The sequence below is a fragment of the Desulfovibrio mangrovi genome, assembly GCF_026230175.1.
Classification (GTDB): domain Bacteria; phylum Desulfobacterota; class Desulfovibrionia; order Desulfovibrionales; family Desulfovibrionaceae; genus Halodesulfovibrio; species Halodesulfovibrio mangrovi.
In genome coordinates, this window is the sequence record NZ_CP104208.1 from 3,276,339 (window position 1) to 3,507,024 (window position 230,686).

Annotated in this window: 193 protein-coding genes, 5 tRNA genes and 1 pseudogene (2 of these 199 only partly in view); 101 read left to right on the forward strand and 98 right to left on the reverse strand. The window is 57.7% G+C overall.

Features of this window, described 5'->3' with window-relative positions:
- Together N1030_RS14670 and N1030_RS14675 are read left to right on the forward strand one after the other, a co-directional pair.
- On the forward strand, positions 1-2,076 hold the 3' portion of the coding sequence (locus N1030_RS14670; RefSeq protein ID WP_265826245.1) for an EAL domain-containing protein. Its footprint begins 939 nt before the window's first position; 2,076 of the gene's 3,015 nt are visible here — the last part of the coding sequence; the start codon falls outside the window, past its left edge; the stop codon is at positions 2,074-2,076.
- A gap of 133 nt (positions 2,077-2,209) precedes the next feature.
- Complete coding sequence (locus N1030_RS14675; protein ID WP_265826247.1) at positions 2,210-2,866, forward strand: hypothetical protein; 657 nt, start codon at positions 2,210-2,212, stop codon at positions 2,864-2,866.
- A gap of 106 nt (positions 2,867-2,972) precedes the next feature.
- Here the strand turns inward: N1030_RS14675 and N1030_RS14680 are convergent, their stop codons facing one another.
- Positions 2,973-3,365 carry a Ros/MucR family transcriptional regulator gene (locus N1030_RS14680; protein ID WP_265826248.1) on the reverse strand — a complete coding sequence of 131 codons (393 nt, stop codon included), beginning with the start codon at positions 3,363-3,365 and terminating at the stop codon, positions 2,973-2,975.
- Between the two features lie 594 nt (positions 3,366-3,959).
- On the opposite strand from N1030_RS14680, the gene N1030_RS14685 reads away from it, so the two are divergent.
- The 7 genes from N1030_RS14685 to N1030_RS14715 all read left to right on the forward strand — a co-directional run bounded on the left by N1030_RS14685 (position 3,960) and on the right by N1030_RS14715 (position 10,421).
- The gene (locus N1030_RS14685) at positions 3,960-4,208 is read left to right on the forward strand and encodes a hypothetical protein (protein WP_265826249.1); all 249 of its coding nucleotides are present in this window, start codon (positions 3,960-3,962) and stop codon (positions 4,206-4,208) included.
- Positions 4,205-5,581, forward strand: a complete 1,377-nt coding sequence (locus N1030_RS14690) for a cobyrinic acid a,c-diamide synthase CobB (protein WP_265826250.1) — start codon at positions 4,205-4,207, stop codon at positions 5,579-5,581. Before N1030_RS14685 ends, N1030_RS14690 begins: the two co-directional genes overlap by 4 nt.
- Positions 5,582-5,593: 12 nt before the next feature.
- Positions 5,594-6,235 (forward strand): precorrin-8X methylmutase, encoded by a 642-nt coding sequence (locus N1030_RS14695; RefSeq protein ID WP_420842814.1) that lies wholly within the window; start codon positions 5,594-5,596, stop codon positions 6,233-6,235.
- A 746-nt stretch (positions 6,236-6,981) separates the two neighbouring features.
- Positions 6,982-7,590: a tRNA 5-(aminomethyl)-2-thiouridylate-methyltransferase MnmM gene (mnmM, locus tag N1030_RS14700; protein WP_265826251.1), complete on the forward strand. Its 609-nt coding sequence runs from the start codon at positions 6,982-6,984 to the stop codon at positions 7,588-7,590.
- Between the two features lie 96 nt (positions 7,591-7,686).
- A complete protein-coding gene (locus N1030_RS14705; RefSeq protein ID WP_265826252.1) occupies positions 7,687-7,956 on the forward strand; it encodes a hypothetical protein in 270 nt (89 codons plus the stop codon).
- 201 nt (positions 7,957-8,157) lie between these two features.
- Positions 8,158-9,069, forward strand: coding sequence for a radical SAM protein (locus tag N1030_RS14710; RefSeq protein ID WP_265826254.1), 912 nt, complete (start codon positions 8,158-8,160; stop codon positions 9,067-9,069).
- A gap of 257 nt (positions 9,070-9,326) precedes the next feature.
- A complete protein-coding gene (locus N1030_RS14715) occupies positions 9,327-10,421 on the forward strand; it encodes a putative NPN-dependent ornithine cyclodeaminase (RefSeq protein ID WP_265826255.1) in 1,095 nt (364 codons plus the stop codon).
- A 66-nt stretch (positions 10,422-10,487) separates the two neighbouring features.
- Here N1030_RS14715 and N1030_RS14720 read toward each other — a convergent pair whose 3' ends face one another.
- From N1030_RS14720 to fliR, 14 genes are all read right to left on the reverse strand, one after another.
- Positions 10,488-11,435, reverse strand: a complete 948-nt coding sequence (locus tag N1030_RS14720) for a chemotaxis protein (RefSeq protein ID WP_265826256.1) — start codon at positions 11,433-11,435, stop codon at positions 10,488-10,490.
- Between the two features lie 97 nt (positions 11,436-11,532).
- Complete coding sequence (gene ispH / locus N1030_RS14725) at positions 11,533-12,378, reverse strand: 4-hydroxy-3-methylbut-2-enyl diphosphate reductase (protein ID WP_265826257.1); 846 nt, start codon at positions 12,376-12,378, stop codon at positions 11,533-11,535.
- A 31-nt stretch (positions 12,379-12,409) separates the two neighbouring features.
- Positions 12,410-13,444 (reverse strand): tRNA dihydrouridine synthase, encoded by a 1,035-nt coding sequence (locus N1030_RS14730; protein ID WP_265826258.1) that lies wholly within the window; start codon positions 13,442-13,444, stop codon positions 12,410-12,412.
- 52 nt (positions 13,445-13,496) lie between these two features.
- Positions 13,497-14,441, reverse strand: a complete 945-nt coding sequence (locus N1030_RS14735; RefSeq protein WP_265826259.1) for a hypothetical protein — start codon at positions 14,439-14,441, stop codon at positions 13,497-13,499.
- A gap of 131 nt (positions 14,442-14,572) precedes the next feature.
- Positions 14,573-14,992 carry a hypothetical protein gene (locus tag N1030_RS14740; protein ID WP_265826260.1) on the reverse strand — a complete coding sequence of 140 codons (420 nt, stop codon included), beginning with the start codon at positions 14,990-14,992 and terminating at the stop codon, positions 14,573-14,575.
- A 96-nt stretch (positions 14,993-15,088) separates the two neighbouring features.
- Positions 15,089-15,424, reverse strand: coding sequence for a hypothetical protein (locus N1030_RS14745; protein WP_265826261.1), 336 nt, complete (start codon positions 15,422-15,424; stop codon positions 15,089-15,091).
- A 1-nt stretch (position 15,425) separates the two neighbouring features.
- Positions 15,426-16,151 (reverse strand): flagellar basal body-associated FliL family protein, encoded by a 726-nt coding sequence (locus tag N1030_RS14750; protein WP_265826262.1) that lies wholly within the window; start codon positions 16,149-16,151, stop codon positions 15,426-15,428.
- Between the two features lie 51 nt (positions 16,152-16,202).
- Positions 16,203-16,583 carry a chemotaxis response regulator CheY gene (locus N1030_RS14755; RefSeq protein WP_265826263.1) on the reverse strand — a complete coding sequence of 127 codons (381 nt, stop codon included), beginning with the start codon at positions 16,581-16,583 and terminating at the stop codon, positions 16,203-16,205.
- A gap of 20 nt (positions 16,584-16,603) precedes the next feature.
- Positions 16,604-17,419, reverse strand: coding sequence for a FliA/WhiG family RNA polymerase sigma factor (locus N1030_RS14760; protein ID WP_265829079.1), 816 nt, complete (start codon positions 17,417-17,419; stop codon positions 16,604-16,606).
- Positions 17,373-18,188, reverse strand: coding sequence for a MinD/ParA family protein (locus N1030_RS14765; RefSeq protein ID WP_265826264.1), 816 nt, complete (start codon positions 18,186-18,188; stop codon positions 17,373-17,375). Before N1030_RS14765 ends, N1030_RS14760 begins: the two co-directional genes overlap by 47 nt.
- A 20-nt stretch (positions 18,189-18,208) precedes the next feature.
- Positions 18,209-19,291, reverse strand: coding sequence for a flagellar biosynthesis protein FlhF (locus tag N1030_RS14770; protein WP_265826265.1), 1,083 nt, complete (start codon positions 19,289-19,291; stop codon positions 18,209-18,211).
- Complete coding sequence (gene flhA / locus N1030_RS14775; protein ID WP_265826266.1) at positions 19,291-21,405, reverse strand: flagellar biosynthesis protein FlhA; 2,115 nt, start codon at positions 21,403-21,405, stop codon at positions 19,291-19,293. The genes N1030_RS14770 and flhA overlap by 1 nt, the downstream gene beginning before the upstream one ends.
- Before the next feature lie 58 nt (positions 21,406-21,463).
- Positions 21,464-22,534 (reverse strand): flagellar biosynthesis protein FlhB, encoded by a 1,071-nt coding sequence (flhB, locus tag N1030_RS14780; RefSeq protein WP_265826267.1) that lies wholly within the window; start codon positions 22,532-22,534, stop codon positions 21,464-21,466.
- 14 nt (positions 22,535-22,548) lie between these two features.
- Entirely contained in the window at positions 22,549-23,340 is a 792-nt protein-coding gene (gene fliR / locus N1030_RS14785; protein ID WP_265826268.1) for a flagellar biosynthetic protein FliR, read from the reverse strand.
- Between the two features lie 288 nt (positions 23,341-23,628).
- Between fliR and N1030_RS14790 the strand changes: the two genes are divergently transcribed.
- The 6 genes from N1030_RS14790 (at position 23,629) to N1030_RS14815 (ending at position 29,462) form a co-directional block, all read left to right on the forward strand.
- On the forward strand, positions 23,629-24,228 hold the full coding sequence (locus tag N1030_RS14790) for an IMP cyclohydrolase (protein ID WP_265826269.1): 600 nt from the start codon (positions 23,629-23,631) through the stop codon (positions 24,226-24,228).
- Between the two features lie 148 nt (positions 24,229-24,376).
- A complete protein-coding gene (hflX, locus tag N1030_RS14795) occupies positions 24,377-26,197 on the forward strand; it encodes a GTPase HflX (protein ID WP_476728714.1) in 1,821 nt (606 codons plus the stop codon).
- A 256-nt stretch (positions 26,198-26,453) separates the two neighbouring features.
- Complete coding sequence (locus tag N1030_RS14800) at positions 26,454-27,287, forward strand: RHS repeat domain-containing protein (protein WP_265826270.1); 834 nt, start codon at positions 26,454-26,456, stop codon at positions 27,285-27,287.
- Positions 27,288-28,025 carry an RHS repeat-associated core domain-containing protein gene (locus tag N1030_RS14805; RefSeq protein WP_476728712.1) on the forward strand — a complete coding sequence of 246 codons (738 nt, stop codon included), beginning with the start codon at positions 27,288-27,290 and terminating at the stop codon, positions 28,023-28,025.
- 470 nt (positions 28,026-28,495) lie between these two features.
- Positions 28,496-28,921: a hypothetical protein gene (locus N1030_RS14810; RefSeq protein WP_265826272.1), complete on the forward strand. Its 426-nt coding sequence runs from the start codon at positions 28,496-28,498 to the stop codon at positions 28,919-28,921.
- Positions 28,922-28,976: 55 nt separating this feature from the next.
- Positions 28,977-29,462, forward strand: coding sequence for a VanZ family protein (locus N1030_RS14815; RefSeq protein WP_265826273.1), 486 nt, complete (start codon positions 28,977-28,979; stop codon positions 29,460-29,462).
- A 401-nt stretch (positions 29,463-29,863) separates the two neighbouring features.
- Here N1030_RS14815 and eno read toward each other — a convergent pair whose 3' ends face one another.
- The 3 genes from eno to N1030_RS14830 form a co-directional block, all read right to left on the reverse strand.
- The gene (gene eno / locus N1030_RS14820) at positions 29,864-31,162 is read right to left on the reverse strand and encodes a phosphopyruvate hydratase (protein ID WP_265826274.1); all 1,299 of its coding nucleotides are present in this window, start codon (positions 31,160-31,162) and stop codon (positions 29,864-29,866) included.
- A 72-nt stretch (positions 31,163-31,234) separates the two neighbouring features.
- A complete protein-coding gene (locus N1030_RS14825) occupies positions 31,235-32,026 on the reverse strand; it encodes a type III pantothenate kinase (RefSeq protein WP_265826276.1) in 792 nt (263 codons plus the stop codon).
- 100 nt (positions 32,027-32,126) lie between these two features.
- On the reverse strand, positions 32,127-32,579 hold the full coding sequence (locus N1030_RS14830) for an SRPBCC domain-containing protein (protein WP_265826277.1): 453 nt from the start codon (positions 32,577-32,579) through the stop codon (positions 32,127-32,129).
- Positions 32,580-32,866: 287 nt separating this feature from the next.
- On the opposite strand from N1030_RS14830, the gene N1030_RS14835 reads away from it, so the two are divergent.
- The 5 genes from N1030_RS14835 to N1030_RS14855 all read left to right on the forward strand — a co-directional run bounded on the left by N1030_RS14835 (position 32,867) and on the right by N1030_RS14855 (position 40,128).
- Positions 32,867-33,955 carry a hypothetical protein gene (locus N1030_RS14835; RefSeq protein ID WP_265826278.1) on the forward strand — a complete coding sequence of 363 codons (1,089 nt, stop codon included), beginning with the start codon at positions 32,867-32,869 and terminating at the stop codon, positions 33,953-33,955.
- Between the two features lie 2 nt (positions 33,956-33,957).
- A complete protein-coding gene (locus N1030_RS14840) occupies positions 33,958-36,609 on the forward strand; it encodes a cytochrome ubiquinol oxidase subunit I (protein ID WP_265826279.1) in 2,652 nt (883 codons plus the stop codon).
- A 408-nt stretch (positions 36,610-37,017) separates the two neighbouring features.
- Complete coding sequence (locus N1030_RS14845; RefSeq protein WP_265826280.1) at positions 37,018-38,007, forward strand: sulfite exporter TauE/SafE family protein; 990 nt, start codon at positions 37,018-37,020, stop codon at positions 38,005-38,007.
- Positions 38,008-38,019: 12 nt separating this feature from the next.
- Positions 38,020-38,454, forward strand: a complete 435-nt coding sequence (locus N1030_RS14850) for a DUF1634 domain-containing protein (protein ID WP_265826281.1) — start codon at positions 38,020-38,022, stop codon at positions 38,452-38,454.
- A 246-nt stretch (positions 38,455-38,700) separates the two neighbouring features.
- Positions 38,701-40,128 (forward strand): transferase, encoded by a 1,428-nt coding sequence (locus N1030_RS14855; RefSeq protein WP_265826282.1) that lies wholly within the window; start codon positions 38,701-38,703, stop codon positions 40,126-40,128.
- Positions 40,129-40,249: 121 nt separating this feature from the next.
- Here the strand turns inward: N1030_RS14855 and mutY are convergent, their stop codons facing one another.
- Positions 40,250-41,356, reverse strand: coding sequence for an A/G-specific adenine glycosylase (gene mutY / locus N1030_RS14860; RefSeq protein ID WP_265826283.1), 1,107 nt, complete (start codon positions 41,354-41,356; stop codon positions 40,250-40,252).
- Between the two features lie 138 nt (positions 41,357-41,494).
- Here mutY and N1030_RS14865 point away from each other — a divergent pair, with 138 nt between their 5' ends.
- A complete protein-coding gene (locus N1030_RS14865; protein WP_265826284.1) occupies positions 41,495-42,112 on the forward strand; it encodes a Lar family restriction alleviation protein in 618 nt (205 codons plus the stop codon).
- A 93-nt stretch (positions 42,113-42,205) separates the two neighbouring features.
- Here the strand turns inward: N1030_RS14865 and N1030_RS14870 are convergent.
- Positions 42,206-43,093 (reverse strand): annotated as a pseudogene (locus tag N1030_RS14870) (LysR family transcriptional regulator).
- A gap of 143 nt (positions 43,094-43,236) precedes the next feature.
- Here N1030_RS14870 and N1030_RS14875 point away from each other — a divergent pair.
- Positions 43,237-43,701, forward strand: a complete 465-nt coding sequence (locus tag N1030_RS14875; RefSeq protein ID WP_265826285.1) for a C-GCAxxG-C-C family protein — start codon at positions 43,237-43,239, stop codon at positions 43,699-43,701.
- Between the two features lie 103 nt (positions 43,702-43,804).
- Here the strand turns inward: N1030_RS14875 and N1030_RS14880 are convergent, their stop codons facing one another.
- A complete protein-coding gene (locus tag N1030_RS14880) occupies positions 43,805-45,115 on the reverse strand; it encodes a D-alanyl-D-alanine carboxypeptidase family protein (RefSeq protein WP_265826286.1) in 1,311 nt (436 codons plus the stop codon).
- Positions 45,116-45,273: 158 nt separating this feature from the next.
- Complete coding sequence (locus N1030_RS14885; RefSeq protein ID WP_265826288.1) at positions 45,274-45,894, reverse strand: histidine phosphatase family protein; 621 nt, start codon at positions 45,892-45,894, stop codon at positions 45,274-45,276.
- A gap of 797 nt (positions 45,895-46,691) precedes the next feature.
- Here N1030_RS14885 and gmd point away from each other — a divergent pair.
- The 17 genes from gmd (at position 46,692) to N1030_RS14970 (ending at position 68,991) form a co-directional block, all read left to right on the forward strand.
- Positions 46,692-47,783, forward strand: a complete 1,092-nt coding sequence (gmd, locus tag N1030_RS14890) for a GDP-mannose 4,6-dehydratase (RefSeq protein WP_265826289.1) — start codon at positions 46,692-46,694, stop codon at positions 47,781-47,783.
- Positions 47,784-47,859: 76 nt separating this feature from the next.
- A complete protein-coding gene (locus N1030_RS14895) occupies positions 47,860-48,720 on the forward strand; it encodes a sulfotransferase domain-containing protein (RefSeq protein WP_265826290.1) in 861 nt (286 codons plus the stop codon).
- 51 nt (positions 48,721-48,771) lie between these two features.
- Positions 48,772-49,470 carry an acylneuraminate cytidylyltransferase family protein gene (locus N1030_RS14900; RefSeq protein ID WP_265826291.1) on the forward strand — a complete coding sequence of 233 codons (699 nt, stop codon included), beginning with the start codon at positions 48,772-48,774 and terminating at the stop codon, positions 49,468-49,470.
- 16 nt (positions 49,471-49,486) lie between these two features.
- Entirely contained in the window at positions 49,487-50,521 is a 1,035-nt protein-coding gene (locus N1030_RS14905; RefSeq protein ID WP_276038044.1) for an N-acetylneuraminate synthase family protein, read from the forward strand.
- The gene (neuC, locus tag N1030_RS14910) at positions 50,514-51,683 is read left to right on the forward strand and encodes a UDP-N-acetylglucosamine 2-epimerase (protein ID WP_265826292.1); all 1,170 of its coding nucleotides are present in this window, start codon (positions 50,514-50,516) and stop codon (positions 51,681-51,683) included. Before N1030_RS14905 ends, neuC begins: the two co-directional genes overlap by 8 nt.
- Before the next feature lie 95 nt (positions 51,684-51,778).
- On the forward strand, positions 51,779-52,489 hold the full coding sequence (locus N1030_RS14915) for a class I SAM-dependent methyltransferase (RefSeq protein ID WP_265826293.1): 711 nt from the start codon (positions 51,779-51,781) through the stop codon (positions 52,487-52,489).
- Positions 52,490-52,503: 14 nt separating this feature from the next.
- A complete protein-coding gene (locus N1030_RS14920; RefSeq protein ID WP_265826294.1) occupies positions 52,504-53,997 on the forward strand; it encodes a hypothetical protein in 1,494 nt (497 codons plus the stop codon).
- Between the two features lie 47 nt (positions 53,998-54,044).
- On the forward strand, positions 54,045-54,986 hold the full coding sequence (locus tag N1030_RS14925; protein ID WP_265826295.1) for a radical SAM/SPASM domain-containing protein: 942 nt from the start codon (positions 54,045-54,047) through the stop codon (positions 54,984-54,986).
- The gene (locus N1030_RS14930; RefSeq protein ID WP_265826296.1) at positions 54,973-56,127 is read left to right on the forward strand and encodes a polysaccharide pyruvyl transferase family protein; all 1,155 of its coding nucleotides are present in this window, start codon (positions 54,973-54,975) and stop codon (positions 56,125-56,127) included. Before N1030_RS14925 ends, N1030_RS14930 begins: the two co-directional genes overlap by 14 nt.
- Positions 56,124-57,050: a polysaccharide deacetylase family protein gene (locus tag N1030_RS14935; protein ID WP_265826298.1), complete on the forward strand. Its 927-nt coding sequence runs from the start codon at positions 56,124-56,126 to the stop codon at positions 57,048-57,050. The genes N1030_RS14930 and N1030_RS14935 overlap by 4 nt, the downstream gene beginning before the upstream one ends.
- A 53-nt stretch (positions 57,051-57,103) precedes the next feature.
- Positions 57,104-57,766 (forward strand): acyltransferase, encoded by a 663-nt coding sequence (locus N1030_RS14940; protein ID WP_265826299.1) that lies wholly within the window; start codon positions 57,104-57,106, stop codon positions 57,764-57,766.
- A 188-nt stretch (positions 57,767-57,954) separates the two neighbouring features.
- On the forward strand, positions 57,955-59,001 hold the full coding sequence (locus N1030_RS14945; RefSeq protein ID WP_265826300.1) for a GDP-L-fucose synthase family protein: 1,047 nt from the start codon (positions 57,955-57,957) through the stop codon (positions 58,999-59,001).
- A gap of 95 nt (positions 59,002-59,096) precedes the next feature.
- Positions 59,097-60,038: an NAD-dependent epimerase/dehydratase family protein gene (locus N1030_RS14950; protein ID WP_265826301.1), complete on the forward strand. Its 942-nt coding sequence runs from the start codon at positions 59,097-59,099 to the stop codon at positions 60,036-60,038.
- Positions 60,039-60,077: 39 nt separating this feature from the next.
- Positions 60,078-62,000 carry a class I SAM-dependent methyltransferase gene (locus N1030_RS14955; RefSeq protein ID WP_265826302.1) on the forward strand — a complete coding sequence of 641 codons (1,923 nt, stop codon included), beginning with the start codon at positions 60,078-60,080 and terminating at the stop codon, positions 61,998-62,000.
- A gap of 28 nt (positions 62,001-62,028) precedes the next feature.
- Complete coding sequence (locus N1030_RS14960; RefSeq protein ID WP_265826303.1) at positions 62,029-64,314, forward strand: methyltransferase domain-containing protein; 2,286 nt, start codon at positions 62,029-62,031, stop codon at positions 64,312-64,314.
- Positions 64,311-66,215 (forward strand): glycosyltransferase family A protein, encoded by a 1,905-nt coding sequence (locus N1030_RS14965; RefSeq protein ID WP_265826304.1) that lies wholly within the window; start codon positions 64,311-64,313, stop codon positions 66,213-66,215. The genes N1030_RS14960 and N1030_RS14965 overlap by 4 nt, the downstream gene beginning before the upstream one ends.
- A 187-nt stretch (positions 66,216-66,402) precedes the next feature.
- The gene (locus tag N1030_RS14970; protein WP_265826305.1) at positions 66,403-68,991 is read left to right on the forward strand and encodes a glycosyltransferase; all 2,589 of its coding nucleotides are present in this window, start codon (positions 66,403-66,405) and stop codon (positions 68,989-68,991) included.
- Between the two features lie 153 nt (positions 68,992-69,144).
- Here the strand turns inward: N1030_RS14970 and N1030_RS14975 are convergent, their stop codons facing one another.
- Positions 69,145-69,825 carry a phosphocholine cytidylyltransferase family protein gene (locus N1030_RS14975; protein ID WP_265826307.1) on the reverse strand — a complete coding sequence of 227 codons (681 nt, stop codon included), beginning with the start codon at positions 69,823-69,825 and terminating at the stop codon, positions 69,145-69,147.
- Positions 69,826-69,840: 15 nt separating this feature from the next.
- A complete protein-coding gene (locus N1030_RS14980) occupies positions 69,841-71,016 on the reverse strand; it encodes a CDP-glycerol glycerophosphotransferase family protein (RefSeq protein ID WP_265826308.1) in 1,176 nt (391 codons plus the stop codon).
- Between the two features lie 704 nt (positions 71,017-71,720).
- Between N1030_RS14980 and N1030_RS14985 the strand changes: the two genes are divergently transcribed.
- A complete protein-coding gene (locus N1030_RS14985; RefSeq protein ID WP_265826309.1) occupies positions 71,721-72,578 on the forward strand; it encodes a class I SAM-dependent methyltransferase in 858 nt (285 codons plus the stop codon).
- Positions 72,579-72,737: 159 nt separating this feature from the next.
- Here N1030_RS14985 and N1030_RS14990 read toward each other — a convergent pair.
- Positions 72,738-72,814, reverse strand: a tRNA-Arg gene (locus tag N1030_RS14990).
- Between the two features lie 490 nt (positions 72,815-73,304).
- Here N1030_RS14990 and N1030_RS14995 point away from each other — a divergent pair.
- Genes N1030_RS14995 through N1030_RS15010 form a run of 4 tightly spaced genes read left to right on the forward strand, consistent with a single transcriptional unit; the run spans position 73,305 to position 76,582 of the window.
- A complete protein-coding gene (locus tag N1030_RS14995) occupies positions 73,305-73,871 on the forward strand; it encodes a UbiX family flavin prenyltransferase (RefSeq protein WP_265826310.1) in 567 nt (188 codons plus the stop codon).
- Between the two features lie 24 nt (positions 73,872-73,895).
- Positions 73,896-74,618 carry a metal-dependent hydrolase gene (locus N1030_RS15000; protein WP_265826311.1) on the forward strand — a complete coding sequence of 241 codons (723 nt, stop codon included), beginning with the start codon at positions 73,896-73,898 and terminating at the stop codon, positions 74,616-74,618.
- A 49-nt stretch (positions 74,619-74,667) separates the two neighbouring features.
- The gene (locus N1030_RS15005) at positions 74,668-74,973 is read left to right on the forward strand and encodes a GIY-YIG nuclease family protein (RefSeq protein ID WP_265826313.1); all 306 of its coding nucleotides are present in this window, start codon (positions 74,668-74,670) and stop codon (positions 74,971-74,973) included.
- 10 nt (positions 74,974-74,983) lie between these two features.
- A complete protein-coding gene (locus N1030_RS15010; RefSeq protein ID WP_265826314.1) occupies positions 74,984-76,582 on the forward strand; it encodes a DEAD/DEAH box helicase in 1,599 nt (532 codons plus the stop codon).
- A gap of 231 nt (positions 76,583-76,813) precedes the next feature.
- Here N1030_RS15010 and N1030_RS15015 read toward each other — a convergent pair whose 3' ends face one another.
- From N1030_RS15015 to N1030_RS15045, 7 genes are all read right to left on the reverse strand, one after another.
- A complete protein-coding gene (locus tag N1030_RS15015; protein WP_265826315.1) occupies positions 76,814-77,425 on the reverse strand; it encodes a hypothetical protein in 612 nt (203 codons plus the stop codon).
- A 197-nt stretch (positions 77,426-77,622) separates the two neighbouring features.
- Positions 77,623-79,326, reverse strand: a complete 1,704-nt coding sequence (gene ade / locus N1030_RS15020) for an adenine deaminase (RefSeq protein ID WP_265826316.1) — start codon at positions 79,324-79,326, stop codon at positions 77,623-77,625.
- Positions 79,327-79,328: 2 nt separating this feature from the next.
- Positions 79,329-80,258, reverse strand: coding sequence for an ABC transporter permease (locus tag N1030_RS15025; protein ID WP_265826317.1), 930 nt, complete (start codon positions 80,256-80,258; stop codon positions 79,329-79,331).
- Between the two features lie 106 nt (positions 80,259-80,364).
- A complete protein-coding gene (locus N1030_RS15030) occupies positions 80,365-81,432 on the reverse strand; it encodes an ABC transporter permease (RefSeq protein ID WP_265826318.1) in 1,068 nt (355 codons plus the stop codon).
- Between the two features lie 25 nt (positions 81,433-81,457).
- Entirely contained in the window at positions 81,458-83,017 is a 1,560-nt protein-coding gene (locus tag N1030_RS15035; protein WP_265826320.1) for an ABC transporter ATP-binding protein, read from the reverse strand.
- Position 83,018: 1 nt separating this feature from the next.
- Complete coding sequence (locus tag N1030_RS15040; RefSeq protein WP_265826321.1) at positions 83,019-83,666, reverse strand: phosphoribosyltransferase family protein; 648 nt, start codon at positions 83,664-83,666, stop codon at positions 83,019-83,021.
- Positions 83,667-83,935: 269 nt separating this feature from the next.
- Positions 83,936-85,033 carry a BMP family ABC transporter substrate-binding protein gene (locus N1030_RS15045; protein ID WP_265826322.1) on the reverse strand — a complete coding sequence of 366 codons (1,098 nt, stop codon included), beginning with the start codon at positions 85,031-85,033 and terminating at the stop codon, positions 83,936-83,938.
- Between the two features lie 320 nt (positions 85,034-85,353).
- On the opposite strand from N1030_RS15045, the gene N1030_RS15050 reads away from it, so the two are divergent.
- Complete coding sequence (locus N1030_RS15050) at positions 85,354-85,998, forward strand: hypothetical protein (protein ID WP_265826323.1); 645 nt, start codon at positions 85,354-85,356, stop codon at positions 85,996-85,998.
- 220 nt (positions 85,999-86,218) lie between these two features.
- Here N1030_RS15050 and N1030_RS15055 read toward each other — a convergent pair.
- The 8 genes from N1030_RS15055 to N1030_RS15090 form a co-directional block, all read right to left on the reverse strand.
- Positions 86,219-86,294: transfer RNA gene (locus N1030_RS15055), tRNA-Phe, on the reverse strand.
- A gap of 84 nt (positions 86,295-86,378) precedes the next feature.
- Positions 86,379-86,454: transfer RNA gene (locus tag N1030_RS15060), tRNA-Phe, on the reverse strand.
- A gap of 162 nt (positions 86,455-86,616) precedes the next feature.
- Entirely contained in the window at positions 86,617-87,111 is a 495-nt protein-coding gene (locus N1030_RS15065; protein ID WP_265826324.1) for a VOC family protein, read from the reverse strand.
- A 38-nt stretch (positions 87,112-87,149) separates the two neighbouring features.
- Complete coding sequence (locus tag N1030_RS15070) at positions 87,150-88,031, reverse strand: AraC family transcriptional regulator (protein ID WP_265826325.1); 882 nt, start codon at positions 88,029-88,031, stop codon at positions 87,150-87,152.
- Positions 88,032-88,197: 166 nt separating this feature from the next.
- Positions 88,198-90,261: an HD domain-containing phosphohydrolase gene (locus tag N1030_RS15075; protein WP_265826326.1), complete on the reverse strand. Its 2,064-nt coding sequence runs from the start codon at positions 90,259-90,261 to the stop codon at positions 88,198-88,200.
- 55 nt (positions 90,262-90,316) lie between these two features.
- On the reverse strand, positions 90,317-91,153 hold the full coding sequence (locus N1030_RS15080; RefSeq protein WP_265826327.1) for a transglutaminase-like cysteine peptidase: 837 nt from the start codon (positions 91,151-91,153) through the stop codon (positions 90,317-90,319).
- 1 nt (position 91,154) lies between these two features.
- Entirely contained in the window at positions 91,155-92,477 is a 1,323-nt protein-coding gene (locus N1030_RS15085) for an HlyD family type I secretion periplasmic adaptor subunit (protein ID WP_265826328.1), read from the reverse strand.
- A gap of 13 nt (positions 92,478-92,490) precedes the next feature.
- Entirely contained in the window at positions 92,491-94,899 is a 2,409-nt protein-coding gene (locus N1030_RS15090) for a type I secretion system permease/ATPase (RefSeq protein ID WP_265826329.1), read from the reverse strand.
- A 585-nt stretch (positions 94,900-95,484) separates the two neighbouring features.
- Between N1030_RS15090 and N1030_RS15095 the strand changes: the two genes are divergently transcribed.
- From N1030_RS15095 to N1030_RS15105, 3 genes are all read left to right on the forward strand, one after another.
- On the forward strand, positions 95,485-106,542 hold the full coding sequence (locus tag N1030_RS15095) for a cadherin domain-containing protein (RefSeq protein ID WP_265826331.1): 11,058 nt from the start codon (positions 95,485-95,487) through the stop codon (positions 106,540-106,542).
- 175 nt (positions 106,543-106,717) lie between these two features.
- On the forward strand, positions 106,718-108,019 hold the full coding sequence (locus tag N1030_RS15100) for a TolC family outer membrane protein (RefSeq protein ID WP_265826332.1): 1,302 nt from the start codon (positions 106,718-106,720) through the stop codon (positions 108,017-108,019).
- Between the two features lie 196 nt (positions 108,020-108,215).
- Positions 108,216-109,100, forward strand: a complete 885-nt coding sequence (locus tag N1030_RS15105) for an NAD(P)-dependent oxidoreductase (protein ID WP_265826334.1) — start codon at positions 108,216-108,218, stop codon at positions 109,098-109,100.
- A gap of 113 nt (positions 109,101-109,213) precedes the next feature.
- On the opposite strand, the gene N1030_RS15110 is transcribed toward N1030_RS15105, so the two are convergent.
- Positions 109,214-109,300, reverse strand: a tRNA-Leu gene (locus N1030_RS15110).
- Positions 109,301-109,598: 298 nt separating this feature from the next.
- On the opposite strand from N1030_RS15110, the gene N1030_RS15115 reads away from it, so the two are divergent.
- Together N1030_RS15115 and N1030_RS15120 are read left to right on the forward strand one after the other, a co-directional pair.
- Positions 109,599-110,543: a bifunctional riboflavin kinase/FAD synthetase gene (locus N1030_RS15115; protein WP_265826335.1), complete on the forward strand. Its 945-nt coding sequence runs from the start codon at positions 109,599-109,601 to the stop codon at positions 110,541-110,543.
- A 165-nt stretch (positions 110,544-110,708) separates the two neighbouring features.
- The gene (locus N1030_RS15120) at positions 110,709-112,520 is read left to right on the forward strand and encodes a chloride channel protein (protein ID WP_265826337.1); all 1,812 of its coding nucleotides are present in this window, start codon (positions 110,709-110,711) and stop codon (positions 112,518-112,520) included.
- Positions 112,521-112,581: 61 nt separating this feature from the next.
- Here the strand turns inward: N1030_RS15120 and N1030_RS15125 are convergent, their stop codons facing one another.
- The 8 genes from N1030_RS15125 to N1030_RS15160 all read right to left on the reverse strand — a co-directional run bounded on the left by N1030_RS15125 (position 112,582) and on the right by N1030_RS15160 (position 120,004).
- Complete coding sequence (locus N1030_RS15125) at positions 112,582-113,346, reverse strand: HD-GYP domain-containing protein (RefSeq protein ID WP_265826338.1); 765 nt, start codon at positions 113,344-113,346, stop codon at positions 112,582-112,584.
- Positions 113,347-113,447: 101 nt separating this feature from the next.
- Positions 113,448-114,176, reverse strand: coding sequence for an SOS response-associated peptidase (locus N1030_RS15130; RefSeq protein ID WP_265826341.1), 729 nt, complete (start codon positions 114,174-114,176; stop codon positions 113,448-113,450).
- Positions 114,177-114,331: 155 nt separating this feature from the next.
- Positions 114,332-114,865, reverse strand: a complete 534-nt coding sequence (gene pal / locus N1030_RS15135) for a peptidoglycan-associated lipoprotein Pal (RefSeq protein WP_265826342.1) — start codon at positions 114,863-114,865, stop codon at positions 114,332-114,334.
- Between the two features lie 253 nt (positions 114,866-115,118).
- On the reverse strand, positions 115,119-116,453 hold the full coding sequence (locus N1030_RS15140; protein ID WP_420842815.1) for a translocation protein TolB: 1,335 nt from the start codon (positions 116,451-116,453) through the stop codon (positions 115,119-115,121).
- A gap of 53 nt (positions 116,454-116,506) precedes the next feature.
- The gene (tolA, locus tag N1030_RS15145; protein WP_265826343.1) at positions 116,507-117,466 is read right to left on the reverse strand and encodes a cell envelope integrity protein TolA; all 960 of its coding nucleotides are present in this window, start codon (positions 117,464-117,466) and stop codon (positions 116,507-116,509) included.
- A 15-nt stretch (positions 117,467-117,481) separates the two neighbouring features.
- Positions 117,482-117,913 (reverse strand): protein TolR, encoded by a 432-nt coding sequence (gene tolR / locus N1030_RS15150; protein WP_265826344.1) that lies wholly within the window; start codon positions 117,911-117,913, stop codon positions 117,482-117,484.
- 9 nt (positions 117,914-117,922) lie between these two features.
- Positions 117,923-118,633 (reverse strand): protein TolQ, encoded by a 711-nt coding sequence (gene tolQ / locus N1030_RS15155; protein ID WP_265826345.1) that lies wholly within the window; start codon positions 118,631-118,633, stop codon positions 117,923-117,925.
- A gap of 303 nt (positions 118,634-118,936) precedes the next feature.
- Positions 118,937-120,004, reverse strand: coding sequence for an efflux RND transporter periplasmic adaptor subunit (locus N1030_RS15160; protein ID WP_265826347.1), 1,068 nt, complete (start codon positions 120,002-120,004; stop codon positions 118,937-118,939).
- Between the two features lie 358 nt (positions 120,005-120,362).
- On the opposite strand from N1030_RS15160, the gene N1030_RS15165 reads away from it, so the two are divergent.
- A complete protein-coding gene (locus tag N1030_RS15165; RefSeq protein ID WP_265826348.1) occupies positions 120,363-121,691 on the forward strand; it encodes a TolC family protein in 1,329 nt (442 codons plus the stop codon).
- An 88-nt stretch (positions 121,692-121,779) separates the two neighbouring features.
- On the opposite strand, the gene N1030_RS15170 is transcribed toward N1030_RS15165, so the two are convergent.
- Entirely contained in the window at positions 121,780-123,162 is a 1,383-nt protein-coding gene (locus N1030_RS15170) for a deoxyguanosinetriphosphate triphosphohydrolase (protein ID WP_265826349.1), read from the reverse strand.
- A 213-nt stretch (positions 123,163-123,375) separates the two neighbouring features.
- Here N1030_RS15170 and N1030_RS15175 point away from each other — a divergent pair, with 213 nt between their 5' ends.
- The 4 genes from N1030_RS15175 (at position 123,376) to N1030_RS15190 (ending at position 128,015) form a co-directional block, all read left to right on the forward strand.
- Entirely contained in the window at positions 123,376-125,094 is a 1,719-nt protein-coding gene (locus N1030_RS15175) for a glycosyltransferase family 2 protein (protein ID WP_265826350.1), read from the forward strand.
- A gap of 101 nt (positions 125,095-125,195) precedes the next feature.
- Positions 125,196-126,548, forward strand: coding sequence for a protoporphyrinogen/coproporphyrinogen oxidase (locus tag N1030_RS15180; protein WP_265826352.1), 1,353 nt, complete (start codon positions 125,196-125,198; stop codon positions 126,546-126,548).
- Positions 126,549-126,711: 163 nt separating this feature from the next.
- On the forward strand, positions 126,712-127,434 hold the full coding sequence (locus tag N1030_RS15185; protein ID WP_265826354.1) for a hypothetical protein: 723 nt from the start codon (positions 126,712-126,714) through the stop codon (positions 127,432-127,434).
- Positions 127,431-128,015, forward strand: coding sequence for a hypothetical protein (locus N1030_RS15190; RefSeq protein ID WP_265826355.1), 585 nt, complete (start codon positions 127,431-127,433; stop codon positions 128,013-128,015). The genes N1030_RS15185 and N1030_RS15190 overlap by 4 nt, the downstream gene beginning before the upstream one ends.
- 27 nt (positions 128,016-128,042) lie before the next feature.
- Here the strand turns inward: N1030_RS15190 and sfsA are convergent, their stop codons facing one another.
- Positions 128,043-128,774 (reverse strand): DNA/RNA nuclease SfsA, encoded by a 732-nt coding sequence (gene sfsA, locus N1030_RS15195; protein WP_265826356.1) that lies wholly within the window; start codon positions 128,772-128,774, stop codon positions 128,043-128,045.
- A gap of 148 nt (positions 128,775-128,922) precedes the next feature.
- On the opposite strand from sfsA, the gene N1030_RS15200 reads away from it, so the two are divergent.
- The 4 genes from N1030_RS15200 to N1030_RS15215 all read left to right on the forward strand — a co-directional run bounded on the left by N1030_RS15200 (position 128,923) and on the right by N1030_RS15215 (position 134,470).
- Complete coding sequence (locus N1030_RS15200) at positions 128,923-130,095, forward strand: pyridoxal phosphate-dependent aminotransferase (RefSeq protein WP_265826357.1); 1,173 nt, start codon at positions 128,923-128,925, stop codon at positions 130,093-130,095.
- A 114-nt stretch (positions 130,096-130,209) separates the two neighbouring features.
- Positions 130,210-131,562, forward strand: a complete 1,353-nt coding sequence (locus N1030_RS15205; protein WP_265826358.1) for a glucose-6-phosphate isomerase — start codon at positions 130,210-130,212, stop codon at positions 131,560-131,562.
- A gap of 1 nt (position 131,563) precedes the next feature.
- Complete coding sequence (locus N1030_RS15210) at positions 131,564-132,997, forward strand: sensor histidine kinase (RefSeq protein ID WP_265826359.1); 1,434 nt, start codon at positions 131,564-131,566, stop codon at positions 132,995-132,997.
- 93 nt (positions 132,998-133,090) lie between these two features.
- Positions 133,091-134,470, forward strand: coding sequence for a sigma-54-dependent transcriptional regulator (locus N1030_RS15215; protein ID WP_265826360.1), 1,380 nt, complete (start codon positions 133,091-133,093; stop codon positions 134,468-134,470).
- A gap of 200 nt (positions 134,471-134,670) precedes the next feature.
- On the opposite strand, the gene mdtI is transcribed toward N1030_RS15215, so the two are convergent.
- From mdtI to N1030_RS15250, 7 genes are all read right to left on the reverse strand, one after another.
- Positions 134,671-135,009 carry a multidrug/spermidine efflux SMR transporter subunit MdtI gene (gene mdtI / locus N1030_RS15220; protein WP_265826361.1) on the reverse strand — a complete coding sequence of 113 codons (339 nt, stop codon included), beginning with the start codon at positions 135,007-135,009 and terminating at the stop codon, positions 134,671-134,673.
- 1 nt (position 135,010) lies between these two features.
- Complete coding sequence (locus tag N1030_RS15225) at positions 135,011-135,424, reverse strand: SMR family transporter (protein ID WP_265826363.1); 414 nt, start codon at positions 135,422-135,424, stop codon at positions 135,011-135,013.
- Between the two features lie 268 nt (positions 135,425-135,692).
- Positions 135,693-136,853 (reverse strand): iron-containing alcohol dehydrogenase, encoded by a 1,161-nt coding sequence (locus tag N1030_RS15230; RefSeq protein ID WP_265826364.1) that lies wholly within the window; start codon positions 136,851-136,853, stop codon positions 135,693-135,695.
- A 265-nt stretch (positions 136,854-137,118) separates the two neighbouring features.
- Entirely contained in the window at positions 137,119-137,412 is a 294-nt protein-coding gene (locus tag N1030_RS15235) for a hypothetical protein (protein WP_265826365.1), read from the reverse strand.
- A 3-nt stretch (positions 137,413-137,415) separates the two neighbouring features.
- Entirely contained in the window at positions 137,416-138,252 is an 837-nt protein-coding gene (locus N1030_RS15240; protein ID WP_265826366.1) for a class I fructose-bisphosphate aldolase, read from the reverse strand.
- Positions 138,249-139,088, reverse strand: a complete 840-nt coding sequence (locus N1030_RS15245; RefSeq protein ID WP_265826368.1) for a tRNA1(Val) (adenine(37)-N6)-methyltransferase — start codon at positions 139,086-139,088, stop codon at positions 138,249-138,251. Before N1030_RS15245 ends, N1030_RS15240 begins: the two co-directional genes overlap by 4 nt.
- Before the next feature lie 9 nt (positions 139,089-139,097).
- Positions 139,098-139,781, reverse strand: coding sequence for a hypothetical protein (locus N1030_RS15250; protein WP_265826369.1), 684 nt, complete (start codon positions 139,779-139,781; stop codon positions 139,098-139,100).
- 253 nt (positions 139,782-140,034) lie between these two features.
- Between N1030_RS15250 and N1030_RS15255 the strand changes: the two genes are divergently transcribed.
- From N1030_RS15255 to N1030_RS15270, 4 genes are all read left to right on the forward strand, one after another.
- Positions 140,035-143,307 carry a UvrD-helicase domain-containing protein gene (locus N1030_RS15255; protein ID WP_265826370.1) on the forward strand — a complete coding sequence of 1,091 codons (3,273 nt, stop codon included), beginning with the start codon at positions 140,035-140,037 and terminating at the stop codon, positions 143,305-143,307.
- A gap of 358 nt (positions 143,308-143,665) precedes the next feature.
- Positions 143,666-144,463 (forward strand): cobamide remodeling phosphodiesterase CbiR, encoded by a 798-nt coding sequence (gene cbiR / locus N1030_RS15260; protein WP_265826371.1) that lies wholly within the window; start codon positions 143,666-143,668, stop codon positions 144,461-144,463.
- Complete coding sequence (locus N1030_RS15265; protein ID WP_265826372.1) at positions 144,460-144,999, forward strand: bifunctional adenosylcobinamide kinase/adenosylcobinamide-phosphate guanylyltransferase; 540 nt, start codon at positions 144,460-144,462, stop codon at positions 144,997-144,999. The genes cbiR and N1030_RS15265 overlap by 4 nt, the downstream gene beginning before the upstream one ends.
- 3 nt (positions 145,000-145,002) lie before the next feature.
- Complete coding sequence (locus N1030_RS15270; protein WP_265826373.1) at positions 145,003-146,124, forward strand: DHH family phosphoesterase; 1,122 nt, start codon at positions 145,003-145,005, stop codon at positions 146,122-146,124.
- A 456-nt stretch (positions 146,125-146,580) separates the two neighbouring features.
- On the opposite strand, the gene N1030_RS15275 is transcribed toward N1030_RS15270, so the two are convergent.
- From N1030_RS15275 to N1030_RS15285, 3 genes are all read right to left on the reverse strand, one after another.
- Entirely contained in the window at positions 146,581-147,846 is a 1,266-nt protein-coding gene (locus tag N1030_RS15275) for an EAL domain-containing protein (RefSeq protein ID WP_265826375.1), read from the reverse strand.
- A 204-nt stretch (positions 147,847-148,050) separates the two neighbouring features.
- Positions 148,051-148,377 carry a P-II family nitrogen regulator gene (locus N1030_RS15280; protein ID WP_265826376.1) on the reverse strand — a complete coding sequence of 109 codons (327 nt, stop codon included), beginning with the start codon at positions 148,375-148,377 and terminating at the stop codon, positions 148,051-148,053.
- Between the two features lie 18 nt (positions 148,378-148,395).
- Positions 148,396-149,769: an ammonium transporter gene (locus N1030_RS15285; protein ID WP_265826377.1), complete on the reverse strand. Its 1,374-nt coding sequence runs from the start codon at positions 149,767-149,769 to the stop codon at positions 148,396-148,398.
- 543 nt (positions 149,770-150,312) lie between these two features.
- Between N1030_RS15285 and N1030_RS15290 the strand changes: the two genes are divergently transcribed.
- The 15 genes from N1030_RS15290 (at position 150,313) to hypF (ending at position 167,155) form a co-directional block, all read left to right on the forward strand.
- On the forward strand, positions 150,313-151,113 hold the full coding sequence (locus tag N1030_RS15290; protein ID WP_265826378.1) for a 2-amino-3,7-dideoxy-D-threo-hept-6-ulosonate synthase: 801 nt from the start codon (positions 150,313-150,315) through the stop codon (positions 151,111-151,113).
- A gap of 38 nt (positions 151,114-151,151) precedes the next feature.
- Positions 151,152-151,952, forward strand: coding sequence for a 2-amino-3,7-dideoxy-D-threo-hept-6-ulosonate synthase (locus tag N1030_RS15295; protein ID WP_265826379.1), 801 nt, complete (start codon positions 151,152-151,154; stop codon positions 151,950-151,952).
- A 22-nt stretch (positions 151,953-151,974) separates the two neighbouring features.
- Positions 151,975-152,946 (forward strand): 3-dehydroquinate synthase II family protein, encoded by a 972-nt coding sequence (locus N1030_RS15300; RefSeq protein WP_265826380.1) that lies wholly within the window; start codon positions 151,975-151,977, stop codon positions 152,944-152,946.
- A 2-nt stretch (positions 152,947-152,948) separates the two neighbouring features.
- On the forward strand, positions 152,949-154,118 hold the full coding sequence (gene pheA / locus N1030_RS15305; RefSeq protein ID WP_265826381.1) for a prephenate dehydratase: 1,170 nt from the start codon (positions 152,949-152,951) through the stop codon (positions 154,116-154,118).
- 256 nt (positions 154,119-154,374) lie between these two features.
- Positions 154,375-155,700 carry a 3-phosphoshikimate 1-carboxyvinyltransferase gene (gene aroA / locus N1030_RS15310; RefSeq protein ID WP_265826382.1) on the forward strand — a complete coding sequence of 442 codons (1,326 nt, stop codon included), beginning with the start codon at positions 154,375-154,377 and terminating at the stop codon, positions 155,698-155,700.
- Complete coding sequence (locus N1030_RS15315; protein WP_265826383.1) at positions 155,697-156,500, forward strand: prephenate dehydrogenase/arogenate dehydrogenase family protein; 804 nt, start codon at positions 155,697-155,699, stop codon at positions 156,498-156,500. The genes aroA and N1030_RS15315 overlap by 4 nt, the downstream gene beginning before the upstream one ends.
- A 264-nt stretch (positions 156,501-156,764) precedes the next feature.
- Entirely contained in the window at positions 156,765-158,180 is a 1,416-nt protein-coding gene (locus N1030_RS15320; protein WP_265826384.1) for an anthranilate synthase component I family protein, read from the forward strand.
- On the forward strand, positions 158,161-158,745 hold the full coding sequence (locus tag N1030_RS15325; RefSeq protein WP_265826385.1) for an anthranilate synthase component II: 585 nt from the start codon (positions 158,161-158,163) through the stop codon (positions 158,743-158,745). Before N1030_RS15320 ends, N1030_RS15325 begins: the two co-directional genes overlap by 20 nt.
- A 10-nt stretch (positions 158,746-158,755) precedes the next feature.
- Positions 158,756-159,751 carry an anthranilate phosphoribosyltransferase gene (gene trpD, locus N1030_RS15330; RefSeq protein WP_265826387.1) on the forward strand — a complete coding sequence of 332 codons (996 nt, stop codon included), beginning with the start codon at positions 158,756-158,758 and terminating at the stop codon, positions 159,749-159,751.
- Positions 159,744-160,505: an indole-3-glycerol-phosphate synthase gene (locus N1030_RS15335; RefSeq protein ID WP_265826388.1), complete on the forward strand. Its 762-nt coding sequence runs from the start codon at positions 159,744-159,746 to the stop codon at positions 160,503-160,505. The genes trpD and N1030_RS15335 overlap by 8 nt, the downstream gene beginning before the upstream one ends.
- A gap of 36 nt (positions 160,506-160,541) precedes the next feature.
- Positions 160,542-161,180 (forward strand): phosphoribosylanthranilate isomerase, encoded by a 639-nt coding sequence (locus N1030_RS15340; RefSeq protein WP_265826389.1) that lies wholly within the window; start codon positions 160,542-160,544, stop codon positions 161,178-161,180.
- A 301-nt stretch (positions 161,181-161,481) separates the two neighbouring features.
- Positions 161,482-162,675 carry a tryptophan synthase subunit beta gene (gene trpB, locus N1030_RS15345; protein WP_265826390.1) on the forward strand — a complete coding sequence of 398 codons (1,194 nt, stop codon included), beginning with the start codon at positions 161,482-161,484 and terminating at the stop codon, positions 162,673-162,675.
- Between the two features lie 9 nt (positions 162,676-162,684).
- Positions 162,685-163,452, forward strand: a complete 768-nt coding sequence (gene trpA, locus N1030_RS15350) for a tryptophan synthase subunit alpha (RefSeq protein ID WP_265826391.1) — start codon at positions 162,685-162,687, stop codon at positions 163,450-163,452.
- A gap of 363 nt (positions 163,453-163,815) precedes the next feature.
- Positions 163,816-164,610 carry a substrate-binding periplasmic protein gene (locus N1030_RS15355; protein WP_265826392.1) on the forward strand — a complete coding sequence of 265 codons (795 nt, stop codon included), beginning with the start codon at positions 163,816-163,818 and terminating at the stop codon, positions 164,608-164,610.
- Positions 164,611-164,797: 187 nt separating this feature from the next.
- The gene (hypF, locus tag N1030_RS15360) at positions 164,798-167,155 is read left to right on the forward strand and encodes a carbamoyltransferase HypF (protein ID WP_265826393.1); all 2,358 of its coding nucleotides are present in this window, start codon (positions 164,798-164,800) and stop codon (positions 167,153-167,155) included.
- An 86-nt stretch (positions 167,156-167,241) separates the two neighbouring features.
- On the opposite strand, the gene mutM is transcribed toward hypF, so the two are convergent.
- The 12 genes from mutM to N1030_RS15420 form a co-directional block, all read right to left on the reverse strand.
- Positions 167,242-168,084: a bifunctional DNA-formamidopyrimidine glycosylase/DNA-(apurinic or apyrimidinic site) lyase gene (mutM, locus tag N1030_RS15365; RefSeq protein ID WP_265826394.1), complete on the reverse strand. Its 843-nt coding sequence runs from the start codon at positions 168,082-168,084 to the stop codon at positions 167,242-167,244.
- 23 nt (positions 168,085-168,107) lie between these two features.
- The gene (locus tag N1030_RS15370) at positions 168,108-169,505 is read right to left on the reverse strand and encodes a ChaN family lipoprotein (RefSeq protein WP_265826395.1); all 1,398 of its coding nucleotides are present in this window, start codon (positions 169,503-169,505) and stop codon (positions 168,108-168,110) included.
- Positions 169,496-170,761, reverse strand: coding sequence for a phenylacetate--CoA ligase family protein (locus N1030_RS15375; protein ID WP_265826396.1), 1,266 nt, complete (start codon positions 170,759-170,761; stop codon positions 169,496-169,498). Before N1030_RS15375 ends, N1030_RS15370 begins: the two co-directional genes overlap by 10 nt.
- A gap of 241 nt (positions 170,762-171,002) precedes the next feature.
- Positions 171,003-172,220: a [FeFe] hydrogenase H-cluster maturation GTPase HydF gene (gene hydF, locus N1030_RS15380; RefSeq protein ID WP_265826397.1), complete on the reverse strand. Its 1,218-nt coding sequence runs from the start codon at positions 172,218-172,220 to the stop codon at positions 171,003-171,005.
- Positions 172,221-172,230: 10 nt separating this feature from the next.
- Complete coding sequence (hydE, locus tag N1030_RS15385; RefSeq protein WP_265826398.1) at positions 172,231-173,241, reverse strand: [FeFe] hydrogenase H-cluster radical SAM maturase HydE; 1,011 nt, start codon at positions 173,239-173,241, stop codon at positions 172,231-172,233.
- A 2-nt stretch (positions 173,242-173,243) separates the two neighbouring features.
- Positions 173,244-173,894, reverse strand: coding sequence for a hypothetical protein (locus N1030_RS15390; RefSeq protein WP_265826399.1), 651 nt, complete (start codon positions 173,892-173,894; stop codon positions 173,244-173,246).
- Positions 173,891-175,339 (reverse strand): aspartate ammonia-lyase, encoded by a 1,449-nt coding sequence (locus N1030_RS15395; protein ID WP_265826400.1) that lies wholly within the window; start codon positions 175,337-175,339, stop codon positions 173,891-173,893. Before N1030_RS15395 ends, N1030_RS15390 begins: the two co-directional genes overlap by 4 nt.
- Before the next feature lie 125 nt (positions 175,340-175,464).
- Positions 175,465-176,874, reverse strand: a complete 1,410-nt coding sequence (gene hydG / locus N1030_RS15400) for a [FeFe] hydrogenase H-cluster radical SAM maturase HydG (protein ID WP_265826401.1) — start codon at positions 176,872-176,874, stop codon at positions 175,465-175,467.
- A gap of 14 nt (positions 176,875-176,888) precedes the next feature.
- Positions 176,889-177,131, reverse strand: coding sequence for a TM1266 family iron-only hydrogenase system putative regulator (locus N1030_RS15405; RefSeq protein ID WP_265826402.1), 243 nt, complete (start codon positions 177,129-177,131; stop codon positions 176,889-176,891).
- Positions 177,132-177,291: 160 nt separating this feature from the next.
- Complete coding sequence (locus tag N1030_RS15410; RefSeq protein ID WP_265826403.1) at positions 177,292-177,633, reverse strand: iron hydrogenase small subunit; 342 nt, start codon at positions 177,631-177,633, stop codon at positions 177,292-177,294.
- Between the two features lie 9 nt (positions 177,634-177,642).
- Positions 177,643-178,968, reverse strand: a complete 1,326-nt coding sequence (locus N1030_RS15415) for a [FeFe] hydrogenase, group A (RefSeq protein ID WP_265826404.1) — start codon at positions 178,966-178,968, stop codon at positions 177,643-177,645.
- 332 nt (positions 178,969-179,300) lie between these two features.
- The gene (locus N1030_RS15420) at positions 179,301-180,704 is read right to left on the reverse strand and encodes an aminotransferase-like domain-containing protein (RefSeq protein ID WP_265826405.1); all 1,404 of its coding nucleotides are present in this window, start codon (positions 180,702-180,704) and stop codon (positions 179,301-179,303) included.
- 127 nt (positions 180,705-180,831) lie between these two features.
- Here N1030_RS15420 and N1030_RS15425 point away from each other — a divergent pair, with 127 nt between their 5' ends.
- Positions 180,832-181,461 carry a LysE family translocator gene (locus N1030_RS15425; protein WP_265826406.1) on the forward strand — a complete coding sequence of 210 codons (630 nt, stop codon included), beginning with the start codon at positions 180,832-180,834 and terminating at the stop codon, positions 181,459-181,461.
- Positions 181,462-181,552: 91 nt separating this feature from the next.
- Here the strand turns inward: N1030_RS15425 and N1030_RS15430 are convergent, their stop codons facing one another.
- The 5 genes from N1030_RS15430 to N1030_RS15450 form a co-directional block, all read right to left on the reverse strand.
- The gene (locus tag N1030_RS15430) at positions 181,553-183,985 is read right to left on the reverse strand and encodes a mechanosensitive ion channel domain-containing protein (protein ID WP_265826407.1); all 2,433 of its coding nucleotides are present in this window, start codon (positions 183,983-183,985) and stop codon (positions 181,553-181,555) included.
- 161 nt (positions 183,986-184,146) lie between these two features.
- Positions 184,147-185,775 carry a sensor histidine kinase gene (locus tag N1030_RS15435; RefSeq protein ID WP_265826408.1) on the reverse strand — a complete coding sequence of 543 codons (1,629 nt, stop codon included), beginning with the start codon at positions 185,773-185,775 and terminating at the stop codon, positions 184,147-184,149.
- A 5-nt stretch (positions 185,776-185,780) separates the two neighbouring features.
- Positions 185,781-187,013, reverse strand: coding sequence for an HDOD domain-containing protein (locus N1030_RS15440; protein WP_265826409.1), 1,233 nt, complete (start codon positions 187,011-187,013; stop codon positions 185,781-185,783).
- A gap of 175 nt (positions 187,014-187,188) precedes the next feature.
- Complete coding sequence (locus N1030_RS15445; RefSeq protein WP_265826410.1) at positions 187,189-188,004, reverse strand: MlaA family lipoprotein; 816 nt, start codon at positions 188,002-188,004, stop codon at positions 187,189-187,191.
- Positions 188,005-188,013: 9 nt separating this feature from the next.
- Complete coding sequence (locus tag N1030_RS15450) at positions 188,014-189,327, reverse strand: alpha/beta fold hydrolase (RefSeq protein WP_265826411.1); 1,314 nt, start codon at positions 189,325-189,327, stop codon at positions 188,014-188,016.
- Between the two features lie 249 nt (positions 189,328-189,576).
- Between N1030_RS15450 and N1030_RS15455 the strand changes: the two genes are divergently transcribed.
- The 3 genes from N1030_RS15455 to N1030_RS15465 all read left to right on the forward strand — a co-directional run bounded on the left by N1030_RS15455 (position 189,577) and on the right by N1030_RS15465 (position 195,468).
- Entirely contained in the window at positions 189,577-191,607 is a 2,031-nt protein-coding gene (locus N1030_RS15455; RefSeq protein ID WP_265826412.1) for a methyl-accepting chemotaxis protein, read from the forward strand.
- Positions 191,608-192,471: 864 nt separating this feature from the next.
- On the forward strand, positions 192,472-193,491 hold the full coding sequence (locus tag N1030_RS15460; protein ID WP_265826413.1) for a glycosyltransferase: 1,020 nt from the start codon (positions 192,472-192,474) through the stop codon (positions 193,489-193,491).
- Between the two features lie 15 nt (positions 193,492-193,506).
- Positions 193,507-195,468 carry a hypothetical protein gene (locus N1030_RS15465; RefSeq protein WP_265826414.1) on the forward strand — a complete coding sequence of 654 codons (1,962 nt, stop codon included), beginning with the start codon at positions 193,507-193,509 and terminating at the stop codon, positions 195,466-195,468.
- Between the two features lie 165 nt (positions 195,469-195,633).
- Here N1030_RS15465 and N1030_RS15470 read toward each other — a convergent pair.
- From N1030_RS15470 to N1030_RS15485, 4 genes are all read right to left on the reverse strand, one after another.
- Positions 195,634-195,711 (reverse strand) — tRNA-Glu (locus N1030_RS15470).
- A gap of 97 nt (positions 195,712-195,808) precedes the next feature.
- On the reverse strand, positions 195,809-196,273 hold the full coding sequence (locus tag N1030_RS15475; protein ID WP_265826415.1) for a hypothetical protein: 465 nt from the start codon (positions 196,271-196,273) through the stop codon (positions 195,809-195,811).
- The gene (locus N1030_RS15480; RefSeq protein WP_265826416.1) at positions 196,270-196,755 is read right to left on the reverse strand and encodes a DciA family protein; all 486 of its coding nucleotides are present in this window, start codon (positions 196,753-196,755) and stop codon (positions 196,270-196,272) included. The genes N1030_RS15475 and N1030_RS15480 overlap by 4 nt, the downstream gene beginning before the upstream one ends.
- 186 nt (positions 196,756-196,941) lie before the next feature.
- On the reverse strand, positions 196,942-197,991 hold the full coding sequence (locus tag N1030_RS15485) for an FUSC family protein (protein WP_265826417.1): 1,050 nt from the start codon (positions 197,989-197,991) through the stop codon (positions 196,942-196,944).
- A gap of 255 nt (positions 197,992-198,246) precedes the next feature.
- Between N1030_RS15485 and N1030_RS15490 the strand changes: the two genes are divergently transcribed.
- The 6 genes from N1030_RS15490 to queF all read left to right on the forward strand — a co-directional run bounded on the left by N1030_RS15490 (position 198,247) and on the right by queF (position 203,516).
- The gene (locus tag N1030_RS15490) at positions 198,247-198,993 is read left to right on the forward strand and encodes an enoyl-CoA hydratase/isomerase family protein (protein WP_265826419.1); all 747 of its coding nucleotides are present in this window, start codon (positions 198,247-198,249) and stop codon (positions 198,991-198,993) included.
- Positions 198,994-199,414: 421 nt separating this feature from the next.
- A complete protein-coding gene (locus N1030_RS15495) occupies positions 199,415-200,575 on the forward strand; it encodes a hypothetical protein (protein WP_265826420.1) in 1,161 nt (386 codons plus the stop codon).
- A gap of 147 nt (positions 200,576-200,722) precedes the next feature.
- Positions 200,723-201,133 carry a 6-pyruvoyl trahydropterin synthase family protein gene (locus N1030_RS15500; protein ID WP_265826421.1) on the forward strand — a complete coding sequence of 137 codons (411 nt, stop codon included), beginning with the start codon at positions 200,723-200,725 and terminating at the stop codon, positions 201,131-201,133.
- The gene (locus N1030_RS15505; protein WP_265826422.1) at positions 201,120-202,001 is read left to right on the forward strand and encodes a 7-carboxy-7-deazaguanine synthase QueE; all 882 of its coding nucleotides are present in this window, start codon (positions 201,120-201,122) and stop codon (positions 201,999-202,001) included. The genes N1030_RS15500 and N1030_RS15505 overlap by 14 nt, the downstream gene beginning before the upstream one ends.
- Positions 202,002-202,661: a 7-cyano-7-deazaguanine synthase QueC gene (queC, locus tag N1030_RS15510; RefSeq protein ID WP_265826423.1), complete on the forward strand. Its 660-nt coding sequence runs from the start codon at positions 202,002-202,004 to the stop codon at positions 202,659-202,661.
- Between the two features lie 9 nt (positions 202,662-202,670).
- Positions 202,671-203,516: an NADPH-dependent 7-cyano-7-deazaguanine reductase QueF gene (queF, locus tag N1030_RS15515; protein WP_265826424.1), complete on the forward strand. Its 846-nt coding sequence runs from the start codon at positions 202,671-202,673 to the stop codon at positions 203,514-203,516.
- A gap of 31 nt (positions 203,517-203,547) precedes the next feature.
- Here the strand turns inward: queF and N1030_RS15520 are convergent, their stop codons facing one another.
- The gene (locus tag N1030_RS15520; protein WP_265826426.1) at positions 203,548-204,819 is read right to left on the reverse strand and encodes an EAL and HDOD domain-containing protein; all 1,272 of its coding nucleotides are present in this window, start codon (positions 204,817-204,819) and stop codon (positions 203,548-203,550) included.
- A 149-nt stretch (positions 204,820-204,968) separates the two neighbouring features.
- Here N1030_RS15520 and N1030_RS15525 point away from each other — a divergent pair, with 149 nt between their 5' ends.
- Positions 204,969-206,180: an HD-GYP domain-containing protein gene (locus N1030_RS15525; RefSeq protein WP_265826427.1), complete on the forward strand. Its 1,212-nt coding sequence runs from the start codon at positions 204,969-204,971 to the stop codon at positions 206,178-206,180.
- Between the two features lie 87 nt (positions 206,181-206,267).
- Here the strand turns inward: N1030_RS15525 and N1030_RS15530 are convergent, their stop codons facing one another.
- Positions 206,268-207,344 (reverse strand): flagellar assembly protein T N-terminal domain-containing protein, encoded by a 1,077-nt coding sequence (locus N1030_RS15530; protein ID WP_265826428.1) that lies wholly within the window; start codon positions 207,342-207,344, stop codon positions 206,268-206,270.
- 37 nt (positions 207,345-207,381) lie between these two features.
- On the reverse strand, positions 207,382-208,029 hold the full coding sequence (locus N1030_RS15535; protein ID WP_265826430.1) for an HAD family hydrolase: 648 nt from the start codon (positions 208,027-208,029) through the stop codon (positions 207,382-207,384).
- Positions 208,030-208,142: 113 nt separating this feature from the next.
- Between N1030_RS15535 and N1030_RS15540 the strand changes: the two genes are divergently transcribed.
- The 5 genes from N1030_RS15540 to N1030_RS15560 all read left to right on the forward strand — a co-directional run bounded on the left by N1030_RS15540 (position 208,143) and on the right by N1030_RS15560 (position 212,249).
- Positions 208,143-209,126, forward strand: a complete 984-nt coding sequence (locus N1030_RS15540) for a YbgA family protein (RefSeq protein ID WP_265826431.1) — start codon at positions 208,143-208,145, stop codon at positions 209,124-209,126.
- A 168-nt stretch (positions 209,127-209,294) separates the two neighbouring features.
- Positions 209,295-209,570 (forward strand): HU family DNA-binding protein, encoded by a 276-nt coding sequence (locus N1030_RS15545; RefSeq protein WP_265826432.1) that lies wholly within the window; start codon positions 209,295-209,297, stop codon positions 209,568-209,570.
- Positions 209,571-209,646: 76 nt separating this feature from the next.
- A complete protein-coding gene (locus N1030_RS15550; protein ID WP_265826433.1) occupies positions 209,647-210,270 on the forward strand; it encodes a chemotaxis protein CheD in 624 nt (207 codons plus the stop codon).
- A gap of 62 nt (positions 210,271-210,332) precedes the next feature.
- Positions 210,333-211,157, forward strand: coding sequence for a glycosyltransferase family 8 protein (locus N1030_RS15555; RefSeq protein WP_265826435.1), 825 nt, complete (start codon positions 210,333-210,335; stop codon positions 211,155-211,157).
- Positions 211,158-211,316: 159 nt separating this feature from the next.
- Positions 211,317-212,249, forward strand: a complete 933-nt coding sequence (locus N1030_RS15560) for a sensor domain-containing diguanylate cyclase (RefSeq protein ID WP_265826436.1) — start codon at positions 211,317-211,319, stop codon at positions 212,247-212,249.
- 165 nt (positions 212,250-212,414) lie between these two features.
- On the opposite strand, the gene N1030_RS15565 is transcribed toward N1030_RS15560, so the two are convergent.
- A complete protein-coding gene (locus N1030_RS15565) occupies positions 212,415-213,572 on the reverse strand; it encodes a GGDEF domain-containing protein (protein WP_265826437.1) in 1,158 nt (385 codons plus the stop codon).
- An 85-nt stretch (positions 213,573-213,657) separates the two neighbouring features.
- Positions 213,658-214,263 carry a Maf family nucleotide pyrophosphatase gene (locus N1030_RS15570; protein ID WP_265826438.1) on the reverse strand — a complete coding sequence of 202 codons (606 nt, stop codon included), beginning with the start codon at positions 214,261-214,263 and terminating at the stop codon, positions 213,658-213,660.
- A 335-nt stretch (positions 214,264-214,598) separates the two neighbouring features.
- Between N1030_RS15570 and N1030_RS15575 the strand changes: the two genes are divergently transcribed.
- Entirely contained in the window at positions 214,599-215,015 is a 417-nt protein-coding gene (locus N1030_RS15575) for a DVU0524 family FlgM-associated protein (protein WP_265826439.1), read from the forward strand.
- 27 nt (positions 215,016-215,042) lie between these two features.
- On the forward strand, positions 215,043-215,351 hold the full coding sequence (gene flgM, locus N1030_RS15580) for a flagellar biosynthesis anti-sigma factor FlgM (RefSeq protein ID WP_265826440.1): 309 nt from the start codon (positions 215,043-215,045) through the stop codon (positions 215,349-215,351).
- 186 nt (positions 215,352-215,537) lie between these two features.
- On the opposite strand, the gene fliW is transcribed toward flgM, so the two are convergent.
- The 11 genes from fliW to flgF all read right to left on the reverse strand — a co-directional run bounded on the left by fliW (position 215,538) and on the right by flgF (position 226,284).
- Positions 215,538-215,987 (reverse strand): flagellar assembly protein FliW, encoded by a 450-nt coding sequence (gene fliW / locus N1030_RS15585; RefSeq protein ID WP_265826442.1) that lies wholly within the window; start codon positions 215,985-215,987, stop codon positions 215,538-215,540.
- The gene (gene csrA / locus N1030_RS15590; RefSeq protein ID WP_265826443.1) at positions 215,963-216,202 is read right to left on the reverse strand and encodes a carbon storage regulator CsrA; all 240 of its coding nucleotides are present in this window, start codon (positions 216,200-216,202) and stop codon (positions 215,963-215,965) included. The genes fliW and csrA overlap by 25 nt, the downstream gene beginning before the upstream one ends.
- 5 nt (positions 216,203-216,207) lie before the next feature.
- Positions 216,208-217,761: a flagellar hook-associated protein FlgL gene (gene flgL, locus N1030_RS15595; protein ID WP_265826444.1), complete on the reverse strand. Its 1,554-nt coding sequence runs from the start codon at positions 217,759-217,761 to the stop codon at positions 216,208-216,210.
- Positions 217,762-217,785: 24 nt separating this feature from the next.
- The gene (gene flgK, locus N1030_RS15600) at positions 217,786-219,903 is read right to left on the reverse strand and encodes a flagellar hook-associated protein FlgK (protein ID WP_265826446.1); all 2,118 of its coding nucleotides are present in this window, start codon (positions 219,901-219,903) and stop codon (positions 217,786-217,788) included.
- A gap of 12 nt (positions 219,904-219,915) precedes the next feature.
- On the reverse strand, positions 219,916-220,380 hold the full coding sequence (locus N1030_RS15605) for a flagellar protein FlgN (protein ID WP_265826447.1): 465 nt from the start codon (positions 220,378-220,380) through the stop codon (positions 219,916-219,918).
- Positions 220,381-220,392: 12 nt separating this feature from the next.
- On the reverse strand, positions 220,393-221,649 hold the full coding sequence (locus N1030_RS15610) for a peptidoglycan DD-metalloendopeptidase family protein (protein WP_265826448.1): 1,257 nt from the start codon (positions 221,647-221,649) through the stop codon (positions 220,393-220,395).
- 1 nt (position 221,650) lies between these two features.
- Complete coding sequence (locus N1030_RS15615) at positions 221,651-222,739, reverse strand: flagellar basal body P-ring protein FlgI (protein WP_265829084.1); 1,089 nt, start codon at positions 222,737-222,739, stop codon at positions 221,651-221,653.
- A gap of 79 nt (positions 222,740-222,818) precedes the next feature.
- A complete protein-coding gene (locus N1030_RS15620; RefSeq protein ID WP_265826449.1) occupies positions 222,819-223,586 on the reverse strand; it encodes a flagellar basal body L-ring protein FlgH in 768 nt (255 codons plus the stop codon).
- A gap of 79 nt (positions 223,587-223,665) precedes the next feature.
- Positions 223,666-224,667 carry a flagellar basal body P-ring formation chaperone FlgA gene (gene flgA, locus N1030_RS15625; protein WP_265826450.1) on the reverse strand — a complete coding sequence of 334 codons (1,002 nt, stop codon included), beginning with the start codon at positions 224,665-224,667 and terminating at the stop codon, positions 223,666-223,668.
- A 27-nt stretch (positions 224,668-224,694) separates the two neighbouring features.
- The gene (gene flgG / locus N1030_RS15630; protein WP_265826451.1) at positions 224,695-225,480 is read right to left on the reverse strand and encodes a flagellar basal-body rod protein FlgG; all 786 of its coding nucleotides are present in this window, start codon (positions 225,478-225,480) and stop codon (positions 224,695-224,697) included.
- Between the two features lie 21 nt (positions 225,481-225,501).
- Positions 225,502-226,284 carry a flagellar basal-body rod protein FlgF gene (flgF, locus tag N1030_RS15635; RefSeq protein WP_265826452.1) on the reverse strand — a complete coding sequence of 261 codons (783 nt, stop codon included), beginning with the start codon at positions 226,282-226,284 and terminating at the stop codon, positions 225,502-225,504.
- Between the two features lie 170 nt (positions 226,285-226,454).
- Here flgF and N1030_RS15640 point away from each other — a divergent pair, with 170 nt between their 5' ends.
- The 5 genes from N1030_RS15640 to N1030_RS15660 all read left to right on the forward strand — a co-directional run.
- Positions 226,455-228,428: an ABC-F family ATP-binding cassette domain-containing protein gene (locus N1030_RS15640; protein ID WP_265826453.1), complete on the forward strand. Its 1,974-nt coding sequence runs from the start codon at positions 226,455-226,457 to the stop codon at positions 228,426-228,428.
- A 386-nt stretch (positions 228,429-228,814) separates the two neighbouring features.
- A complete protein-coding gene (locus N1030_RS15645; protein WP_265826454.1) occupies positions 228,815-229,240 on the forward strand; it encodes a (deoxy)nucleoside triphosphate pyrophosphohydrolase in 426 nt (141 codons plus the stop codon).
- Positions 229,240-229,686, forward strand: a complete 447-nt coding sequence (locus N1030_RS15650; protein WP_265826455.1) for a DMT family transporter — start codon at positions 229,240-229,242, stop codon at positions 229,684-229,686. Before N1030_RS15645 ends, N1030_RS15650 begins: the two co-directional genes overlap by 1 nt.
- A gap of 182 nt (positions 229,687-229,868) precedes the next feature.
- On the forward strand, positions 229,869-230,282 hold the full coding sequence (locus N1030_RS15655; protein ID WP_265826456.1) for a bacteriohemerythrin: 414 nt from the start codon (positions 229,869-229,871) through the stop codon (positions 230,280-230,282).
- Between the two features lie 184 nt (positions 230,283-230,466).
- Positions 230,467-230,686 carry the 5' end (the start) of an aspartate-semialdehyde dehydrogenase gene (locus N1030_RS15660; protein WP_265826457.1) on the forward strand. The gene runs 827 nt beyond the window's last position, so only the first 220 of its 1,047 coding nucleotides appear in the window; its start codon is at positions 230,467-230,469; its stop codon lies off the right edge, out of view.

The window sequence follows — 230,686 nt, forward strand, 5'->3', positions numbered from 1 at the left end:
TTGCGGCAGGAGGTCGTCGAGAGAAAGGCGACCGAAGAGGCGCTTAAAGATTCCCTGACCCGCTTCCAGACACTCTTCGAACTTGCACCGGATGCGGTCTACCTGCAGTCCGGCGAGGGGGTGATATTGGACTGCAACGTTGCCGCGGAGGCAGTGTTCGGTTTTGCCCGTGAAGAGATGGTGGGTATGCCCGCCAGGAACCTGTGGAACGTCGGGGATGATGAGGCACATGGCTGGCTGTGCGGCGGATGCGGTGTGCAGGGAGACGGCTGTGAAACTGATGCCGTCCGGAAAAACGGGGAGGTGTTTCCCGTTGAGGTGCAGTGCCGGGGCATTGCCATATCCGGCGCTGATGTTCTGATGGTTGTTGTACGGGACATTTCCGAGCGCAAGCAGGCCGAACAGCAACTCAAGCTGTTTCAGAGGGTGTTTGAAGGTGCCCTTGAAGGGATAACCATTACGGATGCATCAGGGTCCATTGTTGCCGTGAACGAGGCATTTACCCATATTACGGGCTATACTGCCGAGGAAGCGGTGGGACAGAATCCGCGCATCCTCAAGTCGGACAGGCATCCCGCCGCATTTTATGAGGATATGTGGCGGCAGTTGACCACATCGGGCACGTGGGAAGGCGAGATATGGAACCGCAGAAAGGGGGGCGAAGCATATCCGGAATGGCTCGCCATAAGTGCCATCCGCGACGGGCAAGGCAGCATTCGGCACTATGTTGCCGTGTTCCACGACATTTCGGAAATGAAGGAGAAGGAGCGGCAGATTCATTTTCAGGCGTATCATGACGCCCTCACCGGTCTTCCCAACCGTGCCCTGCTCAAGGACCGCATATCCATGTCCATCTCCCATGCGGACCGTTTTGGTTCCATGGTGGCCATTCTGTTCATTGATCTGGATAACTTCAAGAATATCAACGATTCTCTCGGGCACGCCGTGGGGGATGATTTTCTGAAGCTGGTGGGGAAGGAATTGCGCGGGCTGCTGCGGGCGCAGGATACCATATCGCGCCTTGGGGGCGATGAGTTCGTCATCATGCTGGAAGACGTGACGGACGAGGCCGCCGTGGTGCACCTTGCAGAACGGATTGCCAAGCATTTTGAGCAAAGTCTGACTGTTGCGGGCTACGACCTTTTCGTCACCATGTCCATCGGGGTTGCACTCTATCCCCATGACGGTTCTGATCCGGACGGGCTCATTCAGAGTGCCGACCTTGCCATGTATCAGGCCAAGGAGCAGGGCAAGAACAGAATTCGCCTCTATACGCCGTATTTGAACGAACGGGTGCAGCGGCGTCTGCAGTTGGAGTCCGACATTCGCAAGGGGCTTCAGGAAGGCGCATTCCTTGTGCATTATCAGCCCAAGGTGGACATCCGCAGCGGCAGCTATACGGGCATGGAAGCCCTGCTGCGCTGGGAACATCCCGAGGGCCTGCTGCTCTCGCCGGGTGACTTTCTCGGCGTGGCGGAAGAAACGGGCCTTGTCGTGCAGATGGGGGAACTGGTTATGGAGGAGGCCTGCAAAATGACCCAGCGGCTGGTCAAAGCTGGCATCGCTCCTTTGAGGTGTTCTGTGAACCTGTCGCCGCAACAGTTCCAGCAGCCGAACCTGCTGCGTCGCATAGACGAAATACTGCGGGATACGGGGCTTGATCCGAGGCTTCTTGAGCTGGAAATTACCGAGACAACACTTATTAAGGACATTCCGCAGACCTCCAACAAGCTCCGTCAGCTGGCGGAAAAGGGTATTTCCATTTCGGTTGACGATTTCGGTTCGGGGTACTCATCGCTCTATTATCTCAAGTACTTCCCGATCAATACGCTCAAGATAGACCGTTCGTTCATCACCGGTCTTCCCGATGAGTCCAACGATGCAGCCATTGTTGCGACCATTATTGCCATGGCGGAGCACATGAACCTGCGTGTCATAGCTGAAGGGGTGGAAAACGAGGCGCAATTGGCCTTTCTGCTGCTGCAGGGGTGTGACGAGATTCAAGGCTATTTGTTCGGCAAGCCCATGCCGGAAGACGAGTTCATCAAACACATTACCAAGCCGCCTCGCCTGTAAGTCTCGTGTCATGAACAAGCCCCCTGAAGACAATGCCAGCGGTGGGGCAGGTGTTGACTACTATCATGCTGATAATCCATACTATTATGATGGGGTACAGTGTTCGCCAACTTGCCGCTGAAAGGGGTACGGCATGATTGCAACTCGTCGTCATCATGGAGCATTATTCCATCTTCTTTCCCATCATTTGGGGGGAAGGGGGGCGACTGCTGTGCGCGGCATGTGGCGGGCAGTGCTCCTGTCCCTGGCTTTTCTGTTTGTGGGCAGCGCTGCCACCTTTGCTGGAGAGACTGGGGCTCCGGCTATTTTCGGCATCAGGTTGCACGACTCCGTCGGGCAGGTCGGGGCTGAGTTTCCCCATGTGCAGATCGGGCGTTATGCCACCCGCGCGGGGGAGGAGTTGGGTCGCAGGCTGTATACGCAGCAGGGTTACGCTGATGGCGGTTTTTTTCAGGTGCTGTTTGCGCCTGATGAGCTTGGCGGAGGGGTGTGGTCCGTTACGCAAAATACCCGGGCGCACGTGCCGGGGCAAAAGGCCGATGCGTTATTGGCAGATTACGTGGCAGAATACGGACCGTACGAGCTGTTGTGCAGCGAGCTATTTCCCGGGCACGCGGTGTACCATGTCTACTGGTTTGAAGCGCCGCCGGATTGCTCGGTTCCCGGAGTGCGGCCGAATAAGCCCTATCTGTATCTGAATCTGGTGACCGGGAAGTGGACGGAGGCGTTCCTTGTACTCGCAGACCCTGCCTTGGGGGAGGCGACACGAGCTTTCGCAATGAGAGAGTAGTACAGTTGCTGTACTGTTGTGGCGCTGTGAAATTATGTTGTGCGACTGCTGTAAAAAGAAAAAGGCATACATGATGCCTTTTCAGAAAAGTGATAGAGTCAGGAGGTTAGTCCTGATTGCGACGTTCCCATAATTTCATATCTTTCATCTTCTTGCGGCGTTCGCGCTGCAGAGACTTGCAAACCAGCGGGGTCCCCTTCTTGTAGCCGCACTTCTCTCGGTACTCTTCGACGGTGAGACCATGCGTGGCAAGGTGCTTTTTAGTCAGTATCTTGAAAGACTTGCCGCACTCAACGCAGGTGATGGTCTTTTCCTTGATGGCTTTTTTGGGATCCATTTCAACGGAGTCTGCATCATCGCCTATGGCACAGCCTTCGCTGATTGCCTTGATACCATCTGCCAGCTTCTTGACCATTGTGGTGATTTCTTCTTCCGTCATGGTCCGGACGCTGGCCTGCGCCTTCACGATTTCAAGGGCTTCCTTCAGGTAGTTTTCCATTATCCTACTCCTTCGGATCGGGCAGTCACATGAGTCCCGTATATGTGTAAGGGAGTGAAGCGACTCCGGCGTTTTATTTCAGAAAACATCGAAAAGCGCAATGAATTTTTGATAAGACTGTAACTGGTAATAGATTGAAAGAATTAATGTCTGTTAAATTGGAATAAAAGAATCTAATTGGGGATGAGATACGGTTATTGCCATTGAAATTTGTTTCCGTGAGTGAGAATACCGTTGCTGATTTGGGGGTATAACGATTTCATACATCGTTTAATGTGGATTGTTGTGCTGTGTTATGTGTTGGTATGCAGTATTTGTTGTGTGTTTTTGCGGATAATTGAAATCGGTAGCGTTGCAATGCGGTTCAGATGCGCCTCTTTGCATGTCTGAAGATGCGGAAGGGGCAATAGGTGTGCTGAGATTTTACTCTTATTTATCAGAGCATTGTGATGTTTTCTCGCTCTTTTGTCCTGTGCGCGTACCGGTCTCGGGAGCTGTTGGTCCCCGTCGGGCACAGGGGGGCAGATGGACCTTTGGCGGCAAAATGCGTACAAGGGGATTCTCCTGTTAAAGTCAGAATCGGAGCCGAGCTATATGAAGTACATCATGTTTGAGGATTTTTCAGGCCAGCCTGTTCCCTTCATTTTTCCCCAGCGGGTGGACCATGCTGATATGCGCGAGCAGATGCCCTATACCAAGGTGCTTTCTGCCGGGTATGTGATCATGGAGAAAGGGGAGTTTACCTGTTTCGGCAGCAGTTCGGAGCTGCAGGCTTCCGCCCAGCCCGAGGATGCTGAAATCATTGCCCGCAAGTTTTCCCGCAGAGGTGATATTCCCGCATGACCAGACTGCTTGTCGTTGGCGGCACGCACAGCGGATGCGGCAAGACCCTTGTCAGCCTTGCGCTTATGTCGGCCCTTGTGCGCCGTGGCCTGAGGGTGCAGTCCTTCAAGGTGGGGCCGGACTTTATCGACCCCGGGCATCATGAGCTGGTTACCGGACGTCCGGGGCACAATCTGGACGGCTGGATGACGGACTCCGCGACCGTTCAGGATATTTTCACCCGCCATACCATTCACGCGCCAGAGGTGCCTGATGTCGCCATCATCGAAGGTGTCATGGGGCTTCACGACGGCGCTTCGGGCAGCAGCGATGCCGGCTCCACGGCAGAGATCGCCAAATGGCTGAACGCTCCGGTACTGCTCGTTGCCGATGCGCGTTCCATGGCCCGCTCCGCAGCCGCCTTGGTGCAGGGATATGCAGCCTTTGATCCCGACCTTTCCTTTGCGGGGGTGGTGTTCAACAGGGTGGGCAGCGAAAACCATTCCTCATTGCTGGCCGAAGCCATGCAGATTTATTGTCCGGACATTCACCTTGCCGGATGCCTGCAGCGGGATGATGCACTGGCCGTGCCCTCGCGCCATCTCGGTCTGATCACGGCGCAGGAGCATCCCTTGTCGCCGGAACGGCGGGAGGCCATGGCCGACTGGATAGAGAGCGGTATGGATATTCCCGCCTTTTTGTCCCTGTTGCCGCAGTTGCATCCCGGATTGCCCCGCATTGCTCCCAAGGTGTCTGTTCGCGCCCGCATCGGCGTGGCCCGTGATGCCGCTTTCTGTTTCTATTACTCGGACAACCTACGCCTTTTGGAAGAGGCAGGGGCCGAGTTGTGTTATTTTTCGCCCCTGACGGATGAAGCGTTGCCCGAAGGCGTGAACGGCCTCTACTTCGGAGGAGGATACCCCGAAGTGCATGCGGAGGCGTTGGCAGACAACAACGCCATGCGGCAGGCCGTTCGTCGTTTTTCCGAGAGTGGCAGCCCCGTCTATGCGGAATGTGGCGGATTCATGTATCTGATGCAGGGACTGCGCACCGCTGCGGGGACGCTGCTGCCCATGTGCGGTTGTTTTGCCATGCAATGCCGCATGGATGTGCGCTTCCGTGCGCTCGGTTACCGCGAGATTACGACCATGGCTCCTTCCATTATGGGGGAACCGTGGACCGTGGCGCGGGGGCACGAATTCCATTACTCGCATATTATTGAAGAAGACCCCGAGGCTCTGGCCATCTATAAGCTGCGAGACCGGCGGGATTGGCGTGCCCAGTCTGAAGGATTTGTTCGCAAGAATACGCTGGGCTCGTATGTTCACCTCCACTTTGCCTCCAATCCGGGGCTGGCAACGGCATTTGTGAACGCCTGCGCCAACGCCGGATAAGGGATACCCTCTGTGACGACTCTGCAACCGTATTTTGCGCCGGACACCATCGAGGCGCGTTCGTTCGAGATCATCGATTCCGAAGTCCCCGAGCCCCGTCCCTTTACCGGGCACCTGTGGGAGATTGCCCGCAGGCTCATCCATACCTCGGCGGACTTTGACCTGCTGAACCATCTGACCATTCATCCTGCTGCGGTGGCCGCAGGGCTGGCAGCTCTTCGCAGTGGCTGCACTGTGTTCACGGATACGGAAATGGCCCGTTCCGGCATTCCGCTCCGTCGCATGGAACCTTTGGGGTGCAGAGTACAGTGCCTGTTGAACAGGCCGGATGTGGTGGCGGCTGCCAAGGCCAACGGCACCACCCGCGCTCATGCCGCCATGGACGCCGTACGCGCCGAGCTTGGCGGCAGCATCATGGCCATAGGTAACGCCCCCACGGCGCTTATCCGGCTCATGGAGCATCTGGATGCGGGTGGCGAGGCCCCCGCGCTTGTCATCGGCATGCCGGTCGGCTTTGTGAACGCAGCGGAATCCAAGGAGCTGTTGGTGGGCCAGAGTGTCGTGCCCTTCATTGCCATACGCGGACGCAAGGGCGGTTCGCCCCTTGCCGCGGCTACGGTCAACGCACTGGCGGAAATTGCGCTGCGAGGCTGAGCATGTGTCTGAACGCTGCCGACCATTGTGCAGCGAGAGTAACCAAAAAAACAGAACGGCCCTTACGGGCCGTTCGTTTTTTCCGGCGGGGGCACCGGAAGTTAGGGAGTTCCGGATTTGAGGAGATGAACTTTCGAAATTTCGGGGCTTCCACCCGCGGGGTGGGGGGCCGTGGCCCCGCCACCCGGACGCGTTGAGGAGATGGGGGTGTGTGGTTCAGGAGGTTCCAATGCGTATTACTGAGTATGTGTGGGGTGTTCAGCGTTCGGGGTGAGGTGGCGGCCGGTTTCAAGCCACCACCTCATGAGGAGTCGAACAGATTGCCGTTGGGTCTCGGGTGAGTTGGCAATGCGGTTCTGTATATAGTCAATCATGGCAGTCACTTCATGATTGGTGCAAGGGGATTGGGTATATGATGAATTGCGTTGCATATGTGCTCCGTTGTTGTGTGCTATAGAGCATGGACCGTGCCAAGTGCTGAAAGTGAATAAAAACAGCTGGTAATGTGTTTTGGCTGTTGTAGGGTTGTGCAATTGGTCGTGCAAAGAGTTGCGCATGTAGTGAAAATGCTTGCACCATTGCATTAACTACGGGCGGTTGCACAGGCCTGTTCCGGCCTGCTTCGACCTGCTTTGATCTGTTGCGACTCTTTACGATCGGTTGTGATCAGTCGTAGCCGGCTGCGACAGGTTGCCTCGCCGCGTGCCATGGCGTAGGAAGCCTGCATGTACAGTGAAGGAAAATGGATGAGACCGGCGATACTTGCTCCCATACTGGATTTGACCAAGCAATTCGTGCAGCAGGCCATGGCGCTAGAGGTTGACGGAGAGGCGGCTCAAGCTGCCGTCGCCGTGGACGGCACCGTGGGCAACGGTCACGATACCTTGTTTCTGGCGGAGCTGGCCGGACCGGAGGGGCATGTATACGGTTTTGACGTGCAGGCTTCCGCATTGTCCAATGCGCGTGAGCGCCTTGCCTCTGCAGGGGTTGAAGAGCGCGTCACGCTGTTTCACGCCGGACATGAAGAGGCCCGCCTGCTGATTCCGGCCCCCATGCACGGGCAGGTGCGCGTGGCCATGTTCAATCTTGGCTATCTGCCCGGAGGCGACAAGACCATCGTCACACAGCCGGAGGCGACAATTACCGCGCTGGAATCCGTGTTTGCCATGCTGCGTCCTCACGGCATCATCACCGTGCACGTTTATACCGGACATGCGGGCGGGGCGAATGAAGGGGAAATCGTGCTGCAATGGGCATCTTCACTGCCATGGAATAGCTGCCGCGTTGCACGTTATGATTTTTGTAACAAGGCTCGGAACGGCGAGGCGTTGCTCGTCATTGAACGCCTCACCTGATTGGCGGCGCGTGTTGACATACATGCCATAAAGCCGGCACATTTCCGGCTTTCACGGTATGCATTGCCGTTACCAGTTTCACGCAGGAGACAGCGGATGAGCTCTGAGAAGGTATGGCCCGATATCACTGACGACGATCTATGGCTTGCCGTGCAGGCCGACATTGAGGCCCAGTATCCGGGTCGGTTTACGATGGAGTATGTGCGCGACGCCTTTGAGCGCACCTGCGATAAGTATGATGACTACGTGCCTCTGGACCGGTTCATGAAAAAAGTGCGCATGGTCTGTCTGTGGGAGCGCCCGCTTGTTCCCCACAAGATTCTGTTTCCGGAGGATTTTCCGGATGATGAGCAGGAACAGTCCTAGGTTTCTTACCTTGTTCACATGACCGCCTTCGGGCGGTCTTTTTGTGTGCTGTTCCACGTATCAGCGGAATGAATGAATCCTGTCCGCATTCATAGAGAGGATAAATGCTCTGGATAATCGGCAGGCTCTCGGTATAGTGTGGGCGGCATGCCGGAGGCGCAACGCCTTGCCCCGGCAGGAAGATACAGGAACGGAGGCATAATGATTCAGGCCAGATCTCAGGCATGGCAGTGCACACCTGCGGGAGAGCCCCGCGGATTCATCGAACCGGAAACTTTGCGGGAATTGTGGTTTCATACCGGCACCAACTGCAACCTTTCGTGTTCCTTCTGTCTTGAAGGGGCAGGACCGGGCGTTGCGCGGCTGGATGAAATGACGTTGGAAGACGCTGCGCCGTATATGGAAACGGCCGTGCGACTGGGCGTGGGGCGTTTCTGCTTCACCGGCGGAGAACCCTTCATGGCTTCAGGCTTTCCGGCAATGCTGGAGTATGCGGCCAGCCTGCGCCCGTGTCTGGTGCTGACCAATGCCACCCGTCCCCTTTCCGGCGCTCTCGGTTCCATTGCCCACCTGGCCCATGGCCGCAATGCTGTGTCCTTCCGTGTCAGCCTTGATCATCCCGATCCGGAGCGTCATGATGCCGCGCGCGGCAAGGGCAGCTTCGACAGAGCCCTTCGCGGGCTTTCTGCCCTGTATACGCTGGGCTTTGGCGTTTCGGTTGCCCGTCATGCCGACAAGGAAGAAGACGCCGCGGCAGTATCCCGCCGGTATGCCGCGCTGTTCCGGAAGGCTGGTTTGCCTGAGAACCTGACCCTTGTGGCTTTCCCCGATCTGGGGCGTCCGGAAACGTCTCCCGAAGTTCCCCAGATCTCCGCCGACTGCATGACCCGCTACCACACGGCGGAAAGCCGTTCCCGCTTCATGTGCGCCTTCAGCAAGATGATGGTGAAGCGCAATGGCGAGATGCAGGTGCTGCCCTGCACGCTGGTGGACGATGACGCTGAGTATTATTTCGGAAACGACCTTGAGGCAGTCATGCGTGAGCCTGTGAGTCTGCGACATCACCGCTGCTTCAGTTGTTTTGCCTTTGGCGCATCCTGCAGCGAATCCTGATCCTGCCGCTCTGTCCTGCTCTGCACAGCATCTTCACGGCTTCCGGAGGGTACCCCCCTTCGGAAGCTTTTTTATGCAGCCTGTCAGGGGAGGGACGGATGTACCATTTGCGCAACGTCGTTCGTATGCTGCATCGATTTGCATGGGGGATGCGTGGTGCATTACCGGAGGGGTTCCTTTCACCTCTCGGGCATGATAGGAGTTAGGTAACCTGTGAATTCCTTTGCCCGGCTTTCCAATATGCCACGGAGGTGCTCATGTCCCGATTTGCCCTGCCCATGTACCGGCATCCTGACTTTTCTGTTCCCGAGCTGCGCGATGCGCCGGTCGCGCGTTTTGAACCGTGCCAGCGCGACGGCGTGGCTCCGGCCGACTATCACGCCACGGCCATCTATCCGGAGTATGTGCAGACCGCCAGAGGGAAGTGGATACTGCTCAGGCATTCCCGCATGGACTGCGTCATCCGCAAGGTGAACGATACGCTGGAGGTGGTGGAGTTCCGACGTCTCAAGGTGGGCGATCTTGTGGCTGTTGGGCGTCGGGAGAATGGGGAAGACGGCATCTACGTGCACACCACCGGTTTTGCCAGCGGTGGCGGGGAATCGTGCGAGACGTTCGCTTTTCGTACCTCCACGAGCAGGGAAACGTCTTTCTCCATAGATTATGATACGCTGTACGATATTCTGCGCCACGACAGGGAAAACGGATTCATTCTCTGGGTGGGCGGCCCTGCGGTGATTTTTGATTCCGACGCGCGCAAGGCTTTTGCCTCGCTTGTGGACAAGGGGTACGTGCACGGACTGTTGGCAGGCAATGCGCTGGCTACCCATGATCTTGAAGGTGCGCTGTATGAGACCGCGTTGGGGCAGGGCATCTATTCCAAGAAGCAGGCAAGCATGGGGCATTATCACCATCTGGATGCCATAAACGCCATCAAGGGCTACGGCTCCATAGAGCAGGCCGTGCATCAGGGCGGCGTGCGCGATGGCGTGATGCGCGCCGTGGTGGAGAACAAGGTGGATTACGTGCTTGCCGGGTCCATACGCGACGATGGCCCCCTTCCCGGCGTGGTGGGTGACGTGTACGCCGCGCAGGATTGCATGCGTGCGCTGGCCCGCAAGGCCACAACGGTCATTGCCATGGCCACGCAGCTGCACACCATTGCCACCGGCAACATGACGCCTTCCTATCAGGTGCTGGAAGACGGCAGCGTACGCCCCGTCTATTTCTTCATTGTGGACATGTCCGAATTTGCGGCGGGCAAGCTGGCGGATCGCGGTTCGCTGACCGCCCATGCCATTCTGACCAACGTGCAGGACTTCATCGTGAACCTGAACAGGGCGTTGGACTGAGAGCGCGGCGTTTTCGCATGACGCAAAAAAGGGCGGAGTCTTTCGACTCCGCCCTTATCTTTTCCGTTATTCCTGCTGGGCGGCCTGTATCAGTGCCAGTGCCCGCTGCGCAAGGTGCGTGACCTCGGGTTTGGAAACCTGATCATCTGCGCCCACGGCATCGCCCTTGTGGCGCAGCTTGTCGGTGATGAGCGATGAGAACAGGATGACCGGCAATTTTTTGAGATGCGGATCTTCCTTGATGCGTTTGCAGAGGTTGTGGCCGTCCATGCTGGGCATTTCGATGTCCGAAACCATGACCTGCACGAAGTCGGTAATGCTGCGGCCTTCTGCTTCCGCCTTGGCTTTGAGTTCGGAAATCCTGTCCCATGCCTCGCGGCCGTTGGTCATGGCTTCCACGTCAAAGTTGGCTTTTTCCATCAGGTCGCGCAGCATCTCGCGGATGAGGCCGGAGTCGTCCGCAATGATGGCGCGGTAGCGCGCATTGGCGGACCAGTCGATGGCTTCGTCAAGGCGCAGGCCGAGTGCGGGGTTCAAGTCAGCCACGATCTTTTCGAGGTCGAGCAGGAAGATGATGCGCTTGTCGATCTTCACCACGCCGGTGATGGAGTAGTTGCTGAGCGAGGCCACGTACTTGTTCGGGGGTTCCACTTCCTCCCAGCTGATGCGGTGGATGCGGTTGACGCCCGAAACAAGAAAGGCGGTGCAGACGTTGTTGAACTCCGTGACGATAACCTTGGGTGGTTCCACCTCGCCCCGGTTCTTGTTCAGCCATTTGGAAAGATCCACCAGCGGAATGATGTGGTTACGCAGGTTGAAGGCGCCAAGCACGCTTTTGTGCTGTCCTTCCGGCAGTTCGGTTACGGAGGGCATGCGGATGATTTCCAGTACCTTGGCCACGTTCACGCCGTAGTACCCGCGATAGGTTTCGTTGCCGACCTCAACCTCATCAAGGAAGAACTCGACTATTTCCAGTTCATTCGTGCCGGATTCCAGCAGAATGTTCGTCTGCATATTCCCTCCCGTACCCTGAGATCAATGTGTCAAAACGGTTGTTACGGATTGCTCCGGTTGTGTCATCGACGTCGGATGCTTGTACGCCGTACTGTAACTATAGTGCTTCCAGCTTTTTTTGCATAGCGTCAATTATGTGTTTTGGGGTGGAAGCTCCGGCCGTGAGGCCCACAACCTTGGCTCCCTTGAGCTGTTCGGGATCGAGTTCTTCCGGCGTTTCCACATGCACGGTCAGGCAGCCCTGTGCCCGGGCAACGTCTGCAAGACGGCGTGTGTTGCCGCTGTTGTAACCGCCCACGACGACCATGGCATCCACTTCACGGGCCAGCGCAATGGCTTCTTCCTGCCGTTCGCGGGTGGCGTCGCAGATGGTTTCCAGTACGGGCAGGTCCTCTCCCAGCTTCTTACGAAGCCAATCGACTATTTCCGTAAAAACTTTACGGTCTTGAGTCGTCTGGGCGGCGACGCAGTACCGCTTTCCCTCCTCGAAGGGGTAGGCCTTGAGTTCATCGAACTCACCGAAAACAAAGGCGTCTTCACCGGCGTAGCTCATGAGGCCGCGCACTTCCGGATGGTCCTTTTCGCCAAAGAGCAGCAGGGTGCACCCTTCGCGCAGCTTGCGGGCAATGCCAAGCTGGGCGCGCTTCACCTTGGGGCAGGTGGCGTCCACCACATCGCGTGCCGTGGACTGGAGAACGCCTTCCACCTTGTGCGGTATGCCGTGGGCGCGGATGATGACCCGCTCGTCCTTGCGGGCGTCTGCGGGGTCCTTGATGCAGCGCACGCCAAGCTTTTCATACTGCTCCAGCACCTGCGGGTTGTGGATGATGGGGCCGAGCGTGGCAATGGCGCCGTCTTCTCTGGCAACTTCCGTATCCAGCTTCTGCAGGGCAAGGGAAACGCCCATGCAGAATCCTGCGGTTTCAGCTCTGCGAACTTTCATGGCTATCCTTCCGTATGGGGCCAGCCCGTGGCTAGGGCATGGTTATGTGTTGGGGCTCGAAGTCCGCCCCCTCTTCGTTCCAGCGTGTGAAAAAGGTTTCCAGCAGCATGTCCAGTGTTTCCCAAGTGGTGCATTCCGTCAACTGGTTGCGCATGTGGCGGGCACCGGGGAAGAGTTTGATGTAGCGCGGTACCAGCGAGCGCATCTTGAAAAGTGCGGTCTTGTCGGGGCAATGCTCGCGGGCCAGCGCCACATGCCGACGCAGAATGTTCATGGTCTTCACGGGATCGGGCCGGACAAAACCCCCGCCCTGCATGAGGGTGGAGAACTCTTCGAAGATGGCGGGATTGTTCAGGGCGCCCCGGGCGAACATGACGGCAGTGACGCCGGTTTCCCGCACGCAACGTACACCGTCTTCCGCATGGAACAAGTCGCCGCTGGCGATGACGGGAATATCCACGGCCTCGACCAGTTCGCGTAACGCGCTCCAGCGCGCCTCGCCGGAAAAGCCCTGCTTCGCATAGCGGGGATGCAGGCTCACCCAGCCCGCCCCCACATCCTGCAGCCGCTTGGCAAGGTCGATGTACACTTCGCTTCCAGCTTCCCAGCCGAGGCGGAACTTGAACCCGACACGTCCTTCTCCGGCCATGCGGACCATGGTGCGGGCAACCTCCACGGCATTGGGCACATCGCAGAGCATGGCGGCACCGCAGCCGGTCTTCACCACCTTGCGGACGGAGCAGCCCATGTTCAGGTCGAACCACGTGTAGCCCGCAGCCATGAGCGGCTCCATGGCGCGTTCCATGATGTCCGTATCGTTGCCGAAGAGCTGCAGTACCATGGGAGCATCTTCAGGCGTGGTTTCCAGCAGCATTTCCGTGCCGGAACTCTTGTAGTAGAGCCCCTTGGCGCTGACCATTTCGGAACAGACCACCTTTGCGCCGAATTCACGGCTGAGCAGGCGGAATGCCAGATCGGAATACCCGGCGAGCGGAGCAAGCCATGAGTCTTGCGGGGCGATATTCAGGCCGCTCAGGTCGCGGCGGGGTGATGATTCAATAGTCATGATTGTGATGATTCCGGAAGGGCCGTGAGGCCGGGGGAAGTCGTGGCGCGCGTTATGCCCGCCGGTTCAGTGAGCCGGACGTGCTGCCGGAAAGTCCGGCCGGATGCAGTATGCTTGTGAGCACGTCATGGATACCTGCGGGGAGCGGGCCGCAGCCGAGGCAGCTGAGCTGTGTGGCGTGCTGCTGTCGTCTTGCATCCCGGACGCGGCAAACTGTTGCCGCGACCTTGGGAGCGGCGCGTTCCAGAAAGAGCCTGTAGGCCATCCTTTCGGTTCCTGCAAGACATTGTATGAGCACGTGGCCGCTGGCAGGGAAAACGGCTCCGAAAGTGATTTTGGTCGTACCCTCTGTCCGGGGGGGCAGCAGCATCTCCACCCCACGGGCCTCCGGCAGCAGCCACGGCAGGTGGCAGAGCACGCCCGAGCGGCTTGCGGCCAGCAGGGCATTTACCCGCAACAGGCTATGCTGAAGCGTGGTGAATAGCGCAAGGCCTTCTTCATGCTGGCTGATATGGGTGATGAAAGCGTTTCGCGCGGGTGATGCGGCGCCTCCCTGCGGAGCCATGCCGTCGGTGGACACTGTATTGTCTTCGTCGAGGCTCAGAGTGGGCCAGAGGTGTTTGTGCAGGTGGGCATCAAGGGCATCCCGAGCCGCCAGATAGTCGCGGATGATGTCGGCAGGGGAAAGCGTGTGGCCTGTCGCATGGGTGCTGTCCTCGTCCACCTCTTTCAGGATGATCTCCGGCACCAGCTGTACCACCAGAAAGCGCAGGGCCACGCCAGCCTCAGGCGTAGTGTGCAGCTGTGCCAGCAGCTCTTGTCCGCCCACGTGCACCCATGCCATGCCTCCGCGCACCCAGCGCAGAATCTTGCCGTGCAGAATCTGGCCCACATGGTGGGACCGCCGGAAGGCGGCCGCCCTGCTGGCGGTTTCCTGACCGGTTGTGGTGCCTTGGCCTTGCCAGTTGACTGGCGTTGTGCGGTTGAGGGGCTTCATGACATTTGGGAGGTGCTAGGCTGCCTGTACCGGCGTTTGGGGTGGAAAGCCGCAAGACGGCATCGGATTGAAGGGGTGTCCGGTATCATGCCCCGTCGTGCTGTCGTCGTTATGGGGCCGTAGTCCCGCAGCTATCTTCCCGCCTTCATGAGAATGAGTTCGACTTCGTCCACGGAAAGTCCTGTGGCGCGGGCGAGCTGCTGGGGTGAGTGCCCTTTGCGGTTGCCGTCCAGAATCATTTCCCGCAAAAACTGGGGGGAGCGGCTCATGCTCTCGGCCTGCCTGATGAGTTTTTCCAGTCCGGCGGCACGGGCCTCCAGCTGAATGTCCAGCTGCCTGAGCTGTTCCTGCCGTTCGCTGAAGGATTCCACCAGTTCCTGCTCCAACTGTGCGTTGAAGTGCATTCTGGCGAGCAAGGCTTCCTGCTTGGCCTGCATGTCGTTGAGCAGGGATTCCGAGCGCTTGAGGCGTATAAAGAAGACGAACAGGAGGATGAGCAGAAGCAGCTCGGTGAGGCTCAGGGCAAGAAGCATCCAGTGGGAGAATTGCATGGCGTCTCAGGCGTGTCCGTTAGTGACGGTAGAAGGTTGTGTGTTGCTGAGGCGGGACCGGGCAGCAAGGGGCACCCGTAACGGGCCGCATGCCTGTCAGACCTTGACGTTGAGAATATTTCCCTGCCATGGGCTGCGGGCTTCCTGCGTGGCCTGTTCGTCCTCTCCTCCGGTGTCAGGCTTGGGCTTGGCCTTGCGCTTGCGCGCATATCTGCGGCCGCCCGCCCCACGGCCATCCTGGTCCACAATAGCCTGAGAGTCCTTGGACTGCTGGGTTTTTTCCACAGCACTTTGCTCACGCTTCAGCGTCTCCGCGGCATTCTGCTTGGCGGCTGCTTGCTGCGCCTCTGGATGGACCGTTTCGTTGTGGGCTAATTTCTCCACATGACCCATCTGCGCGAGAAGAACAGGCAGGCTGGCGTCCAACGACATCTTACTTCACCAGATAGTTTTCTATGAGCAGATCCTCGAACTGGCCGTTGTTCATGTATTGGTTGATCACGGCCAGCAAGTCGGCCTTAAGCACATCCACATTAGTCTTATCGGACAGAAAGACCAGATTCTTGTTACGCAGATAATAGAAAATGGCATCGCGCAGAATGGTCTTCTTGCTCCCCGCTTCCCATGAAAGTTTTTCGTTGTTCGTGGGTGCTGCAAATTTGCATACGAGGAAGCGGGTGTGGCCTTCCTTATCCTTCATCTCCACCCAGAAAGGTTCCCATGACACCACAAAGGCATCCTGAGGTTCCGGCTCCGGTTCGGGGGCCTGGTCGGGCTGAATAGTCACGACCTCAGGCTCAGGCGGCAGCTCCGGACGGGGCGCGGGCTTGAGCACCAGCCATGCGAGAAGGACGAGCAACAGCACGCCCGCACCTGCAAGAGAGATAACTATCTTTTTGTTGCCGAGCAACGCCTTCAGGGCGTTGGGCTTTGCTTCCGTGGAGAGTTCAAGGCTGACCGGTTCCGAAGCGGTCGGCGGTGGGGGAGCCGCCTCTTCCTCTTCATCGTCATCGTCAAGGAAGGGGGCATCTTCAAGGTCCAGCTCGACCTTGTCTTCGCTAGGCGCGCTTCCGCCATTATCCGGCACGCTCAGCTCTTCGGTGTCGAGCTGCGCTTTCTCAGAAAAGAGGCCGTCTAATGAAAGATCTTCATCTGCCATGGGCGAATATGGTCACAGGGCAGCCCTCCGCCGGAGCGGAGGGCATTTGGCCTAGGGGAAAATCTTGTCGATTTTCTGCTTCATGGTTTCGGCGGTGAAAGGTTTGACGATGTAGTTCGAAACCTTTGCCTGCACCGCTTCAATGATGTTTTCCTGCTGGGCTTCCGCCGTGACCATGAGGAACGGCAGGTCGCCGAATTCTTCGCTGGCGCGGACCTTGCGAAGCAGTTCGATGCCGGTCATGTTCGGCATGTTCCAGTCGGAAATGATGAAGTCGATCTTATCCTTGTTGAGGGTCTCCCACGCGGTGGTGCCGTCGTCGGCCTCAACAATGTTGGTGAAGCCGAGCTGGCGCAGGATGTTCTTTACGATTCTGCGCATGGTGGAGAAGTCGTCAACGACAAGAACACGCATATTGGGATCGAAAGCCATGCGGAACTCCTTAAAAAACGTTAGATGCTCTCGGTGGTGCCATACGATGTATGGAATTCCCGGCGCAACCGCTGCAGGGCCTGAGTATGCAACTGCGATACACGACCTTCGGTTATGCCCATAACTTCGGCGGTTTCACGCATATTTAATTCGTCACTATAATAGAGTGACAATACCAGCTTTTCCCTAGGTGTCAATTGATCGATAAGTGATGCAACCCTTTCAATCAGTTCCTGTAGTGCAGTAGCCTGAAAAGGTTCTCCGTCAATGGAGTCGCGTCCTTCAGTGGAAAAGGTCTCCTGAATGGCGTCAAGGCTCAGGCAAAGCTGATTCTGTAGGGCCTCAAGCCCTATACGGACTTCTTTTTCATCAAGTCCGGTGGCCTGTTGCAGTTCCTCTTCCGTGGGAACGCGGCCCTTGTCGCTTTCTATTTTGTGTATGGCTTCTTCCAGTTGCCGCACTCTGTGGCGCAGGCTGCGGGGGAACCAGTCCAGCCTTCGCAATTCGTCAAGCATGGCGCCACGTATGCGGCTTTCCGCATAGGTGTCGAACTTGATGCCCATCTTGGGATCGAATTTGCCAAGCGATTCCATGAGGCCGAGCGTGCCTGCGCTGATGAGTTCGCCAAGCTCCACGTTCTTGGGTAGTTTGGCTTTCAGGCGCAGGGCAAGGAACTTGATCTTGGGCGCATAGTGCCGGACAACGGACTCCTGCTGGCGGGGAGACATGTCCGGCCAGGCAACGGCACCAGATTCAAGCAGTTCCCACGGCTCTTTGCCGCCTGCAGGACTATTGCCTGAAGAGGAGCTTTTTCCAGAAGAACTTGATATTTCCATCAAGGTTGGCCGATACTTCCCAGTTTTGAATTGTCTTCGCCACCTGCTGCACTGCGGTGCAGGCTGGGCCTCCGTTCGGGTTGGCGCAGAAGGGGCGCTGGTTCACCACTGCCTTGCGGACTTCCGGGTCACGGGGGATGAAGCCCAGCAGATCCAGCGAAACGCCGGAGAGGAAATGGTCGCAGGCTGCATAGAGCCGCGTGTACATTTCCTTGGCGGTCTTGGGATCGGGGGCCATGTTCACCAGCACCTTGAAGTGTTCCACGCCGTGGTTCAGCTTCATCACCTTGATGAGGGCGTAAGCATCCGTCAGCGAGGTGGGTTCCGGCGTGAGAACGACAATGCGTTCCTGCACTGCAAGGTTGAAATATAATACGTTGTCGTTGATGCCTGCGCCGGTGTCAACGATCAGGTAATCTACCTTGTCCTCCAGCGCGTCCATGGCTTCCAGCAGTTCCAGCTTCTGTCCGGTGCTGAGAGAAAGCATTTCGCTCATGCCGGAAGAAGCGGGCAGGATTTTGAAACCGTAGGGCGTGTCAAAGAGGATGTCGTCGAGTTTGGCACCTTCGTGGAACAGATGGAAGAGGTTCTTGCTCGGGGTCATGCCCAGAAGGACATCCACGTTGGCAAGGCCCAGGTCGGCATCAAGCAGCACCACGTTCTTTCCGGAACGGGCGAGGCTGCAGGCAAGGTTGACAGAAAGGTTTGTCTTGCCCACGCCTCCCTTGCCGGAGGTAATCGAAAAAACCAGAGGAAAGTCGCCCTTCATTGTGCGTGAACTCCGTAAGATTACAAGCCGTTGCGGGTGTCTGCGTCACAGGGGAGCTGATGCTTGAACAAAAGCCTCCAGAGCATGACGTCGCGTGCGGCAGTAAGCGTATTCTTCAAACCCGGCCCGAACGAGAGAGCGGAAACCGGCAATCCGGACGATGCTGCTAACGATACCAATGCACCAAAAGTACAGGCTTCGTCCAGTTTCGTCCAGATAATGCTTCCCGGACAGTCGGTTACATATTGACGTACAAAGGTTGAAAGCTGGGCGGGCGCATACGAGGGTGCCAGTACCAGATGCACGGCAAGGTCGCGTGCGGTGCGCAGTCCCAGTTTTTCTTCAAGCTTGGCAAAGGTGTCGTTTCTGCCCAGTCCGGGCAGGTCGATGAGTACCTTGTCGTATTCGCGGGTTTCCCGCAGTGCGTTGGCAAAGCTGACCGGGTCGCCCGCTTCCAGATAGGACATGTCGGAAAGCTCGGCGTAGTGCTTGAGCAGCAGACGGCCGTTGCCGCGTTCGCAGTCGGCGTTGATGATGCAGATGCGCATGTCGGGACGGCGGCTGCGCAGGCTGATGGCCATGCGGATGAGGGTGCTGGTCTTGCCTGCGCCGAACGGGCCGGACACGGCGTGGCATTGCCCGCGCCACTGCTCTTCACCCCACGGACGAACGGGGAGCATCTCGGAAAGCGGGACCAGTACGGAAAGATCGGGGTTCTTGTGCATGCGGCGGAACAGGGAGAGCAGAACGCTGTTGTCCACCCCTTCGCGCTCAAGGTACTCAAGGGCTACCCGCTGCCGCGGGGCCAGTTCATCCAGCTGGATGCCCGGCTTCATGAGGGCCAGAAGGTGCTCGCGGATTTCGCTCCACTCCCTGTGCCACTCGCCCCATCCGGCAGGGGCGCCATTGCCGTTGCCATTGCCGGAATCCATTTTTTTGACAGCCGATGCCGGACGTTCCAGACCGGCAGTCATTTCGCACCACGGGCCGCTTTCGTCGCATCCCTCATGCTTGGAGAGAATGACTGCCTCAAGCCCCATCTCCTGCTTGATGCGGGCAAGTACCGTCTTGGTGTCCGGGCCTGTGAATGTCTTGACCTGCATTACTTCAATCCTACGCTGCCCACGGAAGTGAGCCTGATGTCAGAGGGAATTTCCGCCTGCGAAATGACGGGTACCGTCGGCAGGAAGCGGATGAGCAGCTGCGCCAGATGCGGTCGGGCCACCGGAGAGGTCAGCAGTACGGGCTGGCCGTCCGTGCCCACGGCATTTTCCACGCTCTGGTTGACGGCCTGAATGAGGCGTTGTGCCGTTGCCGGATCAAGCGCCAGATACGAGCCGCCGTCGGAACGCCGGATGGCCTCTTGTACGGTCTTTTCCACCGAGGGGTCCAGCGTAATGATGGGCAGAACGCTGTTGCTGTCCATGTAGGGTTTGACGATGGTACGGGCGAGGCGTTCGCGCGTGTATTCCGTAAGCGTGTCGGGATCCTTTATGCCGGGGCCGTAGTCCGCCAGCGTTTCGACGATGGAGAGCAGGTCGCGGATGGACACGTTCTCGCGCACCAGATTCTGCAGCACCTTCTGCACCACGCCAAGGGAAAGGATGCCGGGAACCAGCTCTTCCACAGCCTTGGGGGCGTGCTTGGCAAGGTTGTCGAGCAGACTCTGCACTTCCTGTCTGCCGAGGAAGTCGGACAGGTGGCGCTTGAACACTTCCGTAAGGTGGGTGGCGATGACCGTTGAGGGGTCCACCACCGTATAGCCTGCGAGCATGGCCTCTTCCTTCTGGCTCTGCGGAATCCACAGGGCCGGCAGGTTGAAGGCGGGTTCGCGGGTTTCTATGCCCTTGATATGGTGCTTTGCATCGCCCGGGTCCATGGCGAGGTAGTGGTCGATGAGGATTTCCGCTCCGGCCACGACGTTGCCCTTCACCAGTACGGAATACTGGCCGGGTTTGAGTTGCAGGTTGTCGCGCAGGTGCAGGGAGGGAACCACCACGCCCACATCCAGGGCAAACTGCCTGCGGATGGAACGGATGCGGGAAAGCAGGTTGCCGTCCTGTTCTTCGTCCACCAGCGGGATGAGGCCGTAGCCCACTTCCAGCTCCAGAGCGTCCAGCGGCAGCAGGGCCTGCACTTCTTCAGGCGTGTCGAGGCTTGCGGAATCAGCCTTGGAGCCGCTCTTGCCGCCCTTCTTGGCACCGGTGCGTTCGGCGACGCCGTCGCTGGAGTCGCTGACCAGCTTGGAGATGAAGAAGAGACCGGCTGCGAACAGCATGAAGGGCAGGAAGGGCATGCCGGGAACCAGTGCGAAGACGATAAGCACAAATGCCACCAGCTTGAGTGCGCGGGAGTTGAAGGTCAACTGGCCGATGAATTCTTCACCCATCTTGGCTTCTGCGGCGGCGCGGGACACGATGATACCCGCCGAGGTGGAGATGATGAGCGAGGGGATGGTGGCTACAAGACCGTCGCCGATGGTGAGCAGGGTGTAGGTGGTGAGCGCGTCCTGCCACGGCATGTCCTTCTGCACGATGCCGATGAGGATGCCGCCGATGATGTTCACCAGCGTGATGAGCAGGCCTGCGGTCACGTCCCCTTGAACGAATTTGCCCGCACCGTCCATGGCGCCGTAGAAGTCGGCTTCGCGGCGGATGATGTCGCGTTTGTTGTTGGCGGTTTCTTCGTCGATGAGGCCGGCGTTCAGGTCGGCTTCAATGGCCATCTGTTTGCCGGGCATGGCGTCAAGGGTGAAGCGGGCTGCCACTTCCGCGATACGCGTGGTACCCGCCGTGATGACCATCTTGTTGAGAATGAAGAGAATCCAGAAAATTACCGCGCCGATGACGTAGTTGCCGCCCACCACGAACTCACCGAAGGATTGGATGACCGAACCGGCGGCGCTTGTGCCCTCATCACCGTGCAGCAGAATGAGTCTTGTGGAGGCCACGTTGAGCGCAAGGCGGAGCAGGGTGCTCACCAGGAGCAGGGAGGGGAAGATGGAAAATTCCAGCGGCGAGAGCATGAACATGGAGGTCACCAGAATGATGAGCGCCAGCGAAATGCTCAGGCTGAGCATGATGTCCAGAAAGAAGGTGGGCAGGGGCACGAGCATCACGAACAGAATGGTGACCACGCCACCTGCCAGCAGTATGTCGCCGTGCTTGGCAAACCGTTCGTAATTGATTTTCGGTGCTGTGATTTCTGCTTTAGCCATTTTTCCGACACCTTCCGTGGATAGCGAGTGTGTTCCGTGCAGGAGCAGTCATGCGCTCTTAACTGCTTCTTTTTCCTTTGAATTTGTGCAGGCTGGCGAGGATGGATGCCACGGCCTTGTACAGATCCTCGGGAATCATGTCCCCTACTTCCACCGACTTATACAAGGCACGTGCCAGCGGGACGTTTTCCCGGAGCGGAATGCCGTGTTCGCGAGCGATTTCCTTGATTTTCTCCGCGACGTGATCGGCACCCTTGGCCAGAACGCGGGGGGCAGGGGCTTCCAGAGCGTCGTATCGTATGGCTATGGCAATATGCGTGGGGTTGGTGATGACAACGTCGGCCTTGGGAACGTCCTGCATCATGCGGCGCATCATGACCTGCATCATCTTCTTGCGCTGTTCGGCCTTGATCTTGGGGTCGCCTTCCGCCTGCTTGCGTTCGTCCTTGACTTCATCCTTGGTCATCTTGAGGTTTTCTTCATAATCCCAGCGGCTATACCAGAGGTCGCCAAAGGCGATGAGGACCATGGGAACGAGGGCATACAGCACCATGCGGTGGCTGGTTTCCAGCATGTACACGCTGAGCCCCATGGCATCCTTGTAATAGAGCGGGAGAAAATTATGCATCTCCGCCTTGAGCACGAGATAGGGAGCAATGCCGATGGCGGCGGCCTGCAGTATGCTCTTTCCCAGCCTGATAAGCGTCTGGGGCGATGCGAACATACGCTTGAGGCCTTTTATGATGTTGAATTGCAGGCCCTTGAATTTGAATACTTCCGTGGTCCAGAGTTTGCCCACCTGCAGGCGCATGTTCAGGTAGGCCAGAAAGGCGATGAAGATGAGCAGCGGCAGCAGCATTTTGGCCAGTTCGATGGAAAGCCACTGCATGAGTCCGTAGATGCTTTCCGGCGTGACGTTGAAAGTTATGCTGTCCCGCATGAAGCGGACCATGATCTTGTGCATGCTGTCATAGATGACGCCCAGCCATGCATACAGTCCGTACATGCCCGCAACAACGGAGACCACCTTGCCCAATTCCTGTGATTTTGGAACATTGCCTTTGTTTCTGGCTTTCTTGCGACGTTTGTGTGTCGCTGTTTCTGTTCTGCTCGGGTCTTTTTGCGGCATGGTGCCCAGCCTCCCTATCTGGCGAGCGGTGACATGGCGTCAATGAGATGGCCGAACAGCGGGCCTATCTCAATGATGAAGTCGCCGATGCGTCGCGACATGATGGTGAAGAGAAGGCCCATGAAGAAGAAGCCCACGCCGATCTTCAGGGGAAAGCCGAGTTGCAGCAGGTTCATCTGGGGGGCAGCGCGCCCCATGAGGGCAAGGGCCAGTTCGACCAGGAAGAGCGCAGCCATGACCGGCGCGGCGATCTTGACCGCCAGCGAGAACATGATGCCGGAAAGGTCGAGGATCTGGTGCACGATGGCGGGACCGATGACAAGCTGTCCCGGGGGGATTGCCTCAAAGGTCTGGGCCAGCGCGCTCAGCATGTACAGGTGGCCGTTCAGGGTCATGAAGGTGAGCAGGGAAACGAGGTAGAGAAAATGCGAGGTGATGGAAACCGTGGTCCCTGTCAGCGGGTCGGCCACGTTGATCATGGTAAAGCCCATCTGGAAGCCGAGAATCTGCCCGCCGGTCTGGATGCCCGCAAAGATGAACTCCACCGCAAGGGCAAGCACCAGTCCGAGAACCGCCTCGGAAGCCATGATTCTGATGAGGTCGAAGGGGTGTTCGGGCATGGCCTGTCCCTTGACGGCAAGCGAAGGAAAGAGCGCCAGCGTCAGCACGATGCAGAGTGCCGCCTTGACTGTCTTGGGGGCGCTTTCTCCGCCGAAGACGGGGAGCATGAACACCACAAGGCTGAGGCGCATGAAGGTCAGCACGAAGCTGAAAAATTCTGTCGTATTGAAGTTGAACAGGTCCATGCCAGCCGGTTTGCAAAGCCCGAGCCAGAGATGATTTGCTGCTGTGCGCCAAGCAATTCCGGTGGGTTGATGTCTGTTGTGGTGGTTTGCCGCCGCAGGTGAGTCAGCCTTTTGGCGGTAGCCTGTCCGTGTGCTTTTGTCTCGTCACGGTGTGCCCGCTGTGGTACAGAAGAGGGGGAGGCTGGTTCGAACGCCGGTTTTCTCCCGGCGCAACGGGCGGGCTTGCCATCGGCCCTGTATTCTGGCAAGCCACGGATACCATTGAACTGTGCATATATGGAGGACGCAATGGACCTTTTGCCCATTAAACGAGCATTGCTCAGCGTTACCGACAAGTCCGGGCTGGTGGAGTTTGCCACCTTCCTGCACGAGAACGGCGTTGAGCTGGTATCCACCGGCGGCACGGCACGCATGCTTACCGAGGCGGGGCTGAAGGTCACGCCCGTGAGCAAGGTGACCGGTTTCCCGGAAATCCTTGGCGGACGCGTCAAGACGCTGCACCCGCACATTCATGCGGGTATCCTTGCCGACAAGGACAACCCCGAGCATCTTTCCACGCTGAAGGAACTTGGCATCGTCGCCTTTGATCTCATCGTGGTGAACCTCTACAACTTTGCCGAGGCTGCCCGTAAGGGGCTGGACCTCAAGGCTGCCATCGAGGAAATCGATATCGGCGGTCCCTGCATGCTCCGCGCTACGGCCAAGAACTTCCACAGCATGCTGGTGCTGCCCGATCCGGCAGACTATGCCGAGGTATCCGCCGAACTCAAGGCCAACGAAATGCGTGTGGGGCTGGAATTCCGCCGCCGCATGGCCGCCAAGACCTTTGAGCGCACCTCGACCTACGACCGCATGATCACCGACTACCTGTCTTCCAAGACGGCGTAGCGGCAATCCGGCCATGCCGGAATTGCAAAGGCATTGACGTAACCGTCTCCGCAGGCAGGGATATCCCCGCCTGCGGAGCGTTCGTGCATTTCAGGAGCAACGGACTCGTTTCTCCATTATCCGCAACACGTTCCAGAAGGAGCACGCCATAGCTTCCGTTCTCGGCAACACGCAAGGGCTCAAGCCCAGTCAGCTCAAGGCGCTGCAGCGTCTGTACACCCGTCGCTATCCGGCTCAGGGCGGCTACACACCCGAACAGGCACGCGAGCTTGCCGCGCTGTCCGCCAGCGTCGCCCGGCAGATAGGTCTGCTCATCGACCGCCAGGGCAGGCCGCAACTGGTCATCGTGGGTGATACCGGCGCCATCTATATTCCCGAGCTGCCGCGCGCCCGTCTGGGTACGGGGCGTCTGCGCGGCCTGCGCCTCATGCATACCCACCTGACGGACACTGCGCTTTCTCAGGAAGACCTGATGGATATGCTGTTCCTGCGTCTCGACTCCGTGGGCGTGCTCACGTTGGACGAATTCGGCTCGCCCGCGCACTTTCAGTATGCCCACCTTGTGCCCACCCGTTCGGAAGAAGGCGAGACTGCCGATGCCGAGGCGGATATGTCTTCCGTCAGCCGCCGCGCGCCGCGCAAGGGCGAGGTGCTTCCCGACGGGCCCAAGCCCTACACCGTGCACGATATGGTGGCGTGGGATCGCGTTGAGGTGGACTTCAACGCCCAGACCGAAGCGCTGGAAGATGAAATGGCCCGTGCCCTTACCGATGCCCGTGTGGCAGACGGGGATGGTGAACGTGCCGTGCTGGTGAGCGTGAGCACCCAGCCGCGCAACGTGCAGGAATCGTATCTGGACGAGTTGCGCGAACTGGCCCGCACCGCAGGCATTGCCGTGGTTGGGCAGATCATCCAGCGTGTGCCGCAGGTGAACCCAAAGTTCATCATGGGCAAGGGCAAGCTGGCAGAGCTTGAAGTGCTGTGCTTGCAGGGTAATGCGGGGCTTGTCGTGTTTGACGGAGAGCTTTCGCCCGCCCAGTTGCGCAACCTGACGGATGCCACAGAGCGCAAGGTGCTGGACCGCACCCAGCTCATTCTTGATATTTTCGCCCAGCACGCCACTTCGCGCGCGGGCAAGCTGCAGGTGGAAATGGCCCAGCTGCAGTACACCATGCCCCGTCTGGTGGGGAAAAACCGCGCCATGGACAGGCTTATGGGCGGCATCGGCGGACGCGGTCCCGGTGAAACCAAGCTGGAAACCGACCGCCGCAAGATTCGTGACCGAATCGCCCGTATCAAGGGTGAATTGAAGACGCTCAGCAAGCAGCGTTCCTACGCCCGCGACCGCCGCGCCAAGGCTCGCGTGCCCGTGGCCGCGCTGGTGGGCTACACCAACGCGGGCAAGTCCACCACCCTGAACACGCTGACCAACTCCGACGTGCTGGCGGAGAACAAGCTCTTCGCCACGCTGGACCCGACCACGCGCAGGCTCCGCTTTCCGCAGGAGCGCGAGCTTATCCTTACCGACACCGTGGGCTTCATCCGCAGCCTGCCTAAGGAACTCAAGGAAGCGTTCGAGGCGACCCTTGAGGAATTGGAAGCCGCAGACCTGCTGCTGCATGTGGCCGATGCCGGACATCCCGAAGTGGACAAGCAGATTGCCGCGGTGGAATCCATTCTGAACGAACTGGGCCTGCACGACATTCCCTCCATTCTCATCCTGAACAAGTGGGATACGCTGGATGAGGAGGCCCGTCAGGCCATGCGCTATTCCTATCCGCAGGCCATTCCCATCAGTGCCCGCAGCGGCGACGGGCTGGACGAGCTGTCCAAGGCCATCATCTCCCGCGTGGACTGGGAGCGCGGGCTTGTGCAGTATCAGGGCATCATGGCCGAAGAGGTTGTGGAAGACGCCCCCCGCGATGACTGGGACGCCTGGGACGGCGACGGCAAGGGGATTCTGCAGTAGCGGGCGATTGTATTTGCAATGTGAAAGGGCCGGAGCGGTTAACGCTCCGGCCTTCTTTTGTTTCTGTGCTTTTCCTTCCGGAACTACAGCGCCAGTTTAAGTATGGTGCGACAGTCTTAGGGGGTGAGGGTGATGGCTTTCTGTTTTGAAAGGGAATTGAGCTGTATTGTATTGAATGTGCTGTACGTGGTTGTGTATTGGTGCTTCGGGACGCTGCAAGGCGAACCGGTGAAACCATATGCAAGGGAAGCGAGATATGCACACGACACGACAGAATCAGGTACAGGCGTTCAGGGGCAACCCTGCCGTTCTCATGTCCGGAGGGCAGACCGGACAGCGGGGAGGGTGGCAGACGGCAGGCTGGGAGGTAGGGAATTGGGCGGATCAGCGACGGGCGTGCGCTACGCCTCCGCAATGCGGACCTTCCGTACGCCTGACCATGGGCGAAAACGGGAAGCTGCGGGAAAAGCTGGAAACAATGGGGGGCATGTCGTGCCATTACGCCTACGCCTATGATGCGGACGGCAGGCTGGTGAGCGTGCATCGCAACGGCAGGTTGACGGAGTCGTATCAGTACAACGGGGCGGGCCAGCGCGTACGCGACAGACTGGCATGGGGTGGGGGCGAACGCCGGTTCGTGTACGGTTCCGACGGCAGGCTGCTCTCAGCGGGCGATGTCCGTTTCTATTACGATGCCGCGGGGGCGTTGCGCTGTCGTCAGCGGGGCAGGAAGAACCTGTACTGCTTTTACGGCAACGACACCCGTCTGGATTCCGTCCGCCTGCCTGACGGTTCGCAGGTGGATTACCGTTACGGCACTGCGCTCGGCCCCGTGGCGAGTTTCCTCACCGGCGAGAGTTCCGAGAGCTTCGTCTGGCTCGATGCCATCCGGCTTGCGACATACCACGACCACATTCGCGGGCTTTCATACCACTTCCATTACGGAGCAGGGCGGCTCCCCGAGGCGGTAACGCTGGTGGACAGCCACGCCGGAACGGTCATGGGTAGAGGGACCAGCGAGGCGGCAACCTATCAGCTCGGCTACGATCAGGTGGGCTCCCTCAGGGCGGTTTGGTCGCAAAGCGGGTAATTGATAAAGGAAATCGTGTATGATAGCTTCGGCAACGTCTTAAGCGACTCCAACGAGTGGCTTTACATGCCCATCGGCTTCGCCGGAGGCCTGCCGGATCGCTACACCGGTTTTGTCCGTTTCGGCTACCGCGATTACGACCCCTTCGTGGGCCGTTTCACCGCCCGCGATCCGTTGGGCGACACGGGTGGCGATCATGACCTGTGGGACTACTGCGTTGATGATCCGGTGAATGCAAATGACCCGCTGGGGCTGTTCGTGTTTCTTCTCCCCTTTGTCGGCGGTATGGCGGGGGCGACCATGCTTGGCTACGGCGGCACAAAGGTGGCCGCCGCTGCTGCGGATGCGTTGAACAAGTCCGGCACTAAGGCGCAGGCTGCAGTGGATAAGCCGCTTGATACCGTGGCGAACATCAACAGCGCCATGGTTGAGATTGCCGCATTGCCGGAGGTTGGAGCCGCTGGGGTACAATACGCCCCTCAGGCCGCCAAGATGGCAACTCAGGCAGGGAAGGCGGCTGCTCAAGCCGTGCGTAACAAAGGTATTGATGTGGCAAACAAGGTCATGGGGAATCCGGCGGGGCTGGCTAGTGGCATTACTGCAGGTAGTGACTTTGTTAGCAGTTATCTTGTCGAGGGGCCATATGAGCCCAGTAAGGCCGGTGTGATTGGGGCTGGATTAAGTAAATTGCAAGAGTATACTCCTGAATTACGCGAAACGTTTTCAAGGAGGCAATAAATGAGGAGAGTTAAACTCTCTGAGTGGATTATATGCGGCATCCTGATTGTTTTGGGATTGATGGGGTCTTTAACAGGGCGCATGTACACCAGAACGGGTATTCCGATCCCATTGTGGGCAAGTCATATTTTCATTGCCGCAGGCGTTTGTTTGCTGGCGTACATCTGGCTGGCTAGAAGCAAGAAGTGAGTTCGGTTTTGTGAAAGCGCAGTTCGAATTGAGAGTTGTTGGGGTATTATTGGTTGTGGAGGGAGTGAGACAGAGCCTGGCCGAGCACCCTTATCATATAAACATGCCCTTAGAGCCTTGGGTTCCTTATGCATTTATAACAGTTGGGGTATTCCTGCTTGTTATGACGCTAGGCAGAAAGGGGAACAAGAAATAAAAATCATGAAAAGAGGCCTCTTCCCGTGGCCTCTTTTCATGATTTTACATCTCTGCACTGATGCGCTTTCACCGCCCGCGATCCGTTGGGCGACACGGGTGGCGATCATGATCTGTGGGACTACTGCGTTGATGATCCGGTGAATGCAAATGACCCGCTGGGGCTGTTCGTGTTTCTTCTCCCCTTTGCCGCCGCTGCGTATGGGTTGAACAAGTCCGGCACTAAGGCGCAGGCTGCAGTGGATAACCCGCTGGATACCGTGGCGAACATCAATAGCGCCATGGTTGAGATTGCCGCATTGCCGGAGGTTGGAGCCGCTGGGGTACAATACGCCCCTCAGGCCGCCAAGATGGCAAATCAGGCTGGGAAGGCGGCTAACCTTTACGCACACATAGACAAATATCTTTTGGTGAGCGAAGATGTAAACGGCAACACCCAGTTGAACATCTCCACTAACGGTAATTTAACTGCAAGCGGAGAGGGCGCCGCCGATCGTATGATAGCGCTCTAGTAGATCTCTCACTCACATGAGGCACAGATGCACCGAAACGGAAAGTTACTCGTCAATGGCTAGCCAGACTCCAAAAATCGCACCTCGCACGGGAGGCGCTTATCCTACTCCACATACCGACTCGAAGCCCTGGCCCCTACGCATCCCAAGGGCTGCAGTGACTTTGTTAGCAATCCTTTCACTAACAACACTCTGCTTTCTATATCTTAACCCAAGCACAACTCCCGGCTCGGAACTCAACCAAGACAAAGGCTACCACGCCATTGCGTTCGGATGGGTTACCTTTGTACTCAACGCAAGCGTAACCGGCCGAAACAGGAGACTCCTGATTCCGGTTGTCGTCATGATTCTCGGCCTTTGTCTTGAAGGGCTTCAGTCCATTATACCGGGGCGCCTTGCTTCATGGGCAGACGTTCTTGCCAATGTCATCGGCGTGATGCTGGGCCAGTATTTGTGGTCCCGTTTTTACTTGGTTATTGAGGCTAACGTGATTCCGGGAAAAAGCAGACAAAACGAGAGCGACAACAAGCGCAAACCCTAGGGACTGCAGTCGCGAGAAGGTCTGGTCTTGTTGTTATGCCATACTTCGTTCAGCATATCTGCCAGCGAGGTCTTCATGGCAATGCCAGCACGTAGGCTTGTAATGTTTCAGATGAAGTTTGGAAAAAACTTGAAACGTCTTTGCTTGGTGGGTGAGAAGTTGGGGCGGCATTACTTAGGGCAATCGTCTGTTTGTTAGGGGCTGAAGCCCAAAAACAGAATAGCCTTGCTTGCGCCGGGGGGCTTCCGTCGTTAGCCGAGTCCGGGGGGCTTACGGATGATGAGAGCGAAGCGGGGTAAACTCTCTGCCCGTCGGAGAGAAAAACTTAAAAAGCTTTGTCAGTAGCAAAGGCCGGAGCGTAACCGCTCCGGCCTTTTGTATTCTGTCGTATCCTGTCCGGCTTATTCGTCGTCGGAAAGGCCGAAGTGGGAGGCCATGAAGGGGCCGAAGTAGATGCCGTCGTCATCAAGGTCTTCCTCGATGCGGAGCAGCTGGTTGTACTTGGCAAGACGGTCGCTGCGGCACAGGGAACCGGTCTTGATCTGGCCGGCGTTCAGGCCCACGGCGAGATCGGCGATGAAGTGGTCTTCGGTTTCGCCGGAACGGTGGGAGATGATGGTGGAGTAAGCAGCCTGCTTGGCCATTTCGATGGTGTCGAGGGTTTCGGTCAGGGTGCCGATCTGGTTCAGCTTGATGAGAATGGAGTTGGCCACGCCTTCATCAATGCCCTTGGCAAGGATGTCGGGGTTGGTCACGAAGATATCGTCACCCACCAGCTGCACGGCATCGCCAACGGCGTCGGTCAGCAGCTTCCAGCCTTCCCAGTCGCCTTCGGCAAAACCGTCTTCGATGGAGATGAGGGGGTACTTCTGGGTGAATTCACCAAGGTAGTCCACCATGTCGGCGGAGGTGAGAATCTTGTTCTCGCCCTTCAGCACGTACTTGCCGTCCTTGTAGAACTCGGAGGCTGCGGCGTCGATGGCGAGCGCGATGTCCTGACCGGGAACGTAGCCTGCTTCTTCGATGGCGCGCATGATGTACTGGAAGGCCATGTCATGGTTGGCAAGGTTGGGGGCAAAGCCGCCCTCGTCGCCCACGGAGGTCACGTGGCCGTCCTTGGCAAGCAGCTTCTTCAGGGTGTGGAAGGTTTCCGCACCCATGCGCAGGGCTTCCGCAAAGGTGGGAGCGCCTACGGGCATGATCATGAATTCCTGAATGTCGAGGTTGTTGGGGGCATGCTCGCCGCCGTTGATGATGTTCATCAGCGGAACGGGCAGCACCTTGGCGTTTACGCCGCCGAGGTACTGGTACAGCGGCAGGCCGAGGAAGCTGGCAGCGGCGCGGGCGGTGGCAAGGGAAACGCCGAGAATGGCGTTTGCGCCGAGGCGGTCCTTGTTTTCGGTGCCGTCCACGTCCAGCAGGATGTTGTCGATGTTCACCTGACGGGTTGCATCAAGGCCGATCACGGCTTCAGCCAGTTCGCCCACAACGTTGGCAACGGCCTTTTCCACGCCCTTGCCCATGTAGCGGCTCTTGTCGCCGTCGCGCAGTTCCAGCGCTTCACGGGAGCCGGTGGAGGCCCCGGAGGGGACGGCGGCACGTCCGGAATGACCGGATTCCAGGGAAACCTCCACTTCAACGGTGGGGTTGCCACGGGAGTCCAAAATTTCTCTCGCCCAAACGGAAACGATGGTGCTCATGTTCACTCTCCTTGTCACGCGGTGGTTACCGCCCTTTCTGTCTCGTTCCGGCGGAAAGGTCGCCGTCTGAGGTTATTCCTTGATGCCGCTTTCCATGTATAAAAGGCGCAGGCCCTCCAGCAGAAGGTCGGGCCTGACATGGTCAAAACACGAGGCAACGCGTGCGATGGACTGGGCGAACCCGCCCGTGGCCACCACCTGCATGGGACCCTGCAGCACGTTGCCGAGCCGCTGACAGATTCCCTCCGTCATGGCGGCAAAGCCGAAGATGAAGCCGTGGTTCAGGCTGGTGGACGTATCTCTGCCCACCACGGGCATGTCGCCGGAAATTTCCAGACTGATGCGCGGCAGTTTTGCCGTGCGCGAGGCAAGAGCGCCTGCGGACGACTTGACGCCGGGGCAGATCAGGCCGCCGAGGTAGGCGTTGTCTTCCACGCAGTCGAAGGTGGTGGCGGTGCCGTAGTCCACGGAAACAAGCGAGCGGGGTTCGGGATAGAGTCTGCGCGCGGCAAATGCCGCCACAAGTCTGTCCGCTCCCACCTGCTCGGGATGAGTATACCTGTTTTCCAGCGGTACGGGAATATCTCCCGGTGCCAGAAGCAGTCTTTTGCCGAAATATCTTGCCAGCGCGTCGCGGATGATGGGGTCGAAGCTGGGGACGACGGAACTGCCTACGCAGGCTTCGATTTCGTCAGGCGCGAATCCCGCGTGGCGGACAATATCCATCAGGCGCAGGCCAATGGAATCAGGGGTTTGGTGCTGGTCTGTGGGCAAGACGTACGAGGTTGTCAGGCCGGTCTGGTCTGCCATACCTATTTTGACGTTGGTGTTGCCTATGTCGAACAGAAGCAGGGTTTTCTTCATTCGCGCAAAATCCTTGTGGGCGAATAGGGGCCATGAGGGGCCGTGTTCTGTGGCGCACACTGCCGTTCCGCCGGGGAAAGGGCAGGTGGCGGGGGGCCCGTTATCTGCGGGCTTCCGCTCGGGCTTTCAGGGTTGCCGTCATGCGGTCCAGATTGGGTTCCGCCACATTGCGCAGGGCTTTGGCATACAGTGGCGTGAGAATGCCGCTGACACGGATGCCGTGCGTCAAGCGTGAACCGTAACGGTCAACAGGCGCAATGATAAAGCAGTGCGTCATATCAAGAAAGCCGGGAAATGCGTAGCTTGCCGTCCACGCCAGTTCCTTGCTGTGTTCCACAACAGCTACGCGCAACGTTGTCCGCATGGGCTTGTCGCTGACAAGTCGCATGGAGGCCGTGATGTCTTCTCCGGTACGGACTGTGCCCGCGGCTTCCGGATACAGGGCGTTCCATGTGCCGTACTCGGAAAGGTCTGTAAGAACCTTCCAGAGCGTCCACGGAGTAGCTTCTACAAGGACCGTGCGTTCCATGATGTGGGAAAACAAGCCGGACATGCAGCGGCACCTACCCTGTTTACTGAAAAATAACAAGCTGCTGTGCTACTGTGGCAGCCGGAGGCGGGCACTGAGGCGGGTTGCGGTGCGGGCGGCGTTGCAGTCGGCAGGAACGTGGCGAGGCGGGCTCTGTAATGATGTTCACCAAAGCACAATTGAGTATGGGGAAATAGTGTACTCGAAGGGCATGTTCGGTTTATAGACGGCCAAGACGATACAACGCCATGAATCAGGCGGCTGCGCCGGTGCGGGCGAAGGCATGCCGGATGCAATGCAAGGAGAGTTTGATGGTTGCTGCAGATCTGATACCTGCTCCGGACGCAATTCCGGTTGCGTGGGGCTGGCTGGAGGTGCTTCTGATAGTCACCTTTGCCGCGCATATTTTATTGATGAATGCCGTCGTAGGCGGTGCCCTGCTGTGTCTTGTCCGGTCCGTATCCTTTCGCAGCGATGCTGCAGTGCGGACGCTTTCCCGTTCGCTTCCCACACTGTTCGCTCTGACAGTGAACTTCGGCGTTGCGCCGCTGTTGTTTGCGCAGATGCTCTACGGACAATTTTTCTATACCAGCTCCGTCCTCATGGGGAGCTACTGGCTCTCGGTGGTATTTCTCGCCATCATCGCCTATTCCGGGTTGTACACCTTCAGATATAAATATGAGGTGTGGCGGCACAGCAGGCTCGTTCTGGCCATGGTCTGCGCCGTGCTGCTGTTCATGGGGTTCCTCTTCGCCAACAACATGACCATGATGCTGCAGCCAGAAGCGTGGTTGGCGTATTTTGCGGACGCCGGCAACGGAGGCGGCAGCATGAAGGGGCTGCTGCTGAACACAGGCGATCCTTCGCTGTTGCCCCGGTACATGCATTTCATGCTGGCTGCGGCGGCCGTGGGCGGCCTGACGCTGGCCCTGCTGTTCGAGCATCGGCTCGCCAAGGGGACTGTGAGCGAATCCGAAGCTGCGTCGCATATCCGGTTCGGCATGATGTGGTTTTCGGTCTGCACCGGCATGCAGGTGCTGGTCGGCGGAGCCTTCCTCGGTTCTCAGCCCGCTGGTATCCGTGCGCTCTTTCTTGGCGGCTCTGACCTCTACACCGGCGCACTGGCGATAGCACTGGCCTGCGTGGCCGTGGTGCTGCATTACGCGGCGCGCTTCCGCGTGAAGGCCACGGCCGTGGCGCTGACGGCAACCGTGCTGGCCATGTCGCTTGTGCGGGCCCTGTTACGCTCGGCATACCTTGAGCCCTATTTCAGCGTACGCGACCTGCCCGTGCATGCTGATTACTCGCCGATGATTCTCTTTTTCGTGAGCCTGCTCGGCGGGCTCTGGTGCATCTTCTACATGGTCCGGCTGGCGTTCCGCCCGGGCAGGGAGGGCTAGTCATGGAATATCCGGTCTGGTGGATTCCCGAACTTTCCGGCGGCTTCATCATCGCCTGCATGGCGGTGTTTCACGTGTTCATTGCCCATTTTGCCGTGGGCGGGGGCCTGTTCCTTGTCCTGACCGAACGCAAGGCTGTGCGTGAGAACGACAACCGCATTCTCGAATATGTGCAGGCGCACACCAAATTCTTCCTGCTGTTGACCATGGTGGCCGGCGGTATGACCGGCGTGGGCATCTGGTTCACCATCGGCCTGCTTTCGCCTGCGGCCACATCCACGCTGGTGCACAGCTACGGCTTCGGCTGGGCCATCGAGTGGGTGGCCTTTCTGTGCGAAATAGTAGCCCTGCTGCTGTATCATTACCGCTTCAAGCAGATGTCGCGCCGTGACCACATGGTTCTCGGCTGGTTCTATTTCTTCTTCGCCTACATGTCCCTGTTCGTCATAAACGGTATCATCACCTCCATGCTGACGCCCGGTGACTGGCTGCAGACGCAGCGCTTCTGGGACGGCTTCTTCAACCCCACCTTCTGGCCCTCGCTGGCGCTGCGCACCTCCATCTGCTTCATGGCCGCGGGACTCTTTGCGCTGGTAACGGCCATACGCATCAAGGAAGAAGGCACCCGCGAGCGCATGGTGCGTTATGCCGTGCGCTGGGTGGGCATTCCGTTTCTGCTCATGCTGCCTGCGGGCCTCTGGTATCTGTTTTCGCTGCCCGAACCGCAGTTTTCCATGGTGCTGCAGAAGTCTGCCCAGACCCCGCAGCTGGTGCGCGTGTTCTATCCTCTGACGGTGGCCATCATTCTGGGCGGCCTGGCTGTGGCCCATATCCGCACCACGGCCTGCCGTGCCGCGCTGGTCGGCGTGCTCGTTCTGGCGGGGGTGGGACACATGGGCACCTTTGAATGGATACGCGAGGCAGGGCGTCGTCCCTACCTCATCCACGGGCATACATGGTCCAATTCCGTGAAGGTGTCCGAGACTGCGACTATCCGGCAGGAAGGAGCCTTGCAGCATGCAAAATGGGTGAAGCTGCGCGAGGTGACCCCGCAGAATTTGCTCGCAGCAGGTGAGGAACTCTATCGTCTGCAGTGTCTGGCCTGTCACAGTATAGGCGGGCCCATGCTTTCTGCCGAAACACGGACCGCCGCCCTGACCCGTACGGGCCTTGAGGCCCAGCTTTCCGGTCAGGGCAGACTGCGTAACTTCATGCCACCCTTCCTCGGTACCGAGGGGGAACGACTGGCCCTTGCCGCCTATATTGCCGACGTGATCCAGAAGCGTGAGCCGGACGCAGCCCCGGTTTCGCCGCAGGCGCTGGCGACCATCATTCCTGCGTTTAACAGGCATGAAGCGGAATATGTGCTGGTTGCGTGGGCGACCATGGGCATGACGACCATTTCAGACAATAATGACCGTTTCACCATGCAGCCCCCCGGGGTGACGGTTCGGGCCCAGTTGCTGCGGCGTGATGATACGCCGGAACTGCTGACCGAAGGCGTTTCCCTGAGCTATCGCATGGAGAAGGGATTTGAGACCCCCTCCAAACACGTGACCTTCTGGGACCATGCTGCAAGCCTGTTCGGCATTGATCTTCCCGAGAATGCGGGGATTGGTCCGGACGGCCTTGCCGGAGCCCCCATGGAGGGACAGTTCGCACCGGATGAGGATCACAGGGCCTTTGTGGTGCACGGGCTGGCGGCCATGCCCTACAACAATGACGGCTCGGTCAATCCGTATCCGCTGCTGACGGTGGAGGCGCGTGACGAATCCGGCGAGCTTCTGGCCGAAACGCAGGTGGCCGTGCCTGTTTCCACGGAGTGGGGCTGCCGGAACTGCCATGACGGCGGCTGGCGGGTGGCTGACAGGACCGGCATGTCGGATGAGACGGCCGGGAACATTCTGGCTGCTCATGACAAGATCAACAAAACGGATCTGGTGGAGCGTGCTGCCAAGGGCAATCCCGTTCTCTGTCAGAGTTGTCATGGCTCAGCCAAGCTGGGCACCGAAGGGCAGGAAGGGCTTATCGGCTTCTCTGCCGCTGTGCACGGCTGGCACGCCAACTATCTTGGCGAGAAGGACGATCGCAGTTGCAAGAGCTGTCATCCGGCCGCGCGGGCCAGTTTTACGCAGGGGTTGCGTGGCGTGCATGCCTCCAAGGGGCTTACCTGCATGAACTGTCACGGCACGTTGGAAGATCACGCCCTTGGCCTGCTCAAGAAGGAAAAGGAGCTTGGCAAGCGTGGTGTGGACAAGCTGATGACCTATCTCTCCCCCCGCGTGGCAGAGTCCTATGAGGATGTGCAGGCCCGCTCTCCCTGGGTGAGCGAACCGGATTGCACCGTCTGCCATGACTTCTTCTCCACGCCGCCTGCGGATGCCTCTGCCGCACACAAGTGGACATCGGGCGATCCCGCAGAGCTGTACAGTGAGAGGCAGGACGACATGGGGGCCATCATGTGTCAGGCCTGCCATGGTTCCACACACGCCCTGTATCCGGCGGAGAACGCCTACGGGCTGCTGCGGAATAACATTATCCCGATGCAATATCAGCAGCTTGCCGGGCCGTTGGGCCGCGGAAACAACTGCATATGCCACACCCGCGAACTGACTGTGTATGAATCGGCCCACCACCCCATCATCCCCAAATAGGGCGGCGGTGGTGAACTGCTGATGACTGACAAGGAAAAAGAGATTGTTCCAGTTTGGAACAATCTCTTTTTTTTCTTCAAACTGACGAAGGGTTTTCTTTCGAGCGCTGGGCCCCAATCTATTAAAGGGGGCGGGAAAGTTTTTTCCGTTGAGTGGTAGATAGAGCGTGTAAGTATGTGCTAACTCTCATTCAATGGTAAATGCAGGGGTTATGGTATTTGCATAAAATGCTGTTTTAGTTCTGTATTTCATAATGTGGCAACGTGGTGAAACATAGCTATAGATAATATCTATCGATGCTATTTGTTATGCCTGTTTCATATTGACATATTTTTCACATTCTACTAGGTCGGACAAACGTAGTAAGTGACTTGGGTTAGAGGTCAACTTAGTCATGTGAGGAAATCAATGCTGAAAACTGTTCTGAATCTCTTTACCAACCTGTGCCTCTGGGTGAGCGCGATTGTCTTCGCCTCTCCCGTGGCGGCTATGGCGTCCGCTGCCGCTGATGCGGGCGTTGTACCTGGTGCAGACGGCAAGCCGTGGTGGTTCTGGCCTGTCGTGCTGCTGTTCTTCTGTTTCGTCCTCGGCATCATTGCGGTGCTCGCGGGCGTGGGTGGCGGCGTGCTGTTCGTGCCGCTTGTCTCGGGCTTCTTCCCGTTCCACATCGACTTCGTGCGCGGTGCCGGCCTTATGGTTGCACTGGCGGGCGCTCTGGCTGCCGGTCCCGGTCTGCTCAAGCGTAACCTCGCCAGTTTGCGGCTAGCCTTGCCGGTGGCGCTTATCGCGTCTTCCTGTGCCATTGTCGGCGCCATGCTCGGTCTGTATCTGTCCGCGCTTGATCCGCGTTACATCCAGACCGCTCTGGGCGCCACCATCATGGGTATTGCAGTGCTGCTGCTTTGCTCCAAGAACTCCGAATACCCCGTCGTGACCAAGCAGGACGCCATCGGCCTCGCACTCGGCATCGAAGGCATCTACAAGGATCAGGGCACGGGCAAGGAATTCCACTGGAAGACCCATCGCACGCTTCCCGGTCTGCTGCTCTTCATCGTCATCGGTCTGATGGCCGGTATGTTCGGTCTGGGCGCCGGTTGGGCGAACATCCCCGTTCTGAACCTGCTCATGGGCGCTCCGCTGAAGGTGTCCGTGGCAACCTCCAAGTTCCTGCTGTCCATCACGGATACCTCCGCTGCATGGATTTACCTGAACCAGGGTTGCGTTATCCCGCTGATGGCCATTCCTTCCATCATCGGTCTGATGGGCGGTTCCTTCGTGGGTGTACGTCTGCTTGCCATCGCAAAGCCGACCTTCATCCGCTACATGGTTATCGGCGTTCTCTTCTTTGCCGGTTTCAAGGCTCTTGATAAGGGTCTTGGCCTCGGTATTCTGGGCTAACGGGAGGATATTATGAGCAAAGAACAAGCTTGCAACGTTTCCACCGAGGCCACTCCGGAGCAGTTGCTCTACGCCAGCATTCTTGAAAAGGGTGCTAATGCCGGCCTGTTGATGATGATCATCTCCTACCTTCTGTACGTGTTGGGTGTATTTGAGCCCCACGTGCCGATCGAGACCGTGGTTGCCAACTGGCACCTCGGCATCAACGACTACCTTGCCGCCACCAATTCGCCTCAGGGCTGGAACTGGGTGGCTCTGCTGGGCAAGGGCGACTTCATGAACTTCATCGGTCTCGCCCTGCTGGCACTGCTGACTATCGTCTGTTACGCAGTGCTCATTCCCGGCTACCTGCGCTGCAAGGACAAGGCGTACACCTTCTTCGTCATTGCTGAAATTCTTGTACTTTCCCTCGCTGCCTCCGGTCTGGTTGGCGGCGGCGGTCACTAGGTCATACGCTACTACTGTACAATTCGCCCCCGGAGCTTATTGCTCCGGGGGCTTTGTTTTTTATATGTCAGTAAATACTGTATGTCGCAGGAGTGTGATTTGCGTTTGGTTGACTGGGGCCGGAAACCCGCTATATTACCCAATTGACCGATGGCACTGGCTTTGCCCTGCATGGCTCTGTGCCTTATTCACAGCGTTTGCTCCCCCTCTGGCCGACGCAATGCCGAAAGGAGTTGTAAGCAACCCATGAAATTGTTCGCTTTATTACTCGACCGCATTATTGACCGGGTAAACGTGAACCTGCGCGGCCTCGGTTTTGACGTGCGCCCCTATGTGCGGGTTATGGCGGAATACCGTTACGGCGGTTGTTCTTTTGCCTGTTACGGTCTGAGCACCTATCACCCCATCCATCTGCAGTTCAATAACTCCAGCCTGTCGGGAAGTTACTTCCTCGGACGCTGCAAGGTGCGCCATTCGGTGCTCATGCGAAGCGACATCCGCGGGGATGAACTCAAGAAAAAGGGGCAGCTCTGGCAAAGCGGCGATGTGGCCATTCCGCTCTATCACGATGAGATCATCACCATCCGGAACAGCTTTCTGGATACCACGCTCGTGCACAGCAATTCCCATTCACCGGAATCGCCGGAAGAGTTCCATATCCGCAATACCGTTGCCATGCCCTATGCAAACATCCATGGTGCACCTACAGAAGGCAGTTTCATCGGCACCTTTGGTACTGTTGACCTGACCACGGTGCACAACTGCGTGATCGGGCATTTTGCCTATATTCAGGCCGGTGAGGTGCGGCATGAAAAGTTCGAGCCCGGCACCATCTTCCTGCGTTCACCCGGCAGTTGGGAGTTCCACTATCAGTATGATCTCAGTGTGTTGGATAAGTATATCCGCCATGAGGAAGGCGAAGCGCCGGAAGGCCTGTTCATCGATTTTGCGGAACCCTATGAAGATGCCTTTGCAGGCTTGTTCGGTTCCGCCAGAGGCGGCCTGTATCCTGCGGGTACCGGTTCCTTTGTCTCCCGTTATGCGGTGAAGCGCGGTGATACCGTCATCGGCGATAACGTGCTTGTGGCCCAGCGTTCCTATCTGGAGAACGCGACCATGAGCAGGGGCTCCAACGCACAGGAAAAATGTTATGTCATCGATTCCGTGCTCGGTCCCTGCTGCGTTGCTGCCCATGGTGCCAAGATCGTGGGGGCAAAGCTGGACGAAAAGGTTTTCATCGGCTTCAACAGTTTCCTGCGTGGTACGGAAGAAGCACCGCTCTCCATCGGCAAGGGCTGCATCATCATGCCGCATACCATTATCGACCTTGAAGAGGCCCTGCACATTCCGGCCAACAGGTTGATCTGGGGCCATATCCGCAGTGCGGCAGACCTTGAGACGCATACCGTGGATCTTGATGAATTTGCGTCCGGCAGCGGCGATGTGCATATGGGCCGCATGTGCTTCCGTGGCGACACGGGCGATTTTGTCAGGGGCTTCCGTGACCGCATCGAGCATATTCTGCTGGAAAACGGCGCATACTGGGACGGCCACGAAAAGGACAAGGGCCACGCCCAGAACATGAAGTACCTTACCTTCAACATCATTCAGCCCTATGCGGACGGTGAGGCCGAAGGGTTGTATCCCACCATCGACATCCGGCCCATCAGCTAGGGGGGATGGCGGTACCCTTCAAGGGCATCGCAGTTCTCACCCCTGCCTTGCAACGTATACGGGGCAGCGCGACCAAGATCGCGCTGCCCCGTTTTTGTGTAAGGCATGTTGCGGCTGCAGGCTATTCCTCCAGCAGTCCGGCAAGCCGCAGGTCGGTTGCCAGAAAGTCTGCCAGTTTGCGGTGGCCCGCGGGCAGGGTGTACCGGTCAAGCTCGTCGAAGCGTACCCAGCGATGGTCGGTTGCGGCGTGCAGTACGGGCGTGCCGTCGCCCGCCTTCAGCTTGAGGAAATAACAGTGCAGTGAGACGCGGTAGGTGGTGTAGCCGTGGTTGATGACGGTGATCTTGTCTACCGGAGTCACGGCGAATTCCATTTCTTCCATGTATTCGCGCACCACGGTTTCATGCGGCTGTTCGCCCTGTTCCACGCAGCCACCGGGAAATTCCCAGAATCCGGCCCACACGCCGTGTTCGGGGCGCTTCTGGATGAAGATGCGGCCATTGTGGATGAGCAGGCCCGTGCCCACGTCGAGGTGGGTGATGGGTTTTTTGGGCGTGGGGACAGGGCGTTCATGTACTATGCCCAGATGCAGGGCCTCGCACCACCGGCTCACAGGGCACACCCCGCAACGCGCCTTCTTGGAGCAGACCAGCGCCCCCAGCTCCATCATGGCCTGATTGAACTCGCGCGCCTGCCCCGAAGGCAGCAGGGAACGGGCCGTCTTTCGGACAAAGGCCATGTTCTCCTTCTGTTTCACGGGCGAGTCGATGTCGCAGACCCGGGCAATAACGCGTTCCACATTGGCGTCGATACAAACGGCATCCTGCCCGAAAGCGATGGAGGCTATGGCTCCGGCAGTGTAATCGCCGATGCCGGGCAGGGCGCGGATGCTGGCGATATCTTCGGGGAAGCAGCCGCTGTGGCGGTCCATGATGATGCGGGCGGCTTTGTGCAGGTTGCGTACGCGGGAGTAGTAGCCAAGACCCTCCCAGAGTTTGAGCACGGTGTCTTCGTCTGCGGCGGCCACGGAGGCGATGTCCGGCAGGTGCTCGATCCAGCGAAGAAAGTAGTCCACGCCCCGTTCCATCTGGGTCTGCTGGAGCATTATCTCCGATATCCAGACGTGATATGGCTGATAGTCCGTTCGCCACGGAAGCGGGCGTTTGTTCTGGTCGAACCAGTCGAGCAGGGCCGATGAGAAGGCGGAATGGTCTTGCGGGTGCAGCATGACCGCCTTGTAGCCATTCGCAAGGCAAAGTACAAGGCGTGCATTATTATAGTGGAAAGTACCTGAACTTATGCTTACTATGATAGCTTGATATCTGTTTGAAGCGAAATGGATCGTTTTTCCGGAGGGATGGAGCTTATGGAACTGCCAAAGCCGTGTACCGGATGCGGGGGCAGGGTTGTGCTGTTGCAACATGACGGTGTGTATCACTTCGTCTCCTGCGAGCAGTGCGAAAAGGTGGGGCCCCGAACCGATTCGCCCGAGGATGCCCTTGAGATGTGGAACCGGAGCAGCAGCACCATGTTTGTGTATGGTGAGGATTTGCGAAAAAGCCGTATAATCAAGCGCCTTGAGTGTCAGGACAGGCGCGATGACCGTTTTGTGGTGCAGATTCCCGTTGTGCTTGCCCTGGGAGGGGTTCGCGGGAAAAGGGTGACGGGATTCATGCGTAACGTCTCGCATTTCGGAGCTTTTCTGGAGTTGACGGGCGGCGATGTAAGTGCTGTGCCGGTCGGCATTGAGGAATTCCGGCACATGGACACCTTTTTGTTTTTCAAGTGTCCCAAGGAGATGAGCAAGTCTGACGGGGCATTCCCCGCCAGTGTTCAGGCTTTCCGTTTCAGTCCGCGTCATCTGCACCAGCGACGCGAGGTCGTTGGCATCGGAGGCTGCTTTGTCCAGCTGAAAGGGGAACAGACCGACCTGCTTGATGCGCTGGTCAGGTATTCGACAGATGTTCTTGCCGAGAACATGTAGCAACCGCCGATTATGACATTTATCAGGCCCCTTCTCTTCGGAGAGGGGGCCTGTTCAGTTGTATGGGATGTCTGTGTCCTGAACCCAGCCTGTTCAGCTTGCCAGAATATGATTTCGTGTCAGGGAAAGGAATTCGGACAGCAGTGGTGAGCACCATTTGTCCACGTGACGGATCATGAGCAGGGCAGTTTCATGTGGGGCGGGGGGCCAGTCCAGCGTAACCAGTGCGCCCCGTTGCAGGTCACCGGTAATGCTGGTGAGCGGACACAGCGCAATGCCTGTCCCGCGCAGCAGGCTCTTCCTGTGTCCGCGGCCGCTGGCGAATACCAGTGGATTGCGTTGGATGCCTTCTTCGTCGAGCGACCGCTCGAACGCTTTGCGGTAACTTCAGTCTACGCGCATGTGCAGAATGGTCTGGCTCTGCATGGCGTCCGTTGTGACCTGTTTCTTCTGTGCCAGCGGGTGGTGCGGTGCCGCAGCCAATGCCAGAGGTTCTGTCCTGAGCGCTTCCACGGTCACATTGGGTATGGAGATATCGTCCGTCAGCAGAAAGGCGAGGTCTATGCGGCCGGAATTCAGTTCTTCCCTGAGGCGGGCGTCGCCGCAGTTGATGAAGTTCAGAACGGCCTTGGGGTGGCGTTGGTGAAACTCTTCGATAATTGGGGGCATATACTCTGCGGCAACCGTTTCGGGAATGCGTATGGTCAGAGCGCCTGCCTTTTCACTGCCTGCGGCCATCTCATGGCGGATCTCTTCGGACATGGCCTCCATTCGCCGGGCGTAGTGCAGGAGTGTCTCCCCTGCATCAGTGAGCAGGATGCGGCGTCCGATGCGGTCGAACAGGGAGACACCCAGATCGTCTTCCAGTTGTCGAATCTGCGCTGAAACGGATGATTGTGCGAGGAAAAGATCTTCCGCTGCACGGGTGAAGTTGAGCCTCTCTGCCACGGCTCTGAATGTTCTGAGCAGTCGTAATTCCATGATGGCTCCTCTTTCAGCCTTGTATGCAAAGGGATAACGGCGTGATCGGAAATGGCGATTGCTGTCATCGGATTAAATCGTTGGATACGATTGTCGCGGTTCGATAATAGGCATGACAGATTGTTTATGACAAGGAGGCTGTCATGGAAAACAGGAATTCGGGGAGGCCGTCGACGGGCGACGTAGCCGCAGGATATTTTGCGGATCAGTTTCATTGTGCAGAGGCCGTGGCCAAGGCCGTGCTGAATGCCAAGGGTGAGTGCGCCAAAAGCGCTGTTGCGTGCGCAACGGCCTTTGGCGGCGGTTTTGGCAGATGTTTTGAGGAGGCATGTGGTGCCCTGAGCGGAGGGCTGGTTGCCATCGGTCAGTTGCATGGCAGGCGCGGCCCCGGTGAAAGCTGGGATTATCCCGCATCATTGGGCGCCATGTTGCGTGAAGCCTTTGTAGAGGAGTTTGGCACAACCCGTTGCGGGGAATTGCGTCAACGTTTCGGTGACGCGCAGGAGGTGGAGTGCCGTAAGCTTGTACGGTTTACGGCAGACACCCTCGCGGAAATGCTGGAGACTCCTGTATCATGTCAGGGCAAGGTTTCCTGCGGATGCCGGTAGCGCCTTTTTGCAAGGCGGACAGGAGTGGATTCGTAAAATAAGGGCCGGAGGAATACTCCGGCCCTTTGAATATCTTTGTTCATCAACCTTGATGAACGGTGCGCTATGGCTTTGCGGCGGGGGTGGATATGGACGCCACGGGCTTCCGGTTCTTTTTCTGTATTTCCACAAGCTTGAATCCGTAGTCCAGCAGCTTTGCTGTTTCAACCTGTCTTATTATGGGCGTCTGTGCTCCCAGAACGACAGCCAGCAGGCGGGTGCCGTCGCGTTTGGCGGTTGCGGAAATGTTGAATCCCGAGGCGCAGACAAAGCCGGTTTTCAGGCCATCCGCTCCTTCGTATTTACCCAGCAGGGAGTTGGCGTTTCTGTGGCTTCTCCCGTTGTAGCTGTAGTCCGTCATGGAGTGGATGCTCAGGGATTCGGGGAACGCCTTTAGGTAGCTTATCGAAAGCTTGGCGATATCTCGCGCCGTAGAATATTGCCCCTTTGCAGGCAGCCCGTTGGGATTCTTGAACACGCTTTTGGTCATGCCCATCTTGTGCGCTTTTGCGTTCATTTCCCGCACGAACCGGGAGGCGTCGCCTTTGCCCATATATTCGGCAACAGCTACGCAGGCATCGTTGGCGGAAACAACGCTGATGCCTTTAATGAGTTCATTCACGGCCACTTCCTGACCCTTTCTGAGCTTCATGCTCGAGCCGGAAGTCCTTGCGGCACGGGCGCTTACAGGAATGGGTTTCAGCGCAGAGAGCTTGCCCTTCTCCATGGCCTCACGAACAATATAGAGTGTAAGCAGCTTGGTGATTGAGGCAGGCGGAATGGGCTTGTCCGCGTTCTGCTCGTAATAGACCTGACCCGTGGTCATGTTGACGAGATAGGCGGCCTTTACGTTCAGGTGCGGGCGCTTGGGCTGCTTGAGGTCCCGTGCCAATTTTATCGGTTCCGGGGCTCGTTCGATGCTGGCAGTCTCTGCCGGAAGGGGCGATTGGTCTGCACCCTGTCTTGCCACTTGCTCTGCAAGGGCGTCGACGGCAGCGTGAGAATTGTCCTGAGGGAAAGGGGCCGGAGACGTTTGGGACTTCTGGATGATGCAGAAGCGGGGATCGCCTGGCTCGGCAACGGGAATGACGGCAGCGGCTGCCGCGGTCACGGCGGCTGCGGTCTTGACTGTGGCTGTGCTTTTCTTGTTCTTCCGGCTGCCTTTTTTCTTCTTCGTAGCCTTTTTGGCAGGCTTTTTCTTTGCAGGTTGGACCTGCTTGGCAGTAGTCGGATGGGTAGATGCGGTTCTGTCGCTTGTGGTGCTGGCGGCTTCAGCATGTCCGCTTTGCAGCAGGGGTGTGGCAAAGCCCCCCAGCCAGAGGGCCAGAGCCAGCACAACCGCAAGGACCTTGCCTGCGACAGTACGATGCGACATGTCTGCCATGGGCGATGGCTTACGAGGCAACCGGTCGCGCGTCAAGAGAATTTTCTCCCAAAAAGCAGTTACTTAGAGGTCGCTTGCAGATGCAGAAAACTGTTCTTCTGTCAACGCCAGAGATGTGTTGTTCCGGATCGCTCGCGTCCGGGATCTCGTCATAACGCTACATTGAGTTCAATGTCGGATAGCAGGCCCTTCTCGCAACGCAAGCGGTGCAGAATATACTTACCCGTAAGTTCAGGTTCCTTCACGGGCTGGGCGCATCCCGTGCGCAGTTCCGTGAAGTGGTCGGATATCGCCTTCAAACATCCCAGATGGGTGACAACAAGAATGCGTTCTCCGGGATGTCTTCCTGCACAGTCCCTGAGGGCGTCCATGGCCCTGTGCAGCAACGTCAGCCGGCTTTCTCCCCCTGCGGGGGTGAACTGCCAGCCGGCTGCCTCCTGTCTTTCCATCTCGCCTTGCTCTTCTGTGCGCAATTGCGTCAGGGTGCGACCTGCCCAGTTGCCCCAATCCTGTTCGCGGAGCCGGGAGTCCGTGCTCAAAGGCAGTGTGCCGAGTCGCTTGTTGATGATGGAGGCTGTCTGCATGGCGCGGTTCAGGTCGCTGCAGAGAACGCGGTCCCATTTATGATTAGCCAGCGAAACGCCCCAGCCTTCGGCCTGAGATATGCCGATGTCGGAAAGAGAGGTGTTCGTCTGGCCCTGAATGCGTTTTTCCACATTCCAGAAAGTCTGTCCGTGGCGAATGAGGCCGAATTCGGTTTCGTGTTTCATTGATGCTTTGCCCTGACGGTGGGCCGACTGATCATCCGGGAGTTGTGCTGCCTATGCGGGCGCTCCTGGTTTCGGGGCCGGCCCTCGTTGTTTTCGGCAATATATGCTTTCGGCAGTTCGTCTGTCCATATGCTCAGACGGGGGGGCTGGGGTATTCGTGAGCGTAGCGGAGGGGCAATGTTGTGGCGGGCCTTCGTAAAGCTGGTCTGGAGTCGGTAAGGCTATCTTGGTAAGTCCATGACGGTGTTGATATTATCTTTCCGATTTTTCTGCTCTTATTGGGGAAGCACCTGAAGGGGCTCTCTGTTGGCGTGAGGTGGCGCAAGAGGAGGTGTGGCGGTGAAACATTTTGCCCGGGGTGTTTGTCGAGACGAAGTTTTGACGGCATGGGGGGGGCCATTGTTCCAAGGAGACGCGGATTGGTCTTTATGCCGATATGTATATGTTGTTAAAAATCAATAATTATAGTTTGTTGTTCTGTCACTGCGGAGGAGGGGCTGTGGTGCTGGGAGCGAGTGAGTTGGGCTGGAAAGGAGGGCGGGTCCCGTTTGGGGCAAGAGGTGTCGTGGTTGGTTTCTGGAGATAACTCTCTTGATATTAAAAGAATAATCTTGTTGCAGAGCGGAGCCATTTTATACGTTTTTTCGTGGTATGTTTTTTGCTTTTGTCTGCTGCAGGTCATGACTGCCAGCCGCGAGGCAGGGGGGCATGCTGAGGTTGTTTGCTGTATCACCAAGAAGAGCGGGGCAGGCTGGTCCCGCCATAACGCTGCAGGGCAGCGCAATGCCGAGGTTGTAATGGCTAATAAAAAGGCACTGATAACGGGTATAACCGGTCAGGACGGATCATATCTTGCCCGGTTCCTGCTGGAAAAGGGGTATGAGGTTCATGGCGTCAAGCGTCGTGCTTCGTCGTTCAATACGCAGCGCATAGACGACCTGTATCAGGACCCGCATGAACGCGACCGCCATTTTTTCCTACACTACGGTGACCTTTCCGATTCCACCAATCTCATTCGCCTGATGCAGGAAGTCCAGCCAGACGAAGTGTACAACCTTGCCGCGCAAAGCCATGTGGCCGTGTCTTTCGAGAGTCCAGAGTATACTGCCAATGTTACGGGCTTGGGAACGCTACGCTTGCTTGAGGCCATCCGCATTCTGGGGCTTGAGAGTAAAACGCGTTTCTATCAAGCCTCTACATCGGAACTTTTTGGCTTGGTGCAGGAAATACCCCAGAAGGAAACCACGCCGTTCTATCCTCGCTCTCCCTATGCCGTGGCCAAGCTGTACGGCTACTGGATATGCGTCAATTATCGTGAAGCGTACAATATGTACGCCTGCAACGGCATTCTGTTCAACCATGAGTCGCCGGTCCGGGGGGAAACCTTTGTGACCAGAAAGATTACACGTGCGTTGGCCCGCATAAAGCTGGGAATGCAGGACTGTCTCTATCTCGGCAACATGGATGCCAAGCGCGACTGGGGACACGCCAAAGATTTCGTGCGGATGCAGTGGTTGATGCTGCAGCAGGATGCACCGAAGGATTACGTGATTGCAACAGGCGAGCAGTATTCCGTGAGAGATTTTGTCGAAGCGGCAGCCGAAGAGCTGGGCATGTCGATCGAGTGGAGAGGCTCCGGCGAAAACGAACAGGGCATAAACACCGCGAACGGAAAGTGCATAGTGGCGGTGGACCCCAGATACTATCGTCCTACCGAGGTCATGACGTTGCTGGGGGATCCCGGCAAGGCCAAAAAGGAGTTGGGCTGGGAGCCGGAAGTAACGTTCAGGGAGCTCGTTCGCGAAATGGTTCAGTCAGATCTGCTTGAGGCACGGCGGGAGGATTTGTGTCGCCGCCACGGATATGATGTTTTTCTGCCTCAGGAATAGTGAGTGCAGAGCACGGAGTCTTTTTGCGGCCCGGATTTGCTGTCAGACCATGGCTGTTTGAAGGAAGGTTTTTTATATGATTCAGGATTCGGCAATAGAACAATACGTTCAGCGTTCAAAACAGTTTGAAGATCAGACGATCATTCTTGATTCCATAAGGAAGTCGGGAACAAACTATCTCAGGATCATTGTCGCGAACTATTTGTCGCTGATTTATTCCAGTAATGAGGGAAGAGTGTCGTATTCAGAGCTGAAAGACATGTTTCCCAATCAGCGTGATTTTGTGATGTTTCCTGAAAAATATTCTGATTTCAAGGTGCATAGAGAGTATGTCCCTGCATGTAAAGATCATGTCATAAGACAGTCAGGATACAGCGATTTTATTTTTGGTCATGACGATTATGAATATCTTAAATATTCGTCTGCGAGCAAGATTGTTCATTTGTATAGAAATCCTCTCGATATGGCTGTGAGTTACTACTATTTTGCATTTAAGAACAGAATTGGGTCAGAGAATAAGAAAGAAAGCAAAATAGACTTGGCAGTTAATCATCTCATGAAGTTTTATATAGAGCACTATAGATTTGCCAGAGATTTTTCTAGAAAAAGCGATAAGGTTATACGAATTGCATATGAAAGTCTATTTACGAATCCATTTGATGTCGTTTTGATGCTGTTCCAATGGCTTAATTTTAAGATTGATACGAATAAGCTTCGCGTTGCAATAGAGAATTCTTCAATAAACAAAGCGCGGCAGGAAGAAAAAGATACGGGTCGGGCAGTGGTGATGCCTGAGAGCAGCACCTTTACAGGTAGTTTCGTCCGTAGCGGTGCAATTGGGCAGTGGAGGGAGCATTTCAATACAGTGGAAGCTCAAATGCTCATACGGCTGCTGGAAAAGCACGATATCTCTGTGGATGAGTTTGTCATGGGCTAAGCCCGTGTTTGCGATTGTCTAAATGTCCTTGGGGCAGAGCGAGGAGACATTGTGCGATTGTTAGGTCTGATAACAGCCCGGGGCGGCTCCAAACGAATTCCCGGCAAGAACCTGAAGAGCGTCGGGGGCAAGCCTCTTATTGCCTGGACTATCGAAGAAGCCTGCAAAAGCAGAATGCTGGATGAGGTGGTCATGTCCACCGATGATGAAGGAATAGCCGAAGTTGCCCGTAGCTATGGGGCTTCTGTTCCGTTCATGCGCCCCGCAGCCCTTGCCGGCGACAGTTCGCCGCATATCGACTGTGTCTTTCATGCCCTGGAGACTCTTGGAGAGCTTGGATTCGAACCTTTTGACGCGGTGGTTTTGCTGCAGCCCACATCGCCGCTGCGTCTGGCGGAAGATATTGACGGATTCGCCCGCGAGGCGATCGCGAGGCATGCCGAGGCAATGGTATCGGTGTGTGAATCTGTGGAGCATCCCTACTTTATCAGATGTTTTGATTCGCAAGGGTTGTTGCATCCTTTTGTCCCGCAGGATGTGGTTTATCCGAGGAAGCAGGATTTGCAGCAAACGTACTATATCAACGGCTCGCTATACTTCAACACGGTCAGCTCACTGTACCGGGATCGTTCCTTTTATCCCGACAGGCTGTATGGGTATGAAATACCCGTGGAACGGTCGTTGCAAGTAGATAATGAGTATGAACTCAACATTGCGGATCTGCTGTTGAAGCAGCGCGATGGCAATTGATGTCCTGGAGGTCGCTGTGTCTGAGATAATGATTGCTGGAAGAAGAATTGGTCCCGACCATGCTCCTTTTGTCATTGCGGAAATCGGAATCAACCATGAAGGCGATTTCGGGAAGGCCATACAAATGGTGGAGGCGGCGGCCAAGGCTGGGTGCGAGTGCGTCAAGATTCAGACTCACATCCTTGAAGATGAGATGGTTCCCAATGAGGTCGTGCCCGGAAATGCGAAGGAAGGCATATGGGATATTATTTCCCGTTGCGTGCTGACCGAGGATGAAGAACGGCGCATCAAGGCGCGGGTTGAAGAGTTGGGCATGATCTTTCTTTCCACTCCGTTTTCGAGGGCGGCAGCGAACCAGCTCGAATCCTTGGGTGTGTGCGCGTACAAGATTGGCTCTGGCGAGTGCAACAATTATCCGCTGATCCGTCACGTGGCATCGTTCGGCAAGCCCGTCATACTGAGCACCGGCATGAATGACATTGCTTCGATCGAACCTGCCGTGGCCATTCTGCGCGAGGCTGGAACGCCGCACGCGATACTGCACTGCACCTCCCTGTACCCCACTCCGTATGACAAGGTCAGGCTGGGAGCCCTGAAGGATCTGGCCGAGGCGTTTCCTGATGCAGTGCTGGGCCTTTCGGATCATTCGCTGGGCAACTATACATGCTACGGCGCGGTCACACTTGGGGCATCCATTCTGGAAAAGCATTTTACCTGCGACAAATCGTGGCCCGGTCCTGATGTACCTATTTCCATTGATCCCGAGGAGCTGCGTCAACTGATTGAAGGCTCACGCGCGCTACATCAGGCCATGGGCGGCAAAAAGGATATTCTGCCGGACGAGCAGCCCACAATCGATTTTGCATACGCCTGTGTGGTCGCCATTAAGAATATTCAGGCCGGAGACGTGCTCAGCAGGGAGAATCTCTGGGTCAAGCGTCCCGGCACCGGCGACATTCTGGCCAAGGATTTTGAAGGAATACTGGGACGGGTTGCGACTCGCCCCGTGAAGAAGAATGCCCAGTTGGCATGGGGAGATTTCGATGGCTAAAAAGAAATTGCTCTTCATTACCGGCACCCGGGCCGACTTTGGAAAGTTGTGCAGCCTCATCGACAAGGTGAGCGAGCATGATCAGTTCGAATACTGCATTTTCATCACCGGCATGCATACGCTCTCGCGCTATGGCTACACGGTGGATGAGGTGATGAAGAAGTATGATTCGTTCCGTCTGGAAGGTGGGTTCCGCAATGTGCACGTCTACATGAATCAGGTGCATGGGGAATCCATGGATATGGTGCTCGGCAATACCATTTTCGGGCTGTCCCGTTATGTAAGCCAGTATCAGCCGGATATGATCGTGGTGCACGGTGACCGGGTGGAGGCGCTGGCCGGCTCCATTGTAGGATCCCTGCGTAATATTCTTGTGGCCCATATCGAAGGCGGCGAGCTTTCCGGCACCATTGACGAGCTTATCCGTCATGCCGTCTCCAAGCTCGCCCATCTTCATTTCGTGGCAAACGGCGAATCCCGCAAGCGGCTGATGCAGATGGGGGAATCATCTGAGGCCATCTATTCCATCGGTTCTCCCGATGTGGACTTGATGCTTTCTGCCGATTTGCCCGCAAAGGAACAGGCGCTGGCGCACTACAACATTCCCTTTGAGGAGTATGCCATTACCCTGCTGCATCCCGTAACCACAGATGGGGATCAGACAAAGAGAATAGCAAGGCACGTTGTGGATGCGATGCTTCAGTCCAAGGACAACTATATCGTTATCTATCCAAACAACGATCATGGCAGCGACATCATTCTTGATGAATATGAACGCCTGAAGAACAACCCGAGAATCGTCATCTATCCCTCGTTGCGAATAGACTATTTCCTCGTGCTGCTGCGTGATGCGCAATATCTGCTTGGCAACTCCAGTGCCGGAATTCGTGAAACGCCGGTCTATGGTGTGCCTTCCGTCAACATCGGAAGCCGGCAGGACGGGCGCTTCAGCTGTTCTTCCATAGTCAATGTGGACGGTGATTCCGAAGCGATTCTGCAAGCGATCGGCAAGGCGCGGGACATGGTTCCCCATAAGCCCCGTTTTGATTTCGGAAAGGGGAACAGCGCGGAAAAATTTATCAATATTCTCATGGATGAAAATATCTGGCTCACAAAGCCGCAGAAGCAGTTTGTCGATCACCAGTTTAATCTTTGTCAGTAACATGAGGCGGTTCTCCGCCATTGGGGCTGGCCGGTGGCTGGCGTAAGCATGCCCGTGCAGGGCTGAACCGTTGTACCATTTGGGAGCAACATACCATGTCAAATCTGGATCGGGACCGGGACATCTACCTTCAGGAGAACCGTTACAAGGAGCCCAAGGAAATTTTCAAACACCTTGCGGCATTGCTGGAAGAACGGGTAGGCGTGCGTCCCGGGCTCAAGGTTTGTGACATTGGCTGTGCTGCAGGAGAGTTCCTGTATCACGTGCGGGACCGCTGGAGTCAGTTGGAGTTATGCGGATTCGATCCCTCGCGGGAGCTTGTTGAGAAAGCCCGGAGCGTGATGCCCGGAGAGACTTTTTTTGTGGGGTCGGTGATGGAGACGCAGACGCTTGCTCCGGCTTCGCAGGATGTGGTTTTCATGAGCGGGGTTCATTCCGGCATACGGGATATGAAACAATGCCTCGCAAATATCCTGTCCTGGCTGAAGCCGGGAGGAACTGCGTATCTGTTCGGCATCTTCAACCCCTACCCCATTGATGTACAGGCCTCGTATGTTATGTCCGGCGACGAGGGAGAGCCCACGTTGTTTTACGTCCATTCCTGCAAAAGCGTCTCCGGATATCTTGATGCGATTGATGGCGTTACGGCGTATTCCTTCACAAAGTTCCATCCCCCGGTTGATATCGCGTATCGGGAGAGCAACCCCTTCAGGGCATGGACGATCCGCGATGATCAGGGTGAAGGCATGCTCGTGAACGGCCTTTCCATGGTGGTACATTGTTTTGTCATGGAAATAGTAAAGTAGCCGGAGAAGATGCCATGACCATGCCCATCAGACAGTTACAGGAGTTCATCAAGGATGACATGCGATCCCCCGGACCACGTTCGCGCGGAGAAGAGATTGCCATCTACATCTCAACATGGTTGAGCACTCCTGTGCCATGGTACAGCATTGTTCTCGGGCTGTTGCTGTACAGGCGTGGTTATGCGGTCCACTTCGTGTGGGATGATCTTCCGGATCCGTTCCAGCCAGCCGAAGAGCGGCAGATGCATGAAATCGCCGAAGCACTTTTGTTGCTTTCCAAACGGGGGCTGCGATTTTACAGAATTTCCGAGATGCAGGGCGTGGCTCCTGACGGGGATTATCTTGAGGAGGCCTTGAGGCTTGCATCCCTGAATGCGGTTTGGTGGCATAAGACACCGGTGCCGGAACCGGGGCTCCATACCCGCCGGTACGATTGTCTGAAAACGTTGCTTGGCGGCCTGCCGCAGATATTGGGTTACTTCTCGTCCGCTTCTCCTCGCAGTTTTCTTTTGCCCGGAGGGATTGTCGCTAATTCCGGGCTGTTCCTGCATGCATGCAAGAGAAATGGCGTGCGGGTGACAACCTATGACAGCGGAGTTTCCTCAATTTCAACGGGGATAGATTCCGTGGCCGCCCATCTGGATGATATTCCTCACGTGATGTTCCAGCTGCTTGAAGACAGGGATGTCATTGCTTACGCCAAGAAGGTTGGCGAGGTTGAACTGCAGAAGCGATTTGACGGCGTGGACAAGTATCTATTTCAGCCTGTCAAACGAAGCTCGGATACCGGCAGGCAATATGATGTCCTGTTTCCCCTGAATATCGAGAACGACTCGTCCGCGCTGGGCAAGCATGTTCTTTTCGAGGATTCCCTCGCCTGGCTTGAGGAAACGCTGGACTACATCCTTGCGGAAACCCAGGCCAGCGTGGCTGTGCGCCAGCATCCGTATGAAAAGCGTATCCCGTGGAGAAACGACGCGTTGGTGCACAGGCTGGTGAAGCGTTACGCCGGTTCCGACCGTGTAACCATCTTCGATTGCAACGCCCCGGTAAATACGTACGATCTCATTACGTCGAGTAGGGTTGTTCTGCCTTTTGTTTCTTCCATCGCAGTGGAAGCCGCCATTATGGGCAAGACGGTAATTCCCGTGGCTCCTGCGTTTTATGCAGGCTTTTTCTTTGCGGAAATGCCGGTAAGCAAGAACGGATATTTTGAGGCGATACGGAACGCGCTGACGGATGATGTCGTGCCGAACCCAAGGGCCGTGGATGAAGCCTGGCTCTCGTATTACCTTTCGCAGATATGCGGACGGATTTGGACGGACTTCACGCCGCAGCCCAGCGACTATGCCCTGTGGGGAAAAAGGTCGCTGAAGGACTTGGAAGCGGATCCCGAAGTCGGAGCGGTGCTCAGGTGTCTGGGGGATGGTGATTACATTTCCATGGTCCAGCATGAGCGTATTCAACGTGAAGGTCTTGAACGTGTGTACCGGGGGGCCAAGGCTTAGCTTGAAGAAGCTTCGGAGCTGCCGGTGCACATCAACAGGAGGGCATTATGTCCATCACAAAGCGTATCAAGGAAAACGGAAAGAACATCTCCCTGAATCCTGTTCCGGGATTCCCTAAGGTCATGATGCTGGAGCCGAGCAATGCCTGCAATCATGCCTGCAAATTTTGCGGCAACCACAGCTTTGGCATCAGGAAGATGAACATGCCGCTCCCGTTTGCCAAGGACATTCTGGAGCAGGCTGCCGCACTGGGGGTTCAGGAGGTAGGGTTGTACCTTCGCGGAGAACCGTTTCTGCATCCTCAGCTTGTAGATATCGTCAGGCACGCCAAGGCAGTGGGCATAGGCTATATCTATCTTTCCTCGAACGGCGGCGTTGGCAAGACCGGTGACTACGAGGCCGTGTTGAATGCGGGGCTCGATTCCTTCAAGTTCTCCATCAATGCTGGCTGCAAGGCTGACTACAAAGCCATTCACGGCAAGGACGATTTCGAGAAGGTCGTGGAAAGGTTGCGCTGGCTTATCGATTATCGGAAGAAATCGCAGCTGAATTTCAAGATTTATGTTTCTTCCACATACGTTGCCGAGACTCGTGAAGCCATTTTTGCGATGCGTGACGAGTTCGCATCGCAAATCGACGAATATTATGTGCACGGGACGTGTCCTGTTCCCGGAGTGGAAAGCGCGGAACTGGACCACGGTTTCAGTCTGCCTTGTCCCATGGTGTTCAACCGGGTGCATGTGACGGCAGAGGGGTATATGAACGTCTGCTGTTTTGACTTCGAGAACGCGCTGGCAGTGGCAGACCTCACAAAGGTCTCGCTTGCTGAAGCCTGGGCAAGCCCCATGTTCGTGTCGGTGCGGGAACGCCATCTCGCGGGGAATGCAAAGGGCATCATGTGCGGCAATTGTGTTGCCGGCGGCGGGGTTGCCTATGAACCGGTTGACAAGGAGCTCATGCTCAGGAGCAAGCGTAATGCGAAAGATTAGTGTTCTGCATTTGGCCAGCTTTGATGGCAACATCGGCGACAATGCGAACCATAGCGGGGTGAGCTATCTCTGGAAGAAGTACCTGCCGGAGTATGAGTTCGATATTACCCCTCTGGAGATGCGGGAATATTTCTGGAAGTGGCGGCAGTTTGATGATGATTTCGCAGAACTGGTCAACAAATATGACCTGTTTGTGTGCGGTGGCGGCAACTATTTCGAGCTGTGGGTTGAAAGCTCCCCGACCGGAACCAGTGTGGCCATTCCGCCGGAAGTGCTCCGCAAGATCAATACCCCTTGTCTTTTCTATGCCTTGGGCTTGGACCCGTACATGGGAGCGCCGGATGTCTGTGTAGATCGTTTCAAGCAGTTTCTTGACTACACCCTTGCCTCTCCGCAGTTTTTGGTCTCCGTCAGAAATGATGGCTCTCCCGGTTCGGCCCGCAGGGTGCTTGGCGACGAATATGCGGACAGGATTCACCTGATGCCGGATGGTGGGCACTTTGTTCAGCCCGAGGATCATTTTCATCCGGAGCTGGCTCCCGGTTCCCGAACCATCGGGGTGAATCTCGCAGGGGATATGCTGGATTTTCGGTTTGCATCTTCAAACGGTGTTACACTGGAAGATTTCAAGCAGACGTTTGCGGACGTGCTTAGCAACGTCATGCGGCGTCTGCCCGATGTGAATCTGGTTTTCTATCCGCATATCCATAAGGATTTCGCCTTCATTTCAGACTTCATTCGTCAGTTCGAAGACCATTTCCTGCGCAGGCGTGTAACCGTGGCCCCCTACCTGCACGGACAGGGAGCGGAAAAGTACTTTTTCGACCTGTACAGAAAGTGCGCCCTGAACATTGGCACACGGCTGCACACGAATATTTGCAGTGTCGGGCTGAATGTTCCTTCCGTGGGGATTGTCACGCATCCCCAGATTCGCGAACTCTATTCGTATTTCGGAATGCCGGACCGGGCACTTGGTTTTGCGGAGGAGGCCTTTGCCGAACGGCTGGAGACGCTTGTCGTGGATTCGCTAGAAAAGGGTGAAGAAGTCTCCGCGCGGTATGCAAAGGTCATGGAAGGTGTTCGCAGTGATGCCGAAGCTTTTCTTGGAACGATGAAGGGCTGGTTGGATTCGGTGTTATGAAAATCATAATGTATCACTATGTCAGAAAGCCGGATGCGGCGTTTCCGTATCTGCGTTTTCTGCACATTGATGATTTTCGTCGCCAACTGGACTTCTTCCAGAGGGACGGGCGAATCCTGACGCGCATGGAACTGGACGCCGCCCTGCGCGACAAAAAACCGTTGGGTGAAAATGATTATCTGCTGACCTTTGATGACGGGCTGCGCGACCATTATGAATACGTTCTGCCCGAATTGCAGGAGCGGGGCGTTACCGGAGTGTTTCTGCATTGCACGGATGGCTCGGACAAGCCGGGGACGCTGGATGTCCATATGGTCCATGCCCTTCTTGGCGCGTACGGCGGTGCAACAATGTTGAAGCGCTGTCAGGAGCTGATCGAATCCGCCGGTATCGACCTGCAGGCCAACGGATTCTGTTCTCCGGTTTACACGCTTCAGCCGCAGAGCGAGGAAACGGAATTCAAGCGCATTATGAATTACTGCCTCGACAAACAGGCCAGGCGCCATGTGCTGGAACGGCTTCATGACCTGTATCTTCCTGAGTTCAACGCCGAGGGCGAATTCTATCTCGGAAGCGGGGAGCTGAGGCTGATGGATGAGGCGGGGATGGTCATTGGCGGCCATACGGTTTCTCATCCATTGCTTTCGAGCCTTGATGCGGAGGAGCAGCGTAAGGAAGTTGCATCCAACGTGGACGCATTGGCGCAGATTCTGGGGCATCCTGTTTCGTGGTTTTGTTTTCCGTACGGGGGAGATATCAGCTATAACGACGAAACGTTACGAATTCTCAGGGACCATGGCGTGCAGTATTGCCTTTCCGTTGAGTCACGTGATGTCTCGGCTGCTGACCTTGATGTGCCGCTGACGTTGCCCCGGTACGACTGCATGGAGTTCCCGTTCGGAAAAAGCTATGTTGCGGCGTAGCATGTGCTGTGTGTGGCAGCGTGCAATGAATCTTTTGCGTATTGGAGAAGTACGTGCATACCAAATTTGAGGATATGTATCCTGGCGTCAGTTTCGGTAATGATGTCCAGATAATTGGTATGGCGAATATTGATATCGGCCGCGGATCCTGTATCGGCGATAACTCCTGGCTCAATGTCTGCCACAGGGATCAGGGAAAGCGCATGAAGATAGGGTCGTGCGTTCTGATCGGGCGGGGATCGATGATATCCGCCGGTGGCTTTCTGGAGATAGGCGACTACTGCCTTTTTGCACCGCGCGTTTTTGTTGCCGATGCGGACCACGTGTATAGCAATATCATGCGCCCCTATATGGATCAGGGAGCCACGGCAGGAAAGGTGGTTGTGGAGGAGAACTGCTGGTTGGGCATCAATGCCGTTGTTTCGGGCAATGTGGTGGTCGGCAGGGGCAGTGTGGTCGGAGCCAACTCGGTTGTCACCAGAGATGTTCCTCCCTTTGCCGTGGTGGCAGGTTCGCCGGCGCGAATAATACGGTTGTTCGATTTCGGATCAGGAACCTGGGTCAAGGTGAGGGATGCCCAGCATCTTGAAGAGCTGCTTGCCGCACGGGAGGCGGTTCCGGTCCCCTCGCGTGAAATGTATGTCAGAATGCTGCACAAGAATGCCGTGACAAAAACCGTCAATCCCATTGTCGGCGGCGGGGGCGTTTCAATCTGACCCCGGTGTTGCCGCAGCCGGAATAGAATGAGTGGCGGCTGCCGCCAGATGGAAGGCGCCAACTGGAACAGCTTGTGCATTCATTTTTGAAAACCGTGCGGAACTGCTGCCGTTTGACGGGATTGCACGGTACTTATGCGCCTGTTTTTGTATGGGCATAACGCAACTGTTTTCGAACGGATGTATCCATGAAATTACCTCAGAGTTTCGATCCGGAGACTTCCATATACGTGGCCGGACACCGGGGGCTGGTGGGCGGAGCGATAGTACGCTGCCTTCAGGCCGGAGGCGCTCGTAACCTCCTGCTGAGAACCCATGCCGAGCTGGATCTGACCGACCAGCACGCTGTTGAGGCGTTTTTTGCAGAGTATACGCCGCAGGTGGTATTCCTTGCCGCTGCGAGGGTCGGCGGAATTTTGGCAAACAGCACCTATCCGGCAGATTTTATCTACAACAATCTGACTATTCAGAACAATGTTCTGCATCAGGCGTACAAGCACGGGGTCAGGCGGCTTCTGTTTCTCGGAAGTTCATGCATCTATCCTAAGATGGCTCCCCAGCCCATTCGCGAGGAGAGCCTTCTGACCGGGCCGCTGGAACCGACCAACTCAGCCTATGCCGTTGCCAAGATCGCCGGCATAGAGATGTGCCGAGCATACAACAGGCAGTACGGAACATCCTTCGTGCCCGTCATGCCCACCAACCTCTACGGGCCGGGAGACTCCTTCAGTCTGGAGACCTCGCACGTGTTGCCCGCGCTGCTCCGCAAGTGCCATCTGGCAAGGATGATTGCGCAAGGGGATATGGAGGCCGTAACGAGGGATGAGGCGGTTTTCGGCCCTGTTCCCGACGATGTCCGCAGGAGTTTGGGGCTGGAAGGTGCCGCAGGCAGGCCGGAAATTGTGGTCTGGGGCACGGGCACTGCGCGACGTGAATTTCTGCATGTGGATGATCTTGCCAAAGCCTGCGTCCACCTTGTGTTCAAGACGGACGAGACGGAGTTGCTGAATATCGGCACTGGTGAGGATATTACCATCAGGGAGCTTGCCCTACTGGTTCGCGACGTGGTGGGAGTGGATGTTCCGCTGGTGTTTGATACGGAAAAGCCGGACGGCACTCCCCGCAAGGTCTTGGATGTATCCCGTATCAAGGCGTTGGGCTGGGAGCCCAGCATCGGATTGCGGGAGGGCGTGGCTGCAGTGTACCGCTGGTATATGGAGCGGCTGAAGTCCTGACCCCGTTGAGGGGGCTGCGGCGTTGCGGCATCCGTGCAAGTCTGGACGGATACGTGCCGACGGCCAAGGAATAACGGGGGGTAAACGGAGAGCGAATGAAGAAGACTGTTCTGGTAACAGGAGTAAACGGTTTCATCGGCAGCAATGTCGCCCGGGTACTGGGCGCGGACTGCCGGGTTGTCGGCATCGGGCGTTCCGCCGGGAAGCCGGATGACTCCCTTGATGGTTATCGACAGATGGCGCTGCCGGACCCCGGGCTGGCCGATCTGCTTCGTGATCTGCGTCCTGACGCCGTCATCCACTGCGCCGGGCGCGGTTCCGTTCCATTTTCCATAAATAATCCCGCAGCGGATTTTGATGCCGGTCCCAGGCTTGTGACGCATGTTCTCGATGCAATGCGTCTGGCGGGGATACGCGCACGGTTCTTTTTTCCTTCCAGCGCGGCCGTATACGGCAACCCCAAGTCGCTTCCGGTTGCGGAGACAAGTCCTCTGCAGCCAATTTCACCGTACGGCTATCATAAGGTGCTCAGCGAAAGCATCATTCAGCAATACTGCCAACTTTATGGGCAGGAGTATGTCATCCTGCGTGTTTTTTCCTGCTATGGCGAAGGACTTGCCAAACAGCTGTTGTGGGATGCCGCAGTCAAAGCGACAGAGGGGACCCTGGAACTGTTCGGCACTGGTGAAGAGACGCGGGACTTCATCCATGTGCACGACTTGGCGCATGTCGTGTCATTGCTGATTGCACAGGAAACCGCCAATGCCGTGCTGAACGTGGCCGGAGGAAGGCAGGTTTCGGTGCGGGAGATTGTCGAACTCCTTGTGCGGAAACTTGAGCTTGATGTTCCCGTGCATTTCAACGGGCAGGTGCGAACCGGAGATCCTTTGCGCTGGCAGGCAGATATTTCACGCCTCAAGTCGCTGGGAGGTGGCACGAGTCTTTCCCTTGAAGAAGGGGTGCAGCGTTTTGCCGAGTGGTTTTGGGCTGTCAGAAATACGCAGGGCCAAGGCGGACTCCGCCTTGTAGGTCGGTAATATGCATTGTAACGGAAGCACAGGCAAAAGGAGAGGGCTGTGGCCAGTCTCGGATTAGTCATTCAGTGGGGAAGCGATGGTTGGCAGGGCGGGCCGAATTATCTGAAGAATCTGGCGCTGGCCGTTGCCTCTGTTCAAGAGGAACAGGGCCTTGGCATGGTATTCTTTGTCAGCCCTGATCAGGTGGATCATCTTGCCCAGTACAGGAATATTCTTCCGTTAGCCGATGACATCCGCGTGTTTGATCCGTCGGTAAAGATGGACGACATAGACGTCCTCTATCCGTTTCCCGGCAAAGGCAAGGCACCCGAAGGGATCGCCCGGGTTCATTGGATACCGGATTTTCAGCATTGCCACCTGCCGCACCTGTTCTCGAAAGAGGATCTTGATTGGCGCAATACGTTTTTTGCAAAGCTTGCGAAGGGCGACGAAATGGTCGTGCTCAGCAGTCAGGCTGCGTTGAACGACTTTCGACGATTCTTTGATGTCAAATGTCCGACGCATGTTCTGCGCTTCGCAACCTCGCCGGAGCCGGACTGGCTGCAGGGCGATGCCGCGGCAGTGAAAGCAACATACGGCATATCGGGCGACTACCTGATGTGTTGCAATCAGTTCTGGGTACACAAGGATCACAAGACGCTTTTCAACGCGCTTGCCTTGTTGCGCGACCGGGGAATTCGCCCGCAGCTTGTCTGTACCGGATCTGCCGAGGACGCCAGACATCCGGACTACTTTGATTCCCTTACTCGTTTTCTGGCAGAGCACGATCTTGCCGGACAGGTAACCATTCTCGGCCTGATTCCCCGCTCTGACCAGATTCAGTTGCTGCGCGGCGCATCAGGCGTAATACAGCCCTCACTATTTGAAGGGTGGAGCACTGTCATTGAAGACTGCCGCCTGCTTGGCAAAAGCGTGGTGTATTCTGATATTCCGGTTCATCTGGAACAGAATATTGCCGGTGGGGCACCGTTCGAGGCCGGCAATGCAGAGTCTCTGGCGAGGGTTCTTGCCGACAAGCTTCCGGCAATGCTGCCCACAGCGGATACTCCGGTAGAGGAACAGGCATTGCATGCCGCCTATCAGACCAGACGGCTCTTCGGTCTGGAAATCTCAAATATGGTCAGGCTCGCTATGGATACGAACAATCTCCGGAAACAATCCGCCACTCCCGCTGCTCCCGTCCGTGTGACAGACGGCAGCGTATCGGCAACCTCAGACCTGACTGGCAGAAACAGCTACAAGGTCAAAGGGGTGCAGTGGTATGCCCCCCCGTTGGCTGGCGCCTCCACCCTGTCAGCTCCGCTTTTTGAGACCGAAACCTATCAGAGTACGTTGGATATCCTAAAAAAGCTCAAGGATGACGATTATCTGCGCTATCTGCGCGGGTTCATGTCCAGCGGCATGCGTCGTTTCGGGCAGCGGTGGCGTTATGCGGATATCTGCACGGTGCTTTATACCTTGTCCGGTCTGCTCGGCGTCACCCGTTATCTTGAGATCGGGGTGCGCCAAGGACGCAGCATGGCAATGGTTGTTTCCCAGCAGCCGCAGGTTCATGTAACGGCCTTTGATATGTGGCTTGCCGATTACGCCGGAATGGAAAACCCCGGGCCGGATTTCGTGCGCGCACAAATGCAGGCGCTGGGGCATGCTGGTTCGCTCGAATTTGTGGACGGCAACTCGCACGAGACGCTGCCTGCCTACTTTGCGCAGAATCCTGCTGCAAGCTTTGATCTCATCACGGTGGACGGCGACCACAGTCCCGAAGGGGCCGTTCAGGATTTGGAAGATGTGTTGCCGCACCTGAGGATCGGCGGGGCAGTGGTCTTTGACGACATAGCACATCCTGCGCACCCGGAACTGGGGCAGGTCTGGCGCGATGTCGTCCTCTCCCGACCGGAAATGAGCGGGTTTGAATACACGGAGCTGGGGTACGGGGTAGCCTTTGCCGTGCGCATGCGCTAGCTGTCTCCAAACATAAAGCCGAGGAAATATGACAATTCTTTCTCCTGAGATATCTTCTGCGGATGCCCCTGTGTTTTCCTTGTTTCTTCCCACCAAGGACCGGCACGACATGCTCGTCAGAATGCTTGACTCAGTGGAAGCCGCCGCTGGCGGAATTCCATGGGAGGCGAGGGTGCTGTATGCTGATCCGGGTGACAAGGCGTCCGATTTGAAGCGGCGTTTTCCTCAGGTGGTTGTGTATGACCAGAGCGAACATTTTCCTCCCGGACGACCGACCTGGCCAGCCATGATGCGTTTTCTGTTGGGGCAGACTTCAGCCCCGTGGTTCATGTATGCATCGGACGATATCGTCTTTTATCCCGGCTCCATAGCTCTCGCGTTTCGTGCCTTGAAACAGCGGGCGGGGCTGGCTGGCGGTGTGGCCATGGCCTATCGCAATGTTCATGCCCACCAGCAGGAATGGGCTGACTTCGGTGTGGACCTGACGTTGGGAGATCAGGTGCTCATCAACTACGGCTTTCTCAATACCGCATTGGTCAGGCACGTGGGGGGCTTTTCCGACGAGTACAAATTCTATTGTGCTGACGGGGATGTCTGTTTGCGTATGCTCAAGGCGGGGTATCCAATCGTGCCGTGTACTGAAGCGCATGTTCTGCACGACAACGTCCATGACGAGCTCAAGAAGTCCAGCAACGATCTTGCCGAGACAGATATCGCCACATATCGTCGCATCTGGACTCCCACATATTACGACGTAACTCGGGTGAAGCGTCTTTCCGCCGGCAAGTTGGAGGCTGATCCCCTGCTGCCTCAGGGCAATATCGTCGCACTCAAGCGGTCTGCAAGCGGCGGCCCCGCAATCGGTGTCGGCGATGATGCTCTCTGGGCATTGAAGCAGGCGGGCCTGCATACCCCGGGTGAGCCGTTGCGGTTGCATCTCGGATGCGGGGAGAACCATCTGGGCGGGTATGTCAACATAGACTACCCCCCGGCACATCATGCGGTAATGCGCCCCAAGGCGGATATTTTTGCCGACATCAAGACGCTGCATTTCCCGGACAACAGTCTGGATGAAATCCGTCTTCATCATGTTTTCGAGCACTTCAATCGAGTGGAGGCGCTGGGGCTTCTGATACGTTGGCACCGCTGGCTCAAGGTCGGCGGCAGGCTGCATATCGAAACTCCCGACCTTGCCGGAAGCGCCCAGACGCTGCTGTCTGCCGTACCCTTCAAGGAAAAGACTGCTGCGGTACGTCATCTTGCCGGTGACCAGACGGAGACATGGGCCTATCACATCGATCACTGGTTCCCGGAAAGGTTCCGCGTCACCTATAGTCACATGGGCTTCGGCGATCCGGAAATACGCACCCAGACGTGGCAGAAACCGCCGCATCTGGCCAATGTCACTGCAGTTGGGACAAAGGTTGCCGATATCCCGACAGAGCAGTTGTTGCAGGCCGCGGAGGAACTGCTCTGGCTGAGCACCGTGGCTCCTTCCGAGATTCCCACATACGAAGTTTGGAAACGGCAGTTGCGCGTGTTTCTGGCATATCAGCCTGTACATCCTGCGACTGAGGCAGCGCCTCCTGCTGCCGAAGTGGCATTCCCGGTGCAGTCTGACCTGCCTCTGGAAGCCATTCACGACTTCAACCAGCGGGAACGTGATCACTGGATGGCCGCCAAGGCCTCCGCGATCCGTGCAGGCAGCAGGGTGCTGGATGTCGGTGCCGGAACCTGTCCGTATCGGCCGCTGTTCAACCATTGCGAATATGTTGCCCACGACTTCAAGGGCTATCACGGTGAAAAGCTCGGGGGCGGCACGTCATACGGCAACATTGATCTTGTGGGCGATATAACCCAGATCCCTGCGCCCGATGCCTCGTTTGATGTGGTGCTCTGCACGGAAGTGCTGGAACACGTGCCGGATCCGGTAGCCGCACTCAGGGAAATGGTTCGCCTGCTCAGGCCCGGCGGTAGGTTGTTGCTTACCGCACCTCTGGGTTCGGGGCTGCATCAGGAGCCTTTCCACTATTACGGCGGTTTTACGCGGCACTTTTATGAAAAGTTCCTGCCTTCGTTCGGGGTCCGCATTAACGAGCTCCGTTCCAACGGGGGCTTTTTCCGGCATCTGGCGCAGGAATGCGCGCGAGTTTCGTGGATATTCGATAAGAAACCGGAACTGCTTGATGGTGCCGGAGACGAGTTGAGGACCCTGTTCCGCGAAAAGCTGCCCCGATACCTCTACGCCATGGACGACCGATATATGCTGGAGGACTTCACGGTGGGCTACTTTGTTGAAGGGGTCAAATCGTGAGGACTCAGGCGATTATTTTCAGCAAGGACAGGGCGCTGCAGCTTCGGGCCACTCTGGACTCTCTGCTTATGCGCTGTGTCGAGCCGGATTCGTTGCTTATCCGGGTTTTGTACAAGGCATCGGATGCCCGTCATGAAAAGCAGTATGCTCTGCTGCGGAGGCTGTTCCCCCGTGTGGATTTTGTGGCGGAAGTCGATTTCCGTCTGCAGCTCCTGCGGTTGATTGCCGAGACGCCCTTCGTTCTCTTTCTGGTGGACGACAATATCTTCTATCGGGATTTTTCCCTGCAAGAGGTGTTGGGCTTTCTGGAAGCCCAGCCCGAGGCGCTAGGTTTTTCCCTTCGTCTTGGCCGGAATACCACGTACTGCCACACACAGGATGCTCCCCAGACAATGCCTCTTCATGAGGCATTGGACAAAAAGGTTCTGCGGTGCCGGTGGAAGGGGGCTGACTTTGATTTCGGCTACCCGCTGGAAGTTTCCAGTTCCGTATACCGGTCCGGGCACATCCTTGCGCTCCTTCACGATATGCCGTTCTCGAATCCCAACCTGCTGGAAGCTGGCCTTTCCAGGCGAACTAGCTTGGTGGAACAGTTCGGGTGGCTGCTGTTCTTCGAGCAGTCGGTCACTTTCTGCAATCCGCTCAACCGGGTGCAGAGCATTTACGAGAACAGGGTTGCGGCGGATTCCGTGGATGCGAATGCGCTGGCGGAGATGTTTGAACAGGGGCAGGTTGTTGATGTGGCCCTGTATGGGGACGCGCAACCCAATGCCGCACATTTCGAAATGCCGTTGCGCCTCCGGAAGGTGACACCGATTCAGGACGCGGGGGATGGATCGGCATTGCCGTTCATTTCTGTGATCATCCCCGTGTATAACGGCGCCACATTTCTTCCGGAAGCCGTGAAGAGCATCGCCGCGCAGCAGTATGAGCCGGTAGAAATCATCATCGTCAACGACGGCAGTCAGGACGATTCCTCTGCTGTGGGCAGGCAGCTTGCCGAACAGTATCCGGCCCTCCGCATTCAGGTGGTGGACAAGGAAAACGGCGGACTCGCCTCTGCCAGAAATGCCGGTATTCAGCGAGCCTCGGGACAGTGGATTCTGCCCCTGGATTGCGACGACTGTTTTGCGGAAGGGTTTCTTCACAGAGCCGTGCAGGCGATTACGACCCGTCCCGAGATCAATCTGGTCTTTGCGAACATGCAGGAGTTCGGTGTTCTTGACGGGCAGTGGATTCCCCGGGACTACTCGCTCTCCGAGCTGATGCAGCGCAATACGTTTCCCTATGCCTCATTGTACCGCCGCGAACTGTGGGAGCAGGCCGGAGGCTATGAACCGAGCATGCCATGGGGAGCGGAAGATTGGCTCTTCTGGCTTTCCTGCTCCGCATTCGGCATCAGGCCGTACAGAGTGGAGGAGCCCATGTTCCTGTATCGTACGCATCCGGAAGGCTCCATGTATACGAACATGATGAAGCGTTGGGATGTGGTGAAGGCCTGCCTCAGGACGTTGCAACCGGCCTTGTTTACAGTGCCCGTGCTGCTGGCGGATCATTCCGTGGTGGCGGGCATGGATAAGGAAACGAAGGAGCGCATTGCGGGCATTTACACAAAGTACCCGGAAGCGCCCATGCCCCACTTCTGGCAGGGGCTGGTGCACGAAGGAGCCGGTCGGCTGGCCGAGGCTGTGGGGGAATATTTACAGGCTGCGGCGCTTGCTCCGTATCCTCAATGGCAGCCTCATTTCCGTCTTTGCCTGCTCAACCTCAGGCTGGGCAGGAAGAGCGTGGCGCTTGCCAATGCCACGGAAGTTCTTGCCCGCAGGCCGGAACTGGCACAACTCCTGAGGGGCTTGCCCGATCTGGATCAGCGTCGGCTGGTTCCGCTCAACGTGCTGTAGACCGTAGCGGGGCTCTCCTGCGTTGAAGAGAGGAAGGACGGTAACCCGTTGGGACTGTTTTCCTCGTATTGCCATTTGCCTTGTGCATGCACGCGGGCTACAATTCTTTGCATTGTCAGTTGCGGCGCCCCCCTGTTTTCCACCACGGAAGTTACATAGTGCCTAATCTCGAATCATGGTGAGCGGAATGAGCGACATGGATGATATCAAGGCGGAGGCCATGGCCCGCGAGGCGGCCCGGCTGTTGGCGCAAAAAGATCTGCGCATGGCGGAGACTCTTGTCGCAAAGGCTCTTACCTTTGCTCCGCAGCACCCCGAAGCTCTGAAGATGCAGCAAGCGGTACTTTCGCTGCGTTCTCCGGGGTATTCCGTCATCATTCCCACCTGCAACAGGCTGGATATTCTCAAGCAGTGTCTGCGGTGCCTTGAAGAGCAGACCATGCCGCATGCGGACTTCGAAGTGGTGGTGGTGGATGATGCTTCCACCGACGGCACTGCAGAATTTCTGGCGGAATATCGTCCTCCCTTTGCCTTTCGTTCCATCATCCAGCCCCGACGAGGGGGGCCTGCGAAGGCGCGCAATGCCGGAATCCGGGTCGCCCGTGGTGAGTTTGTTCATTTTCTCAACGACGATGCCATGATCGAGCCTCATGTGCTGCAGCTGCACAGCATGTTGCACAGCGCTCTGCCGGACAAGTCTGTCTCTATTCTCGGTGGATTCAGCTTCGGCCCTCCCTTTACGGAAACGCTGTGGGGATACGCGCTGGAGCATGGCGATCTGCTGTTCCGGTATCCCACCTTTGCGCATAACGGGCTGCACGGGCACCGCTCGTATTATTCCTGCAACATCAGCACGCCCCGCCGTTCTCTCATTCAGGTAGGGTTGTTCGATGAAGAGATTGCCGGAAATCTGTGGGGAGCGGAGGACATGGAACTCGGCAAGCGTCTGGAAGCCTCGTCCGTTCCCGTGCTGTATCGTGAAGACAGCCGTTCCACGCATGTGCATGACGTGGGGGTTGAGGGGCTTGCCCGCACGGCCTATGTCCGTGGCGGCGGAGCGGTCTGGATGTTTGCAAAGCACGGTGAACGTCCGCACTATGCCCGGCTTGGGGCGCACGATATAGCCTTTTGGCGCAATTTGCCGCCGCGTCTGGTACGGCGTATGGGACAACTGCACGAGGTTCTGGCCAGAACGGAGCATGTTCGTCCGGTTCCGGATGATAATCCGGCACCCTATCTGCGGCGTGAGAATTATGCGGCCATGCTCGCGGTGTGCCGGTCTCTCTGGCACATGCGAACCCGGGAGTTGCTGCTGCTTATTGACGAGGTGGAGAAGCTGGCTCTGCAGGTTCTGGAGGATGTGGCTCAGGGCAAAAGCATGCAGTTTTGTGCTGCCCGGTTGTATCCGGCCATGCTGTTCATCCGTTTTTACCATGACACGATTGGCGTATGTGCCTCTGATGCCATTCGGCATTACTGTCCGGAAGCACCGCCGATCGAGGCGGAGAATGCGACTGCCGAGCCTGTTCCTTTCGAAGGCGAGTCAGGCGATGGCGCAACAGATGCGGGGGCTTTTGCCGGACAGAAGGTACTGCTGGCCTGCAATTTCTTCTGGCCTTCGGTGGGGGGCACTGAGCTTTTGATTGAAGAGCTCGGGCTGCAGTTGCAACAACTCGGCTACCATGTGGAAGTGGCGTGCAGATGGTTGGAAAACCGCAGTGCATCCACCCGGCTGGGCATGCCGATTCACTCCTTCCGGTGCCACGGAAAGTTTACCGATTCCCACATGGGGCCCGATACGGAAAAATATCGTACCTTGGTCTGCAAAGGGGGGTACGATGCCATTATCGTGCTAGCCCATCCGGACAACTGGACGTGCCATCTGCTCCGCGACCTGCCTTCTCCGCACCCGCGCATCATCATGATGCCGAGCATCAATTCCGACAATATCGAGCATTGGAAGGGCATGGGCGTGATGGATACCATTGCGGGGACGTTGCGAGCCGCTGGCATGTGCGTGGCTGTTTCGGAACAGGGATACGACAGGCGGCTGTTCGCAGAGCTGGGCGTGCCACATGTGTTCATTCCCCACGCCGTGAACCCCGATCCTGATACCCGGGATATGCGTACATTGCTGGAGGTGCCGTCCGGGTCGCCCCTGCTCGCGTGTGTGGGAAATTTCTGGCCGGTGAAGAATCAGCTGGAGTTGGTGAAGCGGTTTGCCGCAGAACCGCTGGATGTTGCCCGGAACTGGCGTCTGGTGTTGGCCGGGGCTGCGTTGCCCTGGGAGAGGGAATCGCGCTATTTTGAAGAATGCTGGGCAATAGCCGACAGTGATCCGCGTATTCGCATTCTTGGCCCCCTGCCGCCCCGGCAGGCCACGGCCCTTATCAGGGATGCCGACATGCTGCTGGTGCCCTCTCTGGGGGAAAGTGCAGGGCCGCTGGTTGTTCTGGAGGCCATGGCGTTGTCTGTGCCGTGGATAGCCACGCCGCAGTGCAATGCCGTGTACGATGAGGGCGGAGGCATCATAACCGAGCTGGATTCCTTCCCGCAGGCAGTGCAACGCCTGTTGGAGCAGCCCGATTTGGCACGGGAGCTGGGAAGGAACGGTAGGGAACACTGGGAGCGCTGTTTCCGGTGGGACTCCGTTGCGCCTGTTTTTGATGCATTGCTCAAGGGCGTTCCCGTTGCGGGAAGTGCAATGCCCGAAGTCTTGCGGGTGCAGCAGGCAGAGCTGGTGCGGCGGCTGCTGCCGGAGTCGGGGCGCGGCTAGCGGGAGACCGGCGAAGACCGGAGCAAGCCCTTGCCGCGGCCTGAATCGGCCTCCAACGGAACATGCCGTTCAGGGTTGCAAAAACGGCACAATCCGGCACCGCCTGCCAGACAGGCACATGCCGGAAAGACCGGAAGGGGGGGCTGCTCCTGATTACCCTGCAGTTCTGAAGCTGTTCTGGGCAGATACCCAATCTTCTTCAAAATCCACTTCAATGCATTTGTGCATCGAGATGTCGACGGGCCGGAACTTGATATTGTCGGCTATGATGATCTCCATGCCTTTTTCGAAATAATCGTTTTCTTCACACGTACGCAGGCCTTCCACAAAACGCGGCAGGTCATCTTTGCGAATGAAGTTGATGCCTACGGCTTCGCCTGCGGCATCCTCCACCTGTTTGGAGATGGCGGATATGAAGCCCTGATCGTTCAGGGTGTATTTCACCTCTTCCTCTCCGCACTTCTTGGTGTCCACGCAGATGAGGTTGTGTGCGGTGGCTCCAAGCACCTCTTTCAGGATGACCTTGTCGAAAACTACGTCTCCGTTCATCCAGAGAATGTCGTCATCCAGATTCTCAATGGCGCAGAGCAGGCTTTTGGACGTGTTGGTCAGGTAATAGTTGGGATTGTACTTGTAGTATACTTCGGGAAAGTGCTCCATGATCAACGTCATCTTGAAGCCTACAACGATAACTATCTCGTGTATTCCCAGTTCCTTGAGGATGCGTATCTGCCTGCCCAGAATGGTTTCCCCGTAAGGCAGTACAGAGAGTGATTTCGGAAAGGGCCTGCTGAGCCTGCTGCCAATTCCTGCTGCAAGAATGACTGCTTTCATGGTGCACATCCATTGTTAAAGGTATGTGGAAATGATGTGTTCCGCCAGCCTCTTTGCAGAATTTCCATCAATGTTGCTGAACGACAATTCTTTCAGCTTATTTCGGTCATTTGCAAAGGAATCGTTGTTGTTTACTACGATGTTTTCAATTGCGCTGTACAGTTCATCCTGGGTCGTTGCCTTGTGTCCAGGGGTCATTGTGTCAAAGTCGAACAGCAGCTCCCTGTTTACCGCCATGTACTTGGCAAGGTCATACGCATAGAAGATTATTGGCCTGTCAACATGCAGGAAGTCGAAGTAGATGGAAGAGTAGTCGGTGATCAAGGCGTCGCAGAGAGGGAGCAGGGGGTATGCGTCGCTTTGCGGTGAAACCATGATGACATTGGGTGGCAGCGTTCCGGTTTTGACGGGAATGTACGGGTGGAACTTGCACAGGAAGGCAACGTTGTGTTGCTGGCAGAAATGCGAAAGCCGCATGATGTCTATTGCGCCGTCCTCAAACGGACCGCCGCCATTGTCCCTGAATGTGGGCATGTAGAACACTGTCTTGCCGCCCTGTTTGCGGAAGCGGACCAGCTCACCGTACAGGTTGCTGTCGGTGTTGATCATATCAAGCTTGGAAGGGCGTCTGTGCAGCACATCATTGCGGGGGTAGCCGGATTCAACGAACGCATCGGCCTTGAATGCCCGTGCAAAGGCGTTTTCGGTAAAAAAGGGCGATGTGGAAACGACCGTATCGTATCCTGAATAGGAAAAGGTAAGGTGCGCTGCCTTGGCGGGATTCATGTTCACCGTGGATTCGATTTCCGGGAACCCGATGGCCTTCAGCGGTATGCCGTGCCACAGCTGAATGGATACGGCCTGCTCCGTGAGCGCCCAGAGAAATTCCTGATTCTTCCAACTGAAATCGTCACATATGACAAGGCCTGCTTTGGCCATGAGCGCGGGCGCTTCCGGTTCATTCACCCAAACGGCGGGCAACCCTTGCGCGTGTAGGGAGGCAGCTTCCTTTTTATCAAAGGAAATAAAGTAGCATTCCAACTGGGGCTGGTGCTGAACGCAGTGCAGGAAGAAGTATTTGACGTTGTCGATGAACGAGCCGCCAGCCCGGCCAAAGAAGATCGCAAGATTCTTCTGCTTGGGGATGGAAGCCACCACTTCCTTCAGTCTGGTAATTTCGTGTTGTTCCATTGCAGGCATTGTCCAGTCGTAAAATGAATGGGAACTGTTTTCTGACTTGTACTGGGGTATTCAAATTGGATGCCAACTGCAAGGCGTAAGGCATATGCAGTTTAAAAAGGAGAAAAAGGAAGAGGGGACGCATGGTTGCGCTAGTCCTTAGTGGGGCGTGCTTCTCTGTACTATGGCTGTGAGGGGATTTGCAGGGGCTCAGAAGTGGTGCGGTTCATTTTTTTGACGGCACGTTGGGGAGGCTGTTTTGACGGCAAGGCCTCCATTTATGCACCGAAAGCACTTGTTTTCAATTTGGTGATGTATTTTCGTCTTCCTTCAGCTCGGTTTTAACCAGGCACAATCTTTGCAAATGTTTTCGTCTGGAGGACGGAGAGCCAAAATAACGTATGCTCCCCGCAGCCTTGTATTTAGTAAAGTCTTGATGGTTTGTAATTGTACCGTCTTGTTTTTGGGGAAGATGCTATGGGTAGATCATGTATTCTCCCCCATATCTTCTGATGGTATTTGCAAAAATGCATTGTCTGTCCTTAATGCATTAAGAGCTAAGTTAGAAGGTGGGCGTATGACAGCGTGATGACGCAAACGTGATCGTTTGTGATGTTGATGGCAACATGGTGCTTGCGCGTTGGGAATTTTGCACCCAGTGTTGTCGCCCATGTCAGAGTACGCTGTAATGTTAATTTAACAGACCGGAGAAATGTATGAAGAGTGTCCCCATAGAGCGTATTGCGGCATTGCAGGAACGGGGCGCATTGCTTTTGGTTGATGATCCTTATCCCATCCGGCCAGCAGCTCGCTGGGGCCATGGCAAGCCCCCTCACCCGTTTCTCGATCAGCTATTTGCTACAAACCGCGATTCATACACCCCTTTCCTCAAGGATATTGTATCCATGAGGGACTGTTTTTCCGCTATACCTTTTGATGCGCCAGAAGATTCCCCCGAGCCTCGCTGGAATCAGCCTTGGCTGCCTATTTTGGATGGAATGAGCATATATACGGCACTAGCTGTGCATGCCCCCAAAAGGTTCATTGAAGTGGGGTCGGGAAATTCTACCAAGTTTGCGGCAAAGGCCATTTCTGACCACAAGCTCTCTACGCAGATATTTTCCATTGATCCACAGCCAAGAAGTGAGGTTGACGGCCTTTGTCACCGTGCGTTGCGTTTTTCGCTTGAAACGCTGGACCTCTCATTCTTCAATCAAGTTGGTGAAGGGGATGTCGTTTTTGTTGACTGTAGCCATCGGGCCTTACAGAATTCCGATGTTACGGTGTTCTTTCTGGAAGTGCTTCCTGCTCTTCCTGCAGGGTGCTATGTTGGTATCCACGATATATGTCTGCCCATGGACTACCCTCCCGGGTGGGAAAGCAGGTACTACAGTGAACAGTATCTTCTGGCGTGCTCTTTGCTTTTCGGATCAGGGGCGTTCGAGATTCTGTTGCCGTCATACTATGTTTCCACCACGCCTGATTTGAGTCAGGCTTTAAGCCCGCTGCAGGAGCTTCCTAATCTGAACGGACGGCCTCCCGTAGGGAGTATTTTTTGGATGCGGAAAAAGTAGCCGCAGTCTTCGGTTGTGGCAGAATGGGGCAGAAGATGGTGCTGCCCTTTGTTCTTCCAGAAGGGGATGGGGGGGCAGACCTGTAAGGGCGCGTGGGGGGATGCTTTGAAATGCGAAAAAAGGACTTATGCCTTTCGGGCATAAGTCCTTTGTTTTCCATGGCGGGCTATGCAGGAGTCGAACCTGCGGCCTTTGGCTCCGGAGGCCAACGCTCTATCCAACTGAGCTAATAGCCCATGGGGAAAGTTGTAGTAAGCGGCACGCCATGCGTTGTCAAGGCAAATCAATGCGCTGGGAATGGCGGGCATTGCGGCCGTCTGATCTGGTGGAGCGGGGGCCGGTTGCAGTGTTCCCTGTGCTGAATAATGACCAGCCGTCTTCCCCTCTCAGCGCCTTTCTCTGTATGTGGGCGTGCCTTCAATGAGACAACCTATCATGTTCTTCAGGGGGTTGTCAGTATATGTACTGAAATATGGAGACATGGCTGAATGATGTGTTTGCAGAATTGTTAAAATTGTAAAAAATTTTGTCTTCATGCATGGAGGTTCTGGCGCTTTGTAAACAATTCTGTTAAAAGCGCCGCATCGCACGGCACGGCAAAGGGGATACGCAGGCTGTTGAAACAGGGTCCTTGCGTGGCGTGTGGCATCTTTTTTCTATTTCCACGGGCAGTTGCGGTATGGGCACATGTTAGCCGCAGAAGCACTGTCCGGGAACCGGGGACGTATGAAACGCATAGTCGTGGGCGTAACGGGTGCCAGCGGAATGCCGCTGGCGGTGACGCTTCTCAAGGCCCTGTCGTGGGCGCAGGATGTGGAAACGCACATCATTGTTTCCGATGCCGCGCGTGAGGTGCTTCGGCTTGAATCCGGTATGGATGCAGCAACCCTCATTGGACTGGCTGATTATTCCTATGCGCCGCAGGAATTCGGTGCCGCTCCCGCAAGCGGTTCCTGGCAGCATGACGGCATGGTCATCTGTCCCTGTTCCATGGCGACGCTTGCCGCCGTGGCCAACGGCCTCGGGTCCAACCTCCTGCACCGTGCCGCGGACGTGACGCTCAAGGAACGCCGCCCCCTCATTCTTGTTCCCCGTGAAACGCCTTTGAGCCGTGTGCACCTGCGCAACATGCTCGCGGCGGACGAGGCTGGCGCGCTGATCATGCCGCCCATGCCCGGCTTCTATTCCAATCCGGCCACCATTCAGGATCTCCTCAATCATCTCGCCGGACGCATTCTCGACCATCTTGGCATTCCGCATTCCCTCGTCAAACGATGGGAAGGGCTTGAATAGCACGCAACGAGATCAGGAGGACGCATGCATACTCTGACTTGGCACGGACACTCAAATTTCCAGATCGCCACACCCAGCGCGAATATTGTCATCGATCCGTTCTTTACCGGCAATCCGAGCGCAGGCACCCCGTGGGACGGCATTGCCAATCCCGATGCCGTGTTCGTTACCCACGACCATGGTGACCATGTGGGGCAGGCTGTGGATATCTGCAAGGCCACAGGCGCCAGACTCGGCGCCATCGTTGGCACGGCGGGAAAACTCGTTGCAGCGGGACTTCCCCAATCGCAGGTGATCAACGGCATAGGTTACAACATCGGCGGAACCGTGACTGTGGGCAAGGTGGGCGTGACCATGACGCAGGCATACCATTCCTCCGATTCCGGCGCTCCCGTGGGCTATATTCTCACACTGGACGACGGTTTCACCATCTACCATGCCGGAGACACGGGCATCTTTTCGGGCATGGAACTGTGGGGCAGGCTGTATGAGATCGATCTGGCCCTGCTGCCCATAGGCGGCGTGTTCACCATGGACGCGCGGCAGGCTGCCCTTGCCTGCTCGCTGCTCAAGTGTCGCGGTGTTGTGCCTATGCACTGGGGCACCTTCCCCGTGCTGGAGCAGAAAACCAGCGCCTTCCGAGATGCCCTGAAGAATTTTGCGCCGGAGTGCAGACTGTTCGACATCACTCCCGGCGAAACGCTGTCGTTTTCAAAACTTGCCGAAGGCGACTGCGGCTGCGACTAAGGTCTGTGCGTGTCTGGCATCACGCGCAGTCGGAAATAACGGAACAAACATGGCGGATGAGAAAACTTGGGTTGTCTATCTGGTGCGTTGTGCCGACATGTCGCTCTATTGCGGCATAACCACCGATCTGGAACGACGCCTTGACGAGCACAATAGCGGCAAGGGAGCAAAATACACCCGCTCCCGTACGCCGGTAAAACTGGTCGCCAGCGCCTTGTTTCCGGACCGGAGCAGCGCCTCACGGATGGAGTATCGTGTAAAACAGCAGCCCTCCGGGCGAAAAATCGACTTTCTGGCACGGCATGCCGGAGCCGATTCGTCCTCAGCGCTGCCAATGACTGCCGAGATCGCATAAGGAAGACACAATGGAAGGCTTTTCGTTTGAAGGTGTGGAACTGTCGCAGGAAGTGCTCAAGTCCATCGAGGACATGGGGTTTGAAGAAGCATCTCCCATTCAGGCTCTGGCTATCCCGCCCATCCTGCAGGGCAAGGACATAATCGGACAGGCTCAGACCGGTACCGGCAAGACCGCCGCATTCGGTATTCCCATTCTTGAGCGCATCAATCCCCGTGATCGCGACGTGCAGGCTATTGTGCTGTGCCCCACCCGTGAGCTGGCCATTCAGGTATCCGAAGAAATTTCCAACCTTGCCAAGCGCATGCGCGGCGTGAGCGTGCTGCCCGTATACGGCGGCCAGCCCATCGACCGTCAGTTCAAGGCGCTCAAGCGTGGTGCGCAGGTTCTGGTGGGCACGCCCGGCCGTGTCATGGACCACATGGAACGCGGCACCATCGCGCTGGACAAGGTGCTCATGGCCGTGCTGGACGAGGCGGACGAAATGCTCGACATGGGCTTCCGCGACGACATCGAGTTCATCCTTGAAAAGGTGCCCTCAACCGTTCAGACCGTATTTTTCTCCGCCACCATGCCGCCGGAAATCCTGCAGCTGGCCAAGCGTTTCCTCAAGGAGCCCGAGTTCCTCAAGGTGACCCAGAAGGTGCTCACCGTTCCCAGCATTGAGCAGATTTACTACGAGGTGCGTCCCTTCCAGAAGATGGATGCCCTGTGCCGCGTGCTGGACGTGTACAACCCCAAGCTGACCGTGGTCTTCTGTTCCACCAAGCGCGGCGTTGACGAGCTGACCGCCAACCTGCAGGCCCGCGGCTATCAGGCCGACGGTCTGCACGGCAACCTGAACCAGACCCAGCGCGACCGCGTCATGAACCGCTTCCGCAAGGGCGGCATCGAAATTCTCGTGGCCACGGACGTGGCTGCACGCGGTATCGACGTGGAAAACGTGGAGGCCGTGGTCAACTTTGATATTCCCAACGACGTGGAATACTACGTGCACCGCATCGGCCGTACGGGCCGTGCTGGCCGCACCGGCCGCGCCTTCACTTTCGTTTCCCCCAAGGAATTCTGGAAGCTGCGCGACATCAAGCGCTACACCAAGGCGCGCATCGTCCAGCATCAGATTCCTTCCATCGAGGAAGTGGAAACCGCCAAGTCCGGCCAGCTGCTTGCCGAAATCCGTTCGCAGATCCAGACCGGCAACCTTGAGCGTTACATCTCCACCGTGGAGAACTTCATCGAGAGCGAATTCAACGGCGATCTCACCACCATGGAGATGGCTGCCGCCCTGCTGCGCATCATGATGAAGCGCGACCTCGGCGATGCCGTGCCGGACGAAACCGGTGGCTTCGGAGATACCGGTGCTCAGGTGGGGATGGTGCGCCTGTTCATGAACGTGGGCCGCAAGATGCGTATCGGCGCACGCGACATCGTGGGTGCCATTGCCGGCGAAACCGGCCTGCCCGGCAAGATGATCGGCAACATCGACATCTATGACCGCTTCACATTTGTGGAAGTGCCGCAGGATTACGCACAGGAAGTGCTCGGCGTCATGAACGGCAACCAGATTCGCGGCTACCGCCTCTTCGTGGAGCCCGCCAGCCGCAAGTAACGGCTGATTGCCATACGACAGCATATGAAAGGCCGCCCGAAGGGGCGGCCTTTATTGTTGTATAGCCTCCGGCGGGGAGGGCTCAACCCTCCACCAGGCAGCAAGCACTGCCTCATGCATTTGTGTCAGGCGGGAGACTTCTTGTTCCACTCACAATTAGCGGCTTCTCAGCGTTAAGCCCGCAGCCTCTCAATAGTTGGATTTCTCCATTACTACTGGTGAGGGGTAGCATTATTTCCGGATAATAATGAACTGTTCGTTGCCGCTGTCGTGCTTCTGGCCGAAAATCTTGATGTGATAGATGCGCAGTTCGTCATCGCCTTCAGGACGGATGACGATATTTCGCGCCATCTTGCCGATGAACGCCTCGTGCCACTGCTTGCGCTTTTTAATGTCCACACGCTCTGCGAACTGGTCATCGGCATAAAAGTGGACCACGGCGTCGTGCCTGTCGCCTATGTTGTCATCTGCCAGAAACAGGATGTAATCAACGCTGGCCAGCGCCTTCAGCGGCAGGATGATGCGGGTGTCCGATCCTCCGCAACGGCTGCCGCCGATGCAGATAGGCTTCTGCGGAATGATCTCCATGATCATGCCCGCAGCCAGATCCTTCTTGCGCTGCTCCTCACGCATGGTCGCTTCAGCCGCTGCAACGCGGGCGCGGCGCTCATCCTCCAGTCTTTGCTGTTCAAGGTCCAGCTTGGCCTGTTTTTCCCGTGCTTCCATCTGCTGCTGGGAAGACAGCCCCTGCCATTCCTCGTCTGTCATGCCGAGCGGGTTGCGGACGCAGGCGCACAGCAGGGCAGCCAAGGCTGCGAAAAGGATGAAACGGATAAATGGCATGACGGGCCTCCTGATTGTCAGGGTCTTCACGGCTTATAAGGGACAGATGCGCGGGGCGCAGCAGGCATAACAAAGAGACCCACTGTAAATACAATGGAAAACGTATAACGTGCAAGCGGCCGCCAACGGCGAGGTGTTCTCCGTTGGCGGCCGCGTTATGCCTTATTCATTCAGCGTCTGGTATCTGCAGCTGGCCGTTATTCCTGCACCCACAAATCCACGAGCTGGAATGTGGTCACGTCCACCAGTCCCTTATCGGTAAGTTTCAGGGCAGGAATGACAGGTAGGGCAAGGAAGGAGAGCGCGGCAAAGGGGCTGCCGAGCTTGTAGCCAAGGGTGCCGAGGGCGTCGTTGATGGCCTGCAGGCCGTCCAGAACGTCCTGCACGGGGGCGTCGCTCATGAGTCCTGCAATGGGCAGGGGCAGAGAGGCCAGCACCTTGCCATCGTGGGCCACCGCAAGGCCGCCGCCGATGCGTACGACTTCTCGCGTGGCAACGATCATGTCTGCATCGGACATGCCGCCCACGATGAGGTTGTGGGAGTCATGCGCCACGGAACCGGCAAGGGCACCGGCCTTGAGGCCGAGACCGGTCACGAAGCCGAGCCCCACGTTGCCGGTGGCGTTGTGGCGTTCGAACACGGCCAGCTTGGCCAGATCGCGGGTTGGGTCGGCAACTGCCTCGCCGTTGGCGATTCTTGGTTCCAGATGCTGGTCTTCCGTAATGATCTGGCCCGGAATGATGCCGATGGCGCGCAGCTTCCCCGTGTGTTCGGGAATGCGCAGGTCGTCCTCGGTCAGGCTCTTCACGTGCATGGTGTTGCCGGAGAAGGGCGCGGAGGCGGCAAAGCTGCTTTCCACCACGCGCTTGCCGTTCAGGTAGCAGTCCGCAATGGCAAAACTCTTCAGGTCGTCCAGCAGTACGAAGTCCGCGCGATAGCCGGGGGCCACTGCGCCGCGGCGGTACAGGCCGAAGTAGCGGGCGGTGTTTATGGTGGCCATCTGCACGGCGCGTACGGGGTGCAGACCTTCCGCCATGGCCTTGCGCAGAATGTCGTCCATGTGGCCGTTGGCCACAAGGTCGTTCACCAGCCTGTCGTCACAGACGAAGGAGGTGCGCTGGCTGTTGAAGTCGTTCAGCACGGCCATGAGCTCGTGCATGTTATGTTCCTGCGAGCCTTCGCGCACCATGAGGTGCATGCCCTTGCGCAGTTTCTCGCGGGCTTCCTCGATTGTGGAGGTTTCATGGTCGCTGGCGGGACCGCCGATGACGTAGGCATTCAGATCCTTGCCCTGCAGCAGCGGTGCGTGGCCGTCGATGACGCGGCCGCGGGCGGCTTCCAGCTTGGCGATTACGCCGGAGTCGCGGAACAGCACGCCGGGGTAGTTCATCATCTCCGCAAGGCCGAGAATGCGCTCGGGATAGCGGTCAAGAAAATCGCGTACATGCACGTCCGTCAGCACTGCGCCGGAGGTCTCCATGTGTGTCGCGGGCACGCACGAGGGCATCATCACGAAGACGGAAAGCGGCAGATTCTCGCTTGCCGCCAGCATGTATTCAATGCCTTCCGTGCCCATGACGTTGGCTATCTCGTGCGGGTCGCAGACGACGGCGGCGGTGCCGTGTGCTGCGGCGGCCTCGGCAAAACGGGGTGGCGAGAGCAGCGTGGATTCGATGTGGATATGGCCGTCGATGAGGCCGGGCACGCAGAAGCGTCCGCCAGCGTCCACAACGGTCTTGGCTTCGTATTCCTCAAAGCCGATGATCACGCCGTCGCGCACCGCGATATGGGCGGGGTGGATTTCGCCGGAAAGCACGTTCACCAGCTGGACGTTGCGTACCAGCAGGTCGGCTGGTTCTTCGCCGCGTGCGGCGGCAATGAGCGTATTGAGTTCAGTCATGATCAGCCCTCCCGGCTGAAGGGGATGCCGAGCGCAGCCGGAGCGGCCCCGCGTCCCTGTGTACGATCAAGGCGCATCACCACGATGAGCACCAGTATTGTTGCAAGATAGGGGAACATGCGCAGCACGTTCACGGGGATGAGTTCCACGCCCGTGGCCTGGAAGAAGAACTGCAGCGCGGTCAGGCCGCCGAAGAGCAGTGCGCCGAGAAAGGCGCGGAAGGGGTACCAAGTGGCGAAGATGACCATGGCGATGGCGATCCAGCCTTGGCCCATGGTCATGTTTTCCTTCCAGCCCGGGGTGTAGGCCAGCGAGAGATATGCGCCGCCAAGGCCCGCCATGCAGCCGCCGAAGACCGTGCAGCCGTAGCGGATGGCGGCCACGTTCACGCCCACGGCGTCGGCGGAGGCGGCATCTTCGCCCACGGCGCGGATCTTCAGACCCAGACGGGTACGGAAGAGCAGCCATGCGCCCAGCGGTACGAGGATGTAGGCAAGGTAGACCAGCGGCGTCTGCTTGAAGAATATGTTGCCGATGACCGGAATGTCGCTGAGATACGGTACCACGTAGACCTTCATGCGTAGCGCGGCCTTGCCGATGTATGCGCGGCCGAGAAAGCTGGAAAGCCCCGCGCCAAGAATGGTCAGCGCAAGGCCGGAAAGGGTCTGGTTCACGCGCAGGGTAATGGCGAAAAAGGCGTGCAGCAGGGCCAGCAGACCGCCCACGGCCATGCCGCCGAGCGTGGCCAGCACGGGGTTGCCGGTGGCGGAACCCGCAGCCACACCGGCCAGTGCGCCCATGAGCATCATGCCTTCCACGCCGAGGTTCAGCACGCCGCTGCGTTCAGCGTAGATTTCGCCCAAGGCGGCGAAGCAGACCGCCACGGAGGATTTCATGGCGATTTTGGCGATGAAGGTAATGTCGTCGAGCATCTAGGTGTCCTTATTGGGAGTGTGTAGTGAGTGGGGCTTGGTGGGGCCTTTCACCGACTACAATAAGTCGTATCCAGTTATTTCTTTTGCCGCTTCAATACGGTTCCTACGCCGTCTTCTTGCTGGCCCATTTGATATGGTAGCGGCAGATGGTTTCGCTGAGCAGGAAGCCGAACAGTAACGCGCCTTCGAGGATGCGACTGATGGACGAGGGCAGCTGCATGGCGGTGGCAAGCTGTTCGCCGCCCACGATGAAGATGCCGAGCAGCAGGGCGCAGAAGGGGACCAGGCGCGGTTGCAGCGCGGCGAGGCAGGCAACGATGATGCCGTCGTAGCCGTAGCCGGAGGCGAACCCTTCCTGCAGGCGGTAATGGATGGCGGCGGCTTCGCCCATGCCTGCGAGACCGGCGAGCGCGCCGCTCATGGCCATGACCAGCAGGGTCTGGCGGGAAACGTTCAGGCCTGCGTAGGCTGCGGCCTTGGGGCCGTTGCCGATGATGCGGACAGAGAAGCCCCATTTGGAACGGGCGAGCAGGTAGTGGAAGGCGACCACCAGCAGTAGCGCGATGATCAGGCCAAGATGGATGCGGGTATCACCGAAGCGCGGCAGCATGGCCGTCGGGGGAAAGAGCGGTGTTCCGGGGAATCCCATGCCGTCCGGGTCTCGCCACGGGCCGAAATACAGATGTTCCATCGCGATGATGGCCACGTAGTTGAGCAGCAGGGTGGTGAGTATTTCACTCACGTTGCCCCATACCCGCAGATAGGCGGGAATGAGTGCCCACAGCGCCCCGCACAGGGCACCGCACAGAATGACGGCAGGCAGGAGCAGCGGCTGTGGTAAAACGGGGCCGAGATACATGACCGCACCCGCAGCGCCTATGCCGCCCATGACGAACTGGCCTTCGCAGCCGATGTTCCACAGCAGCATGGTGGCGCACAGGGCCACGGCAAGGCCGGTGAGCATGAGGGGAATGGCCTTGACCACCACTTCGGCAAGCCCGAAGCCGGAACCGAGCGCCCCCTTGAACATGGCCGCGTAGGCCGCAAACGGGTTGGCACCGTAACCGGCCATGACGATGGCTCCCGCCGCAAGGGCGGTGCCGAGCGCAATGGCGGCGGTGATCAGGCCCTGGTGTTTCAGGCGAGTATGACGTTTTTCAAGCAGCAGCATGATGTTTGCCTATGGTCTGCGAAGGTTAGCCTTGCACCGTGCCCGCCATGAGCAGGCCGATGCGTTCCACGCGTTCTGCGTCGCGCGTATCGATGATTTCCAGCAGCCTGCCCCGGAACATGACGCCGATGCGGTCGGACAGGGACAGGGCCTCCTTCAGGTCGCCGGTAACGATGAGCACGCCGGAGTGCTCGCGTTGCGCCAGAATGGCGGCCCACACGTCTTCCGTGGCCTTGATGTCCAACCCCTGCGTGGGCTGTTCGGCAATGAACAGGCCGGGATTGCGGGCCATTTCTCGTGCCAGAAGCAGCTTTTGCAGGTTGCCGCCGGACAGGGAGCCCGCCAGCGTGGCGGTGTCGTGCGTGACGATATTGAAGCGGCTGATGGCTTCGAGGGTTTCGTTCTCCATGCGGTCCGCATCCAGCCATGCGCCGTCACCTGCGGCTTCGCGGCGGGTCAGGAAGAAATTTTCGCGCAGCCCCATGCCCGCTATGCTGCCCACGTGGTGCCTGTCTTCCGGTACATAGGCGATGCCTCCGGCATTCTGGCGATCGCGTGATGCGTGCCACTCCCGCGCGGAATATTCGTGCCCCATGAAGGAGACGAAACCGCCGGTGGCAGGTGCCGTACCCGCAAGGGCTTCGGCAAGGGCTTCCTGCCCGTTGCCCGCCACGCCGACAATGGAAAGCACCTCGCCCTTGCGCACGGCAAAGCAGATGTCTTCAAAGGCGGTGCCGCTCAGGCCCTTGGCCTCGAACACGGCTTCGCCGATCGGCATCTCGGGCTTGTCCACGCGCAGCACCAGTTCACGGCCGACCATGAGGCGGGCCAGCTCCAGTTTGTTGTTGATCTTGCAGGGCTCGGTCTGGGCCACGATGCGACCCCGCCGGAGAATGGCGATGCGGTCTGCCGCGGTCAGCACTTCCTCCAGCTTGTGGGTGATGAACAGAATGCCGCGTCCGTCCGCCTTGAGCTTGCGGAAGACCTCGAACAGGCCTTCCACTTCGGGCTGGGCAAGCACGGCCGTGGGTTCGTCAAAGATGAGAATGCGGGCGTCCTGCACCAGCAACTTGAGTATTTCCACGCGCTGCCGTTCGCCCATGGAAAGGTCGCGGATGCGGGCCTTGGGATCCACGTGCAGGCCGTAGCGTTCCGCCAGTTCGGAGATGCGTGTGGTGACCGAGGCGAGGGTGTGCCTTTTTTTGTCCTTGATGTGTGCCGCATCGGCTGCAAGCAGGATGTTTTCCGCCACGGTGAGCGGGCCGATGAGCATGAAGCGCTGATAGACCATGCCGATGCCGCGTTGCAGTGCCTGCGCGGGTGAGGTGAAGCGCACGGGCAGGCCGTCCATCCGCAGTTCGCCTTCGTCCGGCCGGTAGCGGCCCGCGATGACGGACATGAGCGTGGACTTGCCTGCGCCGTTTTCGCCGAGAACGGCCACCACTTGTCCCGCATGCACGGCCAGATCAACGCCACTGTTGGCGAGCACGGGGCCGAAGCGCTTGGCAATGCCCACGCATTCCAGCAGGGGCAGGGCACGTTCCGGCGTTTCTGTGCAGGGCGGCTTCACGTTCTCGGCGGTCATGCTATGCGGTCTCCAGAACAGGCTTGGGCAGCACGCCCACGGAGTATACGGGGGCGGGCAGCAGGGGGGACTGTTCGCCCTCGACGGCAGCGCAGAAGATGGCGCTGATGACGGGAGGGGGCAGTTCCTTCAGGCGCATGACCTCTTCCAGCAGGTCGGCGAGGCTGAAAATCGTTCCCCCGGTGGACACCACGTCATCCAGCAGGATGAAACGTTTGCCGCGGGCCAGCAGGTTCATGTCGCGCTCGTACAGCGCAAGGAACTTGCCGCCGCTGGTGATGGAGGAGGCACCGATCTGCAGCACGGGGCGGCGTTCCGCTTCCATGTGCGGCTTCACGCGGTTGTAGGCCACGGCCATGGCTTCCAGTCCGAGCTCTTCGGCTACCACCTGCGCAAGTTGCAGGCCCTTTTCCACCACGGTGAGCAGCACCACGTCGGAGAGGTCGCCCACCACGTCGCGCACCTTTTTGGCCAACAGTACGCCGAGGTCGCGGTTCAGGCGCACCTGACCCACAAGGTTCAGCGAGGTGATCTTCAGCGTCTTGCCGTCCGCAGGCAGGCGCACCAGCGGCAGTTCCACCGCGTAGGGCAGGCCGGGTACTTCCCAGCGGAATTTTTCACCGGAATCGAGTCCCTGTAATACGTCCATGTGTTGTCTCCGTGCTGTCTCCAGCGGGTTTGGCTTTGACCGGCCACCGGTGAGGAGGGCATGCCCCCTGCTTCCTGCTCGGGGGCGATATTGGATAAAAAAAACTGTTACGCCGTGCATGCTGGCGGCAACGGGGGTGCCTTGCCGCCAATTAGCCCTGTATCGACTCGTCGGGCAGGGGAATGCTCCCCTGTCGTTTCAAAAAAACAAAACCTCCGGGCCGCTCGCGCGACCCGGAGAGTATACACGATTACGCCGCGCGGTGAAACCTATTGGGGAATGCTGCCGCTGACGCCTTCGATGAGGTACATCATGCCGAGCAGGTCGCCGTCGTTGGCCTGTGCGCCCGCAGGAATGGTTACCTTGCCGGACTGGTCGGTGATGGGACCTGCGAAGATGTGGTCCTCGCCCTTCTGCAGCTTTTCCATTTCGGCCTTTACCTTGGCCTGCACGTCGGCGGGTACGGACTTGCCGAAGGGCGCAAGGCGGACGCCGTCCTTGTCAAAGCCACCCCAGTATGCCTGCGCCTTCCAGCTGCCGTCGATGACGGACTTGACGGTGGCTACGTAGTAGGGACCCCAGTTGACCATGGTGGAGGTCAGCACGCAGTCTGCACCGTAAGAGGCTGCATCGGTGCCGTAGCCCACGGCAGGCACGCCCTGTGCGCAGGCGGCGAGGGAGCTTTCGGGGGTGTCGGCCATCTGACGGATGAGGTCATGGCCGCGGCCGGTCAGGGTTTCGGCAAGGGTGGTTTCCTTGATGGGGTCTTCCCATGCCTTCATCCAGACAACGGTGTTCAGCTTCTTGGGGTCAAAGTCCACGCCAGCTTCGGTCAGGCCCTTCTTCAGGCCGATGGTGAAGGCGTTGATGCCGCGGATGGGTTCCGGAATGGGGTGGGTTGCCACGGTGCCCACGTTCTTGAAGCCCATGAGGCCGGCGGTGTAGCCTGCAAGGTATTCAGCCTGATACAGGCGCACGAAATAGTTGCTCATGTTGGCGGCCATCTTGTAGCCGGAGCAATGCTCGAACTTGATCTTGGGGAATTCGGCTGCCACGCGCTCCATGGCGTCCATGTGCGGGAAGGAGTTGCCGAAGATGACGTCGTAACCCTGCTGGGCGTAGTTACGGATAACGCGCTCTGCGTCCTGCGGGCCCACGTTCTCGGTGATGGACAGTTCGATCTGGTCGCCGAGCTGTTCCTTCAGCATGTCGATGCCCTTGCTGTGGGCAGTGTTCCAGCCGCGGTCGTCAACCGTGCCGAGCAGGGCAAAGGCAACCTTGACCTTGGCGGCCTGAGCTAGGGAGGGAAGGGCGGCGCATGCAAGCAGGGCCGCAGCCATCAGAACGGTGAAAATACGCTTGCTCATGGGTATGCTCCTCAAAATCTCTGTAAAAGAGTGGGTAGGACCGGCAGGTCGGACCAATTCGCCCTTCCGGCGGCAAGGTTCTTTTTTCATCGCGGAGGGCACTTGTCAAACATTCACTGCCCGGCACAGCATTCTTTCGCGCATCCGGCTGCGTACGGGAATTATTTATGGTGATGTCTTTACAGGTCAGGTATGCAGTCGTAGATGATAGTGACGACTTACGTGCATGATATCTGTTTGCTGAGAAACGCCGCCTGTGCAAGCCGGATATGAAGGCGTTTTTCACCTGTGTGTCCAGTATGCGTGCAAGGAGATGCATCATGAAAAAGACTTACGTTTCCGGCAGATTGGGCTTGCTGCTCGCCATGAGCCTGCTTGCCTTTGCCGTTTTGTTTGCGGGTTGTGTGGCCCGTACGGCGAGCTGGAATGACCAGACTCGTACCGTGAGATTGTTTACCCCTGTGGTGGTGGAGATTCCGGCCGGGTTTGAGTTTGCCGGTTCACTGCGTACCCGCGTGGTGGGCTGGGGCGACATCGTGACCAGGGTGCCTGTGGATACCATGGCGTCGGAAGTGTTTACCGCGCCGGCTAAGGTTATGCTGACGCAACGCCTTATCAAGACCGACCGGTTTTATCATTTCCGTTTTCTTGGCGGAGAGAAGGCCGATGCCTGGGGGTACACCTGGCGCACGGCAGACTATGTGCTGGATACCACTGCGCCAGACGCAGAGTTTGCCCAGTATATCGCCTTCCTGAACGCGGCTGGGGTGAAGCTGCCTGCCAAGGCGCGCGTGCACATGCTTGACCGCCTGTCGGGTGATTTTGTGTTGATGCGCGTTGTGACCATCTCCTACGGTGCTGCTGCGGGCGACATGACGGGCCTTGAGCCCCTGCCGCCTTTCAGCAAGCTGTATGATCAGGAAAAACATGCTGAGCCTTTGAACGAACCTCGGATCATTATCTGACCCCGTTCCGTGTTCTAAGCGATACTGGCCGGATGTATGGCGGATAGATACCGCCCTGCATCCGGTCTTTTTTATGGCGTTTTGCTGTGCCGGACTGGAGTCTGCCTGCTGTTGCGAATGTGCTGGAGATTAGGGGGACAGGGTTTGCAGGCGTTAAGGGCAGGCGAAGTCTGCTGAAACGAGAAAAGCCCTTGCGCGTTGCGCAAGGGCTTTGTTCTCATGGTGCCTCGACACAGAGTTGAACTGCGGACACGGGGATTTTCAGTCCCCTGCTCTACCTACTGAGCTATCGAGGCAAGAAGGAAGCTCTATGTACAGGAAGCTCTTCAGCTTGGCAAGGAGTTTTTCCTCGTTTTTGTGATGGCTTCCGGTTGTGCAAATGGTGCCTCGACACAGAGTTGAACTGCGGACACGGGGATTTTCAGTCCCCTGCTCTACCTACTGAGCTATCGAGGCACAACGAGAGAGACTGTTTAGAGAATGTCTGGCGGATTGGCAAGTCTTTTTTTCGCGATCCAGCCGAAATGTCGAAAAAACCCTGTTCTGGAGGCCTGTTCAAGGGCTGTGAGGGGGGGCAGACATATGCCTGAGCTGCACCCTTGGAGCACTCCCCGGGGATTACTCAGCGGAGTTAACGATGGATTCAATTATGCCAACGGGCAGCAGGGTGCGTTTGGAGGCTTCTTCCACAGTCATGCCTGCGTCAAGGAAGCGGCGCACTACCAGTGGCATGGGCTCGGCCAGTTCCACCACGTAGCCGTCGGGATCTTTCACGCGGAAACAGCGTTGGCCCCATGGTTGCTCGACCACGTCATGAACCAGAGGGACTTCGTTTTGACGGAATGTGGCCCATGTCTCGTCCAGATCAGGCGTTTCAAAGTAGAGCTCGAATTGCTCAAGCGATTCGGCAGGCTGATACGCCAGCCGTTTGCTCTGTCCATGGAACATGGCGGAGGCGCTGCTTTCCTGCCAGATGGAAAACTTGCTTGTGTAGCTGACAAAGGCCTCGGCTACGCTGAATTCCACGTTCTGGCGCATCAGGTTTTCATAGAATGCCCGCGAGGCCGGAATGCTGCGGACGACAATGGCCGGTCCTTCGAAAGAAATGTGCATGAAGGTCACTCCTTGTTTGGATGGTGTGGAGTGTCCTGTTATCGCAGGTCGGGCATGTCGTATTGAATAAATGCGACATCGTTGTGTTCATTCTGGAGTTCCGTGGGAGTGGCTCCGAACAGGGTGCGCATTTCGCGGATAAGATGGGCCTGATCGGCAAAGCCGGTCTCGGCGGCAAGGTGGCACCAACGGGGCGTATCCGGTGCGCTGCGCAGCATATGCAGGGCATGGTGCAGCCGCATGATGCGGCAGAATTGCTTGGGAGAAAGCCCCACGTGTCTGGCAAAGCAGCGTTCCAGATGGCGGGGGCTGACACCGAGCCGCATGGCTACGGACCCTACGCCGAGAGAGCCGTGTGACTGGGCAAAGGCGGCAACTGCCGCATGGGCCAGCGGCGGGGAGCTTTTCACGCCTGCAAGGCGGTGCAGCAGCGCCTGTTCCATGTGGCGGATAACTGCCTGCATACCGTGGGGGGCTGCAAGCAGGGTGTCCTCCAGTCTCGCGGAAAGATCGGGCATGACGTCGCAGATATTCAGTCTGAGGCCCGTTGTCTCCTGAACGTGGATGTCGAGAAAGGCTCCGGTACCCGCAGGGCGGAAGCGTATGCCGAACACCGCGCCGGGAGCGGCAAAGCCTATGACGGCGCTCCGCTGCATGATGCCCGTAAGAAACACGCCCGGGGCGGACGGCTGCATGCCGACGGGGGCGAGAATGCCGTGCGGATCGAACACCGCATCCAGACAGCCGTCCGGCACCACGCGGACGCGGGTGGCATCCCGACTGTCGGCATCGGCCCGCATGGACCAGTAGCAGAGCACATAGGGCGCAAGCTGCCGACAGGGCGCATACTGCCGGTAGCGCTGATCAGGGCCTGCGCGGAGGGCGCGGCTGGCTGGGGTGGGGTCGGGCAAGGCAGGCATGGACCTCTCGTTTTGAGCCGGAAGCCGGGGTGGCTTGTTGCGGCAGGAAGTTTCTGTTCAAGGCTGGCTCATATCAACGCAAGCAGCTGATTTCGGCAAGCAGAAAGGCCGCCCGAAGGCGGCCTTTGTGTATTCCGGAGTGGTCCGGCGCAGGGCCGGTGTGCGGCTATGCCGCGGAGATGCTGGCGATGATCTTTTCGCCTGCGGGGGAGTTGAGCACTTCCTTGAGTTTGGCAATGACCTGCGGTTCGTAATGGCTCTTCAGGCTATCCATGATCTTCAGGGCCTCGGGAACCGGCTTGGCAGGACGGTAGGAACGCGGGCGCACCAGCGCGCAGAAGGCGTTGGTCAGGCTCAGCACCTTGGCTGCCGCCATGATCTCGCCGTCCTTCAGGCCCTTAGGATAGCCGCTGCCGTCCAGACGTTCGTTCATCTGGTAAATGGCTTCCACCACGGGCAGGTCGAAGTCGATGTTCTTGAGTACGTCCCGTGCGTGCTCCACGTGGCGTTCCATCTGGGTCTTCTCTTCCTCGGTGAGCTGACCGGGCTTGTTCAGGATTTCCTGCGGCACGAACATTTTGCCCACCTGCGAGAGGTTGGCGGCGGCATCCACCGTGGCGAGTTCCTCTTCGCTCATGCCCAGTGCTTTGGCCACTTCCGCTGAAAGCGCGCAGAGCATGCGGGTGTGTCCGCCAAGGTAGGGGTCGGTGTGTTCAATGGTGCTAACCAGCGCTTCCACGGTCTGCTTGACCACACGCTTGTTCCGTTCCTGCGCTTCCACGGCTTCGGTCACATCGCGGAACACGGAAACAATGCCGTCGCACTTTTCCGCATCGCAGAACGGGGCCTTGGAAATCTGTACATGGTACTTGCGCGACTGCAGGAAGATGGTCTCGTTGATGGTGACTGACTGGCCTGAGAAGTGCACCAGTTCGTCGGATTTCTTCAGGCGGCGCGAGGTTTCAAAGCCGAAGATGGCGGCGTCGTCCAGTCCTACCATTTCATTGACGGGACGCCCCACGGCCTTTGCAAAGGCGGGGTTCACGTACAGATAGGTGCCGTCCGGCGACTTGAGTGCGATGAAGTCCGTTATGGTGTTGTTGACGGAGTCAAGCAGCAGACGCTGCTCGTTGATGGTATCCGCCAGCAGCTTGAACTTTTCCGCATCCTGCTTGTTTTCCACGCCGATGAGGAACCACCACAGGCTGCCGATGAGCAGGCCAAACGCCAGCGTGACCAGCACCGCAATAATGGTGATGGTCTGCGAATAGGTTGTCAGGGCTGCACGCGCCTGGGCGTAGTCGGCCTCCTGCACGATCCACCAGTCGATGGAGGGCAGCTTGTAGGCGCTGGAATAGGATTGTCCTTCGCCGTCAAGCGATGCGCGGGCCGCAAAGGGAATGTTCTTGGATTCGCCGAGATCCTGCGGCAGCAGGGAAAGCTTGCGCAGGCCTTCGGGCAGCCATGGGGCGACTTCCTCGAAGGTGTCGCCGGTACGCTGGATGAGGTGTGTGCGCAGGGCGTTGCCTCCCAGAGGCGACGTGGCGATGAATTCGCTTATCTTGCCGGAAACGATGCGGGAGAGCATGAGTACGGCAACGGGCGAGCCTTTACCCTCTTCGAACTGCGGAGGATAAATGGGCAGGAACATGTCCAGCAGCAGGCCGTTGCTCCCCATGCGGGCAGGGGCGAAGTGGGGGGCCTTGGCCGCCAGTGTGGCCTTTACGTAGTCTGCCTGCATCTGGGAGAGCGGCGTTGTAGCCGCATCCGTGGCAATGTAGGTCTGGCCGGATGTGTTGATGATGCGGCCGGATACGAATCCCGCGTAGCTGGCAAATTCCGAAAGCAGGCTGCGCATCATGGGCAGCTGCTGGGCCAGCAAGGCGCTGTCGTCGTCCTTGCCCGTGGGGGTGAGCATGGGGGCAAGGTCGCTGCCCAGTGCGTTCACCTCTGAGGCAAAAAGCCGGAACATGTCTGCATTGATGAGCCTGTCGCCCTGTTCCGCAAGGCTGGCAAGCCACGTTTCCACCACTTCGGAACGGCTGTGCGAAAGCAGTTCCTGCTGGCGTGCAAGGGTGGTGACCAGTTCCTTTTCCTTGCTGTTGATGCTGATCATTGAAAGCGTTACGGACGCCACAATGGTCATGGCGAGAAGACATGCGCCGAAGAGGATTATCTTTCCTCTCTTGGCGTTGCCGGTCGCGTGTGCTGGTGATTTGGATTCTGCCATAGTCAACTCCGGAATAGTGTTTTCACGGCTTGCGCCGTCTGGTTATATGCAGTGCTCATTTCACCGGGACATGTGCCCAGCGGTTGAATTCATTGACGGAATACTGGGGGAGATAGTGGCTGTATCTGTCATGGGAGAGGACAAGGTCTGTCTGGTTGTCCAGCACCCAGGCGGTGCCCTCTGCGTAGACCACGAGAACCGCATGCCCGATGCCTCTGATGCGGTCCTTCAGGGCGACGATTCTCAGGTCCTCCGCCGGAACGCCCAGCTCCCTGAGGGCGTAATACTTGGTGATGGAGTAATCCTCGCAGTCCCCGGATTTTAGCGCGAACTCGGCGGGTGTGGCCCAGTAGTCCGACTGTCCCCATACTTCCTGATCAAGCCGGTACGGGTATTTGTTGAAGTGGGCGTTGAGCTTCTTCAGCTTTTCCATCAACGGTTCGTCCTTGATGCTGTTGCGGAACGCTTCCCACGAAGCTTTTGCGTTGTTCTTGCCAGAGGCGGGCAGAACCGCGCTCAGCTTGTTTTTTCCCGCCTTCATGGCCTGAATGATTCTGTTCCACTGCTGGAGGGATTTAAGCGGTCCTTTGAACTCCATCGTGTTGAACAGGCGTACCTTCCCGTCTGGCGATGCAGGAGCAGGCTTGGCTGCCGGAGTCCCTGAAAGCATTTGCCGGAATGCGGAAGGCTTCTGCTGAGCCGGGGCAGCCTTGCTGCCAGCCAGCATTTTCGCCGCCATTGAGCTTCCTTCCTGAGCGTGGGCGTGCCAGAGCCTGCCTGTCGGTGCCAGAATAATGGCCGGAATAATGGCCACGGTCAGGCAGAGGCAGACAAGGCGCACAAGCGGCAGCAGGTGCGCAGAGGTCTGGCGTAGGCGCACGCGTTTGATCAAATCATCGTTCTCGCAGGGCGTTCTGTTTGGCCTTCAGAATGGGTTTGAGCATGTAATCCAGCACGGACTTCTTGCCGGTAAGAATATCCACGCTTGCCGTCATGCCGGGGATGATCGGGAGTTTGTCGCCCCGATAGACGATGGTATTCGTTTTGGTCCGCAGTTTGACAAGATAGAACGTCTCGCCCTTTCTGTCTTCAATTGTATCGGCACTGATCTGCTCCACGGTGGCTTCGAGTCCGCCGTAGATGGAGAAGTCGTAGGCCGTGATCTTGACCATGGCCCGCTGGCCGGGGTGCAGAAAGGCGATGTCCGCAGGGCGGATGCGCGCTTCAATGAGCAGTGTGTCGTCAAGCGGCACCAGCTCCAGAATGGTCTCGCCGGGCCGTATGACCCCGCCGATGGTGTTGTGGTTGATGCGTTTGATGGTGCCGCGCATGGGGGCGCGGATATCCGTACGGGTCACGCGGTCTTCACCGGCGGAAAGGGATTCGTTCAGCGAGCGCAGTTCGGCCCTGCGTTTGTTGATCTCTTCCTGGGCCTGGTTGTGGAACTCGGCCCTGCGCTGTTCAAGGCGCGCCTTGGCTTCTTCTGCAGCTCGTGAAGCTCTGGGAATGCCAAGCGAGAGGGAGTCTATGTCTCCCTGCAGCCGCAGCAGGCTCTCTTCCAGCTGCAGGTAGTCCACGCGGGGGTATACGTTCTTTTCCATCAGCGGACGGGCGATGTCCCGTCGTTCGGCGGCGATCTTGTGGCTTTGTATCAGCTGTTTGCGGCGGCTGATCATTTCCTCCACTTCCTGCTGCTTCTGGAAACGCTGGGCGTCCAGTACGCGCATTTCCGCCTCAAGCTGTTCCCTGCGTGTATGGAACATGCTCATCTGGTCGCGTACGATGGTTGGAGCCTTCTCCTGCATTTCCGCGGTATAAACCGGTTCTCTGTCTTCTGCTTCCGCTTCGAGGCGGATGATGGCGGCCTCGTGTTCCATGATCTTGCTGGCGGCGTCGCGGAACAGGCTGCGTGCCTGCTCGTTGTCAATGCGGACAAGCACTTCGTCCTTTTCCACCACCTGGCCTTCGCGCACCAGTACTTCGCGTAAAATGCCGCCTTCAAGGTTCTGCATTTCCTGCAGGCGTTGGGAGGGGATGACGGAACCCATTCCGCGGGTCACCTCGTCCAGAATGGCAAAGTGCGCCCATACGCCGAAGACGGCAAAGGCCACGACAATGGCGACGGAAAGCAGATAGGCATAGGGGTGCCCCCTGTGGCGCAGGGCGGCATCCACTTCGCTCATGAATTCGATGTCTTCTCTACGGTACTTGCTCATGGTCGTTTCCTCATTACATCGTGCGAGGCTTTGCCGCCGAACGCAGCTGTTCGTTCTTCAGCGCGTTCAGCACCGCCGCCTTGGGGCCGTCTGCAATGATGCGGCCGTTGTCCATGACCACAAGCCGGTCAACCAGATCGATCATGCTCATGCGGTGGGTGATGAGCAGCAGGGTCTTGTCTTTGATGATTGTGGCCAGCCGCTGCTTGAAGAGCATTTCCGCGCTGTTGTCCATGTTGGAGCTGGGTTCGTCGAGAATGAGGATTTCCGGATCACTCAGCAGGGCGCGGGCCAAGGCCACGGATTGCCGCTGCCCGCCTGAGAGTGACATGCCTCTTTCACCCACGGGCATGCCGAATCCGGCAGGATGCGCCTGCACGAAGTCTGTGACCCCGGCAATGGATGCTGCGCGCAGGATGGCATTGTCGTCCGCATTAGGATTGCTGATGGCGATGTTTTCCCGCACGTTGCCGTAGAACAGGTAGTTGTCCTGCGAAACATAACCAGCGCGGCTGCGCAGTTCGGCCACGTCCATCTGCCGGATGTCGACTCCGCCGAGTTTTACGGCTCCTTCGGTGGGTTGGTAGAGGCCCACGGCAAGTTTGCCCAGCGTGCTTTTGCCGGAGCCCATCTTGCCGATGATGCCGATCTTTTCACCGGGCCGGAACAGGAAGTTGATGCCTTCCAGCGCAAGACGTTCGTTTCCGGGGTAGCGGAAGCTCAGTTCTTCTGCGGCCAGCGAGGGGGTAAGCCCCACATAGCAGAGGGCGGCACTGTCTTCGGCCCGCTCTGTGGGCAGGGTCATGAGCATATCAAGTGACTTGAGAGCCATGCGGGACTGCTGCAGGCGCGACAGCATGGCCGCCACCTGACTGAGGGGGGCCATGGCGCGTCCCGCAAGGATGTTGCAGGCGATGAGGCCGCCCATGGTCAGTTCTCCGGCCCCTATGAGGTGCACGCCCCAGACGATGATGATCATGCTCACCAGCTGGGTGGCCAGCATGGACATGGTGATGGAGAAGTTGGCAAGGCTTTTCGTGTGGCTGTTCGAGCGGGCGCTCATGCCCACCACGCGTTCCCACGTCCGCTGCATCCGGCCTTCCGCCTGACTTGTCTTGACGGTTTCTATGCCGTTGAGAATTTCGATGAGCAGGGCGTTTTTCTGCGCACCTTCCTTGTAACCGGATTCAATGGCCCGTTGCAGGGGGAACTGCAGCAGCCAGCCGATGATGATTACCAGCGGCACGGCCAAGGCGGGTACGAAGAGCATGGGGCCGCCGATGAAGCCCACCAGCGCGATGAATACGAAAAGGAAGGGCAGGTCGATGATGGCGAGCAGGGTGGTGGAGCTGAAAAACTCGCGCAACGACTCGAATTCGCGCAGGTTGTTGGCGAGGGTGCCCGTGGAATCGGGTTTGTAGTCCATCCTGATGCTCATGAGGTGCTGCATGAGCCGCGAGGCAAGAATGATGTCGGCATTCTTGCCTGCCACATCGCAGAAATAGCTGCGCAGGTTGCGCAGGACGAAGTCGAACATGTAGGCGATGCCGATGCCGATGGCCAGCACCCACAGAGTGTCCAGAGCGTTGTTGGGCACCACGCGGTCATAGACGTTCATGAAGAAGAGCGGCGAAACAATGGCTAGCAGGTTGATGACAAGGCTGGCCATGCCCACGTGCTTGTATATGGGCAGGTAGTGCCAGATGGTTCCCCAGAACCAGCGTTTGGCCTTGAGCAGTTTTATCTCGCTGGCACGTTTGTCCAGTCTGCCTTCAATCTGTCCGAAAATGGCATAGCCTGCATATTCTTCCTCAAGCTTGTAGCGGAGTATTTCAATGGGCGCGTTGCCGGTTTCGGGGAAGACTATTTCCGCGGTCTTGTCGTCCAGCGAGGTGAGGACGCAGGCCCCTTTAGTCTTGAGCAGCAAAATGCACGGCAAGGTGAGGGTTGAAATGCTGTCCAGCGTCTGCCGGTGGACGGCCCTTACATTCATGCCGGCTTGCATGGCGGCCCGAAGACAGGCCGAGGTGTGCGAGGGGCCTCCGTGTTCCGGCAGCCCTGCCTTGAGTTTTTCGATGGATATGGTTCTTCCGTTCAGTGAGAACAGAACTACGAGGCAACGAAGCAGCGGAGAGTCATAGTCAACGTCTGCAGGCGCAGGCGCAATGGTGCGCCAGGGAACATTGGCGCCGGCCTGCAGGCCGTCAGTTGGTTCTTCTGCAGACTTTGGCGAGGGTATGGATTCATCACTGCCGGCACTGTAGTCCGGCTGGGAGGATGTTGGGGTTCCTTTATCTGTTTGCGGTCTGGAGCCGGATATGGGTTGGCCGGATTGTTGAATGGGTTTGACCGGAGTTTTGCCGTTTGCGGCGGTCTGCCCGCCTGCGGCTGAACTCTCCGGTTTCGAACTCGGTTCTGGCATGGAAAAATCCCCCCTGAAGACCGGTCACAACAGTGCGGTCATACGACAGTGCAGTAGATGTGGCGTCTGTTGCATCCGTTTGCATTCAGGGCGCAGTGCTCCGGTGAGGAAACAAGGCCCTTGTCGTGTCGCTTCGGTGTTTTTGGTCTTTGTTTGTATCGTACAAGCAAAAGCCGGTAGGCGATGCTTTGTTTTGGAGCAACTATCACGGTTTTATGTGAATATTGCAACCTATATGCAGTGGGCTGGAAGGACCTGGCTGGCGTATTTGGACGCAGACTGTAACCTGGCGATGCGTTGCTAGAATAGATTTTCTTTTTTTATAAAAATATAACGCATTTTTGCAAATACTGCATTATTGCATAATCAGTTGATATGATTCTGCTGTTTACATCCATGGCGGAGGGGCGGTCTGAAAGGTCTGACCAATGTGGCATTCAGTATATATTGTGCTTGTCTCTGCCTTCTGTTATGGGCGTAAAGAATTATCTGAAAACCACTTTTAACGAATGACGCAAACGGAATCGGGAACCGTAGGCAGCATGTCGTTTCTTAATCTACATGCCCAGGAATAAAGGGGGGGCCATGGCGGATTTAACTCGTACTGTCGTTTTGACTGCACCGAACGCTGGCGAACATGTTGCGCTGCGCGTTGAACCTACTGCATTGTTGCAGGTAGAGTTCGATATCAACGCAACGCAGGTTACCCGCGTTGACAACGATCTGGTGTTCTCGTTCGAGAACGGTTCCAAACTCACGTTAATAGATTTCATCGACCTCATCGCCAATGGTCAGGCGCCGGAGTTTGCCTTCAGCGACGGTGCCGTTGTGGCAGGTGACGTGCTTATCGCCTCTCTGGGGGATATTCCCATAGAGACGGCTGCCGGTGCTGCCGCTGTGGGCGGTGGCGGTTCTACTTATGTATATGATCCGGGCTCATTGTATGACGGCTTTGATCCTCTGAGAATGCAGAGCGGTGCTGGCGCCAGCGCATCCGGCTCTGCAGTGGAGGGAGGAGCAGGCGGTGCAGACGGTGCAGGCGGTGCAGACGGTGCCCCTGTTCTGGTGAATCACGCCCCCGAGGTTGCCGGGACGCTCTCGTTCAACATGGACGAGGACGGGACTATCACCATTACGGCCGCCCAGTTGCTGGCCAACGCCTCCGACATTGATGGTGACGTGCTGAGTGTGGTGAACCTCTCTGCCGATAATGGAACATTGACCCCCAACGGTGCGGGGGCGTGGACCTTCACGCCGGATAAGGATTTCAACGGCACGTTGAACCTGACCTTCGACGTGAGCGACGGCGACCTGACTACGCCTTCCGGTGCGACGGTGGTTGTGGCTCCGGTGAACGATGCTCCTGTGGCTCAGGCCGCTACGGACTCGGCCACTGAAGACGGTGCCGTCATCACCGGCCAGTTGCATGCCACGGATGTCGATACCGGGGACGAGCTGACTTACAGTGTTGTCGGTGAGTCTCCTGATGGCTTCAGCCTGAACGCAGACGGCAGCTATTCCTTTGATCCAAAACACCTCACGTACAACGGCCTTGCCGAGGGCGAGAAGCACGATGTTGTCGTGCAGTATCAGGTGTCCGACGGCAATGGAGGCACGGCCACCGAAACGCTGACCATTACTGTTACCGGCACCAACGATGCGCCGACTCTGAGCTTTGGTCCTTCCGGAGGTTCTTATCTGATCACTAACGGCAGCTTTGAAGTCGTTAGCTCCACTCTAGATGCAGGAACGTGGACGGAGGTTCCAGAGGATAGCGTAGCGGGTTGGGATTCGCATTCGAGCGACGGAATCTGGATATGGCAAAGTGGGGTTCAGGGTGTCCCGTCAACGAATGGGGATCTCCACGCCGAGCTTTATGAATCCGATATCTCTCAGCAGGTTACTTTGTCGGACAAGGGTTCCTATATGCTGCAGTTTGATGCTCGCAGCGGCGAAGAAGGAGGTGCCATTAACGTCCTTTGGAAAGGAAATGTTGTGGCGACCATTACTCCGACCGAAGATTGGCAGACTTATTCGGTTGAGGTGGATGGGCAGTGGGATGGCGATGGCAATGGCATATTCGACCTCTCCTTCAGCCCGGTAGGCGAATATGGTAACTATGCGCCTCTGCTGGATAACGTGGTTATGTTCAAGGCCGTAACCATCGATGAAAATTCAAAAGATATCCCTGTGGTCACAGCTCTCGGACAGGATGTGGACGGAGATGCCCTGACCTATTCAATCGTGGATGGCGATGAGAATAATTGGTTTACGATCAACCCTACTACCGGCGAGATTACAGTAGCCCAGGGTGCCGAGATAGATGCTGAAAAGCTCACTACAGTCGAGCTCACAGTCGCGGTAACCGACGGTCATGAAACCGTGACGCGGACCTTGACGGTCAACATCGCGGATCTCAACGACAATGCGCCTGAGTTCTCGAAAGTGAACACCAGCGGCATTAACGAGTTCTCGGAAGCCGGAACAGAGGTTGCCTCGTTTACGTTGACAGATGCCGACGTGACCGCTGCGCACAATGATGCGCACTTCAGTCTTACCGGAGCCACGTTGAAGACTGAGTATGGCAATGCGGACATTCCTCTGAGCGCTAATGAGGTAGAGCTGTACTTCAATGTCTCCGAGCCTAAGGATGGGGGAAAATATGAAATTACTCTTACCGCCTCGGGACAAGAGTATTTCGACACCCTCGAGCTCGGCGATGTGACCGTGACCCTTCACGGCTTGGGTTCGGATGGCCTGCATGACACGAAACAGGACTTCACCTTTGCCGTGGATAACGTGAATGAGGCGCCGACTCTGAGCTTTGGTTCTTCCGAGGGGTTGAATCTGGTCGTTAATGGAAGCTTCGAGAACCTTGGTGGAGTTCAGGTTGGTAACTGGTCCCCTGTTTCTGAAAACAAGGTGGACGGTTGGTATTCGAATGTAGGCAATAAGATAGAAATTTGGAATTCCGGTTTCTTGGGCGTCGACTCATCCGATGGCGACCATCACGCCGAGCTTGATTACGCTGGTTTGATTGATGATATTTCCCAGAAAATTGCTGGGTTGGATGGCGGCTCTTATGTACTTCAGTTTGATGCCCGTAGCCGCTCCTTTACGTCCGAGGGGGTTGAAAAGGCCACGGAAGCCATTGAAGTTCTCTGGAATGGAGAGGTAAAGGCTGTCATCTACGCAACCAATGGTTGGCAGACCTATTCGGTTGTGGTCGAAGGCGCAGGGGAGGGCGAACTTTCCTTCCGGGAGCTCGCAACCGGAAACGATTCCCTGGGCCCCTTGCTGGATAACGTGTCCATGTTCAAGGTTGCGCCTGTTGAAGGCAACGCCGTAACCATTGACGAGAATTCGGCAACTGGAACTGTCGTGACCATGGCTCTCGGGCAGGATGTCGACGGGGATGCTCTGACCTATTCGTTCATGAAAGATGGTTCCCGCGTGTGGGAGCTTGATGGTTTTGCTATCAACAAAACTACCGGCGAAATCACTGTGGCCGATGGCTCCATGCTGGACGCTGAAAAGCTCTCAAAAGTCGATCTTTCGGTCGCGGTAACCGACGGTCTTGAAACCGTGACGAAGACCTTGACGGTCAACATCGCGGACCTCAATGACAACAAGCCTGTGTTCTCGGGCGTGGACGTGGCCAGCGGTATTACCGAGTTCTCGGAAGCAGGAACAGAGGTTGCCTCGTTTACGTTGACAGATGCCGACGTGACCGCTGCGCATAACACAGTGAGCTTCAGTCTTGCCGGAGCCACGTTGAACACTGCCTTTGACGGCGGAACAATTACTCTGAATGCGACGGACGTTAACAAGTACTTCAAGGTGGACCTCCTCGGAGGTGCTGGAAGCATTAAGCTTACCTCTGATGGTCAAGCCTATTTCGACGCCCTTGAACTCGGCGACGTGACCGTGACCCTTCGCGGCATAGGTTCGGATGGTTCGCCTCAAACCACAGCACAGGACTTCTCCTTTGTCGTGGAAGACGTGAACGAGAGACCGACTGTTGATAAGGGAATCGACGTACAGAGTGTGAATGAGGACAGCGAGTTCTCATTCACTATTCCGGATGATGCCTTTGCGGATGTCGATGCCGGCGATACGTTGCAGTACACGGCCACACTGGAAGACGGCTCTGATCTGCCAGACTGGCTGGAGTTTGATCCGATAAATCGTACGTTCAAGGGCACGCCCGAAAACGACGATGTAGGCGTTATTTCGGTGAAGGTAACGGCCACAGACAGCGGCGCGCTCTCCGAGTCCACTACTTTCCAGCTTACGGTGGTTAACACCAACGATGCGCCGACTCTGAACTTTGGTTCTTCCGAGGGCTCGACTCAGATCGCTAACGGTGGTTTCGATGACTTCGGGCAAGGGTGGGAGCGGGCAGACGGTAATAAGGTAACAAACTTATGGCGTGTGTGGGGTGACACAAATACATTTGTCTCGATTGATTCGGACAATGGTAACGATGTTATCCAAAGCGTACATTTGGAAGAAAACGGTTCTTATGTGCTGCGGTTTGATGCCTGGGACTATTTCAATAAGGGCGGAGTCATAACAGTCCTCTGGAACAATGAGGTTGTTGCAGAAATTGCTCCAACTCCATCTTGGCAGACCTATTCGGTTCTGGTCGAAGGTGCGGTAGGAGACGGCCAGCTCTCTTTCCGTACCAGCCCTGATGGTATGGTAGGCCCCTTCCTGGATAATGTGTCCATGTTCAAGGTTGCGCCTGTTGTAGACAGCGCCGTAACCATTGACGAGAATTCGGCAGCTGGAACTGTCGTGACCATGGCTCTCGGGCAGGATGTCGACGGGGATGCTCTGACCTATTCGTTCATGAAAGATGGTTCCCGCGTGTGGGAGCTTGATGGTTTTGCTATCAACAAAACTACCGGCGAAATCACTGTGGCCGATGGCTCCATGCTGGACGCTGAAAAGCTCTCAAAAGTCGATCTTTCGGTCGCGGTAACCGACGGTCTTGAAACCGTGACGAAGACCTTGACGGTCAACATCGCGGACCTCAATGACAACAAGCCTGTGTTCTTGGACGTGAGCGGGGCCCAAGGCATTACCGAGTTCTCGGAAGCCGGAACAGCGGTTGCCTCGTTTACGTTGACAGATGCCGACGTGACCGCTGCGCATAACACTGTGAGCTTCAGTCTTGCCGGAGCCACGTTGAGCACTGTCTTTGACGGCGGAACAATTACTCTGAATGCGACGGACGTTAACAAGTACTTCAAGGTGGACCTCCTCGGAGGTGCTGGAAGCATTAAGCTTACCTCTGATGGTCAAGCCTATTTCAACACCCTTGAACTCGGCGACGTGACCGTGACCCTTCACGGCATAGGTTCGGATGGTTCGCCTCAAACCACAGCACAGGACTTCTCCTTTGTCGTGAAGGATGTGAATGAAGCGCCCAGTCTCTCGCTTGTTGACAGTGTTTCCATTTCTGAATCCAGCGAGGTCGGCGACCTTGTGGCCACTGCAGCGGGTTCAGACGTGGATGCAGGCTCAACGCTTTCCTATTGGTTCCTTGACGGCAATAATGCAAGAACAGACTCTCTGAACGGTTTTGCCATTGATACGGCGAGCGGCGAGATCACGCTGGTTGACCCGAGCCAGATCAATTACGAATCTACCCCCAAGCACGCCGTCGCGTTACAGGTAGTTTCCTATGACGGTACGGGCAGTATCGAAGGACTTCAGTCCGACCCCAAGACGTTGACCGTCAACATTACGGATGCGAACGAAGCGCCGATTGTTTCGTTCAAGAACTCCATTATTAACGGCAGTTTTGAAGAGGGCGTGGATTTCGGTAGTTCAAATTGGACGAAGGCCGAGTCTCTGCCCGGCTGGCAAAACGAGGCCAATACGTGGATGGAGCCCCACAAGGGCAGCCACATGGGCGTAGGTACGACCCATGGCGAAAACTATATGGACCTTGGCGGCTCTCCCGGCAACGCTCATATTTCGCAAGTTATCAACGGGCTGGATTCCGGCGAAACCTACACGCTGCAGTTCTCCCTGTTTGACAAGGCATTCGTAGCCAACGCTGGCGAAAGCTCCGGAAGGCTTGAAGTCATATGGAATGGCGATGTGGTGGCAACGCTGGAAGGGGATCAGAGATCCTGGTCTGAGATTTCACTTGATCTCGTGGCGACCGGTGATGCTGACAAACTTGAATTCAGGGAAATCGGAACGTCAGTCAGAGACGATAACCATGGCATCGCACTGGATAACATTCGTCTGTTCAGCATTTCTTCATCCGCAGAGAGAACTGTGGCTGAGAATGCTGCCAATGGCACCCTCGTGGCCACTGCGCTTGGGGCGGATGTGGATGCAAACGACACGCTTTCCTACTGGTTCATCGACGATGGCAAACGGGTAAGCACTCTGGATGGCTTTGCCATAGATACGGCGACCGGCGAAATCAGGGTGGCTGATTCTAACCTGATTGATTATGAGTCTACTCCCGGTCATGCCATCAATCTGGATGTGGTTTCCTATGACGGTAAGCTTGAGTCTGCGCCCAAGACGCTGACAGTCAATATCTCCGACGTGCCGGAAATGATTACCGTGGATGAGGGCCATTCCGTCACGTTGACCGTAGCCGATCTTTCGGTTTCGAGTGAGTCGCTGATTGGCAATGTGCTTCGTCTTGATGGTCTGCCTGCCGGTGGCGAAGTGCTGTTAAATGGGGTGGCGCTTAAGAGCGGCCAAACCTTCACGTATGAGCAGCTCACGCAGGGGCGCGTTAGCTATGCCCATGCAGGCGGCGAAGATACCAGCGATGTTTTGCGCTTCGACATTCTGGATAAAACCGGCACGAAGCTGCTGGTAGATCGTGCGAGCGTTAACGTAACTGTTAATCCTATAAACGATATTCCGGTTCTGGACCTTGATTCAACCGGTTCCGTTGAGGTTGTCTATCAGTCTCAGTCTGCTGGATATAACAACGTGCTTGGCGTCTACACCTACAACGAAGCAGGTGAGCCGGTGTTCCAGCAAGTGCTTCTGGACCATACGCGTAACGCCGATGGTACGGTGGATGAGAGCCTGCTGAATACTGTGATTGGCAACTTTGATGCACGTGAGAATTTGCACTTCTTCATCCTGCCAAATGGCGGCGGCTCTTGGGCAACCAAAGACGCAAGCGACCAGATCAGGTTCGAGAAGGTGGGTAATGCGTGGAAGCTGTGTGTCGGCGAAGACGGCGACAAGCTTACTCTCTCTGCCTACTTCAGCGATCAGCAGCTTAATGCTGACGGTTTGAACCATTTCCGCATTGTGAATAATGCGAACGGCTCCGTTACGTTGAATATTGAAGACCTCTGGAACGGCGGCGATCGCGATTACCACGACATCGACGCTGCAATCAGACTTACCAATCCTGTCGATGGCGATTTCGGCTTCACCAACACCTTTGTGGACGGTGGAGAAGGTGTGGCCATTGTGGGTGACGTGCGCATTTCTGATGCGGACAACACCCATATGAAGCAGGCCGTAGTCACGCTCAAGGGTGCCGTTGATGGCGACATGCTCTATATTGATGGCGCATCGTCTTCCGATGTTGAAGGCGTGCTGCCTTCCGGCATTACCTGGCGCTTGACTGAGGGCGGGACTGTCATCACCCTGAGCGGCAATGCCTTGTCTGATCAGTATGAGGTGGCGCTCCAGCAGATTCGCTACAAGAACACCACCAATCTTGCCTCTGGTAACACTACCCGCGAAATAGACGTGACAGTGACGGATGCGGATAACGGATCCAGTAATACTGCCACGGCGACCATTGCCGTTGTGGGCGAGAACGATGTGGTCTTTACGACCAGTCATCAGGACGTACAAAATCCGGATTACACCAATAGCTTCGCAACACGGTTTGCGCAGAATGAGATGCGAGTGGTGAATGGGCATGAGGTTGTTGTTGAAAATGCCTCTTCCATTACGGTTGACGAGTGGAACGGTGTGAAGAGTGTGCTGGCAGAATCGCGCGGTGATGCTGACGTGACCATCAACAACTTTGTGCGCGCAGATGTAAGACTTGGCGTTGGCACTACCGATGATGGTTCCGTGGGCAGCCATGTGACGATCAACGATGCCAAGCGCGGTACCGTGACCACCGGTAACGATGATGATCACATCGTTGTGAATGCGAAGACTAACGACGCCCCCGGTGCAGGCTGGTCTGATACGTTTGTAATCAAGACAAATGATGGCAATGACGTTCTGGATCTGAAGGGTGCTGGCGGCAGCACGGTATTTGATGTGGAGGCCGGTGCCGGTAGCGATACAGTTAAAATCTCCGGCGCAGTGTACGGCTTGGATCTTGACGGCGGCGACGGCGTCGATACCCTTGATTTTAGTGAGTATAGCAAGGGTGTGACCGTCAACCTCGCTGCGGAGACAGGCGTTTCCGGAAACCACCCGGGTGGCGATAGCATCCGCGGGTTCGAGAACCTGACCGGCAGCGCTCATGACGACATCCTTGCCGGTGACGCTAAAGGTAACGTCATCGACGGCGGAGCCGGTAGAGATATCATCTGGGGTGGTGACGGCGACGACGCCCTCAGCGGTGGTTCCGGCAACGACGACCTTCTTTCCGGTACCGGCAACAACCTGCTTGAGGGCGGTGTCGGCAACGACCGTCTTTACAGCTATGATGGCGCCAATGTGCTTAACGGCGGCGAAGGTACGGACGAAGCGTCCTATATCTATGCCTCGGATGGCGTGACTGTGGACCTTGCCAACGGCTTTGCCGAAAAGGGCAATGGTGTGCATGACTCCCTGAACAGCATTGAAAAGGTTCAGGGCAGCCATTTCAACGACTCTCTTGTCGGCGACGGCAACGATAATCAGCTTCAGGGCGAAGCTGGGAATGATACCCTGATCGGCGGAGCTGGCAACGACTCGCTTTACGGCGGTTCCGGCGACGACCTCATCAAGGGCGGAGCTGGCGCTGACGAGCTTATCGGCGGCGACGGTATCGATACCCTGAGCTATGCAGATTCCGATGCTGGCGTGAACGTCAACCTCGGTGCGGGAACCGCATCCGGTGGTCATGCCGAAGGAGATCGCATCTCCGGTTTCGAGAACCTGACCGGCAGCGCACATGATGACACTCTTATCGGCGATAGTGGCGGGAACGTCATCAAGGGCGGAGACGGCGCAGACCTCATATACGGCGACTTTACTCCCGATTTTGCAGGTGTGAACCTCCTTCTCAACGCCGATTTTGAGCAGCCTGACAGCGGAGCTGGTTCCGATGGGGGCTTGAATAACGTTAGTTGGGGTACGTTCCAGAACTATGGTGCCTGGACTGCCACAACCGGCCTTATCGAAATTCAGCAAGGTGCCCACAGCGGTACGCCTGCGACCGATCATAACAACCGCGTGCTGGAGCTGGACTCCTATGCCAACAGTGTTGTTTCGCAGGCCGTGGACTTCTCTTCTCTCAAAGGAGTAGAGAGTGTGGTTCTGGAGTTGAGCTTCGATTATGCCGGTCGCGCGAAGGGCGCCCTTGTAGCGGAGAATACCAGCGGTCTTGAGGTTTGGCTCGGTGATGAACGCGTAGCCAAATTTGACAGCATTCCGCAGGAGTGGCTGAACACGGGAACGATCAAGATAGCCCTTGATCCCAGTCAGCTGCCCGAGGACGGAAAGCTCGATCTGCAGTTCAAGGGGACTAACACGAGCGACTCTTATGGTGCGCTTGTGGACAACGTTTCCCTGAAGGTGGCCGCAGTGGGCGGTGCTGACGAACTCTTCGGCGGTGCCGGCGACGACACCATTCATGGTGGAGCCGGTAACGACACCATTCATGGCGGGGCCGATAATGACATCATTTATGGCGATGCCGGCAACGACCACATTGATGGTGGCGATTCGCTTGATACGGTCGTCTTCTCCGGAGACCGGGGTGATTACCATATTCACTGGAATGAAGCGACACAGTCCTATACCGTAACAGATACCCGCGAGGGTAGTATGGATGGTGAGGACGTTGTCACTAATGTGGAATACTTCCAGTTCAATGATGGCACCGTCGCAGCCGAGAACCTGATCGGCCTGCAGCTGACGATGAAGTCAGTGAGCGCGACTCCCGTCGTTTCAAGCATCCCCGGTAACCCGGTAGTCCATCTTGATGCCCAGAATGAGAAAAGTCTTAAATTGAATAATGGGGACAATGTTGAGGTCTGGCACGATCTGGAGCATGGAAGTGGCGATTCTGCAGACAATTTCCATAGCAAGAACGTCGACAATAGACCTGAGTTTAGGACTGACGTTGACGTATTGAATGGCCATGGTGGGATATACTTCAAGGGTAGCAATGATGTGATGCTGACTAATTACGGCGGACAAGGAACATCTCTTGGCGCGAAAGCGTCCGTCGGCTCAAGAAGTCTTGCCATGGTTTTCCAGACCGGCGACAGCGTCGACAACCTACAGATGTTGTATGATCAGGGCGGCGACTCTGCTGGTGTTTCCCATAAGAACAATCCTGACCAAGATGGCATGAATCTCTTTATTCAGAATGGTCGGTTGTATGCCTCTGTATTCGATCAGGACGGTAATGCCCTCGGAACCAGTGAGCTGAGCCAGCATGTGATCGACTTGGGGCAGGTTGCCAGTGATACGGCCTACTCGGTTGTAATATCGTATGATGCCGATTTGAAAACCTTCTCCGGATGGGGTAACGGCGTTCAGTCTGTGTCGGACTTGGGCAATGCGTTTTCCCTCGAAAAGCATGATGGCGTCAGTGTTGGCGGTGTGGATGGTATGACTTATAACGGTGCAGGCGAGTTGGTTTACGATGGTAACGCCCTCTTCAATGGCACTATCGGTGAAGTAGTCATCTGGAATAACGCCCTCACTGGCGAACAGGCCGGACAGGCCAATGACTACATGCGTTCGCACTGGGTCGGCGAGACTGGTACCCAGATTGCTGCCGGTACCGTCATGGGCGACTTCTCCGGCTTTACTCAGGGCTGCGAGCATACTCCGACCCTGACGCTGGATCCGGCTGTAGGCGACAACCAGTACTTCAGCCTTGATGAGCACAACCAGTTGGTACGTTCGAATGTACCGGGGCTGGAAGGTCATGACACGGCCCGCGTTTCCGTGGTTCTGCATGACGGTGCTTCCGAGACGACCCATACCTTCGTTATCGGCATGGACGATGATGCAAACTCTGTCATTGCCCACAACGTTGCCTATCATGAGGTCGTCGCCAATGATCACGGCATACTCAATGGCCTTGACGGTGTGGCGGATATCTTCACTATCGGCGAGCTGATGCAGAACCTGCTTGTCAACGACTTCAGTATGACGGATCACGATGTGCTGGATCTGAGCGGTATCAATGTAACGCATGATAGCAAGACGCTGAACCTGCATGACCTGTTGACGGAGACTGGTCATGGCTATGATACTTTGAACCAGTATCTGGCTGTGGAGGATACCGGCAACGACCTGAAGATAAATGTCTTTGCAGGAGGCGATGCAACAACCGGCGGTCAAGCCACGCAGACTATCACTTTGGTAGAGGCAGCTGTGGGTGTTGAGATTCGTCATGAAGATATCCTGAATGACCTGATCATGAACGGAAAGGCTGTGACGGACTTGTAGTGCAAAACGAATACAGCACTCCGCTGTCGCCATGTACGATGGCGGAGTGCTTTTTGCTTGTAATAATGTGATACTGGCAGTATTGAATGGTTACTGAAAAACGCATTGTAAAAAGATAATATTAAACGGGGGCAACGTGAGTTTGCGTATTCTTAAAATTATGCGATCAACGGGTATGGCAATCCTTTTGAGCCTCGGCGTGCTGGTTATGCCCGCCATGGCCGGGGAAACAACACTTCGCGATACCGTTTTGGCAACGCTGAAGCAGCACCCCTACCTGCAGTCAATGGAGAAGACCAAGGACGCCGCGGCAGAGGACTACAAGCAAGCCCGGGGCGGTTACTTCCCGAAGCTTGATGCTTTCGCTCAATACGGCGCAGAGGCATACAGCGATGCTACCACCCGCCGGGCACAGCGTGATTCGCATGTGACGGACCGGATGGATGCAAGCCTTACGGCTACCCAGTTGCTGTGGGATGGTCATGGAACTGAAGGTCGTGTGGATGCCGCGCAGGCCGCCATGCGTTCTGCCGAAAGCCAGTTTGTGGACGTTTCGGACACCCTCGGGCTTGATGCTGTCATCGCGCATGTTTCCGTCTACCGTCAGCAGTTGCTGCTGGCTTTGGCTCAGGACAATGTGACCGAGCATCAGGACATTCTTGCTTCCATGGAAGAACGTGAACGCGCCGGTGGAGGCAGCCTTGCAGACGTGACCCAGACCCGCGGTCGTCTTGCACGCGCCATGACTACGCTTTCCGCTACCAGAAACGATCTGAATGTCGCTACGGCCAACTATTTCCGCATGACTGGCATGGCGCCCGAAGCGCTTGCAGTTGCCGAGCTGCCTGGTTCCGTTCCGGCGAATGTGGACAAGGCGGCCACTGACACCCTGAACAATAACCCCAAGCTGTCCGCGCTGATGGCGGAAGTGGACAGGGCCGTTCAGGTGGTTGTGCAGAACGAGTCCAACTACTACCCCGAATTCAATCTCAAGGCCTCTTCCGGCTTCACCCAGAATGCTGATTCTTCTGAGACCTACACCAAGAAGGAACAGCTCATGGTGACCATGGACTGGAACCTCTTCAATGGTGGTTCCGATGTGGCCGGTGTGCAGGCTGCCAAGTCGCGCAAGCTTGCTGCAGAGCTGAGCCTCCGTGATATGCGTGAATCCCTGATGGAAAGCGTGGCTGCAAGCTGGAGCCAGTACGAGGCTGCCCGTGAGCAGGTGAAGCTGTATGAGGAAGCGGTTGAGTACAACCGTCAGACTCGTGACATGTACTCACAGCAGTTCACTGTCGGACAGCGCAGCCTGCTGGACGTGCTGGATGCCGAAAACGAACTGTTCAACACGCAGGGCCAGCTCATCACCGCGCAGCTTAATGTGGTGATCGGCGGCTATCGTCTTATTACCCTGAGCGGCAACATTCTTCCCGCGCTGGAGATTGATAAGGCTGAATTCGCGCAGAAGGCTATGTAGAACACGCCTGTTCTGCACTTTAGTCGATACAAAGGGGCGTCCTTACGGGCGCCCCTTTTTTTAGAAGCATAGTGGGCAACAGGGATGCTGAGCGTATGGGGCGTGTTGCAATTGGTCAGACCTTTATGCTAGTTTTCAGCTTTCCTGAATAAACACGGAGTGCCCGCCTGCACGCCGGTAATCAAAGGAGCGAGGCATGGAATTGAAGACAGTGGGCTGGATAGGAACCGGTGTCATGGGAAGGTCCATGTGCGGGCATTTGATCAAGGCCGGCTATGCCGCCAACGTGTACAATCGTTCGCCTGAAAAGGCGGCTGACCTTGTGGCGGCCGGAGCCAAGCTTTGCGCAACTCCTGCCGAGGTTGCTGCCGGTAGTGACGTGGTGTTTACCATCGTGGGCTTTCCCAACGATGTGGAGGAGGTCTACTTCGGGCCTGCAGGCATTATCAGCAATGCCCGCAAAGGAACGGTGCTGGTGGATATGACGACATCCAAGCCTGCTTTGGCTCAGGCCATTGCCAAAGAGGCAGAAGCGCATGGGCTGGATGCGTTGGACGCGCCTGTTTCCGGCGGGGATCTCGGGGCGAGAAACGCTGCGTTGGCCATTATGGTCGGGGGCCAGCAGGCCGTGTACGACCGGGTGCTGCCGCTATTTAACGCCATGGGCAAGACCATCCAGCTGATGGGGCCAGCCGGGGCTGGTCAGCATACCAAGATGTGTAACCAGATCCTCATCGCAGGCACCATGATTGGTGTGGTGGAATCCCTGCTCTATGCCGCTCGGGCCGGAATGGACCATGATGCCGTTATCGACATCATCGGCAGTGGGGCGGCCAGTTCATGGTCTATCAATAACCTTGGTCGGCGCATTGCCAAGGGCGACTATGATCCCGGCTTTTATATCAAGCATTTCATCAAGGACATGGGCATAGCGTTGGAAGAGGCCCGCGCCATGCATCTGGCTCTGCCCGGTCTTTCTCTTGTGCACCAGTTGTATGTTGCTGCGCAGGCGCAGGGGCTGGAGAATCTGGGGACGCAAGGTCTCTATAAGGCCTGTCTGGCTGTTAACGGTCTTTCATAACGGTGTGGTTGCGTGAATGATAACAGGCCGCTTTCCTGGTGAAAGCGGCCTGTATTTTTTGGGGAAAGGTAACAAAAAAGCTCCGGCGTATGCCGGAGCTTTTGCATTCCGTGTGGTGCCCAAGAGAGGACTCGAACCTCCATGAGGGAACCCTCACTAGACCCTGAACCTAGCGTGTCTACCAATTCCACCACTTGGGCACGGAACGTTCCGAGCGTTTAACTCGGCGTCGAGGAGAGGTGTTTATCGGGATTGTGTTCCGTTGGCAAGCAAAATTTTCAAATGCACCCAAATAATGTGGCCGCTTGAGACGCAGTGCGCCTGATTATTTCAGCTAGTTCGCCGTGTCGGCCGTGCTGCGTTATTCCAAACTCTGCGGTAGGCGGCATCAACCCTTGAAGGCTTGGCTCTTTTAAGGTAGCTATAGTCGCCTTCACAGACGGTTTTTCCTGCCTGCCGGAAACGGGGGAGGAAAAAATCACACCGCTGGCGGTATGCATGGAAATCGCACGAGAATTACAGGAAATTTCCATAGATCTTTCACGGGGCTGTTGTGTCACCATCGGCAACTTTGACGGTGTGCATAACGGTCACCGTAAGCTTATACGCCGCACCATGGAAAAAGCGGCCAAGCTGGGCCTGCCCAGTGTTGTCGTTACGTTCTGCCCTCATCCTCTCAAAGTGCTGGCCGGAGCGCATGCTGCTCCCCTTATTACGGACTACGAGAAGAAGCTGGACCTCTTTGAGGCGTTAGGTGTTGATCTGGTTCTCATGCTGGAGTTCACCAAGACTCTGGCAGCCATGGAGCCTGAGCAGTTCGTGCGCGAGGTGCTGGTTGATGCCCTGCACATGAAAGAGTTGGTTGTCGGATACGACTACTCTTTCGGTAAAGGCCGTAAGGGTAACTTTGCACTCCTCTCAGAACTGGGCACCAAGTACGGGTACGGAACGGAACGTCTTGATCCCGTGATCATAGACGGGGCCATTGTCAGCTCCACGCGCATTCGCGATATGATCAAGGCCGGACGAGTGTGGTATGTGCGCCCGCTTATGGACCGGTTTTACGTCATCCGAGGCTCCGTGGTTCGTGGTATGGATCGCGGGGGCAGGCTGCTCGGTTTCCCCACCGCCAATATGCGGGTGAAGGATGAGCTTTATCCCATGCCCGGCGTCTATGCCACGTGGGCCGAACTGGACGGCAAGGTCTACAAGGCCGTCACCAACATCGGCACCAATCCCACCTTCGGCAATGATGAGATAAGCGTGGAAACCTTCATCATGGATTTCAAGCAGGATATCTATGGGTGGGAGCTGCGCCTCAATTTTGTGACCCGTTTGCGGGATGAGAAGAAATTTGGCAGTGTCGAAGAGTTGGTGGCGCAGATAACCAAGGATATCGCTCTGGCTCGGCAGATTCTGGAGACGCCGGAAGCGCAGCTCTAGACGTTTCCGGTATGCATTTGCCCAGCTTTAAGGGCGGGCTGTTTTGAGTTGTTTTGTATCCGCAGGGCCGCTTGGCGGCGCTGTCTGCGTTTTTCAGCAAACAACCCGAGGGGGAGTTTGCTTTTCTGCGTTCAGCCGTTTAGATGATTGATCGGGAGTATATTCATGTCCAGTCCTCTGAAGCGCCTCTGGAGGGAGTACCTCATCCTGTATCGCAACGTCACGTATGTGCGTATGCTGGTCATCGGTATCCTTCTCGGGGTGCTCACAGGTATCGCCTCTGTTCTGTTCTTCCTTGGCATAGAATACTTCAAGCATCTTATTCAGGGGCAGTGGGCCGGACTGAGTCTGCCTGCTCCGGCGGGTGAGTCCATGTTTCACGGGCATGGTGGAGAACACTATCGTCCCTGGATCATCCCGCTTTCCTGTCTTGCTGTCGGTCTTATTACCGGTTGGCTTGTGGAGCGTTTTCTGCCGCAATCCATATCCGGCATGACTGACGGCACGGATGCCATGATCAAGGCCTTTCACAAGGACAAGGGGGTTATCAACCCCCGTGCGCCTATCATCAAGGGTATAACCTCTATCTTTACCATTGCGTCCGGTGGTTCCGCAGGGCGCGAGGGCCCCATTTCGCAGATCGGCGCTGGTCTCGGTTCCTGGCTGGCCGACCGCTTGGGGCTTTCCATCAAGGAACGTCGCATTCTTATGCTCACCGGCGCTGCCGGCGGGCTTGGTGCTGTTTTTCGTGCCCCTCTCGGTGGTGCGTTGACAGCCATCGAGGTGATCTACAAGGAAGATTTTGAATCCGAAGCAATTGTGCCCGCGGTCATTTCATCCGTTGTGGCCTATTCGATCTTTACCTTCGCCTTCGGCACCGCGCCCATGTTTGGCATTCCCCAGTTTTCGTTCAGCAACATATTCGAGTTGCCGTTCTATGTGATTCTGGCCTTTGCCTGTGCCTTCACCGGCTGGATGTATGTGCGCACCTTTCAGTTCCTGAAGTATTCCGTGTTCGAGAAAATGCGTGCCCGGGTGGGCATCATGTGGACCATGGCTGCAGGCGGTCTGATCATGGGCATGTTCGGCATGATGTATCCCAAGGTGATTTCTGGCGGATACGGATGGCTTGAGCAAGCCATTCTGGGCGAGCTGACCGTGACCACCATGATTGTGGTGGTGCTGGCCAAGACCTTGGCCACTTCCATTACATTAGGCTCCGGCATGAGCGGCGGCATGTTTGCCCCTGCTTTGTTTGTGGGCGGCATGACCGGCGGAGTGGTGGGCTTCAGTGCCCACAAGTTCTATCCGGATGTCGTTACCCAGCCGGGGGGCTACGTGATGGTGGGCATGGCTGCCTTTTTTGCCGGAGTCGCCAATGCGCCCATCGGTCCGCTGGTCATGGTGTGTGAGCTGACGCAGGGCTATGGCCTGCTGGCACCGCTCATGCTTGCCTCGGCCATCTGTCTGGTGGTGAACCGCAAAACCTCGCTGTATGAGAATCAGCTTGAGAACAAGTTTGAGTCTCCGGCGCACATCAACGATGCCACCATCAATATTCTCGAAAAGCTGCACGTTCACGAATTCTTCCAGCGCGGGCGCGTGACTATTCTGGAGGAATCCATCACGCTCAAGGCGTTGACGGACATTATTGCGGGTACCAACGAGTTCTTCTTCCCCGTCAAGAATCACGAGGGCGAGATTACGGGTATTCTGTCGCTGAACGATGTGCGCAACCTGCTCTATGAGGAATGTCTGTTTGACCTGGTCATCGTGGGCGAACTTGCCCGTCCGCCGGTCACGCTTGAAGAGAATGACGATCTCTATACAGCCCTGCTCAAGTTCGTGGACAGTGATCTTGGTCAGATACCGGTCATCAAGGACGATGATCCGCATACCATTCTCGGTCTTATCAACAGGGCAGACGTGTTCCGTGCCTACACCACGCATCTGAAGGTCATTCAGGCTGAAGAATAGGCTTCAGGGGCTTGAAAACAAGAAAAGCGCACCGTCCTCAGGATGGTGCGCTTTTTTTGTCTTACAGGGGCATTGTGAGGCATGCAGCGGCATGGTCGCTGTCTTTGAGCATTGCGGTCAGGTCGTGTATGTGCTGCCGAGTTGCGAGGGCCGCCTGAACCACCAGCGGGTCGAATTGGTAGCCGGAGCATTGCCTGAGTTCTTCCATGGCTTCATCAAAGCTCATGGCCTTGCGATATGGTCTGTTCTGGAGCATGGCGGAAAGTGAATCCGCTACGGCAATAATGCGCGCTCCCCGGGGTATGGCGTTGCCCGCCAAGCCGTACGGGTAGCCCTTGCCGTCATAGCGTTCATGGTGGTGCAGAATCATGGCCTGAATGCCCGTCATTTTGGAAAAGGCCTGTACCGGCTGTACGATGTTGGCTCCGATGGCCGGGTGCTGCCGGATGAGATGCATTTCCTCTTCGTCCAGGGGGCCCTGTTTCTGGAGTACCCTGTCAGGTACACCGATTTTGCCTATGTCGTGCAAGTGGCCGGCGATATGCAGAATGTCAGCTTCATGGCATGTCAGACCGAGCTTTTGGCCTATGGCCTGTGCGACTACGGCAACTTCTTCGGAATGGCAGCTTGTGTTCGGGTCTTTGGCGTCAATGGCGTTTCCGAGAGATTCCGCAAACTGGTGCAGAGACCGGCTGACTGCGTCGTCGCAATGTTGGGAGCAGGGGAGTGTTACCGGAAAGGCATTCTCTGTTTTGTGAGCTGTCTTGCTCCCGAGATGTCTGGCGGCTTCAGGCTGCTTGGAGCGAACGTGGTATAGATGTTTCATGGCAGATTGGTGTGCGCAAAAGATTGAGGGTGTTTGATAATGAAATTCGTTATCACTGATAGGGGCTTTTGATCACACTGTCAAACGGAATAGCGAGCGGGTTAGAACAAGGAGAGAGGTTGCTCCTGCTTTCGTGAAACAGGCTGGAGCAGGTGCGGGCTGTCTGTGGCCACGCTGTTAACCTCGGTGGAGACAGGCCATCTGTTCATGGTTTCAGCCGGTAAGGGGAGGCAGAGCTGACGAATGGTATTCTGTGGGGTCGCAGCATCCAGCCATGCGGCGTGGGCTTCTGGAGACAGAATTACCGGCATGCGGTCGTGCATGGGGCTGATGCTGCTGTTTGCCGTTGTGGTGAGGATGATGAGGCGCAGGATGGTTTGGAGGTTGTCAGGCGATTTGAGGGGGAAGTCTGTGGGTAGAAGCAAGCCGCCGAGGAAGGTCAGAGGTGTGTTTCTGGCGGCAAATGCGGAGGGAAGGCGCGTGCCGGAAGGCAGGCGCTGCCATTCATAAAAGGCTTCTGCAGGTACCAGACAACGGGCCGAGCGCATGGCTCCTGAAAAGAGGGGGCGCTCAAAGGCGGACTCGGATCTGGCGTTGATGATTAACGTGGAGCGGGAAAGTGCTCTGTTCTTGGTCCCTGATGATCGGTTTGGAACTTTGCTGGACGTTGCGAGTCCCCAAGGTATCAGGGACGCCTGGTCGTTCTGTACTATCAAAACAGAACGGGTGGGGGCGATGTTCCATGAGGGCTGGTACTCCTCAGGGATGGGAGCCGATACAAGCTCTTCAAGCCGTTTCTTGGGTATGCCCAAGGCAAAGCGTCCGCACATTTATTGATTCTACGTTGTTTTTCGGCAGTAGCCAACAGAAGGAGTGGGGGCTGTGCGTAACGCGGGCAGGAAGCGGCTGTTTCACCGGATTTTCCGGAGGGCAAAACAAAAGCCCCCGCTTTCGCGGGGGCCTCTGCAAAAAAAACTGTGCGGTACTACTTGATGATCTTGAATTCGGCGCGGCGGTTCTTGGACCACACGGCCTCGCCCTTGCCTTCAACGGCAGGACGTTCTTCACCGAAAGATACCACTTCGATCTGGGAAGCGGAAACGCCGAGCACCATCAGGTATTCCTTAACGGCGCGAGCGCGGCGCTCACCCAATGCAAGGTTGTATTCTTCAGTGCCACGTTCGTCACAATGACCTTCCACCAGCACGCGCAGCTGGGGGAACTTCTTCATGACGGCGGCCTTGTTCTTCAGAGAGTCACGGTAGTCAGCCTTGATGTCGAACTTGTCGAAATCAAAGTATACCAGTTCGTCGGTGATAACCATGCGGGCCTTGCTCAGAGCTTCTGCAAGCTCCTGCTCAGCGGTCATAGCACCGGAATCTACAGTTTCCACCGGAGCCTGTTCTACGGCCGGAGCCTGTTCAGGGGTGGTAGCTACCTGCTTCTTGGCACAGCCGAAGCTCATAGCCAAAACCAATACCATAAACAGTGCCAGCCCGATCCGTTTCATGTTGCGCATTGAATATTCCTCCTAATGCTCTGTACAAATCTCTTTTAGCGGACACACAAGAATGGTCAGCCTCTTTCCCATTTTCGCACGCTCAGCGGGAGCTCATCTGAGGTTCACAAGCTGATCACACACTGAACGCGACAGTATCGTAGCTTAGGCATAGATTTTGTCAAGATGAATCCCATTGGTTATCAAAGGGTTCTAGGCCTGCGTGTGGCTTGTGGAGCCGATGCCGAGCCTGCGGCGTGGGAAAAATATTTTTTTATTCTGGTACAAAACCCCACGTGGGCATGGATGCTTCACCGTCTCCGGTGGGCACCTGCCGGGGTTCTCCGCCGTGGCGGGTAGTCAGGTAGATCTTGTTCTGACCGGATCTGGTGGATGAGAAAGCGAGGAAATAGCCGTCGGGTGCAAAGGAGGGCATTTCATCGGTGCCGGGGCCGAAGGTCACCTGCTTTTCCCTTCCGGTCACAAGGTCCATGACAAAGATGCGGTGACCGCCGTTGATCATGCGGGAAAAGGCCACAAGCTCACCATCGGGTGAGATGGAAGGGCTGGTGTTATAGTTGCCTTCGCGGGTAACGCGTTCATCGCTGCCGGTCTTCAGGTTCTTGAGGAAGATGTGCGGGTTGCCTCTGCGGCTGGAGACGTAAGCCATCTTGGTGCCCGTGGCATCGAAGGAGGGGGAAACGTCAATGGCCCAGTTTTCAACCAGCGTGGATTCCTTCTTGAAGACGTGGTTCAGCAGATAGATGTCAGGGTTGCCGCCGGAGGCGAGGCTTACCGCAACCTTGTTGTTGGGCAGGAAGGTGGGGCCGATGATGGTGTTGCCGGGGAACTTGATATGCTGCACGCGGCGGGTCAGGCGGTCCCATACACCCAGAGAGTGATAACGGTCACTAATGTGACTGAAGATGATGTAGCGGCCATCAGGCGACCATGAGGGCGACAGGCTGAGGCCGGGCAGCTTGGTGAGCTGACGCATGTCGCGGCCGGTGGGATGAACGGACCAGATGTCCTTCTGCCTCTTGCCCGCCTTTTTCACGAAGGCGAGGGTGGAGAGGAAGAAGTCGCCGCGTCCGGTCAGTGCCTTCATGAAATCGGCGCAGAAGCGGTCTGCCACGCGGGGCAGAATCTCGGGTGTTATGTCGTAGTAGGCCTTGCCCAGTACCAGCTTGCCGGAAAGCACTTCGTAGACGCGAAGCTCCACGCTGGGGGCTTTGCCCGGAACCGGGGTGGGCCAGCCTGCGGTGACGATGAGGTCCACGCCTGCGAGCTGGTAGCGGCGCATATCCACATCAGGCGTTTTGTAACCGGCGGGCTTGTTGCCGCCGAGTATGGCAGAACCTTCCACAATATTGATGAAGGGAAGGAAATACAGGTTGCGGTCGATGAGAGACTTCAGTTCTCCCCCCATGGGGGGGGCTGGAATAATGGGGCCGGCGGCACCGGCGGTGCCGAGCGGTTCTGTGGTGGTCAGATTCAGAGCAGCCTGACCCGGTCCGTAGATATCCACTTCCAGAGAGCGTGCATGGGCCTGCAGCATCGTGAGGGCAAGGGTCACGATAACGAGAAGGGTCGTTCTGAGTTGTTTCATGTTCATGTGCTCGTTAATTATCGCAACCCTGACGGGGATTGCGGTGATGTCGTCTATTCGTGGCTGTTGAAGTTGATCGTTATTTCCGAAATGTCCGGTGACGGCGGCTTTGGGAGTATCTGGGTATCCTTCACTGCCCGCAGGGTGGATGCGTCGAAATCGGCGCGCCCTGAAGACGCTACGATTTTTGAATCCAGAATTTCTCCATCAGGAGACAGATATATTCGTACGCTGGCGACAAGCTGGTCGCGGGTCGCCATGTGCGGGAACCGCCAGTTCTTCTTCACGATGGCCTGAACGGCAATGGCATAGAGGTCTTCTATGCTGCCGACAACACCGTCGGAGGGGGGGCCTTCAATACCCTCTTCGCCCGCCTCGGCCAGCGCATCCTGCAGGGCCTTGTTCTGCGAAACGGCCTCCTGCAATGCAGCCAGCTCCTTGCTGAGCTGCTGCTGGCCTGCTGCTGCGCGTTGTTTTTCAGTCTGCTTTACCGACTTGGAGGTGTCTGCCAGCGCTTCACGCAGAATGTCATCAGCAGACTTCTGCGGCGCGGGCTTGGCCTTCTTGTCTGGTTCAGGTTTCTTCTCGGCCTTTTCCTTCTTCTCATCCTTGGGCTTGGGCTTTTCCGCTACCTTGGGTGCTTCCGGCACGGCAGCCTTTTTGGGGCTGATAGGGGTAGCGTCGGGCTTGGGCTCGGGTTTGGGGGCCGGAACGGGCTTGGCAGTCGGTTGCGGCTTTGGAGCCGGAGCCGGGGCCGGGGCCGGAGTTGGCGCCGGCACTGGTGTCGGAGCCGGGCTGGGGCTGGGTTCAGGCTTGGGGCTGACCACTGGTCCGGCGACCTTGCTGCCGGGGGCGACCTTGCCCACCGGACGCTTGCCGGACAACGCGACCAGTTTTACCTGATATACGGGAACGTCCAGCCGCACCTTGGTAGAGCTGGCAGGCCAGTAGATAACGGCCAGCACAAGCGAAAGGTGCAGACAGACGGAGAGCAGCGTGCTGATAAAGCGCATCAGAGTGAACGCCTATTATTTCTTCTTCTGTTCCTTGGGTTCGTCGGGTTGTTCCGCGACCACGCCAAGATTGGTAATGCCTGCGGCCTTGATGTGACCCATGGCCTGCACCACGACACCGTAGGGCACCTCCCTGTCTGCGCGCAGGAAGAGCTGTTTCCTCTGTTCCTTGACCAGTCTGGTGATGTGGCCTTCCAAGTCTTCGAAGGTGACAGGATATTCGTCAAGGAACATGGCGCCGTCACGGCGGATGGTCATGACAAGATGTTCACTGTCAGTAGGCAGCACTTCCACGGTCTGGGTCTGAGGCAGGTCCACTTCAAGTCCCTGCGTCATGAGCGGAGCCGTGACCATGAAGATGATCAGCAGCACCAGCATGACGTCTACGAAGGGGGTGACGTTTATTTCCGCCACGAACCCTTTGCCGCTTCCGAGAGAAACTCCCATGTCAGTCTCCTAGCGCTTCTCGCCGGGAATGCGGGCGACGGTCTGGGAAGCAGGACGCGTGGCGCCCAGTTCGCGCTGTACGCGGTTCAGGAATGCACCGGCAAAGTTAACCAGCTGTACCTCGATGCTGTTAAGCATGCCGAGGAAGAGGTTGTAGCCCATGGTGGCGGGGATGGCCACGCCAAGGCCGATGGCCGTGGCGACAAGGGCTTCGGAAATGCCGGGGGCAACGGCGGCAAGGGTGGCGGTTTTCATCTGGCCGATGGAGTGGAAGGAATGCATGATACCCCAGACTGTACCGAAGAGGCCGATAAAGGGGGCTGCGTTTGCGCAGGTGGCAAGGAAGGAGAGGGAGGCACCCATCTGGGAGGTTTGCATGCTCACCCCCTGACGCAGGGCACGGCGTACGTTGTCCGCAAGAATGTCGGCGTTGCTGCCGAGTTCCCGCAGGCGGTTGTATTCTGCCACGCCCTCCTGTGCGACGCTGTACACGGGCGAGGTGGTGTCGCTGCCGAGTGCCTGTACCGCCTCACGGAGATCCTTTGCGGCCTGGAAGTCTGCAAGCCCTTTGGCTGCCTTGGTGCGGGCAGAACTGAGGTGGAACCACTTCTGAAACATCAGGGACCAGCTGACGATGGACATGATGACAAGCAGGGCAAGGACGCATTTTACAACGAACGTTGCCTGCCACAGCAGCATGAAAATATTCGAGTCACCCATGGAATCTCTCCGAAAAGTTGCGTTGACGGCGTGAGCCGGTGTGTTTTTCGTAATTCTGTCCCGTGCGAACAGATGCTTCGCGCTCTACGGCTAATCATGAAATATCGCAAGCGGGATTGATTGGCTGCCTTGTATCGTAAAAAAAGCGGGGTATAAAGTATGTTTCCCCTGCCGTTCCTCCGAGAAAGCCCTTTCATTCCCCTGCCTGTGGCTGCAGACCGTGGCCGGACGCCACTGCGCGGGCGGGCAGGGAATTTTATTTTTGCATCATTAAAGATAGACCGCCGCTGGCGATATGTTTGCCTAGGGTGTTTCCTTTACGGGCTGTCCGGGGCGGAGCCTTTCGTTGCCTTTGATCACGATTCTTACGTCTGCCGCAAGGCCTGGACCGTGCAGGGCGACCTCATTACCGAGCCATGCGTCTATGGTGACGGGAATGGATTCGGCTTTGCCATCGCGTAGCACCCAGACCATGGTTTGTCCCCGCTGGCTGATAAGTGCATCCCGCGGGACGAGCACCGCGTCCACTTCTGCACCTGAAGGCAGGCTTATCTTTGCTTCCATGCCCTGCATAAGGCCGGAGCCGTTGTTGATGCGCACCTTGACGGGGAACGTGCGTGTGGTGAGGTTGCCTTGGGGAATAATGGCCGCCACGGTGCCGGAAAGCGCCTTGTCCAGAATGGTCACGGACACTCCCTGCCCTTTTTGCAGGAAAGGCAGGACGGCCTGCGGAACCTCAACCACGGCCTCAACAACATCGTTGCGGGCGAGGGTGGCTATGACTGTGCCGGAAGAAACCCACTCTCCACGGGCTGCATGCTTCTTGAGCACCACCCCGGTGAAGGGGGACCTGATGCGGCTTTTGGCGATCTCCAGTTTCAGTTTTTCCGCTTCCGCCTTGAAGGAGTACGCTTTCTGCTGCAGGGCCTTCATGGAAAGGCGGGCCTCGTCGAATTCCTTTTCCGACACCGACTTGGAGGAGTACAGGGTGTTCATGCGGCGGAATTCAAGCTTGGCGTTTTCCAGATCGGCCAGAGCCTGTTCGTGTTGCGCCTCTGCGGCTTCCAGCTCCTTGCGGAGCAGATCGTTGTCCAGTTCGACCATGATCTGTCCGGCTGTGAGCGTGTCGCCTTCCTCAAAGTGGGCTGCATTGACCCGCCCCTGTACTTCGGCTGCCACGTCAGAGACTTCCGGATACTCAATAGAGCCGATGAATATGCTTTGCAATGCGGCCTTGCCTGCCCGGGCCTTGGCGGTAACGACCGGCGCCGGTGGCTGCTGTGGCGGAGCATCTGCCGCATTGGCCGCAACGGTCATGAAAAAGAGAATGAGAAAGATGTGGAGAGGAAGGAATCTTCGCGATATAGTCATTGGCATTCTCCGGGTTGCGTCGCAGAGTGTGACGGCAGTGTACCGTGCTGGACGTACGGGTATGTCAGAGTATGGGAATCCTTGTACCGCAATTCAGTAAAGAACGAAACCGCTGTAATGGAAGCAGGGGTATACGTAAAAAATCGTAAACACCGGCTGCGCAGCTTGCTAGCAGACGGGAAAGCGGGTACATACCTCAAAGTAAAACACTGTTTAACTATGTTTTGGTAATGAGTCGGCCTGCTTCGCTGGTGTCGCTGCGCAGCACTCGAGAAAGCCGTAGGGCGTTCGAAAGGTGTTTGGGTGGCTCAAGGATGGACGTGCCCGCCTTTACCTGTTCTCGATAAGGAGTTTATCCATGCGCATACGCAAGCAGTCCGTTCTGCTTTCCCTTCTGCTCGTCAGCCTGCTGGCTTTTTCCGCCCATGCTGAGGACATGACCTATGACCTTGAAGGCACGGTAAACAAAGCCCTCAAGGACAACCCCAGCATAGAGGCTTCCCGTGCTTCAGCCCTTGGCGCCGAAGAAGGCCGCAAGGCCGCCCGCGGTGCGTTCGGTCCCAAACTGAGCACCACGTATGGTTATACATACAAGGACCACAAGAAGAACGTTGGCGGTGTGCCAAGTTATGACGATGATTACTATACTCTTACCGCATCCGTAAGTCAGCCCATCTTCACCGGTTTCAACATCCTGTCCACCTACCAGAAGTCTGAGCTGGCCAAGGAAAGTGCCGAACTGGCCAAGGATCAGACCGAACTGGCTCTTATCCTGAACGTGCAGGAAAACTTCATTAACCTGCTCATCGCCCGTGAAAACGTGCGCAGTGCGCAGGCCACTGTTGACCGTCTTGCTTCGCAGCTGAAGGTGACGCAGGCTTACTACGATGTTGGTCTGCAGCCCCGTATCGACGTATTGCGCGCAGAAGTGCAGCTTTCCGATGCTGAAAACGCCCTGCTGCAGGCGGAGAACGCCCGTGAGACTCAGCGTGCCCGTCTGAATACGCTGCTGAACCTGCCTCTTGATGCGGATGTGAAGTACATGGGGGAACTCGTGTACATGCCCGCTCCCATGGATCTGGAAGCCAGTTTGAGTGTGGCTGCCAAGGCCCGTCCCGATTTGCTCATTGCCCGCAAGGCCGTTGAGATTGCCATGAAGGATCTGAAGATCACGGAAAGTGACTTCTATCCGCAGTTGGCAGCATCCTTCGACTGGTCCAGAATGGGTGATCATCCGCAGGTGGACGGCAGTGAATTTGCCACCACCGAATTCAGCGAGTGGAGCACCAAGGCGACCATGTCGTGGGAACTGTTCTCCTGGGGCACCACGTATTATGCTGCACAGCGCGACAAGCAGACCATTGCCAAGCTGAAGGCCGAAGAGGCCGGCACATGGCAGGAAGCTCTGTATGAAATCAAGTCCCGTCACCTGAGCATTGCCGAGGCTGCCAAGCGTATCAAGGTGGCACAGAAGACTGTGGACTCCGCGCAGGAAGCCTACCGCATGGCCCTTGCCCGTTATCAGGCACAGGTGGGCACCAACAATGACGTGCTGGATGCGCAGGCAGACCTTTCCTCTGCAGAAGCCTCCTACACCAAGGCGCAGGGCGACTACATGATTGCCATTGCCCGCCTGTACAAGGCCATCGGCGAAAAGAACCCGGGGCTGGCTACTGCTGCCAAGTAACGGCAGAACTGACAAAGAAACTACAAGGCCGGAGCGCATATGCGCTCCGGCCTGTTTTTTTGAAAACGGGAAGGACGGTGCGGGGCTGTTACCCTTTGGCCAGCGTAACGCCGGAGAGTTTCTTGTACAGCGTCACCGCTGAGGTGTCCGTCATGCCGGAAACAAAATCCGTTACTTCCAGCATCTGTTCATACAGGTTGTCCGCAGCCGCATGCCGGCTTTCCGGATACAGCTTGAGCAGGGTTCTGTCCCGGGCTGTGGCCTTGCCGTCAAGGGTTCTGAACACCGCTCCGCCAAAGGCGTTCAGCAAGGTGTCCATCACTTCGAAGCCTGCTGCTTCGATTTCCACCACCTGTGGGTCCTGATAGACCTTGCTGAAATTCATTTTGCCCAGCGTGGCAAACGGCGCATTCAGTGCCATGTGGCGGGTGAGCCCCTTTTCGAGGTGCACGCCGGCAAGCAGCTTTGCCTCATGCTCCATGAAACAGTCCACCGCACTGTGCACAAGGCCGCCTATGGCCATGGCGCGCAGGAACTCCACGCGTTCCGTGGGGTGGCGCATGGCGTCCAGATGCCGCCTCCACCAGTCGCCTTCCGTCCGGATAAAGGGAGAGAGCAGGTCGAAAACCTCGTCGTAGGTCACGCGGCCCCTGCGGAAGCCGTCTTCAATGTCCGCGATGGAGTAGCTTATGTCATCGGCCGCTTCCACCAGATAGGCCAGCGGGTGGCGTGCCCACGAGACGCAGGGCGAGGCACCGTCTTCATGGCGGATAAGGCCAAGCTCTGCCGCTGCCTGCGCAAACATGTCCCGCTCTGCCGCGAACAGGCCATATTTCTTGTACGTTCTGTGTGCCGAGTTCATGCAGCCCGCTTCGCACGGGTACTTCATGAATGTTCCCTGCGTGGCGCAGGTCAACCGCATGCCGTAGGCGCGGTCGGGATACTGCAGGCGGCTGAGGATGCGGTAGCCCTGTGCGTTGCCTTCAAAGTGCAGAAAGTCGGCCCGCAGGTCTTCCGGCAAGGCGTCGATAACTTTCCTGCCGGTGGCGCTGCATGCAAACCATTGGCGGATGGCGTCCTCTCCGCTGTGACCGAAGGGAGGGTTGCCGATGTCGTGCGCCAGCGCAGCCGTGGCCACCACGGCCCCGAAATCGTCCTCTGAAATGGGGGAAGAGGTGTTCCCGGTGCATTCGGCAAGTTCGCGTCGTTCCGCAAGCAGGCGGCGTCCGGTCAGCGTGCCGAGGGTGCGCCCGATGTTGGATGCTTCAAGGCTGTGGGTGAGCCGGGTGCGCACGTAGTCGGTCTCGGCAAGCGGAAACACCTGCGTCTTGTCCTGAAGACGCCGGAAAGCCGAGGAAAAGATGATGCGGTCGTGGTCGGTGTTGAAGTCCGTGCGTCCTTCCTTGGGGCGCTGTTCCTTCTGCCCCGGACGGACGGTGGAAAGTAGGCGGGACCATTCCATAGTGCTCATGGCGTATCCTTACACATGACGTATCCTTGCCCATGACGTGTCCGTGCATATGACGTGACACTGCGCATGACGTGTTTTGGCTGGCTGGTTCGTGGATGCTGGTATGCGTGTCCATCGTGCGGTTTGCCTCTTCGGCGTTTTCCTGTAAACAGACCTAAGAATCCGCACCATAGCTAAACGCTGTCAGGGTGTTGCATACTTCAGGAGAGACGCATGTTGCAACAGTATTGGTTGGGATTGTCCTCCGCTTTCGCAAGGCGGCTGCTGCATGGTTCCGCAGGGTCGTTTCAGCGGATGCGGCTTGCCTCCCATGCGCTGGCGGAGGCCGTGCCCGTAGCTTCGGCTTCCAACGGGCAGAATGCACAGGGCGTGAACTTTGCCATGCTGGATACGGGTCGCGATTTACTGCTGGCGGCGCTGGAAGACGATCCTCTGAACGGTGACCTTGCACGGCAGGTGCTGGGCCTTGACAAACAGGCGCCCTGGCTGGAATCCGACACCCGCACCGCGTTGCTGGAGCTGGCCGCCGCCTTTGTGCGGCCCGAAAACCTGCGGTATTTCCAGCGTCTTGCCCGGCAGGGCGAGTACGCAAAGATCCAGTCTTATCTGGATGGCGAACGGGACAAGGCTCCTGATAATGCCTACTGGCTGCAGCAGGTGCTGGCCGTGGGTGAGCTGGCAGGCGAACTTGAGTGGGCCCTGGAGCATGTGCGGCACCGCTGGCCTGCGCCGTTGGCACACGCCAATATTCTGCGTGTTGCCGTGGAGGCCCACCTGCTTGCCGTGATGCGGCGGTATGACGATGTGCTTGCGCTGACACAGGACCATGCTTCCGCGGCGGCTGGACGCCTGCTTCTTGCGGCAGAGCGGCGTGCGCACAGCCTGCGCATGACCGGCGATATCGACGCAGCCCACGCAGCGTGGCGGCAGATTCTGTCGTTGCGGCCGTGGCATGTGAACCTTTTGTCCCGCTGGCATGCATCCGTTTCGGGCCACGACAGTCCTCTGGCCGCTGGCGTGCAGGGGCGCACTGCCGCCTTGCTGTATTCATGGAACAAGGCGGACGATCTGGACAAGGCCCTGCGGAGTCTTGCGCCTTCGGCTGCGGACCTGTGCCGCATCATCGCCCTGAACAACGGCAGCACGGATGCGACCGGGCAGGTCATCGACGCGTGGGCGGAACGATTGGGGGAACGCATGCAGGCCATTCACCTGCCGGTGAACGTCGGTGCGCCTGCGGCGCGGAACTGGCTGATGCATCTCCCCGAGCTGGCAGAGGTCGAATATCTGGCCTATCTGGATGACGATGCTGTTTTGCCTGCCGACTGGCTTGGGCATATGTCGCGGGCGGTGGCCGTGTGCCCCGAGGCTTCCGTGTGGGGCGGCAAGATTATCGACCATGCCGCGCCGCATATAGTGCAGTCCGCCGACCTGCACCTCGTGATGACCAGCGGTAACGATGAAGAGATCGATGCGGCGTTCCGTCCCACCCGCGCCCATGCAGTGCCCTTCAATGTTTCGGACATACACGCACAGGTGGCTGATTGCGGCGGGTTCGACTACATACGCCCCTGCATATCCGTTACCGGCTGCTGTCACCTCTTTCGCAGGGCAGATCTTATGGCCTGCGGCGACTTTTCCCTGACCCTGTCGCCTTCCCAGTACGACGACCTTGAGCATGACCTGCGCATGGCTTCGCGGGGCAGGCATTGTGCGTATACGGGATTTTTGCCGGTGGAGCATATGAAGCGGACAGGCAAGGCCGTGCTCATGTCGCCCGCCCAGTTCGGTAACGGGCTGGGCAACAAGTATAAGCTGCACGCCATGTACCCGCGGGACGAGATAGAACGCCTCATGGCCTTTGAGACGGCGTTGCTGGAACAGGATTTGCTCCGAAAAGCCGCAATGCTGGACGGCCTTGCCGCCCAGTGATCGTGGCGCTCCTGTCATAGGGCTGATATTTCAAAGTATTACGCGGAGTCGCAGGGTGAGCTCCGTCGGCTGGCAATTCCATGGAGAGGGAAGGAACACGCATGCACGTCAGATATTTGATCATTGGGGCAGGCCCTACGGGGCTCGGTGCGGGGCACAGGCTGAAAGAACTGGGCGAAACCAGCTTCCTGCTGCTTGAGCGCAACGCCTATACGGGCGGCCTTGCCACCAGTTTCAAGGATTCAGCAGGGTTCACGTGGGATCTCGGCGGGCATGTGGTGTTTTCGCACTATTCCTATTTTGACAGACTGATCGAGGATCTGCTCGGAGATCAGTATCTGGAGCACCAGCGTATTGCCATGGTGCGCATGTTTGAACGCTGGGTTCCCTATCCTTTCCAGAACAATCTGCGCTACCTGCCAAAAGACGTGCAGTGGGAGATTGTGGAGGCCATGTTGCCGGGCCGCAGGCCCGAGACGCACCCGTCCAACTTCCGGGAGTGGATCGACGTGATCTTTGGAGCGGGCATCGCCAAGTATTTCATGGTGCCCTACAATTTCAAGGTCTGGGCAACTCCAGCCGAAAAAATGGCGTATCACTGGATCGGCGAGCGCGTTTCCGTGGTCAACCTGGAGATGGTGCTGAAGAATCTTATCCTCGAACTCGATAACAGAAGCTGGGGGCCCAACAACGTGTTCCGCTTCCCGTTGTTCGGGGGCACGGGCGATATATTCAGCCGCATGGGCGACAGGCTCGGCGATTTCGTGCGTCGGAACACCGAGGTGGTGGCTGTGGATCCGGAGGCCAGATCGGTGCGGACGGCGGACGGCGAGACCATCACCTACGATCATCTGCTGAACACCGGCCCGCTGGACCTCTTTGTGCTGAACAGCATCAATACGCCCAACGCGGACCTGCGTGCCGCTGCCGCCAGTCTTGCGCATAACTCCGTGTACGTGGCGGGCGTGGGTGTGGACGGTATGCGCGAGGATCCTACCTGTTGGATGTATTTCCCCGAGAACAACGCGCCGTTCTACCGCGTGACCAATTTCCACAACTATTCACCAAACAATGCGGCAAAGCCGGGAGCCTCCCGTGCCCTGATGTGCGAAACCTCCTATTCCGCACATAAGCAGGAAGACCTTGCCAGCCTCATGGATGCCACCGTGCAGGGGCTGGTGAACACCGCACTCATGAACGAGAAGGACAGGGAGAATATCCTCTCCACATGGTCCTATCCCATTGACTACGGGTACCCTGTGCCCACCATCGACCGCGATCCGTCCCTGCGTGTGCTGCAGCCATGGCTGGAATCCTGCCGGATCTACTCGCGCGGTCGTTTTGGCGGCTGGCAATACGAGGCAGCCAATATGGACCATTCCGTCATGCAGGGCGTGGAGTGGGCAGATCGTATGATAGAGGGCAAGGCAGAGACCACATACGTGGTGAAATAGTTCCGGCTTTGGCAACGCTTGTACAAGGCGGAAAGGGAAACCTTTCCGCTTTTTTTGTGGATGCGGAACAGGAAATACCTTGTTCTGTATTGTTTGTTGCAATGGAACGCCGTGCGCTGTATCAATGCCGGACACACTCACCTATGAAACATACGGGGGGCGTATGGATTTCATTCAATTTGTACCGTTGGTTACGGTGCTGGCAGGCGCTATGTGTCTGTGTGATCTTCTCGGTGCGTTGTTCGGTCAGTCTGTAGGGGAATTCATTCTTAAAAAACGTTTTTCCGAGGCTGCGGGCGTTTCCGGTGTGCGGTATTTCACGGTGCATTGTGTGGTGCGCTACATCTGCTGCGTGCTGGCCGTGGTCGTGCTGCCGCTGGCCGAGCTGTATTCCTATGACCATCACAGCATGAACGACAAGGCCGAGTGGCCTGTAATCGCCATGGGGCTGGCGTTCTTTGCCCTGCTGTTTGTTCTGCTCGCGCTGGCCTCATACTGGCACGGGGCCGTGCTGGCCGGAGACCGTCTTTTCTTTGCCGGTATTGCGCCATGGCAGGTGCGGGTTGCACCCGTAGCGGACGTCACCATGGACGAAGCTGCCAGCGATCCCTACGAGCCCGTGACTGATGAGGATGCCGCAGCTGACGCTCCGGCGGCTGGCGAAGTCTCCCCGAAGAAGAAGCGCAAATGCCGATTTCTCCTCTACAACATCCATTTCGGCGAGGAGTGCCGCTACACCTCCATGCTCTGCGGGTTGGGGAAGGCCGTGCGCCATGTGGCACCCAAGGCTCCCCCTCTGGCTGCTGTGCATTTCGGTCAGGTGGTCACGACGCATGTGGTGGAAGCCGTGAGCGAGGCTGTTAGTGGGAAGGGAGGGCAAAGATGACAGAGAACGTTGCCGGTCTGATTGCATGGGCTCCGGCCCAGCTCTGCATGTTGCTTGGCGCGCTTGATCTGGCGCTGCTCGCGTTGGGGTTTGATATGCGCGTGGTTTTCTTTTACCGGCGCATGGCGTGGCGCGGGGTGAATATTTCAACACCCAAGGATTTGTATACAGTGCGCCGCTGGAAGCAATATGCCTGCCTGCTGCTTTTTCTGTACCTCTATCAGGTTCCGGCGGGCGGCCTGAGGGAGGTGCTGGCCGGTAATCCTGAGGCGATTCTCAATCCCCCCTTGCTTGTGTACAGCGTGCTGGCCCTGTCCTGCGGGGTGCTCTATCTCTCCGGTTTCTGGCATTTCATGCTTGTGGAAGGCGAGGTCGTGCACTTGTTCACGCTCAATCCCTTTTGCGCCCTGCGCGTGCCCCGCAAAGATGTGTATACGGATTCCAAGGATTGGGGCGATCTTGCTGTCAATAGTCTCTACATCGGTAATCGGGAGAACAGGCATACGGTCTTTCTGGAAAAGCTGAAGGATGCGGGGTTTGAAGACATGAAGAACACCGAATTCGTTCAGCCGGAAAAGTAGGGGAGCAATCAGGCTTCCGTAAGCTGGTCATCGCTTCCTGAGGGGCAGCAATTCGCCCAGAAAGATTCCTTCTTCCGTTACCGTGGCACGGTGGGGGTAGACCTCCACTCCGGCATCAAGAGCCTGCCAGAACAGTTCGGCATAGTCGGGATCGATGAAATCCGCAGGGCCGAAACAATTGCCGTCCGCGCGCTGCACCAGATAGAAGAAGGCGGCTCTGAATCCTTTTTCCACCAGCCCCATCATTTCCTTCAGGTGTTTCTGGCCGCGTTCTGTGGCTGCGTCGGGAAAACAGGCAACGTCATCCTCCACCATCGTCACGTTCTTGCATTCTATCCACAAGGGCGGCAAGGTATCATTGTCGCTGTCCAGGCGCGCGTCCAGACGGCTCCCGCCGTATTTCGCTTCGCGCCGGAATGCGGTGTAACCTGCGGACCAAGGCAACTGGCCCGCATGAAACGCCGCTTCAAGCAGGCGGTTGGGCGTCATGGTGTTCACGCCTACCCAGAAATCTCCGGCAAAGTCTGGCATGAGCACGGCTTCTTGCGTCCATTTGAGTTTGCGGTCGGGGTTGGCCGCCGGGGAGGCCAGCACCTGCATGCCCGGACGCAGCAGGCCCAGCATGGAGCCTGAGTTGTTGGAGTGAATCCATACGGATTCATCTGCATGCGTGATCTCCACGCTGAAGCGTTTTACACGGCGTACGAACGAGCCGGTGATACAGCCTGCGGGAAAGGGAATGAGCGGTTTGTCTGTCACGGTATATCCTGTGTATTCGCGCTATTGGAACGGCGAACAATTTGAGAGATCTTCTTTCAGCCTTTCAACTGTTTACAGATGTTGACCAAATTGATAATTCGCGGGAAGCCCACGTCGGTCAATCCATATGAGAAAGGGGACTTCTGCAATGAACATTTCTGACAGATTGAAGCAGCTTAAGCCGTCGGCAACCCTTGCCGTGAACGCCAAAGCACTGGAACTGAAGGCGCAGGGCAAGGAGATTGTCAGCCTTGCCGTCGGCGAGCCTGACTTTCCCACTCCGGAGCATGTGCGTGAAGCATGCAAGAAAGCCATGGACGAGGGCTTTACCCGTTATGCCGCCGTGCCCGGTCTGCCTGACCTGCGCGAAGCCGTAGCCGCCTATTTCAACAATTTCTACGGTGCGCTGGCTGCTCCTGAGCATACCATGGTCACCAACGGCGGCAAGCAGGCACTCTACAATCTTTTCCAGGCATTGCTCAACCCCGGTGATGAGGTGCTCATCCCCGGACCGTACTGGGTGAGCTATCCGCCCATGGTGCAGCTTGCCGAAGGCGTGCCGGTCGTGGTGCCCGCATCCGCCGATGCCGCTTTCAAGGTGACCGTGGAGCAGCTTGAGGCCGCATGCACCGAGAAGACTCGTGTGCTGCTTCTGAACTCGCCCTCCAACCCCACCGGCGCAGCCTATGACAAGGCGCAGATTGACGCCATCGCCCAGTGGGCCATCGACAAGGGCCTGTTCATCATCTCTGACGAAATTTACGACCAACTGGTGTACGCACCCGCCGAGCATGCCTCCCTGTGCAGCTGGTGGACCCGTTATCCCGAACAGGTCTGCGTGGTGAACGGCCTTGCCAAGAGCTTTGCCATGACCGGTTGGCGCATTGGCTACGTGCTGGCCCACGCCGATCTCATCAAGGCCATGACCAAGATTCAGGGCCAGTCCACCTCCAACGTCTGCACCTTCGCCCAGAAGGGTGCCGTTGCCGCCCTGACCGGCGGGTTCGGCATTGTGGACGAGATGCGCGCAGCCTTCCGCAAGCGTCGCGACCTCGCCATGAAGGTCGTGGGCAGCTGGCCCGAGGTGGTGTGCCCCGTGCCCGAAGGCGCGTTCTACATCTTCCCTGATGTGCATCGTCACTACACCAAGGAGATTCCGGATTCCGCCACCCTGTGCACCAGATTGCTGGAAGAGGCCGGTGTGGCGCTGGTGCCCGGTGCCGCCTTCGGCGACGACAACTGTATCCGCATTTCTTACGCCGTTGACGAGGCCACGCTCACCACGGCTTTGGACAAGATTGCAAAGGTTCTCTTCAAGTAGGTGCAATGCCCTGGAAAATAATGTAGGGTTCCGCTCATATTGCTACTATAACAGGAAATACATGGCCGCCCGGCAAATGCCGGGCGGCATATCCGATACCAAGGAGCGGACCCCATGACCATCAATACGCTTGACTGGACCAGTGCCTGGAACGGGCGTGTCTCGAAAGCCGATGCGGCTCCCTTCGATATCCGTTGCGGCGACCTTGCTCTGCGGCTCGCCACGGAAATTCAGGCCAATCGCCTGCCGTTTATCAATCTCCCCTACAGGAACGAGTTGGAAAAGGAGCTGGACGCCCAGACTCCCTGGCTGCAGTCCTTCGAACATATGCTGGTTCTGGGGATCGGCGGCTCCGCCCTTGGTGCCCGCGCCTTGCAGAAGGCCTTTTATCCGCAGCAGGACAGGCCATGCCACAACGGACGCAGTCTCTGGATTGCGGACAACGTGGACGCCGCCACCCTTGATGCGTGGTTCGAACTGCTTCCGCCGGAGAAGACCGTGGTGGTCGTCATTTCCAAATCCGGCGGCACGATTGAGACGCTCTCCCAATATTTCCTTGCCCGTCTGTGGCTGCAGAAGTCGCTTGGCGATGACTGGAACCGCCATGTCCTGCTCGTAACCGATGCCTCCAAGGGCTATCTGCGGCAGGAAGCGAACGCCCTTGGCCTTGCCTCCATGCCTGTGCCGGACCATCTCGGCGGACGCTATTCCGTGCTTTCCGCCGTAGGCCTTGTGCCTGCGGCCTTCCTCGGCATGGACTGGAAGGCGTTGATTCGCGGCGCGCTTGCCGTGAGCGCACCTCTCACGTCCATGGGACCGGGCGCTACCGAACTGCACCAGCATCCTGCATGGAAGCTGGCCGTGTGGAACAGCGCACTGATGAGCAAGGGCTACTCTCAGGTAATCTTCTTCTCGTACGTTCCCCTGTGGGCGCAGTTCGGCCTGTGGTTCACCCAGTTATGGGCGGAAAGCCTCGGCAAGGAAGGCAAAGGCTCCATGCCGCTGCCCGCTGTGGGCGTGACCGACCAGCATTCCACGCAGCAGATGTTCCTCGACGGCCCGCGCGACAAGGCCTGCCTGCTGCTGTCTTCTCCCAGCCTTGCCCGTGGCCGGCAGTTCGGCGACGACCTGCCGGAAGAATGGTCGTATCTGCGCGGAGCCCATTTCGGCGATCTGCTGCAGGCGGAAGGGCTCGGCACCCAGATGGCTCTGGCCAAGGCCGGTACGCCGCTTGTGGAACTGCGCATGGGCAGAACCGGCGAAGAAGAGGCCGGTCGCCTGATGGCCCTGCTTGAAATCACCACCGTACTCACCGGCTGGCTGCTGGATATCAATCCGCTGGATCAGCCCGCCGTCGAGCTGGGAAAACGTCTTGCCAACGCACGGCTCGGAGCTCAGGGCTACGAGGAGGAATCCGCCGACCTTGAGGCTTTCCTTGGCCGTGCGCCCGAGCAGCAGGAGTTCTAGATTGACCCCGAGACCGTTGACGGACAAGACTCAAATCGGATTTGCAAAGTTTCTTTCATGGACCTCTCTGGTTCTGATTCTGGTCTCCAGTCTGATCCTCTCTGTTGTGATCAGCAACTCCGTGCGCGGGTCCCTGCTGCGCAAGCAGCAGGAGTTTGCCACGTTGCTGGCGGAGAACCTGAACCATCAGATTTATCGTCGATTCACCCTGCCCACGATTATCGGGTACGGGCGAATTGCCTTGCGTAACGAGCAGCAGTACGAGCGGCTTGATCAGGTGGTGGAAAGCACCATCCACGGCCTGCACGTGAAAACCCTGCGCATTTACGACTATACCAAGGTCATTGCCTATGCCACCGACAGGCAGGATCTTGGCGATTCCTCTCTGGCGGGTATGGCCGTTACCCGGGCCCTGAGCGAGAACAAGCACAGCTTTGAGATTGAATCGGCCATGTCACCGTGGGTGGCCATGTTCCAGTATGAACTGCCGCCCGGATCGTTCATTCTGCGCACCACCTATCCGTTGCGCGTGGAGCAGCGGCTGGGCAGGGATGTGTTTGACGAAGCGGACCAGCCGGTCATGGGGGTGCTTGAGATCACACAGGACATTACCGCGGATTATTCCTCGGTTATCAGTCTGCAGTGGCTCATCGTGCTGACAACCATGGCATCTTCCTTCCTGCTGTTCCTGCTGCTGGTGACCTTCATACGCCGTTCGGAGAAGGCTCTTGCCGTCCGCATGGCGGAGAAGGAACGGCTGGAGCGTGACCTGCACCAGAGTGAAAAGCTGGCCAGCATGGGGCGGGTGGTTTCGTCCATTGCGCATGAAATCCGCAATCCGCTCGGCATCATTTCCTCCAGTGCGGAACTGCTGCTCAAACGCCCCAACACGGACGCTCTTACCCAGAAGATTCTCACGGCTATTTATGACGAGGCCAAACGGTTATCCAAGACCGTGCATGACTTCCTCGACTATGCCCGTCCCAAGCCGCCGAGCAAGGAGCGGGTCGACGCCGCCATGGTGCTTGATCAGGCTTTGGGGTTTCTCGAAAACGAGCTTTCGCAACGGCAGGTGCAGGTGGAGCGCCTGTACGAACCGGGGCTTGTCATGTCGGGCGACAAGGATTTACTGTACCGTGCGTTTTACAACGTCATCGCCAACGGATTGCAGGCCATTTCCGGTGAAGGGGGCATCTCCATTGCCGGACTGCGGCAGGATGACGAGATCATCGTCACCTTCAAGGACTCCGGCAGCGGGTTTGATCTCGCCAACATTGACAAGATGCTCGATCCTTTCTTCACCACCAAGGATGACGGCACGGGACTCGGGCTGGCCATTGTGAACAGCATCGTGACCAGCCATGGCGGCACGCTGATGCTTTCCAACGCCGAAGAGGGCGGGGCCATTGTACGCATGGGGTTCCCTGCGGCCTAGCCTGTCTTCCGGCCTGCGCTATCTGACGAATCAAGGCTTCCGCTCTGCCTTTTGGCGGTGCGGAAGTCTCATACATAAGGAATTGTTGCTTTCATGAGTGATCAGACCCATCTGCTTGTCCTGGACGACGAGAAAAACTACCTGCTGGTGCTGGAAGCCCTGTTGACGGACGCTGGCTACAAGGTGACCGCGCTGAGCGATCCCGAAACGGGCCTCGCCTTTCTGGAAGAGTCCGAGGTGGACGTCATTGTCACCGACATGAAGATGCCCAAGCTGACCGGTGCGGAAGTGCTGGCGCACGTGAAGAAGAATTATCCGCAGATTCCGGTGCTCATCATGACCGCCTTCGGCTCCATCGAGAGCGCGGTGGAGGTCATGCGGACCGGAGCCTTCGACTACATCACCAAGCCCTTTGCCAACGATGAGCTGTTGCTGGCCGTGCAGAACGCCGCCGAGCTTTCCCGTGCGCACCGGAAATACCGCCTGCTTACGGAGAATCTTGAAGAGCGCTACGGCCTTAAACAGATCATCGGCAAAAGCAGGGCCATCAGGGATACCCTGACCATGGTGGACCGTGCTGCGCCCAGCAAGTCCACCGTGCTCATCACTGGCGAGTCCGGCACCGGCAAGGAACTGGTGGCACGTGCCATCCATTTCTCCTCGCCGCGCAAGGACGGCCCCTTCATCAGCGTGAACTGCATGGCGCTGAACCCCGGCGTGCTGGAAAGCGAACTCTTCGGCCATGAAAAGGGTTCCTTTACCGGTGCCGTGGCCATGAAACGCGGCCGTTTTGAACTGGCCCACGGTGGGACCCTGTTCCTTGATGAAATCGGCGAGCTTTCCCACGACATGCAGGTCAAGCTGCTGCGCGTGCTGCAGGAACGCAAGATCGAGCGCGTTGGCGGCGGACAGGAGATCGAGGTGGATATCCGCATCGTCACCGCCACCAACAAGGACCTGCAGGAAGAAGTGCAGAAGGGGACTTTCCGCGAAGATCTCTACTATCGCCTGAACGTGGTGCACATTCAGTTGCCGCCCCTGCGCGAACGCCGTGAAGATATTCCGCTGCTGGCGAGCCATTTTGCGGAAAAGGTCGTCCGCGAGCAGGGCGTGGAGCGCCGCGCCTTCAGCACCGAAGCCATGGACTATCTCACCGGATACGAATGGCCCGGCAACATCCGCCAGTTGGAAAACGTGGTGGAACGCTGCATGGTGCTTGCCTCGCACGAGATGATTACCGTGGAGGACCTGCCGCAGGAAATTCGCGACGAGGAGACCCAGCTCAAAAGCGCCGTGGACCTTCTGCCCGCCAAGCTCGACCTTGGCGATACGCTGGAAAAGATCGAGGCCGCGCTTATCCGCCGTGCACTTGTCCGCTCCGACTTCGTGCAGGTAAAGGCCGCCGAGATGCTGAATGTTTCTAAGAGTCTGCTGCAGTACAAGCTCAAGAAGTACCAGATTACGGGCCATTAGTAGAGCCCGCTGTGGGCATTGCCTTGGGTGGTGCGGCGCCGGAGCCCGCCAGAGCCTGCCGAAGCCTGATGGCCTGAAAAGAGCAAATGAAAACGGGGTGCCCTGACATGATGTCGGGCACCCCGTTTTTATTGTGGTTTTGCGGTCGGTTTTGCGTGGTCGTGAGGGGGGATTAATCCCGCTCGCAGCTGAGCCTTCTGCTAGCTGGTGTGCAGGATGGAAAGCCCGCAGATGAGCAGGGCCATGCCTAGCCATGCGCTGGGCTTGAGTCGTTGTCCGAACAGCAGCCAGCCGCCGAGCGAGGTGCCCAGTATGCCGAAACCGCCCCACATGGCGTAGGCAACGGCAAGATCCATGCTGCGAACGGCAAACGACAGCGACGTGAAGGCCAGCCCCACGGCTGCCAGCGCCAGCAGGCCGTAGCGGCGGATGCGGAAGCCTTCGGACTTGGCCAGCAGCAGATTGGCCGCAACGTCCAGCGCTGCCGCCATCATGACCAGCAGCAATCCCGCTGAAAACAGGGAAGAAAGTGTTTCCATGCTAGTGCCCGCCTACGGTGTTTTTGAGTGCGTCGTTATGCGTGCCTTTGCTGTCGTCATGGCTGGCTTCTGCCGTGCCGTGATGCACCAGCAAGACGCCTGCTGCCACGGCGCACAGGGCGGCAAAGCGTGTCAGCGTCAACTCTTCCCCCAGCAGTAGTACGCTTGAGAGCGTGATGAACAGGAGGCCGAGTCCCTCCCAGAAGGCAAAGGCCACCCCCACAGGCAGGGCGGTGGTCGCCAGCGCCAGCAGGTAGTAGGACAAGCCGATGAACAGCAGCATGAGCACTATGCCGAGCTGCGCACCATGCGGCATGCTCCAGCTTTGGGCCGCTTTCATGAGCGTTGTGCCCGTCACTTCGGACACGATGGCGCCCACAAGGCATATCCAGTGATATGCTCGTACGGAAGACATGAACAATACCCCCTTGGCGACATGTGGCCGCCAAAAGACGTTGCAGAACAGGATGGATTCAGCCGGAGAATGAAGCGTGCGGGGGGCGCGGGCTAAAGACCGGTGCGCCAGTAATGTTCCGAGGAGACGATGCTCCTGCGGCAGGCAAGTGTGATGCTTTTATGGAAAAACATGGGGCGGATGCTACTGTTCGCAAAGGAAAATAGCAACCGCCCCGGAAGTGGGCTGGCAGTGCGGTAGAGGGCGGCGTCAGATTGTCGCAGTGTCTCTACATGGCGTCGGTCAAGATACGGCGGCTCACGTCCAGCGTAATGGCTTCCCGCTCGCCCAGCTTGGCAAAACCGTGCCTCTCAAGCTGCACGAGAATGGTGTCGATGAACGCGGGGTCGGTGACGCCGTGGTCTCTGAGACGGGTGGGAATGTCCAGCGAGTGATACATGGCCTCAATGGCCTGCACGGTGCGCTCGGCGAGCTCCGTTCCTTCCGCAACCTGTTCGGGCAGGTTGAAGACGTTGCGGCCCATCTGTTCCAGCTTATCCTTCTTGTTCTCCATCTGCGCCCGCAGCAGGGCGGGCTGGACCACGGCCAGCGTGCGGGCGTGGTCGATGCCGAACATGGCGGTGAGTTCATGGCCGATCATGTGGGTGGCAAAATCGCGGGGCATGCCCACGCCGATAAGACCGTTCAGGGCCTGATTTGCAGCCCACATGAGGTTGGCCTGCCATGTCTCGCTGTCGCGGTCGGCGAACTGGCTGGCGAGGGTGGACAGGGTACGCAGCAGGGCTTCGCTGTAGCCGTCCTGCACCATGCCGCCGCAGGGATAGGTGATGTATTGCTCGCAGACATGCACAAAGGCGTCGGCAAGGCCGTTGGTAAGCTGGCGCTCCGGCAGGCTTTTCATCACATCAGGATCAAGCACGGCGAACTTGGGGAAAACGATGGGGGAGCGGAACACGCATTTCTCATGCGTCGCCGCGCGGGAGATGACCGAACCGCCGTTGGATTCCGAACCAGTGGCCGGAATGGTGAGAACTGCGCCGATAGGCAGGGCCTCGGTCACGATATGTCTGCCGGAAGGGATGTCCCAGCCGTCGCCGTCGTAGCAGGCGGCCGCTGCAATGTATTTGCAGCCGTCAATGACGGAACCGCCGCCAACAGCGAGGATGAAGGTGGCCTTTTTCTTGCGGGCCAGCGCCACGGCCTGATCCAGCGTCTCCACGCTGGGGTTGGGTTCGACACCGGAAAATTCCGTCCAAGCGTGTTTGCTCAGCGCTTCGGTAACCTGCTCGTAAATGCCGTTGTGTTTTATGGAACCGCCGCCGTAGACGAGCAGAACAGTATGGTCGGGTGTGATGAGGTCGGCAATGGAGGCAATCTGGCCCTTGCCGAACTGAATGACAGTGGGGTTGGCATAGGTGAAGCTGTTCATGGGCGATTCCTTTTGAAGGCAAGGTTACTGGCGGGCTGTCTCGCCGTGCTGCGGAGCAGCCGCAGAATTATTTTGAGCAGGCAGGGTATGCCTTGCCTGCGGAAAAGTGAAGTGGTTGTTGAGACCTTTTGAATGAGGCGGGAGGGGGTTGGGAGGAATCGTTTGGGTGCTGCTGCGCCGGAACGGGGAATGGCATGCCGCTAAGACTGGACATGGCGGCGGGCGGCTTTGCCATATGGCCGCCACTGGGTGCGGGGAAAGGGGCTTATCGTCGAGGCTGACGGCGGGGCTGTTTTCCGGATGCTGCCGAAAGGCGGTTCATGATGAGGAGGGATACACCCCACGCTGCGGCAAAGGTGAGGACAAGGGCCGGTACGTAAAAGAGCATGTTCTCGTGCAGGAAGCTACTGCGTATGGCGGTGCTGGCTCCGAAGAAGATGGCGGCGGCCAGAATGAGCTGGATGAGGTGGTTCACATCCCGGATTACACGCCGTTTGCGGCTGAAGATGAGACTCCCCAGCCACACAACGACGAATAATATGACAGTGAATTTGAACATGCCTTATGCGGGATGCGAAGGACCCTGTGCGGGAGCGGATTCGTCAGCCGCCGTGCAGTCGGTTTCTTCTGGCTCTTCGGAGGGCATGGCGTGGACCATGGCAATGATTCTGTCCAGCGCCTCTTCCGGGTTCTCCTGCTGGAAGACGTTGCGTCCGATGCTTACACCCGCAGCGCCGCAATCAAGAGATTCCTGAATCATGTGCAGCAGGCCGTCAAAATTGGACTGGCCGGGGCCGCCCGCCACCAGCACCGGGGCAGGGCAGGACTGCACGGCACGTGCAAAGCTTGGCTGGTCGCCGGAGTAGGGAACGGAAACGATGTCTGCGCCCAGTTCGCCGCCAAGGCGTACGCAGTGGCTGATGAGGCTGGGGTCAAGTTCCTTCACGATGCGGTCGCCCTTGGCGTAGATGACCGCCAGAACGGGCAGGCCGTGCTGGTGCGCTTCTTCCGTCACGGAGCCGAAGTCGGAGAGCATGCGGTCTTCCAGTTCGTTGCCGATGTTGATCTGCACGGAAACGGCATCTGCGCCGAGGCGCAGGGCTTCCGGAATGGAGCAGACCAGCGCCTTGTTCCATGCGGGCAGGCCGTGGCGTGTGCCGGCGGAGAGCTGCATCACAATGGGCAGGTTGGAGGGCAGGGTCAGGCCGTGCGCGCGGGCATAGCCCTTGTTCAACACCACGCCCTGCACGTTGCGGGTGGTGACGTATTCCAGCAGCTGCGGCATGCGGGTCAGCCCGGTGAGCATGCCTTCGTTGGCGCCGTGATCAAGGGAAAGCATCACGGCCCTGCCGCTGGGGGCGGGGAAAAATCGTTTCAGTTTGCGCAAAATACCGATCATGCAGAGTCTCCGGTTGGCTGATGCCCGCGTGCGTTGCAGGCAAGGTGCGGGCAGAATGCCAGCGCTTGCGGCGTAAGCGTTGTTGCTTCCCCCTCGCCTGAATACAGGATGAGCGGGGGATGGATTGTGCAGCCGGAATTAGCGTTTTTTCGCGCTTCCAGCAACACCAGAACCGCCTCCCTGTCCGTTTTGGAATGGACCATGCGCAGATGCTTGGGTTCCAGCCGCGCGGCGGTGAGGGCGTTCATCAGTTCCGCAAGGCGTTCTGCCGGATAGATGCAGCAGAACCTTCCCTTGTTTCGTACCAGATAACCGGCAGCATTGACAAATGTTTCCAGTCCTCCGGCGGTTTCGAAGAGGGCGTTGGTGCGCTGTTGCGTCGCGGCGTGCCGACCTTGGTCGGCGCGGCGGTATGGCGGGTTGCTCACCACCAGATCAAAGGATTCTGCCGGAAGGGCGTTGCGTATGTCCGCAAGGTCCGCAGTGCGCGCCGTAAAACGTTCGGCAAGTCCCAGTGTTTCGGCATTGGCCTGTGCTGCAGCGGTCAGCGCCGGGTCGATGTCGAGTCCTGTGGCGGTAAGCTGGGGTGCATCCAGCAACATGGCAAGCGCCACCACGCCGCAGCCGGTTCCGAGATCCGCCACAGTACGCTCCTTTTTGCTCGTGGCTGCGGGCAGGGCAAAGCGGGCAAGCAGCAGGGCATCCATGGCAAAACGGAAGGAGCCTTCGGGCTGATGCAGGCCGCGGGGAAACTGGCTGCGTGCTTGTCTCTGATCGGCGGCTTCGAATGTCGTGACGTCGCAAGGGGGCTGCGCGTTGGCCGTATGATGCGTCATGCGATGTCCTTACTGGGTCGGCTGTTCCTGCGCTGCGGCGGGAAGGGAAAAGACTATCCGCATGGCGTTTTCCGGCTCGGTGGTTTCCTGCATCAGGTCAAAGAGCGGTCCGGACTCCTTGGCAGGCAGCGTGGTTCCGGCGCTGCGCAGCAGGGGCAGGGCAAAGGCGGGTACGAGTATGCGTTCCACCGGTGCGTTGTGCTGCATGCTGATGGCGCGCAGTACCTGCAGGGTGGCAGCAGCGTCGATGACGGCGCTGACAATGCCGTTGCTCTCGCCCTTGGCGTCATAGCGGATGGTCGGGCCGTAGGTGAGCAGGGAGGGCGAGTTTTGCGAAGGCTTGCCGTTGGGCATGCGGGCTATGAAACCGATGTCGGCGGTCAGGCCCGTGTTCGCTGCATCCGCATGACGGGCGGAAAGGCGGAACACGATTACGGGCAGTTCCTGCGGCTTCAGCGGTTCGGCGGCAGCAGTCAGCGCGTCCAGCACGGCACCGTGGGCGTAGCAGTCTCCGGCCAGCCATGTCAGAGGATGCTGTACAAAGAGGTTTTCCTTGCGCAGCGGCATTATGCGCCAGTCCGCCTCGGTTTCCATGCGTGCCCGCAGCATGAAGGTGGCCAGCAGGCACAGGGCCAGCAATATGACGATGATATTGAGATGTTTGAAATTGGGCGGTGAGGACTGTTGTTCCATACGGGGCAGGCTCCGGTGCTGTTGTTGTCTCGCTTTCTTGTAGAGTTATTTCCGGCGGGACGCAAAGAAAAGAGTCTTTTCCGGCGGCAGCGGAGGCTGGCCGTGCATCTTCATGTTCCACTCCGTGACGAATTGGTGTCATCCGCCTGTAACTGTTTGTGTCTTGGGGGCACATTTGCTACATCAGGTGTGTACGGTTGCCCTTTTATGTTTAAGGGGGCGTGCATACGACTCCATTCCCGAGGATTTCCGCATGAAGCAGTTTCGGGCAGACTTGCATATCCACTCCCGTTTTTCGCGCGCTACCAGCAAGAAGCTTTCACCACGGTATCTGGCTGCATGGTCGCGTATCAAGGGGCTGGATGTGCTGGGCACCGGCGATTTTACCCATCCCGAATGGCTTGATGAGCTGGAAGAGCAGCTTGTGCTGGATAGCGCCAGCGGGCTTTACCGCCTGAAGGACGACCGCAGGCTGGATCATGAGGTGCCGGAATTCGCAGGCACGCCTTTCTCAGGCCGCACGCTCTTCATGCTTCAGGGCGAAATCAGTTCCATCTACAAGCGTGGCGGCAAGGTGCGCAAGGTGCACAACCTTGTGTTCATGCCCACCATGGAAGCGGCCCGCAGCTTCAGCGCCAAACTGGCCGAGGTGGGCAATATCGCTTCCGACGGCAGGCCCATTCTGGGACTGGATTCCCGCAATCTGCTGGAAATGGTGCTGGAAACGCACCCCCTCGCCTTTCTTGTTCCCGCACACATCTGGACGCCGTGGTTCTCGCTGTTCGGATCAAAATCCGGTTTCGACAGCATCGAGGAATGCTTCGGCGACCTTTCATCCGAAATTTTTGCACTGGAAACGGGTCTGTCCTCCGACCCCGAGATGAACTGGCTGTGGAGTCATCTGGACCGTTTCCGTCTTATCTCCAACTCCGATGCCCATTCCGGCGACAACCTTGGCCGGGAATGCAACCTGTTCAGCGGCGATATGTCCTACGAGGGCATTTACCGCAGCCTGCGCGGCGAAGCGCTGGGACACAAGTTCCTCGGCACGCTCGAGTTCTTCCCGGAAGAGGGAAAATACCATCTGGACGGCCACCGCAAGTGCGGCGTGGTCATGGAGCCGGGAGAAACCCGCTCACGCGACGGCAAGTGTCCCGTCTGCGGCAAGCCGTTGACAGTGGGCGTGCTGAATCGCGTGCTGGAGCTGGCCGACAGGCAGGTGCCCAAGCAGCCAGTGGCACAGCCGGGATTCGCCTCGCTGGTGCCGCTGCCGGAGCTTATCGGCGAGATTCTTGACGTGGGCCCCAAGACCAAGAAGGTCATGGGCATGTATGCCCGCGCCATCCGAACTCTCGGACCGGAGCTGACCATCCTGCGCGATGCTCCTGAAGAGGAAATCCGCAAGGTGAGCCCGTTGCTTGCAGAGGGCGTGATGCGTATGCGGCGGGGCGAGGTTCTGCGCCAGCCCGGCTATGACGGGGAATATGGCGTGGTGCGCGTGTTTTCGCGCAAGGAGCGCGACACCTTTTTGAAGGGCGCGACACTGGTTGACCTGCCGGATCGTCATGCTGCCGGTATCGGCAATGGGGCTGCCGCAGGCTTGACCCCGGATGAGGCGGCCCTGAAGACGCCGCTTTTCGCTTCCGCGCTCAAGGAGCGTCAGGCTGCTGAAGATGTTGCGGCCGTACCTGATGATGAACTGGAATTTTCCTTTGAAGACAACGATGGCCTGCTGCCCGGGCTTGCGACGGTTCTGCAGGAGGCGGCAGCACCCAAGGCTCCTTCTATCGTGTACAACGAGGGGCAGAAGCAGGCCATAGAGGCCGGACCGCAGCCCGTGCTGGTCATGGCCGGTCCGGGCACGGGCAAGACCCGCACGCTGGTTGGCCGTATCATGCACCTTCTGGATCTGGGCGTGAGCGCACGTCACATTCTGGCGCTTACCTTTACCCGGCGCGCCGCCCGCGAGATGGAAGAACGGCTGGTGCTGGCCCTTGGTTCCGGTCAGGCAACGCCCCGTGCGGATACGCTGCATGCGCTGGGCTTCGAGTACTGGCAGAAGTCCTACGACGATGCCCCGACCCTGCTTTCCGAAGAAGGGGCGCGGCGGGTGTTTTCCGAGGCGAACCCCGACGAGTCTTCCCAGCGCATCCGGGATGCGTGGGACGCCATAAACCTGTGCCGCGAACGCATGGAGGCGTGCACCCCGGAATACCGCGACATGTTCGTGAACTATTCCACGCTCAAGGGGTCTTGGAACCTTGCGGACTATACGGATCTTCTGGAATTCTGGGTGGAACAAGTAGACGCGGGCGTCTATTCCTGCCCCTACACCCATGTGCTTGTGGACGAGATTCAGGATCTTTCCCCCCTGCAGCTGACGCTTATCCGCAAGCTGGTACCGGAGGGCGGTCAGGGCTTCTTCGGCATAGGCGACCCCGACCAGTCCATCTACGGCTTCCGTGGTGCGCACGGCGATGTGCTGCACTACCTGCAGGAGGCATGGCCGGGGCTGGACATTATCCGCCTGACGGAATGTTATCGCAGCGCACAGGCCGTGCTGGACGTGGCCGCCAGCCTGATGGCGAAGAATGGTGCGCCGCAGCCCCTGTCCGCCATGCGGGCGTTGCGTTCCGATATGCGGATGTTCGAAGCGCCTTCGCCTGAAGGCGAGGCTTCATGGATAGGCGAGCAGATCCGGGGGCTAATCGGTGCCACCAGCCATTCCCTGAAGGATGCCGAAGGCGAGCGCCTGCTCGGTGGCGAGCTTTCTCCCGGCGATGTGGCTGTGCTGGTACGCTTCAAGGCGCTGGTTGATCCCATTCAGCGTACGCTTTCGCGTCTTGGCATTCCCTGTGCCGTGCCGGAAAATGAGGCCTTCTGGGTGGAACCGCGCATCAAGCTTATTCTTGAGGCCGCAGGCCGTTTTCTCGGCATTGCGGGCAGATCGGAAGAAGAGCCGCTTTCCTGTCCCGATTCCATGCTGGCCAAGGGGCCGCTCGGCGTGGCCGCCTATCTGGAAGATATGCCGCCCTTTGACAGGCTGTTCTGGAAGTCCACTGCGTTTCGCGAACTGGTGCGCCGCTATGACGAACTGGAAGGCTGGGCAGGTCTGCTCAACTGGATCACCCTTCAGTCGGAACTGGAGCAGGTGCGCCGTCGTAGCGAAAAAGTGCAGATCATGACCATGCACGCCGCCAAGGGGTTGGAATTCAAGGCGGTGTTCCTGCCTGCGCTGGAAGACGGTATCATGCCTTTTGCCGGAACGGGCGTTCTGACGGGAAAGGCCGACAGGAATGAAGGGAGTTATGACACGGAAGAGGAGCGCAGGCTCCTGTATGTGGGCATGACGCGCGCCGAGCAGGCGCTGTTCCTGAGCTGGTCAGGCAAGCGCATGCTTTATGGCCGCGAATTGCGGCTCAAGGCGTCTCGTTTTCTCGCGGTATTGCCGCAGGATGCGTTGAAGCGCTCGATGCTGAAGGCGCATACCAAGCGCAAGGAAAAGCAGTTGTCCCTGATGGGATAGCAAGGGGAAGTGCTACACTCCCGACGTGGTCATCCGGTATATCCAACGTTCATACAGACCCGAAACCCGCGATGCCAGTTTGCGGCTGATGCCGTAGTCAAGTAACCGGCAATAGATATGCAACGGGTTTAATCTGTGTTGGAAGTAGTTTCGTACCCCGACCATGACGAACCTCGTTATTTGATGAAGGGGGGCAGCAATTATAATGCAAACGCCATACCCGTTATCCCTTTGTGTAATGGAGGGGGCAGTTACGGAATCGGCTGTGTTTTCAGGGCCCCGGCAACTTCTTCGTGCATGCCTTCTTATCGGCTTTTTCCGGATATTTCTGTAGGCTCAGAGCCTTTTGGAGTGATGTTTGATTGACAGACTGGCCACTATTTCGCCCGTAACGTCAAGATCGGGACGGGTGATTGCAGCCCCCTCGTGGGTTATACGGGACTCTCTTGCGGCAAACTGCCGTTTTCTTGAGGGAAAGGTTGACGAGGTGGGGTTGCTTTTCTTCGAGACGAAGGCGTGTCTGGAATATCTGGACACCGACCTGCCGGGGAATCTTGCGAAACTGGAATTGGACTGGCATGTCCATCTGCCGCTGGATCTGGACTGGAACGACCCGCACACGGCAACCGGTATCTGCCTTGCCCTGATGGAGAAAATCGCCTATCTGGGCGTGCGGCGTGCGGTGTTGCACCCTCCCCGGCAGGGGGTCGATTTTTCCGGAAATGCATCGGGAGCCATGCGGGCTTTGGAAATATTTGCCGCAGGCTGGGAGCAGGCCGGGTTTGCAATCCGCGACTGCATGCTGGAGAATGTCTCCGGCGCTGATCTGACGGATATCTGGCACGTTGTGCGTGAAGCAGGGTATAGTGTGTGTCTGGACACGGGGCACATGCTGTCCTACCGTCAATATGGGCTTCTTGAATTGCCAGACCTGCAGGGACGGGTGCGCATGGTGCATCTCAATGCCCCGGGGCCCGACGGCAGACACCTGCCTCTGACGGCGTTGACGCCGGAAGAGCAGGCCCTTGTGGCCCGAATGCTGCAAACGGCGGACGACGATGCCGTGCTGATGATGGAGATTTTTGACTGGACTGGCATAGCGGATTCCATGCCGCTGCTGGATGCCATGCTCGGCAGCACAAGGGAGATCGCATGATCCGTCTTATTCTGGGAGGAGACAAGTCCGGCAAGTCGGCCTACGGTCTTCAGGTGTTTGAGCAGGGTGAAGGCCCGCGTCTGCTGCTGGCCACGGGGCAGGCGCAGGATTTTGCTTTCCGCCGCCAGATTCTTGACCACCGCACCGCCCGCAAGGCGGAGATTCAGGTGCGTGAGACCGGTGCCGGTCTGGTATCTGCCCTGCAGGAAGCTTCCGGCAGCTACCGTTCCATCCTTGTGGACAGTCTGGATTTCTGGCTTTTCGCCTGTGCAGGGAGTTCTGTAGCCGATGCTGACAGCACGGGCGGCGGGCATGCCGACCATACACGGTCCTTGATTGCCTGCCTTGCAAATTTGCCGCAGGGGACGGACGTGACATTCGTTTCCTGCGAAGCCGGATTGGGGGCAATTCCGGCCAGCGCCGAGGTTCGACGCTTTGTGCGCGATCTGGGGGCGCTCAATCAGGCGGTAGCCGCTGTGAGTCACGAGGTGTGCCTCATGGTTGCGGGATTGCCGTTGTATCTGAAGAGGTCTTGACGCATGTCCTATTTCAGAAAGCTGGAACCGGGTCTTTCCAATATGCTGGAGCTGTTCTCCCGCGATGAGCGTTGGCTCATCGTGGTGAACGCGGACCCTGACGCCATGGCCTCCGCCCTGGCCCTCAAGCGCATCATGATCCATCGTGTGGCGGATGTGGGCATTGCCCGCGTGAACGAAGTGACCCGCCCCGACAATCTGGCCATGATACGGTATCTGCGCATCCCCATGATGAAGCTCAACCCCACGGTGATCGCGCAGTACGACCGCTTCGCGCTGGTGGATTCCCAGCCCCACCACCATCCCCTGTTCAAGGAACTGCATTTTTCTCTCGTCTTCGACCACCATCCACTTTCGGCAGAACACCCCGTGGTGGTGGACTATAAGGATATCAAGACGGAATACGGGGCCAACTCCACGCTCATGACGGAGTACCTGTACAATCTGGGCATCCGCCCCGGTAACAGGCTCGCCACGGCGCTGGTCTACGGCATCAAGACCGACACGGGCAGCTTTGAACGCGAATTCTGCGACGTTGATGTCCGGGCGTTCCGTTACCTTTCCAAGTGGTCGAATCAGGCGCTGCTGTCGCGCATTTCCCGCAGTGAATTCCGGCTGGGCTGGCTGGATTATTTCTCCCGTGCTGTTTCCAGCATGCACAAGATCAAGTCGGGCTTCATGACCTATGTGGGCGAAGTGCCCAATGCCGATGCGTTGGTGGTGATAGCGGACTTCTTCATGCGCGTGCATGAAATCCGCTGGGTCGCCGTGGCAGGCGTGAGCGAGGACAAGCTGGTCATCATCTTCCGTGGTGACGGCGTGACCCGTGATCTTGGCCGTTTTGCCAACATGCAGTTCGGCGACATCGGTTCCGCGGGCGGCCACAAGGCCATGGCCCGTGCCGAGATTCCCATTGAAAAACTGGCGGGCAAGGATCTTGAAATGTATGTGCTCAAACGCCTGCTTTCGCCGCGCAAAAAGCCCAAGGCCGTTGCTCCCTGCGAGGATGAGGCCAAGGGAACGCAGCAGAAGCCCAAGGAGGCTGTCAAAGCCCTGCCTGCCGGGAAAGGAGGCAGCGGGCAGAAGGCCCTTGCCGAAGCTCCGCCCAAGGCTGCGAAAAACTAGTTCCGTCCGTTTGGATGCCGCTGTCCGATAAACGAAAAACCCGCCACAGACCGTAGGCGGGTTTTCTTTTGGGCCTGTGTGCTGCCGGTTGCCGACGGCAGAACAGCTTGCGGAGGTAAGCGAGGCCGGAAACAGGTGGCGGGGCGGAGAGCCATGCCGTGCCGTGCCGCAAGTTGCCTGTATGGCACGGGTGGCTGCGGGGTCGTCGGCGTTGCGCGTCGGGGCCTCAACGATACTACCTGGCTGAGCCTGTCTCAGAGTGACGGATGTTCTCTCGACAGTCCGATAAGGAGCCGCCGACATGTCCGTATGCCGTAGCGCTCTCCGTCCCGCCTGCGGAAAACCGGTCCTAGTAGCGGTTTTCCGAAAATGGTTGATGTCGGCAGGTGCCTCTTTCCTTGCTCCGTCAGCGTCCTGCCGGAGTCCGTCAGGCGTCTTGCGTCCCTGCCGGTCCTGTCATGTGCCGCATGCGCAGATGGCCTGTTCATGCAGCGGGGCCATGTTGCTCTGTTCCATCACGTCAAGGCACAGCACATAGGGTTTGCCTTCCGAACAGGTGCAACGTGTGGCCAGCGTGATGCAGCGGTTGCCTGAAGCCAGCGAGATGTAGGGCGCAGTGATGCACTCCTCAAGTCCGGCCTGAATGGGGATGAAATATTCCTTGAGCGAGTGGTCCGTTCCCTTTCTGGCAGGCTGGTAGATGAAGCGCTTGTTGGCGTTTATGTTCAGCGGGTTGCACAGCGTGTCCGTCACCTGAATGCCGGTTTCGTTCAGCACGTAGAGGCATTCAAGATTGGGAAAGGTCAGCAGCTGCTCCACCATGACCTGATTGAATTGCGATGCCGCCACTGAACTGAGGATGTCTCGCACGTGGCGGATGAGAGCGCGGTGGCTGGCCTGTTGTTCCTTGTGGCGCTCATAGCGGTTCAGCGAATAGGTGCGGTAGGCCTTGGCAACCTGCCGCATCCGCGAGGTAATGTCCTCCGGTTCCGAAGCGGGAGCGGGGCGCGCAAACAAATAGCCCTGCAGCACGTCCGCACCGGCCCCCATCAGGTAGACGGCTTCCTCCTCCTGCTCCACGCCCTCGGCCACGGTCATGGCCCCGATGCGGCGGGCGAGCGAGGTGAGCGAATTCACCACTTCCTGCTTGTAGAATTCCTTATGGATGTTGCTGATGAGGAACCGGTCGATCTTGATGACTTCCGGTTTGATGGAAGCGATGCGTTCCAGATTGGAATGGCCCGCCCCCACGTCATCCAGCGCGATGAGAAAACCAAGGGCACGATGCCGGTTGATGAAATGCATGAGGGCTGCCGTATCCTGCACCTGTGATTCGATGATTTCGATAACCACGTTGTTGGGGCTTATCCCGAGCGTGTTGGCAAGTGTTTCGATATGGCCGGAGCCGACAACGGTTGCTGTCAGCAGCGAGGCGTCCACATTGACGAAGAGCAGGAGTTCCTTTTGTTTTTCGTGCAGGGGAGCGAAATGGGTAAAGGCTTTTTCACGGCAGGCCCTGTCAAGCTTCAGGCTCAGTCCACGCAGGGCTGCAAGGGTGAAGAGCGTGTCAGGCGGGATAATCAGTTCGCCGTTGCCGACGGCACCTCTGCTCAGGGCCTCGTAACCGATGACCGTACCCTGCCGTATGGAAACCAGCGGCTGGAAATGCGTGATGATCTGACGGTTGTGGATGAGCGATTCTATGTCGAGTGTGTGGCTCATGGGAAATCCGGATCGTTTTCGGCGTGATCAGATGGTGTCGTGGCTGCCTGAATTTCGGTTCACGTCCGGTTGCAGAAGGGGCCGGACCGGCCCAAGGGTGGCGGTAAGGGCCGGTCCGGCATCTGTGTGTGGAGCGTGCTGCCTCTCGCGGGTGCGAGGGACATTGCCACGGGGGGGTGCGAGGGTTCCCCGTAGGCGTGCTATCTATTTGACCTCTCCGGTACGGACCCGGATGGCCTTTTCAATGTCCTGTACGAAGATGATGCCGTCGCCTTCCTTTCCGGTTTTGGCCCCGGACTGGATGGCATCCAGTGCTGCATCGAGTTTGTCTTCCGTGACGCCCAGTTCCAGACGAACTTTCTTGAGCAGGTTCACTTCCATGACGACGCCGCGGTAGGTTTCGGTGAAGCCCTTCTGCTGTCCGCTGCCAAGGGTGTTGGTTACGGAGAGAGCGTAGATGCCTTTGGCGTACAGCGCCTGCTTTACCGGGGTAAGCATTTCGGGCCTGATGTATGCGATGATCAGTTTCATAGTCGTATTCCTCCCTGCCTATTCCACGGTGAAGATCTGGAAGCCGTTGTAAGCCTCGGCGCCATGTTCACAAATATCCAGGCCCTTGAGTTCCTCTTCGCGGCTGACGCGCAGGCCCACGATGGTCTTGACGCTGGCGAAGACGATGTAGCCCATGCCGAATGCCCATGCGAAGGTAGCGCCTACGCCGATGAGCTGGGTGATGGTCTGGCCGAAGCCGCCGCCGTATGCCAGGCCGGTAATGGAACCGTAATTGGGGTGGGCCAGCAGGCCGACCATGATGGTGCCGAACGCGCCGCATACGCCGTGTACGGAGACTGCGCCGACCGGATCGTCGATCTTGAGTACGCGGTCGATGAATTCAACTGAAAGCACTACCAGAATGCCTGCCAGAAGGCCGATGATAACTGCGCCGGTGGGGGCCACTTCGTAGCAGCCGGCGGTTATGCCGACGAGGCCTGCCAGTGCGCCGTTAAGGGTCATGGAGATGTCGGGCTTGCCGTAGCGCATCCAGACGGTGATCATGGCCCCGAGGGTGCCTGCGCAGCCGGCAAGGCTGGTGTTCACGGCGATGTAGCCGATTGTGCCGTCTGCCACGGTGGTGGAGCCGGGGTTGAAACCGAACCAGCCGAACCACAGGATGAACACGCCCAGTGCAGCCATGGGGATGTTGTGGCCGGGAATGGCTTTGGGAGTACCGTCAGGGGCGTACTTGCCCGTACGGGGGCCTACGATCATGGCTCCGGCCAGTGCTATCCAGCCGCCGACGGAGTGCACAACCGTGGAACCGGCGAAGTCAGCAAAGCCCAGATCGCCCAGCCAGCCGCCGTTACCGGTCAGGCTGCCCCATGCCCAGTGGCCGGAGACGGGATAGATGAATGCCGTCACAAGCACGCTGACAATGATGTAGGCGGGGAACTTGGTGCGCTCTGCAATGCCGCCGGAAACGATGGTGGCAGCCGTGGCCGCGAACACGGACTGGAAGAACCAGAACGTCAGGTTCCACTGCCCGCCGGCTTCAACGCCGCTGCCGGATGCCATCGCGAAATCGCTCATGCCTATGAAGCCGCCGATGTCGGTGCCGAACATGAGGCCGTATCCGATGAAAAAGAAGATGATGGAGCCGGCCGCAAAATCCAGAAAGTTCTTCATGAGGATGTTGCTGGCGTTTTTGGCGCGGGTGAAACCGCACTCAACAAGGGCAAAGCCCGCCTGCATGAACATTACCAGAATGGCTGCAATGAGCGTCCAGAGAATGTTCGCGTTGTCCTGAGTCAGCATGGCGGGGGCGTCTTCTGCCATGGCCGTGGTGCTGAGGAGCAGAGTGAGTGCTGTGGCCCCGCCCAGAGCGGGGAGCAGCGTCCGCAACTGTGAAATACTTTTCGAAAGCATGGATTCCTCCTTATCGTGGGTAAACACCCTGTTCCCGTATCGTTTGCTCCTCTCAAAGCATCTTGCGTGCCATTTTGATTAACGTGCTGCAATTATTGTATATGTGAAAAAGTGCTGCGTTTTTGTAGTTTTCAAAAATCATTATTTTTACAAAAATGTACTAGTCTGTGTCATCTGAATTAACGAAATTGTAAATCTACGATATTTTGTGGTTTGATAATAATCGCAAAAATGTTTATTTCGTGGTTGACAGGGGTGATGCTCTCACCTATCTTCCCCGAAACTGATCCACTGAGGATCGAAAGGACTGTTTCTCAAGATGACCAACTTCACCGCCAACTTTGCCAACAGCTTCAATGCCGAATTCTATTTTTGGTATTACTTTAGCTATGGGAAAGCCCGTGGTGAGCTTGATCGTGCCTAACCAGCTGAAGAAACAGAACTAGGGAAAGGGTACAAGACAAGGGCCGCGGGCGAAAGCCGGCGGCCCTTTTTGTTTGCCGCCGCTTCGCCGGACAGGTCGAACATCATCAGGAGGCTCATATGTTGCTTGGAAAAAGCGTCCGTCTGGAACGCATCTTCAACCGCAATACTGGCAGAACCATCATTGTACCCATGGATCACGGCGTAACCGTTGGCCCCATCTACGGCCTCGTTGACCTGCCCGGAACCGTGAACAAGGTGGCTGAGGGAGGCGCAAACGCCGTCCTCATGCACAAGGGACTGCCCCGCTGTACGCATCGCGGCTACGGCAAGGATGTAGGACTCATCGTGCATCTTTCCGCCAGCACGTCCATTGCCACGCTGCCCAACGCCAAGTCGCTGGTCGGTACGGTGGAAGATGCTCTGCGCCTTGGCGCTGACGCGGTGTCTGTTCACGTTAATCTGGGTGACGAGACTGAACGCTACATGCTGGAGGACCTGGGCAAGGTGACCTCCCGTGCGGTAGAGTGGGGTATGCCGGTTCTGGCCATGATGTATGCCCGCGGTCCGAAAGTGAAAAATGAATTTGATCCGGAGATTATCGCCCACTGCGCCCGCGTGGGTATGGAGCTTGGTGCGGACGTTGTTAAGGTTAATTATACCGGCGATATGGACTCTTTTGCCGCCGTATGCGAAGCTTGCTGCGTTCCGATAGTCATAGCGGGTGGTCCGAAGATGGATTCGGATCGCGCGCTTGTTGAAATGGTGCATGATTCCGTCAAGGCAGGTGGTGCAGGGCTCTCCATGGGACGCAACGTGTTCCAGCATGCCCGTCCCGACCTGCTTGTGGCGGCGCTTCACGGCGTGGTGCACAGCGAGTGGACTGTTGATCAGGCAATGGACGTGCTGAACGGCCAATAGCCCGCCAGTGTGAAACTATATATTACGAGGGATTTCAGATGCATATTGGCAAAAAGATCAGAATGGAGCGTATTTTCAACCGTCTTACCAGCCGTACCATCATCGTGCCGCTGGACCACGGCGTAACCGTCGGCCCCATCGAAGGGCTGGTGGACATGCGCGAGACCGTGAACAGCATCGCCGAAGGGGGGGTAGATGCCGTTCTCATGCACAAGGGTCTTGTGCGTTGCGGACACCGTGAAGGCGGCAAGGATGTGGGCCTGATCGTGCACCTTTCCAGCTCTACCTCCATGTCTCCCATGCCCAACGCCAAGTCGCTGACCGCCTCGGTGGAAGACGCCATCAAGCATGGCGCGGACGGTGTTTCCGTGCATGTGAACCTTGGTGACGATACGGAACGCGAAATGCTTGCCGACCTTGGCAAGGTTGCGGCGCAGGCTTCCGACTGGGGCATTCCCCTGCTCGCCATGATGTACGCCCGCGGACCCAAGGTTCAGAACCAGTTCGATCCCACCGTGGTGGCGCACTGCGCCCGCGTGGCCGTGGAGCTTGGTGCGGACATCGTCAAGGTGCCTTACACCGGCGATATGGACACCTTCTCCCGCGTGGTCGATTCCACCTGCGTGCCCGTCGTTATCGCGGGCGGCCCCAAGATGGATTCCACCCGCGAGTTCATCCAGATGGTGCACGATTCCGTACGCGCTGGTGGTGCCGGTCTTTCCGTCGGCCGGAACATTTTCCAGCACAGGCGTACCCCACAACTGGTCAAGGCGCTTCGCGGTGTTGTCCACGAAGACTGGGATGTTGAACAGGCCATTGAAATAGTTGGCGAAGACTAGTTTTTACAAATTTGGAAAAATCATGAAAAAGGTACTGTTCAAGAGCGTCCCGTTCAATAAGGAGCATATTACGCTTGCTCTGGAATCCGGTGTGGATGCCATCATCGTGGCCGCGGGTGACGTGAAGAAGGTGGAAAGCCTTGCACGCTGCACCGTACTTGCCGAAGAGGCCATGCCCGTCATCGCCTTCGCATCCAAGAAGGATGAAGAGGAGGCAACGGCCCGTCTGGTAAAGGGCGAGAATGTTGCCATTGCGCGCGGGTGGGAGATCATCCCCATTGAAAACCTGCTGGCGCAGTCCGATAACGTGACCGTGGAAGTGGCGACCCTTGATGAGGCGAAGCTGGCTGCGGGAATTCTTGAACGCGGGGTCAACGCGGTTGTGGTGCTCCCCGAAGGCGTGGAGGAGCTGAAGCAGATCGTGGCTGAACTCAAGCTGTCTCAGGGCACGCTGGAACTGGTGCCCGCCACCGTTACCACCGTGCAGAACGTAGGTCTCGGACATCGCGTGTGCGTGGACACCATGTCCGTGATGAAGACCGGTCAGGGTATGCTGGTGGGGAACTCCAGCGCCTTCACCTTCCTTGTCAATGCGGAGACCGAGCGCAACGAATACGTGGCCGCCCGGCCCTTCCGCATCAATGCCGGTGCCGTGCACGCCTATGCGGTGATGCCCGGCGACCGTACCACCTACCTTGAAGAGCTTTCGTCCGGCGACGAGGTGCTCATCGTGAATCACGATGGCTCCACTTCTCTGGCAACGATAGGACGTTGCAAGGTAGAGGTCCGTCCCATGCTGCTCATCAAGGCCAAGGTCGGCGACGTGGAAGGCGCAGTGTTCCTGCAGAACGCGGAAACCATCCGCGTGGTGCGCAAGAACGGTTCGCCCGTCAGCGTGGTGTCTTTGAAGGAAGGCGACGAAATTCTGGTGCGTACCGATGTGGCAGGCCGCCATTTCGGCATGCGTATTCAGGAAGAGATCAAGGAAGGCTAGCCATGCCCGATTCCATATCTGACAAGACCGAAGACAATCCGCGCATGCAAGAGGTGCGCAGCGAGATCGACGAGACGGACCAGCAGATACTCCAACTGCTGAACCACCGCGCCTCGCTGAGCCTTGAGGTGGGAAAGCTCAAGCGTGGAAAGCAGGATGTGATCTTCAAGCCCTTCCGCGAAAAGGAAGTGCTTGAGAACCTGCGGCGCGGGAATTCCGGCCCCATCCCCTTCGAGCATGTCAACGCCATCTATCGCGAGATCTTTTCCTCCTCCCGCGCCCTGCAGCGCCCGCAACGCGTTGCCTACCTCGGGCCGGAGGGAACCTTCTCCTACTTTGCGGGTGTGGAGTTCCTCGGCAAATCCGTGGAATACCTGCCCCAGAAGAATCTGCACGAGGTATTCCGCGCGGTGCATTCCCGTGAGTGCGAGCTGGGGGTCATTCCGCTCGAGAACTCGCTGGAAGGTTCCGTGGGCCAGAGCCTCGACCTGTTTCTGGATTTCGAGTTGTACATTCAGGCGGAACTGTTCTGCCGTATAAGCCACAGTCTGCTCACCCGCGAGAGTTCACTGGCGGACATCACCACCGTGTATTCCCATCCCCAGCCTCTGGGGCAGTGCGGAAGCTGGTTGCGGGCGAACCTGCCCAACGCGCAGATCGTGCCCACCGAGAGCACGGCGGCCGCCGCGCGGCGGGTTCGCGACGAGAAGGGCGCAGCCGCCATCGGGCACGGCAAGCTTGCCGATCTGCTGGATCTGAAGGTGCTTGCACGCGGTATAGAGAACATGCCGGACAACTGGACGCGCTTTGTCATCATCGGGCCCAAGCCGTCCGACGGGGAAGGGCGGGACAAGACCTCCCTGCTGTTCTCCCTGCCGGACAAGCCCGGTTCGCTGGTCAGCGTGCTGCAGGTGATGGCCGTGGAAGGCCTGAACATGAAAAAGCTGGAGTCTCGCCCCATGCGGGGTGAAAAATGGCGCTACGTCTTTTTCGTGGACGTGGAGTCCGACCTCACCGGCGAGCAGTATGAGGCCCTGCTCAAGGAACTGCGCGGGCATTGTCAGTCCCTGCGTATTCTGGGCAGTTATCCGGCCGGACCGTATATCGACGTGTCCGCACGGGTGGATGAAAAGAACCTCCAGTCCGTGCCGAAGGCCGGCGAGGCCAAATAGCTGCGGGTGATGTTGTGAAATGCATGCTGTACCTCAGGCAGCGTGAGACGCGTGTTTTCTGAGGGCGGTTACGGCGTATCCCATCTCTCTGGCGTTAAGCCTGACGGAAATTGAACCGCGCTTGAATTTGACGCGGATACTTAGCTTGTACGTAAACGGGTTTCCAAAGGGCCGGTTGGCCCTTTGGCCCGCGGAGCGAAAAATCCTCAGCCCTCAACCATCGCCCGCAGGCCACGCCCATTATAAGGAATATGTCATGAGCAAAGTGATTGAAGTAGAAGCCCCATCGTCCAAGTCGGTCTCGCACCGCATGGTTATCGGTGCGGCGTTGGGCGTGGGCGAGTCGCGTCTTGCCAATGTGCTTGAGAGCGACGACCTGAAGCGGACCATGGACATCATGCAGGCCTGCGGTGCCCGCATCGAGCGGCTGGGCGAAGGCCTTTACGCCATCAGCGGCGTGGCGGGTACCCCCGCAGGCGGCCGCGATGAGCCTGTTTCCTGCTATGTGGCCGAATCCGGCACCACCTGTCGCCTCATGACCGCCATTGTGGCGGCGGGGCTCGGCAGATTCCGCATTCACGGTGCGCCGCGCATGCACGAACGCCCCATCGGCGAGCTGGTCATGGCCCTGCGTATGCTGAACATCGGCGTGGAATGGGAAGGCAAGACCGGTTATCCCCCTGTGATCATTGATACCAACGGCATGCCCGGCGGTGAAGTGAACATAGGCATGGACGAGTCCAGCCAGTACCTGTCCGGTCTGCTGCTGGCTGCACCGCTCGGCAAGACCCTGACCATCAACGTAACCGGTAAGAAGGTCGTGAGCTGGCCCTACGTGGGCCTGACCCTGAAGGCCATGGAAGAGTTCGGTCACAAATTCCGCGTCGAAATGCTGGAAGACGGCGAGTGGGTGGAAAAGGACTGGCGCACCATCCGCAACGTCATTCCGGGCAAGACCCGTTTCGTTGTCAAGCCGGGCTTCTATCGTGCCGGTGATTACCGTGTGGAAGGGGACTGGTCCAACGCCTCCTACTTCCTCGGTGCCGGTGCTGTCGGTCCCAATCCCATACGTATTTCCGGCCTGCGGGCGGACTCGCTGCAGGGCGACAAGGCCATGCTGAAGATTCTTCAGGACATGGGCGCGCAGGTTGATATTGAGCCCGACGCCGTGACGGTTCACCCCTCAAAGCTCAAGGGTATTACAGTGGACATGGGCGATTGTCCCGACATCGTGCCCACCGTGGCGGCTGTTGCCGCGTATGCGGAAGGCCCCACCACCGTGACCAACGTGGCGCATCTGCGCATCAAGGAATGTGACCGCCTTGCCGGTCCTGCCGCGCAGCTTGCCAAGGCCGGCATAAAGGTGGAGGTGCATGAGGACGGCCTGACCGTGCATCCTGCCGGTCGCGAGTCCATCACGGCTCCGGAGGGAACGGTGTTCGAGACCTACGGCGATCACCGCATGGCCATGAGTCTCTCGCTGCTCGGCTTTGCAGGCGTGAAGGTTGAGCTGGACGATCCCAAGTGCGTCGGCAAGTCCTTCCCGAGCTTCTGGCGCAAGTGGAGCAAGGTGGTCGCATGAGTCCGGATGGTTTTGAAGGCGACTTTAGCGGCGGCAAGATTGCCGTCATCGGGTCCAACGGTCGCATGGGGCGGATGCTTTGCAACCGTTTCCGTGCGGCGGGCTATGAGGTTGCGGAGCTTGACCAGCCTTTGACAAATACGTCACTTTCAGCTGGACTGTCAGGGGCGAGTGTGGTACTGCTGTGCATTCCTGCGGCAGCCTTTGTCACTGTTCTGCAACAAATCAGTGGTATTCTTCAGCCTCCGCAGGTGTTGGTGGATATAACTTCGGTAAAGGTACAACCCATGCATCAGATGCAACTCGCCTACAACGGCCCCATCGTGGGTACTCATCCTCTCTTCGGTCCCGAGCCGAAGGCGGACGAGGTGCGTGTTGCCGTTACCCCTGCTGAAGGGACTGACGAGAAGCATGCGGCCATGGTGGAAGAGCTGTTCGAACGCATCGGCTGCGAACCCTTCCGCACCACTGCGGAAGCGCATGACGAAGCCGCCGCCCTCATTCAGGGGTTGAACTTCATCACCACCGTTTCCTACCTTGCCACCTTGGCGCACAAGGAAGAGATCACGCCGTATCTCACGCCTTCCTTCCAGCGTCGTCTGGATGCCGCCAAGAAGATGATGACTGAGGACGCAGAGCTGTTCGAAGGGCTGTTTGAGGCCAATCCCAGCTCCCATAACGCCGTCCGTTCCTTCCGTAATATGCTGAACATTGCCGCCGGTGGCGACATCAACGTGCTCGTTGAGCGCGCTCTTTGGTGGTGGCGTGAGAATAATGATACGGGAGGGGTGCGTCATTAACTGACCACTGGCATAGAGTACAGAGTTCTCAAACGCCGCGTTCCTCCCGGAACGCGGCGTTTTTTTATCACTTCGGAAAATCGTGGATAAGAGCAATATGGTGCAAGAACCGGAATGCCCATCCCGCTAGACCGAAGACCGGAACGACAGAGGATGACATCGTTTTCGGGGCAGGGGCCGCTGGTCCCTGCGGGATGTGGACAAGAAGTCCACCGCCGGAGCGGAATAGATACAAACACAACAGGACGTCAGGGAGACAACCGAATGAACGTACTACTCAAGCAGACAGGCCAATGGCTGGCGGCGGATATTCAGACGCCCATCAGCCTGTTCCTCGGACTGGTGGGCTCAGGGCAGGGTTTTCTGCTCGAAAGCGCCGAGGTGGATGGCCGGTGGGGCCGCTACAGTGTGATCGGGTTCAACTTCCTGCTCCGTCTCGGCTGCAAGGAAGGCAAGCTGGAGGTCGCATCGCGCGACAAACGTTTGGATTTTTTGAAGCAATATGAAGGCATGGACTTCATGGATGGCGTGCGCGCCGTGAACAAGGCCGTGACCGTGGAGGCTGCGGAGGGTTTTGACAAGCTGCCGCCCATCGCACGCGGTCTGTTCGGCTATTTCGGGTACGGCGCTGCGGGCATGTTCGAGCCCAAGCTGCGCAACGTGCTACCGCCGGAAAACGCGGAAGCCTGCCTGGTGCTGCCGGGCACCGTCGTGCTCTTTGACCATCTGTACAACAAGCTCTGTCTGCTCACGCTGGCAGACGGCCTGAACGTACGTATGGACCGCTCCGCAGTGGAGCGCAAGGCCGAGCCGCCTGACGTGGGACCCATTACCACCATTCCGGACCGCGCCACCTACCTGCGCAACGTGGACCGTGTGAAGGAACTCATCCGGCAGGGCGAGGCCATTCAGGTGGTTATTTCCACCCGTTTCCAGGCTTCGTTCTCCGGCGAGCCCTTTGTGCTGTATCGCCGCCTGCGCCAGATCAACCCTTCGCCGTACATGTTCTTCATGCGTCTGCCCGGCGTGAGCCTTATCGGTTCTTCGCCCGAGGTGCTGGTGCGTAGCAGTCATGGTGAAGTGGAAGTGTGCCCCATCGCGGGAACCCGCCCGCGCGGTGCTTCCGAAACGGAAGACCTCGCTCTTGCGGAAGACCTGAAGGCCGATCCCAAGGAGCAGGCCGAACACGTGATGCTGGTGGACCTTGGCCGCAACGACGTGGGCCGCGTGTCCGCTCCCGGTACCGTGTCTGTGGACAAGTACATGCAGGTGGAACGTTTCAGCCACGTGATGCACATGACCTCCTATGTGAAGGGCAAGCTGCAGGAAGGCAAGGATGCGCTGGACGTGCTGGCCGCCACCTTCCCCGCAGGCACCGTGAGCGGTGCGCCCAAGGTGCGCGCCATGGAGATCATCGCTGATATCGAAGCCCTGCAGCGCGGTCCCTATGCCGGTGCGGTGGGCTGGATGAGTCTTGATAACGACAACGCCGACCTGGATACCGGCATTCTCATCCGTACCATGTGGGTGCGTGACGGATTGGTGCAGTGGCAGTGCGGTGCGGGCATCGTGCACGATTCCGTTCCGGAGAAGGAATGGGAGGAATGCCACAACAAGGCGCGGGCTCTGAAGGTCACCATCAACGGAACGGGAGACGGCGATGTTTTTGCTTATAGATAACTATGATTCCTTCACCTTCAATCTGGTGCAGGCCTTTCAGAAGATCGGAAGGAATCCGGAAGTATACAAGAACGACGATCCGCGCATTCTGGAGCTGGCGGAAAGCGGCACGCTGGAAATGGTGTGCATTTCCCCTGGCCCCAGCAATCCGCAGAACGCGGGGCTGTGCCTTGAGTTCCTGAAGCGTCTGCCCAAGACCGTGCCCGTGCTGGGCGTGTGTCTGGGACACCAGATACTGGGCTACTTTGCCGGAGCCAGCGTGGTCATCGGGCCGCGCATCATGCACGGCAAGTCCTCCATGCTGGAGCATGACGGCACGGGCATGTTCACCAACCTCGCCTCGCCCATGCAGATAGGCCGCTACCACTCCCTTATCGTGAATGTGCATGAGGCACCGGAACTGCTGGAAGCCACCTCGCACGTCCACACGGATGACGGGCAACTTGAAGTCATGTCGCTGCGCTACAAGGATCGTCCGTGGGTCGGTGTGCAGTTCCACCCCGAATCGGTACTGACGCCGGAAGGGGAGACCCTGCTGGCGAATTTTCCTGAGAATATTGTGTAAGGAGGCTACTGTGAAAACCGTGGAGATTCTCGAAACTCTGGCGGCGGGGAACGACCTTTCCGCAGAGATGGCGACGGTGGCCTTCTCCAGACTCATGGATGGCGAGATGAGTCCCGTACAGGCGGGCTCCTTCCTCATGGGACTGCGGCAGAAAGGTGAAACCGCGCTGGAAATGGCCACCGCTGTTTCCGCGTGTCTGGAACGTGCCCGTCTGGTGACGGGGCTTACCGGCAAGCGCATAGACCCCGTGGGGACAGGCGGCGACGGCAAGAACAGCTTCAACTGCTCCACGACAACGGCGCTGACGCTGGCGGGCATGGGCTATCAGGTGACCAAGCATGGTAACAGGGCGGTGTCGTCCTCCTGTGGCAGTGCGGACATCGTGGACGGCATGGGATTGCCTATGCTGCAGGAGCCGCAGGAGCTTCGGGCGGAATTGGCAAAGCGCAACTTCGTGTTTCTTTTTGCCCCCTACTTCCATCCCGCGTTCAAGCACATCATGCCCGTGCGGCAGGAACTGGGCATGCGTACCATGTTCAACCTGCTCGGGCCGCTGCTCAACCCCGCGCGCCCCACGCATCAGCTGCTGGGTGTTGCCCGTCCCGAGTACATGCAGCTCATGGCTGACGCGCTGGCGCTTTCGGGCATCGAACGTGCGGCCGTGGTGCATGGTGCCGGAGGGTACGACGAACTGACTCCCATGGGGCCTGCGCAGGTCATCATGGTGGAAGGCGGGAAGACCCGCGCGACAACCATCGACCCCGCAGCCTGCGGCATTGTTCCCTGCAAGCCCGAAGAGCTGGTCGTTACCGGTAAGGAACAGGGGCTGGCCGTGGTGAAGGAACTGCTGGGCGGCGCTGGCCCCGCAGCCATGCGGGAAATGCTGATTCTCAACGTGGGCGTGGCCGTGCACCTGCTGGAAGACGGCAAGGAACTGGCGCAGTGCATGATCATGGCGCGCGAGGCGGTCATGGCCGGTGTCGGCGGGAAGGTGATCCATGCTTGAGCGTTTCCGCATCGCCAAGGCCGAAGAGATTCGCACCCTTGAATCTCTTTCCGCGCAGAAGGCCATGCCCGCGCCTTTCGCGGGTTCCCGTCCTTCGTTCAGCGCTGCGCTGAAGAAGGAAGGATTGGCGGCCATCTGCGAATACAAGCGGGCGTCCCCCTCCAAGGGGGAGATCGAGATGGGGCTGTCTCCCGAAGAGGTGGCGCGCCAGTATCAGGAAGGCGGGGCCGCCGCCCTGTCCGTGCTGACGGAAGAGGTCTATTTCAAGGGCGACCTTGGGTTTCTGGACCGCATGACCTTTACGGGGTTGCCCCTGCTGCGCAAGGACTTCCTCTTCCATCCCCTGCAGATCGCGCGCACCGCAGCAACACCCGCATCCGCGCTGCTGCTCATCGTGCGCATGTTCGATGACGCGGCACTGCTCAGGGAACTGCTGGACATGACCCATGCCATGGGCATGGAGGCGGTGGTGGAGGTGTTCGATGAACGAGATCTGGACATGGCCCGCGAGGTAGGCTCGCGGATCATACAGGTGAACAACAGAAATCTGGATACATTGCAAACTGACCTTGCCATTTGCGAGCGACTGGTGCAGGACCGTAGCAGAGCTGAAGTTTGGATAGCCGCCAGCGGTATATCCACCCCGGAGCACAGACGGTATGTCGAGTCTCTGGGATACGACGCAATGCTGGTGGGCACCGCGCTCATGCAGGGAGGCGCGCCGCGAAAGGCGCTGGAAGCCCTGCTTGCGTAGGGAAGCCCCCGTTGCAGGCAAGGAGAACAGGAAATCATGTTGGATAAGGAAATCTTCGTTAAGGTGTGCGGCATAACCAGCCAGCACGATGCCGATCTCTGTGTGCGGTATGATGCGGACCTCATCGGGTTCATCTTCCATGAGAAGAGCCCCCGCAACATGACCGTGGAAAAGGTGCGCGCCATTGAAACGCCCTCGCTTATGCGTACCGGCGTGTTCGTGGATCAGACTGTGGACGAGGTGAAGCGCATCATGCAGCACGCCCGTCTGAATCTGGCGCAGCTGCACGGCGATCAGGACATCGAATTCTGCAAGGTATTGGGCAAGACGCGCGTCATGAAGGTTTTCTGGCCGGAACGGTATGCCACGCGGCAGGATCTGGAAGCGGACATGGAGCGTTTTGCCCCGTACTCCCGCTTCTATCTCCTGGAAGCAGGCTCCGCAGGCGGAGGCCACGGCAAGGTACAGGACTGGTCCTTCCTTGCCGGACTGCGTGGCATCAAGACGTGGTTCATCGCAGGCGGCCTTGGGCCGGATACGCTCAAGCAGGCCATCATGGGCTGCAACCCCTGCGGCATCGACCTCAATTCCGGTGTGGAAAGCGCTCCCGGCATCAAGAGCGAAGAAAAGCTCAAGGCCGTGTTCGACATGATTCATAATCCGCTGGTGGGATAGACGGGAAACGTCGGAGGCGAGGCATCTTGTCTCCGGCGCGCAGGGCGCTGCCCTGTACCTTGATAAGCGAGATACGTCCGTCGTTGGACAGGCTGTGTAGCTTCACACCTTGTGCATTGTTTCAAGGTGGGGAGCTTGTCCGCACTGCCAGTCTGACGCAGACGGCGGGCTTGTACGTGAAAGGGGTTCCAAAGGGGAGTTTCCCCTTTGGTCTTGGCGAAGCGCTTTGTACAGAGGCGCCGCAGGCACAACAACTCAACCACGACGCAGGTCTTCTCAAACTTCAGCAAACGAGCAGATCATGAAAAAAGGATACTTCGGCGACTTCGGCGGCCAGTTTGTGGCGGAATTGCTTATTCCCCCGCTGCGCGAGCTGGAGCACGCCCTTGAAACCATAGTTCCCTCCCCCGAGTTTCAGGCCGAGTTCTCGGCATTGCTGCGAGACTACGTGGGCCGCAAGAGCCCGTTGACCCATTGTCCGACCTTGTCGAAGGAACTGGGCTTCAACCTGTGGCTCAAGCGTGAGGATTTGAACCATACCGGTTCGCACAAGATCAACAATACTCTCGGTCAGGCGCTGCTGACCAAATACATGGGCAAGCCCGCCATGCTGACCGAGACCGGTGCAGGCATGAACGGCGTGGCCACCGCCACGGCGGCCCGTGCGCTGGACCTTGACTGCATCGTGTTCATGGGCGCGACGGACGTTGCCCGCCAATCGCACAACGTGCGGCGCATGCAGCTGCTTGGTGCGGAGATCGTACCCGTGCAGAACGGCACCAAGACCCTGAAGGACGCCATCAACGAGGCGTTGCGCTACTGGATTGCCGAGCAGCGTACGCACCACTACTGCTTCGGCACGGCGGCAGGCCCGCACCCCTTCCCCACGCTGGTGCGCGAGTTCCAGTCCGTTGTGGGCCGCGAGGCGCGTGAGCAGATTCTGGAAAAGACGGGCGAGCTGCCCTATGCCGTGGTTGCCTGCGTGGGCGGTGGCTCCAACGCCATCGGCGCGTTCCATGCCTTTGTGCCGGACGAGTCCGTGCGTCTTGTAGGTGTGGAGGCTGCAGGCACCGGCGAACCGGGATGCTACAACTCTGCGCCGCTCAACCTTGGCTCGCGCGGCGTGCTGCATGGGCAGATGACCATGCTGCTGCAGGACGAGGACGGCCAGATCCTGCCTTCGCACTCTGTTGCGGCGGGACTGGACTACCCCGGCGTCGGGCCGGAGCATGCCCACCTGCACGATTCCGGCCGTGCCCACTATGGCACCGTCAATGATGCGCAGGCGCTGAAGGCTTTCATGACCCTTACCCGTTCCGAGGGCATCATGCCCGCGCTGGAAAGCTCGCACGCTGTTGCGTGGGTGCTGGAAAACAGGGACCGGATTCCGAAGGGGGCCAACGTCATCGTCAACCTTTCCGGTCGCGGCGACAAGGACATGGACATCATTGAAGAGCACCTCGGTGCACAGCCCGTGCACGGCAGGAAAGGGTAGGGTGGCAGCATGACGACTTCAAAACTGACGGAACGTATCCGCAAGGCAAACGCCGCCGGCCGCAAGGCGCTTATTCCCTTCATTCCCGGCGGGTTCCCCGACCTTGAACAGTTCTGGACGCACCTTGAGGCGCTGGATGCCGGCGGGGCGGACATCATCGAAGTGGGCGTGCCCTTCTCCGATCCCTGCGCCGATGGTCCCGTAGTGGAAAAGGCTTCCATTCAGGCGTTGGAGGCGGGCGTATCGCTCAAGTGGTTGTTGAACGGCCTGAAGGCCCGTGCTGGCCGTTTTCAGGCCGAGCTGGTGCTGATGGGCTATCTGAATCCCTTCCTGCAGTACGGGTTTGAGAAGCTGGCGGAAGACGCTGCCGCTGCAGGCGTTTCCGGGTTCATCATCCCCGACCTGCCGCTGGATGAGGACGCCCCCTATCGTGCGGTTCTACAAGGCAAGGGTATGGCCCTTGTCCCGTTGGTGGGCCTGAATACCGACCTTGAACGCATGAAGGCCTATGCGGCTGTTGCGAAGGGATATGTGTATGTGGTTTCGGTGCTGGGTACCACCGGCGCGCGCGAAAGCTTCCCTGCGGAACTGGCGGATGCGCTGGCCCGTGCACGCGAGGCATTTGATCTGCCCATCGCGCTGGGCTTCGGCATCAAGGAGCCCGCACAGCTTGAGGTATTCGGCGATTCCATCGATGCAGTCATCTTCGGCAGTGCGCTGATCACGCATATCCGTGAAACAGGCAGCGCGAAGGCGTTTATGGCCCGCTGGGCCTAGGCGCTGCCTTAAACAGGTTCTTAAAGCCGGTTTCCGTAACGGGGGACCGGCTTTTTTGTCTCATGTATTTTCAACCGGAAGTTTGCCGGTAACTCTCTTCTGTTCCTTATAGTTTTATCAATTGTTGTCCGGCAATGCCTGTGGGCGGCTATGCCGGACAGAACTCTGGCATGTTCAACCTGTTTCCGTCGGAGGAACTGCGTATGCAATTCAAGGTGTGTAATGCGGAGGTTACACGGCTTGTGTCGATTGCTCTGCTTCTTGTTCCTTTGCTTCAGCAATGATTGTTGGAAAAGAAATGCTGACATGAGGGGGAGCAAGGATTATAAGTAACTAGTAGTAATATATCTTCGGATGAACGTTATGAAACAGTTGTTGGCAATTTTTCTGATTATTTCCGCCGTGTTGGGGTCTTGGGCATTGGCCCTTGCCGACAAGGAGGGGATTCATCACAAGGTAACGCTGCCGGTTGATGACTGGCCGCCTTACCGTACGATCTCCAGCGGGTCCATGAGCGGGTTGGATTTTGACCTCATGAAGGAGTTGGCCGGCCGTCTTGGTTTCAGGCTGAATTATCAGCCGATGCCATGGAATCGCAGCCTTGCCCAGATGAAGCAGGGTAAGGCGGACGCCATGACCGGTCTTGCGCGCAGGCCTGAGCGTGAGCTGTATATTTATTACATTGAGCCGCCGTATTCATCGTGCTCCACGGTATTCTATACCCCCAAAGGTCAGGGGGATTCCATCCGAACCTATGAAGATCTCAACGGCAAGCGTCTGGGGTTTGTGCTCGGGTCGGCCTACTTTCCCCGCTTTGATGAAGACAAATCATTGAACAAGATGGGAGTGGTGGCGGAAGAGCAACTGATACGGATGGGGCTTGCCGGTCGGCTGGATGTGTTTGTGGGAACTGACTGTCAGGTTGATTACGAAATCATGCAGCAAGGTTTGGGGGATAAACTGGAGAAAGCCGTTTACCGGCCGGAAAACAAGGTTGATCTGTATTTGGGCGTATCGCGCTATTCTCTTTTCTTCGAGCATGTGGATGAACTTGAGCGGGTTATGCGGCAGATGAAGCGCGATGGTACCTTGAAGCGCATCAACGATGCGTACTTTGCGCCCAAGGTCGGTGAAAAGTCCGGCAAGCAGCATAAGTAAGCCAACGGTATTTTGCTATACCTCTCAAAAACAGGGCCTGTCCGTTTCGATTTGCGTACCGGACAGGCGTTTTGTTTTTCCTTCTGCCGGATTTATCCGGCGCGTTAGAGAAAAAATATGCTTTAACGATGGGTTGGTGATGGTGAGAGGCTTCCCTCCGACATTGTCTTAGGCTATCGTCTGTTTCATGACCGATATGATACGTCGCAAATTCGTCATTCAGGGACAGGTGCAGGGAGTGGGCTTCCGGCCTTTCGTGTACCGCATCGCGTTGGATAACGCCATGACCGGCATCGTCAGCAACACCTCGGATGGGGTGTTTATTGAGGTGCAGGGCGCGGTCGGGGCCGTCGAGCAGTTCGGTCGCGACCTGACCGACAAGTTGCCCCCTCTGGCACATGTGGTGTCCCGGACGGAAGAAGACATGCCTGTGCAGCAAGGCGAGGAGGCTTTTGTAATCATTGCCAGCACGGGCAGCAACGGCAATACGGTGCTCATCAGCGCAGATGTGGCCACCTGCGACGACTGTCTTGCGGATATGTTCGATCCGGGCAATCCGCGTTACCTGTATCCCTTCACCAACTGCACCAACTGCGGCCCGCGATATACCATCACGCGCTCCATTCCCTACGACAGGGACAAGACGTCCATGGCGTGTTTTCCGCTGTGTCCTTCGTGCCGTGAGGAGTATGAGAATCCGCTGGACCGGCGATTCCATGCCCAGCCCAATGCCTGCCCCGAGTGTGGCCCCCATGTCTGGATGACCACGCCGGATAAGGAAAGCGCTGATGCGCAAGGGCCGGAGCAGGCGCAGGTGTGCCGCGATACCGAGGCCATCCGCCAGACCGCCAAGGCCTTGAGCAAAGGGCACATCGCCGCCATCAAGGGACTTGGCGGATTCCATCTGGCTTGCGACGCCACCAACGAGAGTGCCGTTACCGCCTTGCGCACTCGCAAGAACCGTTGGGGCAAACCTCTCGCCGTTATGGTGCCCGACGTGGAGGCGGCCCGCAGGCTGGCTATTGTCAGCGATGCGGAGGCGGCCCAGATGGCAAGCAGGGAACGGCCCATCGTGCTGTGCCGAGTGCATGAAGACAGCCCGCTGGCGCCTGCCGTCATGCCGGATACGCATTACGTGGGCATCATGCTGCCGTATACGCCGCTGCACCATGTGCTGTTTCACTTCCTGCGGGATTTTTCCGAGGGGCAGGTTCCGGCGCTTGTGATGACCAGCGGCAACATGAGCAGCGAGCCCATCGCGCTGGGTAACCGTGAGGCATTGAAGCGCCTGCACGGCATTGCCGATCTTTTTCTGCTGCATAACCGCGACATTCTCATCCGTACCGACGATTCCGTCGTGCGCGTGCATCCGGAAACCGAAGAACGGCAGTTCTTCCGCCGTGCGCGCGGGTTTACGCCGCGCCCCGTGTTTCTGGAGGGCGACGGCCCCTGCGTGCTCGGCGTGGGGCCGGAACTCAAGAATACGCTCTGCTATACGCGCGGTGCGCAGGCCTTTGTGTCGCAGCACATCGGCGACATGCAGAATCTGGAGACATACGGTTTTTATCAGGAGATAGCCTCCCACCTTGCGGACATCCTGCAGGTGGAGCCGCAGGCCGTGATCCGCGACCTGCATCCCGATTATCTTTCCACCCGTTTTGCCGAGGGCTACGCCAAAAAGCGCGGCATTCCCGTGCTGAGCCTGCAGCATCATTACGCCCACATCCACAGCGTGCTGGCGGAAAATCGTTATGAGGGGCCAGCTCTTGGCCTTGCCTTGGACGGCACGGGATACGGCGAGGACGGCACCATATGGGGCGGTGAATTGCTCTATGTGGACAATGCGGAGCTGGAGCATGAACGCATCGGCCAGCTTGCGCCCATGCCGCTTCCGGGGGGCGAGGCTGCCATCCGCGAACCGTGGCGCATCACGCAGGGCCTGCTCTGGGAGCTTGGCGCGTTTGAGCCCGACATGCGCATCTGGACATGGTGGGAAGAGTATTCCAAGGCGGCGTCCTTTCTGCCGCAGATCATGGAACGGCGCATCAACACACCCATGACCTCGTCATGCGGGCGGCTCTTTGATGCCATCGCGGCCATGCTCGGTGTTTGCCATACCGTGAAATACGAAGGGCAGGCCGCTATCATGCTGGAAAAGATTCAGGACTTTTCCGTAACAGATGGGTACGAGTGCCCCATTCTGCCGGATGCCCAGCCCGCCGTGCTGGATACCCACACCCTGTTCATGCAGGCCTACATGGACTGGTGCATGGAGGTGCCGGAATCCGTTATCGCCCGCCGTTTCCATGTGGGGCTCATCAATGGCGTGACAGAGTTGACCGCTGCTGCGGCCGGAATCATGGGCATAGAGGTCGTGGGGCTTTCCGGCGGGGTGATGCAGAACCGGACCATGAGCATTGAATTGCCCAAGGCGTTGCGCGAGCGCGGACTGACCCCGCTGGTGCATACGCAGTTGCCGCCCAATGACGGGTGTATTTCGTTGGGGCAGGCCGCGTGGGGCAGGAAGATGCTGCTGCGGGGGTAGTGTTGGCTGAGACTGTTTTTTGGGAGCAGGCAGAAATGCCTGCTCTTTTTTGTTGGCCGGTACTAACTTGGTTGTCTTTTCACCGATTACTTCTGGCACTTCCCGCAAAACACGGTCGTCCGCCCCGCAACCTTGGCGGTGCTGAGCTTCTTGCCGCACACCGTGCACTTTTCGCCAGCTTTACCATAGACAAGAAAACTGTTCTGAAAGGCCCCCGCGTCGCCGTGCGCATCCCGATAGTCCCGTATGGATGAGCCGCATTCGCGGATGGCCTGCTGCAGCACGGCCTGTATCACACCATGCAGGGTGCGGAGTTTCGCTTCCGGTACGCTGTTGCAGGCGGTATCAGGCCTGATGCGGGCGCGGAAGAGGGATTCATCCGCATAGATGTTGCCGATACCAGCAATGACGGTCTGGTCCAGCAGGGCCGCCTTGATGCGAGTGCGTCTGTCGCGAAGCAGCTGTACGAAGTCGCATTCGCTGATGTCCAGAGGTTCCGGCCCGAGCTTCTGCCAGAAATCCCAGTCTGAAAAATCCTGCTCGGCCAGTGCTCGGCAATAGCCGAACTTGCGGGTGTCGTCGAAGAACAGACGGCTGCCGTCTGAGAGATCGAAGATTAGCCGCGTATGTGTGGCGGGCGGCTTACCCTGAGGATACACGAACAGGCGGCCGGACATCTTGAGGTGGAAGGCGAGCGTGGTTGGTTGTTCAGCTGCCGTCCCTTTGCTTGCTCCCTCCAGATCCATCAGCAGCACCTTGCCGCGTCTGTGCACACGGCGGACAACGCATCCGGCAACCCGATGCTCCAGCAGGTTGCGCCGACCTGCCACCGTGGAGTCGTTCAGGATATGAACGGCGGCTATGGTGCGCTGTTCGACTTGCGGGGCAAGGCCGCGGGCAATGGTTTCCACTTCCGGCAGTTCGGGCATGGGGAATCTCTTCGGGCAACGTATCAGTTGGCTGCGGGGACTGCTTGTGTCGGGGGGGCCTCGGTCTTTCCCGCAGGCATGACCAGTTCCATCTGCAGGGAGTCGCGCAGGATGGTGAAGACAAGGTTTTTGCCTGCCTTTGCGGCGGCAAGTCCTGCTGTGTGCAGAACCCACATGGAGTCCACGGGCGTGCCGTTGGCGGCGGTGATGATGTCGCCCTTCATGAATCCGGCTTTGGCGGCGCGGGAATCGGGCACCACGTCCATAACCTGAGCGCCGTTGTCCACCTGCAGCAGACTGAAGCCCATGCGGCTCTGGTGCGTGAGGCGGCAGTAGTACTGCATGTCGGCCTCAAGCGGGTCCACGGGCTCGGTGCCCCGCCACGGGGTGACGAAAACTACGCTGGATTCGGGGCGCAGCTTGCGGATGCGATGGGCCATGCCCCAGCCGAATTCCACGTGTCCTGCGCCGATGAGGATGACAACGGGATTGCCGGTTTCTTCTCTGGCCTTGATGGCCTGCTCGGCCATGGCGGTATCCCACAGGGACTGGATGAGGAAGAAGCGGTCCATGCGGCCCGTCATCTTATCCTTGGGAGCAGGAACTGAGGCGTCTGCGGGCTTCGCGTTACTACCGTCAGGTTTTGCGTCTCCGCTGGCGGGCGCTGCGGCCTGTTCGCTGGCATCGCTCTTGGCTTTTGCCTCGGGCCTGGCTGCTGCGTCTGTCTTCTGCTCTGGCATGGCGGGCGTTTTGGTCATGGTGCCGTTCACCATGGCGCGGTGCGCGTCGAACATCTCCTGCAGGGCGGCGCGCTGGGCGTCGGATGCAGGAATGATCTTGGCGGGCAGCTGGGCGCGTTCCTCTTCAGAGAGGCTGGAAACCCCGCCACGGCTCACCTTTTTCACTATGGCCTGCGGCACGTTGAGGGCGCGCAGGGGCAGCTTGCGGGCGTAGGCCGTCTTGAACACGGGGCGGTAAAGGTCAAAGTCGTAGCCCCATGCCTTCTTCCAGTTGGTGGCGTTGGCGAACTGCTCAAACGGGACGGCTCCTGCGTTCACCTTGTCCAGCAGGGGCTGGTGGTCGGCAGGGTACATCTCGAGCCCCACGGTGAAGCGGAGTCCGGAGTCGGCCAGCGCCTCCATGAGGCGCGACTGCATGAGGTGGTCGCAGGGAACGGTATGCCCTTCGCCGATGAGTATGTAATCGGCGTTGCGGGTGCGTTCCACAAAGGCGGCGGTGTTAAGGAGCAGGGGGGCGGAGGTGCCGTTGGCAACCAACAGGCTGCCTTCCGCAAAGGTTTGCGAAAACGGCGAAGGGTCAGGAGTAGGCGGCTGCGCCTGATGTGCGCAGCCGCCCAGAATGATCAGGAAAACAAGGATACAGAGAGCCGTGAGGCTGCGTAATCCTTCGGTTAATCCCATATACGCTTGTCCTCGATGGGACGGATTTGCGGAGGCAGGGAGCCGGGGGTAAGCACCTTGAGCGAGGGACGCAGTTTGATCTTCTCGCGGAACTGGTGCAGCAGCTCGTCTTCACGCTTGAAGTTGCTGGCTTCAATGTAGAGGATCATTTCGTCGATGCCGCCGGGGTTGGTGACTTCGATCTGCCAGCGCTTGATTTCGTCAAAGCGTGCCATGACCTGCTCAACCTGATGCGGGTACACGAACATGCCCTTGATGCGTGCGGTGGTGTCCACGCGGCCCACGATGGAACCGATGCGGGGAGACGTACGTCCGCAGGCACAGGGGGAACGGTCAATGTAGCCGAGGTCGCCGGTGGCGAGACGGATGAGCGGGTAGGTCTTGTTGAAGGCCGTTACCACGATTTCGCCCACTTCGCCGTCCTTCAGCGGAATGCCGGTGTCGGGGTGGCAGATTTCCACGTAGGCGCGGTTGGCGATGTGCAGACCGGTCTTGTGGAAGCATTCGTAGCCGATGCAGCCCACGTCGGCGGTGCCGTAACCCTGACGCATGATCAGGTCGAACTTCTTTTCCAGCTGCGAACGCATCTTCTCGGAAATCTTTTCGCCGGTTACGAAGGCCACTTCGAGGAACATGTCCTTACGCAGGTTCAGGCCCTTTTCTTCGGCCTTCTGGGCAAGGTGCATGAGGTAGCTGGGAGTGCCAACGTAGCCGGTAACGCGCAGCTTCTGCATTATTTCCAGCTGGGTCGCGGCGTTGCCGGGACCGGCGGGAATGGTGGCGCAGCCGAGGTTGCGCAGGGGCTCTTCAAACATCAGGCCCGCGGGAGCGAGGTGATAGTTGAAGGTGATCTGCGCCACGTCGCCGGAACGGAAGCCGGCGGAGTAGAAGCCTTCGGTGTAGCCCCAGTAATCATCGGCGCGATCTTCGGGGTCGAAGATGGGGCCGGGGGAGAGGAAGATGCGCTTGAGCTCGCCAAGATCCTTGGTCAGCAGGCCGCCGAGACGCGGACCCATGGACTGCAGGAAGATGAGCTCCTTCTTCTTGAGAATGGGAATATGCTTGAGGTCGGAAAGGGTTTTGAACTTTTCCACCTGGAACTGGGCGCGGTCAAAACGCTTCTTTACGTCTTCAGAATAGCGGTAGGCGTAGGAAAGAAGGTCCTTCAGCTGAATGAGATAATATTGGCGGCGCTCGCTCTCGTCGAGCACCTCGCGACGGCTGTAAATACCTTCTGTGCGATCTTTACGGGTCATCGTTAAACTCCATGTATGGAATGGTTGGACGCAATGCGAACCATAAGGGCTACCAGATGGCACATAAGGTTGCAAGGATTATTTTTTATTATCATGTATTTCGGTGTGTTACAAGCTGTTTTGGAAAATGTGTCACATCTTGTAATCACCGCTGTCAGGCAGCCTGACCATCTCTTCCGGTGGCAAACCGGCGATGCATTCCGTTCTCCGTAGTCGTGTATTGCTGCATTGTCTGTGCAGCCTACAGGCCGAAGGGCGTTACCACCCTGTCCAGCACGCCCTGCACCTTGGAGATGGCGACCCCGTAGTTGGTGATGGGCACGCCGCGTCTGCTGCATTCGCGGATGCGGCGCAGCATCTCTGCGCGGTTGGTCATGCAGCCGCCGCAGTGGATGGCGAGGGCGAATCCTTCCAGATCCTGCGGGAAATCGTGTCCGGCGTAGGTGACGAACTCCAGCTTTTTGCCCGTGTACTGGCTTATCCAGCGGGGAATCTTCACGCGACCGATGTCGTCGGCCACGGCGTGATGCGAGCAGGCTTCGCACATCAGAATCCTGTCGCCATCGCGCAGGTCGTCTATGGCGCGAGCGCCCTGCACCATGGTGTGCAACTCGCCCTTGTAGCGGGCGAAAAGGATGGAGAAGGTGGTCATGGGCACGTGCTCCGGCACCTCGCCCGCCACCTTGAGCACTACCTGTGAGTCCGTGACGACCAGCGCGGGATCGTTGCGCAGGGCGGCAAGGGCTTCCTCCAGTTCGCGTTCCTTTACCACAAGCCCTATGGCGTCGCTGTCCAGCACGTCGCGCAGCACCTGCACCTGCGGCAGGATGAGGCGGCCCTTGGGGGCGGCAAGATCTATGGGCACCACGCAGAGCACGGTGTCGCCTTCACCGATGAGGTCGCCCACAAGCACGGGCTCTTCGGCAAACTCGGGCGGCGCGGTGTCTATGAGCGCCTTTTTGACCGCGTCCACGCCTTCGCCCGTGACGGTGGAGCACAGCACGTGCGGCAGGCCTTCGCTGGCGCAGAAGGCGATGTCGTCGGCGCTCGGGCCGGTTTTGTCCGTCTTGTTGAAGATGACGATCACGGGAATGCCCATCTCGCGCAGGCTGCCGAGAATGTCGCGCTCTTCAGGGCCGAGGCTGTCGGGGCCCGTATCGGACGGACCAGCCACGAGCAGGGCCACGTCTGTACGATAGAGCACCTTGCGGGCGGCTTTGATGCGCAGTTCGCCAAGCTCACCGGTGTCGTCAAGTCCCGCCGTGTCGTAGAAGGTGACGGGCCCGAGCGGCAACAGTTCGTAATGCTTGGCCACTGGGTCCGTAGTGGTGCCCGGGTGGTCGGAGACGATGGCGATGCCCTGCCCTGCAAGGGCGTTGATGAGCGATGATTTGCCGGCGTTTCTGCGACCGACAAGGGTGATGACCATGCGTACGCCTCTGGGCGCTTTTTCCGACATGCCTGTTCTCCTATGTATTCCCGGCTTGCCTTGCATTTTTCGCAGGGGACGCGCCTCGTGATGATGAGGGTTCATAGCCCGCATCGCGCAGGCGTTGCTGCAGGCGGCCGACGATCTGCCGCACCGGTTCGGGCGCGGCGTTCTTGCCGGGGTAAATATTGTATCCGGCCCTTACGGGTTCCGGCGTGACCGAGGGCATGATGACGTTGGCTCCGGCGTTCAGCCCCTTTTCACGGCCGTGTGCATCCAGCGCATCCAGCGCGCTGGTGGCGGGGATGTTGGCTGTCGGATTCATGAGCCGGAGCAGGGCGGTGGCCCGCAAGGCTTCGTCAATCCGGCCTGCGGCGGCATCCTTCAGCGGCGTCTGCGGATGCGGGATGAAGGGCCCCACCGCGATCATGTCCAAGGGGAGACCGCTGAGCAAGCGAAGGTCTTCCGCCAGAATCTCGGGCGTCATGTCAGGCAGGCCGGTGATGATGCCGGAACCTGTTTCATAGCCGAGACGGCAGAGCGTCTCCACCCGCGCCAGCCGTTCTGCCACGTTTTGTCCCGGGCGCAGGCGTGCGTGCAGTTCGGGGTTGAAGGTCTCCATCTTGAGCAGATAGCGGTCCGCGCCGCAGTCGCGCCAATAGCGATAGGCGTCTTCACTGTGGTCGCCGAGCGACAGCGTGACGGAAATGTCTCCCAGCCGTTTGATTCGGCCTATGAGGTCGCCGATGGAGCGGATGTCCGCCGTCTCCTCTTCGCCGGACTGGAGCACCACGGTGCCCATGCCCAGTTCCACCGCCGTGCGGGCCGCATCGAGAATGGCCTCCGCATCAAGCCGGAAGCGCTGCAACTCGGTGTTGGCGGCGCGCAGGCCGCAATAGTGGCAGTTCTTGCGGCAGTGGTTGGAAAATTCCACCACGCCGCGCTGGAACACCTCTCGCCCGAACACGCGGTCGCGCAGGGCACGGGCCTCTGCGAATAGAGGGTCGGCATCGGGTGCGAGCAGGGCATCGCGTATTATACTGGGCTGCATGGTCATGGTTTCGTGCTGGAAGGTTTTGGGAGCATGGTGGTTGATGCGGCAGTGCGCGTGGTGCTGACACATTCCTCAATGATGCGGAAGGCGGCGCGATGTTCCGGCGAAAGGGCATTGAGCGCATCGGATGTCCTGGTCGTATCAACCTCATCGGGCAGCACGCCTTCTCCGGCAAGCTGCAGCAGTCTCTCCACGGGAGCGGTTACGGTACACCAGAATCCGTCCGGCGTCATGACGGCGCTGCGGGCGAAATGGCCGAAGCAGATGGTGTCGTCAACAAGCAGTACCGGCAGGCTGGGGCGCAGCAGTATCGTATGTATGGATACACGATGGCCGTAATGGTCTGCCAGTTGCCCTAAAAAAGTATGGGATGCGGCTAGTTCCTGCCGGATGTCGTCCCTGCTGCTGCGGGGCCTGAGCAGGCGCATGAAGTCAGGGAGCCATGCGATCTGTGGGTGGCTGTCCAAATCCGGCAGCGTAGCGACCGTCAGGTTCGGGCCGTCGGCGCGGGACAGGGCGGCATGCAGTGCGTCGCACAGCGGGGCCGATGCCGCAAATCGCCCGTACGGCGGCGCGTGGAACCAAATGCGGCATTTGGCGTTCGCAATGCGCTCCGGCAGATTGAGCTGTTGCACTCCGGCTGTGATCACGCCTCATCCTCGCTCTTTGCGGTATCTGCTTTGAATGCCGTGTAGGTTTCTTCCGTGTATCCCAACTGACGCATCCTTTCCGGCGAGAGGAGGGCGGCAATGGCCTCTTCCGGCATGTCGAGTTCTTCGGCTGCGGCCTGGGCAAGGGAAATGCCTTTTTCCTGTGCCGTATGGGCAATGGCTTCGGCGCGGGCATAGCCCACGGCCGGGACCAGCACTGCGGCGAGCGCGCCGCCGTCGTTCACATGCTCGCGGCAGCGTTCCGCGTCCGGTTCCGCCTGTGCGAGGCAGCGGGTGTGCAGCAGGGTAACGGCCTGTCTTAGCAGGTGAAGCGATTCCAGAATGCTGTGGGCCATGAGCGGCATGAACTGGTTGAGCTCCAGATTGCCGAGGGCGGCCACCTGTCCGGCCAGCGCATCATTGGACATGACGCGCAGGGCGGCCTGCGCCACGGCTTCCGGTATGACCGGATTGACCTTGCCCGGCATGACCGTGGAACCGGTCTGCATGGCGGGGATGCGCAGTTCGCCAAGACCGGTGGAAGGGCCGCTGGAGAGCAGGCGAATGTCGCCTGAGATTTTCAGCAGGTTCACGGCGCAGGCCTTGAGCATGCCGGAGACCTCCACGAAGTCGTCCAGATTCTGTGTGGCATCCACCAGATTCTCGGCCCGCGAGAGTTTGAGTCCCGTGATGCGCCGCAGTTCGTCGGTCACGCGCAGCACGTAGTCGCGCGGTGCGCCGAGTCCGGTGCCCACGGCCGTACCGCCAAGGTTCACCTGACGGATGCGTTCGCGGCATTTGAAGATGCGCCAGCGGTCGCGGGCAATGGCTTCCGCCCATGCACCGAATGTCATGCCCATCGTCACGGGCACGGCGTCCTGCAGTTCGGTGCGGCCGAGGCGGAGCACGTCGCGGTGTGCCTGCTCCTTGCGCTGCAGGGTTTCCTGCAGGGCTGTCACGGGCTGCTCCAGTGCCTTCAGTTCATGCAGCACGGCGACCTTGAGGGCTGTGGGGTAGGTGTCGTTGGTGGACTGGTGCAGGTTCACGTGGTGCAGCGGGTGTACCGCGCCTGAGCCGCAGGGCTGACCCATGAGCATGGCCGCACGGTTGGCGACCACCTCGTTGAAATTCATGTTGGTGGAGGTGCCTGCCCCGCCCTGAAAGGCGTCCACCACGATCTGGTCGTGATGCTCGCCGCGGATGAGTTCATGACAGGCCGTTTCCACCACCTGCGCCACGGGGGCGGGCAGGTGACCGAGTGCGGCGTTGACGCGGGAGCATGCGAGCTTCACCTCCGCATAGGCGCGGATGAATACGGCGGGCAGCCGGTAGCCGGACAGGGGGAAGTTGGCTACGGCCCGTGCGGTCTGGATGCCGTACAGGGCTTCTGCCGGTATCTCAAGGCTGCCGAACTGATCCTGTTCCGTGCGGGTGTGGCAAGACATGCGCTATCTCCTGAGCGTAAGGAAGGAAACGGGAGGGACCGGGCAGGGGAACCCGGTCCTTCCTGTTTTCTGTGGGTCGACCGGTGTTTGTCAACCCATCCTGGCAGGGATATTCCTGATAAAGGCTAGAGGTAGAGGTCCCGTTCGCCTTTTTCGATGCGATGAAGACGTGTTGCCACCAGATCGCGCCGCTTGACGGGGAAGTCGTCCACTTCCCGCTGAATGAGCGGCAGGCCCATGGTACGGGTGTCGTCGCTGGCGTAATCGTGCAGGTATTCTTTGAAGGTGAGCAGGGAGTTGGGGTGGCAGAATTCCTGAATGAAGCCCTTCTTGGCCAGTTCCATGAAATGCTCGCCGGTTCTGCCGAGCCGGTAGCAGGCCGTGCACCACGAGGGGATGTAGCCCTGATGCACGATCTCCTGAATGACTTCTTCAAGGCTGCGGTTGTCGCCCACGCAGAACTGCTGCACGTCGGGGCGGTCGTAGTTCGGGTCGGCGTAAGCCCCGGGGTAGGTGCGCGAACCCGCGCTCAATTGCGACACGCCAAGGTCCAGCAGCTCGCGGCGCATTTCCTTGCCTTCGCGGGTGCTGAGGATGAGGCCGGTATAGGGAACGGCCAGACGCAGTACCGCCACCAGCCGCTTGAACTGCTCGTCCGAGATGGCATGGGGCGGATTGTACGCGATGTCGGCGTTGAGGGCGGGTTCCAGACGGGGGAACGAAATGGTGTGCGGCCCCACGCCGAACTGCTTTTCCAACTTCGCCGCATGCGAAAGCAGGGCGAGGATGTCGAAGCGGTAGTCGTACAGGCCGAGCAGCGCGCCCATGCCCACGTCGTCAATGCCTGCTTCCATGGCCCTGTGCAGGGCATACAGACGCCACAGGAAGTGCTTTTTGTGTCCGCTGGGGTGCAGGGCGGCGTAGGTGCCGGTGTGGTAGGTCTCCTGAAAACACTGGTAGGTACCTATGCCCACCTCGTGCAGGGTGCGGAAGCCTTCCACGTCCAGCGGTGCGCAGTTGATGTTCACGCGCCGTATTTCGCCGCTCTTTTCGGAAACGGTGTCGTATACGGTGCGCACGGTTTCCGCTATCCAGTCCGCCCCGAATTTGGGGTGTTCGCCGTAGACCAGCAACAGGCGCTTGTGGCCCAGATTCTCCAGCACGGTCACTTCCTGCCGGATTTCCTCCGGTGAGAGCGTACGGCGGACGAGTTCCGTGTTGTCCGCCTTGAAGCCGCAGTACGCACAGCGGTTGCCGCATTCGTTGGTGATGTAGAGCGGCGCGAAGAGGACCATCCGGTTGCCGTAAATGGTCTGCTTGACCGTACGCGCCGTTTCGAACACGGCCTCGTTCAGTTCCGGATCGTCAACCTGCAGCAGGCAGCCTGTTTCTTCCGGCGTCAGGCCCTTGGCTTCCTTTGCCTTGTTCAGAATGTCGCGCACGCGCGCGGCATCAGGATTTTCCGTTGCCTGCACGGTATTCCAGATGGCTGCTTCGTCTATGAAATTCGTGAGTCCCTTTGTATCCAACTGCATATCCGCCTCCGTGATTACACGAGTGAAGATTTGACCCTGACGCTGGGAAGGCTGCCCAACTGGCCGGTGAGCGAGCCTACCTCATTGGTTGTCGCCTCGATGATGAGGGCGATGACGCTTATACCCCTGTCGCGGCAGGGAACGCCCATGCGGGCGAGGACGAGTTCACCGTGGCGGCTGATAATGTCGTTCACCATGCCTGCGTCCCTGTTTCTGTCGCCAACGATGACGCTGACGACGCCCATGCGCTTGTCCATGTCAGTGAGTGTCCTTGTGTTGTGCATCGTGTCGCATGGTCCTTACGGGCAGGCCGGTGAGGTGTCGTCAGGCGCTTGAGCTCCATCCGGCGGATACAAGGGCGGCCCTGAGGTTCAGATTGCTCCTTCCCGCAGGCTGCCCGTAGGAATCACGGTCTGGTTACAGAGCCAGTTTCACGCCCTTGGCCTTTAGGGCCTTCAGGCCTGCGCTCCGGTCACTGTAGTGAGTGTGGAGCAGGTGGTGCGATTCGTGCCCGCAGGGGCCTTCATGCAGGAAGCCGTCCTTGGCGTAGAGCTTCTTGATCATGGGGTTTTCCTGCGACTTGCGGATGGCGTAGACCTTGCGGTCGGCGTCGTACACGGACTGCTGGCGGATGCCGATGAATTCCAGCGTGGAGGCAACGGCTTCGCGGGTCATATTGAAGCCCAGCACGGCGTAGCCGCAGGTGAATCCGGCAAGCTTGATGAATCCGCGTCTGGACATGGTTGCAATGTTTTTCATGACGGCCTCCTACCCTACGCGCCGCTGGGTGTAGCGACGGTTGATCTTGGCGATGGTGCTGCGGAACAGTGAGGACTGCAGCATGCCGGGTTCCAGAGGCTGGCCGCCGCCGTTCACGCAGCCGCCGGGGCAGGTCATGACTTCGATGAAGTGGTAGGACGACTTGCCTGCGCGTACTTCGTCGCACAGCTTGGCGGCGTTCTGCAGGCCGCTGACCACGGCTACCTTCACGGTGCCGAAGTTGGGCACGGGAATGTCGGCCGTATTGATGCCCTCATGCGTGCGTACGACCTTGATGTCCGGATTGGCGAGCGTGTCGCCGGAGAGCACTTCGTAGGCAAGGCGTAGCGCCGCTTCCATAACGCCGCCGCTGGTGCCGAAGATGGTGGCGGCACCGGTGGACATGCCGAGCGCGGGATCCGGCTCTTCCTCAGGCAGATTCACGAAGTCGATGCCCGCCTGCTTGATCAGCCATGCCAGTTCTCGGGTGTTTATGGTGGCATCGATATCACGATGGCCGCTGGCGTTCATTTCGGGGCGCAGGCCTTCGAACTTTTTGGCGACGCAGGGCATGATGGACACGGTGTACATCTTCTTGCCCGCAATGCCGCTCTGTTCTGCGCCATAGGTCTTGGCCAGCGGGCCGAGCATGGCGATGGGGGATTTGCAGGTGGAGAGGTGTTCGTTCAGGTCCGGGTAGAAGGTTTCTGCAAACTTCACCCAGCCTGGGCAGCAGGAAGTGAACTGGGGCAGAGGCTTGTTACCGTGCTTGACGCGCTCAAGCAGTTCGGTGCCTTCTTCCATGATAGTGACGTCTGCGGTCCACTCATTGTCCCAGATCAGCCCGAAGCCCAGACGGCGCAACGCCGTGTGCATCTTGCCGCCTACGTACGTGCCGGTGGGCATGCCAAAGCATTCGCCGAGGCCGTAACGCACTGCGGGAGCGGGCATGGAAACGACCACCGTGTCGGGGTCGCGCAGCTTTTCGAGGATTTCGCCTACATAGGAGACTTCTTCATGAATGGCACCGTAGGGACAGTTGGCAAGACACTGGCCGCAATTGACACAGGCGACGGGGTCCACAATGCCGCGCTGGCCATCGGGGTGCATTTCCTGAATGGCGCCGGTGGGACAGTGGCTTTCGCACTCGCCGCAGCCCATGCATTTTTCCGTATCCACCTGCACGAAGAAAATCGTGCCGGGATCAATGCCGCGAGGAGCGGCAATCTTGTAAGTCACCCCTTCCATTTCCACACGTTGTCCCGTTGCCGGCGGCTCAAGCCCTGACAGGTAGGCCGGAGCGGCAGCGGGATGCTTGGCTTTGCATCCAGACATAGACAACTCCTTTAACTGGTTACACGTTTGCGTCTTTCGACTACAGCACTTGCACCGTGTTACGAAATATAAAAAGATAGCACAAGTGAAATAACAAAAATTATTCATTGCTACTCGTGCTCGTGGAGCGGCTGCTGCCGTGGGGTGGGCATGTCCGTTCAGAAAGAAGCGTGTGGCTTGCTGAGAGGCGCAGCTTTGCGCCGTGCTCTGCACGCGGGGCGCGAAAGGCCAGATGTTGCGGGTATGGCTTATGCGGGGGGACCGTGAAAAGAAAACGGGACACGCGGGCTTTGTTCGCGTGTCCCGTTAGGGGTGGTGTTGTGGAGCTTTGGCTACAGCTTGAGTAGTTCGGCCAGCACGGTCAGGCCGTTGCGCAGGCTCTCCCTGTCCTGCGCGCCGCAAAGGGAAACGCGCACTCCCTGTTCGGGCTGGGCATAGCCGACGGCAAAGTGCTCCATGTGGGCAACGGAAACGCCGCGCTCTGCGGCGGCCTCAGCAAATTCCACGGACCGCCAGCGCCTCGGCAGGCGGAGCCAGATGAAATAGCCGGTGGGGTGGGCACAAAACTGCCATTCTCCCAGTATCTCGCGGGCGATCTGGTTGCGGGCGGCCGCTTCGGCCCGCTTGACGGTAAGCACACGGGCGGCTGTGCCGTCTTCGATCCACAGTGTGGCAATTTCCGCCATGAGCGAGGCGGACATCCAGATTGATGCCTCTATGGCTGCCTCTATGCGACGCACGGATTCCGGGGGGGCGCAGACAAATGCGGTGCGTAATCCACCGGTAAGCGCCTTGGAGGTTGAGGCGATGAAATGGCCTAGTTCCGGTGCGTGTGCCGAGATGGGCGGCAGCACGGAATCCAGCGTCAGGGCGTACATGTCGTCCTCGATGATGCGTATGCCATGGCGGCGGCATACGGCGGCAATTTCGTGGCGGCGGTATTCCGGCATGTGGGCGAGGGTGGGGTTCTGGCATCCGGGCATGATATACAGTCCGCGCACCGTTTCCTGCACGCAGGCTGCGGCAAGGGCGTCCGGCAGCATGCCCTGTTCGTCCATGGGAATGGGAACGAGCTGCAGGCGCAGGCGTTTGGCCAGCGGCTTGATGAGTGGGTAGGTAAGGCTTTCCACGGCAATGCGGTCGCCGGGAGAAAAGAGTGCTCCCAAGGTAACGGTCATGCCGTGCTGAGCCCCGGAACAGACAAGCACGTTGTCGGCAGAAGCTTCATAGCGGTGCAGGGCGGCCCAGCGTACGCCGGTTTCCCGGTGCCGCAGCAGACCGCGGGGCTGGTGGTAGTAGAGCAGATGCTGGATGTCCCGTCGCGCGGCAAGCGTTGTCAGCGCCGTGCCGAGGTCGGGGTCCAGTGAGTGAAAGGGCGTGTTCAGGCCGAGGTCCACACGGGGACTGCCGTCCGCCATGAGCGTGTCCCTGCCGATATGGGCGAAGGTCATGCGTTGCGAGAGAACAAAGGTTCCCCTGCCCGTTTCGCCGCGCACAAGGCCGCGGCGGGCCGCTTCCGCATAGCCGCGTGTCACGGTGCCCACGGTCACGCCGAGCAGGTCCGCCACCTCGCGTTGGGTGGGCAGGGCGGCGTCCGGCAGCAGGGTGCCGCTGCGGATGGCACTTTCAATGGCGTCCGCAATGGCCAGATAGCGAGGTCTGGCAGTGGCGGGTGCGTCGGTTTCCGCTGTCGTGGCGTTGCGCATGGCGTTGAGCAGGTGATCTTTTATTGTCATGGTGACAATTGATATTTTGACTGTGGGATTGTGTCAATACTATGCATGGCAGACTGGATGCTGCCCCTCCTGAATGGTCGGAGTGTGGCGGCGAAATTTGCACACCGTAAACAGAATGGAGGCTGCCATGGAAGTGACGAACGGTCTTTCGCTGACCGCCAATCTCCTGCCGCTTATGTTGTTCTGCCTGTCCATGACAGCGACACCCGGACCGAACAACATCATGCTGACGGCCTCCGGCGCGAACTTCGGGTTCCGCCGGACGCTGCCGCATATGTTCGGCATCGCGTGCGGCATGCAGACGATGATTCTGACCGTGGGGCTGGGACTCGGAAGGGTTTTCATGGAATTTCCCGCCGTGCATACGGCATTGGAGTGGGTTGGCGGTGCGTACCTGCTTTATCTGGCGTGGAAGATAGCCAACATACCACCCGCGCCCGTGGACAGCGGCGGGGCGGGCAGACCCATGACCTTCATGCAGGGGTTGCTCTTTCAGTGGGTGAATCCCAAATGCTGGATGATGGTGGTGGGCGCCGTGGCCACCTTTGCGGATGAACGGAACGCCATGCACGATGTCTTCATCATTGCGCTGGTCTTTCTGGCGGTCACTCCGCCGAGTATCGGCATGTGGGCGCTTGTGGGCGTGAAGATCAGGCGGTTTCTCGAAACTGCCTTCCGCCGTCGCATGTTCAACTACACCATGGCCGGGCTGCTGGTTGGATCATTGGTGTTCGTGCACATGGATAAAGTGTTGTAGTGCCGTTGTCCGGTTGAATGCCAAAGGGGCTCCCGAATCATCTTCGGGAGCCCCTTTCATCTTACCGGAAACGTGGTTGTGGTTTCTGCCGTTATTCCTCGTCGTGGTCGGGCGTGGTGTCCTGACGGCAGATCGTTTTTTTCGGAGCCTGTTTCGCCTGGGCGACCTGCGCAGCCTGCAGTTCCTGCAGGGCCGGAGCCGTGCGAATGTGCAGGTCCATCTGCGGGAAGGCTATTTCGATTCCCTCTTCGCGGAAGGCCTTGTCTATGGCAAAGCGCAGTTCGGAAATGCTCGTCAGGGCGTTGTCTATGTCGTTAATCCACACGCGCAGGATGAAGTCGAGGCTGCTTGCGCCGAAGTCGTTGAAGAGCACGGCCGGTTGGGGGCGGCGCAGCACATGGGGATGTGCTTCGGCCACGGCCGTCAGGGTCTTGCGGACCAGTTCGGTGTCGGAACCATAGGCCACGCCCACCAGCAGGTCGCGACGGATGGTGGCGTTGTTCTTGGTCCAGTTGGTCACCTGCGTGGTCACAAGGTCCGAGTTGGGAATGATGAGCGAGGCGTTGTCAAAGGTCTCCACTACGGTGGCGCGGATGTTGATGGTGCGCACGGTGCACCACAGGTCGCCCACCTGAATGATGTCGCCCTGCTGTATGGAGCGGCCGAAGAGCAGGATAAGGCCGCTGAAGAAGTTGTTGAAGATTGTCTGCATGCCGAAACCGATACCCACGGAAAGACCACCCGCAACAACCGTGAGGCTGGTCAGGCTGACCCCGAGGATATGCAGGCCCACAAGGCCGTAGACGAACCACAGTCCGTAGTTGGCCATGGTCTTGAGCGACAGCACGGAGCCTCGCTGTCCCTTGGGCCATCGTTCGGCCATGCGGTCCAGCGCCCCTCTTGCCAGATGCGAACAGGCGCGGGTGACGTAGAACAGAATGGCCAGAAGCAGCACGCTGGCGAACTTGAGCGAGAAGCCTTCCCAGCTGATGGTCAGGTCTCCCACGGTGCGCAGGATGCCCTCGCCGAGGAACTGGTAGAGCCAATACAGGCCGAGGCTCGCCGAACCTGTCCAGACCAGCGGTGAGGCCAGCCCGAGAATGGCACCTTTGAGCATGACGTAACCGCCTTCATCGGGCAGGGATGAGAGGCTGCGGTTGAGCGTGGCCATGAGTCCCGTGCTTACCCCGTAGGCAACGTAGCTTACGAACCAGAGCATGCAGATAAACGCTGAGAAGCGGGCATACCCTGCCATGGCAAGCAGGGCAAAGAGCACTGCCATCCAGAACCAGATGGAGAGGGCGGCCGTACCCCGTGAAGAATTCTTCATATGCCTGCGGAGCATGAACGCCAGAAATACAAGAGAGGCTGTGGCCCACAGGGGGACGGCCAGTCTGTTCGGCATCTCGCTCACCAGCATCAGGCCTCCCAGCAGGAACAGCCATGACAATGGAGTCTTGGGAATGTTGCTGAAGTTCGGGAGCACCACCCTGCGGATGGCGTTGGATCCCATGAGCACGCCGTATCCGAACAGGAACCAACTGAATACGCTGAACGAGGGGGCGGCTCCACCGAATACGCGCATATCCGCCATGACCAGCGCAAAGCCTATTGTTCCGGTAAGGCCCGAACGGTGCAGTTTTGCTGCAACATGGTTCGAAACCGGTTCCCCGCGCAGGGCCGCCCTCATCAGGGGGATGCCGCCGCTAGCCACCACGGTGAAGACGAACAAGGCCAGCAGGGCTGCGGAAAACGCCTTGCTTTCCAGCAGGGAGAGCTCCTGCGTAAAGGCGACCATGCGGACGGACAGCCAGAGCGGTACGGAGCCGGGCTGCCTCCAGAGTTCCACCGAGACAAGGGGGTCTGTGTTCCGGAAGAAATATTCCTTCCAATGGGTTGCCAGGCCTTCTTCCTTCTGTTTGCGCTTGGTGCGTATCTTGTCCAGCAGAACCTTCACCTGTTTGAGTTGGGTTTCAGCCTTGTTCTGCTGGGCATCAAGCCGGGCGCGAAGTTGCATGATCTGCCGTAGGTAGGTTGTTACAAAGGCCTGCATGTCGTCGGAAAGATCGGTGCGGGCCACAAAGTCGCTGCGGGTGTTGATGGTACCGAGTCTGTCGAGACGCACACTCGCCTGATCACTGATATCCTGTAGTGATTCCAGTGTCTTGGAGAGGCGGCGCTCCAGCGCCTGCAACTGGCGGCTCAGGGAGCGCTCTTCAATGGGCGATGCGAGGGAGAGGCCCTGCGCAAGCAGGGCTTCTTCATACTGTTTCCGTATGGTGCCGTAAGCGCTTTTGGCGTCATCAAGGCTTTGATCCACGGACTCCGCAATGCCCTCTTCGGCATTGGTGAGCATAGTCAGTTCGCGCTGTTTTACCTCCAGCAGTCCCTGCAGGGATGTGGTGGCTTCTGCCGCAACCTGCCCCGCAAGGCAGAGAGACAGAAACAGGGACAGCAGGACGGGCAATACTATGTGTCGGCCGGACGGACGGCGGGCGGTATCTGGAATGAAATATATTTGCATGGTGCTACTCTGCGTTCGTTTGGGGAGGGGGAAGCTGCCAGCCCAAAATCTTCGGAATATGAACGGGGCGTGAAGCTCTTGCCGGCATTGCAAACCGGAGCAACAGCATATCCTGAAATGCGAGGAGAGAGAAGAGGGAACAGGGCAGGGGGGACCGTGCCTCAGGGGGTGGGGAGCGTGACAGTGATGCAGGTGCCTGCCGTTTCCGAGGTCGTGAAGGAAATGCTTCCTCCCAGCGTGTTTGTAATGAGCTTGGCAGAGAAGGTTCCGAGACCGGTGCCGCCCTTCTTGCCGAAGGTGACGTACTTGCCGAAAAACTTGTCTCGGATTTCGGCTGGAATAACACCAAAGTTGTGAATGTCCACGGTAATTCTTTCGCCCTTGGCAAGGATGCCCACGCTTATGTGGTGCTCGCGCGGCGAGGCTTCGGCTGCATTGGTGAGCAGGTTCGAGAGGAGCGAATAGAGCAGTGTTTCCTCTCCCTTCACGAGTATTTTCTTTCCAGTTGGTTGCGGGCTGCCATCAAGCGTGATGGCGTGCGTCAACTGCATGGCGCTGAACAGGGGGGCCAGATCCATCAACGCTTTATGCATGACCTGCAGGATATCTACCGGTGCCGGTGCAAAGGTGTAGGCTCCGGTTTCCATCTTGTAGAGGTCCAGCGACATGTTGATGACCTTGAGCATCTTGTAGCCGGACTCTTTGATGTGTTTGAGCATTTCCTTCTGCTCGTCATTGATCGGGCCTACCTCGTTTATTATGTCGGGCAGATTGATGATGCCGTTGAGCGGCGATTTGAGGTCGTGGCGGGTGATGCGTTCAACGTCTTCCTTGAGTTGCTGCAGCTTTTTCTGCTCGGAGATGTTCATGAAGCTTTTCAGGAAATAGCGTTGTCCGCTCAGCATGATCTCGTTGACGTTCTCAATGATGGGAATTTCGTTTCCACTGATGGTGCGCAGGGTGCGCTCGGTGTTGTGGCGCAGGGCAGAGTCGGAATGGAAGGGGCAGTTGGTCTGATGCTCGAAGCAGATGGTGCTTGCGCATGGTTTGCCGATAAGGTCGTCCGCATTGCAGTGGAGCATGGCCAGCGCTGCAGGGTTTGCATCGTGGATTATCTGTGTTTCCGCATTGATGATGAGTACGCCTGTCTGGATGGAGTTGAAAATCAGCTTGAGTTGCAGGTTGGTGTCTTCAAGCGCGTGGGTGCGGATTTGTACCTTATGTTCCAGCCTCTTGTTGTCTTCCGCAAAGAGTTTGTTCACGTCATGGCTTTCCATGGCATGGGCGGCGGAGAGCATGACCACGGAGAAGAGTTTGCGCGTGGTATCCAGAATGCTGTCTTTGTCCTGCCGGAGAATGCCTGCCAGCATTCCCTTGATGCGGGAGGCGGAACTGATCACGTGCAACAGTATGTGCTGCCCGCCGTTTTGTGTGAGAAAGAAAAGCGGTTCGTTGGTTTTCAGGGCATAGGCAAAGGAGTTGTCTGCGATAAGTCCGTTGATTTCGTGCTCGATCTTGTCCGCTACTTCGGGATTATCGCAATAATGCAAGGAGAAATCGTAGGTCCCCTCCTGCGCCAGATAGATGGCAATGCCTTCCATCTCTATCATTTTGCGGGCGCGCAGACAGGTTTCCCGTAAAATGGGCAGACAGTCCGAGTGTTGTGACAGGGAGGGCGCAAAACTGCCCAGCGAGGCGGCAAGGTCGAGTGCCTCCATGGCGGCGGCCCGTTCGCGTCGCAGCAGTTCGAGCTGCTTTTCCTGAAACTGGATGATCTGTTCCTGCGTCATGGTGTTCAATTGAGAAAAATGCTTGTGATGTCGTGTATCTGTCGTTCAGCAGCCAGCATTGTCGCCTCTAGCACGCTGTCGGGCAGATCAAGGGACTGCCAGACTGCGGGAGGGATGGTCCGTACCGTGATGGAGCCGTTGGCGCCATAGCCCATGGCAATGGCCAGAGTGTCCGCCGTGGCGCATACTGCGGCTTCTCTGGGGGGCAATGCGTCGTTGTCATGATGTGATGCGACACCGTCCAGTAATTCTTCCGGCAGGTTCCAGCGCTTGAACAGGGCTTCTGCCACGTCCGTATGATCGAAGCCGAAGACGAATTGTTCCGCCTCGTTCAGGGGGATGTGCTCCGTGCGGGATTGATTGAGAGCCCAGGCCACGTGCTGGGGGGCCAGCTTGAGCATGACAAGCCTGCCAATATCGTGGAGCAGGCCGATGACGAAACAGCGTTCCTGTTGCATGCCGGTGATATGGGAGGCAAGGATGCGACTCAGTACGCCGCAGGCAACTGAATGCTGCCAGAATCCGCGAACGGTGATGAGACCGTCCGGCACTCCGATGAAAAGATCCATTACCGCTACGCCAAGAGCCAGTTGGCTGATCTCGCGTGCCCCCACCAGCGCGACACTGCGGCTGAGTGAATCAATGCGTTGCCCGAATCCATAGAACGGACTGTTTACCAGGCTGAGAAGCTTGGCACTGATGCTGGGATCCTTTGAGATGACGTCCGCAAGTTTGTTTGCAGTGGAACTTGGATCTTCCAGCGCATTGTTGATGCGGAAATAGATGTCGGGGAACGAGGCCAGCCCTCTGTCCGTACTGACGAATTCATTCAGGGCTGTCTGGGGGATGTTGTCCGGATGCGGTATGGGGGTCCAGTTGAATGCGTCGGGGGAGAGTTGTTGTCCCGCTTCTGCCCGGGCACCGTAAAGCTTGATGCAGGCCGTATGCAGTTCGTGCATGGGGTGAATCGTCAGGTCCGCATCGTCGAACAGGCAGTCCACGAAATTCCGCGCCGCTTTGAGGTGTTCTTCATGGATGTCGTCAAGTGATGCCTGGGATGCTTCATCTCCGGACATGTGCTGAATGTCGGCATCCAGCGCTCCCCAGATTTTCAGCACCCGAATGTGCTGTTCTTCCAGCGTCGTCCCCTTGGGCAACAGCAACCGACCGTTGGTGCCAACGGCATCGGAGGCAAGCACCATTCCTGCACGTAAGTCGGATGCATTGACCCTTCCCATTGTCACTCCCGCATGATCAGTATTCTTATACAGAAAAGTCGCATAGTTGGCCTTCTGACTAACCTATGGCATCCTGTCCATGCGGGATATGATATTTCCGGTGAGTTGTTGTTCTTACAAAAAATATCGCCGCAGGCCTTTCGGGTCTGCGGCGGTGTTTTTTGGGGTGGGAAGCTTATCGTTCAGTTTCCAGTTGCCGTGCCTTCATGTAGGCGAACCGGAGTATTTCGTATTCGAAGGGGGTGTCCATCGTATAGTACCGGAAGGGAATGCCGGATCGCGTGTTGATGCCACGGACAACCGTGTTGGTATTGCGGGCCAGTTCACGGTTGTCGATCTCGGCAAGGTCATACAGGTATTCCATCTGGTAGTAGGCAAAGAGCATGTCGCCTGCAGTGCCTGCAGTATCGCGGATGCTGGAGGGGCCGTAGAGAGGCAGAACCACGTAGGCTCCCTGCGGAATGCCCCAGACGCCCAGCGTCTGCCCGAAATCTTCAGATTGTTGATAGAATTCAAGCTCGGTGGCCGGGTCGAATAGTCCGCCAATGCCGAGAGTGGAGTTGATGATGAAGCGGGCGGCGATGATGCCGCTCTTGGATGGGTTGCCCTGCAGCATGGCGTTGGCAAGTCGCGGAATTTCGTTGATGTTGCTTATGCCGTTAGAGACGCCGGAACGTATCTGCGGGGGAACGACAGCCTGATAGCCGGTGACAACGGGAATAAGCACGGCGCGGTCGAGACGGGCGTTGAACGTGTAGATGGTTCTGTTTATGCGTTCGGCCGGATCGTTTACGAACAGCATGGAATTGTTGTTCAACTCGTCATGCATCTCAGGGGCAACGGCATGGGAAACCGGCGTACGGAAGGCGGATTTCTCCAGCATCCGCTCCGGCGCGATTTGTTTTGCGCCGCATGCTGTCAGCATGCAAAGGCAGAGCATGGCGGCTGTCAGGTGGAGGAATGTGGCGTTGTGCTGTTTGAGAGTACGCATGGCTGGCTCCTATCGGGTGATGGCGCGCAGCATGGCGCGGGCGAATTGGTCAAATTGCATGTTGCCGCAGTGTCCGCCCCTGTCGAAAAACGTGGCGCGTTCTCCCAGCGTATCCTGCAGAAAGCGTACTTCATCCGGTTGCAGGATGGGGTCGTCCAGATTGCCGACCAGCAGGATGTTGTCTGTGGTTTTCAGGAACGGGGCGATCTTGCGCAGCGAGCAGTCTGCAAGTGCCTTTTCTTCTGTCATATCCGCGTCCACATATTGCAGGTAGGGCAGCAGGAATTCGTGGAAGTAGTCCTCGAACGGAAGTTTGCTGGCGGTGGTGAAGTAGGGCAGCAGCGGGCTGGCCGTATCCAGCTTCGTATCTGCGGGGACAACGTAGCCCGCATTGAGGCAGACGTCTGACGTGAAGATCATGGACGATGCCGTCAGCCGGAAGCTTGCTCCGATAAGCTGCTTCAGTTCCATATCGTCCATGTCGAGGGTGTTGAAGAACGTGTAGAGTACTTCACTGTCCAATCGCGCGAAATTTCCGGTTTTATAGAACTCCGAGAACTTGTGGATGAACTTGTCTATGGCCTTCTGGGGGCTATGTTTGCCGTCAGGATCCTTCAGCCAGGAGTCGAACGTGGTGGCGGAACTGAAGAGGTCCACGGGGGGATTGATGAGCAGTACCTTGTCGAAGTTGAAACGCTGTTCCCTAGCATCCCGCTCCGCCAGAAAGGCCGAATGCATGGCTCCGAGGCTGTAGCCTGTGACGCTGTAACCGCTGACCTTGCGGCGGGCTTCCACATCTTTCCGTATCCACTGCATGAGTGTGTAAAGGTCGTCCACGTCATAGGGCACGTAGCCGGCAATGCCGTGCTTGGAGAGGCTGGTGATGTAGTTGAAATGCGTGGGAGATGACAACGCGACCGTGTGATAGCCGGCGTCGTAGAAGAGGCGTTGCAGGAACGCCATCTTGGAGGAGCTGAAGCGGCCACCGGTGCCGGCGATGATGTAGATGAGCGGGGCCTCGCCCTGCTGCAGCATTTCGGAATACTCGATTGATTCGCAGTACCAGAAAATCTCCGGAACCTGTCTGTCCCTGATGCTGATGGATTTGAAAGAGGGTGTAACCGGAGTGATCCGTTTTTTGAACTGGTAGCGTAGCGTCGGCGGTGTCCCGAAAACCGTGGCTTGATAGCGGTTGGTGAAGGGATAGTCTTCCGTTGTGTCTGCGGCAGCCGGCTGTGTGGCTCCGGCGATGGAAGCACCTGTCAGCACTGCAAGCAACAGAATAAGGCTGAGCAGAGAACGTGGGATGGCGTTACGATGCATGGGGGACTCCGGTGTTTTGGCGTATCTATATTTTAATAGCAGAAGGGGGGGGTGGGGGCAACTTCTGTCGGGTGATGTATCTGCTGTAAAATGCACGTAGCAGATGTCATCTGCGCTTTGCAGAACGATACCGGTATGGGGTTAATATTTCACGTGGTTGGAGTCGGTCTCTTTGTGGAACAGCGGTTGCAAATTGGTCCGCGCTCATTATTGAGGTGGGTTTTGCATATGCTAACAAGGAGTGTTTCCATGAAGTTCTGGATAAAGACTATTTCAGCCCGTTTTTTGCTGCTCAGCGTTGCGGGGATGCTGGCCATGGGGGTTATGGCTGTTGTTTCCCTTTCTGCGATGTCAGGTTTGGGCAGGGCTTTTGAGGAGACTAAGGCAATCCACATAGACGGCAAGATGGCCACGCTCGCCATTAACCGTGATATCAACTACATAAGTAGGTTGACGCGCAACATCATGCTGGGCAGTGACTATGACAAGGATATGAAGAGGCTTGATGAGCGCATTGCCGATATCAGAGACAGCTTCAAGGTACTTCGGGGTACTGCTGCAAATGATGAGGAAAGGGCGCTGGTTGCCAGAGCGGAGGAGGCCGCACTCGGATTTGTGGAAGATGGCAGACGTTTTTCCCGCGAGTTGGCATCTGTGCCGCGTGAAGAGCGTCATGGGCATTATGAGGCGTATGGCAAGTCAGCTACGCCGTTGGCGCAGAAGTCACGAAAGTATTTTGGTGAACTCATCCGCATCAAAGATGCGGGGTTTGATGAATCCATGACAGCCTTTTCAGGGGCTGTAAGCGATGCGCGTTTTGTCGCGCTTGCGACTCTTGGAGGTGTCGGTGTGCTTCTGGGGCTGAGCTGCCTGCTCGTTCTGCGATCTATAACGACCCCTTTGCGGACAGCCCAGCGCTTTGCCGAAGACGTTGCCAGGGGCGAATATAATGAGATCGATGTTCGCGGCTTCAGCGGGGAATTGGCTGTGCTGATGGAGTCGCTCAATCTCATGGTGCAGCAACTGCGTAAGCGCATAGCCTATGCGCAGGGCGTGCTTGAAGGGTTGTCGGTTCCATGTGTGGTCACTAACGCCGAAGGTCGTGTGGACTGGACCAATAATCATGTGCTGCGACTCGCAGAGAAGGGCGGTGACCCTGCGGAATATATTGGCGGTCCCACCAGTCGCCTGTTTGAAGCTGAAGGGGAAGCGGGCTGTGTTTGTGTCGAGGCGATCCGGCAACGGAGCTACGTGCATAAGGAGATGACGCTGGTCACAGGGCGGGGCAACAGGGTGGTTGCAGACGTGAAGGCGACTCCTTTTCATGACATGGACGGGAATCTGCTTGGTGCCATTTCCAGCTTCTTTGACCTTACGGAGACTCGAAAACGTGAGGCGTTGATCAATGAACAGAACAACAAGTTGGCACAGAGTGCCGGTGAAGTTGCAAAAATCAGCGATGAACTGGAATCCGCCGCCCGTGATCTTGAGTCTGTTGTGGCTTCCTGCCTGTCCGGCGCGGAGAGCCAGAAGGAGCGTACCTCCAATGTGGCCGCGGCCATTGAACAGATGAACGCCACCGTTGCCGATATAGCGCACAGCGCTTCGGATTCGGCGCAACTGGCTGCGGACACCCGCGAAACAGCCACCGGCGGAGCAGATATCGTGAGTGGTGTCATTGCAACGGTGCGCGAGGTGAGCGAACGGGGCGAGATGCTCAAAGAGGACATGGAAACGCTTGAAAAGCAGGCAGAGGGAATTGGCGAGATTATCTCCGTAATCAACGATATCGCTGACCAGACCAACCTGCTTGCCCTGAACGCTGCTATTGAAGCGGCCCGTGCCGGTGATGCCGGTCGTGGGTTCGCCGTTGTGGCGGATGAAGTGCGTAAACTGGCCGAAAAGACAATGCAGGCGACCAAACAGGTGGCGGATTATGTGGGAGCCATACAGGAAAGCACGCACAAGAACAACAGGAACACGGGTGAAACGATAGTGAAGGTTCAGCACGCCGTTGAATTGGCAACGCGCGCGGGAGACGCTTTGCAGTCAATTCTGCGCCTTGCTGGCAGAACGGCAGACCAGGTGCGCTCCATTGCTACTGCAGCCGAAGAGCAGAGCGTTACCAACGAACAGATTGCCCGTTCGTCCGAGGAAATCCATCAGACCGCAACATATGCTTCACACGAGTTGAATAGTTCGGGAAAGTCTGTGGCGCGGTTAACCGAGCTTGCAAAGGAACTGAGCGGCACCGTGGCCGGCATGGGAGGGGGCCGCTGAGAAGTAGCTGGATATATAGCTGCTTAACGGAAGCACAAGAACAAGCCATTCCGGTTATCGGAATGGCTTTTTTGTTCTGACAATGGAGGTGTAATATTGGGTAACGTGAGGTTTTGAGTTTCTTGAGCTTCTTTTTGAGCTTTACAATGGGGGGGTGCTTGGGATGCTTCTTCTTCGGGACAAAGCCGGTTGCGAGGATCTTGATATATGATGCATTGTTCTTCCGGGTTGATTTTTATTAAAAAGCGTTACGTTTGATTCTGGTGTTTTGAAAATTGCGCTGAGTTTCTTTCGATTACAGTATGTCAACGTATCGCCGTGTGGCACTTTGCTAGTCAGCGACGGAAGTGCAGGTTCTTTCTTCTGACGTTGATTTTTAACAAAATTAGATATTCGAATTGTTACTCTGTGTTGTTAGAATTTAATTCATCAGCCTCATGTCTTCAATTCTATGTTTTTGTTCTATAATATTGTAAATTTGATTTGTTTGTTGGTTTGTTTGTCTGGTTTTGGTTTCGTAATTATTTCATTGTGTTTGCGATGTGTGGTTTTGTCGTTTATGTTATGCGTGGAATATGTTGATTTGTCGTTGTTGTTTTGTGTTTATTATGTAGTGCGGTGAAATTGTTATTTTGCGTTGATGCTTGTGTGGTCTGGGTTTTTGCTTTCTAAGATGTGTTGTTGTGCTCTGTAGTTTTGTTTTTTGATTTTTGGCAAACTCGGTGCTGGTGATTGTGTTTGCAATACCTATGCTCTTCATGTAGTGAGTGACAACCCTTCTGGGGTGGGAGCTGCTAAGAATAATGTTGGTTCACGGCGGTTGCGTGTTTTTATTTTTTGTGAGTAATTGTAGAGAGTTATAGTATGATTTATTATGTTATTCCGGCGTATCAGCCGGGAAGCAGTTTTGTGACCGTTGTGCAAGGACTTATAGAGTCTGGCGTTTCTCCACAATCGATCATTGTTGTGAACGATGGTTCGGCGGAGGTGTGTGCTCCCTTTTTCTCCGAGGTAAAGGGCTTCGGGGTTGAGGTGCTTGTGCACGAGGTCAATCGCGGTAAAGGGGGAGCCCTCAAAACGGCTCTTAAATTTGCAATGGAAAAGGGCCGTGATTTGACAGGGGTGGTCACTCTTGATGCAGACGGGCAGCATCTTCCTCAGGATGTGGTTCGGGTGGCTGAGCAGTTGGAGCGTAATCCTGAGGCGTTGATTCTTGGGGTGCGTAGTTTTGGGGAAGGAGTTCCGCTGAGGAGCCGTTTCGGCAATGTTCTTACCCGCAGTCTCATGCGTTTTTTTACCGGGCAGTCTATTTCAGATACTCAGACCGGCCTTCGTGGCATTCCTGCCGGGTTCTTTCCTGAATTGTTGAGCATTGATGCAAACGGGTACGAGTTCGAGATGGATATGCTCATGCAATGCAAGGGACGGTATCGGATTCATGAGGTGGCCATTCAGACTATCTACATAGACGACAATGCAGCATCGCATTTTAATCCGATTATGGATTCTATGCGAATTTATCTGGTCTTGTTTCGTTTTGTCGTATCCTCCGTGCTGTCCGCTGTTGTCGATAATGTAATTTTTGCCATCGGCTTTCTTGTCTGGCCGAACATTGCAGGATGTCAGGTGCTCGGCAGGCTGGGATCCCTGTGCCTGAATTACTCCCTTAATCGCAGCAAAGTCTTCCGCAGTGATAATAGTGTCGCCTCGTCCATGCCCAAATATCTTGGGTTGGTGGTTTTTTCAGGCGTGCTTAGCTATTTGCTTATCCGTATGCTGAGTGCTGCCGGCATGAATGTCATTGTCGCCAAACTCTTTGCGGAAACCCTGCTGTTCTTCTTTAACTTCGTTGTGCAGCGCACGTATATTTTCAAACATAGCTAACGGGATTAGTGTCTTATGGATTTATCCATTGCCTCCGCACTGCTGCCTCTGGCTTCTGTGCTCGGCTACGGTTTTGCCCTGACCTGTTTCACCAGAAAGGATCCTGGGATCAATCTCTTTGCCGCAGTGGGCATTGTCATGCTCGGCATGTATCCTTTGGGTTTTATGCATGCCTTTCAGTTTGCATGGGTGTTGCTGGGGCTCGGGCTTGTGTTATTGCCCTTGGCTGTGCGGCGGCTTTCCAGAAGTGGTGACCTGCACCTTCTCGTCTTGCCGGAAGTGCTTGTTCCCGTCGGTTTCATCAGTTTGTTCTGGGTGATGAATCACGATGCGCTTGTCCACTACGTTTCCGAAGCAGAGTATTGGGCCAAGGCGTCAAAGGCTTTGTTCTATTATAATAGCTATGTCACCAATGAAGTGCCTGTCGGCTGGAAGGAATACTTTCCCGGTGCGGCGCTGTTCCATCGTTTCTGTCTTTCCGTCATGCCCATGAAGGACAGTACACTGTATTATGGTCATGCCATGCTTGTTGGCATGATTGGCGCCCCTCTCTTTACCCGCATGCGTTGGAAGCATTGGGGGGCGCTTGCCTTGCTGGTGCTGAGCATTTTTCTCGTCGTGCAGGCTTTGGGGCGCGGAGCCTTATTCAAGCTGTTTGTAGATGTATTCCTGGGCATCGGCTTTGCCTCCCTGCTGGTGTTCGTATTCCGCGTTCGCGTTGAGAGGGCGCAGGCTGTCGTGTTGTCTCTTGCGGCGGCGGCTATAACCCTGATTAAGAGCCCCGGCATCGTTTTGGTGATTCTGGTTGCGCTGTTTACCCTTGTTGTCTGGCGCAGGGAGTTGTTTTCCCGTGATGCCGGGCGGCGTAACGCGGTTTTGGCTCTTGTACTGCTGCTGGCCTTGCCGCTTGCGTTGAATGCAAGCTGGAAGGTTCGGAACGAGGTATACAGCGTTAAGAAGCAACTCCCCTTCAGAGCGCCCGCAGAACGTATTTCCGCCATGCTTTCCGGTGAGCCGCAGGACTTGGACAGGCGTATCGTTAAGGCATTCTTCGCTGCATTGTCTTCCATGCCGATCAATAATATCTCCCATGCCGACAGGCTGGTTTTCAAGGCGGCCGAATCTGTCGGGCTGGAGCCTGATTACCGTAAGCTGCCCAAGCTGCATGTTGTGGGTTGGCTTGTGTGTATTTCGGTGGTGTTTCTTATGGCTGCGGCCAAGCGCAGGCGTGGCAGGCGTGATCTGGCTGCGGCCTGGGCTGTGCTGACCGGTGCCTGTCTGTTCTATTTGATCAGCATCTTGTATCTGGAGCTCTTTGTATTTACTCCGTACGAGGGGCTGAACGTTATGTCCATGCCGCGCTATGCGGGCGTATTTCTTATGGCTTATTTCCTGTTCCCTGTATCCATACTGCTCGGACCGGAGGGAGAAGGGCGACTGGCTGAGAAAGAAGTGGGGCAGATTGGCCTTGAAGAGAAGTGTCGAAAGCGCCTTGTCGTGGGTTTCAGCGTGCTGCTTGCGTTGCTCTGTTTCTGGGATACGCCTGGGTATTACTTCCGTTATCTTTCACGGGACTGGCGTGAGGATGTGACGGCTTATTACGAGACGTATGGCGTTGCAGAGAAGGCCGGAGTTGTGTTTGGAGACGATGAACTGTTCTTCGCCGTGCTCAGGCCGATGAAAGGGCTTTGGAGTACAGCCTCGTATCGTTATTTCCCCGTCAGAGTCAGAGAGTTTCAGACGAAGGAAGGGGTTTGCGGTGAAGGGGATAAGGTGCAGAGTCGTCAGGCCGAGCTCGTGCAGTCTGTCGGGGCGTACCGTTATTTCATGTCTCCGGATGGTTCGACCGATTGCTTCCGTAAACTGTTTAAGGACCACCTTCCGGCAGAGGGGGCAAGTGCCCTGCTGTATAGGGTTGTGAAGGTGAATGATATAGCAAACGAGTCTTCGTCCTATATGTTGCGACCAGTGCAGTAGTGATTGTTTTGAATAGTTGGTCCAAAGCCTCCGGTGGTTCTCCGCCGGGGGCTTTTTTGTGGCCGGAACAAGACGCTGGAGTTTGTTGGTTGAGTTTTGAAGAGGTCTGCTGATGTACCAGTAACGAAAAAAGCCTCGATCTTTCGATCGAGGCTTTTGTTCTCGTGGCGTCCCCAAGGGGATTTGAACCCCTGTCGCCTGCGTGAAAGGCAGGTGTCCTGGGCCAGGCTAGACGATGGGGACGCTTGATTGTTTTCGCCTAAGGGGTGTTCCCCTGCAGCGAGAGGCACTTTTATGGAACAGTGCGCGGAAAGTCAAGCGGATTTTTTACATGCCGCATTTATTCTTCGGAAGCGGCGAGAGCCGGGGCTGCGCCCATGCGGCGGGTGCGCTTCTTCAGGCGCTTCATCTGCTTGCGGGCAGCGGTGCGGGCGGCCTTGTCCGAGTTTTCGGCCATGAAGGAACGCAGGAACTGAATTTCGGCCTTGGCCTTGCCGGCGGGAGTGCTGGCTGCGCACTGGTCGGCTGCAAAAGCGGGCAGGCGAACAAGCTTTGCCTTGGGGGTTGCTTCCTTGGTCTTCTTTGCGGGGGCTTTGGGGGCGGCAGCCTTGGGGGCAGCGGCAGGGGCGGCGGGTGCGCCCATGGCTTCCTGAATGGCCTCGATGAGGGGGGCTTTGTTCAGGCTGGAGATGCCCTTGATCTGGGGGTATTGGGTGCTCGCCAGTTCACGCAGCTCCTTGACGGTCATCTTGTCGAGGGGTTTGTCTGCGGGGTTGAGGGTTGCAGAGGTCTGGGTCTCACTCATCTGTCATCTCCTTCGTGTCTGTGTCGCTGCCGCTCCGCATCGTCAAACATGCGGACGTATTTTTCGTAACAGCGTGTTACCGGCGAGGCCGGGTCGAGCTTGCCGAGCAGGGTTCCCAACTTCGCCGGCCGCGGCGGCAGTTCGGGAACAAAGCGCTCGATGGACGGCATTTCCAGCTCGTCCAGCGCAGGCTTGCCCATGAGAAGGTTCACCTGCACCTTGTCGAAAAAGGGTTCGTCCAAAAACGCATTGACCCGTTCGATGATTTCATAGGTGTAATAGGTCAGCTCCTGCTGCGCCATATTATCCTCCGCACCTATGATCAGCGTTGTCTTGCGATGCCCGAGCGGAATGGCGAGAAGTCTGAGCTCTTCCCCCATTACCATATCCCAGTTGCGCCACAGTTGCGTAAGCTTGAAGCCTGTTCCCGCGCCTTTGCGCTGAAGCAGGCGGTCAAGCGCCTCGCCGATGCGTTGTTCCATGTGTATCCGCCCGTACGGGCAAAAAAGCGGTCTGGCCTGCAACAGCGTTCCGGACCGCACGCTCGCGGCAGGTTGCAGGCTGAGATTGCAGCCGGGAATCTCCACCTTCCCGAACTGCGGAGTATCGTTCAGCATATGCCGACAGTGTTGCTGCTGTCAACGAACAGCCCCCTGTCGGATACGCAACTATACGCGCGCGGAACCGTCCGGCCGTATGAAGGCGGTCTGCAGGTCTTCGCCCATGCGCTGTACATAGTGATAAAAGGCCAGCACCTGCACCAGTTCGCGTACAGAGAACCGCTTGGTGGCACCCGATTCCCGTAGTTCTTCAAGTTTGCGGTCAGACTTGTCCAGCAGGGCGCGCAGGGATTCTACGCTTGGGGCAACCCCTTCCCCTATGGCCCGCATGGCTTCGCGTGATGCCGTGACCACGGCACGAATCTCCGGCGCCATGATGAGGTTGTAGCCGCCTTCGCGCATGTCCTGCACGGTTCTCAGCATGCCTGCCAGATGCCGGGCGCACTGTTCGAGCACCACGATCTGCCTGTCCATGAGCGAGGCGTTGTCGTCAAAAAGCGGTGACTCATGGCGCAGCATCTTGCGGAACAGGTCGCGGTTGCCTGCAATGTCCTTCAGCAGGGGGGCCAGCGTTTCCTCGGTGGTTGAGACGCTGTCGCCGAGGAAGTCTTCCACCAGTTGTCCGTATGTGTCCGCTGCCCGGGAGAACTGGTTCTGCAGGCGGGCCTTCAGCGCCTCGCCCACGCGGGCGGGCAGAATCCAGATGGAAACCACATAGGAGCAGAGCACGCCAATGGCGATTTCCACCACACGCATCAGGCTGAAAGTTATCCGGTTCTCAACCCCCAGACTGGCGATGAGTACGATGGCAACGGTAATGGCCGCCATGCGGTAACGGGGATTGTGGCGCGTCATGTAGGCGCAGAAGCCTACGGTCGTGAAAAGGGCCAGCGAGGTGCCCAGAAATGTCGGGGGAAACAGAACAATGCCGAGAATGCCTATGACGGCACCTACGGCAGTGCCTGTGAAGCGATACCAGCACATCTGGATGGATTCGGCCACGTTCACCTGCATGACGATGACGGAGGAAACCACGGCCCACATGCCGAACTTGGGGTCGAGCAGAGAGGCGATGACGAGTGCAAGCAGGGCGGCGATGCCGGTTTTGATGCCGTGGCGGATATGTGCCGCTGTGGAGTCCAGATCTGAAAGGGGCATATATGTTCTTGGCCTGTTGATGGTGTTGTGTCGTACTGGGCGGCCTTTTCCTGAGCGGCTGCCCAGCACGCTCTACGCATAAGGTTCGTTGCTGGCAAGGACGGAGCGTACAAGGAAAATGATAGTGTGCGCTCATTGCTTGTGATATGTATACACCAAACTGCCGGGAACGAACAGTCCGGCGGCAGAATGCCGGGTTGCGGGCTGTTCGGGAGCAGGAATGCATGTCGATTGCAGGTGGACAGGAGGTGTACCATGACGGATCAGCAGGCTTGTGATGATATTCTCCAGATCGAACGCCGAGGCCGTGCCGCGCTGCTCAGATTGTGCGGCGACTTCTTCCAGAACATCAAGGATCTCGGCAGGCGCGACAGGGTGCTGAACGCCTTTGATTCGCTGAGCATGGACAAGGATATCTCCGTGATCATTCTCAGCACCGCCTATTGCGGAGTGGGGGTTGAGGAGTATGTCCGTTTCTTCCGTGAACAACTTGAGGGCATGGAGAAGCAGGCAGCGCACCGCTTCTGCAACGCCGTCAATCAGGTGATGCTGGAGATGGTGCGTTCCGGCAAGCTGGTGGTACATACCTGCTGCGGCGATATGCTCACCTTCTTCCTCGGTGTTTCCATGGCGGCAGACTACAGCATTGTTGCCGAAGACAGCGTCTTCCATAACTCCTATCTGGATATCGGCACTCTGCCCAAGGGCGGGCTGCCCTACTTCGTCTCCCGAAAGCTGGGAAACCGCGCCGTATATGAACTGCTGCTTGCAGAGCGTGAACTTTCGGCGCAGCAGGCTCTGAAATTGGGGCTGGTGGATGCCGTGGTGCCGAAGGAGCAGATGGAAGAGGCCGCCTTTGCCTATGCCGCCCGTTTCGAGAATGTTTCCCCGCGCACCATCACCGGAACCAAGCGGCTCACCAACTGGTGTATCCGCGACCTTGAGGAATACCTCAGCTACGAAAACAAGCAGATGATGAAGACGCTGGACCAGTTCGGGTAGCCAGCGCACCGGGCGGTGTTTCCGCTTGATGATTCTTGCAATATCGCATAGTTGAAGAATGCGCTTTACGCACTTCCATGGGGGCATGGAAGGGCATCATATCTCGGGGAAAACACCCTGTCCGCATTGCGGGCGGGGGCTATTTGAACGGAGTGTGATATGAAACGCAGATATACCTTGTATGACCGTCAGACGCAGGACTGCCTTTCACGGAAATCTTCCGTGCAGAGCGGTCCTGTTTTGTGTTGAGGGAGCGGGCATGGATATCCGATCCTTTCTCTACAGGTTCAAGTACATTCTGGCTCCGGCCATGGCCCTTCCTCTTCTCTGCGTTCCCTTCAACGACGATGCCCTGCGTTCCGCCGTATGGCTCTTTGTTCTTTGTCTTGCCCCTGTCGGTCTGACGTGGGTGCCGCGTTTATTGCAGCACCTGCTGCGCGCAGAGTTTGAAAGCAGATATATTTCCTTTCGGGAACTGGAGCAGGGCGTCAATGCTCTCCGCATGGCTGTGTTTGCCATATGGTGGTGTGGTTTCCTGGCGCTTTGGTTCCTTCTGGTGCAGGGGAGCTGGGAGCCGGAACAGAAGACAATTGTCACAGGGGCGGTAGCATTAGGCGCCATGCTGGCAACACTGGGCTATGCCTATGCCGAGCGCAGGTTGCTGCGTCTGCTTTCGCTGCGCCTGTCACGCAAGTGCGTTCCAAAGAGCCTTGCCTGGGTTCTGGTGTTGCTGCTTCTGATGGTGAGCTCGGTTGCCAATGACATTGTAACGGGTGATGCGACAGTTGCCCCGAATATGGAGATGCTGCTCGGACGCTATCTCGCCTTGGGAATCCTCGCCGGCATGCTGGTGCCGATGGCCCATATTTTCTTTTACAGACGGCCATTCGGAAGGATGTTGCCAACGGCAGCGGGGTACCCTTCGCTCATGCGGCGTGGGTGGTGCGCCAAGTTCAGTTTCACCTTTGCCGGGCTGCTGATATTGCTGATTGTTGCGCCGCATCGTGGCCTTTCTGCAAGGGGCGTTGCGCTGTTGCTGGGGCTGCCAGTTTTAGACCTGTTGCAATATGGTAATGCCATAGGCGGGGTACGGTTCGGCAAGATACACACGGTAGGTCAACCCGCCTGCGTCATTTTGAACATCTGGTTGCTTGCCGCGGTGTTGGGGCTTGTTGTGAACAGGGCGATGGGATTTCATGGAGACCTTGCCCTTGGTGTCTGCGGGGCGTTTGCAGTTGGTGCGTATGGAATGACGGCGCTGTTCCGGCACAAGGCCCGTCGCTGGATACGCGTTTACACGTTGAGTCGCATCCGCAGTGGATGGATTCCAAGCTCGACGGTTAACAGAAGGCTGGTGCAAGTGATCCTCATCGCATGTGCAGGCATCGTGGAGGTGTTTGCTGTCGTGCTGAGCGACAGATGGGGGGATTGGTACTGTTATTGGATTTTTGCTTTGTTCGGGCTGGAGGAATTGTTCGTCATTTACAATACGTACAGGAGGCTGCTCAAGGAGCGTGGCGGAAAACCTTTCATGTACAAAGAGCCGGTGTTCGAGATTACGGACGACATACTCAAACGGTAATGCGGGGCTTGCTCTTTTCTTTCCTTGACGTATCATCTCCTTTGAGTGAACAAAGGCGCGTTCAACGCATAGCGGACGAGTGGCAACCCGCTATAGAAATTCTCCCTCTCCCGCTCCGGTGCCGTGGCATCGGGCAATAGGTGGATTATGCTTACCATTACCAAAGAGTTTTCCTTTCACGCAGCCCATCGGCTGTGCATTCCCGGCAAATCCGACGAGGAGAACCGCCGCATCTACGGCGTGTGCTCTACGCTCCACGGTCATACCTACCGTCTTCAGGTCATGCTTTCCGGCACGCCTGACGAGACGGGCATGATCCTGCACTTTGACGCGCTCAAGGCCGTAGTGGCCCGCGAGGTGCTGGACCGCTATGACCATGCCAGCCTCAACGATCTTGACGAGTATCGCGACAAGCCCGCCACGGCGGAGAACATGGCAATGCACATCTTTGCCGTGCTTGACCGTGCGCTGGCGTCTGACCGCTACCGGCTGGAGCGGGTAACCGTATACGAAACGCCCACTGCATGGGCGACCTGCTCCCGCGATGCGTCCGCGTAAGCCGCAGGGCGAACACGCAGAGACTTCCGCAACCGTTCAGTTCGATTCTTCCGTAGCGTCAGGTAGGCACACAGCGCCTTCCGATGCTGTTGCCGCGTCTGCCGAAGGGCGCGCTGGCGGCGGGAAAAACGGAGTCTCCATACATGGTTGCGATGTCGTGCAGAGCGGCTCCGGGCCTCTGCTGGCGGTGACGGAAATATTCGCATCCCTGCAGGGCGAGGGCCCGTTCATGGGGCAGCCCGCCGTGTTCGTGCGGCTGGCCGGATGCGTGCCGCCGTTCTGCGCGTGGTGCGACACCCCGCAGGCTCTGCACGCCGATGACTGTGCCATGCCCATGACGCCGCAGGCTGTGCTTGAGGCGGTGCTGCGCCATCCGTACCGCATGGTGGTTATCACCGGCGGCGAGCCGTTCAGGCAGTGGGATGCGGGCCTTTCCATTCTTGCGGATATACTTGCGGGTGTCGGCCGCACCATTCAGTATGAGACAAGCGGCAAAGCGGGTATTCCGGCTGATTGCGGCGGTTTTGTGGTGTGTTCGCCCAAGCCTGCCGATGCCGCCATGGGCGGCTGTGCCGGAGCTTTGGCCCTTGCGGCCGGGGATGCGGCCCGTGTGGATGCCTTCAAATTCGTGATCGATTGCCGGACGGGACATGAGCAGCATGACGAGAATGCCGCGCTCAGGTCCGTTCTGGATTTCATAGGCGCACATGCAGTTTCGCCTGACAAGGTGTGGCTCATGCCGCGTGGCTCCCGCAAGGACGAGCAACTGCGGAATATGGCGCTGGTGTGGGAATTATGCGTGCAGCACGGCTTCAACTTCGCGCCGCGCCTGCATATTCTGACGTTTGACGACAGGAAGGGAATATAGATGAAGGATGCAGTCATTGTACTTTCCGGCGGCATGGATTCCGCCGTGCTGCTGGCACATGAACTATCGCTGGGCACCCGCGTGGCGGCACTCAGCTTTGATTACGGTTCCAAGCACAACAGCCGCGAACTGCCCATGGCGGCAGGGCTTTGCAAGCACTACGGCGTGGATCACGCCATTGTGCCGCTGCCGTTCATGAACGAACTTTTTTCGTCCTCGCTGCTGCAGTCCGGGGAAGCCATCCCCGACGGCGCGTATGATGCCGACTCCATGAAGAGCACGGTGGTGCCCTTCCGCAACGGCATTCTTATCGCCATTGCCGTTGGTTATGCCGAATCTGTGGGTGCTTCGCGCGTGCTCATCGGCTCTCATTCCGGCGATCATCATATCTATCCGGACTGCCGTCCCGAATTCAACGAGGCCATGAACGGGGCGGCGTTGTGCGGTACGGACGGCAAGGTGCGCGTGGCCTTCCCCTTTGCGGATATGGACAAGCGCGAGATCGGTGACCTTGGCCGCACGCTGGGCGTGGATTTCGCTGCCACCTGGACCTGCTACAAGGGTGGCGAGGTGCACTGCGGCACCTGTGGCGCATGCGATGAGCGCAAGTTCGCCCTGCGGCATGACGAAGGCATGGACCCCACAACCTATCTGAAATAGGAGGCGAGCATGTCAGTAATGGATTCCGACAAGCTTGTTCTGGGCAGGCAGGTGGACTACAGCCTGCAGTACGATCCCAAACAGCTGTGCCCCATTCCGCGGGAACTGGGCCGCACTGCGGCTGGCATTCACACGGCTCTGCTCAGGCATGGCGAAGATATCTGGAATATCTACGAGCTTTCATGGCTGGCCCCTTCCGGCCTGCCCGTGGTGGGCATGGCTGTGGTGCGGGTGCCGTGGCAAGCGCCGTTTCTCATCGAGTCCAAGTCGCTCAAGTTGTATTGCAATTCGTTCAACATGACCCGCTTTGACAGTGCCGCAGCGGTTCGTGAAGCCATGGAACGCGATCTTTCTGAGGCTTCCGGCGCGCCCGTGACCGTGGATTTGCTTGAGCCTCACCGCTTCAGCGAGGTGGTGATTGCAGAGCCCAACGGCGTCTGCGTGGAAGAAGTGGCGGACTTTGCCTCGGCGCAGGGCACCGCGGACTTTGTTTACGATATCGATCCGTCCCTGCTGAAGGTTACGGATGAATCGGCCCGCGAGATTCTGTTCTCCCGTCTGTTCCGCTCCCGTTGTCCCGTAACCGGCCAGCCGGACTGGGCCACCGTGCGTGTGGTGTATGCCGGTCCGCGCATCGATCCGGAAGGGCTCATGCGTTATCTCGTCTCCTACCGTTCGCATCAGGGATTCCATGAAGCCTGCGTGGAACGCATCTACGGAGACATCCTCACGCACTGCCGACCGGATGAGCTGGAGGTAAGCGCCCGCTTTACCCGTCGCGGCGGCATAGACATCAACCCCGTGCGCTCGACGCACGACGGCGTGTGGGACAACCTGCGCGATCCTCGACAGTAAAAAAAGCCCCCGAAAGGGGGCTTTTGCATTGCTAGCAGGGAGGTTCGACGCTTTCAAGCCCGAGTATCCGCTGTGTCCAGTTGGTCGCGGCAAGGCGTACCTTGGCGGCGGCCTCTAGGTCTATGCCGTGTGCATCCAGTTTGGTCTGCATTTCGTCAAAGCGCCCTTCTTCCAATGCGTTGAGGCACGTCAACCATGCGTGTATCCTGTTGGGTTTGCCGAGAAAGGCGTCCTGTATGAGAGGGTCCAGCGGCATCTGTTCCATGAGATCGGCCATGGGCATGCCCAGCAGCACATCAAGCCGTGACAGCAGGCCGATGAGGAACATGGAATCCTTGGGTAGGTCGAGTGAGGTGGTGGCGGCCTTTGCCACTTCTTCCAGAAATCTGCCGCGCAACACGGAAAGAAAGGTTATTTCCTGTGCTGCATGGCTCGGGTTCATGTCTGCTACCAGAACGACCATGAGCCATTGTCGGATAGGGTTCTGTCCAAGCAGGGTGAGGGCCTGATGGACGGATTCCACCTGCCTGCGTATGCCGAAGCTCGCTGAATTGATGTAGCGGAGCAGGCGGAAGGTGAGGGATACGTCGCGGGAAATGATGGCTGACAGTTCCTTGGTGTCGAAGTCCTTGCCCAGCGTGGCAAGCAGCTGGGTCTTGACCAGTTGGGCGGAAGAAATCTTCTTGCCCGGCACGATTTCCGGTCTGCTGAAGTAGTAGCCCTGAAAGAGGGAGAACCCAAGCCGGACGCACAGCTCGAACATGGCGGCATCTTCCACTTTTTCCGCCAGCAGGGTTACGCCGTACGGCTTCAGGTTGTTCACTGTCTTCATGAGATCCATCGGGCTCATGTTCAGCACTTCCACCTTGATAATGTCGGAGATGCGTATGAGCTCTTCATACCCGGGCTGGCCTACGTAATCGTCCAGCGCCAGTGTGTATCCCGCCTTTTTCAGTCGGGAGCATGCGGTAATTATATCAGGCGTGGGATCCACATGTTCCAGAATTTCGGGTACGCATTGGTGGATTGGTAACGCAAAGGCTGCGTCCGAAAGAATAAGGTTGCGGGGAAAGTTGATGAGCATGCGTTTGTCAGGCGCTATCTGCGCCTGCGCCAGCATGTAGCCGTCCGCTATGACACGCGCTGTGGCAACGTCCTGATCGGCCACTTGCGCGGTTGTGGCTGCACCGCTGTGACGGAAAAGAAGCTCATAGCCCCATATGTCCCGATCTGCCGTAAAAATCGGCTGGCGGGCAACGAATATCGGTTCAGGCTGATGCTCTGTCTGTAAGGAGTCGTCCATCTGGTGCACCTGGATATGCTTTTGCAGGGAGTCTTCCACTATCTCCAATATAGCCGTTGCCGGTGCAGGGCGCAATGTTGATCCGGCAGAGTAGGGCTCTTAGAGATGCGGGCGTATACTTCCTTGTGCAGGTTTGGTATGGTCAAAGTGTGCTGAAGAAAATTGCCATAGATGACATACGTCCCGGCATGTATGTGGTGGACTCCGGCCTTTCCTGGTTGGAGTATCCTTATTTGTACATGAAAGAGGGAATGATTTCTTCGCAGATAACGCTGAATGCCATCATCAGCGAAGGCTACACCGAAGCCGTCATTGACACTGAACTCAGTATGGGGGCGGTTCTGGGGGGCGAGAATGGTGATGAGGCTCTTTCCCGCGATCTTGAAGGGTTGCCGGAATTCTTTCCTCCTCCGCCCATTATTCCCGTGGCTGAAGAGATGGACAAGGCCAAGTCCGTATATTCGGATACCGTGCGTTATGCCCGCACCCTGATGGATGGGGTGCGTATGGGCAAGGCTATCGATCTGGAAGACTCTTCCTTGTTGGTGGAAGAGATCATCGGCAGCGTGACCCGCAACTGCGATGCCCTGACCGGTCTTTCCAAGCTGCGCACCTTTGACGAATACACCTTTTCACATTGCGTGAATGTTTCTGTGTTGTCCGTGGTTTTCGGTCGTTTTCTTGGCAAGACCGAAGATGAGCTGCGCATGCTTGGTCAGGCGGGCCTTTTTCACGATGTGGGCAAGCAGTTGGTACCCTCTGCCGTGTTGAACAAACCGGGCAGGCTTACGCCCGAGGAATTTGCGGTGATAAAGCAGCATCCGCTGCTGGGTTGCAAGCATCTGTATGGTCAGGATGACGGCAGGCGCATTGAACAGGCCATTATGATGGGCATGCTGGAGCACCACGAGAAGTTCAACGGCACTGGCTATCCGCGTGGGCTTTCCGGCGATGGCATAAGCGAGATGGGTCGCATCATTGCCGTGGTGGACGTGTATGATGCCCTGTCGAGCAGGCGGGTCTACAAAGCGCCCATGCACCCCCACAAGGCTTTGGGGCTCATGTATTCCATGCGCGGCAAGGAATTCCATCCCGGTTACGTGGAGCGATTTATCAAGTGTCTCGGCATCTATCCGGTGGGCAGTACTGTGCGTCTGAATACCGGGCATGTGGCGGTGGTTACCATCTCAAATCCCAGAGAGCCGTTGCACCCGCTGATTACTGTGGTGGCAGACAAGGCCGGCCCCATTGTGCCGCGCAAACTCGATCTTGCCGGACAGTACAAGGTGCGCATCGAATCCACGCTTGATCCGCTGGAAGTGGGTATAGATCCGGTGGCCGTACTCGAGAAGGCGGCTTGAGAGTCGATGAGCGAAAATAGTACGCCGTGACGGTTGCAGCCGCCACGGCGTTTTGTTTTTCAGGCGAGTTGTTCTCTGGTTTTGCAGCTACTGGCGGGTGAGGGTGATGACGTTGTCTCTGACGGAGGTGACGGCAAACTCGCCGTACCGGTTTCTGAAATAACGCATGGAGATTTCATCGGTGAAAAAGCGGGGCTGGCCCTTGTAGCGAAGGGTGAAGCGGGCTTCGCCTTCCTGCATGGATTGCAGCGCGGCGGTTTCCACATTGGGCACGCTGGAGCGGAATGCTCCTGCCAGTGTTTCCGCATTAGCCTTCGAATCCAGTCCCAGTACCGTTACATACAGCGTTCGGGCGGATTCCATCTCTTCTTCCCACGAGCGCGACAGGGCTCTGGCGAGGCGTTTCCATGTCTTCTGCACACACTCCTTGGTTCCTTTCTCCAGAGCCTGCAGCTTGTTCAGGCCGTTCACCTTCACCGTCTCCGTGGAAGAAGCAAGCGTTCGTCCGTCCGAGGGGCGCACGATGTCCGTCACCAAGCTTATTTCGTTTACCATCATCTGCACGCCCAGCACGGTTGCGGGGGTGGATGCCTGTTCAAGGGCGAGGTTCAGTTCCAGCTCGGTGCCGGTCAGGGGCTTGTCCACGACGGTCAGGCCGGATTTCTTCAGTTTGTCCGCAAGCAGCGAGGCCGCCCTTCTTGCCTGCGTACGATTTTCGGCAGGCGTTTCCGACGCTATCTTGATGATCACGTGCGGCGTCTGCTGCAGGGCCACAAGACGGCGGATCGTATTCGCGTCGTCGCGCATGCTGTCCACGAGCACGTTGGCGCGTATGGTCACTTCATAGAGTCCGTTGGATTTTCGTTCGGAGAGCACGGTGTATTCACTGACATAGCCTGCGGCGCGGCTGAGAATGTTATCCGAGACCAGCATGTTGTTGCGCACGGTGGTGCTGGCGTCGATGATGCCGCCGGATGTGGCTTCCACGGCATTGCGCCTGGCGTCATGCAGGGCTTTTTCGCGGGCCACGGCTTCACGCCCCGGGTCGTAGGGGGCAATGCCGGTCGACGTCACTTCCTCTGCATGGGCGCGCGAAACAATACTCGCGCAGGCAAGCAGAAGCATGAGGGCAAGCAGCAGGATATTACGACCATTCTGAGGCATCGGGCTTCTCCCTTGGTTCTCGGCAGCGCTTTTGCGCTCAGCAGACATTGCCTTCGGGCGGCAGAACCACCGCGGGCAGATAACGCTTCAGGTCCGTAACCAAAGAGGGGTAGGCGGTGTAGAGCACCGCGTGCATGCCTATGCTTTCCGCCCGTCCGGTATTGGCGGGGTTGTCGTCGATGAACAGGGCATTCTGCGGTGCCACCTGCATTACATCGCAGGCATGGCGGAAGAAATCGAGCGAACGCTTGGTCATGCCTTCCCTGAACGAATTGAATACCCTGTCGAAATGGCGGTAGATGCCATGAGCTGCATCCAGTTCGTCCAGCCAGTTGGTGTGATCGCTGAGCAGGGCGGTGCGCGTCGCTCCCGTGCGCACGCGGGAAACGGCCTGCAACATCCACGGGCGGATGACGAAACGTGAGAGGATTTCCCGTCGCAGGTCCGCATCGCCGGTGGCTATTGCGGCACTTTCACGTACGTCCTGCCAGAAGGCGTGTTCGTCGACCCGTCCGTCTGCGTATCCGTTATTATAGCAGATTTCCGTTGCCTCGCGTAAAAAAGCGTCCGGTTCCTTGCCGTGTTGTCTGCCAATTTCCTTGAGACCCTGCACGAATCCTTCTTCCGCGAGTACGCCGCTGAAGTCGAAAAAAACAACCTGAATATCATAGTCGGCTATAGCCATGGAATAAACCCTTTTGTACTGTGTGAATGAGTAGGTGTCTCGTGAGTCTGCCGAGCATGAGACGGAGCTCTTCAGTATGGTTGTATTGTACCGCGAAAGGGGGAAATGGCAATATGCAGGAAGCAACGGCTCGCATCAGACTGGGAATCTCTTCATGTCTCCTCGGAAACAAGGTGCGCTTTGACGGCGGGCACAAGCGCGATGCGTGGATAGTGGATACGCTGGGTAAGTATGTGGACTTTGTTCCGGTGTGCCCCGAAGTGGAGATGGGGCTGCCCGTGCCGCGCAACTCCCTCCGGCTGGTGGGCGATCCTGCCAACCCGCGCCTTGTCGTGCAGAAGACCGGAGAAGAACTGACGATGCGCATGCGCACATGGGCACACGAGCGCAACGCACAGCTCGCCCGCGAAGAATTGTGTGGCTTCATCTTCAAACGCGCATCGCCTTCCAGCGGCATGGAGCGGGTGAAGGTGTATCGTGATGTTCCCGAAGAGCAGACGGCCAAGGCAGGCCCGCCCGCGTTGTCTGGTGTGGGAGTTTTTGCGGCGGAATTCATGCGGGCCTTTCCCCTGCTGCCAGTGGAGGAAGAGGGCAGGCTCAATGATCCTGCGCTGCGCGAGAATTTCATAGAGCGAATTTTCGTCATGCAGCGCTGGCGTGCTCTGCTGTCCCACGGCCTTACGGCGGGGCGTCTGGTGGAGTTCCATACGCGCCACAAGTTGCTGATCATGTCGCACAGCGTGGAGCACTACAGGGAAATGGGCAGGCTTGTGGCGGCCTGTTCGGGGATGGACGGTGCGGAACTGGCCGGAACGTATCAGACCCTTCTGCTCACAGCCGTGTCGCGTCTCGCCACTGTGAAGAAGCACACCAACGTGCTGCAGCATGTGATGGGGTATTTCAAGAAGAAGCTCTCGCCGGACGAGAAGCAGGAACTGCTTGAGGTTGTTGCTGCGTATCACGAATCCCTTGTGCCACTTATTGTGCCGGTTACCTTGCTCAATCATTATGTGCGGAAGTACAACGAACCCTATCTGCAGGGGCAATGGTATCTTCAGCCGCACCCGTTGGAGCTGAAACTGCGGAATCATTCCTGATATATTCTGAGCTGTTGGCGGATCAGATCGGTGAAGGATGGAAAAATAACGTGGAACAGGCCGTAAAAATTGCGCTTCCCCTTGCCAGAGAGGGGGGGGATATGTATTACTGTAATATAGTAGACAAATATTTCCGTAGACGGGAGTCTGAATCTCGGGAGGACGTTTATGAACAAAAGCGAACTCGTAAAGATGCTGGCAGAGCAGCATAATCTTTCCAACGACGAAGCCGTGCTTGTGGTGAATTCCTTCTTCGAAAGCGTGCGTGATGCATTGCTTGAAGGGGATCGTGTTGAGATTCGTGGGTTTGGTTCATTCAAGGTGAAGGACTACAGCGGTTACAAGGGACGCAACCCCAAAACCGGGGAGAGCGTTGAAGTTTCATCCAAGAAACTGCCCGTGTTCAGAGCCGGCAAGGAATTGAAGGAACTGGTGAACGATTAGTCAGGGCAGCGGGAACGGTTGTCTTGCCTAGTGTCCGTGACGGGAGTATGATTGCCCGTCAAGGTAGGAACCCCGTATGTCCCGTCCCTCTTATCGTGCCAACAGTGCCTCCATTCCCGAATCGCTTCGCGACATCGGGTATCCCTGCGTGCACCTGAAAATTGGGGAGGGCATAGTAACGGGCAGCAATGTGCTGATTTCGACTGTGCTGGGGTCCTGTGTTTCCGTCAGTTTTTATTGCGCTGCCAGAGGAATGGCGGGCCTGTTTCACGCTATGTTACCCTCGGCCGTGGGGTACAAGGGTGTTAGCAAATCGCCATGTAAATTTGTTGATACCGCAGTTCACTGCATTTGGGACCAATTCAGAAAACGGGGCATCGCCGACAGGGATGTGGAAATAAAACTGTTCGGCGGTGCCTTTAGTATGGGCAACGGCGCCCCTCCGCATGTGCAGAGTATCGTCAACGTGGGGGGGCGGAATGTTGATGTTGCCCGCACCGTGCTCCATGACCTGAACCTGCGCATTTCCCGCGAGAGCGTGGGCGGTGCGCACGGCAGAAAGCTGGTGTTTGATACCACTACCGGTCACATATGGGTCAAGAAGCTGGGCCGGACGGAAGAGCAGGCCCTGCTCAAGGATGAACGCGACTACCTGCCGGTGGCAGAGGGGCGTGCGTGCAGGTTCAATGGTGACAGGTAGTTTTGTCTTCCGTATCCGTCACGCCTGTTGTGCGGCATTCTGTTCTGTGATTTACTCCCTCCATGAAGATAGTTTTCTGCATCGATGACAATCCCCGCTATCTGATGCTGGCCCGTGTGGCTGTCCGTAGTCTGCGCAGACTCTATGGTGAGGATGTGCCGGTTCTCTGCGTCTATGGTGGGGCAAAGCCTGAAGTCATTGAGGCGGTCGAGGCCGAGCGTATCCCGCTGGCTCTCTATACGCCGGTGTTAAACCATTCAATGGTACCGGCTGCGTTCCATCGCGCCATCGGCGCATTTCTCAAGCTTGAGCTTGCGCTTGTTCCCGAACTGGCCGACGAGGAATACGTACTGTATTGCGACAGTGACATGTATTTTCATGCCCGGTTCGACGAACTGCTTGCCATGCAGCCAGCCTACATGGCCATGGCACGGGAGGCTTCCTCCCCCTTCTGGCATGAAATCCAGCAGATGAAGTATGTATGGCGCGAGAAGGAGTACACGGTTCCGTTGCCCTTTCCCATCTGGACCTATTCCTCGGGAGTGGTGAACTTCAATCTCGGCCGGCTGCGAAAGCATGATCATATCCATAACTTTCTGGCCTTCTGTCTGCAGAATGTGCATCACATAGGCAATCTGGACCAGTCGCTCCTGAACTATTTTTTCGGGAAACGCATTACCAAACTTCCTCCTGTCTACAACTGCCCCCCCTACCGCAGCGAATCGCGCGACACCGGTTGTCTCATTCATTTCCACGGCCCCAAGCCTTGGGATATCAAGCCGGCACTATGGAAGGAATTGCGGATAAATCACTACAGCTGGTTCCGCGACCGCTGGTTTGCACTGTTGACTCCGCAGGAAGCTGAACTGGTGCACAGTTGGGAGTAGGGTTGATCCAGTCTCTTCACCTCTGATTTCGTAATGCTTTTATCGTAATACATTTTTTTTTCAGATACCCTTTGTCTTTTATGGCGCAATCTGCTATGTCGACTAGTTAATATCGTGTGGGCAATATTATTAATTTGGCCCGCGCGTTTGGGGGGGGCGGTGCTCAGCGATTATCCCGTATACGAACCCGATTTGGGACTTATCGAACGCATGCTGCAGATGGAACGCTACGCGTGGCTTTCTCTGACGCATGATATGGGTACCGTTATGTCCATTGACGGCCGTTTTGATGACGTGAACACGCATTGGGAGGCCGTGACCGGGTATGATGAAAGTGAATTGCTCGGCAGCTATCTCGTGGAGTACATGCACTACGATGACCGTGAGCGTGCTCTTGCGGATCTGCAGAGCCTGATTACCGCCGACGTCAGCACCACTTCTGTTGTTTTTCGCTTCCTGTGCAAGGACGGAGAGTATAGGCGCCTTTCCTGGAACCTCATGTTCTCTCCTGAGCATGAGAGCTATTTCTGTACCGTCAAGGACGTGAACGAATCGCTTTCCGACAAGGCCATACGGTACGCTTATAAAGACGTGCTGACCGGTCTTGGGAACAGGCTGTTCCTCATGGACGCGGTGCCCGAGTGGCTTGATGAAGCGCAGCGTGAAGGCAGCCAGCTTGCCGTGTGCTTCCTTGATCTGGATGGCTTCAAGTTGGTCAATGATACCTATGGCCACAAGGCGGGCGACCTGCTGCTGAAGAAGGTGGCGGAAAAGTTGACCCGTTCTGTGCCGAGAACGTGCGCTATCCGGCTGGGGGGCGATGAATTTGTGATTGTCATGCGCGATATCCGGTCCCGCGAGGAGGTCGGTTCTCAGGTGCGCGGGCTTATTGACAATATCAATATGCCGGTCTGCATTGAGGGGCAGGATTGTTCCGTAGGCGTAAGTGTCGGCGTGAGCCTGTTTCCGGAAGATGGCAACACGGTGGAAGAGCTGGTGCAGGTGGCCGACAATGCCATGTATGATGTGAAGCGCGAGGGAAAGAACAACTTTGCGTTCAGCGAGAATGCTTCGGAAACCGACGCCGCCTGATTATTTCCATCGGACGAGAGAAAGATGACGCCATGTGGTTTGCCGCATGGCGTTTTGGTTTATGAAGGGCTGTTTGCTGGCTGCCCAAGTTCAGGGAGTTTTCTGATATGTTTTTCAGAATGTAGTGAACCGCGCGATGCAATCTGTCGAGCGAGCCGGGCTCCGCTACTCATAACATGGAGCAGATTCATTACTCTCAGGGCGTTCGGTCTTGTTTTCATACATGGCACGGTCAGCGGTGTTAAGCAGCTTCTCAAGCGTGGTGCCATCTGCAGGAAATACTGCGGTGCCGATGCTGGCGCAGACGTTCAGCTTGATTCCCTCAAAGAGAAAGGGCGGGTGCAAGGCATTGGCCATCTCGCGGGAAAGGATCGGTATGGCATCCCGAGAGGGGATTTCGGGAATAAGAACAATAAATTCATCTCCTCCGATTCTGAAAATCATGTCCGACTCACGCAGCTTTTTCTGCAGTCGTGCAGCGGTGTGTCTTAGAGCCTCATCTCCTGCTTTGTGTCCATGTGTGTCATTGATATGTTTGAATTTATCAAGATCAATGAACAGAAGCAGCATCATGTGATCGTGGCGGGATGCATAATTCTTGAAATCACGAAAGGCTATCTCCAGATACCGCCTGTTTCCCAGTCCCGTCAGCTCATCGGTAAGCGATAGCTCCACCGCCTGTTGCTCGGCGATTACTGCGCGATGCACAAGACTCTGCAGCATCAGTACTACATAACCCGTGAAGCTCATGGTGGACAGGGTGATAGCCAGATAGAAACCACCAATAAACAGGCTGTCGTGGTGCAACAGTAGGGGATAGGTGACCCAGTGCAATCCCCATATGATGAAAGGAATGCCCACTGATTTCCAGAGCCAGGGGCAGAATGGTGCCTTGTGCCGTACCAGTGTAAGCCCGGTAGCCACCAGAAACGGACAGCAGTACATGGCCACCAGTAAGGGGACGAGTGCAACCTGGCTTTGTATGTGCTCGGCAACAAGGAGCATGAGGGCATAAAAGAGTGAAAAGGCCGACAACAGAGAGCTATGCGCTGTTTGGTCTGTAAACAGGCGGGTTCCGATGTATAGACAGGTGACCAGAAGGCATTCTGAGGCGAGAGTCAGAAGGTCGGCGTGCTCCACGCTGATGATGGTGTGGAACGGAAGCTGGTTGGCGATGTAGAAAAAGAGGTTGATGCTTAAGCCGGCAGCAAGCCAGCGGGCTCCTGTGTTACTGCGGAGAACAAAACTGACCCATGTGAAGAAGAAAGCGCAGATGGCGGTGGATACTGCGCTGATAAGCTGCACTATGTCCAGAATGATCATTGTTTCCGGAAGTCCTGCCCGTAGGGCGTGTTGCTGTAATGGGGTTGCGAGGTCAGTAGCTGACCTGAGTATGGCTATGCGGTTATCAGAATGCCGGGGTCAGAATGTTCTTTTCCGTCAGGATTTCCAGCATCTCCACCACCGGCAACCCGACAACATTGGACCATGAACCATCTATGCGCTCCACAAGAAATGCCCCGATGCCCTGAATGGCGTATGCCCCGGCCTTGTCTGCGGGTTCGCCGGTGCGGATGTAGGCAATAAGCGTCTCCATAGGATGCTTTGCCATGGTGACGGCCGTGGAGACGGCAAAGCTCAGCGAGCGGCCGTCCGGCAGCACGATGCATACGCCGGTGATGACTTCGTGCGTGGCTCCTGCGAGGCGGGAGAGCATGTCCAGCGCGTGGGCGTCGTCCACGGGTTTGCCCATGATTTCGTTGCCAAGCACCACGATGGTGTCGGCCCCCACGGTACAGCTACCTTCATTCTCCATGGCCACGGGCATGGTCTTGGCATGCGCTGCGCGGCGTGCGTAGTCCGCCGGAGCTTCTCCGGTATTCGGTGACGGCTCGGCATCCGGGGCGGTGATGACCCTGAACTCCAGTCCGAGGTCGTTAAAGAAATCACGTCGTCGCGGCGAGCCGGAAGCAAGAATGAGTGGAACGGTTGCTTTATAAACTGGATGCGTCATGGCAGTGCTGGTTGTGTTTGTGGGTGGGAAGACAAAGCATGTCTGACGATTCAGGTCACTCAGGAGATTCAGGCGTGCGGGGGGCTCCCAAAAAGTGATGGCGTCAGCGGCAATTCTTCTTCTCGTATTTTGGAGGCCTAGGCAAGAGAGGAAGGGGGGAATGGGCAAAAGAGGGAAGATATCTGTGTCCGCCCCCTAAACTTTATGGTGTAAAGGCCGAATAAACGGGTGAGGTTGGACGCATTTTCTCCCCTCAAAGAAAAATTAAAAAATAATGCGTTCGGCCCTAAAGTTCTCCTCTACGATTCCGATAAAGGATACGAGGGGAGAACGTTATGAGCGTAAAGTCGTTTTACATCCGAAACATGCTGCTCAAATATGACAAGCAGCTTGTTACCGCCCGGAGGCTGGCGCGTTACAATCATGCGCTCAGACTCTCGCGTGGTGAGGAGGAACAAGGCATTCCTCCGGATGTGAAGCGCAGTATAATGGTGGAGCGCATTGCCAGAGAGGTGATGGAAAGCCTTCTCCTTTCCGGCAGCGACAACCCCATTGTTCAGGAGATAAAGAAGCAGCTTGAAGATGACGTGGGCGAGACCCTGCACTTCAAGTACCCTCCGACCGAACTCGACCTTCAGGTCTACCGGGAGACTCCCGAAGGACCGGTGGAGGTAACGCCAGCCGAGAAAGCGGTCATCATGGAGAAGCTTTGGCACATCTCCTTGGACAAGGTGGATGCCACCATGTTATGACGGGCATGACGTCCCGGGGAGGATCGTATGGAAATCAAGAATTACCTCAAAGCGCTTGATCCTTATCAGACCAAGCTCGACAAGGCTGAGAACGCCAAGGTCAAGGGCGGAAAGCGTGGTGCGGATAACAACGCACAGGCTTCCGGCGACCGGGTGAGCCTTTCCAATGAAGCCAAGCTGCGTACCGAAGCCTATACCACCGCTCTGAATACTCCTGACGTGCGTCAGGAAAAGGTCAATGCCATTAAGGCACGTGTTGATGCGGGAGAGTATGTGGTGGACAGCCGTAACGTGGCAGAAAAACTGATCAAGGAAGAAGCTGAACTGTTCCAGTAGAAAAGCCTTCCGGAGGATGCTTCGGAAAGCTTTTCTACGCCCTTTGGTCCGGTTCTGAGATAGTATGTGATGTTAGTGAGATGCAGGGTTTCCCTGCTTTTTTTGCGCCCGCGCTTCCGTGCGGCAGAGATAAGAAAGGCCCTGTCCTTGCGGACGGGGCCTTTTTGATTGCATGCGGATGTCTGTCTATTCCTGCGGCATGTGCAGGTACACCTGATTGGGGAATTTGCCGTCCACCTGCGGTACCTGCAGGCCCAACCGTGCCTTGTGGTTGATGAGGATGGGGCCGGTAAGATTGAGGGCAGTTTTTTCCGGTTCGCCCTTGGGAATGCTCACGGTGACCAGCACGGCCACCTGCCGGATGTTCTCAAGCCGCAGCAGCTTTTGTTCGGCTTCGCTCACACGGATGGGATAATCCTCAAGAAAACTGTAAGGATCGGCCACAAGCAGCCCGAGCCGAGGATCATCCAGACTTTGCAGCACAAGGAAAGGTGACCCTTCCTTCAACTGAAGAAGCGTAAATTCGTGCTTGTCCTCAAAGCCCATGAGGCCCCGTGGAAAGTAGATAATCTTGTCCATGGAGACCACCTGTTTGCCGAGGCGGGTCTGAACTATTTTTTCGTTTTGCCTTGCCATAACTGGGTAGCTGCCAGAAGGTCCGCGTCACTCGTTTCGAGGGCCAGACGGTTTTGTTCCTTAACTCTGAGATAAACTTCTTCCCGGTACACGGTCATATCGCCGGGCACTTCCAGACCAATCTTGATCTGTTTACCCTGCACGCTCAGTACCGTGATCTTGATATTGTCGCCCAGATGCAGGCTTTCGCCAGGGCGCCGGGTAAGAATGAGCATAGACGTTAAATGAAGTTTGAAAGGTTCATCTGCATGATCTGCGCGGACGACTTGAGCACGCTGTTGTACACAAGCTGTTGCTGTGCAAGTTTGGTCATCAGTTCTGCAACATCAATGTCCTCAATATTACTCATTCTTGCCTTTTCGTCCAGTTCAATGGTTGTGAGCACGTTGCCCGCAACCTCAAGCCGGTTCTCGCGTCCGCCTATGGAAGCGGCCTGCGTCATGATGTGCGAACTGGCAATGTCCAGATCCTCCAGAGCCCGTTGGATACCGCTCTGGTTGTTGGTCTCCGTGTAGGCGACCAGACGTCCCACGGTTTCGAAAAGGTTCTTGCTGCCGCCGTCGAACACCGCTGATGCATTGGAAGCGTTGGGGCTGGTGTAAATGCCGCCGAAAACGTCCTTGCCGATACTGTTGACCGTGATGGTTTCGCGCTGGGCGATCTCGAATTTCACGTCGCCGCGATGCGGTTTGACGATAAACTGCTGGTTCTGCGCACCGGTGAGGCTGGCATTGCTTCCGTTGAGCACAAGGAAGCCGCCGGGAATGAGAAGCGAGGCGCTGTTTGAGGTCGTGGCATCGGACGCAACGTTGCCCGTGACCCACGTGTTGCCGTTATCAAGGCTGTAGGAATATTCGATGTGCCCGCCCATTGTGGCGTTGGAGTTATCGATACGGACAGTGATGTCCTGCGAGAATACTCCTGTGGCGGCAGCGCTTACCGGAGCCGCGCCATAGTGTGTAATGGCGGGCGGCAGGTCGTTGTCGTCGCCCTGATAGACTGCCGTGGGACGGATGTAGAGCCAGGTGCCGTTCAGGCTGCCGTTACTGAGCGTTTCGTGAATATTGGTCGTGTCCACGGCCTGCACCGCAGTGCCGCTCTGGAAGGTGACCTGCACGCCGCCGATGCTCAGGCGGTTGTCGCCCGCCGGAATGGACCCGTTCTGCCAGGTGCGCCCTGCATCGGTCGAGTAGCGCAGGGGAACGGCTCCGGCTCCGCCTATGGTCGCGTTGCTGGTGAACTGTACCACGATGGTCTTTTCCGCCGAACCGGAAATGGAGAAGCTGCCGTTGGAAAAGACGGTGTCGTTGGAAGAAAGGTTCAGGCCTTTGACAAAGGCTGGCTGGTTGGTCTTGTGACCTGCAAAAATATGGCGCCCTTCATACTGCGTGTTGGCGAGGTTGATGAGCTGCTCGTACTGCTGGCGGATTTCGAAACTGATCTGTTCGCGGTTGTTTGCGTCCAGCGTGCCGGTGGCAGCCTGTTCCGCAAGGCCTTTCATGCGGGTGAGAATGGTGTTCACCTGCGTGAGAGTCTGGTCTGCAAGGCTGAGCCAGCTTTTGGCCGTATCGATGTTCTTTTTGTACTGCTCGATTCCCGCGATGGAGTCGCGGTAGTTCATGACGCGGGCCGTGCCGATGGAATCGTCGGAAGGCTTGTTGATACGCTTCTGACTGGATGCCTGAATGTTGGAATCCATGAGATCGGCAAGCGACGTGTTCATGTTGGTCACGAAGCTTGTGAACATGCTGCGCTGGGATACTCTGACTGCCATAACGCTTACCTTTCCGTTCGCAGGTTAGTTCTTCAGGCCGAGGACGGTCTGCATCATCTGGTCTGCGGTGGTGATGAGCTTTGCCGCTGCCTTGTAGGAATGCTGGAACTTGACCAGATTGCTCATTTCTTCGTCGAGGTTGACGCCTGCCACTTCATTCTGGCGTTCGTTCAAATCCTTTGCCAGCGTCTCGTTGAACATGGAGTTGAACTTGGCGTTGGCAGTGTCTGCGCCCACCGTGCCTACCAGCGAGTTGTAGTATTCCTGCAGGGTCTGGTTGGAGGAGGTTTCAAAGGCCGTAATGATGCGTACGTCCTTGTCCTTCAACTGGGCGATGGAAAGGGCGGTCTTGCTGTCGCCGTCGTTGGCTTCCGCCCCGCCGTTCACGCTGCCCGCATTGATAAGGGTGGAGTTCTGGCGCACGTCATCGCGGATAGCGATGGTGGCTGCCGATTCACCTTTGAAGAACGTGTTCAGACCCAGTGACGCAGTCAGGCCCGAGGTATCCGTTCCGAGTTGAAAGTTGTACCCGCTCTTGGCATTCAGCACGAGCTTGTTGTCCTGAATGCTGGCGGTAAGGAATGTGCCGTAAGTGTTGTTGAATGCGTTGCGCACATCTTCCAGCGAGTGGGTGGTAGGATCGAAATTCTGGATGCCCGGTGTTGCGGGGTCAAAGTCCAGCGGACCGAACGATGCCGCAGAGGCAAGCTCGCCGCTGCTGGTATTATAGGCATAGACTGTGACGTTGCCTTCGGCCAGTCGGTTGCCGTAATGCAGGCCGGAACTGTTGGAAGCGAGCGGAACGTTGCTCTTGTCCACACTGTAGGTACCGTACAGGTTGCTCAGCTTGTTTTCGCCGCCGCCCTGGCTGTGCAGGCGGTTCACTTCCCAAGCAATGGATTCGCTCAGCGAATCAAGGCGTTCGCGGTAGCGTCCGATGTTGAAGTCACGCAAGGCGAAGTAGCCGGTGATAGACCCGCCGGTAAGACGGCGCGTGTTGTCCGTGCCGTCAAAATATGCTTGAGGCGTGATGTTCAGGTCTTCCGTGGTGGGCGATATCCACTTCAGGTGGTTCTTGGGCACGATGGTGAAGGTGTCGCCCTGCGTCAGGTTCTGGGTGCCCGCATTGAAATAGATGTCTATGCCCTGCACGTTCACTTTGTCGGACTCGGGACGGGCGGCAAACAGTCTGTCATTGCCGTTTTCATCCTTCAGCCAGGTACGTCCGCCGTCGAGGGATACGCGGAACATGGCAGCGCCGGAACCGGCGTTGCTTGTCACGGTGCCCGACTGCATGACTTCCACGGTGTATTCGTATTCGTCGTTTCCATCGAATCCGATACTGCCGTCAAAGGAAGAGGATGGATTGAGTGACTTGTAGCTGGAGGGGCCGGTGAAATCGATGGAAAAAGCCTCGGTGCCGTCCACAAGGGTGTGGCCCGCCTTGGTGTTCACGGTGAAGTTGCCGCTGCCGTTGTCGATGACGTCCACGTCCATCTTTTCCGCCAGCTCGCGTACCAGCATGTTGCGCTGGTCGAGCAGCGTGTTGGCGTTGTTCGAGCCCGGAATGTCGTGAATCTGAATTTCCTTGTTCAGATCCGCGATGCGGGTGATGAGGTCGTTTACACTGTTCACTTCCTGCCGGATGAAATCGTCCATCTGGTTCTGCATGCGCAACAGGTTCTGATCGGTGTCGTGAAACAGCATGAGCATGTTTTCTGTGTGTGCGAGCAGCGCTTCGCGTACGGCGTCATCGTCCGGGCGCTTGGCCAGTTCCTGCCAGTCGTTGAAGAACTGGGTCATCATGGCATTCAGGCCGTCGGAGTTGGCCTCGTTGAACAGGCTTTCCACGCTCTTGAGCACTTCCTGCTGGGTATCCCAGCGTTGGTACACGGCGTTGCGGTCGTTGAACTGCTCTTCAACGAACTTGTTGAAATAACGGTATACTTCCGCAGCCTTGGCACCGGTGCCGAGCTGCCCCGGGCGGCTGTCGATGGCGATGCCTTCCTCAAAGCGCACGGCCTGACGCGAGTACCCGGTGGTATTCACGTTGGCAATGTTGTTGCCTGTGACCTGAATGGCGCTTTGAGAGGCAAACAGCGCGCTGTTGCCGATGTTAAGCAGGGAAGTGAGACCGCTCATGTGAGACCTCTTCTATAACCGGCCCTGAATGAGGGCGGCTTCAGGACGTGTCTGGGCGTACCGGCCTTTCTTGCCGTAAGTGTTCTGATTCTTGGGCTTGATCTGTTCCTGAATGTACTCGATGAGCGACTGGCTCTGGTCATGCAGGGCAAGGGCAAGCTTGGCGTTTACGGATGCCTGACGGGCGCATCTCTGTTCCAGTTCGTCGAGCTCCACAAGCAGCGTGTCCAGCGTTGCCTGCTGTTCTTCGCTCAGCATGGGCATGACTTCACGCAGGCGTTTGCCACCCAGCATCTTGCGCAGTTCAAGCCGTTCCACGGCGAGCTGGCGCATGAGTTCGTGAATGGCGAACTCCGTGGCGGTTATTTCCTGCGGCTTGTTGTTCCTGAGCTGGGCAAACTCTTCCTCGATCAGAAGCTCGAGGACCTGCATTCCCTTGAACTGGCGGACAAGATTTCCGTGTGTATATTCGAACATGGGGTGCCTCCGTTAGCTGCGGCGTCCTACCGAAAGTCCCGCCAACAGGCGGTTTCTGACTTGTTCGGGGTTCCATGCGAGCTCGCCCTGACGGATTTCGAAGTGCAGGTGCGGGCCCGTTGAACGGCCTGTGCTACCTACTTCTGCAATTTTCCTGCCGGAGCGGATTTCATCGCCCACCTCAACCGCCAACTTGCTGGCGTGGCCATAATAACTCTGCCAGCCGCCTTCATGCTGCAGCACTACGAGGTTGCCGTAGCCTTCATGTTCCCCCGCAAAGATGACCTTGCCGTCCCAAGCGGCTGATATGGGATCGCCCACGTCGGCAGCGATATCCACACCTGCATGCCATTCGCGGCCGCCGGTGAAGGGGTCCTTGCGCCAGCCGAAGTCGGAGGTGATGCGTCCGGGCAGGGGCCAGTTGAGCATGCCCATTTCCGGGTCGCGGGTGCTCGGGCCGCCCACGCCGGAACTGGACCGCATCCGTGTGGGGACGGGGCCTGCCGGAGTTTCGGGACGCTCAAGTCCGCCGCCGGAAGGCTTGTATGCATTTTCAAGCGTCTCGGCTTCTGTGGCGTTGTGGATGATGGTTTTGGCAAGACGTTCAACGCGGCTCATGGCCTCGCCGTCCTGCTCGGAAAAACTCGGGGGGGCTGCACGGCGGGAACGGAACTCGGGTGAGGCGTCCGTTACCGGCATCGTGTCTTCGCCCAGCCCGTCAGGGTGAATGGCGGAGGCGGTCTTGTCCGCATTCTGCGGCTGGCCCGTTTGCTCCGCCCCTTCCTGCCGGAGCGGGGTGTACAGCGGGTCTTCTTCGTAAATGTTGTTGTCGCTTCGGTCCTGCGCGGGTGCGGGGCTGTCTGCGGCACGCAGGGGTTCCAGCGGCATGGGAGCATTCACGCGGCTGGGAGCGGTTGTTCTGCTGGCATCGCCGAGCTTGTTCTGCAACTGCTCATAGAGCATATCGGAGAGACCGATGCCCCCGGCGGATGTCAACTTCTTGGACAGTTCCTGATCGAACATGCCCTGCCAGAATTCCTCGTCCTTGCTGTGCAGGTAGCCTTCCTTGGGCACGTTGGCGCGCATCTGCTGCCAGATTTTCTGCACGAAAATGGCTTCGAATCCCTCAACGGCCTCACGCAGCTTCTTGTCCCGTGCGTTGGGATCGGCAAGACGCTGACGCAGGGAATCGATTTCCTGCTTGCGGCGGATCATGTCCTGACCGCTCATCTGTGCCTTGAGCACTTGTGAGTCGAGAGGGCTGCTCATGCTAGATCACCTCAAGCTCCGCATGCAGCGCACCGGCTGCCTTCAGGGCGCGGAGGATGGAGATAAGATCGCGCGGGGTCGCGCCGATGGAGTTCAGGCCGTCGGTCAGTTCCTGCAGGGTTGCGCCTTCAACCAGAACAAGGCGCTTGTTCTCTTCGCGGGCGGCAATGTCGGTCTGCGGGGTGACCACGGTCTGACCGGGGCTGAAGGCTCCGGGCTGGGAAACCTGCGCGCTTTCCTGCACCACGATCTGCAGTGCGCCGTGGGCAATGGCCACACGGGAAATGCGTACGTCGCGTCCCACCACCACGGTGCCGGTCTTTTCATCCACAACCACTTTGGCCTTGTTGTCAGGCGTGATCTGGATGTTTTCGATGCTGGCCATGAGCGGTACCAGATTGCTCTGGTATTCCGGAGGAATGCGCAGACGGACGGTCGAAATGTCGGAAGCGGAGGCAAATTCGCCGCCGATGGCTTCGTTCAGGCGGTCCACAACCTGTTGGGTGGTGGAAAAGTCCTGCGTGTTCATGTGCAGGGTCAGCGTGTCCTGATTGTTGAACTGGAAGGGAACGCCGCGTTCAACGGTTGCGCCGTTGGGAATGCGGCCCACGGTGGTGATGTTCTTCTGGGCAGCGGCTGCCGCGCCTTCTGCGGAGAAGCCCCCGAGGACGAGCGGGCCCTGCGCAAGGGAGTATACCTTGCCGTCTATGCCCTTGAGGGGGGTGACAAGCAGTACGCCGCCAAGCAGGCTTGAGGCATCGCCGATGCTGGAAACCGTGGCGTCAAGCTGCGAGCCTGGTTGCGCAGAAACAGGCATCTTTGCGGTGACCATGACCGCCGCCACGTTCTTGGGCTTGAGGGCTGTGCGGTCCACGCTTACGCCGAGCTTGTCCAGCATGTTGGCCATGGAATTGATGGTGAAGGTGGAGGACTTGCCGTCTCCCGTTCCGCCGAGACCCACCACAAGGCCGTAGCCCACGAGCTGGTTGTCGCGTACGCCGCCGAACGTGGCGATGTCCTTGATGCGGACGGCATCGGCTGCCGGCGGGAAGATGAGCGTCAGCAGGAGGGCGATCGTCAGCGCCGCCATGGGCAGGGCAGACAGTCTCCATGCGGAGGTAATGGGCAGGGTGCGGGAAATGGCTTTCATGTATCTCTCTCCGTCAACTCTAGAAGGGCCAGACATTGTCCATGAGTCGGACGAACCAGCCGGGCTTCTGCTTGTCTGCCACTGCGCCTTCGCCGTAGTAGGCGATGCGCGCGTTCGCAAGCTGCGTGGATTTTACCGAGTTGTCAGCGCCCACATCGGCGGTGCGGATAAGGCCGCTGATGACGATGTACTGGGTTTCTTCGTTTACGCGGGTTTCACGGGCGCCTTCCACTTCCAGCAGGCCGCCGGGCAGCACCTTGATGACGCGGCAGGCGATGGTGGAGGTGAAGGTGTTTTCACGCTTTGTTTCCCCCTTGCCGTCAAAGGACGAAGTGGAGGAAGCCTTGATCAGGGGGGTGGTGCCCACGGTACCGGGGATGACAACGGGGCCCAGACCGATCTGACCACTGTCGTTGAAGAAATTGCTTACGCCGAGATTGATGGCGGATTCTTTTTCAGTGGATGTCTCCGCCTTGTTCTTGGCGGTGGTGGTTTCCACGATGTTGACCATCACGATGTCACCCACGCGGCGGGCACGGTTGTCGGAAAAGAGGTAGTTGGCCTCGGCGTCGTCAAAGAGCGAGCCGGGGTTGGCCGCGTGTTCTTCCGGCGTCATGGCCGCAGGTGCAGGCATGACGGGCGGCATGGGGTCCGGTTTCTGCTTGGCCGCCTGACAGCCGACAAGGAGTGCGGGCAGCAGGGCTATGAGCAGCGCCGCCGGCAGGGACGGACGGAGTGCGCGTCCGGCTGAAGCCAATATGCTGACGGTGTTGTTTCGGATGTTCATGGTCCACCTCGTGTGCCGGTTTTCCGGCTGGCAGGCGCTGGAGGCCTTGCCCGTTATTGCTTCCGGTTGTTCCGGTTGCCTACTTTTTGATGACCACCGTGGTCGCATCGCGCACGGTAGCATATACTTCTTTCTTGCTTTGCAAATTGCGGACCGGGACAAGTTCCCCCGGTTTGCCGTCGGCCATTGCCTGTGCGGGCACGCTCAGTCGCAGGGTTCTGCCTTCATAGATGAGATCGACCTTGCTGCCCTTGAGCAGCATGGGCGTCATTTCCAGATCGCTCTGATAGATGACCGAGCCGGCTCCCACGGAGCGCAGAACCCGCCAGGGCCCGCCTTTGCCGTTCCAGACATCGCCGTTCAGGTAGGCCAGATTCTTGCGCGCAAAGGTTACGGACTCGGGCGAAAGGCTGTCGAACCGGTTCAGGGGGGCTGCGGCGCAGGGCACCGTTACCCACTGGTCCAATGTGGCTCCGCCCGTAATGCGGCGGACAAGGTCGCCAGCTTCCGTCACCTCGCGCAGGCGGATGGTGAATTGCCCTGCCGCCAGAGACGATGGGGGCTCCATTTCCAGCCTGTTCATGCGGTCTCGCAGAAAGACGAATTGGGGCAGCTGCATATCCCGCACGCTCACCTCGCCTTCAAGAGAGGATGTGTAACGCGTCAATGAACTGACAATGAGGGTGTTCAGTTCATCCTGCCGGACAACCTTGCCTCCCTGCTGTATGGCGATGGAGGCGGGATAGATTGCAAGGTCTGCCGTTTCGCCTATGTATTTTGCCAGTTCCTTGCGCAGACGGTGCCTGCTGATGGTCATGGGCTGTCCCGGTCGCGGCGGTGCGGACCAGAGCGGCATTGCGGCAAGTTTCTTCCAGTTGCGGGGCGTCGCCTTGCCAACAGGTTCGGCGATTTCTCCCAACAGAACGCGATCGCCCGCCACCACAGCGGCATCGCGGATGTGAATACGCCAGTCGGCATCCACCTGCGCGTGCGCCGTCGCAAGGGCGACAAACGCCGACATGACCGCCACGAGTACGGTCAGTGCCGGAAGGTGTATGGTGCGCCAGAGTGCTCTCATCATGAATCCTTTGTTAACCCGCAGTCAGGGCTAGCTGCGCTTGAGCTGAACCGCCATCTGCAGCATGGAGTCGGAGGTCTGGATGGCCTTGGAGTTCATTTCGTAGGCGCGCTGACCCACGATCATGTTGACCATTTCATCCACGATTTCCACGTTGGACATTTCAAGGAAGCCCTGCGAGACGGTGCCCACATTGTCGGTGCCGGGCACCCCTTCCGTGGCCGCGCCGGAGGCTTCGGTGGGCGTGTAGAGGTTGCGCCCCCGTGCGTCGAGACCGGCAGCGTTGATGAAGGTGTAGAGCGGGATGTTTGCGGAGGCCAGTTCCGCGCCGCTGCTGTCCAGTGCGGCAATGTAGCCTGTTTCGGAAACGGCGATGTTCTTGGTTTCCGGGGGCACGGTGAACTGCGGCTGCAGCACGTAGCCGTTGGCGTTGACCACGGTGCCGTCTGCGTTGAGCTTGAATGCACCCGCGCGGGTGTACATGAGCTCGCCGTTCACATCCACCTGGAAGAAGCCTTCGCCTTCAATGGCAAGGTCAAGCGAGTTGCCGGTGTTCTGGTAGTCGCCCTGGGTGAAGAATTTGTGCACAGTGGTGGGGCGCACGCCCATACCAACCTGAATGCCGGTAGGAATGCGGTTGTTGTCGCCCGTTGTCGAGCCCGCGATCTTCAGGGTCTGGTACATGAGGTCTTCGAACTCGGCGCGGCTTTTCTTAAAGCCCACCGTGTTCACGTTGGCAAGGTTGTTCGATATGACATCGATATTCAGCTGCTGGGCGACCATGCCCGTGGCCGCTGTCCAGAGAGAGCGCATCATGATGATATCCTCCTGCGGGGCTTATGCCCGTGACTTGGAAACGCGCTGGATGGCGTCCTTGTCCAGTGCATCCGTGCTTTGCATTACCTTGGTGTAGGCTTCGAACTGGCGCTGGGCTTCAATCATGTTCACCATTTCGGTCACCACTTCCACGTTGGCCGTTTCAAGGAAGCCCTGCGCCACGGTGGTGCCCTGCGGGGGGATTTCCGCGGGCTGCTGGCCGGGGCGGGGCTGGAACAGGTTTCGGCCGCGTTTTTCAAGGACATTGAGGTCTTCGTAGGTGACGATTTGCAGCTGGTCGATCTGCTCGTCTCCGTTGAAGATCTGGCCTGCCTCGTTGATAACGACCTTGGCGTTTTGCGGAATGGTGATGGGGCCGCCGGTGCCGAGCACGGGCCAGCCCTGTTCCGTGACAAGCTGACCGTCAGCTGTTTGACGGAAGTGTCCGTTGCGGGTGACGTAGTCCCCGTCGGGAGTTTGGACCTTGAAGAACCCCTCCCCATGCAGAGCCACGTCCAGCGGGTCTCCGGTGACTTTCATGCTCCCCTGCGAGAAGTCCGTCTGGGAGACGGCAAGGCGGGGTTTGGCTATGTGAATGGGCTCCGGAAACAGCTTTTTGGACCGCACTGTCGCCACAGGTTCCATGATCTGGTCATGCGCGAACATGACGAAGGTATCCTTGAAGGCGAGTTGGTCCTTCTTGTACCCCGTGGTGTTCACGTTAGCGAGATTATTGGTAATACTGTTGAGGCGGTGCTCGTTTGTGAGCGCACCGAACAGGGCGCTGTACATACTGTCTTGCATGGGAATCCTCCTTGCGGCACATGCCGCGTGAAGAAGGATTTGCAAAATAGGGGCCATATTGGGCAGGTGCGTGAACAGCGTCTGGAACGGGCAGGCACCCCCATGCGAGCTGTGCGGCTAGCCAACCGGCGCGGCTTCTGGTATGCGCTAGCATCCTCAAGAGGCTATCCATGAATATCAATATACAGAATCTGACCAAGACCTATGGCGGGCATGACCTGTTCGCCAACTTCTCGCTCGAGATACAGTCCGGCGTGCGCCTGTGCGTGTGTGGACCCAACGGCTGTGGCAAGTCCACCCTGATCAAGCTGATTGCGGGCGTTGCCTCCTCTGACGGAGGAAAGGTGTCCATGCCCAAGGAATGCCGTCTGGGTTACGTGGCCCAGGAAATGGACGAAAGCCTGCTGGAAACGCCCCTTCTCAACTGGGTGCTGGAAGTGCTGCCCGACTGGAACGAGTTCTGGGCCAAGTGGGAAGCTGCCACGCAGGCAGGCGACGAGAGCGCGCTGAAGAGTCTTGGGGCACGGCAGGCGGAGCTGGAACAGATTTACGGGCACAACCCCGAACATCGGGCCAAGACTGTTCTTTCCGGTCTGGGGTTTGCCGAGCGCAAATGGCACATGCCTATCCGGCAGCTTTCCGGCGGCTGGCGTGAACGCGCCAAGCTGGCCCGCGTGCTTACCGCCGGAGCGGACGTGCTGCTGCTTGATGAACCCACCAACCACCTTGATCTGGAAGCCGTGGAGTGGCTGGAGAATTTTCTGCTGGAATACAAGGGCGTGCTTGTCTTCGTGGCGCATGACCGTGTGTTCATGGACAAGATCGGCACTCACGTGCTGTATCTTGGCGCATCCAAGCCCATGTTCCGCAAGGGCAACTTTACCCAGTTCCTTACCCTGCAGGAAGAGATAGAAGCGCAGAAGGTGCGCGAGCAGCAGCGGCTTGCGGGCGAAATTGAGCGCAAGATGGATTTTGTGCGCCGCTTCAAGGCCAAGGCCTCCAAGGCGCGTCAGGCCGGTTCCAAGCAGAAGATGGCCGCCCGTCTGGAAAAGGAACTTTCCGGAATTCAGGTGGAGGCCAAGCGCAGGACGCTGGACTTCAAGTGGCCTGAACCCGTGCCGGCGGACAAGACCGTGCTGAGCGTGGTGGGGCTGGACTACAGCTTCGGCGATGGCACGCGCCTGTGGCCGAATCTCGACTTCCAGCTCTATCGCGGCATGCGCGTGGCGCTGGTGGGGCACAACGGCTGCGGCAAGTCCACGCTGCTCAAGCTCATTGCCGGCAGGCTGGAAAAGAACGGCGGCAATGTGGTTATGGGGTCCAAGGTGCGCATGGGCTACTTCAGTCAGCACCAGTTGGATATTCTGAATGCCTCCGGTACGGCGCTGGGCGAAATCCGCCGCCTGTCCGACCCGCGCACCACGGAAGAAGAGCTGATGTCCGTGCTGGGGCTGTTCATGCTTGGGCAGAATTATTTCGACCGGCAGGTGAGCACGCTTTCCGGTGGTGAAAAAAGCCGCCTGTTGCTGGCTACCCTGTTCCTGTCGCGCAGCAACTTCCTCGTGCTCGACGAACCCACCAACCATCTTGATCTTGAATCGCGCGAGGCGCTGGTGGAAGCACTGGATGCCTTTGACGGCACCATTTTCATGGTGGCGCACGACAGGCACCTGCTTTCGTCCGTGGCCGATCAGGTGTGGGCGTTGGATGAAAACGGCTTCACCGTCTATGAATCCGGGTTTGAGGAATACGACAAGGCCCGCCGCCAGCAGGCTTCCGACGCTTCGGCACGTGACACGGACGGGCCCCGTGCGGGTGGTCTGAGCCGTGAAGAGCAGAAGCGCATCAAACGCCAGCAGGCCGAGTTGCGTAATACTATCTACAAGGACCTGAAGCCCAAGCAGGAGGCTTACGCCAAGCTGGAAAAGGAATTTGAAGCTGCTCTGGAGGAACAAGGCGAAGTGGAAGCCCTGCTTGCCGATCCTGCGGTGTATGCCGATTCCGGCAAGGCATCCGACCTGATGAAGCGTTTCCATGCCCTGCAGGCCAAGGGTGAGGAGCTCATGGAAAAGATGGGTGAGCTTGAGGCCGCCATCAATGAGCTGGAAGCCCGCAAGGCAGCGCTTGTGGATGATGTGATTTAGGAGCCTGCCCTTTTTTTGTTCCGGTCTTAGAGCTTTGTTCGTATATCCTGAATCGCTGAAGTTGGATTGCATGTGCTTTGTATGTCAGCGAATAATTAGTGGGATCTCTTGTCTTGCTGCCTAAATGTCAGGCCGATTTGAAGCGCTTCGCTTCTACGGCGGGACGGAATTGACATTCAACGGTAGGCAGGGGCGAGGCAGGGGAGTCCAGAGGGGCCTTGCTGAGGGGCTGCAAGCCCCGGCTGAGGCCTCTCTGGCCGCCGGAGGCAGCAACGGTAAGCGTAAGACAAGCCTCAATGTAGTCGGCGAAAACCCTGTCAGGAAAGAGCGGACTAGCGAAAAATTCCACCCTCCCTTTTACCCAATCAACTACCCAATCAACTGTCATGAAGCATATCACTGTCGTCGCCGGCATCGTCTGGAACCAAGGCCGCTTTCTCGCCGCGAAACGCCCTGAAGACAAACCGTTCGCGGGTTTCTGGGAATTTCCCGGCGGCAAGATCGAGTCCGGCGAAACGCCCGACCACGCACTGGTGCGCGAGTTTGTCGAAGAGATGAACATCACGCCCACAGCATGGGAATATTGGCGCGAGGTGCAGCACGAATACCCTGATTTGACCGTGACCCTGCACTTTTTCCATATCACGGACTACGATGGCACCGTGCACCCGCTGGAAGGCCACGAGATAGGCTGGTTCACCCACGCGGAAGCCATGGCCATGCCTTTTCTGGAAGCTGATATCGCCATTGTGGACGACCTGCGGCACGTGCCTTACGCCAAGCCGGCGGCACGTTCGGCACAGGAGGCATGATGAACACCTTTTTCCTTATCGGATTGGCCCTGCTGGCAGGGGCCACGCTCCCCACGCAGGCGGGCATAAACGCGCAACTGCAACTGCATTGGGCCAAACACCCCGCCATGGCTTCGCTCGTTTCCTTTTCCGTGGGTACGCTGGCGCTGGTTCTTTATTGCGTAGCGGCCCGCATCCCTCTTCCTTCCTTTGCGGGGTCGACAACCCACTGGTGGCACTGGGTAGGCGGTCTGCTCGGTGCGGTGTTCGTGACGGTTGTCACCTTCCTTGCCCCCCGTCTGGGTGCGGCCACCATGGTCGGTCTTGTCATTGCGGGGCAGATGCTTGCTTCGGTGAGTCTCGATCATTTCGGTCTCTTGGGCTATGCGGAGCGTCCGCTTTCCCTGATGCGCCTCGTAGGTGTGGCCATGCTGGTGGGTGGCGTGCTGATTATTCGCCGCTACTGAAGATGCTGTTGCCACCGCATGGCGTCATATGCCGGTATTTCCGGTACGATGTGGTATCATTGCCATTGTCTTTGCCTACGCGATGGCCTATGCTGGAGGATGCTTTTCAGTGAGGCAGCCTGCTGATGTGGGCAGGTGTGTCGGTATTTCGTTTCGGATTGGGCGGGAAACGAGGAGGACGCATGGGTAAGCTGGCATGGACTCCGGACATGTACGTGGGCGTGAAGGAAATTGACGAGCAGCACGCCGAACTCACGGGCATCATCAACGAGTTGTACGACGCCTACATGGAAAACAGGGACTACGATGTCCTTGCCGACCTGATCAACAAGGTGAACGACTACGCCCAGAAGCACTTCGCCGCAGAGCGCAGGTACATGGCTCCGTATATCGACGAGATGCCTAATTATGAAGAGCACATGGAGCAGCATAGGGAGTTTTTCTCTTCTGCCGTGAATTTTTTGCTGGAGTATCTTGAGAAAGGTTCCGGCATTACGCCGGAATTGCTTGATTACTTGACTGATTGGTGGTTCAAGCACATCAATGGCACGGACAAGGTAATGGGAGCCGTGCTCAAGTCAAAGGGCGTGGAATAGCGCCGGAGAATTTTCTTGGTGGCCCGTTTGGCGGCGGGCAACCCGTTGGCCGCAAGAAGGCCCTGCGGCATGATTTCGACGTTGGCCGGGATTGGCGGATTCCGGCGGCGACAAGGCAAGGGATGCGGGAATGTCCGACATTCCAGATTTGGTGATTTGTGTGCGATCAAGGAGATATGATCCAATGAGCAAAGAAAAGTTGGTCGTGGCGGTTGTCGGTGCGACAGGTGCCGTGGGCCGCGAAATGCTGAAGACGCTTGAGCAGCGGGAGTTTCCTGCTCACAAGGTTATTGCCCTTGCCTCTGCCCGTTCCGCGGGTATCAAGGTTCCTTTCAACGGTACTGAACTGACCGTGCAGGAACTGACTGAAAATTCGTTTGAAGGTGTCGATATCGCCATCTTTT

Bases quoted from the DNA above. Each gene is read 5' to 3' on its own strand.
- N1030_RS14675 (WP_265826247.1), top strand. From the start codon at position 2,210: ATGATTGCAACTCGTCGTCATCATGGAGCATTATTCCATCTTCTTTCC.
- N1030_RS14680 (WP_265826248.1), bottom strand. From the start codon at position 3,365: ATGGAAAACTACCTGAAGGAAGCCCTTGAAATCGTGAAGGCGCAGGCC.
- N1030_RS14685 (WP_265826249.1), top strand. From the start codon at position 3,960: ATGAAGTACATCATGTTTGAGGATTTTTCAGGCCAGCCTGTTCCCTTC.
- N1030_RS14690 (WP_265826250.1), top strand. From the start codon at position 4,205: ATGACCAGACTGCTTGTCGTTGGCGGCACGCACAGCGGATGCGGCAAG.
- mnmM (WP_265826251.1), top strand. From the start codon at position 6,982: ATGAGACCGGCGATACTTGCTCCCATACTGGATTTGACCAAGCAATTC.
- N1030_RS14705 (WP_265826252.1), top strand. From the start codon at position 7,687: ATGAGCTCTGAGAAGGTATGGCCCGATATCACTGACGACGATCTATGG.
- N1030_RS14710 (WP_265826254.1), top strand. From the start codon at position 8,158: ATGATTCAGGCCAGATCTCAGGCATGGCAGTGCACACCTGCGGGAGAG.
- N1030_RS14715 (WP_265826255.1), top strand. From the start codon at position 9,327: ATGTCCCGATTTGCCCTGCCCATGTACCGGCATCCTGACTTTTCTGTT.
- N1030_RS14720 (WP_265826256.1), bottom strand. From the start codon at position 11,435: ATGCAGACGAACATTCTGCTGGAATCCGGCACGAATGAACTGGAAATA.
- ispH (WP_265826257.1), bottom strand. From the start codon at position 12,378: ATGAAAGTTCGCAGAGCTGAAACCGCAGGATTCTGCATGGGCGTTTCC.
- N1030_RS14730 (WP_265826258.1), bottom strand. From the start codon at position 13,444: ATGACTATTGAATCATCACCCCGCCGCGACCTGAGCGGCCTGAATATC.
- N1030_RS14735 (WP_265826259.1), bottom strand. From the start codon at position 14,441: ATGAAGCCCCTCAACCGCACAACGCCAGTCAACTGGCAAGGCCAAGGC.
- N1030_RS14740 (WP_265826260.1), bottom strand. From the start codon at position 14,992: ATGCAATTCTCCCACTGGATGCTTCTTGCCCTGAGCCTCACCGAGCTG.
- N1030_RS14745 (WP_265826261.1), bottom strand. From the start codon at position 15,424: ATGTCGTTGGACGCCAGCCTGCCTGTTCTTCTCGCGCAGATGGGTCAT.
- N1030_RS14750 (WP_265826262.1), bottom strand. From the start codon at position 16,151: ATGGCAGATGAAGATCTTTCATTAGACGGCCTCTTTTCTGAGAAAGCG.
- N1030_RS14755 (WP_265826263.1), bottom strand. From the start codon at position 16,583: ATGGCTTTCGATCCCAATATGCGTGTTCTTGTCGTTGACGACTTCTCC.
- N1030_RS14760 (WP_265829079.1), bottom strand. From the start codon at position 17,419: ATGGAAATATCAAGTTCTTCTGGAAAAAGCTCCTCTTCAGGCAATAGT.
- N1030_RS14765 (WP_265826264.1), bottom strand. From the start codon at position 18,188: ATGAAGGGCGACTTTCCTCTGGTTTTTTCGATTACCTCCGGCAAGGGA.
- N1030_RS14770 (WP_265826265.1), bottom strand. From the start codon at position 19,291: ATGCAGGTCAAGACATTCACAGGCCCGGACACCAAGACGGTACTTGCC.
- flhA (WP_265826266.1), bottom strand. From the start codon at position 21,405: ATGGCTAAAGCAGAAATCACAGCACCGAAAATCAATTACGAACGGTTT.
- flhB (WP_265826267.1), bottom strand. From the start codon at position 22,534: ATGCCGCAAAAAGACCCGAGCAGAACAGAAACAGCGACACACAAACGT.
- fliR (WP_265826268.1), bottom strand. From the start codon at position 23,340: ATGGACCTGTTCAACTTCAATACGACAGAATTTTTCAGCTTCGTGCTG.
- N1030_RS14790 (WP_265826269.1), top strand. From the start codon at position 23,629: ATGGACCTTTTGCCCATTAAACGAGCATTGCTCAGCGTTACCGACAAG.
- N1030_RS14800 (WP_265826270.1), top strand. From the start codon at position 26,454: ATGCACACGACACGACAGAATCAGGTACAGGCGTTCAGGGGCAACCCT.
- N1030_RS14815 (WP_265826273.1), top strand. From the start codon at position 28,977: ATGGCTAGCCAGACTCCAAAAATCGCACCTCGCACGGGAGGCGCTTAT.
- eno (WP_265826274.1), bottom strand. From the start codon at position 31,162: ATGAGCACCATCGTTTCCGTTTGGGCGAGAGAAATTTTGGACTCCCGT.
- N1030_RS14825 (WP_265826276.1), bottom strand. From the start codon at position 32,026: ATGAAGAAAACCCTGCTTCTGTTCGACATAGGCAACACCAACGTCAAA.
- N1030_RS14830 (WP_265826277.1), bottom strand. From the start codon at position 32,579: ATGTCCGGCTTGTTTTCCCACATCATGGAACGCACGGTCCTTGTAGAA.
- N1030_RS14835 (WP_265826278.1), top strand. From the start codon at position 32,867: ATGGTTGCTGCAGATCTGATACCTGCTCCGGACGCAATTCCGGTTGCG.
- N1030_RS14840 (WP_265826279.1), top strand. From the start codon at position 33,958: ATGGAATATCCGGTCTGGTGGATTCCCGAACTTTCCGGCGGCTTCATC.
- N1030_RS14845 (WP_265826280.1), top strand. From the start codon at position 37,018: ATGCTGAAAACTGTTCTGAATCTCTTTACCAACCTGTGCCTCTGGGTG.
- N1030_RS14850 (WP_265826281.1), top strand. From the start codon at position 38,020: ATGAGCAAAGAACAAGCTTGCAACGTTTCCACCGAGGCCACTCCGGAG.
- N1030_RS14855 (WP_265826282.1), top strand. From the start codon at position 38,701: ATGAAATTGTTCGCTTTATTACTCGACCGCATTATTGACCGGGTAAAC.
- mutY (WP_265826283.1), bottom strand. From the start codon at position 41,356: ATGCTGCACCCGCAAGACCATTCCGCCTTCTCATCGGCCCTGCTCGAC.
- N1030_RS14865 (WP_265826284.1), top strand. From the start codon at position 41,495: ATGGAACTGCCAAAGCCGTGTACCGGATGCGGGGGCAGGGTTGTGCTG.
- N1030_RS14875 (WP_265826285.1), top strand. From the start codon at position 43,237: ATGGAAAACAGGAATTCGGGGAGGCCGTCGACGGGCGACGTAGCCGCA.
- N1030_RS14880 (WP_265826286.1), bottom strand. From the start codon at position 45,115: ATGTCGCATCGTACTGTCGCAGGCAAGGTCCTTGCGGTTGTGCTGGCT.
- N1030_RS14885 (WP_265826288.1), bottom strand. From the start codon at position 45,894: ATGAAACACGAAACCGAATTCGGCCTCATTCGCCACGGACAGACTTTC.
- gmd (WP_265826289.1), top strand. From the start codon at position 46,692: ATGGCTAATAAAAAGGCACTGATAACGGGTATAACCGGTCAGGACGGA.
- N1030_RS14895 (WP_265826290.1), top strand. From the start codon at position 47,860: ATGATTCAGGATTCGGCAATAGAACAATACGTTCAGCGTTCAAAACAG.
- neuC (WP_265826292.1), top strand. From the start codon at position 50,514: ATGGCTAAAAAGAAATTGCTCTTCATTACCGGCACCCGGGCCGACTTT.
- N1030_RS14915 (WP_265826293.1), top strand. From the start codon at position 51,779: ATGTCAAATCTGGATCGGGACCGGGACATCTACCTTCAGGAGAACCGT.
- N1030_RS14920 (WP_265826294.1), top strand. From the start codon at position 52,504: ATGACCATGCCCATCAGACAGTTACAGGAGTTCATCAAGGATGACATG.
- N1030_RS14925 (WP_265826295.1), top strand. From the start codon at position 54,045: ATGTCCATCACAAAGCGTATCAAGGAAAACGGAAAGAACATCTCCCTG.
- N1030_RS14930 (WP_265826296.1), top strand. From the start codon at position 54,973: ATGCGAAAGATTAGTGTTCTGCATTTGGCCAGCTTTGATGGCAACATC.
- N1030_RS14935 (WP_265826298.1), top strand. From the start codon at position 56,124: ATGAAAATCATAATGTATCACTATGTCAGAAAGCCGGATGCGGCGTTT.
- N1030_RS14945 (WP_265826300.1), top strand. From the start codon at position 57,955: ATGAAATTACCTCAGAGTTTCGATCCGGAGACTTCCATATACGTGGCC.
- N1030_RS14950 (WP_265826301.1), top strand. From the start codon at position 59,097: ATGAAGAAGACTGTTCTGGTAACAGGAGTAAACGGTTTCATCGGCAGC.
- N1030_RS14960 (WP_265826303.1), top strand. From the start codon at position 62,029: ATGACAATTCTTTCTCCTGAGATATCTTCTGCGGATGCCCCTGTGTTT.
- N1030_RS14970 (WP_265826305.1), top strand. From the start codon at position 66,403: ATGAGCGACATGGATGATATCAAGGCGGAGGCCATGGCCCGCGAGGCG.
- N1030_RS14975 (WP_265826307.1), bottom strand. From the start codon at position 69,825: ATGAAAGCAGTCATTCTTGCAGCAGGAATTGGCAGCAGGCTCAGCAGG.
- N1030_RS14980 (WP_265826308.1), bottom strand. From the start codon at position 71,016: ATGGAACAACACGAAATTACCAGACTGAAGGAAGTGGTGGCTTCCATC.
- N1030_RS14985 (WP_265826309.1), top strand. From the start codon at position 71,721: ATGAAGAGTGTCCCCATAGAGCGTATTGCGGCATTGCAGGAACGGGGC.
- N1030_RS14995 (WP_265826310.1), top strand. From the start codon at position 73,305: ATGAAACGCATAGTCGTGGGCGTAACGGGTGCCAGCGGAATGCCGCTG.
- N1030_RS15000 (WP_265826311.1), top strand. From the start codon at position 73,896: ATGCATACTCTGACTTGGCACGGACACTCAAATTTCCAGATCGCCACA.
- N1030_RS15005 (WP_265826313.1), top strand. From the start codon at position 74,668: ATGGCGGATGAGAAAACTTGGGTTGTCTATCTGGTGCGTTGTGCCGAC.
- N1030_RS15010 (WP_265826314.1), top strand. From the start codon at position 74,984: ATGGAAGGCTTTTCGTTTGAAGGTGTGGAACTGTCGCAGGAAGTGCTC.
- N1030_RS15015 (WP_265826315.1), bottom strand. From the start codon at position 77,425: ATGCCATTTATCCGTTTCATCCTTTTCGCAGCCTTGGCTGCCCTGCTG.
- ade (WP_265826316.1), bottom strand. From the start codon at position 79,326: ATGACTGAACTCAATACGCTCATTGCCGCCGCACGCGGCGAAGAACCA.
- N1030_RS15025 (WP_265826317.1), bottom strand. From the start codon at position 80,258: ATGCTCGACGACATTACCTTCATCGCCAAAATCGCCATGAAATCCTCC.
- N1030_RS15030 (WP_265826318.1), bottom strand. From the start codon at position 81,432: ATGCTGCTGCTTGAAAAACGTCATACTCGCCTGAAACACCAGGGCCTG.
- N1030_RS15035 (WP_265826320.1), bottom strand. From the start codon at position 83,017: ATGACCGCCGAGAACGTGAAGCCGCCCTGCACAGAAACGCCGGAACGT.
- N1030_RS15040 (WP_265826321.1), bottom strand. From the start codon at position 83,666: ATGGACGTATTACAGGGACTCGATTCCGGTGAAAAATTCCGCTGGGAA.
- N1030_RS15045 (WP_265826322.1), bottom strand. From the start codon at position 85,033: ATGAGCAAGCGTATTTTCACCGTTCTGATGGCTGCGGCCCTGCTTGCA.
- N1030_RS15050 (WP_265826323.1), top strand. From the start codon at position 85,354: ATGAAAAAGACTTACGTTTCCGGCAGATTGGGCTTGCTGCTCGCCATG.
- N1030_RS15065 (WP_265826324.1), bottom strand. From the start codon at position 87,111: ATGCACATTTCTTTCGAAGGACCGGCCATTGTCGTCCGCAGCATTCCG.
- N1030_RS15070 (WP_265826325.1), bottom strand. From the start codon at position 88,031: ATGCCTGCCTTGCCCGACCCCACCCCAGCCAGCCGCGCCCTCCGCGCA.
- N1030_RS15075 (WP_265826326.1), bottom strand. From the start codon at position 90,261: ATGGCAGAATCCAAATCACCAGCACACGCGACCGGCAACGCCAAGAGA.
- N1030_RS15085 (WP_265826328.1), bottom strand. From the start codon at position 92,477: ATGAGCAAGTACCGTAGAGAAGACATCGAATTCATGAGCGAAGTGGAT.
- N1030_RS15090 (WP_265826329.1), bottom strand. From the start codon at position 94,899: ATGCCAGAACCGAGTTCGAAACCGGAGAGTTCAGCCGCAGGCGGGCAG.
- N1030_RS15095 (WP_265826331.1), top strand. From the start codon at position 95,485: ATGGCGGATTTAACTCGTACTGTCGTTTTGACTGCACCGAACGCTGGC.
- N1030_RS15100 (WP_265826332.1), top strand. From the start codon at position 106,718: ATGGCAATCCTTTTGAGCCTCGGCGTGCTGGTTATGCCCGCCATGGCC.
- N1030_RS15105 (WP_265826334.1), top strand. From the start codon at position 108,216: ATGGAATTGAAGACAGTGGGCTGGATAGGAACCGGTGTCATGGGAAGG.
- N1030_RS15115 (WP_265826335.1), top strand. From the start codon at position 109,599: ATGGAAATCGCACGAGAATTACAGGAAATTTCCATAGATCTTTCACGG.
- N1030_RS15120 (WP_265826337.1), top strand. From the start codon at position 110,709: ATGTCCAGTCCTCTGAAGCGCCTCTGGAGGGAGTACCTCATCCTGTAT.
- N1030_RS15125 (WP_265826338.1), bottom strand. From the start codon at position 113,346: ATGAAACATCTATACCACGTTCGCTCCAAGCAGCCTGAAGCCGCCAGA.
- N1030_RS15130 (WP_265826341.1), bottom strand. From the start codon at position 114,176: ATGTGCGGACGCTTTGCCTTGGGCATACCCAAGAAACGGCTTGAAGAG.
- pal (WP_265826342.1), bottom strand. From the start codon at position 114,865: ATGCGCAACATGAAACGGATCGGGCTGGCACTGTTTATGGTATTGGTT.
- N1030_RS15140 (WP_420842815.1), bottom strand. From the start codon at position 116,453: ATGAAACAACTCAGAACGACCCTTCTCGTTATCGTGACCCTTGCCCTC.
- tolA (WP_265826343.1), bottom strand. From the start codon at position 117,466: ATGCGCTTTATCAGCACGCTGCTCTCCGTCTGTCTGCACCTTTCGCTT.
- tolR (WP_265826344.1), bottom strand. From the start codon at position 117,913: ATGGGAGTTTCTCTCGGAAGCGGCAAAGGGTTCGTGGCGGAAATAAAC.
- tolQ (WP_265826345.1), bottom strand. From the start codon at position 118,633: ATGGGTGACTCGAATATTTTCATGCTGCTGTGGCAGGCAACGTTCGTT.
- N1030_RS15160 (WP_265826347.1), bottom strand. From the start codon at position 120,004: ATGACTATATCGCGAAGATTCCTTCCTCTCCACATCTTTCTCATTCTC.
- N1030_RS15165 (WP_265826348.1), top strand. From the start codon at position 120,363: ATGCGCATACGCAAGCAGTCCGTTCTGCTTTCCCTTCTGCTCGTCAGC.
- N1030_RS15170 (WP_265826349.1), bottom strand. From the start codon at position 123,162: ATGAGCACTATGGAATGGTCCCGCCTACTTTCCACCGTCCGTCCGGGG.
- N1030_RS15175 (WP_265826350.1), top strand. From the start codon at position 123,376: ATGTTGCAACAGTATTGGTTGGGATTGTCCTCCGCTTTCGCAAGGCGG.
- N1030_RS15180 (WP_265826352.1), top strand. From the start codon at position 125,196: ATGCACGTCAGATATTTGATCATTGGGGCAGGCCCTACGGGGCTCGGT.
- N1030_RS15185 (WP_265826354.1), top strand. From the start codon at position 126,712: ATGGATTTCATTCAATTTGTACCGTTGGTTACGGTGCTGGCAGGCGCT.
- N1030_RS15190 (WP_265826355.1), top strand. From the start codon at position 127,431: ATGACAGAGAACGTTGCCGGTCTGATTGCATGGGCTCCGGCCCAGCTC.
- N1030_RS15200 (WP_265826357.1), top strand. From the start codon at position 128,923: ATGAACATTTCTGACAGATTGAAGCAGCTTAAGCCGTCGGCAACCCTT.
- N1030_RS15205 (WP_265826358.1), top strand. From the start codon at position 130,210: ATGACCATCAATACGCTTGACTGGACCAGTGCCTGGAACGGGCGTGTC.
- N1030_RS15215 (WP_265826360.1), top strand. From the start codon at position 133,091: ATGAGTGATCAGACCCATCTGCTTGTCCTGGACGACGAGAAAAACTAC.
- mdtI (WP_265826361.1), bottom strand. From the start codon at position 135,009: ATGGAAACACTTTCTTCCCTGTTTTCAGCGGGATTGCTGCTGGTCATG.
- N1030_RS15225 (WP_265826363.1), bottom strand. From the start codon at position 135,424: ATGTCTTCCGTACGAGCATATCACTGGATATGCCTTGTGGGCGCCATC.
- N1030_RS15230 (WP_265826364.1), bottom strand. From the start codon at position 136,853: ATGAACAGCTTCACCTATGCCAACCCCACTGTCATTCAGTTCGGCAAG.
- N1030_RS15235 (WP_265826365.1), bottom strand. From the start codon at position 137,412: ATGTTCAAATTCACTGTCATATTATTCGTCGTTGTGTGGCTGGGGAGT.
- N1030_RS15240 (WP_265826366.1), bottom strand. From the start codon at position 138,252: ATGATCGGTATTTTGCGCAAACTGAAACGATTTTTCCCCGCCCCCAGC.
- N1030_RS15245 (WP_265826368.1), bottom strand. From the start codon at position 139,088: ATGACGCATCATACGGCCAACGCGCAGCCCCCTTGCGACGTCACGACA.
- N1030_RS15250 (WP_265826369.1), bottom strand. From the start codon at position 139,781: ATGGAACAACAGTCCTCACCGCCCAATTTCAAACATCTCAATATCATC.
- N1030_RS15255 (WP_265826370.1), top strand. From the start codon at position 140,035: ATGAAGCAGTTTCGGGCAGACTTGCATATCCACTCCCGTTTTTCGCGC.
- N1030_RS15265 (WP_265826372.1), top strand. From the start codon at position 144,460: ATGATCCGTCTTATTCTGGGAGGAGACAAGTCCGGCAAGTCGGCCTAC.
- N1030_RS15270 (WP_265826373.1), top strand. From the start codon at position 145,003: ATGTCCTATTTCAGAAAGCTGGAACCGGGTCTTTCCAATATGCTGGAG.
- N1030_RS15275 (WP_265826375.1), bottom strand. From the start codon at position 147,846: ATGAGCCACACACTCGACATAGAATCGCTCATCCACAACCGTCAGATC.
- N1030_RS15280 (WP_265826376.1), bottom strand. From the start codon at position 148,377: ATGAAACTGATCATCGCATACATCAGGCCCGAAATGCTTACCCCGGTA.
- N1030_RS15285 (WP_265826377.1), bottom strand. From the start codon at position 149,769: ATGCTTTCGAAAAGTATTTCACAGTTGCGGACGCTGCTCCCCGCTCTG.
- N1030_RS15290 (WP_265826378.1), top strand. From the start codon at position 150,313: ATGTTGCTTGGAAAAAGCGTCCGTCTGGAACGCATCTTCAACCGCAAT.
- N1030_RS15295 (WP_265826379.1), top strand. From the start codon at position 151,152: ATGCATATTGGCAAAAAGATCAGAATGGAGCGTATTTTCAACCGTCTT.
- N1030_RS15300 (WP_265826380.1), top strand. From the start codon at position 151,975: ATGAAAAAGGTACTGTTCAAGAGCGTCCCGTTCAATAAGGAGCATATT.
- pheA (WP_265826381.1), top strand. From the start codon at position 152,949: ATGCCCGATTCCATATCTGACAAGACCGAAGACAATCCGCGCATGCAA.
- aroA (WP_265826382.1), top strand. From the start codon at position 154,375: ATGAGCAAAGTGATTGAAGTAGAAGCCCCATCGTCCAAGTCGGTCTCG.
- N1030_RS15315 (WP_265826383.1), top strand. From the start codon at position 155,697: ATGAGTCCGGATGGTTTTGAAGGCGACTTTAGCGGCGGCAAGATTGCC.
- N1030_RS15320 (WP_265826384.1), top strand. From the start codon at position 156,765: ATGAACGTACTACTCAAGCAGACAGGCCAATGGCTGGCGGCGGATATT.
- N1030_RS15325 (WP_265826385.1), top strand. From the start codon at position 158,161: ATGTTTTTGCTTATAGATAACTATGATTCCTTCACCTTCAATCTGGTG.
- N1030_RS15335 (WP_265826388.1), top strand. From the start codon at position 159,744: ATGCTTGAGCGTTTCCGCATCGCCAAGGCCGAAGAGATTCGCACCCTT.
- N1030_RS15340 (WP_265826389.1), top strand. From the start codon at position 160,542: ATGTTGGATAAGGAAATCTTCGTTAAGGTGTGCGGCATAACCAGCCAG.
- trpB (WP_265826390.1), top strand. From the start codon at position 161,482: ATGAAAAAAGGATACTTCGGCGACTTCGGCGGCCAGTTTGTGGCGGAA.
- trpA (WP_265826391.1), top strand. From the start codon at position 162,685: ATGACGACTTCAAAACTGACGGAACGTATCCGCAAGGCAAACGCCGCC.
- N1030_RS15355 (WP_265826392.1), top strand. From the start codon at position 163,816: ATGAAACAGTTGTTGGCAATTTTTCTGATTATTTCCGCCGTGTTGGGG.
- hypF (WP_265826393.1), top strand. From the start codon at position 164,798: ATGACCGATATGATACGTCGCAAATTCGTCATTCAGGGACAGGTGCAG.
- mutM (WP_265826394.1), bottom strand. From the start codon at position 168,084: ATGCCCGAACTGCCGGAAGTGGAAACCATTGCCCGCGGCCTTGCCCCG.
- N1030_RS15370 (WP_265826395.1), bottom strand. From the start codon at position 169,505: ATGGGATTAACCGAAGGATTACGCAGCCTCACGGCTCTCTGTATCCTT.
- N1030_RS15375 (WP_265826396.1), bottom strand. From the start codon at position 170,761: ATGACCCGTAAAGATCGCACAGAAGGTATTTACAGCCGTCGCGAGGTG.
- hydF (WP_265826397.1), bottom strand. From the start codon at position 172,220: ATGTCGGAAAAAGCGCCCAGAGGCGTACGCATGGTCATCACCCTTGTC.
- hydE (WP_265826398.1), bottom strand. From the start codon at position 173,241: ATGCAGCCCAGTATAATACGCGATGCCCTGCTCGCACCCGATGCCGAC.
- N1030_RS15395 (WP_265826400.1), bottom strand. From the start codon at position 175,339: ATGTCTTGCCACACCCGCACGGAACAGGATCAGTTCGGCAGCCTTGAG.
- hydG (WP_265826401.1), bottom strand. From the start codon at position 176,874: ATGCAGTTGGATACAAAGGGACTCACGAATTTCATAGACGAAGCAGCC.
- N1030_RS15405 (WP_265826402.1), bottom strand. From the start codon at position 177,131: ATGGACAAGCGCATGGGCGTCGTCAGCGTCATCGTTGGCGACAGAAAC.
- N1030_RS15410 (WP_265826403.1), bottom strand. From the start codon at position 177,633: ATGAAAAACATTGCAACCATGTCCAGACGCGGATTCATCAAGCTTGCC.
- N1030_RS15415 (WP_265826404.1), bottom strand. From the start codon at position 178,968: ATGTCTGGATGCAAAGCCAAGCATCCCGCTGCCGCTCCGGCCTACCTG.
- N1030_RS15420 (WP_265826405.1), bottom strand. From the start codon at position 180,704: ATGACAATAAAAGATCACCTGCTCAACGCCATGCGCAACGCCACGACA.
- N1030_RS15425 (WP_265826406.1), top strand. From the start codon at position 180,832: ATGGAAGTGACGAACGGTCTTTCGCTGACCGCCAATCTCCTGCCGCTT.
- N1030_RS15430 (WP_265826407.1), bottom strand. From the start codon at position 183,985: ATGCAAATATATTTCATTCCAGATACCGCCCGCCGTCCGTCCGGCCGA.
- N1030_RS15435 (WP_265826408.1), bottom strand. From the start codon at position 185,775: ATGACGCAGGAACAGATCATCCAGTTTCAGGAAAAGCAGCTCGAACTG.
- N1030_RS15440 (WP_265826409.1), bottom strand. From the start codon at position 187,013: ATGGGAAGGGTCAATGCATCCGACTTACGTGCAGGAATGGTGCTTGCC.
- N1030_RS15445 (WP_265826410.1), bottom strand. From the start codon at position 188,004: ATGCGTACTCTCAAACAGCACAACGCCACATTCCTCCACCTGACAGCC.
- N1030_RS15450 (WP_265826411.1), bottom strand. From the start codon at position 189,327: ATGCATCGTAACGCCATCCCACGTTCTCTGCTCAGCCTTATTCTGTTG.
- N1030_RS15455 (WP_265826412.1), top strand. From the start codon at position 189,577: ATGAAGTTCTGGATAAAGACTATTTCAGCCCGTTTTTTGCTGCTCAGC.
- N1030_RS15460 (WP_265826413.1), top strand. From the start codon at position 192,472: ATGATTTATTATGTTATTCCGGCGTATCAGCCGGGAAGCAGTTTTGTG.
- N1030_RS15465 (WP_265826414.1), top strand. From the start codon at position 193,507: ATGGATTTATCCATTGCCTCCGCACTGCTGCCTCTGGCTTCTGTGCTC.
- N1030_RS15475 (WP_265826415.1), bottom strand. From the start codon at position 196,273: ATGAGTGAGACCCAGACCTCTGCAACCCTCAACCCCGCAGACAAACCC.
- N1030_RS15480 (WP_265826416.1), bottom strand. From the start codon at position 196,755: ATGGAACAACGCATCGGCGAGGCGCTTGACCGCCTGCTTCAGCGCAAA.
- N1030_RS15485 (WP_265826417.1), bottom strand. From the start codon at position 197,991: ATGCCCCTTTCAGATCTGGACTCCACAGCGGCACATATCCGCCACGGC.
- N1030_RS15490 (WP_265826419.1), top strand. From the start codon at position 198,247: ATGACGGATCAGCAGGCTTGTGATGATATTCTCCAGATCGAACGCCGA.
- N1030_RS15500 (WP_265826421.1), top strand. From the start codon at position 200,723: ATGCTTACCATTACCAAAGAGTTTTCCTTTCACGCAGCCCATCGGCTG.
- N1030_RS15505 (WP_265826422.1), top strand. From the start codon at position 201,120: ATGCGTCCGCGTAAGCCGCAGGGCGAACACGCAGAGACTTCCGCAACC.
- queC (WP_265826423.1), top strand. From the start codon at position 202,002: ATGAAGGATGCAGTCATTGTACTTTCCGGCGGCATGGATTCCGCCGTG.
- queF (WP_265826424.1), top strand. From the start codon at position 202,671: ATGTCAGTAATGGATTCCGACAAGCTTGTTCTGGGCAGGCAGGTGGAC.
- N1030_RS15520 (WP_265826426.1), bottom strand. From the start codon at position 204,819: ATGGACGACTCCTTACAGACAGAGCATCAGCCTGAACCGATATTCGTT.
- N1030_RS15530 (WP_265826428.1), bottom strand. From the start codon at position 207,344: ATGCCTCAGAATGGTCGTAATATCCTGCTGCTTGCCCTCATGCTTCTG.
- N1030_RS15535 (WP_265826430.1), bottom strand. From the start codon at position 208,029: ATGGCTATAGCCGACTATGATATTCAGGTTGTTTTTTTCGACTTCAGC.
- N1030_RS15540 (WP_265826431.1), top strand. From the start codon at position 208,143: ATGCAGGAAGCAACGGCTCGCATCAGACTGGGAATCTCTTCATGTCTC.
- N1030_RS15545 (WP_265826432.1), top strand. From the start codon at position 209,295: ATGAACAAAAGCGAACTCGTAAAGATGCTGGCAGAGCAGCATAATCTT.
- N1030_RS15550 (WP_265826433.1), top strand. From the start codon at position 209,647: ATGTCCCGTCCCTCTTATCGTGCCAACAGTGCCTCCATTCCCGAATCG.
- N1030_RS15555 (WP_265826435.1), top strand. From the start codon at position 210,333: ATGAAGATAGTTTTCTGCATCGATGACAATCCCCGCTATCTGATGCTG.
- N1030_RS15565 (WP_265826437.1), bottom strand. From the start codon at position 213,572: ATGATCATTCTGGACATAGTGCAGCTTATCAGCGCAGTATCCACCGCC.
- N1030_RS15570 (WP_265826438.1), bottom strand. From the start codon at position 214,263: ATGACGCATCCAGTTTATAAAGCAACCGTTCCACTCATTCTTGCTTCC.
- N1030_RS15575 (WP_265826439.1), top strand. From the start codon at position 214,599: ATGAGCGTAAAGTCGTTTTACATCCGAAACATGCTGCTCAAATATGAC.
- flgM (WP_265826440.1), top strand. From the start codon at position 215,043: ATGGAAATCAAGAATTACCTCAAAGCGCTTGATCCTTATCAGACCAAG.
- fliW (WP_265826442.1), bottom strand. From the start codon at position 215,987: ATGGCAAGGCAAAACGAAAAAATAGTTCAGACCCGCCTCGGCAAACAG.
- csrA (WP_265826443.1), bottom strand. From the start codon at position 216,202: ATGCTCATTCTTACCCGGCGCCCTGGCGAAAGCCTGCATCTGGGCGAC.
- flgL (WP_265826444.1), bottom strand. From the start codon at position 217,761: ATGGCAGTCAGAGTATCCCAGCGCAGCATGTTCACAAGCTTCGTGACC.
- flgK (WP_265826446.1), bottom strand. From the start codon at position 219,903: ATGAGCGGTCTCACTTCCCTGCTTAACATCGGCAACAGCGCGCTGTTT.
- N1030_RS15605 (WP_265826447.1), bottom strand. From the start codon at position 220,380: ATGTTCGAATATACACACGGAAATCTTGTCCGCCAGTTCAAGGGAATG.
- N1030_RS15610 (WP_265826448.1), bottom strand. From the start codon at position 221,649: ATGAGCAGCCCTCTCGACTCACAAGTGCTCAAGGCACAGATGAGCGGT.
- N1030_RS15615 (WP_265829084.1), bottom strand. From the start codon at position 222,739: ATGGCGGCGCTGACGATCGCCCTCCTGCTGACGCTCATCTTCCCGCCG.
- N1030_RS15620 (WP_265826449.1), bottom strand. From the start codon at position 223,586: ATGAACATCCGAAACAACACCGTCAGCATATTGGCTTCAGCCGGACGC.
- flgA (WP_265826450.1), bottom strand. From the start codon at position 224,667: ATGATGAGAGCACTCTGGCGCACCATACACCTTCCGGCACTGACCGTA.
- flgG (WP_265826451.1), bottom strand. From the start codon at position 225,480: ATGATGCGCTCTCTCTGGACAGCGGCCACGGGCATGGTCGCCCAGCAG.
- flgF (WP_265826452.1), bottom strand. From the start codon at position 226,284: ATGCAAGACAGTATGTACAGCGCCCTGTTCGGTGCGCTCACAAACGAG.
- N1030_RS15640 (WP_265826453.1), top strand. From the start codon at position 226,455: ATGAATATCAATATACAGAATCTGACCAAGACCTATGGCGGGCATGAC.
- N1030_RS15645 (WP_265826454.1), top strand. From the start codon at position 228,815: ATGAAGCATATCACTGTCGTCGCCGGCATCGTCTGGAACCAAGGCCGC.
- N1030_RS15650 (WP_265826455.1), top strand. From the start codon at position 229,240: ATGAACACCTTTTTCCTTATCGGATTGGCCCTGCTGGCAGGGGCCACG.
- N1030_RS15655 (WP_265826456.1), top strand. From the start codon at position 229,869: ATGGGTAAGCTGGCATGGACTCCGGACATGTACGTGGGCGTGAAGGAA.